Genomic DNA, 230,686 nt, shown 5'->3' with positions numbered 1-230,686 from the left:
CCCCGGGGCGGGCTCGCTGATCGGCGGACGGCTGCACCGCGGCTTCGGCGGGGCGGCCGGTGAGATCGGGGCGCTGCACCTCCTCGGCCGCGACGTCACGCCGGAGCGGCTGCTGTCGACGACGGACACGCCACTGGACCCGTTGGACGAGCATGCGGTCGCCGCCGTGTTCGCGAAGGCGCGGCACGGCGACGAGCAGGCGCAGGCCGCCGTGGAGCGCTTCATCCAGCGGCTGGTCCACGACGTGGCGGCGCTGGTCCTGGCTCTCGATCCGGAGCTGGTGGTGATCGGGGGCTGGGCCGCCGGTCTGGACGGGGTACTGGACCCGCTCCGCGGTGAGCTGGCCCGCTACTGTCTCCGCCCCCCTCGGGTCACCTTGTCGCTGCTCGGTGAGGCGGCCGTGGCCACGGGTGCGCTGCGGCTGGCCCTCGACCACGTGGAGGAGCAGCTCTTCGCCGTGGAGGGAACGGTAACGGCCCGCCGCTGATCGCGACGGGCCGTACGGTGCACGCCCGGACGGGCCGGAATCCGGTCAGGAGGCCTGGCGTGTCTGGTCGTGATCCGGTCAGGATGCCTGGCGTGTCTGGTCGTGATCCGGTCAGGATGCCTGGCGTGTCTGGTCGTGGTGGCTGATCTCCAGGTCGCCCGAGTCACCGAAAGTGAGCCGGCAGGTGTCGGCCCGGTATGTGGCGACGGAGACGGCCGCTGTGCCGCCGGCCGCAAGGTAGCGGGTCGTGACGACGAGGACGGGCGCACCGGGGAGCCGGTCGAGCTCCTTGGCGTCGTCCGCGCGCGCCGATCCGAGCTCGACGGAACGGTCCTGTCCGTCGAGGCCGAGCCGGTGCAGCTCACGTACGACGCTGCGGGCCCTGGCGGGACCGGACGGAGTGTCTATCGCTGAGAGGTCCGGGACGGAGGCCGACGGCACGTACAGCAGCTCCGCCGCGACGGGCTGCCCGTGCGTGACGCGGATCCGCCGCACGATATGGACGGGCTCGTCGCCCGCCACGTCGAGCATGCCGGCCACGGACACCGGAGCGGCAGCCGTATTGCAGTCGACGGCCTGCCAGGCCTCGCCCGCACCGCCGCCGGTCCAGTCGTGCTGCGCGGTCGAGACGGCGACTCCCACGCGCGGCGGGGCGACAGTAGTGCCCACACCGCGGCGGCGCTGAAGCCTGCCTTCGAGTTCGAGCTGCTCCAGGGCCTGCCGGAGCGTAGCCCGGGCGACACCGAACCGGGCGGCGAGCTCGCGCTCGTTGGGAAGGATCTCCCCCACCGCAAAGTCCGAGTCGAGTGCCTCACTGAGCACGGTCTTGAGGTGCCAGTACTTCGGCTCCTGCACCGATTCCAGCTGCGTGGTCCCCACCCTGTCCTCCGCAATCGCCCAGCGGCTTTTCCGCGACGTTATTTATTAAAGGTTCCTGTCTTAACGTTGAGACCATAGGACGGCGCACCCCCTTGGTCAAGACCAATCCTCCGTCCACGGACCTGTGAATCGGGTGTCTGCCGCACAGCGTTCACAGGACGTTCGTGGACCGGCGCTCTGCGTGCAGCACAAAGCCCCACGTCCGGGCGGGTGCGTGGGGCTTCGACGAGCGGCTGCGGCGTGGGCGGGGCCACCATTCGGTTCCAGTGGGCGGACTCCCGGATCGGCACCCGGCCACCGGGGGCGGCTGTCCGCAGGAAGCAGCGGCCTGCCTTGTCCACGCGATCCAGGATCCGTAGCGGCACCTTCGGCTCTCCGCCGCTGGCGCCGACCAAGCGCACATCGGAGCCGGCGGGCACGCCCTGCTCCGCCGTGTCGGGAACGGTGGGGCCGGAGTCCGTGACCACTGGTTCCGACAGCCACGGTCCGGCGTACGCCTCGCGCCGCGTCCCGGGCCGGCGCAGAGCATGTGCCGACGCGGGATGCGGCGCGTACGGGCCGGTGCTCTCGAAGACGTCGGTCACGGTTTCGGCTGTCACCCGCCCGTGCCGGCCGACCGGTCGCACGCCGCCCAGTCCGAATCCCGCTGCCCTCTTCAGCGCCCCTCTTGAGCGTCCCCTCGCCCCCTGGAGCGCCTCCCCGCCCCGCGAGAATGCCTTGCCCCCTTGAACTGGAAGCTACCTGGCGGTAATTGTTGCTGACTAAATGTCTAAGCCGTTTGCCGGCACGGCTTCCTCGTGTCGCATCACCCTGGAGCACCTCCATGACCACCACGGCCTCGTTCACCGTCGAGTCACCCCGAGGACCGCGGACCGTGTCCGTGGCGTACGAGCGGTCGGGGTCGGGAGAGCCGCTGCTGCTGCTCCACGGCATCGGTCACCATCGCCAGGCCTGGGACCCGGTGATCTCGGTGCTGGCCGTGGAGCGGGACGTCATCGCCGTCGACCTGCCCGGTTTCGGAGCCTCCCCCGCGCTGCCCGCCGATGTTCCGTACGACCTGACGACCGTGGCGCCCCTGCTCGGGGCCTTCTGTGAAGCGATCGGGGTGGACCGCCCCCACGTGGCAGGGAACTCGCTCGGCGGGCTGCTCGCGCTGGAGCTGGGACGCGAGAAGCTCGCACGGTCGGTGACGGCACTCTCGCCCGCCGGGTTCTGGACCGACGGCGAGCGCAGGTATGCGTTCGGAACCCTGCGTGCCATGCGGCTGGCGGCCGAGTCGATGCCGCTGCCGCTCATCGAGCGCCTGTCCCGCAGCGCGACCGGTCGCACCGTGCTGACCAGCACCATCTACGCCCGGCCGGGACGCCGTTCGCCGGAGGCCGCCGTGTCGGAGACCCTGGCCCTGCGCCGGGCGACGGGGTTCCACCAGACGCTGGCCCTCGGACGGGACGTCCGGTTCACCGACGACGTCCCGGACCTACCGGTGACCGTCGCCTGGGGCGACCGCGACCGGCTGCTTCTGCGCCGCCAGGGCATCCGGGCCAAGGACACCCTCCCGGGCGCCCGGCTGGTCCGGCTCCCCGGCTGCGGTCACGTCCCGATGAACGACGATCCGGCTCTCGTGGCCCGGGTGATCCTCGACACCAGCCGCTGAGACCACCGCCCGCACCCGTCCCCTCCGGCGCAGGACCCCCGAGCCGACCGCCACACCGAGCCCGACCAGGCAGCTGCCCACCACCTGGGCGGGGCCGTACGCACCGGCACCGACCAGCGGGGCGGTGAGCGCGGCGGACACGGGGATCAGTCCGGAGAAGAGCGTGGCCCGCTCGGCACCGATGCGCTGCATCCCCCGGTACCAGCACACGAACCCGATGACGGTGACCACGGCGGCCTGCCAGAGCAGCGCAACGGCCTCGTCGGGTGTGGGCACGCGGACGAAGCCGCCGCCGTCGAGCAGCAGACCGAGGACGGCCGACTCCACGGCGGCGACCGCGCACACCGTGGCGGACAGCAGCGTGGCTCCCAGCGGACGCAGCACCGGCACGGCGAGCACGGCGAAGCCCACCTCACCGGCCAGGGCGCCGACGGAGAAGAGGATTCCCGCGATGTCGGTGCGCCCCCAGCCCTGGACGGTGAAGGCACCGATGGCCACCAGTACCGCGGCGAAGAGCACGGCGCGTGTCGGCCTGCGTCCCGCCATCAGCGGTACGAGGACGGCCACGAGGATCGGGGCACACCCCACGAACACGCCCGGAACAGCCGGTTCCGCCGACCGTTCGGCCGCCAGGACGGCCAGGTTGAAGCCGACCATTCCGACGGCGGCGAGCAGAGCGAGCCGCCCCCACTGCCGGCGGCTGAGGCCACGGAGCACGGCTGCCGGCCGGAGCCCGCCGGTCCGGGTCACCAGGGGCACGAGCAGCAGGGCGGCAAGGCCGTAGCGCAGCGCCTGGCCTCCCGCGTAGGGGTAGTCGCCGAGGACACTGTTGGCGGTGAAGGAGGCACCCACGAGGATGCAGGCGAAGGCGGCGAGAAACGAGCCGCGCAAGTAGGTCACGTTCATGACACCGACGCTAGGCAGTGCGAAGGCCCGGTTTAAGGTCCACTTCCATGACGTCTTCGGGGACCAGTTCACCACCTGACAGCGGCGGCGGTGCGGCCTTGTCCGTCTCGGCCGCCTGGGAGTTACTGCTCCCGGCCGCGTCCGCTCCTGCCCGTGGGCGGGGGCGCGCGCTGCAGTCCGCCCTGCGCGAGGCGGTCCGCTCCGGCCGCCTGGTTCCGGGGACACGGCTGCCGTCCAGCCGCGCGCTCGCGGCCGATCTGGGGGTCTCCCGCGGCCTGGTCACGGAGGCCTACGAACAGCTGACGGCCGAGAGCTATCTGCGCAGCGGGCACGGGGCGGGTACGTGGGTGAGCGGATCGGTGCGGGCCGCCGAGGGCGGGGCCCGCGATCTCGCTCCCCGCCCAGCCGGTACCCGCGTCGACTTCCGGCCGGGCACACCGGACCTCTCGCTCTTCCCGCGCAGTGCCTGGGCCGCCACCCACCGTTCGGTTCTCGGCAGGCTGCCGCACAGCGCACTGGGCTACCCGGATCCACGCGGCCTGCCCGAGCTGCGCAACGCCCTGGCCGCGCTGCTCACCAGGCGCCGCGGTGTGGTGGCCGACCCGGAGCGGCTGCTGGTCTGTTCGGGCGTCGCCCAGGCGACCACGCTGCTCGGACTCGTCCTGCACGGACGCGGACTGCGCACGGTGGGCGTCGAGGACCCCGGCAGCCCCGAGCACGCCTCGCTCTTCGCGTCGGCGGGGCTCGCGACGGCGCGGCTCCCGCTCGACGGCGAAGGGCTGTCGCCCGACGCCCTCGTGCGCTCCGGCGTGCGCGCCGTAGTGACGACACCGGCCCACCAGTTCCCCACCGGGATCGCGTACTCCGCCGCCCGCCGGAGCGCGCTCCTGGACTGGGCGCGGGAAACGGACGGAGTCGTCATGGAGGACGACTACGACGGCGACTTCCGCTACGACCGCGCACCCGTCGGCGCTCTCCAGGGCCTCGACCCCGAGCACGTCGCCTATACCGGCTCGGTGAGCAAATCCCTGGCCCCAGGCCTGCGGCTGGGCTGGCTGCTGGCGCCGGCGTCGATGACGGACGAGATCGTCGACCGCAAGCGGACCATGGACCTCGGCAACCCCGCACTCGACCAGGCCGTGCTCGCCGACTTCGTCGTCCGGGGAGGCTACGACCGCCAGTTGCGCCGCTGCCAGCGCGCCTACCGGGAGCGCCGCGATGTCCTGACGGCAGCGCTCGCCGAGCACTTCCCGGGCACCGAGGTGAGCGGCATCGCGGCGGGACTCCACGTCATCGCCCGGCTGCCCGAACGGTACGGACCGGAGGAGGAGTTCGTGACCCGTGCGGCCGGGTCGGGAATCGCCCTGCGCCCTCTGAGCGACTGCGGCGGCGTGCGGCCCGCCGACGGATCGGTGAGCCTGGTGATCGGCTACGCGCACCTCGCACCGGCGGACATCAACCTGGGCGTACAGCTGCTGGCCGCCTCCCGGCTCGCACGCGGCTGAGGGGGCACGGCGTCGGCAAGGGCCGGTTGTTCACCTCGCGTTGGTGTTCCCGCCTCCGCCGGGCGCGAGGGTGGGCCGGTCGCTCAGCTGTCCGTTCACCCGATCCGCTGCCCCGGAGGCGCTCCGATGCCGAACCGTCCGCGAATCCCGTCTCCTGACCGCCGTACCGTGCTGCGCGGTTCGCTGGCCGCGTCGGCCGCTCTCACCCTTCCGGTGGTGGGCGCGGCCGCCCCCGCCTTCGCACGGTCCGGCCGCCCGGACGCGGCCTGGGGTGTGCAGGTGGGTGACGTCACGTCGTCGTCCGCGCTGGTGTGGGTGCGCTCCGACCGGCCGGCGCGGATGGTGGTGGAGACGTCGGCGACCCGGTCGTTCCGGCGGGCCCGCACCTGGCACGGTCCGCTGCTGGGCCCCGCCACGGACTGCACCGGGACGACGCCGCTGTACGGGCTGCCGCCGGGCGAGCAGGTGCACTACCGGGTGACGCTCGCCGCGGCGGACGACCCCCGGCGCACGGGCGAGCCGGTGTACGGGACCTTCCGGACGGCGCCCGCGCGGCGGCGGGACGGCGTGCGCTTCCTGTGGTCCGGCGACATCGCCGGTCAGGGCTGGGGCATCAACCCGGACATCGGCGGCTACCGGGTCTACGACGAGATGCGGCGCCTCGACCCGGACTTCTTCCTCTGCAGCGGCGACAACATCTACGCGGACGGCGTCATCGAGCCGAGCGTGACGCTGCCCGACGGCCGCGTCTGGCGCAACGTCACCACCGAGGAGAAGGCTAAGGTCGCCGAGACCCTCGCCGAGTACCGGGGGAACTTCCGCTACAACCTGCTCGACGACAACCTCCGCGCGTTCAACGCCCAGGTTCCCTCGGTGATCCAGTGGGACGACCACGAGGTGCGCAACAACTGGTACCCGGGCCAGATCCTCGACGACGTCCGGTACACCGAGAAGAACGTAAACATACTGGCGGCCCGCTCGTCGCGGGCCTTCAGGGAGTACTTCCCGGTGTCCACGCTGCACGGTTCCCCGGGCGGCGACCGCGTCCACCGGGTGATCCCGCACGGTCCGCTGCTCGACCTGTTCGTCCTGGACATGCGGACCTTCCGCAATGCCAACTCCCCCGGCCGGCAGCCGGACGACGCCACGGGAATCCTTGGATCCGCGCAACTGGAGTGGCTCAAGCGCGAACTGTCGAAGTCCCGCGCGGTGTGGAAGGTGATCGCCGCGGACATGCCGCTCGGTCTGGTGGTCGCCGACGGTGCCACGGACTTCGAGGCGGTCGCGCAGGGCGATCCCGGGGCTCCGCTCGGGCGTGAACTGCAGATCGCCGAGCTGCTGCGGTTCATCAAGCACCGCCGGATCACCGGGACGGTGTGGCTGACGGCGGACGTGCACTACACCTCGGCCCAGCACTACGCCCCCGAGCGGGCGGCGTTCAAGGACTTCGCGCCCTTCTGGGAATTCGTCACCGGACCGCTGGCGGCCGGCCAGTTCCCGTCCAACGCACTCGACGGCACGTTCGGGCCGGATCAGGTGTTCGTCCAGGCGCCCGACCGGGCGAACGTCTCTCCCATGGAGACGCCCGCACTGTTCGGGGAGGTGGACATCGACGGCGACTCCGGCGAGCTGACCGTGCGCCTGCGCGAGCAGGGCGGATCCGTTCTGTTCACGCAGGTGCTCCAGCCCGGGCGCGTAGGACAGTGAGCCGCACTGCTCAAAACAACTTGCCAAACGGCCAAAAACAGACGATAGGCGACTAGATCCACACTTAACCCATCGGTCACAAGGCGTTCGTGATCAGGCAACACCGTTCGGTCACAGTGAGGACATGACTGATGTGACATCCGCGAAGACTGCCCGCCGCCCGCACCACTGGCGGCGGGACCTCATTGAACTTGCCGCCCTGTTCACCGCGGTCGCCGTCGCCGACGCGATCGCCAACCTGATCGGACACCAGCCCGACGGCCCCTACCTGCTCATCGCCTCGGCCGTGGCACTGACCGCGACCGCCGCGTTCCACACCTGGTGGGCTCGGCGCCACAGCCACGCACCACCGCCGGCCGCGGACGACGTCCCGGCCGATGGGTCTCGTGCCGCCACGGTCGACGCCGACGCCCCGGAGACGGATTCGGCGCCCGCCGAGACGGTGCTGTGGCGGATGCGCACCACGGTCCGGGACGCGCCCGGCAGCCTCGCCGCGCTCTGCATCGTGCTGGCCCGCCACCGGATCGACATCCTGACCCTCCAGACACACCCGCTGGCGGAGGGCACGGTCGACGAGTTCCTGCTGCGCGCACCCGCCGCACTGCCGGCTCCGCAGCTGACCCGGGCGATCTCGGAGGCCGGCGGCAGCTCCACCTGGATCGAGCGGGCCGACACCCACGATCTGGTGGACGCCCCGACCCGGGTGCTCGGCCTCGCCACGCGCACCGCCCTGGACGCCGCCGAACTCCCGCTCGCCCTGCGCCAGCTGCTCGGCCGTTGCACCATCCACTCGCTGCCCGCCGTGTCGATCACCGGACGCGCCACCGGTGAGACCGCACCCGTCGAAGGGGTGCTGGAGGAGACCGTGATGCGGCTGCGCGACCCCTCGGGCGGCGTCATCACGGTCGAGCGCCCTTATCTCCCGTTCACGCCCACCGAGTTCGCCAGGGCGCGCGCCCTGGTCGAGCTCGATGCCCGGCTCGGCCCCCGCGTTCCGCGCAGCGAGCACGTGCTGACCCTCCCCGAGGGCAACGCGATCACCGTGCGCCGGGCGGACCGCGGTGACCTCGAAGCGGCCCGCGCCATGCACGACCGGTGCTCGGAACAGACGCTGCGCCTGCGTTACCACGGGCCGGTCCGCGACGCCGACCGCTACCTCGACCACCTGCTGAGCCCGCGCTTCGGCCGCACCCTCGCCGTACAGACGGCGTCCGGCCGGACGGTGGCCCTCGGCCATCTCCTCTGGGACGGCGACGAGACCGAGGTCGCCCTGCTCGTCGAGGACGACTGGCAGCGCCGCGGTATCGGCTCCGAGCTGCTGGCCCGGCTGGTGGCCCTCGCCGTCGAGGCGGGCTGCGAGAGCGTCTACGCCGTCACCCAGGCGTCGAACACCGGCATGGTCGCCGCCATGCGCGCGCTCTCGCTGCCGCTCGACTACCAGATCGAGGAAGGCACGCTCGTCATCACCGCCCGGCTGGGCGGCGCGACTCGGGCGCGGTCCCTGCCCCCGTACGAGCAGGCCGGGCACTGACCACCTGACGTACCGGCTCCTCGCTGCTGAGCGCCTGGCAGAGATCGGCCCAGAGGTCCTCGACGTCCTCGAGACCGACCGACATGCGCAGCAGCCGGTCGCCGACCCCCGAGGCCTGCCGGTCTCCTTCATCCACAATGCGGTGGCTGATGGAGGCCGGGTGCTGGATCAGGCTGTCGACGCTTCCGAGACTGACGGCGGGCGTGATCAGCCGTACCGCGGCGATCACCCGGTGGGGGTCCCCGTACACCTCGAAGGACACCATCGCACCGCCCAGTTCCGGGTAGTGGACGCGGGCGATCCGCGGGTCGGCGGAGAGCCTGCGGGAGAGTTCAGCGGCGCTCGCGGACGCGGCGCGGACACGCACCGGCAGCGTGGCGAGCCCCCGCAGCAGCAGGTATCCGGCCATCGGGTGGAGGACGCCGCCGGTGGCGAAGCGCACCTGGCGCAGCCGGGCCGCGAACTCCTCGTCGCAGGCCACGACTCCGCCCATCACGTCCCCGTGACCGCCCAGGTACTTCGTCGCGCTGTGCAGCACGATCCGCGCCCCGTGCTCGACGGGCCGCTGGAGCACCGGAGTGGCGAAGGTGTTGTCGACCAGGAGCGGCACCGAGCCGCAGGAGTGGGCGACCGCCCTGATGTCCACCTCGGCGAGGGTCGGATTGGCGGGCGTCTCGACGATCACCAGCCCGGTGTCGGGGCGGATCGCGTCGGAGATGCCCGCGGGGTCCGTCCAGGTCACCTCGGTGCCGAGGAGGCCGGCGCCCAGCAGATGGTCGCTGCAGCCGTAGAGCGGGCGGACCGCGACGACGTGACGCAGTCCCATGCTCGCCCGGGCCAGCAGGACGGCGGTCAGCGCGGCCATCCCGCTGGCGAACGCGACGGCGCTCGCGGTCCCTTCGAGGCGGGCCAGTGCCGTTTCGAACCGGGCGGTGGTCGGGTTGTCGAGCCGGGCGTAGACCGGCGGCCCGTCGAGCCGGGCGCCGGTGGTGGCGAAGGCGTCGATCCGCTGCGCCTCGCCCCTGGAGTCGTACGAGGGGTAGGTGGTGGAGAGATCGATCGGCGGGGCGTGCAGGCCGAGAGCAGCGAGGTCGTCGCGGCCGGCGTGCACGGCTTCGGTGGCGAGCGCCCGGGACGGGGGTGTCGTCGAGGGCGTCTTCGAGGATGCGGAGTCCATGCCCCCACTCTGAACAGTGACCGGAACTCCTGCCGAAAAGCCCGTGTTACGTTCGGCGAATGACCGATTCCGTCGCTCTCGACACGGTGGATCTGCACATACTGCGGCTGCTGCAGAACGATGCCCGGACCACGTACCGCGAACTCGCGGCCGAGGTCGGGGTCGCCCCGTCGACGTGTCTTGACCGCGTCACCAGGCTGCGTCGCACCGGCGTCATTCTCGGCCATCAGCTGCGGCTCGACCCGGCCAGGCTGGGGCGCGGTCTGGAGGCGCTCCTGTCCGTGCAGGTCCGGCCGCACCGCCGGGAGCTCATCGGCCCGTTCGTCGAGCGGATCAGGACGCTGCCCGAGTCCCGGGCCCTGTTCCACCTGACCGGTCCCGACGACTACCTGGTCCATGTCGCGGTGACCGACACCGCCGATCTGCAACGCCTGGTACTGGACGAGTTCACCTCGCGGCGCGAAGTGGCCCGTGTGGAGACCCGGCTCATATTCCAGCAGTGGGAGTGCGGTCCGCTGCTGCCGCCCGCGGCCCGGACGGGCGGCCCCGGCCGGGACCAGGAAGCGGGCACGGGTCCGGTTCCGCGTCAGGACCATGGTGCCGGTTCATGGTGACGCGGAGGCCTTCTCCGTACGAGGATGTCCCCATGTCAGATTCTCCGAGCAGCGCGCTGCCCCGCCAGGTCGCCGACACCTACGTCGACGCATTCATCGAACTCGACCCGATCTCGGGCACCTATCTGGGTGTCGCGGAGAGCTCGCGCCGCCTTCCCGACTTCTCCCCCGCGGGCCAGGAGCGGCTGGCCGAGCTCGCCCGCACCACTCTCGCCCAGCTCGACCGTGCCGAGCAGCTGCCGGGTGCGGCCGATGACGCCGAGCGCCGGTGCGGCCGTCTGCTGCGGGAGCGCCTGACGGCCGAACTCGCCGTCCATGAGGCCGACGAGGCGCTCCGCGCCGTGTCCAATCTGCACTCTCCGGCCCACTCGCTCCGTGAGGTGTTCACGGTGACGCCGACCGAGACGGACGAGGACTGGGCGGCCGTCGTCGAGCGGCTCCAGGCCGTCCCGGCGGCACTGTCCGGGTACCGCGAGTCCCTCGCGCTCGGCCTGGAGCGCAAGCTGTACGCCGGTCCGCGTGCCACCACCACGTTCATCGGCCAGCTCGACGAGTGGGCCGGGGACGGCACGACGGGGTTCTTCCAGGACTTCGCCGCCGCCGGCCCGGACGCGCTGCGCACCGGTCTGGACGCCGCCGCGGCGCAGGCCACCCGGTCGCTGGAGGAGCTGCGGGACTGGATGCGGGACGTGTACGCCCCGGCGGTCGAGGGCGAGCCGGACACGGTCGGCCGTGAGCGGTACGCCCGTTGGTCGCGCTACTTCAACGGCACCGACCTGGATCTCGACGAGGCGTACGCGTACGGCTGGTCGGAATACCACCGGCTGCTCGCCGAGATGCGGACCGAGGCCGAGAAGGTGCTGCCGGGTGCCGGCCCCTGGGAGGCGCTGGCCCACCTCGACGTGCACGGCAAGCACATCGAGGGCGTCGACGAGGTCCAGACGTGGCTGCAGGGTCTGATGGACGAGGCCATCGAGGCCCTGGACGGGACGCACTTCGAACTCGCCGAGCGGGTCCGCAAGGTGGAGTCCCGCATCGCCCCGCCCGGCGGCGCCGCGGCGCCCTACTACACGGGCCCCTCCGAGGACTTCTCGCGTCCCGGCCGCACCTGGCTGCCGACGATGGGCGAGACGCGCTTCCCGGTGTACGACCTGGTCTCCACCTGGTACCACGAGGGCGTGCCCGGCCACCACCTCCAGATCGCGCAGTGGGCGCATGTCGCCGAGAGCCTCTCGCGCTACCAGGCGTCCATCGGCATCGTCAGCGCCAACGCCGAGGGCTGGGCGCTGTACGCGGAGCGGCTGATGGACGAGCTGGGCTTCCTGCCCGACGCCGAGCGCCGGCTGGGCTATCTCGACGCCCAGATGATGCGGGCCTGCCGGGTGATCGTGGACATCGGCATGCACGCGGAGCTGGAGATCCCGGCCGACTCCCCGTTCCACCCCGGTGAGCGGTGGACGCCCGAGCTGGCCCAGGAGTTCTTCGGCAACCACAGCGGCCGGCCGGCCGACTTCGTGGAGAGCGAGCTGACCCGCTACCTCTCGATGCCGGGCCAGGCCATCGGCTACAAGCTGGGCGAGCGTGCCTGGCTGCTCGGCCGGGAGAACGCCCGCGCCGCCCACGGGGACGCCTTCGACCTGAAGGCCTGGCACATGGCCGCCCTGTCCCAGGGGCCGCTGGGTCTGGACGACCTGGTCGACGAGCTGTCGAAGCTCTGACCTTCGCGTCGGCCGGTCCCGGGCGTGCTGCCCGGGACCGCCGCGTGCATACTGACGCCCTATCTCGCGATGCGTCCGGGGCGGCGTCCCGGCCTCCGGTTCAGCAACCGCAGTCGTCGGAGCCGGCCGGGGCGGTCAGCGGGTCGGCGGTGCGGCGCTCGCGCCCCTGCCAGGTCTCGAACTCGAAGCCCTCACGCGCCCAGTACTCGAAACCGCCCAGCATCTCCTTGACCCGGTAGCCGAGTTCGGCGAGTGCGAGCGCGGCCCGGGCGGCGCCGTTGCAGCCGGGTCCCCAGCAGTAGGTGACCACGGGCACTGCGGGGTCGAGCAACTCCCCGGCCTGCTCCGCGATGAGCGCCGTCGGCAGGTGTACCGCCCCGGGGACGTGGCCCTGGTCCCAGGACGCGGTCGAGCGGGAGTCGAGGAGTACGAAGCCGGGGTCACCGCCGGCCGCCAGGGCCGCCGCCACGTCCGAGACATCGGCGTGGAACGCGAGCGAGGCTCCGAAGTGGGCGGCGGCCGCGGCCGGGGCCGCCGGCGGGACGCGGAGCACGGGGTTCGTGACGGTTGCGGGAGCGGGGGCCGTGGCGGTGACGGCGGCGGTGTCGATGAGCTGCGGAGTCATGGTCAGAAATCTATGACCGGCACCTCCGCGCCGGAAGGTGAGATCCCCGGCACATCTCTTGATCCGCCGGGGAAACCCCTGTTTCCTCTAAGCATGACCGACTATTCCCCGGACGCCACCGACTGGCTCATTCTCGACGTCCTGCAGCGCGAAGGGCGCGCGTCGTTCGCCGAACTCGCGCGGGCCGTCGCCATGTCGTCGAGCGCCGTGACCGAGCGGGTCCGCAGGCTGGAGGAGGCCGGAATCATCAGCGGGTACGCGGCGGTGGTGGAACCCGAACGCCTCGGTCTGCCGATCCTCGCCTTCGTACGGCTGCGGTATCCGAACGGCAACTACAAGCCGTTCCACGACCTCCTCGACACCACGCCGGAGATCCTGGAGGCCCACCACGTCACCGGCGACGACTGCTTCGTGCTGAAGGTGACCGCCCGCTCCATGAGTCATCTGGAGGCGGTCTCCGGGAAGATCGGCGCCCTGGGCTCCGTCACCACCAGCGTCGTCTACTCCTCGCCACTGCCGAGGCGCGCGGTCAGTCGCTGAGCCCCGTCCCGCCCCCGACCCGGTGCCGTACGGCCGAACCGTTCCGCTCCTTCACCACTTCGAGCTGGGCGGGAATGCGCCGGCGCAGATCGCCCACATGGCTGACGATGCCGACGCTGCGGTCCCGCTCGCGCAGCGAGTCCAGTACGTCGAGCACCTCGTCGAGGGTCTGCTCGTCGAGGCTCCCGAATCCCTCGTCGATGAACAGGGTGTCCAGCCGTACGCCGCCCGCCTCGTCGGTGACCACGTCGGCCAGGCCGAGTGCCAGCGCGAGCGACGCGAAGAACGTCTCGCCGCCGGAGAGGGTGGCCGTGTCGCGCTCGTGCCCGGTCCAGGCGTCGATGACGTGCAGACCGAGACCGGCGCGGCGGCCGCCCGCGCGGGCATCGGAGTGGACCAGCTGGTAGCGGCCGGACGACATGCGGCGGAGCCGGGCGCTGGCAGCCTCCGCCACCTGTTCGAGCCGTGCCGCGAGCACGTACGACTCGAGCCGCATCTTGCGTTCGTTGTCGGCCGAGGTGCCCGCCGCGAGCCCGGCAAGCCGGGCGATGCGTTCGTACTCCGCGCGCACCAGCCCCAGATCGCGCACCTCGTCCGCCGCGCGCCGGGACAGCCGGTCGAGTTCGGCGGAGCGTTCACGGGCCGCGGCGAGAGCGGCCGACGCATCGCGGAGCAGGCGTTCGGCCGCGTCGTGGGCCGTCTGTGCCACGTCCGGCGCGGCCGGCGCGCGTTCCGCGGCGGCACGGGCCCCGGTCTCGGCGAGCCGGTCGGCGACGGCACCCGCCTCGGCCTGCCAGGCGTCTATGCGGTGCTGGAGCGCGCGCTGACCCGAGTCGGGGACCAGGGTGGCCGCCGCGGCCTGCGGCGTGTCGAAGCCGGCCCGGAACGCGGCGTCGGCGAGCCGGTCGTCGGCCTGCTTGAGCCGGGCTGCCGCGCTCTCCTCCTCGCGCACCGTCCCGGCCGCCTCGACGAGCAGCGCGACCCTGTTCTGCAGGAGCGCGGCGTGCTCGGAGACGCTGCCCGACCCGCCACGCGCGTGGACCAGCACCTCTTCCAGGGAGGTCTGTTCACGGTCGAGGCCCTCGCGCCGGGACGTGCGGGCCGCGGCCCGGCGTTCGGCCTGCTGCCGGTCCTCGGCCCGCTGTGCCTGCTCGCGTTCGGCGGCGGCCAGCGCCTCACGCGCGGCGTGCGTGCCCGCGGCGGTCCGGTGCACCTGCGCGTGCTCACGGGTCAGCGTGTCCACGAGCGCTGCCAGCCGGGCGACCGTCGGACCGGGCTCCCCGTCCGTCGCGTCCCCCTGCTGCCCGTCCGCGTCCGCCGGACCTCCGGTGCCGCCGTCGTCGACCGGGCCCACGGCCTCGGCCCGGGCTGCCGCATAGCGTTCCCGTACGGCTCCGAGTGCGTGTTCCGCATCCGTGCGCGCCTGCTCGGCGCGGCGGTGGGCGGCCTCCGCCGCCTCCTCCGTCGCCTGGTCGACATGACCGTCCCCGGGGCGCGCGGGCCTCGGATGGTCGGCGGAGCCGCACACCGTGCAGGCCTCGCCCTCGACGAGTTCCCGCGCGAGTTCCGCCGCGATGTCCCGCAGCCGTCGTTCCCGCAGGTCGAGCCAGTGCTCCCGGGTACCGAGGGCGTGCTCGCGTGCCGTGCCGAGCCGCTCCTGCGCGGACGTCGCCTCGTCCGCCAGCGCGTCCCTGCGGCGGGCCGCTTCGAGACGCCGCCGGGCCGGCTCCAGCCGGCCGGCCAGCAGTTCGGCGCGGGTGACGGCCTCCTGTGCCTGTTCGATGCGGGCGTGCAGACCGCTCCGGGTGTTCTCCCAGCCGGCCAGCCAGCCCTCGGCGTCACGGATCAGCTCGTCGTCCGCCCGGGCCTGCCGCTCCAGTGCGGCACGCTCGTCGTCGATCTCCGCGCTGCGCCGCTCGGCGCGACGTGCGGCGTCCAGCCCGCCGAGCTCCTCGCGGAGTCCTCGTTCCAGTGCCGCCAGTTGTTCGGCACCCGCGTCGGCCAGGGTGGCGGGCATCCGGGACCGGGATCGGTCGCGGGCCGCGCGCGCGTGCTGATGGGCGCGCCCGGCGTCGTCGCGGAGTTCGAGGGCAGGGGCGACGAGGTCCGCCTTGCGGGCGCGCCGCAACTGCTCCCGGTCCTCGTCGTGCGCGGCCCGGCCCGCCTCGGACGCGGCGGCACGGCGCCGGGTCTCCTCGTACCTTTGCTGCAGTCCGGCCAGTTCCCGTTCGGCGTCCAGGGCCTGCCGGGCCGCGGCGTGCCGGCTCTCGGCCGCGGACAGCACCGAACCGGCGATGTCCAGCCGTTCCCGGGCGCCGCTGCGGGCCGTCGCGGCCCAGGCCAGGACGGCGTCGGCGAGTCCGGGTTCGCCCGGCTGGAGCGTGGGCATCGGCCACTCGCGGCCGGCCGGGCCTGCGGCCTGGGCGATCCGCTGGGCGAGGGCGAGGATCTGTTCGTCCCCGGCCCTGACCTGGCTCTCGGCGGCCCGGCGGAGATCGGCGAGGCGCTCCTCGACGGCCGCGAAACGCCGTGTGTCGAAGAGCCGGCCGAGAAGCCTGCCGCGTGCTTCCGCGTCCGCCCGCAGGAAACGGGCGAAGTCGCCCTGCGGCAGGAGCACCACCTGGCAGAACTGGTCCCGGCTCATACCGATGAGCTGCGTGATCTCCTCACCGATCTCCTGGTGCGAACGGCTCAGCGCCTGCCAGCCCTGCTCGGGATCGTGGGCGCGCAGCCAGCTCTGCGCCTTCTCAGTGGTGTGGCCGCCACCCCGCTTCTTCGGGCGGGGCTGGGCGGGGCGCCGGGTGATCTCCAGACGGCGCCCGCCGACGGTGAGTTCGAGCCGGACCTCGGTGGGCAGGTCCACCGGGGCGTGGTCGCTGCGGAGCGAGGTGCCGGGGCTCTGCCGGGCACCGGGCACGGCCCCGTACAGGGCGTAGCAGACGGCGTCGAGGACCGAGGTCTTCCCGGCGCCGGTCGGTCCGTGCAGCAGGAAGAGGCCGGCTGCGGAGAGCGCGTCGAAGTCGATCTCCTGGGTGGTGCCGAACGGCCCGAAGGCGGTGATGGCGAGCGTGTGGAGCCTCATCGGTTCACCTCGCGCACACCGTCGTCGACCCGTACGTGATCGAAGGCGCCGCGCAGCACCGTCCGCTCGTGCTCGTCGGTCCCGCAGCCGCCGCGGACATGGGCCACGAAGTCCTCCGCGATGCTCTGGTCGTCGCGTCCCCGCAGCCGCTGGGCGTACGAGGTGTGCGGGGCGTCGGGTGCCCGGTCCGGTTCGAGGACCAGGCTGAGCGTGTGCGGGAAACGCTTCAGGAGACGGGCCATCGGCTCGGACGGGCGGACCGGATCGGTGAGGGTGGCCTCGACCCAGGAGTGCTCGTGCCGGTCGAGGGCGGGGTCGTCGAGGAGGGCGTCGAGCCGGCCCCTGAGCCGGGCGATGGCACGCGGCACCGGGCAGTCGATCCGCTCCGCGGCGATCGCGCCGGTGGCGTCGAGGTCGATCAGCCACATCGTCTTGCGGTGGGTGGCCTCCGAGAAGGAGTACGCGAGGGGCGAGCCGGAGTAGCGGACGCGCTCGGCGACCGTCTGGCAGCCGTGGAGGTGCCCCAGGGCGACGTAGTCGACGCCGTCGAAGACCCCTGCGGGGACGGCCGCCACCCCGCCCACGGTGATGTCGCGCTCGCTGTCGCTCGGCTCGCCGCCCGCGACGAAGGCGTGGGCGAGGACCACCGACCGGGTCGGGCGGGGCCGCTCCGCGAGATCGGCACGGACCCGTTCCATGGCTGCGGTGAGCACGGCCTCGTGCCCGGCCCGCTCCGCCCGGAACACGTCCTTGACGAGGGCGGGCTCCAGATAGGGGAGTCCGTAGAACGCCACGTCGCCGTGCGCGTCCGGGATGACGACGGGGGTGGCGCACCGCGCGGGGTCGGTGCGCAGGTGGATGCCGGCCCGTCCGATGAGTCCCGCGCCGACGCCGAGCCGGCGGGCCGAGTCATGGTTCCCGGAGATCATCACGGTGGGCACACCGGCGGCCGCGAGACGGTGCAACGCGTCGTCGAAGAGCTGCACGGCGGAGAGCGGCGGCACCGCCCTGTCGTACACATCACCCGCCACGAGCACCACGTCGACCTCGTGCTCGCGCACGGTGTCCACCAGGTGGTCGAGGTAGGCGGCCTGTGCCTCCAGCAGCGAGACCCGGTGGAACGACCGCCCCAGGTGCCAGTCCGATGTGTGCAGAATCCTCAAGAGCCGGCTCCGACCCGCATGCTTCGCTTCCTCGTCATCCGCTGCCGGTCAGCCCGTGCGCCGGCCCGGCCCGGACCCCCGGTGCCGGTCCCCGGCGCGGCTGCGCACTCCTGCCCCTGTTCCCTCACGCATCACAGTCTCCCATCACCGGGGACGCGCCCGGGGCGGCTGCCGCAGGACGGCCCCGGACGGGCTCAGGCGTCACCGTAGGCCTCGTCGCCCAGTTCCAGTTCCGCCTCGCCCGCGGTCGCGTCGGCCAGCCAGCGGCGGAAGTCCTCGACATCGGCGTCCGGCAGCCCGATCTCGATGGTCACCGCCTCCGCGTAACTGACCTCGCGCACGCTGCGTCCGGTGGCCCGCAGTTCGTTCTCCAGCCGTCCGGCGCGCTGATGGCCGACCGTGACCGTCGCGATCCGGAAGCGCTGCCGGGTGAGGGTGCCGATGGCGTCGAGGGCCTCGCCGACCACTCCCCCGTACGCCCGGATCAGCCCGCCGGCGCCGAGCTTCACCCCGCCGTAGTAGCGGGTGACGACCGCGACGACGTAGCGCATCTCGCGGCGCGTCAGCATCTGGAGCATGGGGACGCCCGCGGTGCCTCCCGGCTCGCCGTCGTCACTGGCCTTCTGGACGGAGGCGTCGGCGCCGATCACGTACGCGAAGCAGTTGTGCGAGGCGGTCGGGTGTTCCCTGCGGATGCGTGCGACGAAGTCCTGCGCCTCCTGCTCGGTGGCGGCGGGGGCCAGCGCGCAGATGAAGCGCGAGCGGTTGATCTCGGTCTCGTGCACGCCCGCACGGGCGACTGTCCGGTACTGCTCCTGCATCCGGCCACCTTATGTGCAGCGGCGGAACGTGATCTTCGGGGCCGCTCCGGCCTCGCGAAGAGCATCGTCGTGCTCGCCGTCGGGCGCGGGCGGCCCGCCGCTCCGGTGTGCGAGAACCGGTCGTGCCCGGGATCCACCTCGCACCCCGACCGGACGGTCAAGGCCTCCCCCGCCGGCCGGATCGGGAATCGCACGGCGCTCCGCGTCGTTGACCGGCCAGGAGCATTCCCACCGATCAGGAGTCAGACATGTACGGGTCGCCCGAGACTGTGCGCAAGATCCTCACCGGGCTCGGTGACACCTGGGCGGTCGTCGGCCTGTCGTCCAACCGCGGCCGGGCCGCCTACGGGGTGGCGGAAGTCCTGCAGCGCCACGGGAAGCGGATCGTGCCGGTGCACCCGAAGGCCGAGACCGTCCACGGCGAGCAGGGCTATCCGGACCTCGAATCCATTCCGTTCCCCGTCGACGTCGTCGACGTCTTCGTCAACAGTGAGCTCGCCGGCCCCGTCGCGGACCGGGCCGTCGCGATCGGCGCCTCCGCCGTCTGGTTCCAGCTCGGCGTGATCGACGAGGAGGCGTACGAACGCACCCGGGCGGCCGGGCTGGACATGGTCATGGACCGGTGCCCCGCTATCGAGATCCCCGCACTGAACGGCTGAGAGCGCCGGCCGGTCGTATGTGCGGGGTGTCACGGGGTATCACACTCCGCTCTGGGCTGGGAGGATGGCCCGCTGTGAGTACCGCCCACGCACCGAGCGTGTCCACCGCGCCCCACAGCCGGGCCCTGCTGTCCGGACAGCTCGCCGCGCTCGGCGTCGAGCGCGGCGGGGTGCTGATGGTGCACGCGTCACTGAGCGCGGTGGGGGCGGTGAACGGTGGCGCGGGCACGGTCGCCGCGGCGCTGCGGGAGGCGCTGGGGCCGGAGGGCACACTCGTGGTCCCGTCCTTCACGCCGGAGAACTCCGACACCTCCCCGCAGTTCCGCGCCACCGTCCACGGCCTCGGTGAGCGGGACCGGGAGGCGGTACGGGCGGCGATGCCCGCTTTCGACCCGGCGCTCACACCCGCCCCGTCGATGGGCCGGCTCTCCGAAACGGTGCGCCGCTCCCCCGGCTCCGTGCGCAGCGCGCATCCGCAGACCTCGTTCGCCGCACTGGGCCCGCTGGCCGGACATGTGGTGGCGGACCACCGTCCGGACTGCCATCTGGGCGAGGACTCCCCGCTGGCCCGTCTGCACGAACTGCGGGCGCAGATCCTGCTGCTCGGCACCGGCTTCGGCTCCTGCACCGCGTTCCACCTGGCGGAGTACCGGGTGCCGTCGCCGCCCCGCCGCACATACCGCTGTGTGGTGGGTGGCGGGGGCGGGAGCCGGTGGTGGGAGTACGAGGACGTGGCCCTGGACGACGGCGACTTCGCGGAACTGGGCGCGGACTTCGAACGATCGGAGCCCGGCGCCGTCCGCACCGCCCCGGTCGGCTCCGCCGCGAGCCGGCTGTTCCGCTTCCCGGCCGCGGTGTCCTTCGCCACGGGGTGGCTACCGGCGCACAGAGGCGCGCAAGGGGCGCACATCTGACGGTGCTTCACGCCCGCGCGACAACCTCCTGGCCGGTGCATCTATATCCAACTTCCCTTGTGGCGCTCATACTTACCGCGTATCGGCCCCGAGGGGAAGGCACCGGATGGAGCAGCTGATCCGTACCGAGGACGGCAGGGATCTCGCCGTGGAGCGCTTCGGGAATCCGCGCGGCAGACCGGTGTTCCTGCTCCACGGCACCCCGGGCAGCCGGCTCGGACCGGCCCCGCGGGGGGCGGTGCTCTACCGGCTGGGCATCCACCTCATCGCCTACGACCGTCCCGGCTACGGGGCGTCCGACCGGCTGCCCGGCCGTGCCGTGTCCCATGTGGCCGCCGATGTCGCCGCCATCGCCGACGCCCTGGGCATCGGCGAGTTCGCCGTGGTCGGACGGTCGGGCGGAGCGCCGCACGCCCTCGCCTGCGCCGCCCTGCTGGCGGGGCGGGTCGCCCGTACGGCCGCCCTCGTCGGCCTGGCGCCCCGCGACGCCCCCGGGCTCGACTGGTTCGAGGGCATGACCGAGTCGAACGTCCGTGAGTACATCAACGCAGCGGCCGGACGGGGCCGGCTCACCGCGGCACTGGAACGCCGGTCGGCGTCGATCCGGGCGGATCCGATGGGTTCGGTCGTCGACATGCACCGCGGACTCTCGGCCTCGGACCGCGGGATCGTCTCCGACACGGGCATCCGCGCCATGCTGGTGCGCAACTTCGCCGAGGGGCTGCGCAGTTCGGCCGACGGCTGGGTCGACGACGTCATGTCGTTCAGCAGCGACTGGGGGTTCCGGCCGGAGGACATCGCCTCGCCCGTGCTGCTGTGGCACGGCGAGGACGATGTGTACGCACCGGCGCAGCACACCCGCTGGCTCGGCGAGCGCATCCCCGGCGCGGAGACCGTGGTGGAGCGCGGAGCCGCGCACTTCGGCGCGCTGCGTGTGCTGACCCGGGTGCTGGGCTGGGTCACCCGATGACCGTCCGGTCGCACCCGCCGGCGGCGGCAGGGCGGCCGGATCGCTCCGGATGACCGCCCCGCCGCCCGCGCGGCTCAGACCGGCTGCGGTTCCAGATCGCGGTTGATGCGCCGCCCGGTGCGGGCCGCGACCGCGATGGGGTGGTCCATCCCCAGGTGCTCGACGGCCAGGGGCACGACTTCGGCCCGCAGCCGCTCCGCCTCCCGCTCCCGGTCCATGGAGCGCAGGGTGACGGCCAGGTTGGAGCGGCAGGCGAGCACATCGGGGTGCGCGGGACCGTACCGGTCCAGCAGGCCGTCGAGAGCGGCCCGCTCCCAGCGCTCCGCCGACTGCGGCCGGTTCAGGTCGCCGTAGGCGTTGGCCAGGTTGATCGCGGCGCAGAGGGTGAAGGGATGCTGTGCTCCCAGGCTGTCCTCCAGCGCGGACCTGACCTCCTCGCCGGCCTCCGCCGCCGACTGGGCCGCTCCCATGCCCCGCAGGTAGATGGCGACGTTGTTGCGGCAGGCCAGGGTGAACGGATGGTCCTCGCCCAGAGTGGCCCGGTAGCCGTCCAGGGACTGCTGGGCCAGGTCCAGTGCCGCCTGCTTGTCGCCGACCGCGGAGAAGTCCGCCGCGAGGTTGAGCCCGCAGGCGAGGGCGTCGGGCACCTTGGTGCCGTACCGCTCCCGGTAGCGGTTGTACGTCTCCTCCGTCAGCAGCTTCGCCTCGTGCGGGTGGCCCGCCTTGCGCAGGGACACGGCCAGGCTCTTGGCCGTGCGCAGCGCCTCGGGCACGTCCGCGTTGAGCACCCGTTCGAAGGCGGCCTTGACCTCACGGAGGATCTGCACGGAGGACTCGTACTCCCCGGTCTCGCGCAGATCACGGCCCAGGTGGCCCTTGGTCGTCAGGGTGTACGGGTGGTCCTCGCCGAGCAGCGTGCTGCGGCGCTCCACGGTGAGGTCGTCGAGCCTGCGGGCCGCTTCGCTGTCACCGGTCAGCCGGTAGTCGATGGCGAGGTTGTGGGCGGCGACGAGAGTGCGGGGGTGATTGTCCCCGAACGTCTCGCGCATCACGTGGTGGATCTTCTGGTCCCGGGCCAGCGCCTCGTCGAACCGGCCCAGCGCCCGCAGGTCGGCGGCGAGGCTGCCGGTGGTGATCAGCAGGCTGGGATGGTCCTTGCGCAGCAGGCGGGTCTGCCGGGCGAGGGTGTCCTCGTCCATCCGGCGGGCCTCCGGGTAACGCCCCTGTGCACGCAGGGCGTTGGCCAGTTCGAAGCGCAGGTTGAGGGTCTGCAGGTCGTCCTCGCCGAGCTCCTCGGTCCAGGTCTTGTTGAGCTGGGTCCCCAGCACCCGGGCGCTCTCCAGCTCGCCGCGTTTGAGGAGGTAGCGGATGCGGTCGACCATGAGCTGCCGGGCCTCGGCCTCGTCGCAGTCGGCGACGCCCGAAGGTCCCAGGTGCGGCCAGATCAGCTCGAAGGCCGGCCAGCTCCTCGGGTCGTTCACCGGGTTGTCCTGGTCGGCGCCCTGGGCCGGCCGGGCCTCGGCGAGGATGCGGTGCACCTCGTGGACGGCCGTGTCCCGCTCCTCGGGCGACAGTCCGGCCCGGACGGCGGCCTGGACGAGCCGGTGGACCTGGATACTGCTGTCCGCCGGGTCCACCTTGGCCAGGGCGAACCGGTTGAGCGCCTGGATGACACGGCCCAGCATGTACCGCTCGCGGAGGTCGGGGTCGTACGGCAGCAGGGAGCGGAACATCGAGTCGCTGCCGATGAGGGTCATCGATATCGGCTCGGCGGAGAAGAAGGCGCACAGTTCGAGGAGCCGGACCGCCGCTCTGGACTCGTTGCGCAGCCGGGCGATGGAGATGTTCCAGGTGGCGCCGATCTGCAGGGCGTAGTCCTCGGGCCTGCCCAGGGAGAGCACTTTGGTGCTCTGCTCCCTGAGCTGTTCGACGTAGGCGTCGACGGGGGTGGCGGTCTCGGCCAGCCAGGCCGCGGCCACCTCCACGGCGAGCGGCAGGTCCCCGACGGCCTCCGCCACCCGGTCCGCGTCCCTCGCGGGCAGCTTCCGCACTCTGCGGCAGAGGTGCTCGACACTCTCCGAGCGGGTGAACACCTCGACCTCGACCGGCTCCACCCGGCCGGAGATCGGCTTGTTGCGGCAGGTGGCGAGAATGTGGCCGTAGAGCCCGGAGGTGAGCGGTCCGGTCTCGTCGGGGAAGAGTTCCAGCGCCTTGTCCAGGTCCTCGACGTTGTCGAAGATGAGCAGCCAGCGGGCGTACGGTGCCCCGCTGCGCAGCGCCTGGAGTGCTGCCCTGGCCGCCTCGGCGACCACCTCCCCGGCCCGCAGGTCCATCTGCTCGGCGAGTTCCGCGAGTGACGAGACCACCCGGTCGGGCTGCTCGGCCTCCACCCACCACACCAGGTCGTAGTCGGCCCGGAACCGGTGCGCGTACTCCCGCGCCACCTGGGTCTTGCCGACGCCGCCGAGCCCGTAGAGGACCTGCGGCAGATGCTGTGCGGCGCGGTTGCTGCCGCGTAACTGGTCGCGCAGGCGCACCAGTACGGAGCCGCGGCCGGTGAACTCGGCATGCCGGGGGCGTACGTTCCACACCCGGGGGACCGTGCCCGGGAAGCGCGGGCCGCCGGGTGCGGCCTGCGCCGACTCGATGGCCTCGGGCCGGTCCAGTGCCGTGAGCACGGCGGTGGCCGCCTCGCGTTCGTCCAGCCGGGCGACGTCCACGATGCCCCTGCTGTTGAGCGGCATGGTCAGCCGTACGTCGCTGATCCGCACCGGAACGAGCTGGCGGCGGCTGCCCGAGGGGTCGAGGCCCAGCGCGGACTCCCACAGACTGCGGGCCCTGCTCGAACTCTGGTAGGCCTGCGAGACGACCGGGACGACCCGGAAGGCACCCGCCGTCGCCCATTCCGCGTCGTTCCAGGCGGTGTGGGAGGTGCGCACGTCCACGGGCACGACATGGAATCCGGACCGGGTGAGGACCGACTCCAGCCAGTCCGCCCACATCTGGTCCTCCGCCACATAGGTGAGGACGATGTTGGACGGCGGGACAGGCCTGCGGCGGGTGTAGGCGGCCACGTAGGCCAGCCGCTCCGACTCGTCCATCGCGGGCAGCGCGCTGACCCGGCCCTCGGTGAGCACCGAGGTCAGCCGTTCGCAGGAGGTGAGCATGGAGCTCGATATGTTCGGCGCGTCACCGAAGGTGGCGAGGATCTCCTCGTAGGCGTAGAAGGGCCGGTAGGGAATCTCCACCGTGCCCCAGTAGTTGGCCAGTTCCTCGCTGGACAGGCCGCTGGGGAATCCGGGAAAGCTCTCCCGGGCCAGCGCCCGGCCGGCGTCGGCCTTCTCCTTCTCGCCGTCGTCGATGCGCATCGGCACGGGCAGGATGCGTATGTGCTTGTCGTGGAACCGCTCCTCGATGTCGCGGGCCACGGCGGACGCGCCCTCGATGCTCTGGTCGCTGAGGGTGAAGCAGACGACCAGCACCTGCGGCATCTGGACGGTGCAGATGTCGGCGATGTCGCTCAGTCCGGTGCGGCTGTCGATCAAGGTGAAGTCATAGTGTTTCTGCATGTCGGCCCGCATGGCGTCAAAGAACTGGCCACCGCCGTAGCGCTCGTAGAAGTCGTCCCAGTCCATCCGGCCCACGGTCGAGGAATAGTCCCGGTTGCGGCGTCCCGCGGAAAGGAAATCAAGGCTTCCGCCGTGCTGGAAGGCCCAGTTGAGCGAAGTGGCGTGCGGCCGGACCCGGGCGTATTCACGGTGCCACTCCGGATCGCGCGCCGCCGGCCTGCGCGCCTCCTCCTGGTATTCGGTGATCATATTGATCAGCCCGGGTGTGGCGGCCAGATCGGAGAGATCGAGAAAGGGATGGAAGAACCGGTGCAGTCCGGGGGCTTCGAGATCCCAGTCGACGGCGAGCACCCGGTAGCCGTTGGCGGCGAGAATCCAGGCGGTATTGGCGAGCGCCATGGTGCGCCCCGTGCCGCCTTTGTAGGAGTAGAAGGTGACGACTGTTCCGTCACGGTTCTCGGTCATCTGCTGGGTCCTCCCCCTCGGGGGCGTCACCGTCGCCGGTATCGCCCGTGTCCTGGCCCGTACCGGTAACAGATGGAGCGGAATTACTGCTTCCGTAGCCGACGCCGTCGATCAGCAGTCGTGGCATCGCACCGCCCGCGCCCTCGGGCGGAAATGTCTCGGCATGCGCGGCGTAGTGGCGTTCCGCGGACTTCACGGCTCCCGGGAGTTCCTGGCTGAAGGCCTCCAGGGTGGGGACGCCGCCGCCGTGCGACCGGTGACCGTGCTCGCCCTCGGGCCCGGATTCGAGTACCCCCTCGACCACGGCGCGCAGTTCGGCCTCCCGGCGCCCGGAGTCGGGATCGTCCCTGTTCCACGGGACCATGACGCTGATCCAGGGCCGGCCGTTCTCGCTCAGCCGCCGCAGCAGCTCCTGGCGGCGCGGGGTATCCAGCGCCCACCGGTCCAGCAGGAGCAGCCCCGGGGCCTGCGGCCGCTCGGCACCGAGCATCCGCTCGGCCTCCGCCTCGAACTCGCCCACCCTCACCTGGTAGTCGAGGTTGCGCACGAGGTCGACGGCGTGGTCGGCCAGCGGCCTGGACGATTTGGGGTGGTAGGGATTCCAGTCCCGCTGCGCGGGCCCGTAGCAGTCCGGTGCCCGGTCGGGCGGCAGGTCGGAGCGGGAACAGGCGAGGACGGATATCTCCATCTGCCGGGCCCTGCCGGGCGGTCCGAAGGCACTCGGCACCGCGGCGTAGTCCTGGTGCGGGTCCCCCTCCGGCATCCGGCTCTGCTCCGCCACCTTCACTATCCGCTTGGCCAGCAGATAGACGGCCCTTTCGTACTGGTCCCGCAGATAGCGCAGTTTGATCAGTCCGTAGAACCCCTCGTCGGCGTATTCCTCACCGAAGGCGGCGTGATTGAACTGCAGTCTCTCGGCCGGCTGCGGCAGGTGTCTGGGCGGTACGGGAACCCAGAGCGCCGGCACGATTCCCGACATCTGGCTGCCGTTGCTGCGGGCAGCCTGATAGTGCACCGCACGGCTGGAGAACGCGTACCACTCCCGGCCGCACTGCTCACTCAGGAAATAGCGCGGCGAGTAGAGCGGAACGAACACCTTGCAGTACGCGAGGGATTCGGAGAGGCGCTCCTGCCATCCCTCTCCGGGCTGCATCTGCTGATCCAGAAACCCGGCCGGAACCCCGGCGGGCAAGGACGTCAGCTGCAGAACGTGGGCACACAGGTCCCGGTAGAATCTCTCGACCCAGAGATTCGGATCTTTGTCCTTCGGATCGTTCCTGGGTGTATGCGCATAGCTGAGGAAGAAGTACGGTCTCGGCTCATCTCCCTGTGCTCCGGCACCTTCAAGATCCAACGTCTCCCCCGGTCCACGTGTGGGACCTCAGTCTAGGAAGTATCGAATCTTCGGCGGAACGGCAGGAACGCGCCTATTTGCCAATCCGGCCGCTCCGCTTTCGGTGCCGGTCAATCAATTGCTGCCATATCCGCCAATTTTGAAAGGGATCAAGGACGGAGCTGCGCTCCATGCACCGGATTGCGGGCGATCCAGTCGGCGCGATGACGCCCGGCCGAGTCCCGCGCCCGGGCCAGGGCCGCGGCGGAGACCTCTTCCGTCTCCCAGGTCTCGGCCGTGCCGCGCATTCCGGCCACGAACCGCTCGCCGAGCGGGGTCAGCAGCCCCGATCCGGCCAGCACCTCCACGGCTTGCGTCGTCTGCTCCCGCCACCGGGCGAACCGCGCTTCGGCCGCGCCCGCCAGGATGCCCTGTGCCGTGTGCCTGCGCACGCGCCAGAAGTCCGTGACGGCGATGTGCGCGTACGTGCCCTGGAGCAGACCGTCCAGTGGCCGCGGGTCGGGTCGCCAGGGCGCGTAGAACAGCCGTCCGCCGTCGTCGGGGTGGTGGAGGTCGAGGCTGTCCAGAACGGCGCCCAGCTTCACGTGCTGGAACTCGTGGACGATGAGCAGGGCCAGCAGTTCCGGGGTGTCCGGCCGGGCCGCGCCGATCGCCCCGAAGGCATCCCGCGACGCCGCGCTGACATCGCTGCCCCCGGGTGCGTGCAGCGGAGTGACGACCCGCAGTCCGGTCGCCACCCCCGGTGCGTAGCCCGGGAGTTCGTCCTGGATCAGGGTCCAGGCCTCGGCCAGGTCCTGCGCCCAGAGCTTCGCCTCGCCCGCGGAGAGCCGTGGGGCGACGGGCCACTGGTGGCGGTCGCGCAGCGGGTCGGTGTCCTCCAGCGCCACCGACCAGCCGGGACGTTCGACCACGCGCACCGGCTGCCAGTACGGAGTGAGTCCGTCCACCCCCTCCTCCCAGTCGATCCGCACACGGCGCCCCGCCGCCCGTACCGAGAACCCCTCGGCGTCCGCGCTCACTTCGGCGAGCGCGGCGTCCGGCGGCAGCGCCACCGAGCCGAGCCCGGGCAGGCGCAGCAGTCCTTCCCGCACGGGGACCGCGACCATGTCGCCCCGCCGGGCCCGCAGCACGGCGGCGGCCGCGATCTCCGCCAGGCCGGGAGCCGCGGCGTCCCGTCGCGTCCCGTCCCGGAGCACACCGAGCGCCCATGGCCTGGTGTACGGGTGCGCGAGGACGGCGTCCAGCGCCTCGGGCGCGCACGCGTCGATGTCGACCAGCAGCTCCCAGGCCTGCATCGCCGTGCGGTCGGTGCGCGGGGCGCGTTCGCCGACGGCGGCGAGCAGTTCGTGGTTGATCTCTGCCTGGGCCGCGACGAGCCGGGCCACGGTCCGGTCGCTGCCGAAGCCCGAGGCCAGCTCGTCGAGTCCCGTCGCACCGAGTCCGGCCTCGTCGAGCGGCTCCGGGCCGCTCACCACGGCCGTCGCGGCTTCCCGGTCACGAATGTTCACGATCAGTTCCATCAGGTCGGGGCAGAACACCGAGGGGTTGAGGAAGCCGCTCCCGGTCCGGTAGCGGTGTGCGTAGAGGCCGCCGCCGCAGGAGTCGACCACCGGGCAGGCACGGCACTCGTCGGCGAGCTGCTCCAGACCCTGCTGCCGGGCGAGCATGCCCGGATGGGCGAGCACCTCGTCGAGGGTGTGGTCGACGAGGTTCATGCCGGTGGCGGGTGCCGCGTCGTAGGCCGTCTTGAGGCTGTCGGCCTGTTCGAACGTGCCGTCCGTCTCGATGACCACGAGATCCGCCGGGGCCAGGCCCAGCGACTCGGTGAGACTGCTCTCGCCGCGCAGTGTCCGCAGCACCGAGTCGAAGATCCGCACCGGCACCGGCCGGCCCGCCGCGTCCCAGCGCCGGTAGATCACGTCGAGCCAGTCCGCATAGGGCGTGACCGATCCGTGCGGCCGGGGCGGCGGCACGTCCCAGGTCGCGTGCGGGAGCAGGAAGTCGATGCGCGGCGGGTCCAGGGCCACCAGGGCGTCGTACACGGCGACGGGGTCGTTCTCCACGTCGATCGTGCAGAGCAGCCCGGCGAAGAGCCGCCGGTAGCCCGGGCGGTTGAGCAGTGCGACGGCGCGCAGCACCTGGGGGTGGCTGGTGCGTCCGTCGGCGTAGCGGCGATGGCGGTCGTTGGAGACCCGGTCGCCGTCGAGCGACACCCCTACCTTGATGCCCAGTTCGGCGAAGAGGTCGCAGAAGTCCTCGCTGAGGAGGACGCCGTTGGTGTGGATGCGCAGGTCCAGTGCGCTGATGCCGTCGAGTGCGCGGGTGAGCTCCTCGGCCGCGCACCGGATCAGTTCCGGGCCGGCGAGCAGCGGTTCCCCGCCGTGCAGGACGACGTGAACGACGGGGAGCCCGTGCGCCAGGGCGTGTTCCGCGATGCGGTCGGCCGCCCTGGCCAGGGTCTGTCTCGTCACCGCCCGGGGCCGGCCGCGCCAGCTCGTGTCCGCGTGCTCGTACACGTAGCAGTGATCGCAGGCAAGATCACAACGGCTGTGCATCTTCAGCACGAATTGGCTCAAAGAAGGGGGTGGCCGGTCCATGACGCGTGACGGTTCCGGCTACTCAGACGGACGACTGAAAGGCTGCGATCACCAACGGACTCGCCCCGGTGTCAGTCGGCAGGAGCCGGCTGATCGATGCGGGCAGGGCCCCGCCACCCTGGACAGCGGCTCGCTGCGCGAGCGGCACCCGGGGCACGGCCTGGCTGCGGGGCGCGAACCCCGGCCGGACGGCCGCCGAGACGAGTGTAGTTTTCATTTAAGGCCCTTCATGTTGAGGACGTCCATGATCGCGAACCCCGATATGGACAGGGAAGAATCCCTGGTTTTCCTTATAAATAGGACAAATCTTCAGAGATAGCCACTTGGACACACGTCGGGGCGCTGCGCACCACAACGCGCGCACCCGCCCTGCGGTCACGCGCACCACCCCCGGATGGCCCAATCCGCTCCCCGCCCGGCCCGTTCGCCGGAGCCAGGGCATGCCAGGCCCAGCCTCCCGCAGCGGGGAGGCCCGGACCAGACTGATGCGGAAACAGGACCGGCAACCGAGACACGATTCGGTCAGACTCCCAGGCCCTCGACGACCACGGCCCCCGGCAGCGCCGCCAGCGCCTTGCCCGGCATGATCAGCTTGCCGCGCCGGGTGCCGCTGCCGACGAGGACCCACTCCTCGTCCACGACGGCGGAGTCGATCAACAGCGGCCAGCCGCCCGGGAGTCCGACCGGGGTGATGCCGCCGTACTCCATGCCCGTCTCACCGACCGCCGTGTCCATCGGGGCGAACGACGCCTTGCGGGCGCCGAGGTGCTTGCGGACGGCGCCGTTCACGTCGACGCGGGAGTGGGAGAGGACCAGACAGGCGGCGAGGGTGACCTCGCCGCCGCGCTTGCCGGCCACGACGACACAGTTGGCCGAGCGCTCCAGCAGATCGGCTCCGTGGTGCTCCACGAAGGCCGCCGTGTCGGCGATCTCCGGGTCCGTGTCGACGTGGATGATCTGCTCGGCGGGGATGTCGCCCCAGCCTTCGCGTACCGCCGCGGCCACCGGCGCGGTGAGGAGTGCGAGACGGTCGGCAGCGGGGCAGGCGTCCTCGAAGGAGCCGATGGGGGCGCGCATGCGGGACACGCTAACAGCCCCTCCTTGCCTGCCGGTTGAGCGTCTCATCTGACGGGCGGGATGGAGACCGCCATGGTGACGTCGACGGCTTCGGAACCCTCGTTGCGATAGGCGTGCGGGTGATGGGCCTCGAAGGTGGCGGACGTGCCCGCCGGCACGGTGTACGAGGCGCCGTCCACGTCCAGGGTGAGGGTGCCCGCGGCGACGTGGAGCAGTTCCACGGTGCCCTCGGGATGCGGGTCGGAGGCGCTGCCGTCACCGGGCACCAGATGCCAGGTCCACAGCTCCAGCGGGCCCCGGGCCTCGGTGCCGACCAGCAGGGTGGTGGAACTGCCCGCTTCCGTGGACCACATGCGGACGGCCTGGTCCTCGGGCACCAGGCGGACCGGGGAGCCCTGGTCGTAGTCGAGCAGTGTGGTGATGCTGACCCCGAGCGCGTCGGCGAGCTTGACCGTGGTGCCGACGCTCGGATTGGTGCGGGCCTGTTCGATCTGGATGATCATGCCGCGGCTGACCCCGGCACGCGTGGCGAGTGCGTCCAGAGTGAACCCCCGCTCACCGCGCCAGCGCTTGAGGTTGCGCGCGAGGGACTGGGTCAGCTGGTCGAGGTCAGTCACGTTCCGTCCAATATTTTGGATGACAGAGTCGAAAATACTGCACTACGGTGTGGTGCACCCAACCGTCCACCGCACTGTACTGCGAGGCTCGCCCATGACCGCACTGTTCGCCCTGGCCACCAGCCTGCTGTGGGGTCTGGCCGACTTCGGCGGCGGCCTCCTGACCCGGCGTACGCCCGCGCTGACCGTGGTGGTCGTCTCGCAGGTCGTCGCCGCGGCCGTGCTCGGCGTGATCGTGGTCGCCACCGGCGGCTGGAGCGAGGCCGGCGGGCAGCTCTGGTTCGCCGTCGCGGCGGGCGCGGTGGGGCCGGTCGCGATGCTGAGCTTCTACAAGGCGCTGGCGCTCGGCCCGATGGGGGTGGTGTCGCCGCTCGGTTCGCTGGGGGTGGCCGTGCCGGTGAGCGTCGGACTGATCGTCGGCGAGCGGCCCGGGCTCCTGCAGTTCGCCGGGGTGGCCGTCGCCGTGGCGGGCATCGTGATGGCGGGCGGGCCGCAGCTGCGCGGCGCCCCGGTGCAGCGGCAGGCGGTCCTGCTGACCCTGGTCGCGGCCTTCGGCTTCGGGGCCGTGATGTCCCTCATCGCCGAGGCGTCCACCACCGTGACCGGGCTGTTCCTGGCGCTCTTCGTGCAGCGGATCACCAACGTCGCGGTGGGCGGCACGGCTCTGTACGTCTCCGTGCGGCGCGGAGGCCGGGCGCTGCCCGAGGAGGGCGGTGCCGCCGTGGTGCTCGGCGCGCTGCCGGCGCTGACCTTCGTGGGTCTCGCGGACGTCGCGGCGAACGGCACCTACTCGATCGCCGCACAGCACGGTCCGGTCACCGTCGCCGCCGTGCTGGCCTCGCTCTACCCGGTGGTCACGGCCCTGGCCGCGCGGGGATTCCTCGGCGAGCGGCTGCGCGGTGTGCAGGCGGCGGGAGCCGGGCTCGCGCTTCTCGGCACGGTACTGCTCGCGACCGGGTGACAGCCGGTACGGGCGGGCCGGTCAGCTCTCGTCGAGCTCCGCCACGGCCAGCAGCTGTTCGGGGGTCACGCCCTCGGGGATCGGCACCGGAGCCGGTGTGCGCAGGGGCGGCTGCCAGCCCTTCTCGGCGTCCCAGCTCCGTACGACACGGGCCGGAGCCCCGGCCACGACCGCGTGGTCGGGCACCTCGCCGCGTACCACCGCACCCGCGGCCACCACCACGTTGCGGCCCAGCCGGGCGCCGGGCAGGATCACCGCCCCCGTGCCGATCCAGCAGCCCGGCCCGATGACCACCGGCTCCATCCGCGGCCACTGCTTGCCGACCGGCTGCTGCGGGTCGTCGTAGCTGTGGTTGGTCGAGGTGATGTAGACGTACGGTCCGCAGTACGTGTCCGACCCGATCGTCACCGTCGTGTCGGCGACGACATGGCTGCCGCGGCCGAGCACCACACCGTCGCCGAGGGTCAGGACGGTCTCCGGCCCGAGGTCGAGATCGGGCATCAGCCCCGCCGTGAGGGTGACCTGTTCGCCGATGATGCAGTGCGCGCCCAGCTCGATCCACGGTTCCCCGAACACCGTGCCCTGGGGGAAGGCCAGCCGGCTCCCCTCGCCGATCCGGCGGAACCGCAGCCCGCCGGGGTGTGCCGCGGTGACCGCGCCGGTCTCCTGCACCCAGCACCAGCAGCGATGGACGGCCCCGGACAGGGCGCGCCGCCGCCAGGCGGTCAGGGATGAGAACGTGTTTCTGTTCTTCGGCACGCGCTCACGGTAGTCGTCGGGCCCGCGGCCGCTCACCGCACCCGCCTGTGATCTTCACCCCACCGGCGGTCCGGCCGGTGCACGCGTCGCTTACCGTTTTCCCGGGCGGGACCGTCCGGCCGCGATCGGACCGACCGCGGTCCACAGCACCTGAGCAGGGAGGGACGCGCGATGGCAGAGCAGGCGTTGATCACGGCCATGGGCGGCAAGGAGCCGGCCATCGACGCCGACGTCTTCACCGCACCGACGTCGGTCGCGATCGGTGAGATCACCATGGCCGCGGGCTCCAGCCTCTGGTACCAGGCGGTGCTGCGGGCGGACTGCGGCCCCATCGTCATCGGCGCCGACTCCAACATCCAGGACAACTGCAGCGTGCATGTCGACCCCGGCTTCCCGGTCACCGTCGGCGCGCGCGTCTCGGTCGGGCACAACGCCGTGCTGCACGGCTGCACCATCGAGGACGACGTCCTGGTCGGCATGGGCGCCACGGTCCTCAACGGCGCCCACATCGGCACCGGCTCGCTGATCGCCGCCCAGGCCCTCGTCCCGCAGGGGATGCGGGTGCCACCGGGCTCGCTCGTCGCGGGCGTGCCCGCGAAGGTCAAGCGGCAGCTGACCGAGGAGGAGCTCGAAGGCATCAGGTTCAACGCCGTCGGCTACGTGGAGCTGGCGAAGGCGCACCGGCAGGCGTACGAGGGCTGAGCACGCGGGCCCCGGCCGCACGGCCGGGGCGCCCTGCCGTCAGTCGGCGACGGGTACGGCCGCCGGTTCGGCCTCGGCCCGTGCGGCCGCCTTCTTGGCCCGGTTCTTGAGGATCAGCATCGAGGCGAGCCCGATCAGCACGGCGATCGCGAGTCCCAGGTACGAGAACCGCTTGAGCCAGGCCTCGGCGACGACACCCACCGAGTAGATGACGGCCGTGGTGCCGCCGGCCCAGGCGATCCCGCCGAGCACGTTGGCGGTGAGGAACTTCCAGTAGGGCATGTGCAGCACGCCCGCGAGCGGTCCGGCGAAGATGCGCAGCAGCGCGACGAAGCGGCCGAAGAAGACCGCCCACATGCCCCACTTCTGGAACGAGCGCTCCGCCATGGCGATATGGCCCTCGCCGAAGTGCCGGGGGAACTTCCCGCCGAGCCAGGCGAGCAGCGGCCGTCCACCCTTGCGGCCGATGGCGTAGCCGATCGAGTCGCCGATCACCGCCCCGGCCGTGGCGCAGGCGCCCAGGATCCAGGGGTTGATCCCGTCGTGGCCCGAGGCCAGCAGCGCCGCACTGATCAGTACGATCTCGCCGGGCAGCGGGATGCCCAGGCTCTCCAGCCCGATGACGACGCCCACCAGGGCGTACACGCTGATCGCGGGGACGGTCTCCAGCCACTCCTGGATGTGCAACGCCGGTTCCTCCGTAGTGATGGCCTCATCGCCCGCCGGACAACTCCTCGGCGCACGGCGGGAAGCCTACCGGTCGCCCCGACGGCCGGAACAGCGCGAAGGGCGGTCCCGGCGGATCGGGGCCGGACAGGGCGAAGGGCCGCCCGCTCCCTCTCGGGTGCCTGGCGGCCCCGGCCGGGGACATCCGGTGTCAGGCGTTCGGGCGGAGCGTCCAGACGACGGTCATCTCACCGGTCACGGCGCCGTCCGCGCGCGTGATCTCGATGGTCACCGGGAACTCGGGGCGCTTGCCCGCGTCGAGCTCGGCGACGACGTCGGCCACCGGCCGGCCGAGCGTGGCGGTCGCGGTGACCTCACCCATGGCCAGCTTCCGGTAGCCGATCTCGGCGCTCACCGCCAGCGGCACGGCCCGCGTCAGCTGGTCACCGAAGGCGGCGATGACGATGGCGCCGCTCGCCGACTCCGCCAGGGTGAACATGGCACCGGCGTGCGGTCCGCCGACGTGGTTGTGGAAGTCGGCCTGGTCCGGCATGCGGATCACCGCGCGTTCGGCGGTGGACTCCAGGAATTCGAGGTTGAGGGTCCGGACCATCGGAACCGTCGCGGCGAGCATCTCGCCGGCGGTCATCTTTTCAGCGCTCATGAGCCAGATGTTACTCATGGGTAGCGATGTTTGGCCATGCCTCACCGGTCACCCTCTCCGGCCCCGGCCGCATCCTTCACCGTCCGCTCACGGGGGCGGCCGTAGCCGACCGGACGGCTCCCCTCTATCGTTACTCGCCATGTGGCCAGGACAGCAGCCGCCCGGGGGCGAGCAAAACCCGCAGGACCAGAACCAGAACCCGTACCAGCAGCCGGGGTACCAGCAGCCGAATCCCTATCAGCAGCCGGGGCAGCAGCAGCCCGGCACCGGGCAGCAGCCCGGACAGCAGCCCGGGTACGGCTACCCGCAGCAGGGTCAGCCGGGGCAGCAGCCGGGGTACGGCTATCCGCAGCAGGGCCAGCCGGGATACCAGCAGCCCAACCCGTACCAGCAACCGACCGCCCCGCAGTACGCGGTGCCCGGTCCGCCCGGCGGGCCCCAGCCCGGCAACGACAAGAAGAAGACGACGGTCATCGCCATCGTCGCGGCGACCGCGGTCGTCGTGGCCGCGGCGGTCACGGGCGTCGTCGTGCTGAACAAGGACGACGACAAGGACGGCAAGAACGTCGCCGACGACACGAAGTCGTCCGCGCCCGCCAAGCCCTCCGGCTCCGCGTCCCCGTCCGAGGCGAACCCGCGCGGCAGCGACAGCGACCCCAAGCCGCTCATCGCGGGCTGGAAGGTCGTGACCAACCCCAAGTGGGGCACCCAGTTCGACGTGCCCGGTGACTGGGAGGTCTCGTCCCCCGGCACGTTCTCGTACTTCGAGGACGAGGCGAAGGAGGACAAGCCGCCGCTCATCGGCTTCTCCGCGCCGGCGGACCTGAAGAGCAAGTGGTGCGTCGACGACTTCGACAAGGACGGCACCAAGGAGAACTACAGCCTGGCCGGCACCGGCACCCGCGGCGCGGAAGGCGCCACGGACGCCGCCGTGAACGCCCGGAACGAGGCGGGCACCTGGGCGTGGGGCGCGTACGCGCAGCACATGCCGAAGAAGACCATCAAGATCAGCAAGGCCAAGCAGTACACGACCAAGTCGGGTCTGACGGGCAGCGTGGTCACCGCCACGGCCCCGAACGTCACCAAGAAGAAGAAGTGCGACTCCGACGGCAAGACCATCGCCTTCACCTTCAAGAACAGTGAAGGCGCCTTCTCCTCCTGGGTGCTGTACGCCGCCGACAACGTCCCCGACGAACTGCCGGACGCGACGGTCCAGAAGATCCTGAGCACCGTGCGGCTGGTGAAGATCACCAAGTCCTGACCGGCGGAAACGCATTTGGCACAACGGGGTCATTACCGCAATAGTCCCTGGGTGACCGACGCAGCCGCCCCCGCCCCCCGCAAGGACCGCACCGTACCTGCGGACCGTAACTACCGGCTGCTGACCGCCGCCGCGATCATCACCGCCCTGGGTACCCACGGCGCGCTGATCGCGGCGGCGTTCGCGGTTCTGCAGGCGGGCGGCGACGGGGGCGACGTCGGTCTGGTGGCCGCCGCCAGGACCGCGCCGCTGGTGCTGTTCCTGCTGATCGGCGGGGCGATAGCGGACCGCCTGCCGCGCCATCGTGTGATGGTCGCGGCCAACACCCTCAACTGCGTCTCCCAGGCCGTCTTCGCGTGGCTGGTCCTGGCCGGTGACCCCCAGCTGTGGCAGATGATGCTGCTCACCGCCCTGTGCGGCACCGGTCAGGCCTTCTTCAACCCCGCCGCCGAGGGCATGCTGATGTCCAGTGTCAGCGGCGAACAGGCCGGCCGCGCCTTCGCCCTCTTCCGGATGTCCACCCAGGGCGCGGCCATCGGCGGCGCGGCGCTCGGCGGCGCCATGATCGCCGCGATGGACCCGGGCTGGGTGCTGGCCGTCGATGCCGCCGCCTTCGCCGGGGCCGGTGCGCTGCGCGCCTTCCTCGACGTCAGCCACATCCCGTCGCGGGAGCCCGGCGGCGGTCTGCTCGCCGACATGCGGGACGGCTGGCAGGAGTTCATCGGCCGCCCCTGGCTCTGGGCCATCGTGGCGCAGTTCTCGGTGGTGGTGGCCGCCGTCGGGGCCGCGGAGGCGGTGTACGGGCCGCTGGTGGCCCGGGACGAGCTCGGTGGCGCCCGGCCCTGGGGGTTCGCGCTCGCCGCGTTCGGCGTCGGCACGCTGGGCGGGGCGGTGCTCATGATGCGGTGGAAGCCTCGCCGGCTGCTGCTGGCCGGGACCCTCTGCGTCTTCCCGCTGGCCCTGCCGTCGGCCGGACTCGCCGTACCGCTGCCGGTGGCCGGGCTCTGCGTGGTGATGTTCGTCAGCGGGGCGGCCATCGAGGTCTTCGGCGTCTCCTGGATGACGGCGATGCACCAGGAGATCCCGGAGGAGAAGCTGTCGCGGGTCTCGGCGTACGACTGGTTCGGCTCGGTGGCCATGGTGCCGCTGGCCACCGCGCTCGCCGGTCCGGTCGAGTCGCTGGTCGGACGCAGTCAGGCGCTGTGGGGCTGCGCGGGTCTGGTCGTGCTGGTCACCGGCGCGGTGCTGTTCGTGCCGGACGTACGCAATCTGACCCGCCGGACCTCGTCCACCGAGGTGCTGCTCTCCAGGGCCGTGCCCGTGTCAGCCGATGCTGAAGGCACCGTCGGGCGGCTCGGGTGAGGCGACCGCCTCGTCGTCCCCGACCGGCCGGGCGCCCTTGACGAACGCGGTCACCGCGTCCCCGTGCTCCACCCGGGCCGGGAAAGCGTCGGCCGCGCAGCGGCGGATCAGGGCGGCCGTGTCGAGGGGCGCCCGGGAGGCCACGAGGACCATGTTGCCGAAGCGCCGCCCGCGCAGCACGGCCGGCTCGGCGATCAGGGCCAGTTCGGGGAAGACGGTCGCGAAGGTGGCCAGCTGCGAGCGCAGGAAGCCGAAGGGCGCACCGTCGGCCAGGTTCGCCGCGTAGACGCCGTCCTCGCGCAGCGCCCGTGCCGCGGCCCGTGCGTAGGGGACCGAGGTGAGGTGGGCGGGTACCCGCGAGCCGCCGAAGACATCGGCCACCAGCACATCCACGGAGCCGGGTGCGGTCTCCTCCAGCTGCTTGCGGGCGTCCGCCGCGTGCACGGTGATCCCGCTGCCGGCCGGCAGCGGCAGGTGCTCGGTGACGAGGGCGAGGAGACCGCGGTCCGCCTCGGCGACCTCCTGCCGGGAGCCGGGCCGGGTCGCGGCGACGTAGCGGGGCAGCATGAGGGCGCCGCCGCCGAGGTGCAGGACGTCCAGCGGCACGCCCGGTCCGGCCGCGCAGTCCACGACGTGGGCGAGCCGGCGCGCGTACTCGAACTCGAGGTGCTCCGGTGCGTCGAGGTCGACGTACGACTGGGGGGAGCCGTCGACCGTGAGCAGCCAGGCCCGCTCCCGGTCCACGTCGGGAAGCAGTCTGGCGGTGCCCTGGTCCACGTCGCGGATGACGGGTATCGACTCGTTCACTCCCCCATTGTGGGGTGCGATCCGGCCCCTCCCCCACCGCGACGACGGGCCCGCCTCCCGCGGTGAACGGGAGACGGGCCCGGAACGGCCGGACTCCTCAGAGCAGTCCGGTGACGGTGCCTGCGCCGACGGTGCGGCCGCCCTCACGGATGGCGAAGCCGAGGCCGGACTCCAGCGGCACGTCCCGGCCGAGCTCGACGGTCATGGTGACCGTCTCACCGGGCCGCGCGACCGCCGCGTCCCCGAGGTCCACATCGCCGACGACATCGGCGGTGCGGATGTAGAACTGCGGCCGGTAACCGGTGGCGACCGGCGTGGTGCGGCCGCCCTCGCGCCCCGACAGGACGTACACCTGCGCGGTGAAGCGCCGGCTCGGGGTGACGCTGCCCGGCGCCGCGACGACGTGCCCGCGGCGCACCCGGTCGCGCTCGACCCCGCGCAGGAGCAGCGCGACGTTGTCGCCGGCCTCGGCGGACTCCATCGGCTTGCCGAAGGTCTCCAGACCGGTGACGACCGTCTCGATGTCCGCGCCGAGCACCGACACGCGGTCCCCGACACGCACGGTGCCTCGCTCCACGGCGCCGGTGACGACCGTGCCCCGGCCGGTGATGGTCAGGACGTTCTCCACCGACAGCAGGAACGGCGCGTCGGTGTAGCGCACCGGCATCGGTACGTACGTGTCGACCGCGTCGAGCAACGCCTCGACGGCCGCGGTCCAGCGTGGGTCGCCCTCCAGCGCCCGCAGACCCGACACCCGCACGACGGGCACGGTGTCGCCGCCGTACCCGTGGGAACTCAGCAGCTCACGGACCTCCAGCTCGACCAGGTCGGTCAGCTCGGGGTCCCCCGCGTCCGCCTTGTTGAGGGCGACGACGATGTGGTCGACGCCCACCTGGCGGGCGAGCAGCACGTGCTCCGCGGTCTGCGGCATGATCCCGTCGAGCGCGGAGACGACGAGGATCGCCCCGTCGAGCTGGGCGGCGCCGGTCACCATGTTCTTGATGTAGTCGGCGTGGCCCGGCATGTCCACGTGCGCGTAGTGCCGGGTGCCGGTCTCGTACTCGACGTGCGCGATGTTGATGGTGATGCCGCGCTGCGCCTCCTCGGGGGCCCGGTCGATGCGGTCGAACGGGACGAACGTGCCGGTACCGCGGTCGCTGAGGACCTTGGTGATGGCGGCGGTCAGGGTGGTCTTGCCGTGGTCGACGTGGCCCATGGTGCCGATGTTGAGGTGCGGCTTGGTGCGCACGTATGCCGTCTTGGGCATGGTGAGTTCCTTGGGTGCGAAGCTGAGAAACGAAGACCCCGGGGCCCGGCCGACCCTCCCCTTGCGGGGTCCGCCGGACAGTCGGGGGAGGGTCAGCTTCGGGCGCCGCCGAAGGGCGCTGCGGCAGCGGTGAACGCTGCTGCGACATCTGCTGCGAGGGGGCTCACGGCAGCCTTCGGCGTGTCCGCGACTGCGGACTGCGCTGCGAGGAAGGCGTACCGGAACATGGCTCGATCATCTCCGACGGGCTCACGGTCCGTCGAATGATTATCGGCGGCCGGTAAGGGAGTTGGAGTGCTGCCGTCTCAGAGGTGCTTGGTGGCCTCGCGCACGGAGAGCGGCGACAGCCGGTCACGGGCGCCGTCGACGAAGTCCCGTACGGCCCGCGGGTCCGTCTTGGCGTACTCGCGCAGGGCCCAGCCGATCGCCTTGCGGATGAAGAAGTCGGGGTGGCCGGCCCGGCGCAGGCAGTAGGCGAAGAGCCGCCGGCTGTCGGTGGCCTCCTTGAAGCGCAGCTGGTGCAGCAGCGCGGTGCGGGCGATCCAGAGGTCGTCGTCCTCGATCCACTCGTCCATGGTCCGCCGCAGTTCCGGCCCTGCGGCCACCAGCGGACCCGCGACATGGGCCGCGAGCAGGTCGACGGTGTCCCACCAGGAGACGGTGGAGACCAGATGGCGCAGCACCGGTACGAATCCGGACGAGCACCGTGCGACGTGGCGGCGCAGATAGTCGACGGCGAAGTAGTGGTACTCCCGCTCGGGCAGGGCCCAGCAGCGCAGCGCGATGGCGGTGCAGTCCGCCTCGTCGGGGCGCGGGGTGCCTTCGAGGACGGTGCGGGACAGGGCGCGGCGCCGGGGCGTGGTAATGCCGAGGAACGGCGCCACGTCCTTCATGTACGCGGCGGCCGACCGCGCGCGGACGGCATCGGCGGCCGTGGGATACAGCACGGTCAGGCGCTCCAGCACGGTGTCCGCGAGAACGCTGCGGGGCAGGCCGGGGACCGGTTCGGTACTCCTCCCGGCCGGTTCGGCTCCATGGCTCATAACGGTCACATTACGGCGATCACACACGGGTGTCGGTTACTCTCCCCGAATGCTCGACCCCGTCACCGCCACCCGCCCCGCCGGTGGCCTCGCCGTGCGCTGCACGCGGGTGCTGCTGTCGCCCTGGTCCCGGTTCTCCCTGCTCGTGGCGGTACTGCTGGCCGCCGCGACGACGATGCTGCTCCTGGAGCCACAGCGTCTGCTGTCGTCCGGCTGGCCCACCCAGCTGAGCGGCGGCGCCGCCGCGGTGGTCCTCTTCGGCCTGGCGTACGGCATCTGCACCGTGGCCTTCGTACCGAGACCGCTCCTCAACCTGGCCGCCGGGGCGCTGTTCGGCTCGCAGGCGGGGCTGGCGGCCGCGCTCGCGGGCACGGTGCTGGGCGCGGGCATCTCGTTCATGCTCGGCCGGGTGCTGGGGCAGGACGCGCTCCGCACGCTGCTGCGCGGGCGCTGGATGCGGGCGGCGGACGGGCAGCTGAGCCGGCACGGCTTCCGCTCGATGCTGGCGCTGCGGCTCTTCCCCGGGGTGCCGTTCGCTGCCGCCAACTACTGCGCCGCCGTGTCACGCATGGGGTATCCGCCGTTCCTGGTCGCGACCGGCCTCGGTTCGATCCCGAACACGGCCGCGTACGTCATCGCCGGCAGTGAGGCGTCCTCCCCCACCTCGCCCGCCTTCCTGGCCGCGATGGCCTTCATCGTCCTGACGGGCGCGGGCGGGGCCGTGGTCGCCTGGCGGCGGCGCCACCGGCTGAGCGCGGAGTGATGCGGCGGGCGATGCGACGGGCCGGGCGGGGGTTGTCGTAACCCCGTTCATCCGGGGGCGATACGCTGCCCGCGACCGACAGACGATCTCCGGGCCCGCGCGGCCCTGTCATCGCACGACCGCAATCCGCACGCAGCCGACGGCGCCTCGCCGTCGGCAGTTGCATGATCACTCCGGGATGGCCCAAGCCCCATGAGCTGGTTCGAATCGTTCGTCCTCGGCCTCGTTCAAGGACTGACCGAGTTCCTGCCGATCTCCTCCAGCGCGCATCTGCGGCTCACCGCGGCGTTCGCCGGCTGGCACGATCCTGGCGCGGCGTTCACCGCGATCACCCAGATCGGCACGGAGGCCGCAGTCCTCATCTACTTCCGCAAGGACATCGTCCGGATCGTCTCGGCGTGGTTCAGGTCGCTGACGGACCGTTCGATGCGCGGCGACCACGACGCGCAGATGGGCTGGCTGGTCATCGTCGGCTCGATCCCGATCGGCGTCCTCGGTGTGACGTTCAAGGACCAGATCGAGGGCCCGTTCCGCGATCTGCGCCTGATCGCCACCACGTTGATCGTGATGGGCATCGTCCTCGGCATCGCCGACCGGCTGGCCGCGCGCGACGAGACGGGCGGCAAGCACCGGGCCATCAAGGAGCGCAAGTCGCTCAAGGAGCTCGGCGTCAAGGACGGCCTGATCTTCGGCTTCTGCCAGGCCATGGCGCTGATCCCGGGCGTCTCCCGGTCGGGCGCGACGATCAGCGGTGGTCTGCTGATGGGCTACACCCGTGAGGCGGCGGCACGTTACTCGTTCCTGCTCGCGATCCCTGCGGTACTGGCCTCCGGCGTCTTCGAGCTGAAGGACGCGGGCGAGGGCCATGTGTCGTGGCCGCCGACGATCTTCGCGACCTTCATCGCGTTCGGTGTGGGGTACGCGGTCATCGCCTGGTTCATGAAGTTCATCACGACCAAGAGCTTCATGCCGTTCGTGATCTACCGGATCGTTCTGGGGATTGTGCTGTTTGCCCTGGTGGGGGCGGGTGCGCTGAGCCCGCACGCGGGCGAGTCGGCGGGCTGACAGGCCGGCGAGGCATGCATGCAGCGACCAATTGAGTACTGCGTCGTGCTCGACGGGCGCTGAGCGTCCGTCGAGCGTCACGGCGCGACCCGGATCCGCTGCCGCAGTGGGCTCAAGCCCGCCCAATCGCCCTCGGGCATCGCATCGCCGCTCGTCGGAGTGGTGCTGCGATGTCCCGGGAGCAACTCGCCGATAGCGCCGGGCTCAGTCGCCGCAGCATCCAGCGATACGGAGCGGCCACCAGAGAACCCGCGTACAGCGCCCCTGCTGCTCATTGCCTCGGCCCCAGATGCCTCCCTCGCCCAGATCGACGAAGACGCCTGACGGGCAGGCACGAGTCAGCGCCGCCGCAGTGCCCGGCCCACCGGTGACCCATATCCGTGAGTCAGCGGCTTCTTGCAGTCCGGGTCGCCCACCGGATGCGCCCAGTCATCCGGGCGGGCCCCGCTCATCGACACGGACCGGTCGAGCCTGACGGCGGTGCCGACGATCGGCTGGTCGCAGCGGGCGCAGATCATTGCGGGGCCCGCTTGTCCTCGCGGGTGGCGCAGGCCTCCACGTCCGAGCAACAACGGGGGAACCAGGAATACGCGGCCCCACCGATCGGCCGGGCCCGCTGTTCGCCCAGGTCGACGTCCGCACCGACGGTGAGGGGCTCCCGGCACCAGACGCAGCGCCAGCCGCGCTGCTGCTGCTCGGTCAGCCCGGCCACTGGCGGTAAATCCCTCACGGTCATGGTGATCCCCGCACTGTTGACGATCGGCTATGACTGCACCGTAGGACCGGGTACAACGGTGATGGGCACGCAGTCTGCGTGCCTTGAACGGGGAGTTCTCCATGGAGCCTGGGCGCATCGGCCGGCGCATCGCCTATTGGCGAGACCGCCGCGGTTTCACACAGGCCGACTTCGGCCGGCTGATGGGGCAAACGCGCAGATGGGTGCAGGACCTTGAGGGTGGTCAGCGCCAGCAGGATCCGCGCCTCTCCGTGCTCGTCCGTGCCGCTGAGGTCCTGCGCATCCCTTTGGAGCAACTCCTCGTGGACTCCCCCGGCACGCCTCAGTCGACCACGCTGCCGCCCGCGGAGGCATCCGCAGTCATCGGCGTCCTGTATCAGCCGGTCGGCGCCGACGAGGAGCCCCCGCCGCTCCCTGAGCTCCGGCGCCGACTGACGTACTGCTGCGAGGCATTCCAGGCCTGCCACTACGGTGCGCTGGGCCGGGACCTGCCCGCCCTGATCGTAAAGTCCCAGCAAGCCGCCGGCCGAGCCGGCGCCGACGCCGGCGAGGCCTACATGCTGCTGTCCCGGGTGCTGCAGCTGGCCGCGTCGTTCCTCCACAAGTACGGGCCGGCCACCGCGGTCCAGGCAGCCGTGGTCGCGGACCGCGCCCTCGCCGCAGCCGAGCGATCGGGGGACGCGGTGGCAATCGGAGCGGCATCCCGTCGGGTTGCGAAATCCCTCAGCTACCAGCAGCAGCCACAGGCCGCCGTGGACTTCGCCATAGGGGCCGCACGCCGCCTGTCCGCCGACCTGGAGGCGGCTGGATCGCTCGGGCTGTCGACGCTCGGCATGCTCTACCTGAACGCGGCGATCGCGGCAGCCACGCCGGAGCGGTCGACGGCAGCGGTTCGAGAGGCTGTCGAGCATGTGGATGAGGCCGCCGAGGTGGCCGACCGTCAGGGTGCCGACCTGGACGAGGACTACACCCAGTTCGGCCCCACGAACGTCGTCCTGCACCGGGTGGACGTCCTGACCCGCTTCGAGGACGGCTGGTCCGCGCTGGAAGCGGGCGAGCCCCTGGGCGTCGAGGCGATCGGTGGGCTGTCGAAGGAACGGCAGGCCCAGCACCTCATCACGATGGCACGCAGTCTCCTCTTGACACGTCGCAAGGAGGGAGCCGCCGAATCCCTCCTGGAGGCGGCACGCCTGGCACCTGAGGAGGTCATTGGCCGCCAGTCGACCGTGGACCTGGTGGCAGACGTGGTGGGTGCGACTCCCGTTCCGGGCGGGGAGTTGCGTCGTTTGGCCACGCGTTGTGGACTCCCCGCATGACGAAGCGAGTCCTGTACCTGATTGCCTGCGCGGCCGGCCCTACCCAGTTCGTCGACGAAGGAGTGCGGCAGGTTCTGGCCCGCGGCTGGGAGACCTGCCTGGTCCTGACTCCGTCGGCTGCCCGGTGGTGGGAGTCGCGTACGGGCGAGCTGGAGAAGCTGACCGGGCACCGGGTCCGGTCCCAGTACAAGCTCCCGAGCGAGAGCGATGCACTGCCGAAGGCTGACGCGATGCTGGTCGCGCCGATGACCTGCACGACGCTGAACAAATGGGGTGCGGGGATCGCGGACACGCTGGCGATCGGCCTGCCCTCCGAAGCCGTACACATGGGCGTGCCCGTGGTGGCGATGCCATATTTCAACCGCGCGCAGGGTGCACAGCCCGCCGTGGCCCGGAGCATTGCCGGCCTGCGAGCGCAAGGTGTTGTGTACCTCGACGGGGCACAGGGCTACGAGTCGCATCCCCCGAAGAACGGCGACCCACGCGCATATCCGTGGCATCGGGCCATCGACGCGGTCGGCGCCATCGTCAGCCCCACGCCATAGCCTCTTCGCATGCCATTCCCCCTACGCCCGGCGGTGCCGTGCGTTCGCCGGATGCGGTGAACGCGGACATCCGCGCGCTCGGGCGGCGGTCGTCGGGCCGGCTGTTGCCGGCGGGCGCCGGGAGTACGAGCGGCTCCTCGCCGAGTGTGCGGCCGTGGTGCGGGGCGATGACGGCGAGGCGGCGTGAACGAGGAATCGCCACCCGCTAGGTGAAGACCGCCATCACCTACCTGGCCGGTCTCCGCATCGCAGGGATCTTCCTCTGGTCAGCCAGCTGACCAGAGGAATCAGTCGGCAGCTCTGCTCTTCAGTTCGGGGTTCTCCGTTCCGAGCGAACCGGTGAAATAGCGCATGTGCTCAGGTACGCAGGCGATGCATGCCTCGAAGAGGACCTCACCGCCCTCAGCGAAGGCGCGAGCCTGAGCTCTTGTCCGGCGATTCCCAAAGAAATCGGGGATCAGGAGGCCACCCACCATGTCGAACAGGAACGCGATCACCTGGGCATCCACTCCTGGTTCGCCATGCAAACCCCGCGTGCCGCTTGCCGAAGTCCTCGCGCAGTCGCCACCGCCCACATTTGATCGCAAGGCTCGTGCCTGAGCACGCGTTCAGTCAAGCGCCCAGAAGGCGGCCTCCCTCGGCCCGCCGACGGTGTGCCACTGGCCGCTGCCGGACGGGGCGTGTCCAGTTGGGCGGTGGGCGCCCCACCCTGCCGTACCCGCCAACCACCCTTCCTCCACCGCACAGTCACAACTGCGTCACCACCGGAACATGTGCCTCCCCCATCGGGTTTCACCCGGCTACGGTCATGCCTCCACGAGTCGCACTTGGGGGACCCATGCCGCATCACCAGACGCAGCCCGGTCAGCCGCAGCAGCCGGGCTGGGGTCTGCAGCCGCCCGCGCCGAAGAAGAGCAACGCCGGGAAGATCGTGGGCTTCGGCTGCCTCGGCATCGTCCTGGTTGTCATCCTCTTCGCCATCGGCGGCGCCGTGCTCTTCGCCGGTGACGCGGACGACCCCTCGTCCACCAGGAAGCCTGCCGCCACCGAGCCGGCCCCCAAGCCGACCAAGAGCGCTGACGGCAAGGCAGGCGCACCGAAGGAGGAGAAGTCTGCCGACGCGCCAGTCGTCGTCTCCGCGAAGAAGGCCACGTTCAAGAAGAGCATCATCGCGGACAATGACAACTACACGAGCGTCCAGGTCACCATCGAGAACAACGGGGACAAGGACATCGACGTGAACCCCCTCTACCTCACCATCACCGACGTCGGCGGCGGCAAGCACACTGCCGAGCTGGGCGTCGACGAGGACCAGCTCGGCACGGTGAAGCTCGCTCCCGGCGAGAACGTCACCGGAACAGTCACGGGGAAGGGCACGTTCGTCGCCAAGTACGTCACGTACACGGAGGGTCTGATCGGCGACAGCATCCGCGGCAACGTGTCCTGACGTGCACGTCCCACCCGAGCAGGACGAAAGGCGCGTCTCCTGCGGTCCCCGCCCGTGTCACCCCGACCCGGCATCAGAGCTGAGCGCGGGCACGAACCCCCTTACCGCGCGCGCCAGTTCCTCGGGCCGGTCGAGCGGGATGAGGGTGCGGCTGTCCGGCACCTCTTCCAGTCGGCCCTGTGGGAGCAGCGCCGCGAGGCGGCGGCCGTGTTCGGGTGGCATCACTCGGTCGCCGGCCGCCCAGACGACCAGGGCGGGCCGGTCGAAGTCGCGCAGGCTCTCGGCCGCGGCGGTCAGTCGGCGGGCATCGGACGGGGCCGCTCTCAGGGTCCGGACCGTGTCGCGGCGGATGCCCGGACTGGTCAGGACGGGCCGCATCCAGCGGCGGGTGGCCGCGTCGCCGTGTGCGGTCAGGCGGCCGAACGCGATCGGCAGGCGGCGGACCGGGCGCAGCCGCATCTGCTGCATGAACATCCCGAACAGGCGGGGCGGGAGCCGGCCGGCGAGTGCGAGCGTCGTGCCCGTCAGCCGGGCCGGGTAGTTGTCGAACGCCTCGCACGAGGCGAGCACGATCCGCCCCACGCGGGCGGCGCCGTCCGCGACGGCCAGTTGGACGAGGGCGCCGCCGGTGTCGTTGCCGACGAGGGTGACATCGGTCAGGTCCAGGCGGTCGAGGAGTTCGGCGACCGTGCGGGCCGTACCGCACAGCGACAGGTCGGCGCCCGCGCGCATCGGCGTGCGGTGGGCCCCCATCGGCAGGGTCGGGACCACGCACCGGTGGGTCGCGGAGAGTGCGGCGACCGTCGCGTCCCACAGCGACGCGTCCATCATCAGTCCGTGCAGCAGGACCACCGTGGGGCCGTCGCCGCCGGTGTCCTCGTAAGCGATCGTCCCGGCGGAGAGTTCGGTCTCCTTCATTGCTCTGTCCCCCTCATCGCCCGATCCCGCTCATCCTGTCGGCCTCTTCGCCGCGTCGGCGTCTTCATGGTGCGAGATCCGCCGCGCGCCCCTGGGGCTCCGCGGCGCCCTCGGCCGCCGGGACGAGCAGGTGGCGGCGCAGGAACGACAGCTCGGCGTCCACGGCCTGCTCGTGCTGGTCCGTGAACGGGGCGTAGTGGCCGCCCGGCAGTCGGACCACCTCGGCGCGCGGCGCCCGGCCGGCCGCGCGGACGGCCGGCTCGCTCAGCACCGTACGGTCCTGGTCGCACACGAGCACCAGCAGCGGCGGGCGCACCTGCGGTGTGTCCAGGCCCGGCCGGTAGCGGATGATGCCCGGGATCGAGCGGGCGGCGATCTCCTGCCGCCACTGCGGGTACGTGTTGCCGGGGTTGAGGGCCTTGTCGCCCTCGATGCCGTCCGGCGTGGTGAGCATCGCGACGGTGCCCGGATCGCCCGCCAGCGGCACCAGCAGCGGGCGTCGGCCGAGCAGACCGCCGGCCGTGTCCAGGAGGATCCTGGCAGCGAGCCGGAGCGCCGCGAGCGGTCGCTGGTGGCCGGCGGCGCTGCGGGAGGCGGCGGGCCCGTCGGCGTTGGGCGTCTGCGCGACGGCCGCCGCCAGCCGCGGATTGCGCGCCGCCACCCGCAGGACGTGGCCGCCGGACAGGGAGAAGCCCCAGAGGGCGGTCCGCGCCGGGTCGGCATCCGGCAGGGACGCCGCGAAGGCGATCGCCGCCTGCCAGTCGTCGAGCTGGTCCTTGATGCGTACGGTCTGGCGGGGGCCGCCGCCGCTCTCGCCCAGGCACCGGTAGTCGAAGGCGAGGACCGTGAAGCCGGCGGCGTGGAACCGGGCGGCGAACGGATCGGTGCCCGGTTCCTTGGTCACCCCACCACCGCCGGCCATGATCACGCAGCCGCCGTTCGTCCCCGGGTAGTGCCAGGCGGCGCAGTACGTACCGCCCACGTCGAAGCGGACCTTCTCGCGCATTACGGGCGTGTCCATGCCGACCTCCGGGTGGGCGGATTCATCCCTCGCATCTATCCTGCACAAAAAGTGAACCACGTGGTTCGCATACTGTCCATGCCTCCCCATCGCGCGATAGGCGTACGGGGTCCGAAACGCGGAGGGGTCCCGATACGCGTACGGGGTCCGGGCCGCCGTCACCTGTCGGCCGTCCCGGCCTACGCGTCGGCGGCCTCCTCGCGGTCCAGTGCGCGCACCAGTGCGTCGAAGCCGGCGGCGACCCCCTCGGTGTCGCCGCTGGTCCGGGCGTCGACCAGGAATCCGCGCAGCGTCGCCAGCACCATCTCGGCAACCTCCAGCTTGCGGCGGTCGGACCAGTGGCCGGGGCAGACCGACAGGAGGGTGGGCAGGTACTGCTGCGACGCCTCGCGGCCGAGCGCCGAGTAGCGGTCGGAGTCGTACATCGCGAGGCCGATGGCCTGGTCCAGCACCCGCGCCTCCTCGCCGACCAGGATCGGCCAGACCGCCCGCACCCAGTCCCCGAGCGAGCGGCGGACCCGGCCCTCGGTGGCGGCCGCGAGCGCCTTGCGGATGCGTCGCTCGCGCAGCTGGACCACGGCCTGCACCAGAAGGTCGTCGGCTCCGTCGAAGTGGTAGAGCAGCACCTTGTGCGTGGCGCCCGCGGCGCGTGCGGCGCGGCGCAGTGAGAAGTCCACGAGTCCGTTGGCCGCCAGGTCCTCGGTGACCCGCTCCAGCAGTTCGCGGCGCCGGGCCTCACCGCGCGGCGAACCGGCCGATCGCCGGTAGCCGGCGGGTTCCGGCGCGTTCTCGTCGGCAGAGATGTTCATGCCGACAGCTTCCCCGATGCGCCGCCCGGCCACCGCCGCGGGCCGTGGCGCACACGCTGGATACCCGACTGCCCCCGTCCCGCCGGAGCGGGTACGGGGGCAGCGGGTGCCTCTACGCGTGTGGTGTCACTCGGTCTCGACGAAAGGCGGAAGATCGGGTTCGACGAACAGCCCCTGGTAACGCGGTGTCGGCACGGCCTCCACACGGCCCGGGGCCTCGGACGCCGAGCCCGCCGCGCTCTCGTCCGAGCGCCGCTGAACCTGGCGGGGCGGGGTTTCAGCCATCGGGTCTCCTGTTGCTTCGCAGTTGCTTGTGAAGACCCCTGGGCGCCGTCCGGCCCGCATCGGACCGCGGCTGCTTCGGGGTGTGGCATCGTCCCGGTCCCACACCCACCAGGGCACCGGTATCCGACGAGGCCTGCTGAGAGTATCCGTTGTCCCAGCTCCGGCGGTCGGCACCGTCCCCGGGTCCGCTCGTCATTCGCCTGCACAGCCGCGTCAGCGGCCCTCGCGGTCCTCCTGCCACCGGGCGTACGGGACACGGGAGATCTCCCGTACGCCTCCGAAGGTCCCCCACTCGTCCTTGCCGAGCCGGGTCAGCGGGCGCAGCGCGGTGACCTCCGGATGGCCGTCCGCCATGACGTCCTCGTCGACCGCGGCATGCACCACACGGCCGAACACGACGGTGGAGTCGCCGAGCAGAACCGTGCTGTGCAGCTCGCATTCCAGCGCGACCGGTGAGCCCGCCACGCGCGGCGGCTTCACCCGCAGGCTGGGCTCGCGCGCCACGCCGACGGCCTCGAACTCGCTGATGCCGCGCGGGAAGTCGGTCGCCGTGGCGTTGATCTGCTCGAAGAGGTGCTCCGGGGCGAAGTTCACCACGAAGGAGCCGGTCGCCTCGACGTTGCGCAGCGTGTCCTTGCGCCCGACCGAGGTGAACTGCACGACGGGCGGGCTGACACAGGCGATCGTGAAGAAGGAGTGGGGGGCCAGGTTCGCCGTCTCGCCGTCGGGCGTGACGGTCGAGATCCACGCGATGGGCCGGGGCACGACCACGGCGGTGAGCAGCCGGTAGAACGTGCCGGTGTCCGTGGCCCCGGGGTCGATGTCGATGCGCATGACGCCGAGTATGGCGCCCCGCCGGCCCGGTCCTCCTACGCCTCCGCTTCTCCGGGTCCCCCGGGCCCTTCGGAGCCGAACTGCTCGGCCCGCAGGGCGAGGTCCTGGAGCACGTCCGCGGACGTCACGTCCGTCTGCCCGGAGTCGTGCACCTGCGCCAGCATCGCGAACGCCAGCGTGAACGCGCCGACGAGCTGCTCCACCGCGCCGCCCACCTCCCGGCCGACCAGGGCCACCACGTCCTCGATCGTGGCGTCCTCGGGAATCGCGATCCGTGGCATCGTCTCGTTGAGGAGGGCGGTCACCACGGTCGAATCGGTGCTGGGGTCGTCGCTGTCCGGATTCTCCTCCAAGAGGCGGCGCATTTCGCCCGCTTCCGTGAGGATGCCGATCACACGCTTCACGACTTCGCTCTGCTCCATCCCGCGAGCATAGGTGCAGGCGTACCGGCCGACGAGGACAACGGCCGTGCGTGGCCCGCCGCGCCGGGTTCACGGCGGCGGCGCCCCGGCCCGTCCGCCCCGGCCCGTCTGCCTCTGCGCGGGGCGCCGGGCGGCCGTAGCGTACGGAACGGGGCACGCACCACCGTTCTCAGGAGGCAGCCATGACCAGTGACGGGCTTCCCGTCATCGCCGCCGTCGACGGGTCCACGCACAGCGGCGACGCACTCGACTGGGCGGCCCGTGAGGCGGCCCGGCGGGGGCTGCCCCTGCTGATCGTGCACGTCCGCCTCCTGACCCGGCGTAAGGACCAGGAGGCGCAGGAGCGCGAGGCGGAGGAGCTCCTCGCGCAGTCCGTACGCCGTGTGCACCGGACCGCTCCCGGTCTGCGCCCCACGACGCTCGCGCCGCTCGACTTCCCGTCGGCCGCACTTGTCTCGCTGAGCCGTGACGCCTCGCTGGTGGTCGTCGGCTCGCGCGGGCTCGGCGGGTTCCGCTCCCTGATGCTGGGTTCCAACAGCCTGGCGACCGCCTCGATGGCCGCGTGCCCGGTGGTCGTCGTCCACGGCGGGCGGCGGGACGAGGAGCCGGAGGGGAGCGCCGCGGAGGCCTTCCCGGACGTGGTCGCCGGGGTGGCCGCCGACGAGAGCAGCGAGGGGGTGCTGGAGTTCGCCTTCGAGACGGCGGCGGCCCGGCCCGGTGCGCGGCTGCGGATCGTGCACGGCTGGACCATGTTCTCGTCGATGCTGTCCGGCGGGCCCGTCTTCGACCGGGAGGCGGCCGCCGATGCCGCCGAACGGTCCCTCGCCGAGCTGACCGCCGGCAGGCGCGAGAAGTATCCGCAGGTGGAGGTCGCGATGGAGCCGGTGAACGGCTCCGCCACCCTCACCCTGGTCACGGCGTCGGCGACCGCGGCCCTGACCGTGATCGGGCGGCGCAAGGGCGGCGAGGCGCTCGGGCTCGGCCTCGCGCCGGTGGCGCAGACGACGCTCACCCACGCGCTGGGCCCGGTGGCCGTGGTCCCCTGCTGACACCCCGCTCCGGACGCCCGCCGGGTCGCCCGGCAACGGCCGCACCCGCCTGTTCGCGCCGTTCGGTGCGCGCGGCGGGTGCACGGCACTTGGCCCCTGACCTCCGTGGGCACACACTGACCCGATGACGCAGCGCGTGGATCTCTCGACCGTGATGGACCGGCTCTCCATCGATGCAGTGATCACCGGCTACGCGGTGGCGGTGGACGACGGGGAGTGGAGCGACTACCGGGCCCTGTTCACCGCGGACGGCCGCGCCGACTACCGCACCGCGGGCGGCATCGAGGGCCCCGCCGCCGAGGTGGCGGACTGGCTCTCGCAGACCATGCTGCTCTTCCCCGTACGACAGCACCTGATCGTCAACCGCCGCCTGGACCTCCAGGACCTCGGCGGCTATCCGGGCGATCGCGCCCGGGTGCAGGCCGACTACATGAACCCGATGCGGCTGGAGAGCGGGCAGGCCGCCGACGGGGGCGCGGAAGCCGCCTCCGCGGACCGTCCGACCGCACCGAACTTCGTCTCCGGCGGGCGGTACGCCTTCGAACTGCTGCGAACCGACAGCGGCTGGCGGCTCCAGCGCGTAACGGTCCAGGAGAAGTGGCGGAGCCTGACGGACCCTCTCACCGCCGGTTGATCCGCCCCCGTCCGCTTCCGCTGCCCCACACTGGGGAACAAGCCCGGGAACGGATTCCGGACGGTCCGGTGATCCCTGCCTGACGGTGGTGGAACAAGGACCCGGACGGCGGACGAGGACCGGGCGGCAGGCCGAGGGCCGGACGCAGGTCGTCTGCCGGACGCAGGACGAGGAGGCGCGGGATGCCGAGCGGGGTCTGGCGGCAGGAGCGGGGCGAACGGGTGCTCGGTTCTCCCCTGTGGCGCGCGGTCGCCGCGCTCGTGGCCGGTGCGCTGCCCGCGCTCGCGTTCCCCGCGCCGGGGCTGTGGTGGTTCGCCTATGCCGCCCTGGTCCCGTGGCTGCTCCTGATCCGGTCCGCCGGTGCGCCGCGCAGGGCGGCGCTCGACGGCTGGCTCGGCGGGACCGGCTACATGCTGGCGGTGCACCACTGGCTGATGCCGAGCCTGCATGTGTTCATCGTGGTGCTGGCGGCCCTGCTCGGGCTGCTGTGGGCACCGTGGGGGCTGCTGGTCTCCCGTCTCCTGGGCGGGCCGTCGTCCGGCGCCGGGGTCGCCGCCGCCGTGATCGTGGTCCCCTGCGGCTGGCTGATGATCGAACTGGTCCGCTCCTGGGAAGGTCTCGGCGGCCCCTGGGGGCTCCTCGGCGCCAGTCAGTGGCAGGTGACACCGGCGCTCCGGCTGGCGTCCGTGGGCGGGGTGTGGCTGGTGAGCCTCCTGGTGGTCGCGGTGAACACCGTGCTCGCCCTGCTGCTCACCGCCCCCGCCGTGCGTGCGGTGTCCGTCGTGCCGCTGATGGTGGCCGTCGTGGCCGTGGGCGCGGTATGGGTGTGGGCCCCGCAGCCCGAGCGGACGGGGACGACGCGGATCGCCGTCGTGCAGCCGGGTGTCGTCGAGGGTCCCGGCAGCGTGCAGCGCCGCCTCGCCCGGAGCGAGGAGCTGACCCGCGCGCTGGCGGGCCGTGACGTCGACCTGGTCGTGTGGGGCGAGAGCAGTGTCGGGGTCGACCCGGCACGGCATCCCGAGGTCACCGCCCGGATCGCCGCGCTGTCGCGCCTGGTGGGCGCGGACGTGCTGGTCAACGTGGACGCCCGGCAGACCGACGCGGCGGGGCGGACCGGAATCTTCAAGAGCGCCGTGCTGGTGGGCCCGGAGGGGCTGACCGGGGACCGTTACGACAAGATGCGGCTGGTGCCCTTCGGCGAGTACGTCCCGGCCCGTTCGGCGCTCGGCTGGGCCACCTCGATGGGGAAGGCCGCGGGCGAGGACCGGCTGCGCGGCTCGCGTCCGGTGACGATGACGCTGCCCGGCGCGGACGGCCTGCACATCGGTCCCCTGGTCTGCTTCGAGTCCGCGTTCCCCGACATGAGCCGGCGGCTGACCCGGGACGGCGCCCAGCTCCTGATCGCCCAGTCCTCCACGTCCTCGTTCCAGAACGGCTGGGCGCCCGGCCAGCACGCCTCACTGGGCGCCCTGCGGGCGGCCGAGAACGGCCGCCCGATGGTGCACGCCACGCTCACGGGCGTCAGTGCCGTGTACGGACCGCAGGGGCAGCGCGTCGGCGCTCCCCTCGGTACGGAGACGAGCGGGGCGGCCGTGTACGGCTTGCCGCTGGCCCGTGGCACCACGCTGTATGTGCGGCTGGGCGACTGGCCGCTGTACGGCGCCCTGGGCGTACTGGCGGCCTTCTGTGCCTTCGAGGGCGTGCGGTCACTGCGCAGGCGCGGCCCCGCGGAGCCGGTGGGCGTGGTCGGCGCGGCAGGCCCGGCCGTCGGTCAGGGGGCGGTGCGCCCGGCTCGTACGGCCCCGGAGGCCCCGGCGGAGACGACGCCGTGAGCCTGCTGCTCAGGGGGTGCGGGGCGGCCCGTCGACCGTGACGATGTCGCCCATGGCGTCGACCGTGAGGGCGACGCGTTCGACCTTGTTGGTCACGCCGATGACCAGCCACACCGCGCCCCAGAGGAAGCAGGTGAGGGCGGTCAGGAGGGCGTGCAGCACATGGTTGGGCGGGCGGCCGCGGACCATGACGACCTGGGTCTCGGAGCGGGTCTCCACCCGCCAGCCGCTCGCGATCCGCTGGCTGACGGCCCAGTCGAGGATCAGGGCGCGCCGCAGGGCGTCGGGCGGCCGCCCGTCCGCCGAGTAGTACCCGGGCGGCGGCTGGAGCGCGCCCCAGCCCGATGGCTCGCGGTGGCGCTTCACCAGGTCACCTCCACGGGCCGGCGGTCCATCCACCCAGCCTGCATCGGCCCCCGCCCGCACGCATCCGGAGCCGTGCCGGGCCGTTGGGGCCCCGGCACGGCACGGACGCAGGAGCGCTACGCGCAGTCGAGGTCCCGCAGGACGCGCTCGCACAGCTCGTGCGTCGCCAGGGCGTCCCGGGCACTCAGCAGCTTCCCGGCCCGCACCGCGTCGAGGAACGACAGGACGCTCTGCTCGATGCCTCGCTGCCGGGCCACCGGCACCCAGTCGCCGCGCCGTCGCAGGCTCGGCTGGCCCTTGTGGTCGATGACCTCGGCGAGGTTGACCACCTCGCGCTTGGAGTCCTGGCCCGAGACCTCCAGCCGCTCCTCGGTCGAGCCGCTGAGCCGGTTCATCGCACCGATGGCGGTGAAGCCGTCGCCGGACAGCTGGAGCACCACGTGGTGCATGAGTCCGTCGCGGATCCGGGCCCGGACCACCGTGTGCTCGACGGGTCCGGGGACCAGGAAGCGCAGCGTGTCGACCACGTGGATGAAGTCGTCGAGGACCATGGCCCTCGGCTCCTCGGGCAGGCCGACCCGGTTCTTCTGCATCAGGATCAGCTCGCGCGGGTGCTCCACGCACTGCGCGTAGCCGGGTGCCACCCGGCGGTTGAAGCCGACGGCCAGCGTGACACCGCGTGCCTCGGCGAGCTCCACCAGACGCTCGGAGTCGGCGAGTTCGTAGGCGAGCGGCTTGTCCACGTAGGTGGGGACGCCCGCTTCGAGCAGCCGGCCGGTGATCTCCGGGTGCACGGCGGTGGGTGCGTGCACGAACGCCGCGTCCAGGCCCTGCGCGAGCAGCGAGTCCAGGTCGGTGTGGCACTGCCCGGCCGGGATGCGGTGGGTGGCGACGACCGAGGCCAGGGTGGCGGGGGTGCGGGTCTGCAGATGCAGTTCGATCCCCGGCAGGGTGGTGAGTACCGGCAGATACGCCTTCTGCGCGATGTCGCCGAGCCCGATGCAGCCGACCTTCACAGGGTCTCCCTCTCGCTGTTCAACGCCGGACGTCGCGGTCCTCCGGAGCGGGGGCCCACCGCGGCTCCGCCGGCGTGTCCTTCGTCCCGGCAGCATACGTGGGCTGCGGCGGGCGCCAGTCGGCGATGCCGTCGAACGTGCGCAGGACGAGCCCGGGTCCGAGCCGGGAGACCGTGGTCATCACGAAGTCGCGTACGGCGACGGCGGGGGCGGAGCTCAGCCGCATCAGCCGGGACACCTGGGCGGCCTTGCGGACGACGGCGGCGGTCCGCGGCAGCCGGTCGGCGGTGTACGCGGCAAGACCCGCGCCGAGGTCGCCGCCCGGCGCCACGTAGTGGGCGAGCACGATCCCGTCCTCGATGGCCTGGTTGCCGCCCTGGCCCAGGGTGGGCGCCATGGCGTGGGCGGCGTCGCCGAGGAGGACGGTGCGGCCGCGGTGGAAGGCGGGCAGCGGCCGGGTCATCTGGTGCACGTCGTTGCGCAGGACGTCCTCGGGCCGGGCGGCGGCGATGGTCTGCGGGACCGGGGCGTGCCAGTCGCCGAAGCGTCGCAGCAGTTCCGCCCGTTCGTCCCCGGCCCTCTCGCCGGCCGGGGCGACGGCCGCCGCGTACGCGTAGATCCGGCCGTCCTTGAGCGGCTGGCTGCCCCACAGGGCGCCCCGGCCCCAGGTCTCGTGGGGTGCGAAGGGCTCCGGGGGCGCGGGGACGACGACGCGCCAGGTGGTGAATCCGGCGTAGGACGGGCCGGGATGGTCCGGGAAGAGCGTGGCCCGTGCCGCCGAGTGGATGCCGTCGGCGCCGACGACGAGATCCGCCTCCATCGTCCCGTCCAGGGTCCGGATCATGGCAGGCCGGCCCCCGGCGACGCCCGGGTCGACCAGGTGCGCGGGGCAGTCCGTGCGGAGAGCGGACGCGGGCAGGGCGGCGGCGATGCGGTCGATGAGGGTGGCCCGGTGGAGCAGGACGAGCGGGCCGCCGAACCGCTCGGCCGCCGCCGCGCTGTCCGTACGGGAGAGCCAGCGGCCGTCCGGGCGGCGCATGCCTCCCTCGCCCTGCCAGGCGGCCAGGGACCTGATCTCGTCCCCGAGCCCGATGACGTCGAGCGCGCGCTGCGCGTTGGGGGCGAGGCCGATGCCGGCGCCGACGGGCGCCAGGGAGCCGGCCCGCTCCAGGACCGTGACCTGCCAGCCGGAGCGGTGCAGCGCCACCGCCGCGGTGAGACCACCGATTCCGCTGCCGATGACGACCGCGCGCGGAGCGTCCATGGCTCCTCCTCACACTCGGGAACTACACCTGTAGTGACGCGACCACGTTACTACAGCTGTAGTGAGAGCGATAGGTTGATCCCATGTCCCCACGCGCCGACGGTCCTCCCCGGGCCGAACTGATCACCGATGCCGCCCTCGCGCTCCTCGCCGAGCGCGGCATGCGAGGGCTGACCCACCGCGCGGTGGACGAGCGGGCCGGCCTCCCGCAGGGGTCGACCTCCAACTACGCGCGCACCCGGCAGTCCCTGCTGGAGGCCACGGTGCGCCGGCTCGCGGAGCGCGAGGCGCGGGTGCTCGCACCGGGCGAACTCCCGGCGCCCGGCGGTGCGAGCGGCCCGGGCGGTCCGTCCGCGTCGGCCGCGCCGCCCGGCCCCGACGCGCTGATCGCCGCTCTCGCGTCGGCCCTGCACCGCTATCTGGCCCGCCACCCCGAACTGCTCATCTGCCGGTACGAGCTCGCGCTGGAGGCCACCCGCCGCCCCGAACTGCGCACGTTCTTCGACGCGACGGGCCGGCAGTTCCGCGAGCCGCTCGAGGCGCTGATGGCGATGGCGGGATCGGCGGAGCCGGAACGCCACGCGCTGTCCCTGGTGGCCTGGTGCGAGGGGCTGATGTTCTCGTGCGCAGCCGGCTCCTATCACCGCTCCGTGCCGAGCGAAGCGGAGCTGCGTACCGGCTTCGGCGAACTGCTGCGCGGACTGCTGGGCCCCTGAGGCTCGCGGTCGCGCGGCCGTCGCGGACCTGCGACATGCGGGGCGCCGTGCTGACCGGGTCACTCGTGCGGGCCAATCAGGCCTTTCCCGCTCACCCGATGACCGGCCGGCACCCCAGAGTTGATCAGGTGCAACGAACCAGAACCACCGTGAAGCTCCTGGTCGGCGTGGCTGTCACGGCCCTGTCCGGGTGCGTGTCCGTTCAACCGCAGCCGAGTGCGCCCGCGCCCCCGGAGAGCAGCCGGGCGCCGCAACTGCTGGCCCCGCAGATCATGCGGCCGCCGGTACGCGACACCCTGGAGGCGCTGCCGGACCCGAAGCCGTCACCTTCGGCCTCCCGCAGGGCGGCCGCGCCGCCGCCCGCGGCACGACGCGACATCCCACGCCCCGCGCAGGGGCACGAGCCGGCCCGGGCACCGGCGCGCCCGCAGCCGCGCCGGGCCGCCCCGCCGGTCCCCGTACCGGCCCTGCCGAAGCCCGTCACCGGGGCGGATGTGTGCGCGCTCGGGCGGGGGTACGGGCACTGGCCCGCGGGCAGCCCGCAGTCGCGGATCTGCGACGGCACCTACGGCCACTGACGCGACGGCGGCCCGCCCCGGTGGGGTCGGGCCGCTCCGCGCGCTCCTCGGCGGGTCAGAGCCCCCTCAGCCGCCGCTCCAGCCGCCCGATGGCCGCCCGGACGGCTCCCCCGTACCCGTCGTCCGCCCCGTCGTCCGCGAGGACGCCCGAGGCCTCCCGCGCCCGGTCCAGATGGATCCGGGCGGCCGCAGGACGCCGGAGCTTCACGTAGTCCGCCGCAAGGCTGAGATGCAGCGAGGGATAGAAGGCGCGCACCGCGAGCACGTCCCGGTGCTCCCCGCGCCCCTCCGCCTGCTCGCGGGTGAGCGACTGCGCGGCGGTCAGCGCCCGCAGGTCCCAGGCCAGTTCGTCGCCGGGATCGTCCTGGGTGTCGGCCATGTAGTGCGCGAGGGTGCACCGCTCCAGCCCGTCACCGTCCACGCCGATCTCCGCCCAGATCGCTCCGAAGCGATTGCGGGCCTCCTCGCGGTCACCGCCGTGAAGCAGCATGACCGCCTGGCCGATTCTGGTCATGACGACGTCCGGCGACGTCTCCTGCTGCTCCGTCACTGCGGTCTCCCTCGCACCTGTCCACCCGCGCCCGGCCGCTTTCGGCCCACTCCGGCCGGTCCCGGCCGGACCCCGACAGCTTCTGTCGGGTTCCGCCCGGTTACGACCGGTTCGACGCTAGTCGCCCCGGCGGACAATCGCACTCAGGCTCGGGCGCGCCCTCAGCCCAGGTCGGGGATGCGCCAGTCGATGGGCTGGTGGCCCTGCGCCGCGACCGCCTCGTTGATCTGGCTGAACGGGCGCGAGCCGAAGAACTTCTTCGCCGACAGCGGCGAGGGGTGCGCCCCCTTCACCACCACGTGACGCTCCTCGTCGATCAGGGGGAGCTTCTTCTGCGCGTAGTTGCCCCAGAGCACGAAGACGGCCGGGTCGGGACGCGAGGCGACCGCGCGGATCACGGCGTCCGTGACCTTCTCCCAGCCCTTGCCCTTGTGGGAGTTGGCCTCGCCCGCGCGCACCGTGAGCACCGCGTTGAGGAGGAGGACACCCTGCTCGGCCCACGGCATCAGATACCCGTTGTCCGGGACGGGGAGGCCGAGCTCCTCCTTCATCTCCTTGTAGATGTTCCGCAGGGAGGGCGGCGTCTTCACACCCGGCCGCACGGAGAAGCACAGGCCGTGCCCCTGGCCCTCGCCGTGATAGGGGTCCTGGCCGAGGACCAGGACCTTCACCTTCTCGTACGGCGTCGCCTCCAGCGCCGCGAACACCTGCTCCCGGGGCGGATAGACCGGCCCGTCGGCCCGCTCCTTCTCGACGAATTCGATGAGCTCCCCGAAGTAGGGCTTCTCGAGTTCTTCGCCGAGGACGCCGCGCCAGGACTCGGGCAGCGGATAGGTGTCGGTCACGTCAACAACCTCCGGTAAGCAATCAGGTCTTGACCTCAGAACCTACCGGGGACCACTGACAACGGGCTCCGGGAGCCCGGTGGCCGGGGCCCGGCGGCAGCGCGGCCGCCGGGCCCGGAGCCGCTACCAGCTCGCCTTGCGGTACAGCTCCCACATCTGCATGACGGTCTGCGGGTCCAGGGCGCGCTCGCCGCCGCCGATGTCCTCGCCCGCGGCGACGTAGAGCTTGCCCTGCCACAGCGGCAGCAGCCGGACGTCGTCGACGAGGATCGTCTGGGCCCGTTCGAACTGCTTGCTGACCGCGCCCCGGTCGCTCTCCTTGCGGGACTGCGGCAACAGCTCGTTCGTGATCTCGTCCTTCATGTACGGCCTGCCGGTGACGCTGTCCTTGCCGACGAAGGGGGCGATGAAGTTGTCCGGGTCCGGGAAGTCCGGGAACCAGCCGCGGCCGAAGACGGGGAACTCCCCCTTGGTGAAGCCCTCCTGGAAGGTCTTCCAGGGCTTGCTCTTCAGGGTGATCCGGAACAGTCCGGACGACTCCAGCTGGCGCTTGAGCTCGGCGAACTCGGGCGCGGTCGACGATCCGTAGCGGTCGGTCGTGAACCAGAAGGTCATCGGGACCGGCTTCGTGATGCCGGCGTCGGTGAGGATCTTCTTGGCCTTCTTGCGGTCCGGGTCGCCGAACGTGTCGAAGAAGCTGGTCGTGTGGGCCGCGATGCCCTTGGGGACCATGGAGTAGAGCGGCTCCGCGGTGCCCCGGTAGACCTTGGCCACGAGAGCGTCACGGTCGACGAGCTGGGCTATCGCCCGGCGGACGGCCGGGTTGCCGGCGGACGGGTCCTCCGGGTTGAAGACGAGGAAGCGGATGTCGGCGCCGACCGTCTCGACCAGCTGGAGATCGCTGTTCTTGTCCTTGTTGTCCTCGAGGTTGACGACCTCCTCGGCGGACAGCCCGCGGTAGGTGGCGTCGATCTCGCCGCTCTTGAGGGCCGGGACCAGGGCGGCGGACTCCTTGAAGTACCGGATGGTCACCGCGTCGTTCTTGCGGTCGGCGAAGCCCTTGTAGTCGGGGTTCTTGACCAGCTCGGAGCGGTCCCCCGGCTTGTACGCGTCCAGCAGGTAGGGACCGGACCCCGTCACCTTGCCGTCGTCACGGATCTTGTTCTTCGAGTACGCGCTGGGCGCCACCAGCGACATGGCGGGCGTGGCCAGGATGAACGGGAAGGTGGCGTCGGGCTTCGTCAGGTGGAAGATGACGATGTCGTCGCCCTTGGTCTCCACCCGGTCGAGCGAGCCGAGCATGCCGACGGGGCCGCCCTTGACCCCGATCGTCCTGATCCGGTCGATGGAGTACTTCACGGCCTCCGCGTCGAGCGTGTCCCCGTTGGAGAACTTCAGCCCCTCGCGGAGCTCGCAGCGGTAGGCGGTGCTGGTCGTGTCCGTGAACCTGCAGTTGTCCGCGGCGTCGGGCTCGGGGCTCGTACTGCCGGTGGGAAAACTCACCAGGGTCTGGAACACGTTGCGCATCAGCTCCCAGGAGCCGTCCCAGGCCGCGGCGGGGTCAAGGGTGGACGGCGAACTGGTGGTCCCGACCGCCAGCTTCTGTTCCACGTCCGAACCGCCGCCGGGGAGCAGACCGCAGCCGGCCAGCAACGACAGGGAAGCAAGGGCTGCAGCAGCCTGCAGACTGGCCCGGTAGAACACGTGCACGCTCCTCGATCAGCCATGGGTCGGCAGACCATACCGCAGCGCCCCACCGGGTCAATCCGCAGGCCCGGTGGGGCACTTGAGTCAATCAGGGCGAAACCGGCCCAGGCCGTTCTCAGCCCACGCCGGCATTCAGGAAAATCCCGCCGTCGACCACGAGGGTCTGACCGGTGATCCAGTCGGACTGGCTGGAGGTGAGGAAGGCCGCGGCGCCGCCGATGTCCTCGGGCACACCGAGCCGGCCCAGCGGGTAGGCGGCGGCCGCCTCCGCCTCGCGGCCCTCGTACAGCGCCTGCGCGAACCTGGTCTTCACGACCGCGGGAGCGATCGAGTTGACCCGGACGACCGGCGCGAACTCGTGGGCCAGCTGCAGGGTCAGGTTGACCATGGCCGCCTTGCTCATGCCGTACGCGCCGATGAAGGGCGAGGCGGAGACACCCGCGACGGATGCGATGTTCACGATCGCCCCGCCGTTCTCCTTCTGCCAGGCCTTCCAGGTCTGCTGGGCGAAGCCGAGCGCCGAGATCACGTTCGTCTCGAAGACCTTGCGGGCCACGTTGAGGTCGAGCTCGGCGATCGGCCCGAAGACCGGGTTGGTGCCGGCGTTGTTGACCAGGAAGTCGACCCGGCCGAACGCCTCCATGGTCCGCTCGACGGCCGCCGCCTGGTGCGCCTCGTCGTGCGCCTTGCCCGCGACCGCGATGACCCGGTCGGAACCGAGCGCCTCGACGGCCTCCTTCAGCGCGTCCTCGCCGCGTCCGGTGATGCACACCCGGTCGCCGCGGGCGACGAGCGCCTCCGCGATGCCGTAGCCGATGCCGCGGCTCGCGCCGGTGATGAGCGCGACCTTGCCGCTGTCCTGAACAGTCATGATGTCGGTAGCCCTTCGGGTCAGTTGAGCGGTCCGCCGGCGACGTACATGACCTGGCCGGAGACGAAGCCCGCGTCGTCGCCCGAGAAGAAGGCGATGGCGTTGGCGATGTCCTCGGGGAAGCCGACGCGCTGCACCGGGATCTGGGTGGCGGCGGCGGCCTGGAACTCCTCGAAGCCCATGCCGACGCGCTCCGCGGTCTGCGCGGTCATCTCGGTGACGATGAAGCCGGGCGCCACGGCGTTGGCGGTGATGCCGAACTTGCCGAGCTCCTTGGCCAGGGTCTTGGTGAAGCCCTGCAGACCCGCCTTGACCGCGGCGTAGTTGGCCTGGCCGCGGTTGCCGAGAGCCGAGGAGGAGGACAGCGAGACGATCCGGCCGAACTTGGCGTCGACCATGTGCTTCTGGACGGCCTTGGCCATCAGGAACGCGCCCTTGAGGTGCACGTTCATCACGATGTCCCAGTCGGACTCGCTCATCTTGAAGAGCAGGTTGTCACGGAGCACGCCCGCGTTGTTGACGAGGATCGTCGGGGCGCCGAGCTCCGCGGCGACGCGCGCGACGGCGGCTTCCACCTGAGCGCTGTCCGACACGTCACAGCCGACGGCGAGGGCCTTGCCCCCGGCGGCGGTGATCTTCTCGACGGTGTCCTTGCAGGCCGCCTCGTCCAGGTCGAGTACGGCGACGGCGCGGCCCTCGGCCGCCAGGCGTACCGCGGTGGCGGCACCGATGCCCCGTGCGGCTCCCGTCACGATGGCTACGCGCTGCTCGGTGGTGGACATGCTTGGCTCTCCTCGCCCTTGGATCGCGGCTCAGCGGACGTCGGGCACGCTCCCGCGAGAACGTCCCCGATAACTGAGCAACCGCTTAGTACCTCAGCAGACGAGACGCTAGAAGCCCTGGCACCCGGTGTCAACGGCCCACGGACGCAGCGGCGCATGTCACACCCGACGGCGCCGCCTCCGCGGAGCGCGGGGGGTCGCCGAAGGGGTTCGTTCAGCGCACCAGCAGGTCGAGCAGCCGTTCGACCTCGGCGGCGGGGTCGGTGGTGAGACCGCTGTGCACCGGGCTCGGCTGGATGACGGTGGAGCGGGGAGCGATCAGCCAGCGGAAGCGCCGTCCGGCATCGTCACCGGCGGCCTGGCCCGCGTCGGCGCCGCCGCGGCAGACGCCCTCGACGGCGTGCAGCGCGGCCCGCACCCCGGTCACGTCGGCATCCGGGTCCAGGGCCCTGAGCTTGCCCTCGTCGAGCTCGGTGCGGGCGGCGACGAAGCCCTTGGCGCGGCAGTAGACCACGACTCCGGCATTGAAGAACTCGCCGCGCTGGACCCGTGGCACCACGCGCAGCAGGGCGTACTCGAAGACATCGCGCTTGGTCACGGCCGGCCGCCCTTGTCGCTGTTCTGGTTGTCGTGCCGCGGGGCCAGGCGTTCGCTGAGCCAGCCCGGCGCCTGGGACGGCTTGGCCGCCGTCGGCGCGTCCAGGACGATCCGCTCGTGGATCGTGGCGGCGCGCGGCAGCAGCGCGTCCACGTACGCGCGGCGCAGCTGGTCCGTCGAGTCGAATCCCGGCTCGTCCACCAGCCACTCGTCCGGCACGTCGGCCGCGACCTCGGTCAGCAGTTCCTCGGTGACCAGCGGCGCGAGCTCGGCGGCGGCCGCCGCGACATCGGGCCCGAAGGGTGCCAGCGCGTGATCGGACGCGTTGTACGGCTTGGCGGCGGACGCCTGGGCGCCCGGCCAGTTGTGGTGCCAGATCATGGTGGCACCGTGGTCGATGAGCCACAGGTCGCCGTGCCAGACCAGCATGTTCGGATTGCGCCAGGAGCGGTCGACGTTGTTGATCAGGGCGTCGAACCAGACGACCCGGCCGGCCTCGCGGGGGCCGACCTCGTAGGCGAGCGAGTCGAACCCGAGGGAGCCCGGCAGGAAGTCCATGCCGAGATTGAGCCCGCCGCTGGCCTTGAGGAGCTCCTGCACCTCCTGATCGGGCTCGGCGAGCCCGATCACCGGGTCCAGCTGGATCTGCACGAGTTCGGGCACCCGCAGCCCGAGCCGCCGCCCGAGCTGTCCGCAGATCACCTCGGCGACGAGGGTCTTGCGGCCCTGTCCGGCTCCGGTGAACTTCATGACGTACGTACCCAGGTCGTCGGCCTCGACGATCCCGGGGAGCGAACCACCCTCACGCAAAGGCGTGACATAGCGGGTCGCTACGACTTCTTGCAACACTTTCCCAGGCCACCCATCTCTTCAGCATGACAATCCGTGGACGACCTCTCCGGAGCGCAGAGGCACGAATCACGGGTCAACGGCGCTGGGGAGAATTGGTGCGAAGTGAGCATCGTAACCGAGGGTGATCGCTTCCTCAGCAAGCGGGAGCGGCTCCGTCCCGGCATCGCACACACCGGCAAAACCGTCACCGTGGTCATCGAGAAGACCTGCTTCCGTAAGTCCCGGTCTCCGAGGCGTCCACGATCAAGGAGGAAGCTTCACCTCGGGCGCTCCCCGCGTCGCCGAGCGTGCAGCTTGTGACCACTAGAGGATAAGCAGAGCGTGCGCCACACTCATGAGCGTGCATCGCACGCATGCGCGTTGCGCGTACGCCGCACCAGCAACGACAAGGCATTTTCCCGATGCCGGTTACAGGTCAGCTCATCTCGGGGGACAATATGGATTATATTGAGAGAGATCTTGAAATATGCGCGTTGCGCACTGCACTCGATGAGTGCCGGGGCGGCGCAGCCCGCATAGTCGTCATCGAGGGAGCCGCGGGATGCGGCAAGAGCGAGCTCATCGACTCCCTCACCGAATGGGCCGACGAGGGCGACCTGGTCCTGAGGGCATTCGGTTCGCCGACCGAGCGGGATCTCCCCCTGGGCCTGATGCAACAGCTGACCGGGGACGCACCGGCCGGCGCCGTCCCCGAGGTCTCCGTGGCACCGGACGGCGAGCCACAGGTGAGCGCGATGCGTGAATTCCAGGCGGCGTTGGAGGGACTGAGCGCCACGAGGCCGGTCGTGATCTCCGTAGACGACGTGCACCACGCGGACAGCGCCTCCTTGCGCTATCTCCTGCACATCGTCCGGCACAGCCGCTCCACCCGGATGCTGCTGGTGCTCACGATGCCCCTGCACCAGGACACCCAGGACGCCTCCTTCGGTACGGAGCTGCTGCGCAGCCGCAACGTGCGGCGCATCCGGCTGCGGCGGCTCACCCCTGAGGGCTGCCGACGCATCGCGCACTCCGCCCCCGGCCCCACACCACGCGAGGCGGTTTCGGGCGAGCTGCACGCGATCAGCGGGGGCAACCCCTTGCTGCTGCGTGCCCTCTTAGAGGAACACCGCTCCGCGCCCGCCACCGCCGATGGCTTCCGCCCCGAGCAGGGCGGACTGTTCGGACAGGCGGTGCTGACCTGCCTGCGGCACAGCGGCCCCCGCATGCTGGACGTCGCCGCGGCGCTGGCCGTGCTGGGCGACGCCTACACGCCGGAGCGGGCGGGCGCACTCCTGGGCGTCCCGGCTTTCAACGTGGCACAGTCGGTCGCCTCGCTGTCCGCCTCCGGCATCCTCACAGGACACCGCTTCCCGCACCCGCACACGCAGACGGCCGTCCTGGACCAGGTTCCGGCCAAGGTGCTCGCCGACCTGCATCTGCGTACCGCCGAACTGCTGCACGTGGAGGGCGAATCCGTCATCAGTGTCGCCGGACACCTGCTCGACGCCGCCCGGCTGGGCGGATCGCTCACCGTCTTTCCCGGGACAGTGGACGTACTACGGGAGGCCAGCGAGGATCTGCTCACACAACGCGATCTCGTCCGGGCCACCCAAGCACTCGAACTCGCCCATAAACTCAGCAGTGACGAGCAGCAACGGGTCGACATCAAGACCCGGCTCGCGGCCGTCACCTGGCGGGTCAACCCAGGACAGGCGGAGAAACACCTCTCCGCCCCGCTCGCGGTGCTCCGCGCCGGCCGCCTGGCCGCGGAGCGGCTGGCGCCGCTGGCCGGACTCCTCACCTGCCAGGGCCGGGTCGCCGAGGCGGGCGAGGTGATGTCCAGGATCCTCCGGGAGACCGTGGCAAGCAGCACAGGAGGCCGGGACCGGACCGGATTCGAAACCCGCCCTGACGAGACCACGGACGCGCCCGGAGCCCGGGCGGCCCATTCACGGGGGCCCGGCGGAGGGTCACTCGACCAGGAAGCCGGGAGCAGCACGGAGACGTCGGCCGCCGAACGCTACTTGCGTACGGTCGTCCTCACCGACGACACGCTCGCACCGGTGATGCGCGCCCTGAGGTCTCTCACCTACTTCGGCCATCCCGACCGGGCCGCCGCCTGCTGCCGCGAGCTGATCGCCGAGGCCGAGCGGCAGAAGGCCCCCGCCTGGCAGGCGCTGTTCTCCTCGGCTCTCGCGGCAGTGCTGCTGCGCCTGAGTGACCTGTCGGCCGCCGAGGACTACGCGCGAAGAGCGCTCGGCTGCCTGCCGGAGCAGAGCAGCAGCGCGTTCGTCGGAAGTCCGGCCGCCACCCTGATCCGGGCACTCACCCTCATGGGCGACCATGCGGCGGCCGCCCGCCAGCTTCACCAGCCCGTCGCCGACACGCTGTTCAAGAGCACCCACGGCCTCTCCTACCTGCGCGCACGCGGCCAATACCTGATGGCGACGCATCAACTGCACGCCGCACTGGGCGACTTCCTCGAAGCGGGCCGGCTCGCCGGGAGCTGGGGCCTGGACCGGCCGGCGGTACTTCCCTGGCGGACGGACGCGGCCGACGTACTGTTCCGGCTCGGTGAGACGCAGCGTGCCCGGACTCTCGTGGAGCAGCAGTTCGCCGATCCGGACGCGCGCCGGCCATGGGTGCGCGGAATCAGCTTGCGTCTACGCGCGATGACCTCGGACCCGCGCCAGCGGCTCACCCTGCTCAACCAGTCCGCCGACGAGCTCGGCCGGTCCGGCGACCGGGTGGAGCTGGCGCGTACGCTCGCCGAGCTGAGCCGCGCGCTGCGGGCGGTGTCCGAGCCCGCCCGGGCGGACGCGGTGATCCGCAAGGCGTGGAACCTGGCGCGGGAGTGCGGTGCGGAGGCGCTGTGCGAGGAGTTCAGCCCGGAACTCGGCCCGGAGGACCGGATGCTGCAGCGCGGCGCCCCGGAGGAGTTCTGCTCCGATCTCGACACGAAACTGAGCGACTCCGAGCGCCGGGTGGCCACGCTCGCGGCGAGCGGGTACACGAACCGGGAGATCTCCCTGAAGCTGCACATCACCGTCAGCACCGTCGAACAACACCTGACGCGCGTCTACCGCAAGCTCAACATCACGCGCCGACAGGATCTTCCGGTGGACCTCCACCTCGCGGTCTCCACGGCCGAAGCGGTCTGATGGACCTGTCCGGCCGGCCGGGCCGTCGCGGCCCGACCGGCCGGACAAGTCCGGTCACACACGTTCGCTTCGAGGGAAGGACCGGCCTCCGTGCCGCACGGAAAGCTGTTTGCGCTCAGCGACCAGCACGTCAGCCATTCGGAAAACCGGCGCATCACCGAGTCGGTCAGACCGGAGTCCGACGACGACTGGCTGCTCATCGCCGGGGATGTCGGCGAGAAGTTCGAGGACATCGCCTGGGCGCTGAAACTTCTCTCGGAGCGGTTCCGCCGGGTCGTCTGGACCCCCGGCAACCACGAACTCTGGACCCATCCGGCCGACCCTGTCACTCTGCGCGGCAAGGCCCGCTACGACTCCCTGGTCGCGCTCTGCCGGGAGCTCGACGTGTCGACGCCGGAGGATCCGTACCCGGTCTGGCAGGGCGAGGAGGAACCCGTCACCGTCGCCCCGTTGTTCGTCCTGTACGACTACTCCTTCCGCGCTCCCGGGGCCCGTACGAAGGAGGAGTCTCTGCGGGTGGCCTATGAGTCAGGGGTGGTGTGCACCGACGAGTACCTGCTCCACCCCGACCCGTACCCGTCGCGCGACGCCTGGTGCCGGGCCCGGGTCGCCCTCACCGAGGAGCGGCTCTCGGCCATCGATCCGCAGCACCGCACCGTCCTGGTCAACCACTATCCGCTGGTGCGGGACCCCACGCGGGTCCTGAGGTATCCCGAGTTCGCCCAGTGGTGCGGCACACAGCTGACCGCCGACTGGCACCTCCGGTTCCGGGCGGCCGTCGTCGTCTACGGCCACCTCCACATACCCCGGGTCATCTGGCGCGACGGCGTCCGCTTCGAAGAGGTGTCGATCGGGTACCCGCGGGAGTGGCGCTCCCGGCCGCCCCGCCCGCCGCTGCGTCAGATCCTGCCGAGCCCCGCGTCCGAGCGTCTGGCGTGATCAACTCCGTGCTGCCCCCGGAGGTGGCTGCCGTGAGTGTGTTCGGTGACCTGTCGGCCCTGGACGGCCATGGGCTCTTCCCGGCGGAGGCGGCGACGATCGCAAGGTCGGTGCCGCGCCGCCGCGCCGAGTTCACCACTGTCCGGCTGTGCGCCCGCCGTGCGCTGGACAAGCTGGGCGTACCTCCGGTTCCCCTGGTTCCGGGGAAGCGGGGCGCTGTCGAGTGGCCGGCCGGCGTGACCGGCAGCATGACCCACTGCACCGGCTTCCGCGCGGCGGCGGTCGCCCGCTCCGAGGTCGCCGCGTCGCTGGGCATCGACGCGGAGCGGAACGAGCCCCTGCCCGAAGGCATCCTGGAGGTCATCTCCCTGCCGCGCGAGAGGGCCTCTGTCGCCGCACTCGCACGTCAACGCCCCGACGTGCACTGGGACCGGCTGCTGTTCAGCGCCAAGGAGTCAGTGTTCAAGACCTGGTATCCGCTGACCCGTCGCGAGCTCGACTTCACCGAGGCGGAGCTCCAGTTCGACCTCGGATCAAGCACGTTCTCCGCGCGGCTCCTGACACCCGGCCCCGTGGTCGCCGGACGTCGTCATGGAACGCTCTCCGGGCGCTGGACCGTGGGACGCGGCTTCGTCCTCACCGCGATCGTCCTGCCGGCCTGAAGCGGCCCCCGGCAGCCGTCCGCCCGGAGCAAGCGCCGAGATCCTCCCCTGCCCCTCCCCGGAGGGGCATGCCCGGACGGCGCCACAACGCGAAACCGAGTAAAGGGAAAGTAAATGATATGCATTAATTGCGTAAATGATAATCGGTAACTAATCCCCTCGGCTACGATCCACGAACGAGCAAGCAAAGTCAGATTCGCTGACCACGAATCCCGGCCGAGGCGGCCTTTCCGGGGTGAGAACTCCGGACACCCCCTCGTTGCGCACCCTTGCTCAATTCCACCACCAAGCCGAAGCTTGCCGATTCCATCCCCCGCGCGCCCGTACTCTCAGATCACTCACGAGCGAATTTAAGCTCGATTTTTGGATATCTTAGAGTCGACGCCTGAAACGACCTGCGGCCGCAAGGGGGAGCAGCGAATGCCGGCAGCCAGAGGGTTCCACTCGGTCGAGAAGCGCGCACCAATGGACCACGGCGGCGCACTGGGGACCGGCGGCGACGAGTCGCCACTCGGCCGCGACGCGCGCCCGCCGGGCTCGACGACTCCCACTCCGACGGCAGGCGGCCCGACGGGCGGCACGGCCTTGCACACGCTGGTCGGCGAGATGAGCGCCCGCTGCCAGTACGAGTTCCTCCTGGTCCTGCCCAGCGGCGCCCGCCCTTGCCAGTCATTCCCCGCCGCCCGGACCATCACCCTGGACCTGCTGGCCCGCGGGGTGCGGGCACGACTCATCTACCAGCACGCCATACGGGGCGACCTGGTCACCCGGGCATTGGTGCGGGAGCTGATCCAGCACGGGGCCGAGATCAGGACAAGTGCCGAGCTGATAGATCCGCTCGTCGCCTTCGACCGCAAGACCCTCGTCCTACCCCACTCCCCGGACTTCTCCGGGGACGTCGGCACGACGGGGACAGTCGCGGTGCGGGACCCGGCAATGGTGGCGTTCGCATGTGGTGCTTTCGAAAACCTATGGAACACCGCATGCCCGCTCATTCCAGACACGAAGGACACCACGCACACTATCGATGCGCTCGCGAAATCGATTGTTCACCTTATGGCAATGGGCCATAAGGACGAAATGGTGGCTCGCCGGCTCGGCATATCGGTGCGTACCTGCCGTAGGCATATCGCTAAAATCATGGATGAACAGGGCGCCATCAGCCGTTTCCAGGCCGGCGTTATCCTGACCCGGGCGGGCCTCGTGGCCGAACCTGTTGAGGAGCCCCGGACGGTCATGACGGAGAGCGATTCCGTCTCATCGGAAAACCCTTGAGCCGAGGATGGTCCGATGCCCTCTGCGGAGGCTCCCGGTACCTCACCGGCGTAGTGAACGGGACGACTGCCTACGCGTCGGGGGACCTGGCGGCGCCGTCCGCCAGGGTCGGCTGCCGGCACGGTAGGGCATCGGCTCCCGGCTGCTCGCTACGAGCGGTTCCACTCCGGCTTGTCATCCGGATCCGTCGAGCCCTCCCGGCCCGCGAGAACCGCTTTCAGTCCTTCCGTCAGATCCTGCGCCGACGGCGCCGAGGCACGGTCCATCATCCACTGGACCATGACGCCGGCGAGTAGTGCCTGACAGAACAGCCCGGCCACCCGCGCCCTCTCAGGTTCCTTCTCCGGATCGATCCCCAGCATGTTCTCCGCGAGGCCGTTCCGGCCCTCGCGCTGCGGGCCGACCAGAGCCTTCTGCAGCTCGGGATCGGTGTCGATCCTGGAGATGACCTCCATCTGGAGCTGCCATACCGACCGGGTCCGCTCATAGCTGCCGATCACCCGTTCCCAGGTCTTGAGGAACTGGTCGAGCGGGGCCCGGGAGCCGTCCTCGCCGCCGACGCCACTCTCGGGCTCATTGGTCAGCAAGTCACCCCACTCCTCCGTCACCTTGATGAAGGCGAGGTTGAGCAGGGCCTCCTTGGAGCCGTAGTGATAGCCGATGGAGGCAAGGTTGGTCCCGGAGGCGGCCACAATGTCACGTGCCGTCGTCCGGGCGTACCCCTTCTCCAGCAGGCAGCGCTTGGCACCTTCGAGCAGATCCTCACGATGTCCCATGGCAGCAGCGTACCCGGCATGCAGACGGACGTGTAAGACGGACGTGTAAGGCGCCGGATACGGAGACTGCGGAAGGACTCGGCCAGTCAGACCCACCGAGTGGGCCGACACCGCACCGTCCGGGCGGCGTTGTCGTCAACGAGGACGGCCGGAGCCTCGCCGAGGATCCTACCCCGACCACCCCCGACCACGCCGACGACGCCGGGACATTCCTCCCGGCGCCGCGGCGCGACCGTGTGGTCGGCGGGCGCCAGGCCCGCGTCGCGCCTACCGATGGCTGCGAGCGGTTCGGAGTGCCGGGTCTGTGGCGGGGCCGGCATCCCTCGTACGCCTCAGCCCGCCGTTCTCACAGTGCCCCGATCGGCGGCCCGAGGGCCCGGTACCGAGTTCCGAGCCCCGAGGGCGGGTCGACCAGCCGCTCAGCTCTCGATCCAGCCGTGGTTCTTGGCGAACTGCAGCATCCCCTGGCGTACTTGGAGAATGTGCTCCGCGGTGAGCCCCGGGGCCGATTTCAGCAGGACCTCCGTGACGTCCCGCAGGTACTCCTCCGCGTTGAGCACGTCACACAACACGTCGTCGCCGTCTGCGGCCTGCCTGATCAGCGACTCGGAGCGCTGCGTGAAGGCGGCCTCCGTCACCGGCGCGGCCGCGACGCCACTGCCCGAGGCCAAGCGGACGGAGGACGCCTTCAGACCCCGGTCGCCCTGCTCGATCTCGAACTGGACCATCAGGCCGGGCCGGAGCGTTTCCTCGGCCATGCGAAGGTCGTTCACGTGCAGAAAGACGTCCTCACCCCCATGGTCAGGGGTGATGAACCCGTAACCCTTCGCGCTGTCGAAACGCACCACGCGACCACTGACCATGGATGACACCTCTCAACGAGTCCCGGACCCGTGTCCGGGACAAACCTTGTCGCACCAGGCCGCCCGGACCCCACTCCGGACGCTCCTTACTACTACCTGCAAACCACCCCCGATGTCATTGCTCTCCAGCGGTATCCGGGAGGTGTATGCAAGGCCTACGCCTCGCTGGGGTCAGGCTGTCACACCGGCAGGTCCACCTCGTCGAGGAACGTCCGCATGACCTGACGGAAGTGTTCCGGTTCCTCAAGGTGCGGAAGGTGGCTGGACTCCTCGAACACCTCCCAGCGCGCTCCCGGAATGAGGTCCTGGAACGGCTGGACGGTCGCGGGGGTGGCTTCGTCGTGGCGGCCGGATATCAGGAGCGTGGGCACGGCGACGTCGGGACAGAGGTCGATGACCGACCAGTCGCGCAGCGTGCCGTTCACGTGGAACTCGCTGGGGCCGTTCATCGCGTAGTAGACGGTGGGGTCGTTGTACACCTCGTAGAACGAGGCCAGATAGTCGCGGGGCCAGGGACTGAGACGGCATACGTGTCGCTCGTAGAACGCGCGCATGGCCGTGTGGTAGTCGTCCGTCTCGGTCGTTCCGGCGGCCTCGTGCCGAAGCAGCGTTTCGTTGACACCGGGCGGCAACTGGTCCCGGAGAACCTTGGCCTCCTGAAGCCAGAGCGGATAGGAGGCGGGCGAGTTGGCGATGACCAGCCCGCGCAGACCGGCAGGACGTGCGGCGGCGTGGTGCGTGATGAGCATGCCACCCCAGGACTGCCCGAACAGTACGTAGTTGTCGGCGATCCCGAGACCGGTGAGCAGGTTGTCGAGTTCGGCGGCGAACAGCTCCACCGTCCAGAAGTCCGCTCCCCGATCGGGCAGATGAGTCGACCCGCCGTTCCCGATCTGGTCGTAGTGCACGACTGACCAGCCGTCTTCGGCCAGGTCGGAGAGGTTCTGAAGATAGTCGTGGGTGGATCCCGGTCCTCCGTGCACGACGACGAGCGTGGGCCGGTCGGAGCGGAGGTCGCCCGTCACTCGGTACCAGGTCTCGTGTTCGCCGAACGGCAGGGTTCCCTTGGCGCTGGGTGCCACGGTCACGTCACTTCGCCTCTCTTCGCATCGATCGCTTCGGTTCTGTGCGCATCTGTGCGTACCGTCTTGGATACGGTCGCACTCGGTCACCGGTCGGTCACTCGGTCGGTCATTCGGTGGGTCACTCGGAGGCAGGCGCCGATTCCTGCGAAGCCAGCCATGCGTCGATGACCTGTGCGGTCTGATCGGCGCGGTCCTCGATGAGGGTGAAGTGATTGGCGCGGACGGTCCGCAGGGTGTGGGCCGCCTCCCAGGGCTCGGCCCGGCCGCTGACCAGGTCGGGAGACAAGTCGTCCCCGTCCGGGACGAAGGACTGGGTGCACTGGACGAAGAGCACCGGGGCCTCGACCGGGTTGAGCGGGAGTTGCGGGACCAGTTCCACCCAGCGGCCCATCGCGGAGAGCCTGCTGCTGTCGAACCGGCCGAAGACCGCCTCCTTGTCGAACATGCCGAGCGCAAGGCCGTCGAGGGGCACGCCCTCGCTGCCGCCGTCGTGCACCTTGAACGTGTCCAACAGGATGACGCCCGCCGGGCGCACCCCGCATTCCCGTTCCAGATGGCCGGCGGTGGCGTAGGCGAGGGTGCCTCCGGAGGAGTAGCCGAGCAGCACGAACGGCTTCCCGCCCGCCGTGTCCAGCACGCTCCGCGCGAGCGCCTGGACCGCCGCGTCGGAGGACGTGGGCAGGCTTTCGCCCGCGAGGAACCCGGGGACGGGCAGCGCGGATATCCTGTGCCGGCCTCCGAAGTGGGACACCAGACGCGCGTGCTGGTGGACACCGCCGGTGGCCATGGGGGTACTGAGGCAGATGAGATGCGGTCCCTCAGCGGCGTCCGCGAGACGTACTGCTGCGGGGAGCCGGTCGATCTCGTCCAACGAACCGAAGCCCGGCCGTACGTCGGCGGCCGCCTGGAGGAGCGCGAATCCCTTGTCCGCCCGGCCGGAGACGACGGCGGCGTGGAACATGTCGCGGAGCGTCTCCGGCTGCCCGTCGGCCGAGGCGGCCTCGGCCTCACCGCTTCCGGTCGCGCTCTGCGCCGCGCCAAGTGCTACGGATGATCCCGCTGATGCCCCTTGTCCGGCGCTGTCGCCGGTCGCGAGTGGGCCGGCCGCCAGGAGTTCCGTACGCAGCAGCCGGGCGAGCTCCGCCGGGCTCTTGCTGTCGAAGACCACCATGGGAGGCAGCCTCAGTCCGGTGTCCTTCATCAGAGCGTTACGGAGTTCCATCGCGCTCAGCGAGTCGAACCCGGACTCCAGGAAGTCCCGTTGTGCGTCGAGGGCGTCCGTGCTGCTGTGCCCGAGGAGCGTGGCTGCCCGCCCCAGGACGAGCTCCATGAGGAGCGCTTCCTGCCCGGCCTCGTCGGCCTGCGCGAACCGCCGCCGGAGAGACGTCGCGTCGGCCTTGGAGACGGTGCTGCGCCGCCTGGTGGTGGTGGGTGCGAGGTCGCGGAGGAGTGCGGGGATGGTGTCGGTACGGGTCCGCAGCGCGGTGACGTCGATCGGCAGCGGGACCAGAGCGGCCCGGCCGGACGCCAGACCCGCGTCGAACAACGCCAGACCCTGATCCGGCTGCAACGCCGGAAGACCCTGCCGCCTCATCCGCTCCAGATCCGCCTCACCCAACCACTGCCCCATCCCCGCACCCGCCCACAGCCCATACGCCAGCGAAGTGGCCGGCAACCCCTCCGCACGACGCTGCACCGCCAGCGCATCCAGGAACACATTCGCCGCCGCATAATTCGCCTGCCCCGCCGCCAGCACCGAACCACCCGCCGACGAGAACAACACAAAGAACGCCAAATCCAGCTCACGCGTCAGCTCATGCAGATACCAAGCACCATCCGCCTTCGCACCCAACGCCCGATCCAACCGGGCCCCATCCATCGACCCCACCAAACCGTTGTCACCCGCACCCGCCGCATGCACCACACCCACCAGACCAGCACCCACACCCTCCACCAGACCAGCCACCGCACCCCGATCCGACACATCACACGCCACCACCGACACCTCAGCACCCAACCCACGCAACACCTCACACAACTCCCCCACCCCCGGAGCCTCCGCACCACGCCGCCCCGCCAACACCAAACGCCGCACCCCATACACCTCCACCAAATGCCGCGCCACCAAACCACCCAAACCCCCGGTCCCACCCGTCACCAACACCACCCCACCCGGCACCACCACCGGAAGACCACCACCGACCCCACCCACCTCAACCAACCGCGGAACCAACAACTCACCCCCACGCACAGCCACTTCCGACTCACCCGAACCAACCACCGCATCCGCAACATCAGCGAACGAACCACCCACAGAATCCACATCCACCAACACAAACCGGCCCGGATTCTCCGCCTCCGCCGCCCGCACCAACCCCCACACCGGCGCCCCACACACATCAACACCCACATCCCCAGGCAACGAGACCGCGCCCCGCGTCACCACCACCAACCGACCGGCCTCATCACCCTCCAACCAGCCCTGAACCGCCTCAAGCACCCCACCCAACACCGACCGCACACCCACCACCGGATCCACACCCACCAACACCGGCACCTCAAACACCCCACCCACAACACCCGAAACAGCAGCGCCGGCACCCACCAACGGCCGCCACACCACCTCATGCAACCCACCACCCCCACCCGACCCCACCAACTGCTCCACCGACACCGGACGGAGTGTCAGCCCGTCCACCGAAAGGACCGGTTCTCCGGCTGCGTCGGCCATGGCCAGGGAGACGGTGTCGTCGGACCTCGTGAGGCGTACGCGCAACGCGGTCGGACCGGACGAGAACAGGCGGATGCCCTCCCAGAAGAAGGGAAGTGCGGGACGGCCGTCCTCGGCCGAGCCGGATTCGAAGTCGTCGGCATGCAGACCGAGAGCGTGCATGGTGGAGTCGAGCAGAGCGGGGTGCAACCCGAAACGCCTGGCATCCGCGTGCACGGACTCATCGAGTTCGACCTCGGCGAGGATGTCGTCGCCGACGGTCCATGCCGCCTTGAGCCCTTGGAAGACCGGCCCGTAGCCGTAACCACGCTCGGAAAGGGTGTCGTACAGGTCAGCCACCTCGACCCGGATCGCGCCCGGCGGGGGCCAGTCGGTGAGGTCGAAGGTCGGCGCGGGTTCAGCCACACCCACAACACCCTCCGCATGCAACACCCACTCACCAACCGCACCCGCAGTCTCCCGACGCGAAAACACCCGCACCGAACGAGACCCCACCTCATCCGAACCACCCACCACCACCTGCAACGCCACACCACCACGCTCCGGAACAACCAACGGCGCCCGCAACGTCAACTCCTCCACCACCCCACAACCCACCTCATCCCCAGCCCGCACCACCAACTCCACAAACGCCGCCCCCGGCAACAACACCGACCCCAACACCACGTGATCCCCCAACCACCCCATCCCCTCCACCGACAAACGACCCGTCAACACCACACCACCACAATCCGGCAACGCCACCGCAGCACCCAACACCGGATGATCCACCACCACCTGCCCCAAACCACCCGCATCCCCACCGCCCACACACTCCAACCAAAAACGCTCACGCTGGAAGGCATACGTCGGCAGATCAACACGACGCGCACCCGTCCCCTCGAAGAGCCGGGCCCAGTCCACCGGCACGCCACTCACGTGCAACTGCCCCAGCGCGGTAACCGTCGAGGCCACCTCCGGACGGCCCTTACGCACCAACGGGACGAAGACCGTTGCCGCCAGCTCCGTGTCGACCGACTGCTGCGCCATCCCACACAGCACACCATCCGGACCCACCTCAACAAACGACGTCACACCACGCGACACCACAAACGACACCGCATCCGCGAACCGCACCGCCTCCCGCACATGCCGCACCCAGTACTCCGCCGAACCCCACGACTCAGAAAGATCACCGAACACACCCGACACCACAGGAATCGACGCAGCACCGAACGACAACCCGGACACCACCGCCCCAAACTCCGCCAACATCGGCTCCATCAACGGCGAATGGAACGCATGCGACACCCGCAGAGTGCTCGTCCTGCGGCCCTGACCCTCGAACACCGCCACGAGCTCACGCACCGCAGCATCCGTCCCCGACACCACCACGGAACGCGGCCCGTTCACCGCGGCGATACCGACCTCAGCGTTCAGCAACGGAAGGACCTCCGCCTCCGACGCCTCAACCGCCACCATCGACCCACCAGCCGGCAACCCCTGCATCAACCGACCACGCGCGACGACCAGTTCCGCCGCATCACCCAGGTTCAGAGCACCCGACACATGCGCGGCCGCGATCTCACCCACCGAATGACCCACCAGGAAGTCCGGACGAACCCCCCACGACTCCACCAGCCGGAACAACGCCGTCTCCACCGCGAACAACCCGGCCTGAGCGAACATCGTCCCGTTCAGCAGACCCGCATCCTCACCCCACACCACCTCACGGAGTGAACGCCCCAGCCGGGCGTCCAGTTCGCCCACGACCTCATCGAACGCCGCCGCGAACACCGGATACGCCTCATACAACTCCCGACCCATCCCCAACCGCTGCGCACCCTGACCCGTGAACAGGAAGGCCGTGGCACCGGCCTGCCGGGCCGAGCCCCGCACCACCGAAGACGACAGCCCACCCCCAGCCAGCGCCGTCAGACCCTGGACCAGCTCCGCACGATCCGACGCCGCCACCACCGCACGATGCTCCAACACCCCACGCGACACCACCGACGAAAAACCCACATCCAACAACGAAGCGGAAGAAACACCCAACAGCTTCCCCGCCTGCGCCGACAACCCCGCCTCACTCCGCGCGGACAACACCACCGGAACCACCGGCAGTTCAACAGTCACCGATACATCCGGCTCCTCGACCACCGGGGCCTGCTCCACAATCACATGCGCGTTCGTCCCGCTCAGACCGAACGACGACACACCAGCACGCCTGGGACGATCCCGCACCGGCCACGCCCGCGACTCCGTCAACAACTCCACCGCACCCGCCGACCAATCCACCTGCGGCGTCGGCACATCCACATGCAACGTCCTCGGCAACACACCATGCCGAATCGCCTGCACCGCCTTGATCACACCACCCACACCCGCAGCCGCCTGCGCATGCCCCAAATTCGACTTCAACGAACCCAACCAGAGCGGATCACCCTCCGGACGACCCTGCCCATACGTCGCCAACAACGCCTGCGCCTCGATCGGATCACCCAACCGAGTCCCCGTCCCATGCGCCTCCACCAGATCCACATCGGAGGAGGTCAGCCCCGCACCGTCCAGGGCCGCACGGATCACCCGCTGCTGCGACGGACCATTCGGAGCCGTCATGCCGTTACTCGCACCGTCCTGATTCACCGCACTGCCCCGCACCACGGCCAACACCTCATGCCCCAGCCGACGAGCGTCCGACAGCCGCTCGACCAGCAGCACACCCACACCCTCCGACCACGCGGCACCATCCGCAGCACCCGCGAACGACTTGCACCGCCCGTCCTTCGCCAACCCCCGCTGCCGGCTGAACTCCACGAACATGTCCGGGGTGGACATCACGGCCACACCGCCCGCCAGTGCCATCGAGCACTCGCCCGACCGCAGCGCCTGGACCGCCAGGTGCAGGCTCACGAGCGACGAGGAGCACGCGGTGTCCACCGTCAGGGAAGGCCCTTCGAGGCCCAACGTGTAGGAGATACGGCCTGACACCAGGCTGCCTCCCGTGGTCGCGGCGGCCTCCGTTCCCTGGCCGTAGTCGTGGTACATCAGGCCGGCGAAGACACCCGTCCTGGTCCCCTTCAGGGACCGGGGGTCGATGCCGGCCCGCTCGAACACCTCCCACGACGCCTCCAGCAGGAGGCGCTGCTGCGGGTCCATGATCAGGGCCTCGTTCGGGCTGATGCCGAAGAACGCCGGATCGAAGTCACCGGCGTCGTAGAGGAAGCCGCCCTCGTTCGCGTAGGTCTTGCCGGGCATACCCGGCTGGGGGTCGTACACGCCGTCGATGTCCCAGCCGCGGTCGCGCGGAAAGCCGGAAACCGCGTCACGGCCTTCGGCGACGAGATCCCACAGGTCGTCGGGTGACGTCACTCCGCCCGGGTAGCGGCAGGCCATGCCCACGATGACGATCGGCTCGTCGTCCAGGGCCTGCACAGCGAGGCTGCTGCCAGGCTGTTCCGACTCCCGCGTCCCGCTTCCAACCAGCTCACCGTCGATGTACCCCGCTACGGCCCGCGAGGTGGGGTAGTCGAAAACGAGCGTCGCGGGAAGCCTGAGCCCGGTCGTCAGGTTCAGTTCGTTACGGAGCTCGACTGCGCTGAGCGAATCGAAGCCGAGATCCTGGAAGGGCCGGTCCGCCTCGATCGCCTGGGCCGACGCGTGGCCCAGCACCTTGGCCACTCGGCCGCAGACCATCTCCAGGAGCTTACGGGCACGCTCTTCGTCGTCGAGTCCCGCCAGGACGCGGAGCAGTTCCTGCCCGTCTCCGGCTCCAGCCACCGCGCGGGCGGCGGGTCGCCTGGTGGTGGTGGGTGCGAGGTCGCGGAGGAGTGCGGGGATGGTGTCGGTACGGGTCCGCAGCGCGGTGACGTCGATCGGCAGCGGGACCAGAGCGGCCCGGCCGGACACCAGACCCGCGTCGAACAACGCCAGACCCTGATCCGGCTGCAACGCCGGAAGACCCTGCCGCCTCATCCGCTCCAGATCCGCCTCACCCAACCACTGCCCCATCCCCGCACCCGCCCACAGCCCATACGCCAGCGAAGTGGCCGGCAACCCCTCCGCACGACGCTGCACCGCCAGCGCATCCAGGAACACATTCGCCGCCGCATAATTCGCCTGCCCCGCCGCCAGCACCGAACCACCCACCGACGAGAACAACACAAAGAACGCCAAATCCAGCTCACGCGTCAGCTCATGCAAATACCAGGCACCATCCGCCTTCGCACCCAACGCCCGATCCAACCGGGCCCCATCCATCGACCCCACCAAACCGTTGTCACCCGCACCCGCCGCATGCACCACACCCACCAGACCAGCACCCACACCCTCCACCAGACCAGCCACCGCACCCCGATCCGACACATCACACGCCACCACCGACACCTCAGCACCCAACCCACGCAACACCTCACACAACTCCCCCACCCCCGGAGCCTCCACACCACGCCGCCCCGCCAACACCAAACGCCGCACCCCATACACCTCCACCAAATGCCGCGCCACCAAACCACCCAAACCCCCGGTCCCACCCGTCACCAACACCACCCCACCCGGCACCACCACCGGAAGACCACCACCCCCGACCCCACCCACCTCAACCAACCGCGGAACCAACAACTCACCCCCACGCACAGCCACTTCCGACTCACCCGAACCAACCACCGCATCCGCAACATCAGCGAACGAACCACCCACAGAATCCACATCCACCAACACAAACCGACCCGGATTCTCCGCCTCCGCCGCCCGCACCAACCCCCACACCGGCGCCCCACACACATCAACACCCACATCCCCAGGCAACGAGACCGCACCCCGCGTCACCACCACCAACCGACCGGCCTCATCACCCTCCAACCAGCCCTGAACCGCCTCAAGCACCCCACCCAACACCGACCGCACACCCACCACCGGATCCACACCCACCAACACCGGCACCTCAAACACCCCACCCACAACACCCGAAACAGCAGCGCCGGCACCCACCAACGGCCGCCACACCACCTCATGCAACCCACCACCCCCACCCGACCCCACCAACTGCTCCACCGACACCGGACGAGAGACCAGTGCGCCGACTGTGAGCACGGGCTGACCGGATCCATCGGCCACCAAGACCGAGACGCTGTCCTGTCCCGCCGGTGCAATCCGGACGCGGAGGGCCGATGCCCCTGCCGCATGGAGAGCGACATCGGTCCAGGCGAAGGGCAGCACGGTCGATTCGTCGCTCCGTGAACCGTCATCGATGAGCGCCACGTGCATGGCCGCGTCAAGCAGAGCGGGGTGCAGCCCGAAGCGCCGGGCGTCGTCGTGCTCCGAGTCGGGAAGTGCGATCTCCGCGTACAGCTCCTCCCCCGACGTCCATGCCGCCTTGAGCCCCTGGAACACCGGCCCGTAACCGTATCCACGCTCGGAAAGAAGCTCGTAGGCGCCCTCGACGCCGATCGCCTCCGCGCCCTTCGGCGGCCACGCGGTCAGGTCCGCCGCTGGGACTCTGCCGCCCACGGCAAGGATGCCTTCGGCATGACGTGTCCACGGGGCGTGATCGGCACCGTCGCCCCGTGAATACACGCTGACCGTGCGTCGCCCCGCCGGATCGGCCGCGCCGACCGCTACCTGAATCGCGACTCCGCCCTGTTCGGGGAGCACCAGCGGTTCCTGCAACATCAGTTCTTCCACCAGGTCGCAACCCACCTCGTCGCCTGCCCTGACGGCCAGTTCAACGAAGGCCGTGCCGGGGAGGAGCACGCTGCCCAGCACGGCGTGGTCGGCAATCCATGCCTGATCGCCCAGAGACAGCCTTCCGGTGAGCACCACCTCGTCAGCCTGCGCCAGAGTGACGATCGCCCCGAGCAGCGGATGGCGGGTGGCTCCCAGGCCGAGCGAACCGGGATCGTTGCCACCGCCCTCCGCCTGCATCCAGTACCGCTCGCGCTGGAAGGCGTAGGTGGGCAGATCAACACGACGCGCACCCGTGCCCTCGAAGAAGCGGGCCCAGTCCACCGGCACACCACTCACATGCAACTGCCCCAACGCGGTAACCGCCGAGGCCACCTCCGGACGCCCCTTACGCACCAACGGGACGAAGACCGTTGCCGCCAGCTCCGCGTCCACCGACTGCTGCGCCATCCCACACAGCACACCATCCGGACCCACCTCAACAAACGACGTCACACCACGCGACACCACAAACGACACCGCATCCGCGAACCGCACCGCCTCCCGCACATGCCGCACCCAATACCCCGCCGAACCCCACGACTCAGAAAGATCACCGAACACACCCGACACCACAGGAATCGACGCAGCACCGAACGACAACCCAGCCACCACCGCCCCGAACTCCGCCAACATCGGCTCCATCAACGGCGAATGGAACGCATGCGACACCCGCAACGCACTCGTCCTACGGCCCTGACCCTCGAACACCGCCACGAGCTCACGCACCGCAGCATCCGTCCCCGACACCACAACAGACCGCGGCCCATTCACCGCCGCAATCCCCACCTCAGCGTTCAGCAACGGAAGCACCTCCGCCTCCGACGCCTCCACCGCCACCATCGACCCACCAGCCGGCAACCCCTGCATCAACCGACCACGCGCGACGACCAGTTCCGCCGCATCACCCAGGTTCAGAGCACCCGACACATGCGCGGCCGCGATCTCACCCACCGAATGACCCACCAGGAAGTCCGGACGAACCCCCCACGACTCCACCAACCGGAACAACGCCGTCTCCACCGCGAACAAACCGGCCTGAGCGAACATCGTCCCGTTCAGCAGACCCGCATCCTCACCCCACACCACCTCACGGAGTGAACGCCCCAGCCGGGCATCCAGCTCACCCACGACCGCGTCAAACGCCGCCGCGAACACCGGAAACGCCTCATACAACTCCCGCCCCATCCCCAACCGCTGCGCACCCTGACCCGTGAACAGGAACGCCACCTTGCCCGCCGGCCGCACGGAACCCCGCACCACCGAAGACGACAGCTCGCCCTCCGCCAGCGCCGTCAGACCCCGCACCAGCTCCTCACGATCCGACGCCGCCACCACCGCACGATGCTCCAACACCCCACGCGACACCACCGACGAAAAACCCACATCCAACAACGAAGCGGAAGAAACACCCAACAGCTTCCCCGCCTGCGCCGACAACCCCGCCTCACTCCGCGCGGACAACACCACCGGAACCACCGGCAGTTCAACAGTCACCGATACATCCGGCTCCTCGACCACCGGGGCCTGCTCCACAATCACATGCGCGTTCGTCCCGCTCAGACCGAACGACGACACACCAGCACGCCTGGGACGATCCCGCACCGGCCACGCCCGCGACTCCGTCAACAACTCCACCGCACCCGCCGACCAATCCACCTGCGGCGTCGGCACATCCACATGCAACGTCCTCGGCAACACACCATGCCGAATCGCCTGCACCGCCTTGATCACACCACCCACACCCGCAGCCGCCTGCGCATGCCCCAAATTCGACTTCAACGAACCCAACCAGAGCGGATCACCCTCCGGACGACCCTGCCCATACGTCGCCAACAACGCCTGCGCCTCGATCGGATCACCCAACCGAGTCCCCGTCCCATGCGCCTCCACCAGATCGACCTGATCCGACGAAATCTGCGCATCAGCCAACGCCGCCCGAATCACCCGCTGCTGCGACGGACCATTCGGAGCCGTCAGCCCATTACTCGCACCGTCCTGATTCACCGCACTACCCCGCAACACCGCAAGGACCGGGTGTCCGTTGCTGCGAGCGTCGGAGAGCTTCTCCAGGAGCAGGAGGCCGGCCCCCTCCGACCAGCTGGTGCCATCGGTGGCACCAGCGAACGACTTGCAGCGGCCGTCCTTGGAGAGGCCGCCCTGCCGGCTGAACTCCACGAAGACCTCAGGCGTCGACATGACGGCCACGCCGCCGGCCAGCGCGAGGGAGCACTCGCCCGACCGCAGCGCCTGGGCCGCCAGGTGCAGGCTCACGAGCGACGAGGAGCATGCCGTGTCCACCGTCATCGACGGACCCTCGAAGCCGAAGACGTAGGACACGCGGCCTGACGCGATGGAACCGGTAGCGCTGTTGTGGGGGTAATCGTGGTACATCATCCCGGCGAACACACCGGTCTTGCTGCCCTTCAGTGTGGCGGGGTCGATTCCGGCCCGCTCGAACACCTCCCACGAGCATTCCAGCAGCAGCCGCTGTTGCGGGTCCATGATCAGGGCCTCGTTCGGACTGATACCGAAGGGGACCGGGTCGAAGGTGTCTGCGGAGTGAAGGAATCCACCCTTGTTGACGTACGTGGTGTTCGGTCGCTCACCGGTCGGATCGTAGAGAGATCCGACATTCCAGTCACGATTGTTCGGGAATTCGGATATCGCGTCCACACCGTCGTTCACCAGTTGCCACAGGGCCTCCGGCGATTCGACTCCTCCTGGAAAGCGGCAGCTCATCGCGACGATGGCAATGGGCTCGCGGGCCGCGGACGACAGCTTCCTGTTGTGGGCCCGCAGGCGGTCGTTCTCCTTGAGCGACGCACGCAGCGCGGCGACCAGCTTCTCGTCAGAATTAGTCATCGGGGATCTCACATTCCCTGCGTCGCGTCGTCAAGGCCGGAACCTTCGAGTGCCATGCTGATCAGGCTCTCCGCATCCATCGAGTCGATGGATGCGGTCGAGTTCTCGTCCGTGTCCTCGGCCGGGTTCGCCGGCTCTTCGTGAGCGCCGGCCAGATCGAAGAGAACTTCCATCAGTCCTGCGTCCCTGAGCCGGCTCAGGGGAATTCCCTTGAGAATGCGCCGGACCCGCTCCTCCTCGACGTCCTGGGCGTCCGTCGTCGAGTCGGGACGCAGTTCCTCTGCCAGGTACTTCGCGAGCACGCGGGAGTTCGGGTAGTCGAAGACCAACGTCGCCGGCGGGCGCAGCCCCGTGGTCTGGGACAGGCCGTTACGGAACTCCACCGCGGCCAGTGAGTCGAACCCGAGCTCCTTGAACGCCCGGTCCGGCTCGATGGCCGAGGCGCCGGCGTAGCCGAGGATGGCTGCCGCGTGGGCCCGTACCAGATCGAGCACCTGGTCCGTGCGCTCTTCGTCGGTCAGCGCGTTCATCCGCCGGCGGAACGCCGCCGCGCCGGAGGCCGTCGTGTCGACGGCGCGGTGGACGCCGGGCCGTACGAGCCCTCGGAACAGGTCCGGCAGTTCGTCCGGTCCCGGAGCGTCCGTCCCGGTGAGATCGATCCGCATGGTGACGAGTGCCGCACCACCGGCCGTCTCGGCCGCGTCGAAAAGGGCGGTTCCCTCCTCGGCCGACAGGGTTGCGATGCCGGTCCGGCGCATGCGCTGGGAGTCGGCGCTCTGCAGGCTGTACGCCATACCCCCGTCGCCCCACGGCCCCCAGGCGAGGGACTGCGCGGGGAGACCCTCCGCCCTGCGGTACGTGGCCAGCGCGTCGAGGAACGCGTTGGCCGCGGCGTAGTTGCCCTGGCCCGCGTTGCCGATCACCCCGGCGGCAGAGGAGAAGAGGACGAAGGCGGTGAGGTCCAGGTCACGGGTCAGCTCATGGAGGTTCAGTGCCGCGTCCACCTTCGGCCGCAGAACCGCATCCACCCGCTCCGCCGTCAGCGAACCGATCACCCCGTCATCCAGCACACCCGCCAGATGCACCACCCCCACCAGCGGCCGATCCACCGGAACCGACCCCAACACCCGCTCCACAGAAGCACGATCAGCCACATCACACGCCTCCACCACCACCTCCGCACCCCAACCCGCCAACTCCTCGACCAACTCCCCCACACCCTCAACCCCAGCACCACGACGACTCGTCAACACCAACCGCCGCACCCCACGCTCCACCACCAGATGACGAGCGAACACCCGACCCAACGTCCCCGTACCACCCGTCAACAGCACCGTCCCCGCGGAATCGAACTCCACGACCTGCCGGTCGCCATCGGACGGCACGACGCGTTGGAGGCGGCCCACATGCGCACGTCCTTCACGCACCACCACCTGCGACTCCCCCAGCGCCACCACCCGCGACATCTCGGCAGGTGCGCTCAGCTCACCGTCCAGCAGGACGACACGCCCCGGGTTCTCCGACTGCGCCGATCGCACCAGACCCCACACAGCCCCACCCGCAAGGTCATCCACGCCTTCACCGGGCAACGCGACAGCACCCACCGTCCGCACCACCAAACGCGACCGGCCGAACCGCTCGTCGCCCAGCCATTCCTGCACCACCCCCAACACCTCGGAGACCGCATCCCGCACCACACCGGCAGGAACGGCCTCCGCCTCACCGGCGCGCAGTGAATCGAACAGCACCACGTCCGGTACGACACTCGACGAACCCACCACGTCAGCCCAACGCCCCACCGTCAGCTCAGCCGTCTCGCCGGAACCGGGCAACGCCACCTCCGGCCACTCCACTCCGAACAGCGAACCCCGTGCACCGGATTCGGCCGCTGCGCGCCGTTCCCCTTCCACCGAGCGCAGCACGAGCGAACCGACCGACGCCACCATCGCTCCACCGGCATCGGCGAGTGCCACCGACACCCGGCCCTCGCCTTCCACCGAGACCCGGACCCGCACCGCCGAAGCACCCACCGCACCCAGCGACACTCCCGACCATGCGAACGGCAACGCAGCACCCTCACTCACCGCACCTGACAACGCCACCCCGTGCAACGCCGCATCGAAGAGGGCGGGGTGCAGGGCGTAGGTGCCGGGCTCGATCCCTTCGGGGAGGCCCACCTCGGCGTAGACATGTCCGTCGGACCGCCATGCCTCGCTCAGCCCGCGGAAGGACGGCCCGTAGCTCAGACCCGCCTCCGCCATGTCTTCGTAGAACCCGTCCAGCTCAACCGGCTCAGTACCGGCCGGCGGCCACTGTCCCGCGGCCCACGCCACGTCGGCGGCCCCCGATGTGTCAACGGCGGCGACGAGCGAACCGATGGCATGCCTCACCCACGGCTGATCCGTCGCTTCGCCTCGCGAGTGCACGGCCACCGGTCGTCGGCCGGAGTCGTCGGAGGGACCGACGACGACCTGGAGGGCGACGCCCTCATGCTCCGGCAGCACCAGCGGCGCTTCCAGAGTCAGCTCCTCAAGCCCGGCGTACCCGACCTCGTCCGCTGCCCTGAGTGCCAGTTCCACGAAGCCGGTGCCGGGAAAGAGCGTGACGTCACCGAGTGCATGGTCCGCCAGCCAGCTCTGGGTGCCGGTGGACAGGCGACCGGTCAGGATCACGCTGTCGGCATCCGGCGACGTCACGACCGCACTCAGAAGCGGGTGACCGGCCGCCGCCTGCCCCATGGACTCCGCGTCTGCGCCGTGCTGCTCGCCGACGATCCAGTAATTCTGGTGCTGGAAGGCGTAGGTGGGCAGATCTACACGACGCGCACCCGTCCCCTCGAAGAGCCGGGCCCAGTCCACCGGCACACCACTCACATGCAACTGCCCCAACGCGGTAACCGTCGAGGCCACCTCCGGACGGCCCTTACGCACCAACGGGACGAAGACCGTTGCCGCCAGCTCGGCGTCCACCGACTGCTGCGCCATCCCACACAGCACACCATCCGGACCCACCTCAACAAACGACGTCACACCCCGCGACACCACAAACGACACCGCATCCGCGAACCGCACCGCCTCGCGCACATGCCGCACCCAGTACGACGGCGTCGTCACTTCCTGCGACAACTCCCCCGTCACACCCGACACCACGGGAATCGACGCAGCACCGAACGACAACCCAGCCACCACCGCCCCGAACTCCGCCAACATCGGCTCCATCAACGGCGAATGGAACGCATGCGACACCCGCAGCGTGCTCGTCCTGCGGCCCTGACCCTCGAACACCGCCACGAGCTCACGCACCGCAGCATCCGTCCCCGACACCACCACGGAACGCGGCCCGTTCACCGCCGCAATCCCCACCTCAGCGTTCAGCAACGGAAGCACCTCCGCCTCCGACGCCTCCACCGCTACCATCGACCCACCAGCCGGCAACCCCTGCATCAACCGACCACGCGCCACCACCAACTCCGCCGCATCACCGAGCGACAGGGCGCCGGACACATGCGCGGCCGCGATCTCACCCACCGAATGACCCACCAGGAAGTCCGGACGAACCCCCCACGACTCCACCAACCGGAACAACGCCGTCTCCACCGCGAACAACCCGGCCTGAGCAAACATCGTCCCGTTCAGCAGACCCGCATCCTCACCCCACACCACCTCACGGAGTGAACGCCCCAGCCGTGCATCCAGCTCACCCACGACCGCGTCAAACGCCGCCGCGAACACCGGAAACGCCTCATACAACTCCCGGCCCATCCCCAACCGCTGCGCACCCTGACCCGTGAACAGGAACGCCACCTTGCCCGCCGGCCGCACGGAACCCCGCACCACCGAAGACGACAGCCCACCCCCAGCCAGCGCCGTCAGACCCCGCACCAGCTCCTCACGATCCGACGCCGCCACCACCGCACGATGCTCCAACACCCCACGCGACACCACCGACGAAAAACCCACATCCAACAACGACGCGGAAGAAACACCCAACAGCTTCCCCGCCTGCGCCGACAACCCCGCCTCACTCCGCGCAGACAACACCACCGGAACCACCGGCAACTCAACAGTCACCGATACATCCGGCTCCTCGACCACCGGGGCCTGCTCCACAATCACATGCGCGTTCGTCCCGCTCAGACCGAACGACGACACACCCACACGCCTGGGACGATCCCGCTCCGGCCACGCCCGCGACTCCGTCAGCAACTCCACCGCACCCGCCGACCAATCCACCTGCGGCGTCGGCACGTCCACATGCAACGTCCTCGGCAACACACCATGCCGAATCGCCTGCACCGCCTTGATCACACCACCCACACCCGCAGCGGCCTGGGTGTGGCCCAGGTTCGACTTCAACGAACCCAGCCAGAGCGGATCGCCCTCCGGACGACCCTGCCCATACGTCGCCAACAGCGCCTGCGCCTCGATCGGATCACCCAACCGGGTCCCCGTCCCATGCGCCTCCACCAGATCGACCTGATCCGACGAAATCTGCGCATCAGCCAACGCCGCCCGAATCACCCGCTGCTGCGACGGACCATTCGGAGCCGTCAGCCCATTACTCGCACCGTCCTGATTCACCGCACTGCCCCGCACCACGGCCAACACCTCATGCCGCAGCCGACGAGCGTCCGACAGCCGCTCGACCAGCAGCACACCCACACCCTCCGACCACGCGGCACCATCCGCAGCACCCGCGAACGACTTGCACCGCCCGTCCTTCGCCAACCCCCGCTGCCGGCTGAACTCCACGAAGACCTCGGGTTCCGACATGACGGCCACGCCGCCGGCCAGTGCGAGGGAGCACTCGCCGGAGCGGAGCGCCTGGATCGCGAGGTGCAGGCTCACGAGCGACGAGGAGCACGCGGTGTCCACCGTCATCGACGGACCCTCGAGGCCGAGTACGTAGGAGATCCGGCCGGAGGCGATGCCGCCCGTGCTCGCGTTGTGGGCGTAGTCGTGGTACATCATCCCGGCGAAGACACCGGTGCGGCTCTCCTTGAGGGAGAGCGGGTCGATGCCGGCCCGCTCGAACACCTCCCACGACGCCTCCAGCAGCAGCCGCTGCTGCGGGTCCATGATCAGGGCCTCGTTCGGACTGATACCGAAGAACGCCGGGTCGAATCCAGGGGCGTCGTCGAGAAAACCACCGCGGGCGACGTAACTGGTGTCGGGTCGTACACCTTCCGGGTCGTAGATCTTCCGCAGGTTCCAGCCCCGGTCGGTCGGGAAGTCGGAGATGAGGTCGGCGCCCTCGCTCACGGCCTGCCAGAGGTCCTCGGGCGAGGCGATGTTGCCCGGGTAGCGGCACGCCATGCCCACGATCGCGATCGGGTCGTCGGCGTGGGCGGCGGGGTTCGGGCGCACCGGGGTGAGGGTTGCCGCCTCGGGGGCGTCGGTCCCGGACAGCTCCCCCAGCAGGTGGCGGGCCAGGGCCGCGGGGGTGGGGTAGTCGAAGACGACGGTCGCGGGGAGACGGAGCGTGGTGGCTTCGGACACCGCGTTGCGGAACTCCACCGCACGCAGGGAGTCGAAGCCGAGGTCCTTGAACGCCTTCTCCGGCTCGATGGCCTGGAGCGAGCTGTAGCCGAGGACGGAGGCGACCTGTTCCAGGACGGCCTCCAGGACAACGGCTTCGCGCTCCGCTTCGGGGATGCGGGCGAGCCGCTGCTGAAGGCCGTTCGCCTCGATGTGGCCTGCCGCCCTGCGTCGTGCGACGACGGGGACCAGAGTGCGGAAGAGATCGCGGGCCGCAGAGCCCTGGGCTCTCACGGGGGCGAGGTCGAGCCGCACCGGGGCCACCACCGCCCGGTCCAGCCTCAGAGCGGCGTCGAAGAGGGCCACGCCTCCCTCCGAGGAGATCGGGAAGACTCCGCCGACGGACGAGATGCGGGAGCGTTCGGCTCCGGACAGCTTGCCGGTCATTCCGCTGGCCTCGTCCCAGAAGCCCCAGGCGAGGGAGTGCGCGGGGAGACCTTCCGCCCTGCGGTACGTGGCCAGCGCGTCGAGGAACGCGTTGGCCGCCGCGTAGTTGCCCTGGCCCGCGTTGCCGAAGGTACCGGCCACGGAGGAGAAGAGGACGAAGGCGGTGAGGTCCAGGTCACGGGTCAGCTCATGGAGGTTCAGTGCCGCGTCCACCTTCGGCCGCAGAACCGCATCCACCCGCTCCGCCGTCAGCGAACCGATCACCCCGTCATCCAGCACACCCGCCAGATGCACCACCCCCACCAGCGGCCGATCCACCGGAACCGACCCCAACACCCGCTCCACAGAAGCACGATCAGCCACATCACACGCCTCCACCACCACCTCCGCACCCCAACCCGCCAACTCCTCGACCAACTCCCCCACACCCTCAACCCCAGCACCACGACGACTCGTCAACACCAACCGCCGCACCCCACGCTCCACCACCAGATGACGAGCGAACACCCGACCCAACGTCCCCGTACCACCCGTCAACAGCACCGTCCCCGCGGAATCGAACTCCACGTCGGCGCTCTCGTCGGCCGGCTGTTCCACACGCACCAACCGACCCACGTGGGCCCGGTTCTCGTGCACCACCACCTGCGACTCGCCCATGGCGGTCACCCGCGCGGCCAGGTCCGTCACCTCGTCCGAGTCGCTGTCCAGCAGCACCACACGTCCCGGGCTCTCCGACTGTGCCGAGCGCACCAGACCCCACACAGCCGCGCCCGCCATGTCCGCCGGGCTTGCGCCCGGCAGCGCGACGGCGCCCCTCGTCCGCACGATCAGACGCGACTCACCGAACCGCTCGTCGGCCAACCACGCCTGCACCACTTCCAGCGCTTCGCCCACCGCGGTCCGGACATCGTCCGCAGTGCCGTCCCCTGCCTCGCCGGTGCGCAGTGATTCGTACACCACCACATCCGGTACGGCGTCCGAAGTCCCCTTGACGTCGTTCCAGCGCCCCACCGAGACACCTTCGAAGGCTTCCGCGTCCGGCAGCGCCGTCTCGGGCCAATCCATCCCGAACAGGGACCCCGCCACACCCGACTCCGTCATGGCGCGCCGCTCTCCGCCCACCGAGCGCAGCACCAGCGAGTCCACCGACGCCACCACTCCACCGCCGGTGTCCGCCAGCACCACCGACACACGGTTCTCACCCACCGCCGACACCCGGACCCGCACCGCCGAGGCACCCACCGCACCCAGCGACACGCCCGACCACGCGAACGGCAACGCAGCACCCTCACTCACCGCACCTGACAACGCCACCCCGTGCAACGCCGCGTCGAGGAGGGCCGGGTGGAGCCGGAAATCGGTCGCGGGTGTGCCGGTGGGGAGGGCGACCTCGGCGTAGATGTCGCCGTCGGCGCGCCATGCGGCGGTCAGTCCCTGGAAGACGGGGCCGTAGCGCAGCCCCTCGTCCGCCATGCCTTCGTAGAACCCGTCCAGATCCACCGGCTCGGCGCCGGCCGGCGGCCACTGCGCCGAGGCCCAGCCAGTGCCCGCGGATGATCCGCGCACGCGCAGGGACTCCGGAGCGATGACTCCGGTCGCGTGCCGGGTCCAGGGCTGGTCGCCGTCCTCCGTGCGGGCGTGCACGGTCACCGGGCGCCTGCCGTCCGAGCCGGCCGTGCCGACCGTGACGCGTACCGCGACTCCGCCTCGTTCGGGGACGGTGAGAGGGGTTTCCAGTGTCAGTTCGTCGATGACGGCGCAGCCGGCCATGTCGGCCGCGTAGCCGACGAGCTCCACGTGTCCGGTGCCGGGGAAGAAGACGGAGTCGCCCACGCGGTGGTCGCCGAGCCAGGGATGCGTGCCGAGGGACAGGCGTCCCGTGAGGCTGAGTGCGTCCGTGTCCGGAGCGGACACGCGCGCGCCGAGCAGCGGGTGGTCCGTCGCTTCGAGACCGGCGGTCAGCACATCGCCCGCCCCGGTGGGGGCTGTGACCCAGTAGCGCTCGCGCTGGAAGGCGTACGTCGGCAGCTCCACGCGGGTGGCGGGCTCGGCGTCGTGGAAGAGGCTCCAGTCGACGGGGGCGCCGTGCACGTACGCCTCGGCCAGTGACAGCGCGAACCGGGCGGGGTCTCCGCTGTGACGGCGCAGCGATCCGACGGCGGCGGCGCCGGCCGGGGTCGTGGCGATCGTCTCTCCGAGGGCGATGAAGAGGCCCGGGTGGGGGCTGGCCTCGACGAAGAGGGTGAACCCGTCGTCGAGCATGGCACGGGTGGTGTCCTCGAACCGCACGGTGCGGCGCAGGTTCTCGTACCAGTAGCCGGCGTCGAGCGCTGTCGTGTCGAGCGAGCCGCCGGTCACCGTGGAGTAGAAGGTCGTGGTGGACGGGCGGGGTGTCACGTCGGCTATCTCGGCCAGGAGGCGGTCGCGGATCTCTTCGACGAACACCGAGTGGGAGGCGTAGTCCACCGGTATCCGGCGGGCCTGCACGCCCTGGGCCTCCAGGTGGGTGTAGAGCTCGTCGAGGGCTTCCCTCTCGCCGCAGACGACGGTGGAGGCGGGGCTGTTGACCACGGCGATCTGGAGCCGGTCGCCCCAGCCGCGCATCACCGATTCGGCCTCGGCTGCGGGCAGGGCGACCGACATCATGCCACCGCGTCCGGCGAGGTCCTGGCGGATGATCCTGCTGCGGAGGGCGACGACGCGTGCGCCGTCCTCCAGTGAGAGGGCCCCGGCGACGCAGGCGGCGGCGATCTCTCCCTGGGAGTGGCCGACGACTGCGGCGGGCTCCACGCCGCACGCGCGCCAGAGGGCGGCCAGGGAGACCATGACGGCCCACAGGACCGGCTGGACGACGTCGACCTCCTCGAAGGTGGGTGCGTCCGGGCGCTGGTGGACCACGTCGAGGAGGTCCCAGTCGGTGAAGGGGGCCAGCGCTTCGGCGCACTCACGCATCCGGTCGGCGAACACCGGTGACGTGGCGAGGAGTTCGACAGCCATGCCGGCCCACTGGGAGCCCTGGCCGGGGAAGACGAAGGCGACTTGTGCGGGGCCGGTGGCCGCTCCCCGCACCACGTGGCGTGCCTTGGCGTCGGCCGCGAGCGCGTCCAGGCCGCTGAGCAGGGGGGTGGACTCGCTGCCGTCCGTGAACTCGGGGTCCCCGGTGTCGAGGACGACGGCACGGTGCTCGAAGGCGGTGCGGGTGGCCATCAGGGCGTGGCCGATGTCGCGGTGGCGGGCGGTGGCGCCGGCTCCGTCCCGTACGAAGGAGGCCAGCCGCTCCGCCTGGGCGCGCAGACCCGCGGCGCTGCGTCCGGAGAGGAGGAACGGCGTGACGGGCGCGCCGGGCGTGACGAAGGGGAGCGCCCGGTCGTCCGTGTCCGGCCGGCTCCCGGCCGTCCCCACGCTCGTCCCGTCGGGGTCCTCGGCCGCGTCCGGCTCCGGTGCTTCCTGGAGGATCACGTGGGCGTTGGTGCCGCTGAGCCCGAAGGCCGAGACGCCCGCGGTACGCGGGTGGCCCTGGCGCGTCCAGGGTTCGGCCTCGGTGAGCAGGCTGACGTGGCCGGAGGTCCAGTCGACGTGGGTGGAGGGCTGCTCGACGTGCAGGGTTCTGGGCAGGAGGCCGTTGCGCAGGGCCATGACCATCTTGATGACGCCGCCGACGCCCGCGGCTGCCTGGGCGTGGCCGATGTTGGCCTTGAACGAGCCGAGCCTCAGCGGATGTTCGGCGGTGCGGTCCTGGCCGTACGTGGCGAGCAGGGCCTGCGCCTCGATCGGGTCCCCCAGGGTGGTCCCGGTGCCGTGCGCCTCGACGGCGTCGACGTGGGCGCCGGGTACGCGTGCGTTGGCGAGGGCCTGGCGGATGACGCGCTGCTGGGACGGGCCGCTGGGAGCGGTGAGGCCGTTGGAGGCCCCGTCGGAGTTGATGGCCGAGCCGCGTATGACGGCGAGGACGGGGTGCCCGTTGCGGCGGGCGTCGGAGAGGCGCTCCAGCAGGACGATGCCGGCGCCCTCGGACCAGCCCGTGCCGTCGGCGCTGTCGGAGAACGCCTTGCACCGCCCGTCGGGCGCGAGGCCTCGCTGCTTGCTGAAGGCGACGAAGGGTGCTGCCGTCGACATGACCATGACGCCGCCGGCCAGGGCGAGGCCGCATTCGTCCTGGCGCAGTGCCTGGGCGGCGAGGTGGAGCGCGACGAGTGACGACGAGCAGGCGGTGTCGACGGTGAAGGAGGGTCCTTCGAGGCCGAGGGCGTACGAGATGCGGCCGGAGATGACGGACGCGGCCCGCGCCGTGGCCATGTACGCCTCGACGGCCTCCGGTACGCCTTCGGGGAAGTCGCCGTAGTCCTGGATGCCGGATCCCATGTAGACGCCGACGCGCCCGCCGCGCAGGGTCTCCGGGTCGATTCCGGCCCGTTCGAAGGCTTCCCAGGCGACTTCGAGGCTGAGGCGCTGCTGCGGGTCGGTGGCCTCCGCCTCCATGGGGCTCATTCCGAAGAACCCGGCGTCGAAGTCGCCCGCTCCTTCGAGGAATCCGCCCTGGTGCACATAGCTGGTTCCCGGCTGCGACGTGTCCTCGCCCATGAGCCGGCCGAGGTCCCAGCCCCGGTCGTCCGGCATGCCCGATACGGCGTCGCGGCCCTCTGCCACCAGTTGCCACAGCTCCTCGGGGGTGGTCACCCCGCCGGGGAAGCGGCAGCCCATGGCCACGATCGCGATGGGTTCCTGCGAGGCGGCCTCGGCGTCCTGGAGGCGGCGCCGGGTGCGGTGCAGGTCGGCGGTCACCTTTTTGAGGTAGTCGAGGATCTTCTCGTCGTTGGCCATGTCGGTCTCACGGTCCTTCGGGGTCAGATGACGGCAGGGGTCAGATGACGGCAGCGTGCCCGTGTCAGGCGAGGCCGAGTTCTTGGTCGATGAAGGCGAGGACGTCGTCGGCGGAGGCCTCGTCGAGGGAGTCCCGTACGGCGGCCACCCCCGTTTCGCCGCTCTGGAGGGTGGTCAGTGTGTCGAGGAGGGTCTGCAGCCGTGAGGTGATGCGGCTGCTGCGGATCTCCTCGATGTCCAGCGCCCCGACCAGTGCCTCGAACCGGTCGACCTCCGCGAGGACGGGCGCGGCGGTGTCGTCGCTGTCCGGGAAGAGCCGGGTGTGCAGGTGGTCGGCGAGTGCGGTGGGTGTCGCGTAGTCGAAGATCAGCGTCGCGGGCAGCTTGGCGCCCGTGGCGGCGGTCAGGGCCTGGCGGAGTTCCACGGCGGCGACGGAGTCGAAGCCGAGGTCCTCGAAGGCGCGCTGCGGGTCGAGCTGGGAGGCCGTGTCGTATCCCAGCAGGGCCGCGACACGGGTCCGTACGAGGTCGAGCACCGCGCGGCCGCGCTCGGCCTCGGAGAGGCCGGCGAGCCGGGCCATCAGGCCCTCCGCGTCCGAGCCCGCCGCTGTGGGCTCGGCGGAGAGGATCCGGCGCACGTCGTCGAGTGCGTCGAGCAGGGGCCGGGGGCGGGCGAGCGTGTATGTGGGGACGAAGCGGGACCAGTCGAACTCGGCGACGACGAGGTGACTCTCGTCGTGTTCCAGGGCCTGCTTCAGTGCGCCGATGGCGAGGCGGGGGTCCATGGCGGGGGCGCCGATGCGTTCCATCACCGCGGCGAGTTCGGCGTCGACCATGCCGCCCTGCCAGGAGCTCCAGGCCACGGAGGTGGCGGTGAGCCCGCGGGCGCGGCGGTGGTGGGCGAGGGCGTCGAGGCGGGCGTTGGCCGCGGCGTAGGCGGCCTGTCCGGCGCTGCCCCAGACGGCGGCGCCGGAGGAGAAGAGCACGAAGGCGTCGAGGGGGCGGTCGCCGAGGAGTTCGTCGAGGTGCCGGGCCCCGGTGACCTTCGCGTGGCCCACGGCCGCGAACTCCTCGTCGGTCAGTTCGGTGAGCGGTGCCATGCGCTGCATGGCACCGGCCGCGTGCACGACGGTGGTCAGCGGCAGTTCCCCGGGGACGGTGCCGAGGACCCGGGCCAGCGCTGCGCGGTCGGTGACGTCGCAGGCGGCGAGGGTCACCCGGGTGCCGGACTCCTCCAGTTCGGCCGCCAGTTCGCGGGCGCCGTCGGCCGCGCCGCCCTGGCGGCTGAGGAGCATGAGGTGCGGGACGCCGTCGGCGGCGAGCATACGGGCGACGTGGGCGCCGAGACCGCCGGTGCCGCCGGTGATCAGCGCGGTGCCGTGCGACGGAGGGGTCCGGACCGGGGCGCGGTCGTTCAGAGGGGCGCGGACGAGGCGGCGGGCGAGGATGCCGTCGGCGCGCAGGGCCACCGCGTCCTCTCCGGTCGCGCCCGAGAGCACGTCGCAGAGGCGGTGCAGGTCGGCCGGGCCGGGTTCGGCGGGGAGATCGACGATGCCGCCCCAGGTGCCGGGGTGGTCGAGGGCGAGGCCGCCGCCGAGACCCCAGAACTGGGCCTGTTCCGGGGCGGTCAGCTCCGTGGAGCGGGAGGTGGCGACGGCGGACCGCGTGGCGCACCAGAGCCTGGGGGCGTCGGGGGTGTCCGCGAGGGCCTGCACGAGGGTGACGGTGGCCGTGAGGCCCCGGGTGAGATGGGGGTGTGCGGGTTCGGGGCGGTCGTCGAGGGCGAGCAGCGACAGGATCCCGGCGGCGGGCTGCGCGGCGATGCGGGCGGCCAGGCCTGTCCGGCTCAGGCCGGGGATCGCTTCGATGACGTGCGGGGAGGCGCCGCGTTCGATGAGTGCGGCCAGGATCGCGGTGACCGCGGGCGTGTCGGTCTGTCCGTGGGCGACGGCTACGAGCCAGGGGGCGTCGAGCGCGGTGGCTCCGGCGGGCGGTACGGGCACGGGCTGGAAGACGACGCGGTAGCGGAGGTCGTCGAGTGCGGCCCTCTCCTGGTGGAGGCGGCGCCAGCGTGCCATCGCGGGCAGGACCGCGCCGAGTGCGCTCTCGGTGACCGAGAGCCGGTCGGCGAGGGCCGTGACGTCCTCCCGTTCGACTGCTTCCCAGAAGGCCGCTCCGGCCGGGTCCGCGGCCGCGGTGGAGTCCTGGGCCTCGGGGCGCCCCAGCCAGTGGCTGCGGTGCTGGAAGGGATAGGTGGGCAGGGCGACTCGTCGGGCGCCACGCCCCTCGAAGAAGGCGTTCCAGTCGACCGTGGTGCCGTGCGCGTGGGCGTGGGAGACGGTCGTGATCAGGGTGCGTTCCTCGTCGCGGGCACGGCGCAGGACGGGGACGCACAGGGTGTCGTCGGTGGACGGCAGGCAGTCGACGGCCATGGGGGTGAGGGCGGCGTCCGGGCCGATCTCGATGAACACCCGGACCCCTTCGGCGTGCAGGGTCCCCACCCCGTCATGGAAGCGGACGGGCTCACGGACGTGGCGTACCCAGTAGTCGGCCGAGCTGAGTTCGTCGGGCCCGGCAAGCCGGCCCGTGAGGTGGGAGACGACGGGGAGGCGCGGCGCGTGATACGTCATCCGGGCGGCGACCTCGCGGAAGGCGTCGAGCATGGGCTCCATGAGCGGTGAGTGGAAGGCATGGGACACCGCCAGCCGCTTCGTCCGGCGCCCCAGCCCCGCGAAGTGCTCCGCGACCGCCAGCGTCTCCTGCTCCGCCCCCGACACCACCACCGCAGACGGACCGTTCACCGCCGCCAGCCCCACCCCCTCGCCCAACAACGGAAGCACCTCGTCCTCCGACGCGGCCACCGCCACCATCACCCCACCACCCGGCAACCCCTGCATCAACCGACCACGCGCGACGACCAGTTCAGCGGCATCACCCAGCGACAGCACCCCCGCCACATGCGCGGCGGTGATCTCACCGATCGAATGCCCCGCCACCACATCCGCCCGCACACCCCACGACTCCACGAGACGGAACAGAGCGGTCTCGACCGCGAACAACCCCGCCTGCGCGAACATCGTCCCGTTCAGCAGAGCCGCGTCCTCACCCCACACCACCTCACGCAGGGGACGACCCAACCGGCCGTCCAACTCCCCCACGACCTCATCGAACGCCGCCGCGAACACCGGAAACGCCTCGTACAACTCCCTTCCCATTCCTAGGCGTTGTGCACCCTGCCCGGTGAACAGGAACGCCGTCAGCCCCTCGGCGGAGGAGGAGCCCGCCGACGTCACGACATCCGCGCTCTCCCGGCCCGCCACCAGGTCCGACAGCGCACGCATCGCCGCCCCACGATCCGCCGCCAGCACCACCGCACGGTGATCCAGCACCGCACGCGTCGTCGCCAACGAAAGACCCAGGTCCACCAGTGCCTCGCCCGGACGCGCCTCGGCATGGGCGAGCAGGCGCCGCGCCTGCTCCGTGAGGGCGTCGGGTGTCTTGGCGGAGATCCGCAGCGGGATCAGCGCCGACGCGGACGTCACGGTGGGCGGGGCCGGCGGTTCGGCCTCCACGGCCGCGGGCGCCTCCTCGACGATGACGTGGGCGTTGGTGCCGCTGAGCCCGAAGGCGGAGACCGCGGCCCGGCGCGGGCGCCCGAGGTCGGGCCAGGCGATGGCTTCGGTGAGCAGGGAGATGTCGCCCGTGGACCAGTCGACGTTCGGTGTCGGTCCGTCCACATGGAGGGTGCGGGGCAGGATGCCGTGGCGCATTGCCTGCACCATCTTGATGATTCCGCCGACGCCGGCGGCGGCCTGGGCGTGCCCGATGTTCGACTTGATCGAACCCAGGTACAGCGGCCGGCCGGCGGGGCGGCCCTGGCCGTACGTGGCGAGCAGGGCCTGCGCCTCGATCGGGTCGCCCAGCGTGGTTCCGGTGCCGTGTGCCTCGACCGCGTCGACCTGGTCGGCGGTAAGCTGGGCGGCTGCGAGGGCCTGGTGGATGAGCCGTTGCTGTGCCGGGCCGTTGGGCGCGGTGAGGCCGTTGCTCGCCCCGTCGGAGTTGACGGCGCTGCCGCGGATCAGGGCGAGCACCTGGTGTCCGTTGCGGCGGGCGTCGCTGAGCCGTTCGACAACGAGCATGCCGACGCCCTCGCCCCAGCCCGTGCCGTCGGCGGCTGCCGCGAAGGACTTGCAGCGGCCGTCGGGGGCGAGGCCACGTTCCTGGCTGAAGCCCACGAAGGAGGTGGGTGTGGCCATCACCGTGACGCCGCCGGCCAGGGCCAGGTCGCACTCGCCGGTGCGCAGCGATTTGACCGCCCAGTCGAGCGCGACGAGGGAGGAGGAGCAGGCCGTGTCGACGGTGACGGCAGGGCCCTGGAGCCCGAGAGTGTAGGAGACCCGTCCGGAGGCGACGCTGGCCAGGCCGCCGGTGCCGCCGTCGGTGGCGTAGTCGTGGTAGACGACGCCGGCGAACACGCCGGTGAGGGAGCCCTTGAGGGAGAGCGGGTCCACTCCGGCGTGCTCCAGGGCCTCCCATGACGTCTCCAGCAGCAGACGCTGCTGGGGGTCGGTCTCGCGGGCGTCCTTGGGGCTCATTCTGAAGAAGTCGGCGTCGAACCGGTCGGCTTCGTGGAGGAAGCCGCCCTCGCGGGCGTACGTGTGTCCGGGTGTGGCGGGTTCGGGGTCGTACAGCCCCTCCACGTCCCAGCCGCGGTTGACGGGAAAGGGCGTGATGCCGTCCCGGCCCTCGGCCACCAGGTCCCACAGCTCGTCGGGGGAGGTCACGCCGCCGGGGTAACGGCAGCTCATGCCGACGATCGCCATCGGCTCGTGTTCCCTGGCCTCGGCTTCGCGCAGACGCCGCTTCACCTGCCGCAGGTCGGCCGTGGCCCGCTGGAGGTAGTCGCGAAGCTTGTCCTGGGTTGCCATCTGAACCTCAACCAATCTCGGTGCGGGTGTCGGCCGTGCCGGGCGGGACCGGTGCCGTGACCGGCGGGGTGCGCGAACGGCTGGTGCGTTTCGGTAACGGGGCCGGGGCGGGGCTCCGCCCGGCCCCGGCGGCCTTGTCGGTGGGGCTAGAGGAGTCCGATCTCCTGGTCCAGCACGTCGAAGAGTTCGTCGTCCGTGACCGAGTCGAGTGCGTCGTCCTCGTCTCGGGTACGGCCGTCGGCGTCGCCGTGGGTGTCCTGCCAGCGGCGCAGAAGCGCCTCCAGCCGGGAGGTGATGCGCGGGCGGGCCCCGGCGTCGGGCTGTGCGGCGGTGAGGCTCGCGTCGAGCTGGTCGAGCATGGCCCACAGTGCTTCGGAGGCGTCCTGTTCCCCGGATCCGTCGTCGATCAGTCCGGTGAGGTGCGCCGCGACGGCGCGGGAGTCCGGGTGGTCGAAGACGAGGCTGGCGGGCAGGCTGAGGCCGGTGGCGCCGGCGAGCCGGCGGCGGAGTTCGACGGCGGCCAGTGAGTCGAAGCCGAGGTCCTGGAAGGCCCGGTCGGCGCCGACCGCCTCGGGTGTGGGGTGGCCGAGCAGGGTGGCGACGTGTGAGCGGACGAGTTCCAGCAGCATGCGGCCGCGCTCCTCCTCGCTCCGGCCGGCGAGGCGGCTGCGCAGTTCGGCGGCGGCGGAGAGACCCGTGCCCGGACGGGTCCCGGCGCGGCCGGGCGTGCGGACCAGTGTGCCGAGTACAGGGGGCAGGCTGCCCGCGAGGGTGCGCAGGGCGCCCTGGTCCGGATGGAGGGCGAACAGTGCGGCGGCCCGGGTGCGCAGCGCCTCGTCGAGGAGTGCCGTGGTCCGCTCGGCGGTCAGCGGCAGCAGCCCGGCACCGGCGTTGGTGTCCTCCGGGGTGAGGGCGAGCGCCGTGGCGGGGAGGCCGAGGGCGTGCCGGTGCCGGGCGAGGGCGTCCAGGAAGGTGTGCGCGGCGGCGTGGTGGGCCTGTTCGGCGCCATGGACGAGACCGTGGGCCGAGGTGAGGAGGACGAAGGCCGACAGGCCGAGACCGGTCGTCAGGTCATGCAGGTTCCATGCGGCGTCGGCATGCCGGCGCAGCGCCTCGTCGAGGAGCTGCGGGGTCCGTTCGCCGATCGGCGCGCTTTCCCCGGCGGGAACCGTGTGGACGACGGCGGTGAGCGGGATGTCGCCGGGGAGGCCGGACAGGAGAGCGGCGAGCGCTTCCCGGTCGGCGGGGTCGCAGTCGCTGACGGTCAGTGCGGCATCGGTGCCTGCGGTGAGCGCGTCCGTCTCCCCGGGTGCGGTACCGCCGGCGACGAGGACGTGGCCGGCGCCGAGTTCGGTGACGAGGCGTCGGACCAGTGCGGCGGCCGTCGTGGAGGGTCCGCCGGTGACGAGTACCGTGCCGCCGGACGCGGGGGCGGGCGCGCCGCCGTCCGGTTCCGCGAGGACGAGTTCCGGTACGAGTACGGTGCCGCCTCGGACGGCGAGTTCGTCGGCGCCGGTGGCGAGGGCGTCCGGCAGCGCGGTCGCCGAGGATTCCAGACCGTCCACGTCGGCGAGGACGAACCGTCCGGGGTGTTCGCTCTGCGCGGCCCGGACGAGGCCCCATATGGCCGCGTGCCGGACGTCCGGCGCCTCGTCCCCCGCCGCGACGGCGTGCCGGGTGACGACGGCCAGCCTGGTCGTGCCCCGGTCCGGCGCGTGGCGGAGGAACTCCCTGATGTGTGAGAGGACGTCGGCGGTGTGCGTGCGGACGGCGTCCGGCTCGTCGCCGGCCGGAGCGGCCAGGGGCAGCAGGACGAAGTCGGGGGCGTCCCCGTCGAGCGGGTGGCGCGGGTCGAAGGTCTGGAAGGGCAGGCCGGTGCGCGGGTCGTCGAAGGGGCCGGCGGCGGCGAGGACGGCGGTCCTGGTGCCGAGGTCGGCGATGTCGACGGGAGCGGGCGCCCACTTCAGCCGGTACAGCGCGCCCAGGGGGGAGCCGGTGGTCAGTTCGGCGGCGGTGACGGGCTTCCACGCGATGTCCTCGGCCGTCAGGACGGGCCGTCCCTCGGCGTCCGCGATGTGGAACGACGCGCGGTCCTGGCCGGTCGGGCGGACCCGTATCCGCACTTCGGTGGCGCCGGGACGGTGCACCTGTACGCCCGTCCAGGCCGCGGGGCTCAGCGGCGCGCTGCCACCCGGCTCCTCGCCTGCGGGCAGGGCCCCGAAACGGGCCAGCTGGACGGCGGCATCGAGCAGGGCCGGGTGCAGCGCGCACTGCTCCCGGGCCGTCTCCTCGCCGAGTACGGCGTCGGCGAAGAGCTCGTCCCCGCTGCGCCAGGCGGAGCCGATGGTACGGAAGGCCTGGCCGTGTCCGTGGCCGAGGGAGAACAGCCGGTCGTAGAGGGTGTTTGGGTCCACCGGGGTCGCGCCGGGCGGCGGCCAGGCGGCCGTGTCCGCGGCCGGCTCGGTGGCGGCCGGGGCGAGGACGCCCCGGGCGTGCCGGACCCAGGCCGCGTCGTCGTCCTCCGGCTGCGCGCCTTGTTTCCTGGAGTGGATGTCGACCGTACGGCGGCCGTCGTCCGCGGGCGCACCGACGGAGACGCGGAGTTCGGAGCCGGGGCCGGCCGCCGACGTCAGCTGGGCCGTCACCGTCAGCTCGTCAAGCCGCGGGCAGCCCGTTCCTGTTCCCGCGCTGAGGGCGAGGTCGGCGAAGGCGGCGGCGGGCAGGACGGGGGTCCCGAGCAGATCGTGGTCGTCGAGCCAGGGAAGTTCGACAGGGTTCAGCCGGCCGGTCAGGAGGGCGCCGCCGTCGGGCAGCGCCACGACCGCGCCGAGCAGCGGGTGTTCGGTGGTGCCGAGGCCGGCGGCGGTGAGGTCGGCCCCGGCCCGCTCGGGCAGCGCCCAGAACGGTTCGCGGCGGAACGCGTACGTCGGGAGGTCGACGCGGTCGGCCCCGCTCCCGGCGAAGAACTCCGCCCAGTCGACCGGGATATGGCGTACGTGGGCGAGCGCGAGGGCTCCGACGAGTTCCGCGGCCTCGTCGCGGTCGCGGCGCGACAGCGGCAGGAACGCGGCCGTGCTCGTGTCGGGCAGGCAGGCGGGGCCGAGGGCGGACAGTGCCGCGTCGGGGCCGATCTCCAGGTAGGTGGTGACACCCGCTTCGTCCAGGGTGCGTACGGCGTCGGCGAACCGCACGGTCTCCCGCACGTGCCTGACCCAGTGCCCGGGGTCGGCGAGGTCGGCGGCCGTCACGGCGCGTCCGGTCAGGGTGGACACGAGCGGGATGGACGGCTCGGTGACCGTCATCCCGGCGGCGGCGCGCGCGAAGTCGGCCAGCATGGGTTCCATCAGCGGCGAGTGGAAGGCGTGGGACACCCGCAGCGGCTTGGCCGTGCGGCCCAGCGCCGCGAAGTGGTCCGTCACGGCTCGTACGGCGGTGGCGGTGCCGGAGACGACGACGGATCCGGGGCCGTTGACGGCGGCGACGGCGACGTCGGCGGTGAGGAGCGGTGCCACCTCTTCCTCGCTCGCCCGGAGGGCGGCCATGGCGCCGCCCTCCGGCAGCGCCTGCATCAGCAGGCCGCGGGCGGCGACCAGGCGGGCAGCGTCCGGCAGCGACAGGGCCCCGCTGACGTGTGCGGCGACCAGCTCGCCGATCGAGTGACCGGCGAGGAAGTCGGGGCGGACGCCCCAGGACTCCAGCAGCCTGAACTGGGCTACCTCGAAGGCGAACAGCGCCGCCTGGGTGTACCCGGTGCGGTTCAGGGCGGCCTCGTCCTCGCGCACGACGTCGGCGAGCGGCCGGTCGAGATGGGCGTCGAGCGCGGCGACGGCCTGATCGAAGGCCCGCGCGAAGACGGGATGGGTGCGGTGCAGCCGCCCGCCCATGCCGAGGCGCTGCGAGCCCTGGCCGGAGAAGAGGAACGCGGTCGGTCCGCCGCCGGTGCGTCCGGAGTCGGGGTCCTGCACGGTCACGACCGAGGCGGTGGTACCGCCGTCCGCGAGCACGGCCAGGTCGTGCATGGCCCGGGCCCGGTCGGTGACCAGGAGCGCGGCGCGGTGTTCCAGGGGGGTTCGGGTGGTCGCCAGGGAATGGGCGACGTCGAGTGCGCTCGCGGCGGGCCGGGACTCCAGGTGGGTCAGCAGCCGGGCGGCCTGCCGGGCCGTGCCCTCGGGGTCGCGGGCCGACAGGAGCCACGGCACCGGGACGGGGGTGGGGGTGGGGGTGTTCCGCTCGTTGGCGTCGCCGGTCTGCTCGGTGGTGTCGGGGGTGGCCTGCGGCACCACCGAGTCGGGGACGGCCTGCGCCTCCGCGGCATCGGGCGCCGGCGCCTCGATGATCACGTGGGCGTTGGTGCCGCTGATCCCGAACGACGAGACTCCGGCGCGGCGGGGACGGTCCAGCTCGGGCCACGGGCGCGCCTTGGCCAGCAGGACGACGTCACCCGTCTCCCAGTCGACCTGGGACGAGGGCTCGTCCAGGTGGAGGGAGGCCGGAAGGACGCCGTGCCGCATCGCCTCGACCATCTTGATCACCCCGGCGATGCCGGCGGCGGCCTGGGCATGCCCGATGTTCGACTTGATCGAGCCGAGGTAAAGCGGCTTTCCCTCGACGCGGTCCTGGCCGTAGGTCGCGAGCAGGGCCTGCGCCTCGATGGGGTCGCCCAGGGTGGTCCCGGTGCCATGGGCCTCGACGGTGTCCACGTCGGCGGCGCCGAGTCCCGCGTTCGCCAGCGCCTGGCGGATGACGCGCTGCTGGGACGGTCCGTTGGGAGCCATGAGCCCGTTGCTGGCACCGTCCTGGTTGACGGCGCTGCCGCGCAGCACGGCCAGGACCGGATGTCCGTTCCGACGGGCGTCGGAGAGCCGCTCGATCACGAGCATGCCCGCGCCCTCGGACCAGGCGGCGCCGTCGGCGGCCGAGGAGAACGATCGGCACCGGCCGTCGCGGGACAGCCCGCGCTGCCGGGCGAACTCGATGAACGTCTCGGGGGTCGACATGACGGTCACGCCGCCGACCAGGGCCAGCCCGCATTCGCCCGACCGCACGGCCTGGGCTGCCAGGTGCAGCGCGACCAGGGACGAGGAGCAGGCGGTGTCGACGGCCAGCGAGGGCCCTTCGAGACCGAAGGTGTACGAGACCCGGCCGGGGCCCAGTGATCCGGCGGCGCTGTTGCCCGCGTAGTCGTGGTACATCGCGCCGGTGAAGACACCGGTCGCGGTGCCCTTGAGCGAGAGCGGATCGATCGTCGCCCGCTCCATCGCCTCCCACGCGACCTCCAGCATCAGCCGGTGCTGCGGGTCGGTGGTCAGCGCGTCGTTCGGGCTGATCCCGAAGAAGCCGGGGTCGAAGTCGGCGGCGTCGTGCAGGAATCCGCCGTGGCGTACGTAGCAGGTGCCGGTGCGGGTGGACTCGGGGTCGTAGAGCCGCTCCAGGTCCCAGCCACGGTTGCGGGGGAACTCGGTGATGGCGTCGACCCCGTCGTCGACGAGCTGCCACAGGTCTTCGGGCGAGCGCACCCCGCCCGGGTAGCGGCAGGCCATGGACACGATGACGACGGGGTCGTCGTCGGCGGGCGTCGCGGCCGCGGAGGCGACGGCCGCGGTGCTGCCGCCGGCGAGGAGGGTGTCGAGGTGTCCGGCGACGGCGCGGGCGTTGGGGTGGTCGAAGACCAAGGTGGCGGGCAGCCTGAGTCCGGTCGCGGAGGCGAGCTGGTTGCGCAGCTCCATCGCGGTCAGGGAGTCGAACCCGATCTCTGTGAAGGCCCGGTCGGGCTCCACGTCGGCCGCGGACCCGTGGCCGAGCACGGAGGCCACCTGGGCCCGTACGAGGTCGAGCAGGGCGCGCAGCCGTTCCTTGGGCGCCAGGGCGGCCAGGCCGGAGCGGGACTGCCCGGCCGGAACGGAGGAGGTGGCGCGCGTCTTGCGGTGCACCAGGCCGGACATGATGGCTGACGGCGGCTCCGCCGCGCGCAGGGTCCTGAGGTCGAGGCGGACCGGCAGGAGCAGCGCGTCGTCCGACTGCCCGGCCTCGTCCATCAGCGCCAGTGCGTGGGCGGGCACGAGGGGTTCCACGCCGGAGCGGCTCATACGTCGCAGATCGGTGCCGTCCAGTCCGCTCGCCATGCCGTCGCCGTCGGCCCACAGCCCCCACGCGAGTGACTGCCCGGGCAGGCCCAGTGCCTTCCGTCGGACGGCGAGGGCGTCCAGGAAGGCGTTACCTGCGGCGTAGTTGGCCTGGCCCGGATTGCCGAGGACACCGGCGACGGACGAGAAGAGCACGAACGCGGAGAGGTCGAGGTGTGCGGTCAGTTCGTGCAGGTTCCACGCCGCGTCGATCTTCGGCCGCAGTACGCGGGAGAGTCGGCCGGCGGTGAGCGAGCCGAGGGTGGCGTCCTCCAGCACGCCCGCGCAGTGGACGACCGCTGTCGGCGCGTGCGCGTCCACCAGGGCGCGGGCCGCCTCGCGGTCGGCGAGGTCGCACGCGGCAACGGCTACTTCGGCTCCCAGGCCCGCCAGTTCGGCGCGCAGCTCGGCGGCTCCCGGTGCGTCGGCGCCGCGGCGACCGGTGAGGACCAGGCGCCGGACGCCGTGCACGGTGACGAGGTGACGGGCCACGAGCGCGCCGAGCGTGCCCGTACCGCCGGTGACCAGCACGGTCGCGTCGTCTCCGCCGAACGGTGAGCGGTCCGCCCTGTCCCGCGCCTGCGGGACCCGGGTCAGCCGGGGCGCCCACACCCCGCCTTCCCGGACCGCGGATTCAGGTTCGCCGCAGGCGACCACCGCGGCAACGCCCGCAGAAGACACGCTGTCGGTGCCTCCGTCGGTGTCCGTGAGCAGGATCCGCCCGGGATTCTCACTCTGCGCGGCCCGCACGAGACCGGCGACTGCTGCGGCCGCCGGATGTGTGAGCGTCTCATCCGGCAGAGCGACCGCTCCCCGGGTGACCACGAGCAGCCTGCCGGCCGCGAATCGTTCGTCCGTCAGCCACTCCTGTACGACTCCGAGTGCGCGGGCGGTCAGGTCGTGTGCCCCTGCCACCGGGTCGCCGACGGGCGGCGGGCATTCCCAGACGAGCACGGCATCCTCGGGCACCGGTCCGTCGTTCCGGTGGTCCCAGGGCACGGCGACGACCTCGGGTGCGGCAGCCGGCGTGAACGGCGCCCAGCGCACGGAGTAGAGGGATCCGCGCTGTGCCGTCCCGGCCGCGGCGTCGACGGAGACCGGGCGGGTGACGAGCGCACCCACGGAAAACACGGGACGTCCTTCGGTGTCCGCCCCGTCCACGGTGACGCTGTCGGCACCGGCCGATGCGATCCTCACCCGGAGACGGGCTGCGCCGGTGGCGTGGAGGCGAACGCCCTTCCACGCGAAAGGAAGACGTGCCGTCCCCTCGTCGCCGGGCGCCGCATCGGTCCCGTCGAGGAGTGAGGCGTGCAGCGCGGCGTCGAACAGAGCGGGGTGCAGGCCGTAGTGCCCGGCGTCCGGGGCCGCCGCCTCGGGCAGGGCCACCTCCGCGAAGATCTCGCCGTCGCGCCGCCAGACGGCGTCGAGTCCCTGGAACGCCGGTCCGTACGCGTACCCCTGTGTCGCCAACTTGCCGTACACATCGTCGAGTTCCACCGGTGACGCGCCCTGCGGAGGCCAGATCGCGGCATCGAAGGCAGGCGCCGGTACGTCGGGGACCAGCACACCGTCGGCGTGCAGGGTCCACGGCGCATCGTCCGCTCCGTCGTCCTCGTCCCTCGCGTGCACGGTGACGCTCCTGGCGCCGGTGCCGTCGTCGGCGCCCACCACGACCCGGACCTGGACGCCGCCACGGGGCGGCAGCACCAGGGGCGCCTGGAGGGTCAGCTCGTCGAGCACGTCGCATCCGACCTGCGCGCCGGCGCAGAGCGCCAGCTCCACCAGGCCCGTACCCGGGAACAGAACGGACGCGCCCATTCGGTGATCGGCGAGCCAGGGCTGCCTTTCGAGGGACAACCGCCCCGTGAGCACCGGTCCGTCTGTTCCGGGAAGAGTGACGGTGGCGCCGAGCAGCGGATGATCGGTGGTGCCCAGGCCGAGCGAACCGGGATCGTTGCCGCCGGTCTCCGCCTGCATCCAGTACCGCTCGCGCTGGAAGGCGTAGGTGGGCAGATCAACACGGCGGGCGCCCGTGCCCTCGAAGAGCCGGGCCCAGTCCACCGGCACACCACTCACATGCAACTGCCCCAGCGCGGTGACCGTCGAGGCCACCTCCGGACGGCCCTTACGCACCAACGGGACGAAGACCGTTGCCGCCAGCTCCGTGTCGACCGACTGCTGCGCCATCCCACACAGCACACCATCCGGACCCACCTCAACAAACGACGTCACACCACGCGACACCACAAACGACACCGCATCCGCGAACCGCACCGCCTCCCGCACATGCCGCACCCAGTACTCCGCCGAACCCCACGACTCAGAAAGATCACCGAACACACCCGACACCACAGGAATCGACGCAGCACCGAACGACAACCCGGACACCACCGCCCCAAACTCCGCCAACATCGGCTCCATCAAAGGCGAATGGAACGCATGCGACACCCGCAACGCACTCGTCCTGCGGCCCTCACCGGCGAACACCGCCACGAGCTCACGCACCGCAGCATCCGTCCCCGACACCACAACAGAACGCGGCCCATTCACCGCCGCAATCCCCACCTCAGCGTTCAGCAACGGAAGCACCTCCGCCTCCGACGCCTCCACCGCCACCATCGACCCACCAGCCGGCAACCCCTGCATCAACCGACCACGCGCCACCACCAACTCCGCCGCATCACCGAGCGACAGGGCGCCGGACACATGCGCGGCCGCGATCTCACCCACCGAATGACCCACCAGGAAGTCCGGACGAACCCCCCACGACTCCACCAACCGGAACAACGCCGTCTCCACCGCGAACAACCCGGCCTGAGCGAACATCGTCCCGTTCAGCAGACCCGCATCCTCACCCCACACCACCTCACGGAGTGAACGCCCCAGCCGGGCGTCCAGTTCGCCCACGACCTCATCGAACGCCGCCGCGAACACCGGATACGCCTCATACAACTCCCGCCCCATCCCCAACCGCTGCGCACCCTGACCCGTGAACAGGAACGCCGTGGCACCGGCCTGCCGGGCCGAGCCCCGCACCACCGAAGACGACAACCCACCCCCAGCCAGCGCCGTCAGACCCCGCACCAACTCCTCACGATCCGACGCCGCCACCACCGCACGATGCTCCAACACCCCACGCGACACCACCGACGAAAAACCCACATCCAACAACGAAGCGGAAGAAACACCCAACAGCTTCCCCGCCTGCGCCGACAACCCCGCCTCACTCCGCGCAGACAACACCACCGGAACCACCGGCAACTCAACAGTCACCGATACATCCAGCTCCTCCACCACCGGAGCCTGCTCCACAATCACATGCGCATTCGTCCCACTCAGACCGAACGACGACACCCCCACACGCCTGGGACGATCCCGCACCGGCCACGCCCGCGACTCCGTCAACAACTCCACCGCACCCGCCGACCAATCCACCTGCGGCGTCGGCACATCCACATGCAACGTCCTCGGCAACACACCATGCCGAATCGCCAGCACCGCCTTGATCACACCACCCACACCGGCCGCGGCCTGGGTGTGGCCCAGGTTCGACTTCAACGAACCCAGCCAGATCGGATCGCCCTCCGGACGACCCTGCCCATACGTCGCCAACAGCGCCTGCGCCTCGATCGGATCACCCAACCGGGTCCCCGTCCCATGCGCCTCCACCAGATCCACATCGGAGGAGGTCAGCCCCGCACCGTCCAGGGCCGCACGGATCACCCGCTGCTGCGACGGACCGTTCGGAGCCGTCATGCTGCTCGACGCGCCGTCCTGGTTGATGGCGCTTCCCCGGATCACGGCGACCACCGGATGCCCGTTCCGCTGGGCGTCCGAGAGACGTTCCAGCATGAGGACTCCGACGCCCTCCGAGCAGCCGGTGCCGTCGGCGTCGGCCGCGAAGGACTTGCAGCGGCCGTCCGCCGCCATGCCCCGCTGGTGGCTGAAGTAGAGGAACATGTCCGGCGTCGTCATCACCGTCACGCCGCCCACCAGCGCCATCGAGCACTCGTCGGACCGCAGCGCCTGGGCGCCCAGATGCAGGGCCACCAGTGACGACGAGCACGCGGTGTCCACCGTGACGGACGGCCCTTCGAGGCCGAGGGTGTAGGAGACGCGCCCCGAGACGAGGCTGCCGCCGGTCGTTGCCGAGGCCTCGGTGCCCAGAGCGTAGTCGTGGTACATCAGGCCGGCGAAGACGCCGGTGCGGCTGCCCTTCAGGGAGAGGGGATCGATCCCCGCACTCTCCACCGCCTCCCAGGACGCCTCCAGCAACAACCGCTGCTGCGGATCCATCCCCAACGCCTCACGCGGCGAGATCCCGAACACCCCGGCATCGAAATCAGCCGCGTCGTACAGGAAACCACCCTCACGCGTCACCGTACGATTCGGCTTCCCCGGCTCCGGATCGTAAAGCCCCTCGACATCCCACCCACGGTCCACCGGAAACGCCGACACACCGTCCCGGCCCTCCACCACCAGATCCCACAACTCATCCGGAGAACCCACCCCACCCGGATAACGACACGCCATACCCACGATCGCAATCGGCTCGCCGCTGGACTTGCGCTCCGCGGCGGCGAGTCTTTTGCGCATGTCGCGCAAGTCGGCTGTCGCCCGGCGCAGATACTCGAGAAGTTTTTCCTCGTTACTCACCGAGCATGCCCTCCTGTGTCATGACGTTCAGCGGACCGCGGACCCGAGCCAATGGCGGAATGAGCGGATGAAGAGAATGAAGTGTGGGGCCATTCGGAAAATTACGGTGCCGACGGACCTGTTGCCCACCCCTTAGTCGTGGCCGGGGTCCCCACAATCGGGCCCCTGCCCGGCCTCCGTCACCCCAGAGCCGGGGTGGGGTCGCCGGGCCGTCGGGGCGGGCGACTCGCTGTGGACCGGGGCCGGCAGACCGTCCTCACCTGCGAGAACAGGGGCAGCCACGGAGGATCTGCCCTGCATCCGCTTGTGGAGCGTCCTTCGCGCGACGCCTTCATAGGGGCGGGTAGGGGTACTCGTTCGGGCCCGCCGGGACTAGCGTCGGGGCCCGGTATCCCCTTTCCGACCGCGCTCGTGGGCGGTCGGTCTCCTCACATTTCCGGCCGGGCTCGCGGGCGGCCGGCTGCTTCGCAATTTCCGGCCGGCGTCGTGGCGGCCGACCGCTTCCCGTCTCCGTTCCGGTCCGTCCAGCGGTCCGGCGATCCCGGAGCGACCATTCAACCCCTTCGCGCCTGAAACCGGAGTCCTCATGTGGGATGAACAGTTCGACATTCTCCTTCGGAAGCAGCTTTCCTTCCTTCCTCCGGACGAGCCGATCACGGAGGACATGAGACTGCGCGACTACGGCCTCGATTCGCTGGGCATGATCGAACTTCTCGCGGGCCTCGAAGCCGCTTACGACGTGCGTTTCCGCGACGAGGCGCTCTCGCTGGAGATATTCGAGACCCCGGACGTCCTCTGGGACGCGCTGCAACGTCTGCGCTGAGGACCGCTGTCATGCATAGCGTCCCGGCCTTGCGACTGCACGAGGGCGACCGGGCCCGACTGGAGGCTCTGACCCGCATGTCGACGGCGCCCGCCGGGCTCGTCCGGCGGGCGCGGATCGTGCTGCTCGCCGCAGGAGGCATCTCGAACACGGAGGTCGCCGCCCAGTTGCGGGTCTCCCGGCCGACCGTCATCAAGTGGCGTTCCCGCTATGCGGATTCGGGTATCGCGGCGCTGGGCGATCTGCCCCGGCCGGGGCGTCCCGCGACGGTGGACGAGGTGGCGGTGCTCGTCGCCACGCTTGCCGACGGCGCCAGGCCCCCGGCCCGGCTGCGGGCTCCGTACTGGTCCTCGCGGCTGCTGGCCGACGAGTTGGGGATCGCCCACACCACCGTGTCGCGCGTGTGGCGCAAGTGGGGGGTACGGCCGCATCGCCCCGAGGCCTTCCAGCTGCCCGCCGTGCCACCCCTGCCGCCCGGTGTCCATCGAGGGGTCGTCGGTGTCTTTCGCACAGCGTCGTGGAACGCCGTGGTTCTGCGGGCGGACGAGCGGCCGGGGTGCCGGGCCGAGGAGCGGTTCCGGCCCCTGCTGGTCGACCGGGCCGGGCCCGCGGCCGACAGCGCCGCGGCACCGGCCGCCTTCCTGCACCTCCTGGACTCCGTCGCCCAGGCCCACCCCTACCCGAGGCTGCACGTACTCCTGAACGGGACAGGTGCGGTGCGGTCCAGGGGCGTACGCGAGTGGCTCGTCAGGAATCCCCGGGTCTCCCTGCACCACGCGCCGGCCAACCGCCCCTGGGCCGACCCCACCGAGGTCCTCCTGCGGCTCGCCGGGACCGGGCACCGCCCCACCTCACCCATCCATCGCCATCCGGGGAACACTCATGGACCAGACATCGGCCCACGCTCTCTATGACCGCTTCCTGCGCGGACTGGCACGGTCCCCGGAAGGGGTGGCCGTCCGGGCCGGCGAAGCCTCGTTGACGTACCGGGAGCTGCACGACCGGGCGCTGACCTGGGCGGGCTCGCTCCTGGCCGCGCTCCCGGAGCGCCCGGCCGCGGTGGGCGTGCTCGCGGGCAAGGGTCTCGACGCCTACACGTCCATCCTGGCCTGCCTGTTCACCGGGGTGCCGATGGTGCCGCTACAGCCTTCCTTCCCTGTTCTCCGTACGCTCCAGATGCTGGAGGCTGCGGGGGTGGAGGCGCTGATCGTGGACGCCGAGGCGGTCACGGCGCTGGAGAAGCTGCGCGCGGAAGGCGTCGCGCTTCCCGCCCTGCTGGACGGGGGTGCCGACGGGGCGGCCGGGGTGGTCTCCCCCGACTCGGCGGCACGCCTGGCGTGCCCGCACCCGGTCGCCTCCGACGACGTCGCCTACGTGCTGTTCACCTCCGGCTCCACGGGACGGCCCAAGGGCGTGCCGGTCACGCATGCCAACGGTGCCCATTACTTCGGCCTGCTCGACGCGCGGTACGACTTCGGGCCGCACGACGTGTTCTCCCAGAACTTCGATCTGAACTTCGACTGCGCGATGTTCGACCTGTTCTGCGCATGGGGTGCCGGTGCCACGCTGGTGGCCGTTCCCGCGGGTGCCTACCGGGACCTGCCCGGTTTCGTCGCCGAGCAGGGCATCACCGTCTGGTTCTCCACCCCCAGCGTGATCGGCCTGGTCCGGCGGACCGGCCGGCTGACGGTCGACGCCCTGCCCTCACTGCGCTGGAGCTTCTTCGCGGGCGAGGCGGTGACCTGTCAGGACGTGACGGACTGGCAGCACGCGGCGTCGGGTTCGGCCGTCGAGAACCTCTACGGCCCGACCGAGCTGACGATCACCATCACGCGGCATCGCTGGTCGCCCGGGACGTCGCCCGGTATCTCGGTCGCGGGTGTAGTCCCGATCGGGCCGGTTCACGCGGGCCACGCCTGGATGCTGATCGGCGAGGACGGCGAACGGGACCCGCTGGAAGGCGAGTTGTGCGTCGCGGGCCCGCAGCTGACGGCCGGGTATCTGGACCCGGCCGACGATGCGGGCCGGTTCCTCGACCGGGACGGGGTCCGTTACTACCGGACGGGCGACCGGATCCGTGTGGGTGAGAACGGACAGTTGCTCTACCTCGGCCGGCTGGATCAGCAGGTCCAGGTCCGTGGCGTGCGGATCGAACTGGCGGAGATCGACGAGGCGTTGCGCCGGTGCCCGGGGGTGGAGGATGCCATCGCGGTGCCGGTGCCCTCCGAGCAGGGCATCACGCTGGCCGCTTTCCACACCGGAGCGCGCGTCGCACCCGTCGCCCTGGCCCGCGAGCTGAGCAGCACCCTCCCCCGGGCCGTACTCCCCCAGCACTTCTTCCACCTCACGGAGTTCCCGCTCAACCCCAATCGGAAGATCGACCGACGGGCACTGCTGCACCGGGCGATGGAACTGCTCGGCCGTCCGCACTGAAGTCCCGGCGGCGCAGGGTCTCCGGAACCCGGCCGGCCACGGATGAGCACGCCAATGAGTACGCGACACGCTCACGCGTACCTGATACGCTCAGCGTGTTACGTACTCAGGGTCATGATGCAGGAAGGCATGGACGTTCGCCATGACAGAAATCAAGCCCCGCGCGGGGCTCAAGGAATGGCTCGGCCTCGTGGTGATCGTCCTGGTCACCCTGCTGATCGCCATTGACATCTCCGTACTCGGCTTCGCGATCACACCCATCAGCGAGTCCCTGAAGCCGAGCGCCACCCAGCTGCTGTGGATCATGGACATCTACAGCTTCGTGCTGGCCGGCGCACTGATCACGATGGGGTGGGTCGGCGACCGCTTCGGCCGGCGGAAGCTCCTGATCGTCGGCGCCCTGGTCTTCGGCGTCGCGTCCGCACTCGCCGCCACGGCGGACACCCCCGAGATGCTCATCGGCGCGCGAGCCCTGCTGGGGCTCGGCGCGGCGACCCTGACGCCGACCTCCCTGGCCCTGATCCGCAACATGTTCCACGATTCCAAGCAGCGCAAGTCGGCCATCGCCGCCTGGAGCGGCACCCTCGCCACCGGGGCGGCCCTCGGGCCGGTCGTCGGGGGTCTGCTGCTGAACAACTTCTGGTGGGGTTCGGTCTTCATGATCAACACCCCGGTGATGGTGCTGGTGCTGATCCTGGCCCCGATCCTGCTGCCGGAGCGGCGCGACCCCTCGCGCGGCAAGCTGGACGTGCTCGGCGCGTTCCTTTCGATCGCCGGCATCATGCCGTTCATCTACGGCCTCAAGGAGCTGGCCGTGGACGGCTGGTCGGGCGAGTCCGCGATCTGGGCCGGTGCCGGCGCGGTCCTGCTCGTCGCCTTCGTACAGCGTCAGCGCATGACGTCGCACCCGCTCATCGACATCTCGCTGTTCCGCTACGGCGGCTTCACCGGGGCGATCCTGACCAACCTGATGGTGATGTTCTCGTTCATGGGCATCAGCATTCTCACCAACCAGTTCCTTCAGATGGTGCTGGGCATGACACCCTTCCGGGCGGCGCTGTGGTCCATGGCGGTGATGCCGGCGATCGGGATCGCGGTCGGCCTCGTCTCGGCCCTGTCCCGCAAGGTCAAGCCGGTCTATCTGGTCGCCAGCGGCATGCTCGTGATGGCCCTCGGATTCGGTGTGCTCAGCCGGCTCACGGTGGACTCGAACGTCGCCCTCCTCCTGGTGGGCGTGGGACTGATGGCCGCCGGCATGACGGCCTCGAAGACGCTCACCGCGGAGATCGTCGTCACCTCCGCACCGAAGGAGCACGCCGGATCGTCCACCGCCACCTCGGAGACGTTCACCGAGTTCGGCAGCGCGTTCGGCTTCGCCGTCATCGGCAGCATCGGATCCGCCATCTATCGGCATGACATGGACGCGGCGAACCCGGCCGGTCTCGGCGGAGAGGCACTGGACGCGGTACGCAACACGATCGGCGGTGCCGCCACCGTCGCCGCCCAGCAGCCGGCCGCGGTCGGCGCCGAACTGCTCGCCACCAGCCGCGAGGCCTTCACCCACGGCCTCCAGGTGGCAGCGCTCTCCGGGGCCGCCGCCATGGTCGTGGTGGCCGCGATCGTCGCCGTACTGCTGCGCAAGGTGCCGATCGAGACGGGCGACCCGATCGACCCCTACGACATCGACGCTCCGGCGACCGTGCCCTCCCCCAAGCGCATGCAGCCCACCGCGGGCTGAACCGACGCGGGCTACGTGCGTGGAAAGGGGCTGGTCGCCCACCCGGTCGGGTGGGCGACCAGCCCCTTTCCACGCACGTGGCCGGAAGGCTGTCAGGTGAGCGGCTGCTCGCCGTTACGGATGCGGCCCAGCACCTCGATGCCGTCCAGAACCCGCTGAAGGCCGAAGGTGAAGTCGTCCTCGGGCTCGTCGAACGCCCCGGCCTCCAGCAGCTCCACGAGGGCGGGGAAGGACGCGGAGTCGGCGTACTTGGCCAGCGCACGGCCGTAGTTGGCCATCAGGTCCGTGTCGCTGATGTCCTGGGTGACGACACCGAGCGACATCTGCACGTTGTTGCGCACGTAGCCGATCATCAGCATCATCACGGACAGCTTGTCGTCCGGCCGCAGGGTGGTACCGCCCAGCGTGCGCAGGCCGCACTCCAGCCAGCTGAGCTGCCCCGGCTCCAGAGGCGGTCCGCTGACCGAGATCTGCAGCATCCACGGGTGCCGGCGGAAGACCTCCTGGAACGCGCGGGCCCACTGCTCCAGCCCGCCACGCCAGTCACCGTCTGCCGTGTCGATGCGGGGCGGGGTGCCGTAGGCCATGTCGAGCATCAGCTGCCGCAGCTCGTCCTTGCTCGACACATGGCGGTACAGAGACATGGTGCCGAAGTCGAGGCTCTTGGCCACGCGGGACATGGACAGGCCGGCGAGACCGTCGGCGTCCGCCGACTCGATCGCGGCCGTCACGATGCGCTCGACGCTCAGACTGGTACGCGCGGTGCGCTGTTCCCGGTTCCGCAGTTCCCAGAGCACCTCGATGCTGTTCGGCAGGCCGACGCCTTCCGTGCTCGTTTCTTCGCCAGTCGTCATCTCGTGCCTGCCTTCATCAGAGCCTTTCCATGCGTATCACGCACGCATAGAGCATCGTATACGCCTCGGGTCCGCCGTACGCGGAGCCGGTGTGAGACCGAGGTGGAGAGACGGTACGGCACCGCGCACGGTGCCGTACCGGGCGACCCACGCCCGCCTCCCGGTGCAGCTGGTCAGACGCCTGCCGCCGCGGCGGTCAGCTCCGACGACGGCCGACCGAGCAGCTGCCTGCACTGCCGCAGGCCACGCGCGCTGTTCCAGCCCAGCCCGCCGACGAGGACACCGTCGCGGTGGTACGCGGCGACGAACTCCCGGTCCGCGGTGGAACCGCTGATGATCTCCGTCCTCGCGTCGGGCGGGCACCAGCCGACTGTCTGGATCTTCTCCCCGAACTGATGCGTCCAGCCGAAGGGCACGGGGGTGTACGGCTTCGCTCCCGTTTCACCCGCCAGCAGGTTGGCGGCGACCGCCATGGCCTGCTGGGCGGCGTTGGTCCGCTGTTCGAGCCTGACCCGGGCACCGGCGACCATCGGGTGGGGCCAGTTGGCGACGTCTCCCGCCGCCCACACCCCGGGGGCGGCCCGGCAGTAGGCGTCGCACAGGACCCCGTCACCCAGGGGCAGTCCGGAATCGGCGAGCCAGTCCACGGCGGGCACGGAGCCGATCGCGACGACGACCAGATCCGCGTCGACGACGGCGCCGTCCGACAGCATGACGCCGCGGACACGCGTGCCGTCCCGGGCCATTCCCACGACATCGGCGCCGAGCACGAGCCGTACTCCGTTGTCACGGTGCAGGCCGGCCACGAGCCCGCCGATCTCGGCACCGACCTGGCGAGCGAGCGGCTGGTCGTTCGTGTCGATCAGTGTGACGCCGAGTCCGGCACCGCGCGCCGTGGCGGCGACCTCCGCACCGAGGAAGCCCGCCCCGATCACCGCCACCTCGGGCCGCCCCGCCCCAAGTGCCTCGCGCAGCCGGACCGCGTCGTCCAGCGACCGCAGGACGTGGACGCCTTGCAATCCGTCCCCGCAGGGAAGCCTGCGCGGCCGGAGACCGGTCGCGATGACCGCCGCGTCGTAGGGCAGCCTCTCGCCGGTGGACAGGGCGATGGTGCGGGCGCCCTGGTCGAGGCCGGTGGCCCGGCAGCCGAGACGCAGATCGACATCGAGGGCCGCCAGCACGTCTTCCTTGCGCAACCAGGTGTCCGCGGGCTCCCAGCTCTCGCCCAGCAACTCCTTGGAGAGGGGCGGACGGTCGTACGGCGGATGGCGTTCGTCGCCGACGAGCGTCAGCCTGCCCTCGTACCCCTTGGCCCGCAGCGTCTCCACCGCGGTCAGTCCTGCGGCCGCCGCGCCCACGACGACTATCCGGTTCAGCACACTCGCTCCTCGTCTCCGGTCGGTGCTCACGCGAGCGCCCGGTGCGGCTCCCGGCAGGGCCTGCCGGGAGCGGCCCTACGCCTCGCCGTCGAGAATGTCGAACAGCTCGTCCGCGGTGGCCGCGCTGAGGTCATCCGCGGGAACGTCCTCGCCGAAGAGGGTCCGGCGCAGGTGCGCGGCCAGCTCGGCGGCCGAGGGATAGTCGAAGATCAGCGTCGGCGCCAGCCGGCAACCGGTCACCTCGCTCAGGCGGTTCCTGAGTTCCAGAGCCGTCAGGGAGTCGAATCCGATGTCGAGGAATCCGCGCTCTGCCGGGACGGCCTCGGCGCCCGAGTGCCCCAGAACGGCGGCGGCGTGACCGCGCACCAGGTCCAGCAGGGCCCGTTCACGGTCCTCTGCGCCGAGGTCGGCGAGGCGTGCCACCAATGCGGCGGGATCGGCGCTCTTCGTGCGGCTCCGGACCACGGGACCGGCCTCGGTGAGGACCATGTCCCGCAGAAGGGGGTGCAACGCACCCGGCTTCGCGTTCAGGGTCGGTACGTCGACTGCGAGCGGCACCAGTGCCGGCAGCCCGGAGCGCAGACCGGCGTCGAACAGCCGGAGCGCGTCGGCCGGGGCGAGAGCGGGCAGACCCCGTGCGGCCATGAGACGGGCGTCGTCCTCGATGGCTTCGGTCAGGCCCGTGGCGACGTCCCACAGCCCGTACGCCAGCGAAGTGGCCGGCAACCCCTCCGCCCGACGCTGCACCGCCAGCGCATCCAGGAACACATTCGCCGCCGCATAATTCGCCTGCCCCGCCGCCAGCACCGAACCACCCGCCGACGAGAACAACACAAAGAACGCCAAATCCAGCTCACGCGTCAGCTCATGCAGATACCAGGCACCATCCGCCTTCGCACCCAACGCCCGATCCAGCCGGGCCCCATCCATCGACCCCACCAAACCGTTGTCACCCGCACCCGCCGCATGCACCACACCCACCAGACCAGCACCCACACCCTCCACCAGACCAGCCACCGCACCCCGATCCGACACATCACACGCCACCACCGACACCTCAGCACCCAACCCACGCAACACCTCACACAACTCCCCCACCCCCGGAGCCTCCGCACCACGCCGCCCCGCCAACACCAAACGCCGCACCCCATGCACCTCCACCAAATGCCGCGCCACCAAACCACCCAAACCCCCGGTCCCACCCGTCACCAACACCACCCCACCCGGCACCACCACCGGAAGACCACCACCGACCCCACCCACCTCAACCAACCGCGGAACCAACAACTCACCCCCACGCACAGCCACTTCCGACTCACCCGAACCAACCACCGCATCCGCAACATCAGCGAACGAACCACCCACAGAATCCACATCCACCAACACAAACCGACCCGGATTCTCCGCCTCCGCCGCCCGCACCAACCCCCACACCGGCGCCCCACACACATCAACACCCACATCCCCAGGCAACGAGACCGCACCCCGCGTCACCACCACCAACCGACCGGCCTCATCACCCTCCAACCAGCCCTGAACCGCCTCAAGCACCCCACCCAACACCGACCGCACACCCACCACCGGATCCACACCCACCAACACCGGCACCTCAAACACCCCACCCACAACACCCGAAACAGCAGCGCCGGCACCCACCAACGGCCGCCACACCACCTCATGCAACCCACCACCCCCACCCGACCCCACCAACTGCTCCACCGACACCGGACGGAACATGAGTCCGCCGATCGTGGCCACGGGCGCGCCGTCCTGGTCCGCCAGGCTCATCCTGAGGCTGCTGGCTCCCTGGGGCGACAGTCGCACGCGCAGCGAACGGGCGCCGGCGGCGTGCAGGGACACATTCGTCCAGGTGAAGGGAAGCTCGGTCGGCTCATCACCCGTGACGTCCTCGCCGACTCCCAGGGCATGCATGGTCGCGTCGAGCAGGGCGGGGTGGATACCGAACCGTTCGGCGTCCCCGTGCGCCTGCTCGGGCAGTTCGACCTCGGCGAAGACGTCGTCCCCGCGCCGCCAGACGGCTTTGAGTCCGCGGAATACGGGGCCGTAGACGTAACCCTGCTTGTGGAGCAGCTCGTAGGCATCGCTCGTCCGTACGGCTGTTGAGCCGGTCGGGGGCCAGTCGGTGAGGTCGAAGGACGGCGCGGGTTCAGCCACACCCACAACACCCTCCGCATGCAACACCCACTCACCAACCGCACCCGCACTCTCCCGACGCGAAAACACCCGCACCGAACGAGACCCCACCTCATCCGAACCACCCACCACCACCTGCAACGCCACACCACCACGCTCCGGAACAACCAACGGCGCCCGCAACGTCAACTCCTCCACCACCCCACAACCCACCTCATCCCCAGCCCGCACCACCAACTCCACAAACGCCGCCCCCGGCAACAACACCGACCCCAACACCACGTGATCCCCCAACCACCCCATCCCCTCCACCGACAAACGACCCGTCAACACCACACCACCACAATCCGGCAACGCCACCGCAGCACCCAACACCGGATGATCCACCACCACCTGCCCCAAACCACCCGCATCCCCACCACCCACACACTCCAACCAAAAACGCTCACGCTGGAAGGCATACGTCGGCAGATCAACACGACGCGCACCCGTCCCCTCGAAGAGCCGGGCCCAGTCCACCGGCACACCACTCACATGCAACTGCCCCAGCGCGGTAACCGTCGAGGCCACCTCCGGACGCCCCTTACGCACCAACGGGACGAAGACCGTTGCCGCCAGCTCGGCGTCCACCGACTGCTGCGCCATCCCACACAGCACACCATCCGGACCCACCTCAACAAACGACGTCACACCCCGCGACACCACAAACGACACCGCATCCGCGAACCGCACCGCCTCGCGCACATGCCGCACCCAGTACTCCGCCGAACCCCAGTCCTCCGCCAAATCCCCCGACACACCCGACACCACGGGAATCGACGGTGCACCGAACGACAACCCGGACACCACCGCCCCGAACTCCGCCAACATCGGCTCCATCAACGGCGAATGGAACGCATGCGACACCCGCAACGCACTCGTCCTACGGCCCTCACCGGCGAACTTCCCCACCACATCGGCAACCGCCGACTCCACCCCCGACACCACAACAGACCGAGGCCCGTTCACCGCGGCGATACCGACCTCAGCGTTCAGCAACGGAAGGACCTCCGCCTCCGACGCCTCCACCGCCACCATCGACCCACCAGCCGGCAACCCCTGCATCAGGCGACCACGCGCGACGACGAGTTCCGCGGCATCACCGAGCGACAGGGCGCCGGACACATGCGCGGCCGCGATCTCACCCACCGAATGACCCACCAGGAAGTCCGGACGAACCCCCCACGACTCCACCAACCGGAACAACGCCGTCTCCACCGCGAACAACCCGGCCTGAGCGAACATCGTCCCGTTCAGCAGACCCGCATCCTCACCCCACACCACCTCACGGAGTGAACGCCCCAGCCGGGCGTCCAGTTCGCCCACGACCTCATCGAACGCCGCCGCGAACACCGGAAACGCCTCATACAACTCCCGACCCATCCCCAACCGCTGCGCACCCTGACCCGTGAACAGGAAGGCCGTGGCACCGGCCTGCCGGGCCGAGCCCCGCACCACCGAAGACGACAGCTCGCCCTCCGCCAGCGCCGTCAGACCCCGCACCAGCTCCTCACGATCCGACGCCGCCACCACCGCACGATGCTCCAACACCCCACGCGACACCACCGACGAAAAACCCACATCCAACAACGAAGCAGAGGGCTCTTCCGCCATCCGTGCCAGCAACCGCGTGGCCTGGCCAAAAATGCCGCTCTCGTTCTGCGCCGACAGCACGACGGGGACGACGGGGAGTCCGGTCACCGCTTCGGGCTCCGGCTCGTCCGTCACCGGGGCCTGTTCCACGATCACGTGCGCGTTCGTCCCGCTCAGACCGAACGACGACACACCAGCACGCCGCGGACGATCCCGCTCCGGCCACGCCCGCGACTCCGTCAACAACTCCACCGCACCCGCATCCCAGTCCACGTGCGGCGAACGCGTCTGTGAATGGAGGGACTTCGGCAGTATCCCGTGACGGATGGCCTGCACCGCCTTGATCACGCCACCGACACCGGCCGCGGCCTGGGTGTGGCCCAGGTTCGACTTCAACGAACCCAGCCAGATCGGATCGCCCTCAGGGCGGCCCTTGCCGTACGTCGCCAGCAGCGCCTGCGCCTCGATCGGGTCGCCCAGCCGGGTGCCCGTGCCGTGCGCCTCCACCAGATCCACGTCCGTGGTCGTGATCCCGGCGTTCTCCAGCGCCGCACGGATCACGCGCTGCTGCGACGGACCGTTCGGGGTGGTCATCCCGCTCGACGCGCCGTCCTGGTTGATGGCGCTTCCCCGGATCACCGCGAGCACCGGATGCCCGTTCCGGCGGGCGTCCGAGAGACGTTCGACCATGAGGACTCCGACGCCCTCCGAGCAGCCGGTGCCGTCGGCGTCGGCCGCGAAGGACTTACAGCGGCCGTCCGCCGCCATGCCTCGCTGGTGGCTGAAGTAGAGGAACATGTCCGGCGTCGTCATCACCGTCACGCCACCCACCAGCGCCATCGAGCAGTCGCCCCGCCGCAGCGCCTGGCCGGCCCAGTGGAGGGCGACGAGGGAAGAGGAGCAGGCGGTGTCGACGGTGACCGCGGGGCCTTCGAGACCCAGGGTGAAGGCGACCCGGCCGGTGACCAGGCTGCCGTCGCTCGTGCCCGGCCCGTAGTCGTGGTACATGACGCCGGCGAAGACGCCGGTGCGGCTGCCTTTCAGGGAAAGGGGATCGATCCCCGCACTCTCCACCGCCTCCCAGGACGCCTCCAGCAACAACCGCTGCTGCGGATCCATCCCCAACGCCTCACGCGGCGAGATCCCGAACACCCCGGCATCGAAATCAGCCGCGTCGTACAGGAAACCACCCTCACGCGTCACCGTACGATTCGGCTTCCCCGGCTCCGGATCGTAAAGCCCCTCGACATCCCACCCACGGTCCACCGGAAACGCCGACACACCGTCCCGGCCCTCCACCACCAGATCCCACAACTCATCCGGAGAACCCACCCCACCCGGATAACGACACGCCATACCCACGATCGCAATCGGCTCGGTGGCGTCGCCGGTGAGGCGGTCGTTGGCCGCGCGGAGACGTTCGTTCTCAACCATGGTGGTGCGGAGGGCCGCGACCAGCTGCTCTACAGATGTTTCCATGATGTCCTCAGCCCTCGCTCGGGTTCCGGGTCGGGTCGGCGGACGCGAGCGCGGCGCGCACCAGGTCGTCGACGTCCATGGTCCTGATCGCTTCGCCGGCCTGTGCGGTCTCGCCCTGCGGGGTGCGCGGGCCGGATTCAGTGGTGGGTGCGGGTGCCGCGGGTCGGGCGGCCAGGTTCAGCAGCGCGTCCAGCAGGCCGGACTCCCTCAGTGCGTCGACCGGGATGTCCGCGAGCGTCTGCCGGATGGACGCGTCGGTCTCCGCGGCCCCCGGCCCGCTCTGCGCGGGGGCGGTGTCGGCGGGTTCGTCGGGGGTGTTCTCATCGAGTCCCGGCGGGAGTTCGTCGAGGAGGAAGTCGGCCAGCACCGCGGGGCTGGGGTAGTCGAACATGAGGGTGGCCGGCAGTCGGAGTCCGGTGGCCTTCTGGAGCCGGTTGCGGAGATCGATGGCGGCGAGCGAGTCGAGGCCGAGCTCGGTGAAGCCCTTGGAGACGTCGATGGTGGTGGGGACGCTGTGGCTGACTCCGGCGACCTGCTCGCGTACGACGTCGAGCACCGTGCGGCGGCGTTCGGCCGCCTTCATACCGGACAGCCTCTGCTCCAGGGTGAGTTCGGCAGCGGGCGCGGCCATCGCGGTGACGGCGGGCGCCCGTACCTCCTTGCGGGCGGCGGGCCGTTCCGGTGCGCCGAGCACGTCCTTCAGCAGGTGCGGCGGTTCGGTCGTGGCCTGGCGGTCGCGTTCCACCCGGATCGGCACGAGTACCGGCCGGTCGATCTCCAGGGCCTCGTCGAGGAGGGCGAGGCCCTCGGCCGTCGGCAGCGCCGGCATGCCCATGGTGCGCATGCGCCGCAGGTCGGCGTGGGTGACGCCGCCCCCGAGACCGGTCCTGGTCTCCCAGAGGCCGAACGCCAGGGACGTCGCCGGGAGTCCGGCCGCCCGTCGGTGGGTGGCGAGGGCGTCCAGGAAGCGGTTGGCGGCGGCGTAGTTGCCCTGGCCGATGCCGACGACGAGTCCGGCGCAGGAGGAGAAGAGGACGAACGCCTTCAGGTCCAGACCGCGGGTCGCCTCGTGCAGGTTCCAGGCCGCGTCCACCTTGGGCCGCATCACCGTGTCGACCTGTGCGGGGGTGAGGGCTGCCAGCAGGGCGTTGTCCATGACCGCGGCCGCGTGGACCACCGCCGTCAGCGGATGGGCGGCGGGTATCGCGGTCAGCATGGCGTCGACCGCCGCACGGTCGGACGTGTCGCAGGCCGCGAGGGTGACGCGGGCGCCGAGTCCGTGCAGGGCGTCACGGAGTTCGGTGACGCCGGGTGCGTCATGGCCCCGTCGACCGGCGAGCAGGAGGTGGCGCACGCCGTGCCGTTCGACCAGGTGGCGGGCGACGACGGCACCGAGGCCGCTGGTGCCTCCGGTGATCAGCACGGTTCCCTCGGCGTCCCAGGGCAGGGCCGACGAAGGCGTCTTCGCCGGAACCCTGGCCAGTCGGGGTATCCGCACCTCGGCGCCGCGCAGGATCGCCTCGGGTTCGCCGGACGCGGCCACGGCGGGCAGTGACTCGCGGGCCGTGGGGGTGCCGTCGGTGTCGACGAGGACGAACCGGCCGGGGTACTCCTCCTGGGCTGCCCGTATCAGTCCCCATACCGGTGCCTGGACGAGGTCCACGGCGGTGTCGGCCTCCTCGACGGGAAGGGCGTCACGGGTGACCACCATGAGGCGGGACCGGGCGTACCGCTCGTCCGCCAGCCAGGACTGGAGCGTGTCGAGGACCTGGCCGGTGACGGAGCGGACGGCCGCCGGGATGTCGTCGTGATCCGTGGCCCGGGGTACGGGCAGGAGGACGACGTCGGGGGCCGGGGCGCCGTCCGTCAGCGCGGCGCCGAGTGCGGAGAGGTCGCTGTAGGCAGTGCCGGGGCCGGCGGCGGGAGTGCCGCCGAGCACGGCCCAGCGGTCCGTGGCCGCGGCGACGGCCGCGCCGAGAGGCAGTTGCTGGGTGACCAGCTGGAAGACGGCCTCGTGTTCGCCGCCTCCCGCCGCGGCGGCCGCGTTGACCTTGGCCGCGGTGACGGGGCGGACCACGAGCGAGTCGATCGTGGCGACCGGGGTGCCCGTGGGGTCGGTGAGTTCGAGTCGTACCGCGTCGGACCCCTGTGACCGGTGGGATTCGACGGCGGTGATACGCACCCGCAGCCGCGAGGACCCGGCGGCGTGCAGGGTGACGCCGGACCATGCGAACGGCAGCTGGGTGCCTCCGACGTCCTGGGGGCGGCGGCCGTCCATGAAGTCGGTGGCGCTCAGCGCCGCGTCGAGGATGGAGGGGTGGAGCCGGAATTCCTTGCCGACGTCCAGGGAGTCCTCCGGCAAGGACACCTCCGCGAACGTCTCCTTGCCCCGGGACCAGATGCCGCGCAGGCCCCGGAACATGGGTCCGTAGCCGTAGCCCTGGCCGGTGAGGTAGTCGTACACACCGGAGATGTCGACCTCGGTCGCGCCCGTGGGCGGCCAGTCGGCCGGGGCGGGGGCGAAGGTGCCGGCAGGCGGCGTCTGTCCGGTCCCCGGGGCGAGTACGCCGCTGGCGTGCTTGCTCCAGGGGGTGCCGGCCGGGGCGTCGTCGGCCCGGGAGTAGACGGCGAGTGAGCAGCGTCCGCCCGCGTCCGGGGCGTCGACGACGACCTGGACGGCGAGCCCGCCGTGGGGCGGGAGCGGCATCAGTGCCTCGATGGTGAGTTCCTCCACCACCTCGCAGCCGACCTCCTCACCGGCCCGGATGGCGAGTTCGATGTAGCCGGTGCCGGGCAGCAGCACGGTTCCGAGGACGTCGTGGTCGGCGAGCCAGGGGTGGGTGCGGACGGAGAGGCGCCCGGTGAGCACGACGCCGCCGGCCTCCGGGGAGGCGACCACGGCGCTGAGCAGCGGATGCGCGGCCGCGGTCTGGCCGAGGCCGGTCACATCACCGCCGACCGGATCGGGGGCGTCGAGCCAGTACGTGGTCCGGCCGAAGGCGTACGTGGGCAGTTCGACCCTGCGGGCACCGCGACCGTCGAGGACGTCCGGCCAGCCGACGCGGGGTCCGGCGACGTGCAGCCGGGCGAGGGCGGTGAGCAGGGTGGACACCTCGGGCCGGCCCTTGCGCAGGACGGGCACGGTGAGGGTGTCGGACGTGACCGGTGCGACGGCCTCTGTGAGTGCGGAGAGCACTGCGTCCGGGCCGAGTTCCACAAAGCGGGTGACGCCGTGGTCCGCGAGGTGGGCGATGCCGTCGGCGAACCGGACGGCCTCGCGGACGTGGCGCACCCAGTACTCGGGCGAGGTCAGTTGCTCCGCGGTCGCCTCGGTTCCGGTCACGTGGGACACGACGCGTATCGAGGGTGCGGCGTACGAGAGTGTCTCGGCGACCTTTCGGAAGGCGTCGAGCATGGGCTCCATGAGCGGTGAGTGGAAGGCATGCGACACCGCCAGCCGCTTCGTCCGGCGGCCCAGTGCGGTGAAGTGCTCCGCGACCGCGAGGGTCTCCTTCTCCGCGCCCGACACCACCACGGCCGACGGACCGTTCACCGCCGCCAGCCCCACGTCGCCGCTCAGCAGCGGAAGCACTTCCGCCTCCGACGCGGCCACCGCGACCATCACTCCGCCGGAGGGCAGTGCCTGCATCAACCGACCGCGCGCAACCACGAGTTCGGCTGCGTCCGTCAGCGGCAGCACACCCGCCACATGCGCGGCGGCGATCTCACCGATCGAGTGCCCCGCCACCACATCGGCCCGTATGCCCCACGACTCCACCAGGCGGAACAGCGCCGTCTCGACCGCGAACAGTCCCGCCTGGGCGAACATCGTCCCGTTCAACAGGCCGGCGTCCTCACCCCACACCACCTCACGCAACGAACGGCCCAGCCGGGCATCCAGTTCGGAGACCACCGCGTCGAACGCCTCGGCGAACACCGGGAACGCCTCGTACAGCTCCCGGCCCATGCCGAGCCGCTGCGCGCCCTGACCCGTGAACAGGAACGCCGTCAGACCCTCGGTGGAGGAACCGGCCGAGGTGACGACATCCGCACTCTCGTGACCGGCCACCAGATCGGACAGCGCACGCACCGCCGCCTCGCGATCCGCGGCCAGCACCACCGCACGGTGATCCAGCACCGCGCGCGTCGTCGCCAGCGAGTGCCCCAGGTCCATCAGCGACTCGTCCGGGTGCGCCTCCACATGGGCGAGGAGGCGGCCCGCCTGCTCCGTGAGCGCCGTGGCGCTCCGTGCGGACAGCGGGAGCGGTACGACGGGCAGCGGTCCGGCGGGGACAGTGGTGCCGTCCGGTCCGGCCTCCTCGGCCGCCGGTGCCTCCTCGATGATGACGTGGGCGTTGGTGCCGCTGAGCCCGAAGGAGGAGACTCCTGCGCGTCGGGGCCGGTCCTGCGCCTCCCAGGCGACCGGCTCGGTCAGCAGCCGTACGCCGCCGGCCTCCCAGTCCACCTGCGGGGACGGCTCGTCGACGTGCAGGGTCCGGGGCAGCAGTCCGTTGCGCAGCGCCATCACCATCTTGATGACTCCGCTGACACCGGCGGCGGCCTGGGCGTGCCCGATGTTCGACTTGACGGAGCCGAGCCAGAGCGGGCGGTCCGCGGGACGGTCCTGGCCGTACGTGGCCAGCAGGGCCTGCGCCTCGATCGGGTCGCCCAGCCGGGTGCCCGTGCCGTGTCCCTCCACGGCGTCCACGTCGGAGGGGGCGAGGCCCGCCGCCGACAGGGCCTTGCGGATGACGCGTTGCTGGGAGGGGCCGTTGGGGGCGGTCAGTCCGTTGGAGGCGCCGTCCTGGTTGATGGCGCTTCCCCGGACCACGGCGAGGACGGGGTGCCCGTTGCGGCGGGCGTCGGAGAGGCGCTCCACCAGCAGGAGGCCGACGCCTTCGGCCCAGCTCGTGCCGTCCGCCGCGCCCGCGAACGCCTTGGAGCGCCCGTCGGCCGCGAGGCCGCGCTGCCGGCTGAAGTCGACGAAGATCTCCGGGGTCGGCATGACGGTGACGCCGCCTGCCAGGGCGAGGTCGATCTCGCCGGCGCGCAGTGCCTGGCAGGCCATGTGAAGGCTGACCAGGGAGGAGGAGCATGCGGTGTCGACCGTGACGGCGGGCCCTTCGAGGCCCAGTGCGTAGGCGACACGGCCGGAGGCGATACTGCCCGCGCTGCCGTTGCCGAGGTATCCGGCCAGGTCGTCGGGGACGTCGGTGACCCGGCTGCCGTACTCGTGGTACATCACACCGGCGTACACGCCCGTCTGGCTGCCGCGCAGTGTCTCCGGGTCGATGCCGGCGCGTTCGAAGGTCTCCCAGGCCGACTGGAGCAGCAGCCGCTGCTGCGGGTCCATCGCCAGGGCTTCGCGGGGCATGATGCCGAAGAACTCGGGGTCGAACTCCGCCGCGTCGTAGAGGAATCCGCCTTCGCGCACGTAGGTGCGGCCGGGGAGACCGGGCTCGGGGTCGTAGAGGGCGTCGGCGTCCCAGCCGCGGTCGGCGGGGAAGTCGCCGATGGCGTCGACGCCGTCGGCGACGAGGTCCCACAGGGCCTCCGGGGAGCGCACGCCTCCGGGGAAGCGGCAGCTGATCGCCACCACCGCGATCGGGTCGTCGTCCAGGGCCGCGTGCGGGGCGGCGACGGGGGCCGTCGTGGTGGTCGTGCCAGTGAGCAGGGTGTCGAGGTATCCGGCAACCGCACGGGAGTTCGGATAGTCGAAGACCAGCGTCGCCGGCAGTCGCAGCCCGGTGGAACCGGCCAGCAGGTTGCGCAGCTCCACTGCGGCCAGGGAGTCGAACCCCTGGTCGCGGAAGGCGGTGTCGGGTCCGACCGCCTCGGCGGAGGGCTGGCCGAGGACGGAGGCCACCTGGGTGCGGACCGTGTCGAGCAGGATGCGGGCCCTCTCGTCCGGGGTCGTCGCACCGGCCAGGCGGCGGTCGAGGGAGGAGGCGGCGGTGGCCGCCGCCCGGACGGTCCGGCGGGCGGGAGCGCGGCCGCGGACGCGCAGCAGTGCGGGCACCTCGTCGCTGCGGGCGGCGAGCGCGGCCGCGTCGATGGTGAGGGGGACGACGACGGGGTCCTCGGTGACGAGGGCGGCGTCGAAGAGCTCAAGGCCACGGTCGGCGTCGAGAGCCGGCAGGCCGAGGCGGCGCATCCGGTCCAGATCGGCTTCGGTGAGGTCGCCGCCGAGTCCGGTGCTGACGTCCCACATGCCGAAGGCGATCGATGTCGCGGGGAGGCCGGCCGCCGCGCGGTGGGTGGCAAGCGCGTCGAGGAAGACGTTGGCCGCCGCGTAGTCGGCCTGTCCGGCTGCCAGGACGAGGCCGCCGGCCGAGGAGAACATGACGAAAGCGGTGAGGTCGGTGTCCCTGGTCAGTTCGTGCAGGTGCCAGGCTCCTACCGCCTTGGGGCGGAGAACGGCGTCGAACCGATCGGGGGTGAGGCTGCCGATCAGGCCGCCGTCGGCGACCGCCGCCGCGTGGACGACGCCGCGCAGCGGGTGTGCGGCGTCGATCCCGGCGAGCAGGGCGGCCAGGGCGTCGCGGTCGGCCACATCGCAGGCGGCGATCCGGACCTGGGCGCCGAGGCCTGTCAGCTCGGTGGCCAGTGCCTCGGCACCGGGTGTGTCCGTCCCGCGCCGGCCGGCCAGGAGGAGGTGGCGCACGCCGTGCTCGGTGACGAGGTGGCGTGCGACGAGTGCGCCGAGGCCGCTGGTGCCTCCGGTGATCAGGACCGTGCCGTCGGTGTCCCACGGGGCGGGCCGTGCGGTCTCCGGGGCAGTGGCGCGTCCCAGCCGCGGTATCCACGACTCGCCGCCGCGCAGGGCGGATTCGGGCTCGCCGGACGCGATCACGGCGGTGAGAGCGGCCTGGGTCGCGCCGGACTCGTCCTCGATGTCGAGGAGGTGGAACCGGCCGGGGTTCTCGGCCTGTGCGGCGCGTACCAGTCCCCATACAGGGGCCTGGGCGGGGTCCACGTCCTCGCCGGGGAGCACGGGCACGGCGCGCCGGGTGACGACGACGAGGGGGGCGGTGCCCGCTTCGGGGTCGGCGAGCCGGTCGCGTATCTCACCGAGCACCTGCCGGGTGAGGGTGCGCACGGCGTCCGGGACGCTCTGGCCGTCGGGCGCCGCCGGGCAGTGCAGGACGGTGTGCGCGGGGGTGCGGCCGAGGTCCTCCGCGCCCGGCTCCGCCCGCTGCCAGACGATCCGGTGGAGGGCTGCGGACGGCGCCCCCGAGGCTGCCGCCAGCTGCTCCGGCGCGACGGGGCGGGAGACGAGCGACTCGACCGTGGCCACCGGTGCGCCGCTCTCGTCGGCGACCATGATGGCGGACACCTCGTCGCCGCGTATCCGCTGGATGTGGACGCGTAGCGAGGCGGTCCCGGCGGCGTGCAGGGTGACGCCGTTCCAGGAGAAGGGCAGCAGAGTGGCCGCGTCGTCGGCCGGGTCCGTCAGCAGGTCGGCGTGCATGGCCGCGTCGAGGAGGGCGGGGTGCAGGCCGAAGTCCGCCGCCTCGTCGCGGGCCGGACCGTCGAGTGCGACCTCGGCGAACACGTCGTCGCCGCGCCGCCACGCCGCGCGCAGGCCCTGGAAGGCGGGGCCGTAGGCGTAGCCGCGCTCGCTCAGCCGCCCGTAGGCGGACTCGACGTCGACCGGGGTGGCGCCGGCCGGCGGCCACTGAGTGAGGTCGAAGGCGGCTTCGGGAGCTTCGCGGGTCAGGGTGCCGTGGGCATGCCGGGTCCACGGGGCGGCGGGGTCCGAGGACGCGCGCGAGTGGATGCCGACCGTGCGGGCCCCGGAGGGGTCCGGGGCGCCGACGACGACTCGCAGGGCGACGCCGCCCCGGGGCGGCAGTATCAGCGGGGCTTCGAGGAGCAGTTCCTCGATCCGGCCGCAGCCGACGTGGTCGCCCGCCCGGATCGCCAGCTCCACGAAACCGGTGCCCGGCAGCAGCACACTGCCCAGCACGCCGTGGTCCGCGAGCCACGGCTGGGTGCCGGTGGCGAGCCGCCCGGTGAGGACGACGCCCCCGTCGTCCGGCGTCGCCACGGCGGCGCTCAGCAGGGGGTGGGTGACCGCTTCCAGACCGGCCGCGTCGAGGTCGCCGGGGGCGGCGGCCAGGTCGAGCCAGTAGCGCTGGTGCTGGAAGGCGTAGGTGGGCAGGTCCGGACTCAGGCCGGTGCCGCGGGCGCCGAAGAAGGCGTTCCGGTCGACGGTGACACCGCGCGTATGGGCTCTGCCGGCGGCGGTCAGGAGTTCGCGTGCCTCGGGCCGGTTCCGTCGCAGCGCGGGGATGAACGCCGTCCCGTCCGTGTCCTGGACACAGTCCTGCGCCATGCCGCTGAGCACGGCGTCCGGGCCGATCTCGATGTACGAGGTGACGCCGCGGTCCTCCAGGAACCGGACCGCGTCCGCGAAACGCACCGCTTCACGGACGTGCCGCACCCAGTAGTCCGCGGTGCCCCATCCTTCCGCCAGGTCCCCGGACACACCCGACACCACCGGGATCGACGGTGCGCCGAACGACAGCCCGGCCACCGCGGCGCCGAATTCGGCCAGCATCGGTTCCATCAACGGCGAGTGGAAGGCGTGCGACACCCGCAGCGTGCTCGTCCTGCGGCCCTGGCCCTCGAACGTCGCAACGAGCCCGCGCACCGCCGCCTCCGTGCCGGAGACGACCACGGAACGCGGCCCGTTGACGGCCGCGACGCCCACCTCGGCGTTCAGCAGCGCAAGCACCTCGGCCTCCGTCGCCTCCACGGCCACCATCGACCCGCCGGCGGGCAACGCCTGCATCAGCCGTCCCCGAGCGACGACCAGTTCGGCCGCGTCGCCCAGGGGCAGGGCGCCGGACACGTGGGCGGCCGTGATCTCGCCGACCGAATGGCCCACCAGGAAGTCCGGACGCATGCCCCAGGACTCCAGCAGCCGGAACAGCGCGGTCTCCACCGCGAACAGACCGGCCTGGGCGAACATCGTCCCGTTCAGCAGACCCGCATCCTCACCCCACACCACCTCACGGAGTGAACGCCCCAGCCGGGCGTCCAGTTCGCCCACGACCTCATCGAACGCCGCCGCGAACACCGGATACGCCTCATACAACCCCCGGCCCATCCCCAGCCGCTGCGCACCCTGACCCGTGAACAGGAACGCGGCCCTGCCCTCGCTCACCGCGTCCCGTACCGTCCCGGCGCCGGAGGCCAACGCCTCCAGTGCGGCGACGAGTTCGGTGCGGTCGGCGCCGATCGCCACGGCCCGGTGGTCCAGGGCGGCGCGGGTCGTCGCGAGGGCGTGGCCCGTCGCGGCGAGGGTGTCGTCGGGGACGGACGCGAGGTGGTCGAGCAGCCGCGCCGCCTGGGCGTTCAACGCGTCCGGGGTCCTCGCCGAGAACGGCCAGGTGATCAGGCCGGGGGTGGGCGCGGCCGGCTCGGGCTCGTCCGGCGTGGTGGTGACGGCAGGCGGCTCCTCGATGATCACGTGGGCGTTGGTGCCGCTGATCCCGAACGACGACACCCCGGCGCGACGCGGACGGCCGTGCGCCGGCCAGGCGGTGGGCCCGGTCAGCAGCGCGACGGCGCCGGAGTCCCAGTCCACCTGCGGTGACGGCTCGTCGGCGTGCAGGGTCGCGGGCAGGGTGCCGTGACGCATCGCCTGCACCATCTTGATGATGCCCGCCACACCGGCCGCCGCCTGGGTGTGGCCCATGTTGGACTTGATGGAGCCGAGCAGCAGGGGGCGGCCGTCCGACGGGCGTTCCTGACCGTAGGTCTCCAGCAGCGCCTGGGCCTCGATCGGGTCGCCGAGAACGGTGCCGGTGCCATGGCCCTCGACGGCGTCGACGTCGGCCGGGGTCAGGCCCGCCACGTTCAACGCACGCCGGATGACGCGTTGTTGGGCCGGACCGTTGGGCGCGGTGAGGCCGTTGGAGGCTCCGTCGGAGTTGACGGCAGAGCCGCGGACGATGCCGAGGACCCGGTGGCCGTTGCGCTCGGCGTCCGAGAGCCGCTCCAGCAGGAGCATGCCGACGCCCTCGCCCCAGCCGGTGCCGTCGGCGCCGCTGCCGAACGACTTGCACCGCCCGTCAGCCGCCAGGCCGCGCTGCCGGCTCATGTCGACGAAGGTGTCGGGGGTGGACATGACGGTGACACCGCCCGCGAGGGCGAGGCCGCAGTCGCCGCGGCGCAGGGCCTGGGCGGCCCAGTGCAGGGCGACGAGGGAGGAGGAGCAGGCGGTGTCGACGGTGACCGCGGGGCCTTCGACGCCCAAGGTGTAGGCGACCCGTCCGGACACCACGCTGGCGAGGCTTCCGTTGCCGTGGTAGCCGGCCACGTGCTCGGGCAGCGGGCCGAGCCGCAGTCCCCAGTCGTGGTACATCACGCCGGCGAAGACACCGGTGTCGCTGCCGCGCAGGGTGTGCGGGTCGATGCCCGCGCGTTCGACGGTCTCCCAGGCGATCTCCAGCAGCAGTCGCTGCTGCGGGTCCATGGCCTGGGCCTCACGGGGGCTGATACCGAAGAACTCGGCGTCGAAGTCCGCCGCCCCGTAGAGGAATCCGCCCTGATCGGTGAGGCTCTTGCCCGGCGTGCCGGGCACGGTGTCGTGGATGTCGGTGGCCCAGCCGCGGTCGGCGGGGAACGCCGAGACGACATCGCGCCCCTCCTCGACGAGCTGCCACAGGTCCTCGGGCGAGGTCACTCCGCCGGGGTAGCGGCAGGCCATGGAGACGATGGCGATGGGGTCGTCGTCGGAGACGGTGGTGGCGGCCGGGACGGGCAGGCCGGCCTGCCGTTCCGCGTCGCCGCCGAGCCTGGAGGCCAGGTGGTCGGCGAGGGAACCGGGCGAGGGGTAGTCGAAGACGAGCGTGGCCGTCAGGGGCAGACCCGTGGCGGAGCCGAGGCGGTTGCGGAGTTCGACGGCCGCCAGCGAGTCGAAGCCCATTTCGTTGAAGGCCCGCGTGGTGACGACACGATCGGGTCCGTCGTGCCCGAGGACCGCGGCCACCTGGGTACGGACCAGATCGAGGAGGGCCTCGCCGCGCTGCGCACGGGTCAGGCCGGCCAGGCTGCGCGCGAGGGACTGCTCGACGCTGACCCCGCCCCCTCCCACGGCGCGGCGCGGCGCACGGACCAGGGCGCGGAGCAAGGGCGGGACGTCACCGCCGCGGGCGTTGAGCATGCGCAGGTTCAGCCGTACGGGCAGGACGGCCGGGTGGCCCGCGGTGGCCGCCGCACGGTCGAGCAGAGCGAGGTTCTCCGCGACGGACAGGGGCTGGAGACCGAGGCGTTCGATGCGCCGCAGCGCGGCCTCGTCGAGGCCGCCGCCCATGCCGCCGGTGCCGGTCCACAGCCCCCAGGCGAGCGAGGTCGCGGGGAGTCCGAGGGCGGCGCGGTGGGTGGCGAGGGCGTCGAGGAAGACATTGGCGGCGGCGTAGTTGCCCTGTCCGGCGCCGTCCAGGACGGTGGCGGTGGAGGAGAACAGGACGAAGGCCGACAGGTCGCTGTCGCGGGTGAGTTCGTGCAGATTCCAGGCGCCGTCGGCCTTGGGCCGCAGGACGGTGTCCAGGCGGGCATCGTCAAGGGAGTCGGCCAGGCCGTCGTCCAGCACACCCGCCGCGTGCACCACGGCACTCAGCGGCAGCCCGTCCGGTACGGCGGCCAGGGCACCGGCCATCGCGTCGCGGTCGGCGGCGTCACAGGCGGCGATCACGACCTCGGCGCCCAGCGCGGTCAGCTCGGCCCGGAGCTCCTCGGCACCGGGGGCGTCCGCACCCCGGCGGCCGGTGAGCAGGAGTCCACGTACTCCGTGCGCCGCGACCAGGTGCCGGGCGACCGTGGCACCGACGCCGCCGGTGCCGCCGGTGATCAGGACGGTGCCGTCGGGGCGCCAGGGGGATACGGGGGCCGGTGCCTGTGTGGTGCGGGTCAGCCGCGGGACGTACAACAGGCCTTCGCGCAGCGCGATTTCGGGCTCGTCCGTGCCGGCGGTGAGGCGCAGCAGTTCGTCCGTGCCGAGGGAGCCGTCGGTGTCCAGCAGGAGGAATCGGCCGGGGTGTTCGGCCTGGGCCGAGCGCACCAGGCCCCAGACCGGCGCCTGGGCGAGTGCGGCCGGCTCCCCCGCGGCGGCGGCGACCGCGCCCCGGGTGAGGACGGTGAGCCGGGCGGTGGCGGACCGCTCGTCGGCGATCCAGTCCTGTACGGCCGTCAGCGTGGTTCCGAGGACGGTCCGGACGTCGGCGGCGATGTCGGGCCCTGCGGGTGCGGGGCAGGTGTGGACGGAGGCGTCGGGGTCCGGCCGGGTGGCGGCGGGTGCCGGCAGCGGGGTCCAGCGGACGTGGTGGAGCGCGTCGGGGTGGGCGGTGGCGGCCAGTTGGCCGGTGGCGACGGGCCTTACGAGGAACGAGTCGACGGAGGCCACCGGGGCGCCGGTGGCATCGGCCAGTTCGATGGCGACCTCGTCGGTGCCGGTGGCGGTGATGCGGGCCCGCAGCGTGGTGGCACCGGCCGCGTGCAGGGTGACTCCGGTCCAGGCGAAGGGCAGCAGGACGCGGTCGTCCGGGGTGTCGGTGGGTGCCACCGTGGCGAAGTCGGTGGCGTGCAGGACCGCGTCGAGGAGCGCGGGGTGGAGTCCGTAGGCGGAGACGGCGTCCCCGGCCGTGTCGGGCAGCCGGACCTCCGCGCACACCTCGCCCTGTCCGGTCCTCCAGACGGCTCGCAGCCCATGGAAGGCGGGGCCGTACCCGTAGCCCTGCGCGGCCAGGTCCGCGTAGAGGCCGCTGATGTCGATGGGCTCGGCGCCGGGGGGCGGCCAGGCGCCCGCCGCGAATTCCTCGGCCCGCTGCCCGGAGCGGTCCTGGGGGGCGAGGCGGCCGGTGGCGTGACGGATCCACGGGGCATCGGCGGGGGCGTCCTCGTCGCGGGAGTAGAAGGTGATGGCGCGAGGACCGGCGGGGTCGGGGGCGTCGACCACGATCTGGAGGGCGATGCCGCCCGTGGCGGGCAGGGTCAGCGGGGCCGCCATGACGAGCTCGTCCAGGTGTTCGCAGCCGGTCTGTTCACCGGCCCGGACCGCGAGGTCGACGAACGCGGTGCCGGGCAGCAGGACATGGCCGTCGATCACGTGGTCGGCGAGCCACGGGTGCGAGCGCAGGGAGACCCGTCCGGTGAGGACGGCGCCGCCGGTGTCCGCGAGCCCCACCACCGCGCCCAGCAGGGGGTGGTCGGCGGCCATCTGGCCGAGGTCGGTCGCGTCCTGGGCGGCGTCGGGGGCGCTCAGCCAGTACCGCTCTCGCTGGAAGGCGTACGTGGGCAGGTCGACGCGGCGGGCGCCGGTCCCGGCGAAGAAGGCCTGCCAGTCGACGCGGGCGCCACGTGTGTGGGCGACGGCCAGGGCGCCGAGCACCTGCTGCGGTTCGTCGTGCCCGCGTCGCAGGAGTGGCGCGAAGACGGCGGACGGGTCGGCGGCGGCACGGCCCATGGCGCAGAGCACCGGGTCGGGCCCGAGTTCGAGGAAGGTGGCGACGTCCCGTTCGGTGAGCGAGGCGACGGCGTCGTGGAAGCGTACGGGCGCGCAGATGTGCCGCACCCAGTGCTCGGGGTCGGTGAGTTCACCGGCGGTGGCGAGCCGGCCGGTGAGGGCGGAGACCACGGGCAGCTTGGGCGCGCGATAGGTGAGGATCCGGGCGACCTGCCGGAACTCTTCGAGCATCGGCGCCATGAGCGGGGAGTGGAACGCATGGCTGACCCGGAGCCGCTTGATGCGGTGGCCGTCGGCCTCCAGCCGCCCGGCGAGGGCGATGACGGTGTCCTCGTCGCCGGACAGGACGACCGAACGGGGGCCGTTGACCGCGGCGATGCTCACGGTGTCGCGGCAGTCGGCGAGAAGCGGCTCCACCGTCTCCTCGGCGGCCTCCACGGCGATCATGGCGCCGCCCTCGGGCAGTGCCTGCATCAGCCGGCCGCGTGCGGCGACGAGGGTGGCGGCGTCGTCGAGGGAGAGCACTCCGGCGACATGGGCGGCGGTCAGCTCACCGATGGAGTGCCCGGCCACGTAGTCGGGCTGGACGCCCCATGACTCCAGCAGCCTGAACAGTGCGACCTCGACGGCGAAGAGCGCCGCCTGGGCGTACATGGTGTGGTCCAGCAGGGCCGCCTCGGGGGTGTCCTCGTCGGCGAACAGGACGTCCCAGAGGGAGCGGTCGAGCTGGAGGTCGAGATAGCCGATGGCGTTGTCGAGGGCCTTGGCATAGACGGGGTAGGCCTCGTACAGACGGCGTCCCATGGCCAGGCGCTGGCTGCCCTGGCCGGTGAAGAGGAACGCGGTGGCGCCGCTCGCGGAGACCGAGCTGAACACTTCGGGGGTGTCGCGGCCGTCCGCCAGGGCACGCAGTCCGTCGAGGAGGCCCGCACGGTCCCCGGCGAGCACCACGGCACGGTGGGGCAGCGCGGAGCGGGTGGTCGCAAGGGAGTGGGCGAGGTCGAGCGGCCGGGCGCCCGGGGTGTTCTCGATGTGGGTCAGCAGGCGGCGTGCCTGGTCACGCAGGGCGGCGTCGCTCTTCGCGGAGAGAGCCGCCGGGAGCGGCCTGCCGTCCTCGTCCGGTGCGTCGGAGTCCGCGGCGTCGCCCTGCTCGTCCTGGGCCGGCGGCTCCTCGACGACGATGTGGGCGTTGGTGCCGCTGACGCCGAAGGAGGAGACGGCGGCCCGGCGGGGGCGCTCGCCCGGTTGCCACGGCACGGGTTCGGTCAGCAGCCGTACCTCTCCCGCCGACCAGTCGACGTTGGGCGAGGGCGCGTCCACGTGCAGCGTCGCGGGCAGCAGACCGTGACGCATCGCCATGATCATCTTGATCAGTCCGGCCGAGCCCGCCGCCGCCTGGGTGTGCCCGATGTTGGACTTCACCGAACCGAGCCAGGCCGGCCCCGCGGTGCGTTCCTGCCCATAGGTGGCGAGCAGCGCCTGGGCCTCGATGGGGTCGCCGAGCGTCGTGCCGGTGCCGTGCGCCTCGACGGCGTCGACCTCAGCCGCGGTGAGTCCGGCGTCCGCGAGTGCCTGGCGGATGACCTGGCGCTGGGCCCGGCCGCTCGGTGCGGTCAGGCCGTTGGACGCGCCGTCCTGGTTGATGGCCGTGCCGCGTACGACGGCGAGGACCGGGTGGTTGTTGGCCCGTGCGTCGGAGAGGCGTTCCAGGACGAACACACCGGCGCCTTCGGCGAACGCGGTGCCGTCCGCTGCGGCGGCGAACGCCTTGACCGTGCCGTCGGCCGCGAGACCGCGCTGTCGGCTGAACGCGGTGAACACGCCGGGGCTCCCCATGACGGCGACCCCGCCGGCCAGGGCGAGGGAGCACTCGCCGCGCCGCAGCGACTGGACGGCGAGGTGGATGCCGACCAGCGAGCCGGAGCAGGCGGTGTCGACGGTCAGCGCGGGGCCTTCCAGCCCGAGCGTGTAGGCGACCCGGCCGGACACCACGCTGGGTGCGTTGCCGCTGAGCAGATATCCGTCCAGGCCGTCCGGCGCCTCGTGCAGGCGCATCGCGTACTCCTGAGGCTCCGCGGCGACGAAGACGCCGGTCCGGCTGGAGCGCAGGGTCTGCGCGTCGATCCCGGCCCGTTCCACGGCTTCCCACATGGTCTCCAGCACGAGACGCTGCTGCGGGTCCATGGCCAGGGCTTCGCGGGGGCTGATGGAGAAGAACTCGGCGTCGAACTCGGCGGCGCCGGAGAGGAATCCGCCGTGCCGGGCGTAGGTGGTCCCAGGGGTCGTGGGGTCGTCGTCGAAGAGACGGCCGAGGTCCCAGCCCCGGTCGGCGGGGAAGTCGTCGCGGACGTGGGTGCCTTCGGCGACCAGCCGCCACAGGTCATCGGGCGACCACACGTCACCGGGGTAACGGCAGCCGATGCCGACGACCGCGATCGGATCGTCGGTGGCGTGGCCCGGCGCGACGACCGGGTCGGGCAGGTCGGGCAACCCCAGGGCCTCTGTGCGCAGATGAGCGGCGAGGGCGGCCGGTGAGGGGTGGTCGAAGACAACGGTAGGGGGCAGCGCGAGGCCGGTGGCCGCGATCAGCCGGGCGTGCAGGGCCACCAGTGCCACGGAGTCGAGCCCCAGCTCGCGGAAGGCGCGCGCCTGGTCCACGGTCTGCGGGGTGTCCGGCCGGGTCTGCCGCAGGACGGCCGCGGTGTTCTCGCGCACCAGGTCCAGCAGCACCCGGGTCTGTTCCGAGGTGGGGAGGGATTCCAGCTCACGCACGAGTGCGGCCTGCCGCTCTGTGCCCCCGTCCGGCACACCGTCGGTGCCAGAGACGAAGTTTCCCGACTCAGTCATCTGCACTCCACACAATTGTCGCCCGTCACCGGACGGAATTCACCAAGGAACCGCACCACTGCGGGTCACGCTATGAAGCCGAGGGGCCGCACACAGCCCCTAGAGCCCCCCTAAGAGAAACCGGAATCCGGTGGCGCGATTTCCGCGCGCTCGCGGCCCCGGACGCCTTTGGATTCCACCGCTCTGCTGTCGAACGCCCGTTGGACGTAGGAGAGGTCGGCGATCAGCCCCGACGAGGTCACGTCGCGGGAGCGGGCAGGGCCGACCAGCCCGGCCAGCGGCAGCCTCCCGATGCCCGCCCAGCGCAGCCGGCCGTCGCCGTCGATGTAGCTGCGGGCCCGGCCGTGGTTGTCCGGGTGCAGGCAGTAGGGGATGTCCAGGACCCCCTGTCTGAAGGCGAATTCGAAGGCGTGCCCGATGTCCGGGGACAGTTCGAGTACGCCCTCCACCAGGGCTCTGGCCTCCAGATACGTCTGTGAGTCGGACTCGGTGGAGGGCGGGCCGCCGGGGACCGCCGTCCGCGCGGTCCGGGCCGCCGACTCCAGGGCGGCGATGTTCTCGGCGACGGTGGGGATCCGGCGTGACTCCGCCACCGTCTTCACGATGAGCCGCTCCGATCCGGAGGCGACAGCGAGCCGCGCCGCCTCGTCGAGCAGCAGATAGGCGCCCTCGTCCGTGGTCGGGTACACGCCCATGTAGGCGTAGATCACCACGTGCCAATTGGGTGTCGGAAGGAGTTCGGCGCAGAGCCGCCGCAGAGCCGCGACCGCCTCCCGGTCCTGTCCCGGGTGGGTCTGCTGGGCATAGCTGAGCGACACACTGCGTATACCGTGCTGGCAGAAGAAGAGCGCTTCGAGCACACTCATCGCCACCAGTTGGCTCGGTGGGCACAATTGCCCGAGCATGCAGCCGCCGAACGTCTCCAGATGAGGTTCCACTCCCGATTCCCGCAGCTGTGCGAAATCCTCGGTGCAGCGGACCCAGTTCCGTACCGACTCGTCCAGCGGAGTACGTCCGTAGGGGAGGCAGTAGGAGACGGGGCCTCCCTCGGTGGCATTGATCCAGGTGCTGCGCAGCGCGGCGAAGATGTCCCCGGGAACAGCCGATCCGTGCCGGACCTGGACCGGGAACGTGTCGTCCCTGATGCCCGCGAGGACCTGACCGGTCACGGCCCGGTGGTGGGTGACGATGGGGTAGCCGTTGAGACCGGCGCCGGCCTTCAGCGCGTTCTCCACGGACGCCAGTTCTCCGACCCGCGTGTAGCTGTCGAGGGTGATCGTGCCGACCGTCGTCGCGTCGGCGGCTCTGGTGGCGGCCAGCCCCGCGCGCATGGTGACGGGGTCGCTGAATCCCATGCGGGGCTGCACCACCAGGTCGCCGGTGCGGCTTCTCGCTCGGACGAAGGCTCCGAAGTCCACCGGGCGCGCGCCCTCGGCCGTCCGCCGGAGCGGGTGCGCGCCCGGTCTCACGCCACGACCTCGGTACGCTCCACGGCGCGGGCGGCCGCGGGCAGCGCGCCGACGAAGCGGGTGAACTCCGTCAGCGTGGTGGAGGCATCGTCGAAGACGGCGTCGAACCCGGCGGACAGCAGCGCGCCGATCGCCGCCTCGCTCTGCTGCCCGGCCACGCCGAGCTTGCCGCCGATGATCACCGGCGTCGAGGCCAGCTCACCGCAGGCGCGCAGCGCCTCGATGACGCGCAGACCGTCCTGGTGGCCGTGCCCGTTGACGCTGCTGACCACCACGAGATCGGGGGCCGTCTCCCGGCAGGCGTCCACGAGGACCTTGTCCGGGGTGCACGGGCCCAGATTGATCACCTCGTAGCCCAGCTCCTCGATGAGCAGCTGGAGGAAGACGAGGTTCCAGGTGTGCGAGTCGGAGACCATGGTCGTGACGACCGCGGTGCCGGCCCGGGCGCCTGCGGACGTCACTGTGTCCGTGACGCCGTGCATCAGTCCGGCGCTCACGCGGTCCCTCCCGCAGCGGTGTGCGCGGGCGCTCGGTCCACGGCCGTGTAGGTCCGGCTGTGCTCGATCCGCGAGACGGACAGCACCTCGTCGCCCCGCACCACCACCTCGGTGGGGGCCGGGCGGCCCAGGAACATCAGCAGGCTGGCGGTCGGCCCGTAGGCGCCGGCGTTGGGGATGGTCACCAGGTCGCCCGGGGCCAGTGCCGGGAGGTCGATCTCCCGGCCCAGGATGTCACCGGGGGTGCACAACGGGCCCACCAGGCTGGCGGATTCGACGCACTCCCCCGATTCGGTGCCGACGGCGACGGGCAGCAGCCGGCCGAGGCCCGACATCCCGCCGAAGGTGTTGATGCCCGCGTCGAGGATGACGAACTTGCGGCCCCGGCTGATCTTGACGTTGCTGACGGAGGCGACCAGGGTGCCGCTCGCCCCGACAAGGTAGCGGCCCGATTCGCAGGCGATCTCGGGGCCCTCGGTCCGCCACCGCGGGAAGTGGGTGTCCAGTGCGGCGGCGAGCTCGCCGCGCAGCTTGGGGTACGTGCCCCGGGCTCCGGGGACGGCGTACGGCACGGTGAACCCGCCGCCGATGTCGAGGAAGCGCAGGGGAAGGCCGAGTTCGTCCTGGAGGCGGGCGGCCAGCTCGATGGTGTGCCGGAACTCGCCGACGAGGCTCTCCTCGTCCTTGGCGTTGCTCAGCGGGAAGAAGTGCATCCCGGTGATGCGGACACCCTCGATCGTGCGCAGCTCCGGGAGGACATCGGCCAGTGTCTCGCTGTCGAAGCCGAACTGGGAGGGGGTGCCGGTCATCCGGATGCTGCTGGTGGCGCTGGCGGACGCGCTGTTGACGCGCAGCAGGCAGTCGGCGGTGGTGCCGTGCGCCAGGGCGGCGTCGGCCACGTGGCGGACGTCGGAGACGGAGTCGGTGGAGAAGACGCGGACTCCCAGGCGGATCGCCTCGTGGAGCTCGCCCGGCGTCTTGCCGGGGCCGGTGTAGAGACAGTCCTCGCCGCGGAATCCGGCCGCGAGGGCGGCCTCCAGCTCGCCGGTGGAGCTGATCTCGGGCCGGCAGTGACGGCCTTCGCCCTCCCGCAAAGCCCGGACCAGGCCGGGGTGGGGGTTGGCCTTGAGCGCGTAGAAGAGGGTGAACTCCTCGGGCAGGGCCTCGAACAGCTGCTGCCGTGCCGCGTCGGCCTCGTCGAGGTCGTACACGTACAGAGGTGTGCCGAAACGTTCGGCCAGTGCCTGGTAGCGGCTCATCGCCCTTCCCCGTCGATCATCTCGGTCAGTACCTGCCGGGCGTTCTTCCCGTGCAGGCTCAGCGGCAGTTCGTCCAGGACCCGGCACAGGGCGGGCACCTTGGCCGACTCCAGGCGCTCGGCCAGTTCCTTCAGCACGGTGTGGGGCGGCAGTTCGGTCTCGGCGAAGATGACCAGGTCGCGGGTGTCGGTGGGCGGCAGCGCCGTGGCGGTGCGGACACCGGGGATGTCCATGGCGGCGGCCTCGATCTCGACCGTGCTCATCCGGATGCCCTTGCGCTTGAACATGTCGTCGCGGCGGCCTTCGAAGTAGAGGTAGCCGTCCTCGTCGAGCCGGCCGTAGTCGCCGGTGTGCAGCCGCAGCGCCCCGGTCTCCGGGTCGGTGCGGAAGGTGCGCGCCGAGAGTTCGGGGCGGCGCCAGTAGCCGGGCATGACGTGCGGTCCCACGGCGACGATCTCGCCGGTCTCCCCGGGCGGGAGGGCCCGGCCCTCCGCGTCCAGGATCAGGACGGTGGTGCCGGGCAGCGGCAGGCCCACCGACCGGGGACGCTCGTTCTCCTGGTCCGGCGGCATGATACTGACGCGTTTGCACTCGGTCTGGCCGAACTGGCGGACCACCTGTACGCCGGGGAAGGCCTCGCGCAGCGCGTCGACCGCGTGGTCGGGCAGCGCGGCACCGGTGTTGGTGAACATCCGTACCGGGGGCGGGTCCTGGGAGTCGCGTGCGGCGAGGGTGCCGATCATCGTGGCCAGCGACGGCACGATGGGGACCACGGTGGCGCCGGTCTCGCGCATCCGCCGCAGCAGTACGAGGTCGGACTCGCCGCCGTCCAGGACCAGTTGGGACCGTCCGAGACAGGCGAGCAGCACCTTGTACAGGCCGTAGTCCCAGGAGATCGGGAAGCGGCAGAAGACGACGTCGTCGGGCCGGTACCCGAGCACCTGCTGGATGGCGCGGGAGGCGAAGGTGACCTGCGCGTGCGGACACACCACGGCCTTGGGAGCGGCGGTGCTGCCGGAGGTGTAGACGAGGAACGCGATGTCGTCGGCGCTGATGTCGAGGGGTGCGGGCGCCGGTCGCCCCGCGGCCTCCTCCACGTGCGGCCATATCTCCGCGAGGTCGTGCACGGGGAGGGTGGCGGCCCGGCCGAGCACCTCGGTGGTGGGGCCGTCGCCGATGATCAGCGAGGGTTCGGCGTCCTCGATGACGGACCGGAGGTGGTACTCCTTCATCGCGGGGTTGAGCGGCACCAGGATCACACCGGCGCGCGAGGCCCCGTAGACCATGGCCACCAGCTCGCGGCGGCTGGGGAGCTGGACGACCAGCCGGTCACCGCGTGTCGCGCCCTGTTCGGTGAGCCAGGCGGCGAAGCCGTGGCTGAGTGCGGATATCTGACGGAACGTCATCTGACCGACGGTGTCGTGCAGGCACTGCCCGTCCGGGGTGTCCGCGACCGCTGCGTCGAGCAGGGAATGGACCGTCCCGCCGTTCCCGTGCGCCGTCGGCGCGCAAGTGGTGTTCGGATTCTCCACGGTTCCAACGTCGCTTTCGGGAGTGGGTGGCGAGCTGACCGCGTCGTCGCGCGAGCGGGCCGGCTCTCAGGGGCGTGGGGTGGTCGCGGTGCGGCCGGGGCACGGACCCGGAGGGGGCGGGTCCGTGCCCCGGGGTCCGGGGGGGGGTGGCCAGTACCTAGTCGGCGATGCTCAGTGCCCCGACCGGGCAGACGTTGACGGACTCCGTGACTTCCTCACGCAGCCTGTCGTCCGGCGTTTCGATCAGCAGGACCACCTTGCCGTCCTCGTCGTTCTGATCGAAGACGGCGGGTGACGTGATCACACAGGAACCGGCCGCGACGCAACGCTCTTTGTCAACGATCACACGCATGGAAAACTCCTTTACCAGGTCACCGGAAGCTCGTGCACGCCGTCGATGAGGGCGTTGGCCTTGAAGGGCAGTTCGTTCAGGGCCGCGTCGAGGCGCAGTCCGGGAATGCGACGCAGCAGGGTCGTGAACACGACCTCCAACTGCATGCGGACGAGCATCTGGCCCGCGCACTGGTGACGTCCGAAGCCGAAGGCCACGTTGTGCCGCGCCTCGCGGCGGGTCAGGTCCAGGGTGTTGGGGTCCTTGAAGACCGCCGGGTCGTGGTTGGAGGCGGAGAGCGAGCAGATGACGCCCTCGCCCTTGCGGATCAGCTGGCCGCCGATCTCGGCGTCCTCCAGCGCGACACGGACGGTGCCGTGGTCGGAGATGCTGGAGTAGCGCGACAGCTCGTCAACGGCCTGGCCCGACAGTTCGGGATGCGCGCGCAGCCAGTCGGCCTGCTCGGGGTGCTGGAGGAGGACGAGGGCACCGATGGTGATGCCGTTGACGGTGCTCTCGTGACCGGCGGCGATCATGGCCCGCACCAGGGCGCTGATGTCGGACGGCTCCAGTTCCTTCTTCTGGTCGTTGCGCTGGAGCAGGCTGCTGATCAGGTCATCGCCGGGGTTCTTCTGCCGCTCGGCGATCAGCTCGTAGAGCAGCACCTCGACCTCGGCGTTGGCCGAGGCGTGCTCCTCGGCACTGCCCTGGGTGACGAGGAGGGTGACCCAGCGGTGGAACAGGTCGCGCGACTCGTGCGGTACGCCGGTCAGCTCGCACATGCCGATGGACGGCACGGGCATCGACAGCATGGACACCAGGTCCACCGGTCCGCCCTGATCCAGCATCGCGTCGATGCATTCGTCGACGATCTCCTGGGTACGCGGCCGCATCGCCTCGACGCGCTTCACACTGAGTTCCGGCATGAGCATCATGCGGTGCGCGGTGTGCTCCGGCGGGTCCATGTGGAGCAGGGCCGGCTTGACCTTGCCGAGGAGTTCCATGGGGAAGTGGAATTGGAGCGGGTAGCCGGGGTCGGCCATGTTGGAGCTGAACCGCGGGTCGACCAGCATCTGCCGGACGTCCTCGTACCGGGTGAGGAGCCATGCCTCACGGCCGTTGAACTTGAGCTTGACCCGGGAGACCGGCTCGGTCTCCCGCAGCACCGCGTACTCCGGTGCCGGGTCCAGGGGGCAGCCGGTGCGCTCCAGGGGGAACGGGCGGGGCTGGGCGTGCGGACATGCGTCGACGAGATCGGACATGGTTCCTTCTCCAGAGGTCTCTGCGCTCGGTGGGTAGGGGACGGCGCTCTCAGCCACGGGCCTTCTCGATGGAGGCGCGCACGGCGGCGGCGGTGCGGGCGATGTTCTCGCTGAGCGGCAGCGCCCGCAGGTCGGCGGAGAGGACCTCCACGGACGGGGTGACGTCGACACCCTTGGCGTCCAGCGTGCGCAGCAGCCCGGTGATGTCGCAGTCGCCGTCGCCGGGCAGCAGGCGGCCGCTGAGGACCTCGTTCATGACATCGGGCGACGGGGTGCTCGGGGCGTCCGCGAACTCCACGGCCGCGATCTGCGCACCATTGAGCTGGTCGACCGAGCCGACGCCCGTCGGGTCGCGGAAGAGGTGCCACATGTCAATGAGCAGACCGGCGTTGGGACGGTCGGCGGCGACGATGATGTCGGAGGCGACCTGGTAGGTGAAGCCGGGCATCACGGCCATGGCTTCCAGGGAGATGTTCAGCCCGCGTGCGGCAGCACGGTCACACATCGCGCCGAAGCGCTCGGCGAGGACTTCGGTGGGGGGCATCTCCACGCCCGTCGGGTAGACGGCGCAGGACTTGACCGAGGGGATGCCGGCCAGGACGGCCAGGTCGAACAGGCGACTCTCCGACTCCAGGGCGGGGCCGCTCTCCTCCGGCCCGGCGTTCCAGCCGAACAGGACCTCCAGCTCGTGCAGCCGGACCCCGTACTCGGTGAGCAGGCCGCGCAGCTTGTCCGCCGACTGGTCGGCCAGGAACGCCTCCAGCTCCTCGACACTCATGCCCATCGAGACGCAGTTGTTCTCGGCCAGCGCCGCCAGGCGCTCCTCCAGCGTGTGCCGGACGGGCTCCTGCCAGACCGACCCGGTCAGTTGCAGATAGGCGAAACTCAGGTCGGTCCTGGTCAGAAGGGTCATGGTGTACCTCTCGCTCATGAGTCCGCGGCCGGTCCTGGTGGGGACGGCGGGGGCGCGGCGCCGGCCTGGGCGCGTCCCGCCGGGTGTGTGCGTCGGGGCCGGGTCGACCGGGCCCCCGGTCAGGCGGCTCTACCTTTTTCCGGGTCTACGCCGGCCATTCGCAGGAGGCGGCACTCCTGGCACCCTCCCGACCCCCGACCGGCTCCACGACGGCAAACGTGCCGAGGGGAAGCGGCACGTGCAGGCCGTCCCCGCCCTCGCACGCCGGCGCGTCAACGTCATAGGGGCCCTTGTCCGTGACCGACGGTGCTGCCACGTCACACCTCCCGTCGCTCATGCCGCTTCGCTTCCGGATCGGGAAGCGAGGTTCCGGCGGACGGGCTGAAGGGCTGTCCTCGGGTCCACCGCGACGACATCGAAGTTCCCGGTGGTGACGGGAACCCGGCCGAAGAGGCTGTCCGGCCCGGCGACATAGAGCCTGCGGACTCCGTGTCCGCGCAGGGCGTCGACGACGGCGGGCCAGCGGACCGGACGGACGAAGCCGTCCAGCAGCATGGTGCGGACCTGGTCGCCGGTGGTCAGCAGGGCGCCGTCCTGGTCGGCGACGACGGGTATCCGGGGATCGTGGAAGGTCAGCGGGGCGAAGAGTTCCTCCTCGGCCCGCCGGCGCAGGGGCTCGAAGATGCTCGCGTGCATGGGCGGGCGCATCGTGTACAGCGGCAGGCCACCGACCGAACGCAGCCGCTTGCCGAGCCGCTCCAGCACGGTCTCGCGCAGCGACACCATGTAGAAGTCCTGGTCGACGTGGCAGGCGATCTCGTACCACTCACCGAGCTCGTCGAGTTCGGCGAGCACCCGGTCGAGTTCGGGGCGCGGGACGCGGGTGAAGGAGTGCGTGACCACGTCCTGGTGGTTCTCGGCGAACCAGGAGTCCAGGAGCCTGGCCCAGCCGGCGGTCAGGCGCACCGCGTCGGCGAAGTCCAGGACGCCGGTGTGGGCCGCCGCGGTCTTTCCTCCGAAGCTGGGGCCGACGCAGAGCGCGGGTTCCGGATCGAACCGGTCCTGCGCCCAGGTGGCGAGGGCCAGGCAGTTGACGAGGAAGGCGACCTGCGCGTACTCGCTGTAGTCGCCCTCCGCGTCGCGGTAGCGGTCGACCAGTGAGTAGCCGAGCGCGTCGTCGGCCTCGGCGACGAGCCGCCGGGCCACCGGGTTGATCAGCATGAACTTGGCGGAATCCTGAAAGCGTGTGGGGCTCATGCCGGGGAAGACCAGCGCACCGTCGGTGCGGAAGTCGTGTCTCATGGTGTCCTGCCCTTCAGCACGTCGTTCAGGAGCGATCAGCCCGAGGGGCTTCGTTTCCGAACTGGTCGGGATCCAGGCTGGGGTCTGCCCGCTGCCGCCAAAACCCCTAAGGTTCGCGGGTCCGAATTCCGTTGACATCCGGTCATGTTGGGCCCTCGGCACGTTGCCGTCCGGGCGACGCAAAGGCACTTCGCTTCCATCGTGCGATACCCCGTAGAGCCCCTAAGGGTGCCGGTCCCGGCCGGGGCGGCGAGGTGGTGGCGACTCGCGCGGCGCCGGAGGTTCTCGGACCCGGAAGGGCGAGGTTAGGGGGGCTCCGGACAACTTAGGGGCGGGCGCGGGGATCGCAACGGGCCTTGAATGAGGGACGGTTATCCGAATCCTGCGCCGGTGCGAGCAGCCACCGCGCACCGTCGACATGTGGATGGGTGGGACCATGACAGTCATTCAGGACGCCCCGTCGGACAGCGGTGGTGATACTCCCGCAGAGCACCGGCCGGACCTGCGTTCGCTGGTGGCTCAGGCGGCGGAGCTGAAGAGGGCGGCGCGCGAGGGTATGGGCCCGCGTTCGACGGAACAGCAGCATGCCCGGGGCAAGTTGACCGCGCCCGAGCGTCTGGAGTTGCTCTTCGACCCGGGTACGTTCCAGGAAGTGGAACCCCTGCGACGACACCGGTCCTCAGGGTTCGGCCTGGAGCAGCGGCGGCCGAGCGGGGATGGGGTGATCACCGGATGGGGCCAGGTACACGGCCGTACGGTGTTCGCGTACGCGCATGACTTCAGGGTCTTCGGCGGCTCGCTGGGCGAGGCTCACGCCCAGAAGATTCACAAGGTGATGGACCTGGCGATCTCGGCCGGCGCCCCACTGGTGGGGCTGAGCGACGGCGCCGGTGCCCGTATCCAGGAGGGTGTGATGGCGCTCGCCGGATACGGCGGCATCTTCCGCCGCAATGTCCGGGCGTCCGGGGTGATCCCGCAGATCAGCGTGATCCTCGGGCCCTGCGCGGGTGGTGCCACCTATTCTCCGGCACTCACCGATTTCGTCTTCACGGTGCGGGACATCTCACAGATGTACATCACCGGGCCCGACGTGGTCCAGGCCGTCACCAACGAACGCGTGACGCACGAGGAGCTCGGCGGGGCGCAGGTCCACGCGACGGTCTCCGGCGCGGCCGGTTTCATGTACGACGACGAGGCGGAGTGCCTGGACGAGGTCAGGCACCTGCTCTCGCTGCTGCCCGCGAACAACCGCGAGCTCCCGCCCGAGGCGCCGACCGATGACCCCGCGGACCGGCGGTGCGAGGCACTGCTGAACCTGGTGCCGCAACACGCCAACCAGTCCTACGACATGCGTGCGGTGATCCGGGAGATCGTCGACGACGAGGACTTCTTCGAGGTCCACGCGCAGTGGGCCACCAACATCATCTGCGCGCTGGCCCGGCTGGACGGCCACACGGTCGGCATCGTGGCCAACCAGCCCGCTTCGCAGGCCGGGGTGCTGGACATCCACGCATCGGAGAAGGCGGCACGGTTCGTCCAGACATGCGACGCGTTCAGCATCCCCCTGGTCACGCTGGTCGACGTGCCGGGCTTCCTGCCGGGCACCGACCAGGAACACCAGGGCATCATCCGGCACGGCGCGAAGCTGCTCTACGCCTACTGCGACGCGACCGTCCCCCGTGTCCAGGTCATCCTGCGCAAGGCATACGGCGGGGCGTACATCGTGATGGACTCGCGTTCCATCGGAACCGACCTGTCCTTCGCATGGCCGACCAACGAAATCGCGGTGATGGGCGCGGAGGGCGCCGCGAACATCGTCTTCCGCCGGGAGATCGCCGCCGCACCGGACCCTGCGGCGGCCCGCGAGCTGCGGATCAAGGAATACCAGCAGGAACTGATGCACCCGTACTACGCGGCTGAGCGCGGCCTGGTCGACGACGTGATCGATCCGGCCGAGACCCGCGCGGTACTGGTGCGCTCCCTGGCGATGCTGCGGACCAAGGACGCACACGTACCGGCCCGCAAGCACGGCAATCCCCCGACCTGAGCCTAAGGACCGATGATGACCACTGCCGCCCGCTCCCCCGCACCGGACGCCGCGAACCCGGACCGCACCGGGCCGGCGCTGCGCTTCCTCGGCGGTGCGCCGTCCGCCGAGGAGATCGCCGCGGTGACGGCCGCACTGCTGAGCCTGCGCCGCGTGCGGACGGCCGGCCCTGACACCCGCCGGGGCACGACGCCCCGGTGGAGCACATCTCTTCGCTACCGGCCGCCGGGAAGCTGGGCGGCGCGGTGAGCCAGGGCTCGGTCCCGCCTCACCCCTGCCCCCCTTACCGCTGCGACCACAGCCACAGCCACAGCAGAAGGACGTAAAGCACTGATGACGGATGAATCACGTGAGACCGGCCCCTGGATACGGCGCTTCCATCCGGCTCCCGAGGCCCGCACCCGCCTGGTCTGCTTCCCCCACGCAGGCGGATCGGCCACCTACTACTTCCCGGTGTCGCGTGCGCTGTCCCCGGCGATCGACGTTCTCGCCCTCCAGTACCCGGGCCGACAGGACCGGAGACACGAACCTTGCGTCGAGGACATCGAGGAGCTGGCCGATCTGGTCGTCGGGGAGCTGGACTCCTGGCGGGACCTGCCGCTGACTCTGTTCGGCCACAGCATGGGGGCCACGCTCGCGTTCGAGGTGGCCCGCAGACTGGAGGCCGAGGGGACATCGCCGGTCACCCTTTTCGCCTCCGGCCGCCGGGCACCCTCCCGGGTGCGCGACGAGCGCGTGCACCGGGCGACGGACGACCGCCTCATCGCGGACATCACCCAGCTGAGCGGCACGAATTCCGCAGTGCTCGGCGATCCCGAGATTCTGCGCATGATCCTTCCCGCCATCCGCAGCGACTACAAGGCCGCGGAGACCTATCGCTACCGGCCGGGACCGCCGCTCGGGCTGGACGTCGTGGCACTCGTCGGTGACGCGGACCAGCAGGTGACCGTCGACGAGGCGGAAGCATGGCGCGAGCACACCACGGCCTCGTTCGAGCTGAAGGTGTTCTCCGGCGGCCACTTCTTCCTCGATTCCCACGTGGCCACGGTCCTCGATCTGATCCGCGCCCGCACGAGCACGTCAACGGTCGGATCTTGAGTGACCGGGACGGGCGGGCCATCCGTCCGCCGGTCCCGGTCACCGATGAGTGGGCCCCCCACAGGACGCCGATGACCGGCATCCCCTTCCTGAACCCGCTCCCGCCTGCCCTGGAATCGTTTCCGGGGCAGGCCGACTTCGTATATCGGGCAATGAGCCAATCTGTCGGGGCTCTTGAAGGTCTCGGGACGATCCGGGATTCCACCACAGTGTGCTGACGGATTCTCGTGACCGCTTGTGCGAGGGCAACCGTGCGCACCGGTTGCCCTCCCTGTCGGTGAAGCGGATGCGAGAGGCCGGCATGGTCACCGAACGCGGGAAGCAGCGCACCGGCTCCACTCAAGTCCTGGCCGCCACCACCTGGGCCCGAAGCCTCACGGCTTTCCGGCAGTATCTCGACGCCCGGGACCTGACCTGGGAATGCTGGTGGCGACGTGGCAAATAGGCCGCACACACGATCCCCGACAGAGTCGCTGCATTCCGGACAGAGTTGTGCTTCCCTCACCAGAATCTAGACGACTGTACTAGACTAACGTCTATCGTGGCATCGGGCAGCCGCCCCAAGGGCTGTCCCGCAATTCCTGACGGACCGGCGCTCGGCAACAGATGCGGTGCGTCGCATGCCCGCCAGGAATTGCAGGGCAGCCGTTGTAAGCCGATGCGCGAGGCAGTCCCGGGAAACGCCGGCGAATTACGCCGTGCGGACAGACACCGATCGTCGCCCCGTGTACACGGTCACGCCTCCTCCCCGGTTGGCCGTCACTGACCGGTTATTGACTACGGAGGCCAGAGTGCCGCTACGACCAGAGCACGGCGTCACCTCGCGCGTCACCGAGGACGGGTACCTCGAATTCCTCACCGCGGCGGACGGCGCCATCTACCGGTGCAGCCCCGTCGCCGCGGCCATGTGGATCGCGCTGCGCCAGCACAACGGCGAACTCGGCCCGGCCGCCGAGATGCTGGCCGAGCTGTGGTGCACGGACCCGGAGAACACCCGTACCGACATGGACATCTGGGTCAGCGAGTTGCGGGACGCCGGCCTGGTCCGCGACGAGCCCTGAGCTTCGGGGCTCCGTTCGAACGCGCGCGGTACGGAGAATCGGCGACACGCCCCGGCTGAGCGGTTTCGGTCGGCCGAGAGCTCAACCGCACCTGCCGGTCCGTGTTGTCGGCACAGTGAACTCCGGTGCACCCGCCTGGTCGTGGGCCGCGCGCCGATGGCACCATCTGTGGATGCCCCCTTCCCTCCAGGTCGGCCCGTACACCGTCACCGCGCTCGACGACGGCGCGGGCCCGTTCTTCTCCCCCAGGTCGGAGGCGTTCCCCGACGCCACCACCGAGCAGTGGGCGGCGGCCGACCGACTCGATCCTGGCGCACTCGATGCCGAAGGGCGCTGGCAGCTCCGGTTCCGCGCGTTCGCGATCCGCAGTGACCGGGGCGTGACGCTGGTCGACGCGGGGATCGGCCCGGCCGACAGCCCGGCGGCCTCGTGGGCGCCCGTGCCCGGGGTGCTTCCGGCTTCGCTCGCCGCCGCGGGTATCGAACCGTCCGAAGTGGACACCGTGGTGCTCACGCACCTGCACACCGACCACATCGGCTGGGCCGTCGTCGGCGGCGAGGAGATGCGGCCGTTCTTCCCGAACGCCGCATATCTGTTGCAGCAGGCCGAGGTCGACGCGATCGAGGACATCAACCCGCACCTGCTGTCCGCTGTGATCGAACCGCTCCGGAAGACTGATCAGCTACGGCTCCTCGACGGTGACACGTCGTTGCGTGGCGGCGAGAGCGTGTGCGCCACTCCGGGGCACACGCCCGGACACCAGAGCGTGCTCGTCGCGTCCGGGCGCGAACTGGTCGCTGTCACGGGTGATGTGCTCGTGCACGCCATCCAGCTGCTCCACCCCGAACTCGCCTACGCACATGAAATGGACCCTGCCCGGGCGAGGGCCTCAAGGGCAGAGCTGCTCCGCAACCGGGCCGCCGACACGCTCCACCTCGCGACCCCGCATCTGACCGAGCCGTTCGTCACCCGCTGACCCACCCGGCGGGGCCGGTCAACCTCACTTGTCAGAGGTGTTCCCGCCGCGCGTCCGGCCAGATGCTGGTCCCATCACCTACGAGGGGGACGCCCGGTGATGCCGGAGCCGGAATCGGTTCGGCGGCCAGGGCATTCGAGGGCTGTCAGAGGCACGCCGTCAGGTCCCCTTCGGACAGAAGAGGATGAGGGGATCACCATGAGGAACCTGAAGATCATGCTCGGAGCATCGGTGGCCACGGCCGGCGCCGTCGCCACCCTGATGACGGGAGCCGGCACCGTCAACGCCGCGGCCGCCGCCAGCCTCTACGGCTGCCCGTCCGGCGCCGTCTGCATCTACGCCGAAGGCAAGCCCGCCAGCAGCGCCACCCTGACCCATACGTTCTGGTCGTACGGTGCCCACAACCTGTCCAATCAGAAGAACTACCACTGGGTGATCAACAACCAGACCGGCGGCGCCTCAGCGGACCTCTGCCTCAAGTACGACGGCGGCAGCTGCACCGCCGGCCGGATCCCCGCCGGCGGCTGGGACGACCCGAACCTCACCCCGATCAACTCCGTCCGCCTCAACCGCCCGTAGTACGCGGCCGGGGCAGGGCAGCGGATGCGGGGGGCGTTGCCACACCTGGCCGGTTGATCAGGCTGCGAACAGGTCGGACAGGCGCTCGGCCGGGGTTTCCCGGCCGAGCGCCGCCGGCCGTCGTGCCAGGATGTGCGGCATGTCCGGTCGCGCGCTGAGTTTCGGAGACATCGCGGAAGCGTACGAACGCTTCCGGCCCGGGTATTCCATGGAGCTCTTCGACAGGGTGATGGGGTATGCGGGACAGCCGGTCACCACCGCCCTGGAGATCGGTGCCGGGACGGGCAAGGCGACGCGCCTGTTCGCCCGGCAAGGGGTCGGGGTCACCGCCACGGAGCCGGACGGGGCCATGCTCGCCGAGTTGCGGAAGCACGTGCCGGCCGGTGTCAGGACGGTGCAGGCCGCGTTCGAGGACCTGCGACCCGGTGTGAGGTACGGGCTCGTGTACGCGGCTGCCGCGCTGCATTGGACGAGTCCGGAGGGCAGGTGGTCGCGGATGGCCGCGCTGTTGGAGCCCGGCGGCGTGTTCGCGTCCTTCGGCGGGTCCATCCGACTGGCCGATCCCGGGGTGGCGGCGGCCGTTCAGGCCGCACGGGAGCCGTTCCTGGAGAGCGACGAGATCCCGTCCCCGGACGGGACACCGCCCGAGCACGACATGCAGTGGCCGGGTACGGAACTCCAACGGTCCAAGCGGTTCACCGACGTGCGGCAGTCGGTGATCGAGCGTCGGGTGACGATGAGCGCGCCCGACTACATCGGTCATCTCTCGACCGTCTCGGCCTACCTCATCCTCCCGGCCGCGGAACGGGAGCAGGCGTTCGACCAGATCATGCGGGTCCTGCCCGGAACGGTGGGACTCGTCGCCGACGTCACCCTCCATCTCGCACGTCGGTGCCGGGACGCCTCTCCGTGAGCCGATCCGCCGCCGGCTCCGAAGACCGCAACCCACCATGAGGCAGGGGATGGTGATGCCGCTCCACCATCCCCTGCCGCGATGGTGTCAGGAGGCGCCGTACACCGGCTGCGGTGGCTCGGCCGCGGCCAGCAGACCGGTCACCGCGTCCCCGGCCTCGGCCGGGGTCCAGCGCGCCCCCTTGTCGGCGGTGGGGCCGGGCCGCCAGCCCTCCATGACGGTGATCCGTCCGGCCTCGGTCTCGAAGACGCGGCCGCTCACCCCGGTGGAGGCGGCCGAGCCCAGCCAGACGACGAGCGGTGAGACGTTCTCCGGGGCCATCGCGTCGAAGGCTCCCTCGCCGGGAGCCGCCATCGTCCCGGCGAACGCCGACTCGGTCATCCGGGTCCGGGCGGCCGGGGCGATGGCGTTGACCTGGATCCCGTAGCGGCCCATCTCGGCGGCGGACACCAGTGTCAGAGCGATGATGCCCGCCTTCGCGGCGGCGTAGTTGCCCTGGCCGACGCTGCCCAGCAGCCCGGCGCCCGAACTGGTGTTGACGACCCGGGCCACGGGCGTCCGGCCGGCCTTCGCCTCGCCGCGCCAGTGCGCCGCCGCGTGCCTGAGCGGCAGGAAGTGGCCCTTGAGGTGGACGCGCATCACGGCGTCCCAGTCGTCCTCTTCGAGGTTGACCAGCATCCGGTCCCGGAGGAACCCGGCGTTGTTGACGAGGGTGTCGAGCCGGCCGAAGGTGTCGAGCGCGGCGGCGACGAGGGATGCCGCGCCCTCGGACGTGGCGATGTCCCCGTTGTGGGCGACCGCCTCGCCCCCGGCCGCGCGGATCTCCTCCACCACCTGCTGGGCGGGGCCCGTACCCGATCCGGAGCCGTCGAGTCCCACACCGAGGTCGTTGACGACGACCTTCGCCCCCTCGGCGGCGAAGGCCAGGGCATGGGCGCGGCCGAGGCCGCGGCCCGCACCGGTGACGACGGCGACACGTCCGGCGCACAGAGCGGTCGTTGAGGTCATGACGAGTGTCCTTTCCCATCCATGAGCGAGGAGCGGGGTGCCGCACCACCGAGTGGCACGACGCTCTCCCGCGGCGTCCGCATCGCTGCTACGTTGAACCAAACAAACGTTAGGTGGAAAGGTAGCTGATCTGCTCATGGGTGTCTCCACCTCCGTCCCGGAAGAGGGCATCGCCGTCGTCACCGTGGACTTCCCCCCGGTCAACGCGCTGCCCGTACAGGGCTGGTACGACCTCGCAGCCGCCCTCCGCGCCGCCGGGGCCGATCCGGCCGTCCGCTGCGTGGTCCTCACCGCCGAGGGCCGCGGCTTCAACGCGGGCGTGGACATCAAGGAGATGCAGCGCACGGAAGGGCCCGAGGCGCTGATCGGCGCCAACCGGGGCTGCTACGAGGCGTTCGCCGCGGTCTACGAGTGCGAGGTCCCGGTGGTCGCCGCCGTACAGGGCTTCTGTCTGGGCGGAGGCATCGGCCTGGTGGGCAACGCGGACGCGATCGTGGCCGGCGACGACGCGACGTTCGGGCTGCCGGAGCTGGACCGGGGCGCGCTCGGCGCGGCCACGCATCTGGCGCGGCTGGTTCCGCAGCATCTGATGCGGACCCTGTACTACACCTCGCGCACCGTGACGGCCGCGGAGCTGCACCGGCACGGCTCGGTGTGGAGCGTCGTCCCGCGCGACCGGCTGGCCGGCGCCGCCCTCGGGCTGGCCCGGGAGATCGCCGCCAAGGACGGCTATCTGATCAGGCTGGCCAAGGCGGCCATCAACGGCATCGACCCCGTCGACGTACGCCGCAGCTACCGCTTCGAGCAGGGCTTCACCTTCGAGGCCAACCTCAGTGGCGTCGCCGACCGCGTGCGCGACACCTTCGGCACGGACAAGGAGCAGCAGACGTGACACAGGACAAGACGATGACGGCCGAGGACGTCGTCGGCCGGCTGGAGAGCGGCATGACGGTGGGCATCGGCGGCTGGGGTTCGCGCCGCAAGCCGATGGCCCTGGTCCGGGCGCTGCTGCGCTCGGACGTCACCGATCTGACCGTGGTGTCGTACGGCGGCCCGGACGTCGGCCTGCTCGCGGCCGCGGGGAGGATCCGCAGGCTGGTCGCGGCGTTCGGGACACTCGACTCGATACCGCTGGAGCCGCACTTCACCGCCGCCCGGCAGCGCGGCGCGTTCGAGATGACCGAGCTCGACGAGGCGATGCTGATGTGGGGCCTGACGGCCGGTGCGCAGCGGCTGCCGTTCATGCCGGTGCGGGCCGGTCTCGGCTCGGACCTGATGGAGGTCAACCCGGCGCTGCGCACGGTCACTTCGCCGTACGAGGACGGGGAGAAGCTGGTCGCGGCACCGGCCCTGCGCCTGGACGCGGCGCTGGTCCACCTCAACCGCGCGGACCGTCAGGGCAACGGCCAGTACCTGGGCCCCGATCCGTACTTCGACGACCTGTTCTGCGAGGCCGCCGACCACGCCTACGTCTCCTGCGAGCGGATCGTGGAGACGGCCGATCTGCTCAAGGAGCACGGTCCGCAGACGCTGCTGGTGAAGCGGCTGTTCGTGGACGGGGTCGTCGAGACGCCGAACGGCGCGCACTTCACGTCCTGTGTGCCCGACCACGACCGGGACGAGTCCTTCCAGCGCGCCTACGTACGGGCCGCCCGTGACCCAGAGGCATGGCCCGCCTTCGCCGAACGGTTCCTGTCCGGCGACGAGGCCGCCTACCAGGCCGCCGTCACCGCGTTCCACCAGGAGGAAGCATGAGCGCCACCGAGACCACCGGCCCCGCCACGGCGAGCCGCGCCGAGTACTGCGTGGTGGCCTGCGCCGAGGCCTGGCGGGACGCGGGCGAGATCCTCGCCAGCCCGATGGGCACCGTCCCGGCGATCGGGGCGCGTCTGGCGCGGCTCACCTTCTCCCCCGGTCTGCTGCTCACCGACGGGGAGGCGCTGCTGATGGGTGACACGCCCGCCCTGGGGACGGAGCCGGGGAGCGTCGAGGGCTGGCTGCCGTTCCGCCAGCACCTGACCCTGACCGCGACGGGCCGGCGGCACGTGATGATGGGCGCCAGCCAGATCGACCGGCACGGCAACCAGAACATCTCCTGCATCGGCCCCTGGGCCAAGCCCGTGCGGCAGCTGCTCGGGGTTCGGGGCGCTCCGGTCAACACCCTCAACAACCCGACGAGTTACTGGGTTCCCAAACACTCGTCCCGGGTGTTCGTGGAGCACGTCGACATGGTGAGCGGGGTCGGGTACGCCCGGGCGGCGGCGGCCGGGCCGTCCGCGACCCGCTACCACCGCATCCCCGAAGTCGTCAGCAATCTGGGCGTCTTCGACTTCGAGACCCCGGACCGCACGATGCGGCTGCGCTCGCTGCACCCCGGGGTGAGTGTCGAACAGGCCGCCGGGGCAACCGGGTTCGCGCTCACGATCCCCGACGAGGTGCCGTTCACCCGGGACCCCACGGCGGCGGAGCTACGGCTGATCCGCGAGGTCATCGATCCGAAGGGGCTGCGCGAGCGCGAGGTCCCGGCATGACCGGCGCGGCCGGGTCCGTGCCGGTACCGACCGCGCTCACCGAACTGACCGGGGTGCGGTATCCGATCGTGCAGACCGGGATGGGGTGGGTGGCCGGGCCCCGGCTGGTGTCGGCCTCCGCGCGGGCGGGGGCGCTCGGCATCCTGGCCTCCGCGACGATGACCGTAGAGCAGCTGCGTGCGGCGGTCCGTGAGGTCAAGTCACGTACGGACGCGCCGTTCGGGGTCAATCTGCGGGCGGACGCGGGAGACGCGGGCGAGCGGGTGCGGATCATCATCGACGAGGGGGTGCGGGTGGCGTCGTTCGCGCTGGCCCCCTCCAAGGACCTGATCGCCCGGCTCAAGGACGCCGGCGTCGTCGTCATCCCCTCCATCGGCGCCCGCCGTCATGCGGAGAAGGTGGCCGCGTGGGGCGCGGACGCGGTGATGGTGCAGGGCGGTGAGGGGGGCGGCCACACCGGGGACGTGGCCACCACGGTGCTGCTCCCCCAGGTCGTGGACGCCGTGGACATCCCGGTGATCGCGGCGGGCGGCTTCCACGACGGCCGGGGCCTGGTCGCCGCGCTGGCCTTCGGAGCGGCCGGCATCGGCATGGGCACGCGCTTCCTGCTCACCTCCGACAGCACCGTCCCCGACGCGGTGAAGGCGAAGTACCTGGCGGCCGGCGTCAAGGACGTCATCGTGACCACGCAGGTGGACGGTCTCCCGCACCGGATGCTGCGGACCGCGATGGTCGACTCGCTGGAGCGCTCCGGCCGGGCGGCATCCCTGCTGCGGGCGGTGCGGCACGCCTCCGCGTTCCGGAAGGAGTCCGGCGCGAGCTGGCCCCGGCTGGTCCGTGACGGGCTGGCGATGAAACACGGCAGGGAACTGACCTGGAGCCAGGTGCTGCTGGCCGCCAACACCCCGATGCTGCTGAAGGCCTCCATGGTCGAGGGCAGACCCGACATCGGGGTGATGGCCTCGGGTCAGGTGGCCGGGCTGATCGACGATCTCCCGTCCTGCGCGGAGCTGGTCGAGCGGATCATGGACGAGGCCCGGACGGCCCTGAAGGCGCTGCCGGGGGCGGACTGACGCAAGAGGCTCAGGTCCAGGGGGCGAACGGCGGACGGGCGGGGGCGGGTCCGAGCGTGGTGGTGCCCGGTTCGGCACGGTGACCGAGGCCGGTCCGGTACGCGTTCAGTGCCGCTTCCGTCCGGCCCTCGCCGCGCAGCAGGTCCCCGAGCAGCCGGCAGATGTCGGCGAGGTCCCCGGCGGCTCCCGTCTGTTCGAGCAGGGAGAGCGCGGTGGCGTAGTGCGCCTCGGCCGCGCCGGCGTCTCCGGCCTCCTCGGCGATCAGCCCGAGGAGCCGGTGGGCGCCGCCGGCGTGCACCGCGCCACGGCCGGGCTGGAGTCCGGCCAGCAGGTTGCCGAGCAGTTCCGCCGCCTCCGCCGACTTCCCCCTCCTGCGCAGGACGTCGGCGAGTTCGACCTCCACCTGCGAGACGTACAGGGCGGCCCGTCTGGACACCAGCATCGAGTGCGCGGTGCGCAGCGCCTCCTCCGCCTGTACGAGGTCGTCGTGCTGGGCGCAGACGTAGCCCCGCATCCAGTGGCAGTGGGCGAGTTCGGTACGGATCTGGAGCTGCTCGTAGAGCTCGGTGGCCCGCGCCAGCGAGGCCTGGGCGGCGTCGACCCGGCCTTCGGCGAGGAGCGTGCGGGCCACGGTCCGGTGCATGGCGGCGACCAGGGCGGGGTCGGCGACCTGCGGGACCAGGGCGAGCGCCAGTTCGGCGGCCTGCGCGGCCCTGGCGTGAGCGCCCATGTCCATGTAGGGGGCGATCGAGGCGGTGTAGAGCTGGAGCAACGCGCCCGGGTCGTGCAGCCCGGAGGTGTTCAGCTCGTCGATCGCGCTCTCCAGGAGGTAGCAGGCGTAGCGCAGTTCACCGGCCAGGAAGTGGGCGACCGACCTGCCCCGGACCGCCCGGGCCCGGGCCGGGAGCGGCTCGTCGGCCAGGGCCCGCTCGGCCGCCGCGAACCGGGAGAGAGCATCGGCCAGTTCGCCCGTCTCCAGCGCACATTCCCCGAGGCCCACGAGCGCCGCCGCCCGTTCCTGTGCGAGCCCGTACTCCTGCGCCCTGCCGAGAACCCGCTCGTAGGCGGCCCGCGCGTCGGCGGCGTCCTCGACGGCGAGTATCCGCTGGGCGTCGGCCAGCTCCATCCGCAGGGAGGTGGCGATGTGGGTGGGCCGGCCCGTGGACAGCTCCTCGTGGGCGACTCCGAGGCGTTCGGCGAAATGCCGGAGGGCGGCTTCGGATGGCCGCGCCTTGCCGGCCTCCAGGGTGGAGACGTAGGCGGCGGTGTACGCGGGCTCGGCGAGCTGTCGCTGCGTCAGTTCGCGTTCCTTGCGCAGCCGTTTCACCCGGAGGCCGATCGCCGCCGGGGCGTCCTGCCCCCCGGCCGGCTCCTTACCGGCCCGGCCCGGAGCCGTGCCGCCGGCCGTCTTCGCTCTGCCCGAACCCGCCATGGCGGCCCCCTCGTCCTGCGCCTGTCGCCCCGATGTCGGCATTCGTCCGGTTACGAGTATCCCGGTCACCCGAGAACAACAACGCGCCCTCATCAGAACCGTTGTGCGGCCCCCTGACGAAGCCTAGGTTAAACGGCAATTCAAGCGTAGTGAACAGGAGAGTTACATGGGGCAGCTGCTGAGGACCGGCATGCGCACGCGGAGAACCGCCGCGATATCCGTGGGCGTCGCGCTCGCGGCCGTCATGGGTGCGGCTCTCGCCGCGCCGGCGGCGGCCGTGGACCCGGAGCCCGTCCAGGAACAGCGCCTCGGCGTCGAGTACTTCCCCGAACCCGGCGGCGAGGGCCGGCGGACCGAGGTCCCGGTCAACACGGATCACGCGACCGGCCGTTCGGCCGCCCGCAGCGCCGCACCCACCGCGGGGACGACGGACGGGGAGGTCGGGGAGCTGTCCGTGACCGGCCCCTCGGCCGACCGGCTCGACGTGGTGATCGTCGGCGACGGCTACACCGCCGGCGAGCAGGACGCCTTCCACACCGCGGCGGCCGCGAAGTGGGCCGACATCACCGGCATTGAGCCCTACGCGAGCTATCAGGGCCTGATGAACGTGTGGACCGTCGACGCGGTGTCCGCCGAATCCGGCATCACCGGTGACCCGACCGCCGACGTCACCAGGAACACCGCGCTCGGCAGCTACTTCTGGTGCTCCGAAACCGAGCGGCTGATCTGCGCGGACATCGACAAGGTCGCCTCCTACGCCGCGAAGGCCCCCGAGGCCGACCTGGTCATCGTCATCTCCCACTCCACCAAGTACGGCGGCGCCGGCTACTCCGGCCTGGAGGCGGAGGGTTACCCGTTCGACGGCGTCTCCACCCTCTCCTCGGACAACGCGCAGTCGAGCATGATCGCCGCCCACGAGATCGCCCACTCGGTGGGCCTCCTCGCGGACGAGTACACGTACGACAGCTACGGCACCTGGTCGGGCGGCGAGGTGCCCGACATCAACTCCAGTGTCTTCACGGCGGAGCAGATGGCCGCCAACCGGAGCAAGTGGTACCGCTGGCTCGGCGAGACCGACCCCACGGGCGGCACCGTGGGCACGTACGAGGGCAGCAGCTACTACCCCTTCGGGATCTACCGCCCGACCGCCAACTCCCTCATGCGGGCCCTGGACGTCAGGGACTTCAACCTCCCCGGGCGCGAGGCCATGATCGCCGGCTTCTACCGCGAGGCCAACGCGCTGAGCAGCGGGACCGCCACGGGCAGCGCCATCCTCAGGACCACGCGCCTCAAGGTCTCCCGGGCCGCGCTCACCGGCCTCGCCGCGCCGGAGCTGCGCTGGTACGTCGACGGTGCACGGGTGAAGCGGGCGCAGGGTCTCACCGCCGCCGTCCCCGCCGCACTGGGCGTTCCCGCGGACGGCAGGACGCACACCGTCACGGTCGAGTCCGCGGACAGGTCCGCGTCGATCCGCGATCCCCAGGTGCGCGCCGAGGCCACCGAGCGCCTGACCTGGACCGTGAAGGCGTCCGGGCACAAGGGCCACCCGCACCGCTGACGGACGCGCGGCGGGCGGAGCCGCCGGCGGACTCCCGGTGCGGTGCGCCCGGAGTCCGTCAGCGGCGCGCGTCGACGCCGGACCCGGTCACGAGCCGCATGACGCGGCCCACCATCGCGAGCCGCTCGTCGACGCCGGCATCACCGGGGACCTGGATCTTCGCCCCCGCGTAGGACAACGCGCCCCCGGCCGCGCGGAGGCAACGGCGCACCTCGTCGGCGTCCATGAGGGAGGCGGGCTCGTCCTCGGTGAGGGGCAGGTGCGCGTCCGCCCACGGCCCCCCGTACCGGTTGGCGGTGGGACCGGCGCCGGAGAACATGACGCCCTCCAGCAGGCCGTCGGAGGCGAGCCGGCCGATCTGGGCGAGCGGCCGGGCCGGGTCCTGCGCCTCGATCGCCGACCGGCCCCAGTTGACGGCGATACCGATGCCGCTTTCGCGGGCGAGGACGATCTCGTCCTCCAGCGGCAGGAAGCGCTTCTCCCCGGGGACGTTCGGCGCGTACGCGTCGCAGTGCTCCAGGACGAGCCGGGTGGACCAGCCGCCGGTGGCGGACGCGCTCGCCGCGATCTCGTCGAGGGACCGGGCGAACATCTCGGCCACGGCGGTCGTCGAGGGCGCGGTGTGGATGTGCAGGGCGGAGACCGACTGCTCGCCGGTGAGCTGGTTGACCTGTTCGGCGGCGACGCGGGCCTCGCGGAGGAAGGCGAGCGCAGCCTGCCGGCCGTCATGGTCCGCGGAGGCCAGACCGAACCCGGCAGTGGCTCCCACGCGCATCATCGTGCCGGGAATCAGCGTGATCACCGAACGGGTGAAACGGCCGCGCAGCTGTGCGGCCAGCCACCGGACGTCCGCACCGAGGCCGTCCCGGAAGGGGATCTCCAGGCCGTCGGCGATCCGCCGGACCGCGAGCCCCTCGTAGAAGCGTTCCTGATCGGCGCGCAGGGCGGGCAGTGCCGCATACGCGCCCACCAGAGCGGCGGGCCGTGCTGTGTTCATGGTGTCGGGTCTCCCCTGCCGGTGACGGGTCCCGGGCGGTGGTGCGGAGCTGCCCGGCAAGAGGGACTCTATCGAACATCGGACGTCAGATGTCTGGAATAGGGCTCCTGTCGCCGGCCCGCGCTGCCCGCCGGGCCACCGGGAGTCGGGAGTCGGGTCTGCGAACCCGTCCCTCAGAGGCGCTCGATGATGGTCACATTGGCCTGGCCGCCGCCCTCGCACATGGTCTGCAGTCCGTAGCGGCCGCCGGTGCGCTCCAGTTCGTGCAGCAGGGTCGTCATCAGCTTGGCACCGGTGGCGCCGAGCGGGTGGCCCAGCGCGATGGCGCCGCCGTTGACGTTCACCTTGTCCGGGTCGGCGCCGGTCTCCTTCAGCCAGGCCAGGACGACCGGGGCGAAGGCCTCGTTGATCTCGACCAGATCGATGTCGTCGAGGGACATCCCGGACTTCTTCAGCGCGTACGCCGTCGCCGGAATGGGCGCGGACAGCATCCGGATCGGGTCCTCGCCGCGCACCGAGAGGTGGTGGATGCGGGCCCGCGGGGTCAGACCGTGCTCGGCGACGGCCCGCTCGGAGGCGATGAGCAGCGCGGAGGCGCCGTCGGAGACCTGCGAGGAGACCCCGGCGGTCAGCCGGCCGCCCTCGACCACCGGCTTGAGGCCGGCCATCTTCTCCAGCGAGGTGTCCCGGCGCGGCCCCTCGTCCACCGTCACCTCGCCGTACGCGACGGTCTCCCGGGCGAAGCGGCCCTCGTCGATGGCGTGCAGGGCCCGGCGGTGGGAGCGGAGCGCGAAGTGCTCCATGTCCTCACGGGAGATGCCCCACTTCTCCGCGATGAGTTCGGCGCCGTGGAACTGGTTGACGGGTGCGTCGCCGTAGCGGGCGCGCCAGCCCGCGGAGCCCGCGTAGGGGCCTTCGGTCAGCCCGAGGGGTTCGGCCGCCTGGCGGCTGGCGAAGGCGATCGGGATCATCGACATGTTCTGGGTGCCGCCCGCGACGACCAGGTCCTGGGTGCCGGACAGCACGCCCTGGGCGGCGAAGTGGACGGCCTGCTGGGAGGAGCCGCACTGCCGGTCGACGGTGGTGCCGGGCACCTCCTCGGGAAGGCCGGCGGCGAGCCAGGCGGTGCGGGCGATGTCGCCGGCCTGCGGGCCGACGGTGTCGAGGCAGCCGAAGACGACGTCCTCCACGGCGGCCGGGTCGACCCCGGTGCGCTCGACGAGCGCCTTGATGACATGGGCCCCGAGGTCGGCGGGATGGACGGCGGACAGCCCGCCCTTGCGCCGGCCGACCGGAGTGCGGACCGCTTCGACGATGTAGGCCTCGGCCATGACTTCTCCTTGGTAAGGGGCTGGTGATCGGGTGTCAGGTGCGGATGGTGATGCCGGCCAGGACCATGGACAGGTACTGGCGGGCAATCTCCTCGGCGTCGTGGGTGCCGCCGGGCCGGTACCAGGAGGCGGCCACCCAGACCGTGTCGCGGACGAACCGGTAGACGAGCCGGACGTCCAGGTCGGCGCGGAAGTCCCGTTCGGCGACGCCGCGTTCCAGCGTGCGCAGCCAGGCGTTCTCGAACTTCGGCTGCGATGCGGCGAGATAGGCGAAGCGCGGCTGGGCGGAGAGGTGCCGGGACTCCTTCTGGTAGATGGCGACCGCGGGACCGTGCCGGTCGATCTGCCGGAAGGACTGGGTGACGAGTTCCCCGAGGGTCTCCCGGGGTCCGAGGCCGGCGGCGAGCACCGTGTCGTAGCAGGCCCACAGCTCGTCGAGGAAGGCCGAGAGGATCTCGTCCAGCATCGACTCCTTGGAGTCGAAGTGGTAGTAGAGACTGCCCGCGAGCATCCCGGCGGCGTCCGCGATGCGGCGGACGGTGGTGGCGTTGTAGCCCTGGGCGGCGAACACCCCGGCGGCGGTCGCGAGGAGTTCGGCCCGTCGCTCGGCGTTGGGGTGCGGAGTGATCGACCTCACGCCCTCTGGCTGCTGACGGAGACGGTCTCCCCCGTCATGTACGAGGAGTAGGAGCTGGCCAGGAAGACGATGACGTTGGCGATCTCCCAGGGTTCGGCGTACCGGCCGAAGGCCTCTCGTGCGGTGAGTTCGGCCAGCAGTTCGGGGGTGGTGACCTTCACCAGGTGCGGGTGCATGGCCAGGCTCGGGGCGACGGCGTTGACGCGTACGCCGAAGTCGGCGGCCTCCAGGGCGGCACACCGGGTCAGGGCCATGACGCCGGCCTTCGCCGCGGCGTAGTGGGCCTGGCCGCGCTGGGCGCGCCAGCCCACGACGGAGGCGTTGTTGACGACGACGCCGCCGGAGGGGTCGTCGGGGTGACGCTCCTTGAAGTGGCGCAGAGCGGCGCGGGTGCAGCGGAAGGTGCCGTTCAGGGTGACGTCGAGGACCTTCGACCACTGCTCGTCGGTCATGTCGACGAGGTCGGCGGTGCCGCCGAGTCCGGCGTTGTTGACGACGATGTCCAGCCCGCCGTGGCGTTCGGCGGCGAGCGCGAACAATGCGTCCACCTGGTCCTGGTTGGTGACGTCGCAGGGCAGCGCGCCGACGTTGTCCGCGCCGAACTCCTCGGCGAGCGCGGCCGCGCTCTCTCCCAGGCGGCGTGCGTGGGCGTCGCCGATGACGATCCGGGCGCCCTCCTCCAGGAACGTGCGGGCCGTCGCCCCGCCGATCCCGGCGCCCGCGGCGGCGGTGATCACCGCGGTGCGTCCGGCCAGGAGGGAGTGGCCCGGAACATGGGGCGGCTGGGTCGTCACGGGCGGATCTCCTTGGGCAGGCCGAGAACGCGCTCGGCGATGATGTTGCGCTGGATCTCGTTGGACCCGGCGTAGATGGTGTCGGCGCGGGAGAAGAGGAACAGCCGCTGCCAGTCGTCGAGTCCGTACGGTTCACCGGGTGCCGTCATGCCTCCGGCGCCGAGGACGCTCATGGCCAGTTCGCCCAGTTCGCGGTGCCAGGTGGCCCAGAAGATCTTCCCGATGGAGGCCTCCGGGCCGGGTGCGCCGGCCGCCACGCCGTCGAGCATGCGCAGGGCGTTGCAGCGGATGGTCTCCAGACCCGTCCAGGCCCGGGCGAGCCGGTCGCGGATCAGCGGGTCGTCCGCGGCGCCGTTGCGCCGGGCCAGATCGATGAGGGTCTCCAGTTCGCGCCGGAAGCCGACCTGCTGGCCGAGCGTGGAGACGCCGCGTTCGAAGCCGAGCGTCGCCATGGCCACCCGCCAGCCGTCGCCCGGGGCGCCGACGACGTGCCCGGCAGCGGTACGGGCGCCGTCGAGGAAGACCTCGTTGAACTCGGAGGTGCCGGTCAGCTGGGTGATCGGCCGGATCTCCACGCCGGGCTGGTCCAGCGGGACCAGGAGGTAGGAGAGCCCGTGGTGCCGGGCGGAGCCCGGTTCGGTGCGGGCGACCACGAAGCACCACTGCGCCTCGTGGGCGAGTGACGTCCAGGTCTTCTGCCCGGTGACGACCCAGTCCGCGCCGTCCCGCTCGGCCCTGGTCCGGACGTTCGCCAGGTCGGAGCCGGCGTCGGGTTCGCTGTAGCCCTGGCACCACAGCTCCTCGACGGCGACGATCGGCGGCAGGAACCTGGCCCGTTGCTCGGGCGTGCCGAAGGCCACCAGGGTCGGCCCGAGCAGCTGCTCGCCGATGTGGTTGACCCGCGCGGGAGCGTCGGCCAGGGCGTACTCCTCGTGGAAGGCGACCTGTTGCTCGATGGTCGCGCCCCGGCCCCCGTGTTCCTCCGGCCAGCCCACGCACGTCCAGCCCGCGGCGGCCATGTGCCGTTCCCAGGCGAGCCGTTCGGCGAACGCCTCGTGCTCCCGTCCGGGTCCGCCGCGGCCGCGCAGGCCCGCGAAGACGCCGGTGAGGTTGGCGGCCAGCCAGCCGCGGATCTCGGCGCGGAACTCCTCGACGCTGCTCATGGGGGTACGTTAATCTACCAAACACTTGTTAGGGAAGGAGCGGCCGATGTCCGCTGCCCACGACGAACCGGTGCGTTACGAGAAGCGGGGTCCGATCGCGACGGTGACCATGAACCGGCCCGGCTGCCGCAACGCGCAGAACTCCGCGATGACCTACGCCCTGGACCGGGCGTTCTACCGCGCCGCCGACGACGGCGAGGTGAAGACCGTCGTCCTGGCCGGCGCCGGTGAGCACTTCTCGGCCGGCCATGACATCGGCACCCCGGGGCGCGACGCCCATCTGCCGTTCGAGCGCCGGGCGGGACTGTGGTGGGACCACTCGGACAAGGAGGGCGCCGAGAGCCGCTTCGCCCGTGAGTCCGAGGTGTATCTGGGGATGTGCCGCAGGTGGCGGGAGCTGCCGAAACCGGTCATCGCCTCGGTGCAGGGCGCGTGCGTGGCGGGCGGTCTGATGCTGGCCTGGGTGTGCGATCTGATCGTGGCGTCGGACGACGCGTTCTTCGCCGATCCGGTGGTCCGGATGGGCATCCCCGGTGTCGAGTACTTCGCCCACCCGTGGGTGATGCCGCCGCGGATCGCCAAGGAGTTCCTCTACACCGGGGACCGGATGAGCGCGCAGCGCGCGTACGAGGTGGGCATGGTCAACCGGGTCGTACCCCGGGCGGAACTCACCGACCGCACTGCTGAGTTGGCGCTGCGCATCGCGCAGATGCCGCGGATGGGGCTGGCGCTGACCAAGCGTGCGGTCAACCAGGCCGAGGACCTCCAGGGCCTGCACACCGGCATGGACTCGGTGTTCGGCCTGCACCACCTGGCGCACGCGCACAACGCCGAGACCGCACCGGACGCGCTCGGCGGCATGGACATCCGGGCGATGAAGGAGGCGAGCGGCTGATGGACCTCGAATTCGACGCGGCCGACGAGACGTTCCGTACCGAGGTACGCGACTGGCTGGCCGCTCATGTCCCGGCCGCTCCCCTGCCGTCCCTGGAGACCCGCGAGGGGTTCGCCGCGCACCGGGAGTGGGAGGGCGTCCTGTCCGCCGACCGCTGGTCGGCGGTCTCCTGGCCCGAGGAGTTCGGCGGGCGCGGGAGTTCCCTGCTGCGCTGGATGGTCTTCGAGGAGGAGTACTACGCCGCCGGGGCGCCCGGCCGGGTCAGCCAGAACGGCATCAGCCTGCTGGCCCCCACCCTCTTCGAGCACGGCACCGCCGAGCAGCGGACCCGGATCCTGCCCGCGATGGCGCGCGGCGAGGTCATCTGGGCGCAGGCCTGGTCGGAGCCGGAGTCCGGTTCCGACCTGGCCTCGCTGAGGTCGAGGGCGGTACGGACCGGGGGCGGCTGGCTGCTCAGCGGGCAGAAGACCTGGTCGTCGCGGGCCGCCTTCGCCGACCGGGCCTTCGGCCTGTTCCGCAGCGACCCGGACGCGGACCGGCCGCACCGGGGGCTGACGTATCTGATGTTCCCGCTGGACGCCGAGGGCGTCACCGTCCGGCCCATCGGGCGGCTGGACGGGAAGCCCGCCTTCGCCGAACTCTTCCTGGACGAGGTGTTCGTGCCCGACGAGGACGTCATCGGCGAGCCCGGGCAGGGCTGGCGGGTCGCGATGAGCACCACAGGCAACGAACGCGGACTCACCCTGCGCAGCCCGGGCCGCTTCACGGCCGCCGCGGACCGGCTGACCGCGCTGTGGCACGAGCACGGCGACCCGGCGGACACGGCGCTGCGCGACCGGGTCGCCGACGCGGTGATCGGGGCCCGCGCCTACCGGCTCTTCTCCTACGCGGGCGCCTCCCAGGTGCTGTACGGCGACGGCGGTCCGGCCGGACCGACCTCCAGCCTCAACAAGATCTACTGGTCCGAGCTGGACATCGCACTCCACGAGACGGCGCTCGACCTGCTCGGCCCGTACGGCGAACTCGCCGACCACGCGGCCGAATCCCCTTCGGGCGGCTGGGCGGAGGGCTACACCTTCTCGCTGGCCGGTCCCGTCTACGCGGGCACCAACGAGATCCAGCGCGACATCATCGCCGAGCGGCTGCTCGGCCTGCCGAAGGGGCGCCGCTGATGCGTTTCCTCCTGGACGCCGAGCAGCGGGACTTCGCCCGCTCCCTCGACGGTCTGCTCACCTCCTGCGACACCCCGGCCGCGATACGGGCCTGGGCGGCCGGCGACCACGGGCCCGGGCAGGCCGTGCGGTCCCGGCTGGCCGAGGCGGGGGTCTTCGCCCTCGCGGTACCGGAGAAGCACGAGGGCCTGGGCCCGCTGCCCCTCGAACTCGCCCTCGCCTTCGAGGTGCTGGGGCGGCACGCCGTCCCCGGACCACTGGTCGAGACGGTTGCCGCGGCGGCCCTGCTCGACCGGCTCGGCGACGACCGCGTCGCCGGCGACCGGCTGCCCGGCATCGCCTCGGGGAAGTCCGCCGTCTCGCTCTGCCTGACCTCGCTCGGCCCGTTCGCCCTGGACGCGGACGCGGCCGACGCGGTGTTCGTGGTGGACGGCGACACGCTGCGCCTCGCCGCCGGGGCGGGGCCCGTGCAGCCCTCGGCCGATCCCGGCCGGCGGCTGTCGCGGCCGTCGGGCGGGACCGTCCTCGCCCGGGGCGCCGCGGTGACGGCCGCCGCCGGGTACGCGGCCGACGTCGCCGCACTCGTCACGGCGGCGCAGTCGCTCGGTGTCGGCCGGACCCTGCTGGCCCGTACCGTCGCCTACGTCACCCGGCGCACCCAGTTCGGCGTGGCCATCGGGTCCTTCCAGGCGGTCAAGCACCGGCTGGCCGACACCCTGCTGGCCCTGGAGTTCGCCGAACCACTGGTGCACGGCGCGGCTCTCGCGCTGGCCGCCGGGGACGACGACGCGGGGCGGGCGGTCGCCGCGGCCAAGGTCACGGCGGGTGAGGCGGCGTACGGGGCGGCCCGCACCGCCCTCCAACTGCACGGCGCCGTGGGCTACACCGATGAGCTCGACCTGTCCCTGTGGATCCGCAAGGCGCGGCCGCTGCGCGACGCGTGGGGCACCCCGGCCGCGTGCCGGGCCCGCGTCATGGGAGCGGCGCGATGAGACTGACGCAGGAGCAGGAAGAGCTGCGATCGGCCGTACGTTCCCTGCTGACACAACATCAAGACGCGGCTGCCTGGGAGCCGTTGGCCACCCAGATCGGTGCGGCCGGGCTCGCCGTCCCGGAGGGGTACGGCGGGGCGGGCGGCGGCGCCCGGGATGTCCATGTGCTGATGGAGGAGCTGGGCAGGAGCCTGAGCCCGCTGCCGTGTCTGGGTTCTGCGGTGCTCACCGTGGGCGCGCTGCTCGCCTCCGGGGACCGGGAGGCGTGCGGGCGGCTGCTGCCCGGGCTCGCCGCGGGCAGCTCGGTGGGCACGCTGGCCTGGGCGGAGCACGGCTCCTGGGACCTCGGTGCGGTACGTGCCGAGGCGGCCCCGTGCCCCGGCGGCGGCTGGCTGGTCACCGGGGCCAAGGAGCACGTCCTGGACTGGCCGGCGCTCGACGTCGTGCTGGTCGCGGCCCGGACGGCGGCCGGGGTTTCGCTCTTCGAGGTGGTGCCCGGTGCCGCCGGTGTGCGCCGGGAGCCCGTGGTGACCCTGGACGGCACCCGGGCACAGGCCCGTTGGGTGCTCGACGGCGCCGAGGGGCGGCTGCTGGGCGCGGACGGTGACGGCGCCCGGGTTCTGGAGCATGTCCGGGACCTGGCGTGCGCGGCACTCGCCGCGGAGCAGGTGGGTGCCGCCGGGCGCTGCCTCGAACTCACCGTCGAGTACACCCGCGACCGGGTGCAGTTCGGCCGGGCGATCGGTTCGTTCCAGGCGGTCAAGCACCGGCTGGCGGATGCCTATGTCCTGGTGGAGTCCGCGCGTTCGGCGGCGCTCGGTGCGGCGTTCGCCGCCGACGAGGACCCGGGCGCGCTGCCGAGGGCCGCCGCCGTCGCGAAGTCGGTCTGCTCCGAGGCGTTCTCGGCGGTGGCCGGCGAGATGATCCAGCTGCACGGCGGGATCGGGATCACCTGGGAGCACGACGCGCACCGCTTCTTCAAGCGGGCGCACGGGGCGGGCGAGCTGTTCGGACCGCCCGCGCAGCACCGGGCACGGCTCGCCGCCGGGCTCGGCCTGGCCGCCCGATGAGCGGGCACCGGCAGACGGAGAAGGGCGTGCGGCACATGGACATCGGCGATCCGCTGGACTTCGCGGGGCGCGTGGTGCTGGTCACCGGCGGCACCAAGGGAATCGGAGCCGCCATCGCCGGGGCATTCCTCGGTGCCGGGGCCGACGTGGTGGTCTGCGGCCGCGGCACCCCGCGGACCCTGCCGTCGGCCGGGGGCCGGGAGGCGGTCTTCGTCCCCGCCGACGTGCGCGATCCGGCGGCGGCGTCCTCGCTGGTGGACGCGGCGGTGGAACGCTTCGGCCGGCTCGATGTGCTCGTCAACAACGCGGGCGGCTCCCCGGACGCCGACGCGGCGACCGTCTCGCCGCGTTTCGTCGAGAAGATCGTGGCGCTCAACCTGCTCGCGCCGTTCTACGTGGCGCAGGCCGCTCACCGCGTGATGGCGGTCCAGGACGGCGGGGGCTCGGTCATCAACATCGGCAGTGTCTCCGCCCACGATCCGCAGCCGGGCACCGCCGCCTACTCGGCCGCCAAGGCGGGGCTGCTGGCCCTCACCCGGGCGCTGGCCCTGGAGTGGGCGCCGGCGGTCCGGGTCAACCACATCACCACGGGGCTGATCCGCACCGAGAGCGCGGCGTCGGTCTACGGCACGGACGGCGGGGCGGCGGTGGCGGGCGTCATCCCGATGGGACGGATGGCGGTGCCCGGCGACGTGGCTCGCGCCTGTCTGTTCCTGGCGGGCGGCCTGTCCGGGTACGTCAACGGGGCGGACCTCGCGGTGCACGGCGGCGGGGAGTTCCCCGCCCGCTACCTCGCCGCACGGTCGGCCGGCGGACCTGGCTGAGGGCGTACGGAGAAGGTCCCGGCAGCCCGCACCCTCACGCGGGCGCCGGGCCGCAGCCCCGGGCCCGATGCCGGCTCACCTGGCCACCGCGGTCTCCCGGTCGACGCGGGACAGCTTCTCCGGGTTGCGGACGGCATAGAGGCCGCTGATGAGACCGCCCTCCAGACGCACCGCGAGCACCGTGTCGATCTCGCCGCCCGTCCGCACGATCAGTGCCGGGTGCCCGTTGACCTGGGCCGGCTCCAGGGTCGCCGCGGCGATCCTCAGGAGCACATCGGCGACGGTCCGTGCACCGGTGACGGGCTCCAGTGCGGCCCGTACGACTCCGCCGCCGTCGGTCAGCAGCACGACGTCCGGGGCGATCATGTCGAGCAGGCGCCGCAGATCACCCGTTTCGACCGCCTCCTGGAAGGCCGCGAGCGCGCCGCGCGTCTGGGTCCGGGAGACGGCCTCGCGCGGGCGGCGCGCCGCGACATGGGCCCGTGCGCGGTGGGCGATCTGGCGGACGGCGGCAGGGGTCTTGCCGACGGCCTGCGCGATCTCGTCGTACTCGACGGCGAAGACGTCACGCAGCACGAACACGGCCCGTTCGGTCGGGCCGAGGGTCTCCAGGACCAGCAGCATCGCCATGGACACGCTGTCGGCCAGCTCCACGTCATCGGCGACGTCGGGCGCGGTGAGGAGGGGTTCGGGCAGCCAGGGGCCGACGTAGGACTCCTTGCGGCGGCTCAGCGTGCGCAGCCGGGTCAGGGCCTGGCGCGTGGTGACGCGGACGAGGAAGGCGCGGGGTTCGCGGACCGTGTCCTGGTCGATGCCCGCCCAGCGCAGCCAGGTCTCCTGAAGGACGTCCTCGGCGTCGGCGGCGGAGCCGAGCATCTCGTAGGCGACGGTGAACAGCAGATTGCGGTGGGCGACGAACGCCTCCGTGGCCGCGTCCGTGCCCGCCGCGCGCGGGCCTTCCCCGCCCGCGCCGGCCGCTCGTCCAGCCTGCTCCTCCATCGTCGGCTCCCGTCTTCGCTGTCTCGTCCGCGTCACTCACAAGTCGCCGCTCCCCGCCTTCCTGTGACACGTCAGCGCAATGACCTACGTCACACCGCCGTGCTGTCACGGGGCCGGGGCGGCCGGCGACTCATGGGCATCGGAACGCCGCACGGACGATCCGCGCGGCACACGGAGCCACGAGCGAGGACGTTGAGATGGAACCCCGTATGAACCTGTTCGAGAACGAGACCGGCGCCCGGATCGGCAAGCGTATCTACGCCGTCAGTCAGGTGATCCAGGCGTCGGCCCTGCCGGAACCCACCCAGCAGCTGGTGCAGTTGCGCGCCAGCCAGATCAACGGCTGCGGCTTCTGCCTGGACATCCACGCCAAGGACGCCGCGGCGGCCGGCGAGAGCGCGACCCGGCTGAACCTGGTCGCCGCCTGGCGCCACTCCACGGTGTTCAGCGAGGCCGAGCGCGCCGCCCTGGCACTCACCGAGGAGGGCACCCGCATCATCGACGGCCACGGAGGTGTCTCGGACGAGACCTGGGCGCAGGTCCGCAAGCACTACGACGACGACCAGACCGTCGCGCTGGTCTCCCTGATCGCGATGATCAACGCGACCAACCGGCTCGGCGTGATCCTCGACAACCAGGGCGGCGCCTACACACCCGGCGCCCTCGCCGCCCTGGCTGACTGATCACGGCCGATGCCGCGCGGGCCCGGGTCGCACGACCCGGACCCGCGCGGGTCGATGAGGAAGCGACCGGGCCCCCTCTTGACCTCAAGCGCGGTTGACGCAGCAAGGTCTCTGCCCATGACACGTTTCCTCGATCTCGTTCATCCCGCCGCCGGTACCGCCCTGATGAGTGAGTGGCTCACGGGTTCCGCCGGGCGTTCGCGCGCCGCCGCCGATGCCATCGCCGCGGAATGGGCGGCGGCCGGGACGCCGTCCGGGCGCCTGGCCCAGCACATCTTCCTCGACACCGATGGCACCGGCCTGCTCTTCTACGCCCAGTGGACCGGCGACGAGGAGCATCTGGCGTGGGCCCGCGCCCATCGCGCCGGCACCGTCAGCCGCGTCGACACGCTCGTCCCGGGGATCGAGCGCCCCGGACTCCGCCGCACCCGGCTGGAACGCAGCGTCGTCCACGACGCCGAGCGGCCGGCCGGTGTCTTCGTGGTCACCACCCTGGCGGCCGCCGAAGCGGAGAGCGCCGTGGCACCGGCGCCGGGTCTGCTGGCAGCGCACGTCCACCTGACGTCCGGTGGCGACCGGGCGATCGTGATCGGCGAGTGGACCGACGCCGCCGCCCGCACCGAGGCGGCCACGGGCACCGACCCCTTCAAGCGCTACACCCTCCACCACGCGTCCTGACCGGCCTGACGGAACTCGCCCCGCCGCGCCGGACGGGGTGAAGGCGTCCGGCGGATCCTCCACACCGCACACCCCTCCCGCCCCTCCCGGGAAAGAATTTTGCCCAGGGCGCAAACTTGCATAGCATGCACCTTCATGAGTGCCGACGACACATCTCTCGGGCTGCGCGAACGCAAGAAGCGCGCCACGCGCGACGCCCTTGCCGACATGACCCTGCGCATGGCCGCGGACCGAGGGATCGAGAACGTGACCGTGGAGGCGGTCACCGACGCCGTCGGCGTCTCCGTGCGCACCTTCTTCAACTACTTCCCCTGCCTGGAGGACGCCCTCACCCGTCCCGTCCAGGAGAACGCCGAGCGCACCCGCCGTGCCGTGCTCAACGCGCCGGAGCACCTCACGGCGCTCGAAGCCCTCAGTGAGGCACTCGCCCAGGAGCTCGCCCAGATCGAGGAGGACCACGAACGCTGGGAACTCCAGATGGCGGTGCTGAAGAGGAGCCCTGCCCTGCTCCCCGGCTTCCTGGCCGCGCAGGGTGCCGACGAACGCGCCCTGGTCGCCGTCGTGGCCGAGCGACTGGGCCAGGACCCCGAGAACGATCTCTATCCCCGGCTCCTGGCACACGTGGCGATCGCCGCCGTGCGCGCCGCGGTCGAGGTCTGGGCGGCCTCCGGCCGTACCCGTACGTTCCAGAGCCTCTGCCGCGAGGCCTTCGCCGCACTGTCCGCCGGACTGAAGACCTGAAGACCTCAAGGCTCGAAGGCCTGAACGCCCCACGGCTTCACGGCCCGACGGCCCGAGACACCCACCACCGCACCAGTCACCAGAGAATGAGGAACGACAGCCGATGACCGCTGCCGTCACACCCGAAACCGGCACCGCCGGTGCACCACAGGAAGCCGCGTCCGGCATGACGCGCCGCCAGATACTCCAGGCCATGTCGGGCCTGATGGCCGGCATGTTCGTGGCCATCCTGGCCTCCACCGTGGTCTCCAACGCCCTGCCGAGGATCATCGCCGATCTGAACGGCAGCCAGTCCTCGTACACCTGGGTCGTCACGGCCGAACTCCTCGCCATGACGGCGACCGTCCCGATCTGGGGCAAACTCTCCGACCTGTACGACAAGAAGCTGCTCATCCAGCTCTCGCTGTCGATGTTCGTCGTCGGCTCGCTCGTCGCGGGCTTCTCGCACAGCGTCGGACTGCTCATCGTGAGCCGTGTCGTGCAGGGCATCGGCGCGGGCGGTCTCACGGCCCTCGCCCAGGTCGTGATGGCGGCGATCATCCCGCCGCGTGAACTCGGCCGCTACTCCGGCATCTTCGGTGCCGTCTTCGCCGTCGGCACCGTCGCGGGCCCGCTCATCGGCGGCGTGCTCGTCGACACGTCCTGGCTCGGCTGGCGCTGGTGCTTCTTCATCGGCGTACCGTTCGCGCTGCTCGCCATCGTGCTGCTCCAGCTGACGCTGAAACTTCCCACGGTCCGCCGGGAAGTGAGGATCGACTATCTCGGCGCCGTCCTCATCATGAGCGGCGTCAGCGCCCTGCTGCTCTGGGTGACCCTGGCGGGCAACCGGTTCGACTGGGCGTCGTGGCAGACCGCCGCGCTGGTCACCGCAGGTGTGGTCCTGCTGGGCACCGCGGTCCTGGTCGAGTCCAGGGTCAAGGAACCGATCATCCCGCTGGACATCTTCCGCAACCGCACCGTGGCACTCACGACCGTCGCGAGCCTGCTGGTCGGCGTGGCCATGTTCGGCGGCACGGTGTTCCTGTCGCAGTACTTCCAGATCTCGCTCGGCAAGACCCCGACCGTCGCGGGCCTGATGAGCCTTCCGATGATCCTCGGTCTGATGGTCTCCACGACCGTGGCCGGGCAGATCATCTCCGCCCGGGGCAAGTGGAAGGGCTTCCTGATCGCGGGCGGCGTCATCATGACCGCGGGCATGGGTCTGCTGTCGACGATCGGCGCCGACTCCTCCTTCGTCGTGCTCAGCCTCTACATGGTCGTGCTCGGCGTCGGCGTCGGCATGCTGATGCAGAACCTGGTGCTGGCCGCCCAGAACGACGTGCCCGCGTCGGAACTCGGCGCGGCCACCTCGGTGCTTTCGTTCTTCCGGAGCCTCGGCGGGGCCATCGGTACGAGCGCCCTGGGCGCCGTCCTCGGCCACCGGGTGGCCTCCGAGATGGAGAAGGGCTTCGGCGGGGCGGCGGACAACGGGGGCGCCGGACACGGTGTTCCCAACCTCAGCACCCTTCCCGAACCGGCCCGTCAGGTGGTCGAGCACGCGTACGGCGTCGCGACCGCGGACGTCTTCCTGATCGGTGCCCCCTTCGCGTTCCTCGCCCTGATCGCGGTCCTGTTCATCAAGGAGAAGCCGCTCAGGACGCAGAGCGGCATGGAGCGGCTCGCCGAGGAGACCGCCGCTGCGGAGACCGCGGCCGCACCGGCCCACTGACCACTCCACCCGGTCACCCGAGCCCCGTACCGGCACGCACCCGCGTGCTGGTACGGGGCTTTCCACCTGTCATGGTGTCGCCATGACTCCCCCCTCCCCCGCCGACTCCCTCGCGGCCGACGCGGAACGCTTCCCCGCCCAGTTCGCCCGCACCCGGCGCTTCTCCCTCGGGGTGCCCCGGCAGTTCACCGTCTCCCCCGACGGCGAACGGGTGCTGTTCGTCCGCGGCACCTCGGGCACCGACCCGGTGAGCAGGCTCTGGCTGCACGAGAACGGCACGGAGCGGCTGCTCGCCGATCCCCTCGCCCCCGGCTTCGCGGACGAGGCGGCGGGCGGGGTGCCGCCGGAGGAACTGGCCCGCAGGGTACGGGCCCACGTCACCTCGTCGGGCGTGGTCTCGTACGCCACCGACACGTCCGGGCGGCTGGTGGCCTTCGCGCTCACGGGCACCCTGTGGGTGGTCCGCACCGAAGGGGGCGCCCCGCGCCGCATCACCACGGCGGGACCGGTCGTCGACCCGCGCCCCTCGCCCGACGGCTCCCTGATCGCGTACGTGTCGGCGGGCGCGCTGCGGACCGTACGCGCGGACGGGACGGACGACCGGCCGCTCGCGGAACCGGACGGGGAGCACATCACGTACGGCCTGTCCGACTACGTGTCACAGGAGTCGATCGGGCGCTCCCGCGGCTACTGGTGGTCGCCGCGGAGCGACGCGCTCCTGGTCGCCCGGGTGGACACGGCCGGGGTGCGCCGCCGCTACATCACCGACCCGGCGGACCCGGAGCGGCCGCCCCACGTGGTCGCCTATCCGGCCGCAGGCACACCGAACGCGAAGGTGTCGTTGCAAGTGGTTCGGGTGACGGGGGAACGGACCGGTGTCCGGCTGCCCGCGGAGGCCGGCACCGGGCACCCGGAGGCCGGGTGGACGGACCGGGCGTTCGAGTACGTCGTGGCAGCCGGGTGGGACGACCGGGGCCCGCTGGTCTCCGTACAGACACGGGACCAGCGGACGGTCCAGGTCCTGGCGGTGGACGAGGAGTCGGGCACGACCCGCACGGCGCACCGGGAGCACGACGCCGCCTGGGTCGCGCTGCGTCCGGGCACCCCCCTGCGCCTGGCCTCCGGAGCGCTCGTCGTCCCCGCACGGCCGGGCGGCGACACCCAGGGGCTGGACATCGGCGGCGCCACGACACCGCCGGGTCTCGAGGTCCGCGAGGTGCTCGGCGCGGCGGACGGCCGGGTGTTCTTCACCGCGGGCGAGGAGCCGACCGAGGTCCACGTCTGGTCGTACGCCGCCGACGGCTCCGATGAGGAGCCCGTACGGGTCAGCGCGACACCCGGCGTGCACACGGCGGCGGTCGGCGGTCCGACGGTGGTCCTGGACAGCAGGACACCGCAGGGTCATACGGTGACGGTGCTGCGGGCCGGCTCCCCGGCGGGCAGCATCGCGGTCCTGGCCGAGGAACCGCTCGTCACCCCGCGCCCGCTGGCCCTGAGCCTGGGCAGGCGGGAACTGCGCAGCAGGCTCTACCTGCCCTCCTGGCACCGGCCGGGCGACGCCCCGCTGCCGGTGCTGCTCAGCCCCTACGCCGGACACGGCATGCAGCTCGTCCTGGAGGTGCGGACCTGGTGGGTGGCGGTGGCCCAGTGGTTCGCCGAGCAGGGGTTCGCGGTGCTGGTCACCGACGGCAGGGGCACCCCGGGCCGGGGCGAGGCGTGGGAGAAGTCGGTGCACGGCGACCGCCTCACGGCCGTCCTGGAGGACCAGATCGACGCGCTGCACGCGGCGGCGGACCACCATCCCGGGCTCGACACGGCCAGGGTGGCGATGCGCGGCTGGTCGTTCAGCGGGTATCTCGCGGCGGCGGCGGTGCTGCGGCACCCGGAGGTCTTCCACGCGGCGGTGGCGGGCGCCGCACCGGCCGACCGGCGGCTCTACGACACCCATTGGGAGGAACGTTTCCTGGGACACCCGGACGTGCTGCCCGAGAACTACACCCGCAACTCGCTCCTGGACGAGGCGGGGGCCCTGACCCGGCCGCTCATGCTCGTGCACGGACTTGCCGATGACAATGTGGCCGTGGCGCACACGCTGCGGTTCTCCGCAGCACTGCTCGCCGCGGGCAGGCCGCACACGGTGCTGCCGCTGTCGGGCGCCGGCCACCTGGTCAGCCAGGAGCGGACCGCGAGCAACCTGTTGCTGCTGGAGCGGGATTTCCTGAGGAAGTCCCTGGGGCTTTGAACACGGGGTACCGGCCGCGCGTACCCCTGGACGAAGCGTCGGAGCCATGAACACCGCGGAAGGGATTGCCAGCATGAGCGCATCGCAGGACCACGAGGCCCGTATCGGACGCCGGACCGTCGTCACGGCGGCCGGGGCCGTCTCCGTGGCCGCCCTGCTGACCGCGTGCGGCGGCTCGGACGAGCCGGCCGGGTCGGGCACCGTCAAGGAGGCCGATGACAGCACGGACGGCAGCGGGGGCCCCGTCCTCGCGAAGACCGCCGACATCCCGGAGGGCGGCGGCAAGATCTTCACGGATCAGGGCGTCGTGGTCACTCAGCCCACCGCCGGTGAGTTCAAGGCGTTCTCCTCCAAGTGCACCCACATGGGGTGCGCCGTGTCGAGCGTCTCGGACGGCACCATCAACTGTCCCTGCCACGGGAGCAAGTTCGACGTGGCGACGGGCGACGTCAAGACGGGACCGGCCACCAAGCCGCTGCCCGCCACCCCGATCACGGTCCAGGGCGACTCGATCAGCCTCGCGTCGTAGCGTCCCCGCCGCCCGGCCGCCTCACGGCCCGTCCGCCGCGCCAGCAGCCGAGCAGGTCGTCGGTCGTGGCCACGGTGGCCACGAGGGCCAGGGTGTTGCGGATCATCGCGGGGGTGTAGTCGGCGGGCACCCCCGCGATGGCATCGGACGGCACCACCGCCGCGTAGCCGAGGTTCACCGCGTCGAAGACCGCGTTGGGTATCGCCACGTTCGCGGACACACCGGTGACGACCAGGGTGCGGCAGCCCAGGTTGCGGAGCAGCGCGTCCACGTCCGTGCCCGCTATCGGCGAGAGGCCGTGCAGCCTGCGGACGACGAGGTCCTCGTCCGCCACCTCGATGGGCTCCGCGATCCGTACCGCCGTGGTGCCGGAGTGCTGCTGTACGGGAAGCCGCCCGGCGGCACGGAAGAGGCGGGCGTTGGTGTTCGCGCCACGGCCGTCCGGGCGGCGTTCGGCCACCGCGTGCAGCACCTGGACTCCCGCTTCGTGGGCGGCGGAGACCAGCCGGGCGACGTTGTGCAGGGCCCCGGAGGACCGGGCCTCCTTGGCGAGTTCGGGCAGCGCGCTGCCGGGTCCCACGACACCCTGCTGGCACTCGACCGTCAGCAGGACGGTGGTGGCCGGTTCGACCTGCTCGGCTAGCTGTTCCCTGGACGGCACGGCTGCCCCTCTCGGTGACGGATCGGCGCGCGAGGTTAACCTCCATTGCGCGATGAAGGAAGAGGCCTCATGATTCCTGACACCTAGTCAGCTATCGGGAGGGGGCCACCCATGGCCGTCAGTCAGCGGCGGGGCCGCCGGATCATGATGACGGACGAGGAGCGCGACGCCTACCTCGCCGATCAGCGCACCTGCCGGGTCGCCACGGTGGGTGCGGACGGCCGCCCGCACGTCGGCGCGCTCTGGTTCTGCTGGGACGGCACCTCGCTGTGGCTCTACTCCATCACCCGGAGCCTGCGCTGGTCCCAGCTGAGCCGCGATCCGAAGATCGCCGTGGTGGTCGACGACGGGGTGGAGTACGGGGAACTGCGCGGCATCGAGCTCTCGGGCGACGTCGTCTTCGTCGGCGAGGCGCCGCGCACCGGCGAACCCTGCCCGGAACTCACCGTTCCGGAGAGGCTGTTCGCGGCGAAGTACTTCGGCATGGAGACGATGCCGCACGACGGCCGGCACGCCTGGGCACGGCTGACCCCGGACGCCCTCACCTCCTGGGACTTCGGCAAACTCGGCGGCCCGGCCGGGAGCTGAACCGGGCGGCCCGCCGGTCTGCCGGCCGGAGGAGTCCGGGCCCGGCCCGGGCAGCAGGGCGGCCGGCCGGACGTCAGGAGCCCGCCGGCGGATCGTTCAGCGCCCGCCCCGCCTCACGGAGCGCCGCGACCGCCGCCCTGATCGAGGGGCGCCGGTCGGCGTCCGTCCGCCACACCGCATGCACATGCCGTCTCATCTGCTGCCGCACCGGCACCAGCCGCACCCCGTCGGGCACCGGGCCGCGGCCCAGCCGGGGCGCCACACAGACCCCCATTCCCGCGTCGATCAGCGCGAGTTGGGTGTGGTGCTCGCCCGCGAGGTGGGCGATGCGCGGCTCGATGCCCTTGGAGCGGAGCGTGAACATCAGCCAGTCGTAACAGAATTCGCCCTCGGGCCAGGACACCCAGTCGTCGTCGGCGAACTCCTCCAGGCCGACCTCGTCCCGCCCCGCGAGCGGGTGACCGGCGGGCATCGCGATGTCGGGGGCGTCGTCGAGCAGCTCCGCCCGGGTGAGACCGCCCGGGACCGGCAGCCGCTTGTTGCTCCAGTCCAGCACCACCGCGAGGTCCAGGTCCCCCCTGAGCACCGCCCGGATCCCGTTCTCGGGCTCCAGCTCCTGCGTACGCACCCGCAGTTCGGGGTGGTCCGAGCGCAGGGCGCGCAGCGTCGACGGGAACAGTCCGCGCGCGGCGGTGGGGAAGGCACCCAGCCGGATCTCGCCCACCACCTCGCCCCGCTGGGCCTCGATGTCGGACTGGGCGAGCTCGACCTGCGAGAGGATCCGGGCCGCGTGGTCGGCGAGCAGCTGTCCCGCGTCGGTGAGCCGGACCCCGCGGCCGTTCCTGGCCAGCAGCTGCTGGCCCACCTCCCGCTCCAGCTTGGCCATCTGCTGCGAGACGGCCGAGGTGGTGACGTGCAGCCCCTCGGCGGCGCCGCTGACCGAACCGAGCCGGGCGAGGGCATCCAGGGTGCGCAGCCGCTCCAGGTTCAACATGTAAGCAATGCTACGGGAGTGAGCGCACAAAGTCTCACTTGTGCTACGAGATCGAAGTCGTCATCGTTGACCTCATGAGCGCACCGCCCGCGCCGGGAACTCCGGCCGCCGAGACCACCCCCGCATCACGGACCCTCGCCGGCACCGCCCCGGCCCGTCGCCCGGCCCTGGACTGGCGGCTGCGCTTCGCGGCCCTCTCGCTCATCTGGGGCTTCAGCTTCCTCCTGATCAAGGTCGGGACCGACGGCTACGCCCCGTTCCAGGTCACGCTCGGCCGGCTCCTGTCGGGGACGGCGGTCCTGGCCGTGGCCATGGCGGTGAAGCGGGAGCGGCTGCCGCGCACCGCGCGCACCTGGGGACATCTGGCCGTCGCCGCCTTCCTCCTCAACGCCCTCCCGTTCTCACTGTTCGCCTATGCCGAGCTGACCATCCCGTCGACGCTCGCCGGTATCTGCAACGCGACGTCACCGCTCTGGGGCATGGCGCTGTCGCTCGTCGCCCTCTCCGAGGACCGCCCCACCCGTCGCCGTGTCGCCGGCCTCGGGCTCGGCTTCCTCGGCGTGCTGACCGTGCTGGGCGCCTGGCAGGGCTTCTCCGGCCTGGCCTTCAGCGGTACGGCCATGGCGCTGCTGGCCTCCCTCAGCTATCCGATCGGCTGGATCTACGTCCGCCGCACGCTCGCCGGGAGCGGCTCGTCGGCCCTCGCCCTCACCGGCAGCCAGCTCTTCCTCGGCACGGTGCAGCTCGCCCTGGTGACCCCGCTGTTCACCTCGGCGCCCGACGCCTTCCCGCTGTGGCCCACTCTGGCCGTCGTCGCCCTGGGGGCGCTCGGCACCGGTCTCGCGGTCCTCCTCCAGTACGGACTCGTCACCGAGGTCGGCCCGACGACCGCACAGATGGTCACCTACTTCATCCCCGTCATCGCCACCGCCGCCGGCGTCGCCGTGCTCGGTGAGCAGCTGAGCTGGAACACCCCGGTCGGCGCCCTCGTGGTCCTGGCCGGTGCCGCCCTCACCCAGAGCAGGGCCCGTACCGGCGGGCCGGCCGGCCCGCCGAACGCCGTCGCCGGAACGCGGCGCCGGGAACGGCGGCCGTCCCTCATCCGTAGCTGAGCGGATTCGCGGGCTCCGCGGCCGCCGCCACCGCGTCCGCCAGCGGAGCGATGTCGGCGTCGGTGAGCGACGAGACGGTGAGCCGTATCCCCGGGGGCGCGGCCATCCGGAACCGGGCCCCGGGTGCCGCCGCCCAGCCCGCGTGCAACAACCGCGCCACGGCACCCGTCTCGTCGCCGACCGGGACCCACACGTTCATCCCGCTGCGCCCGTGCGCCTCGACGCCCCGCTCCTCCAGCGCCGCCACCAGCGCGTCGCGACGGCGGGCGTACGCCCGGGCGACGTCGCGCGGGTCGACCGCGCCCGACGTCCACAGGTGCACCATCGCCCGCTGCAGCAGCCGGCTCACCCAGCCGGGCCCCAGCCGCTGCCGGCCCGAGACGCGGTCGGCCGTGACGGCGTCCCCGGTCAGCACGGCGACCCGGAGGTCCGGCCCGTACGCCTTGGAGACGGACCGCACGAACGCCCAACGGTCGGTCGCGCCGGCCAAGGGGTGCAGCGGCAGGTCGACGATGGCGTGTCCGTGGTCGTCCTCGATCAGCAGCACCCCGCGGTACCCGGCGAGGACCGCCCGCAGTTCGGCCGCGCGGGCTGCGCCGATCGCCGCCCCGGTCGGGTTCTGCGCGCGGTCGGTGACGACGGCCGCGCGCGCACCCGCCCTGAGCGCCGCGTCCAGCGCGTCCGGCAGCGGTCCCTCGTCGTCGACCGCCACCGGGACCGGGCGCATGCCCAGCGCCGGGACGAGGTCCAGCAGGCTGCCCCAGCCCGGGTCCTCGACCGCGACGGCGTCACCGGGCCGGAGATGGGCGGCCAGCACCCGCTCGATCGCGTCCAGCGAACCCGAGGTGGCGATCACCGGCCCGGCCGGAACACCGTCCGCGTCGAACCCGGCCCTGGCCAGCGCGGCGAACTCGGCGTCCACCGGCTCCTGTGCGTACATCCCCGGCCCCCGCGCATACTCCTCGGCGACCGCGGCCAGCGCCTCCCCCAGCGACGGCAGCAACGCCGGGTCGGGATTGCCGTCCCCCAGGTCCCGCACACCCGGCGGCGCCTCGACCCGCACCGAACCGCGCACCGTGCTCGCCGGGCGCGGCCGGACACGGCTCCCCCTGCGCCCCGCCGTCTCGATCACCCCGCGCTCGCGCAGGGTGCGATAGGCGGCCGCCACCGTATTCGGGTTCACCTCCAGCCGACTCGCCAACTCCCGCATGGGAGGCAGCATCTGACCGGGCGCCAGCTCACCCGAGCCGACCGCCCGCTCCACACTGGCGGCGATTTCCGATGCACGCCGCCCACTGATCCGATACTCTCCTAGCACAAAGATCAGTATGCACTAGTGCAATGGAGTACGCAATGCCGGACACCCACCAGCCGCAGACCACGGGCCCGGACGCCGCAGCCGCCTACGAGCCGACCGGGCGCACGGTTCCGACCCGCTCCCGCGAGCGGGCGGCGTACGACCGGGACGTGATCCACTCGATACTCGACGAGGCCTACCTCTGCCACCTCGGTTTCGTCCGGGACGGGGCGCCCGTCGTGCTCCCGACGCTCTTCGGCCGGGTCGGCGAGCGGCTGTACGTGCACGGCTCGACCGGCTCCCGCCCGCTGCGGACGGCGGGCGGGAGCGACGAGGGGCTGGCCGTCTGCCTGACCGTGACGCATGTCGACGGACTGGTGCTGGCCCGGTCCGCCTTCCACCACTCGCTCAACTACCGTTCGGTGGTCGTCCACGGCGTGGCGCACACGGTGACCGACCCCGAGGAGCGGCGCATCGCGCTCGACGCGATCGTGGAACAGGTCGTGCCCGGGCGTTCCACGGACTCGCGCCCCGCGGACGAGAAGGAACTGGCGGCCACCGCCGTGATCCGGCTGGACCTGCGGGAGGTCTCGGCCAAGATCCGTACCGGGGGCCCGAACGACGACGAACGGGATCTCGCGCTGCCCTACTGGTCCGGCGTCGTCCCCCTCGCCCCCGGCTATGCCGCGCCGGTCCCCGCGGACGACCTCGATCCCTCGATCGCCGTCCCGGAGTACCTGAACGCGCTCTGATCACCGACGGGGGGCGGGGCGGTGCGCCGGCGCACCGCCCCGCCGCCCGTGCGGGTCACGCGGGGGCGGCCGCCTCCCGGCGGGCGTGCGCCGCGCCGCGCGTCTCGGCGACCGCCAGTCCGACCACCGCCGTGAGCAGCAGCAGCGTCCCGGCGACCGTGGCCGTGGTGAGCTGCTCGTGCAGCACGACGACGGCGATGACCGCCGCGCTGACCGGTTCGAGCAGCATGATCACCGACACCGTGGCCGCCCGCACCACCGCGGTGCCGGCGAAGTAGAGCGCGTAGGCGAGAGCGGTCGGGATCGCCGCGACGTACACGAGCAGCGTCACCACCCGTACCGCGTGCTCCGTCTGCGGGACGAGTCCCTCACCGGCGGCCATCGGGAGCAGCAGGACCGCGGCGATGCCGAACGCCCAGGCGCTGGTGGCGAGCGGGTCCGCGCCGCCGCCGTCGCGGCCGAGCCGGCGGGTCAGCAGCGTGATCGCGGCGTAGCCGGCGGCGGAGAGCAGGGCCCAGACGATCCCGGCGGGCCGGACCGTGCCCGGGTCGCCGCCGAGCACCAGTACGGCGAGACCGGTCAGCGCCCCGGTGACCGCGGCGAGTCCGCCGCCGCCGAGCCGCTCCCCCATCGTCAGCCGGGCGCCGACGGCGATGAGGACGGGGCCCGCCCCGAGGGTGACCACGGTGGCGACCGCGAGGCCGGTGGCCTGGACGGCGGCGAAGTACGCGGTCTGGAAGACGGCGAGTCCGGTGCCGGTGCCGAGGATGCGCAGCAGCCGCCTGCGCCGGGACTCGGCGGCGGGCCTCCGGGCGGGCCGCAGCACGAGGGCGGCGAGCAGCAGGACGAGGCCGCCGGCGCAGCGCCAGAACGACAGTGCGAGGGGCCCGAGATCGCTGGCCCCGAAGAGCAGCGAGGCGGCGGCGCCGGCCGTGCCCCAGGCCACACCGGCAATGATCAGATAGGACAGGCTCCGCCCGACGGACAGGCCGGAAGCAGGATTCGACACGTGACTTCTCCAAGGAAGACGGGAGGTGGTCGCTCGGCTCCGCATGCGGGCAGCGACGAACCGCTCGGGGACTGCCCGAGCCCGGTCTTCGTCAGATGAGGCCGCCCGCGCGCTAGGCGGCGGGAGGCGGAAGCACAGTCAAATGCATGATCGTCACCCTACGTGGCGGCACGCTCGGCGGACAACTCCCCCGGGGTCCGCTCCGAGTCGTCCCCCGGTCCCGAGGCGACGGGCCCGGAGGGCGCCTTCGGTGTCGAGGACTGCGCGATGAGGGCGCCGGCCAGCACCAGCGAACCGCCGAAGAGCTGGGCGGCCGCCAGATGCTCCCCGAGCAGCACCCAGGCGAGTACGGTCGCGATGACCGCTTCGAGGCAGGCGACGACGCCGGCGACGGCCGGGGACAGCATCCGCACGGAGATCACCCCGGTCACGTACGCGATGACGGTGGCGAGCAGCACGATCCAGACGAGCAGCAGCCAGGCGGGCACATCCGTGCCGTTCATGACCGTGTCTCCGCCCAGGAGGGACCAGTCCATGCCCCACGGCCGGGCCACCACCGTGAGGACCACGGCCCCGATCAGCAGCCCGTAGGCGATGACCCCGACCGGATGCGGAGGCTCGGCATCCCCCGCCGTCGTGCCGCTTCCCTGATCGGAGAGGACGAAGTAGCCGACCTGGCAGCAGGCGGCACCGAGGGCGAGCAGCAGTCCGACGGCGTCGAAGGTCAGCCCGGACCACACCTCGACCACACAGGCGAGGCCGCCCACCGCAAGCACCACACCGACGGCGGCCGCCCGGGTCACCGGGCGGCGCTGGACGAAACGCACCCAGCCGAGGACGAGCGCGGGCGCCAGGTATTCGACGAGCAGCGCGACACCGACCGGGATACGGGAGATCGCGGCGAAGTAGCAGGCCTGCACCCCCGCGACGGCGAGGAGCCCGAACCCCAGCAGCAGTACGGGGCGGCTGCGGACCAGGCCCCGGTGGCGCCAGGCCACGGGGAGCATGACGAGCGCGGCCCCCACCACCCGCAGCCACACCACGTGGAGCGGGTCGAGCCCCGCTTCGATGAGCGGCTTGGCAGCCACTCCGGAACCACCGAACGCAAAGGCCGAGGCGAGGGCGAGTCCCAGGCCGGCGCTTCTTCCCTGAGACGCGTGCATCGGCACATCATGACAGCTGGCGTCAGGAGCGTCACCCCTGTGACGCCTGACCGGGGTAACACTCCGATGTCATCGGCGCCCCTGACGCACAGTCCGGCGCCCCGGCCCTCGCGATCCACCGCGGAACCCGCTTTCGCTACGCCCCGGACCCCGCGGCCACCGACGCGCCCGCGCGGGCGACGGCAAGGGCGTCCATATAGTCGCGCACCCGCGTGATCAGCCCGTCCCTGACCTCGATGATCAGCAGTCCGGGCACGGCGAAGCCGTCGCCCTCCGCCGACCGCACCACGACCACGTGCTCGGCGACGACCGTGCCGGGGTCGGCGGCCGGGCGGACGGCCACGTCCGCGATCTCCACCACCTGGAGCGGGCTGGCGCCCCAGGCCGCCCGGTAGCCGGCCCGCACCTCCTCACGGCCCGTGAAGCGGGCGGGGAAGCCGGGGGCAGAGAAGGGGAATTCGTGCAGCGCGTCCACGGCGTACAGATCGGCGAGGTCGTCGGCCGACTTGTCCAGCATGGCCCGGTGGTAGCAGCCCAGCACCGTGCGCGGCGTACGAGACGTGAGCCCCCGGGAATCCGTCATGGAATCCGCTCCATTCACTCAACGACTGTTGAGTGAATGACGGTACGAGCCGGTCCGCCATCGGTCAACAGCTGTAGAGTGAATCCGTGACCAGCCACCCCCTCTCCCGCGCGGACCGCCGCCGGGCCACCGAGGCGCGCATCCTCGACAGCGCCCGGGAACTGTTCGCGGCGAAGGGGTTCGACCGCACCACCATCCGCGCCGTGGCGTCCTCGGCGGGCGTCGACCCGGCCCTGGTGATGCAGTACTTCGATTCAAAGCGCGGGCTGTTCACCCGGGCCGTGCAGGCACCGCCCGCAGCTCAGGCGTCGGTGGACGGCGACGCACTGCTCGGCCATCTGATGGCCACCCTGGGCGTCAAGCTCGGCGGAATGCCCGACGGCACACTGGCGATGCTCCGCTCCATGCTCACCGACCCAGCCTCCGCCGAACACGCCCGCGAGACGCTCGACCGCCAGATCACCGCCATCGGTGACGCCCTGTCGGCCGACGACGGGGGTGGTGAGTACGGGGACGGCAGCGACGGCAGCGACGGCAGCGACGCGGAACTGCGCGCCGCGCTGATCGTCACCACGATGGTGGGCGTCACCATCGGCCATCAGCTCCTGGGCCTCGCCGCACTCCGGGACGTCCCCGCCGACCGTGTCACCGCCCTGCTGCGCCCGGCGCTCGACGCCCTCACCCGGCCGGCCGGCTGAGTCCGGCGGTCAGCCCCGGCCGGTGCCTTCCACGATCCGGTCCGCGAGCAGCGCCGCGTCGACCCCCGCCCGCTCCAGCACCTCGACCGCCCGGCTCTCCCGGTCCGCGGCAAGCGCCGCGAGCAGGTCGACGCCGCCCGCCCGTTCACGGCCGAGCGAGCGCGCCCGGCCGTAGGCACCCGCCATCGCGGACGCCGCGGCGGGCGACCACCCCTCGGCATCCGCCTCCGGCACCACCGGGACCGCGCCCGAGTCCTCGACCGCCCCCTGCCAGCGGAGCCCGTATCCGATGCTGCGCTGGACGAGGTAGCCGAGCACCCTGGCCAGCTGCGGTCCGCCGTCGAAGGCCTCGCGGACCCCGGGGTCGGACTCGATGAGGGAGTGCAGCAGATGAGCGGTGTCGATCTGCCGGTCACCGTCCCGCAGGGCACGCCTGCGGGCACCGCTCACCACGGCGGCAAGCTCCGCGGTGAGTCCGGCGTCGAACTCAGCACGGTGATTCGGTGCGGGCTGCTGAGGGATCCGCGGGGTCCGGTTCTGCACCCTTCCACCCCATCAGCCCCGAAGAGCCGGAGCGTCCCCGGAGAGTCCCATTGCCGCATCCCACCCGAGTTGGGCACAGAGGAACGATCCCTCCTCCTTACGGATGAGATCGCGCCGTTCCGGAACCTGATTCCGGCAAACGGCGCGCGCCGCCTTGCCATGCGCTCCCGCGGCAACCGGAAGCCTCCTCCGGGGCGTCCCACAGCCCGGAACACTGTTGCGGCGGCAGGAGGGGGTGCCGGAAGTGAGCTGGCTTGTCTCGCTGCCGGCGCTCGACGGGCGCGACTACGTCTACCGGGTCCACGCGCCGCCCGACGCCCTGCCCGCCGACCTCTTCTGGGCGGCGTTCCACTGCCACGACGACGGACCGCACCCCCGCGCGTCCGACCGGTTCGACGCGGCCCTGATCTGGCGGACCTGACCGGATCCGGCAGATCTGACGATTCATCAGTATTGAATGTTCCGGCCGCTGCGGCTACGTTCCGCGACACCGTAACCCGTCGAGAAGGGGTGGTCGCATGGCCGAAGTCAGTGCAGAGGCGCGTATAGAGGCACCGGCCGAGAAGGTCTGGGCGCAGCTGACCGACTTCAGCGCGTACGCGGAGTGGAACGCCACCCACACCAGTTTCCCCAAGGGTGGTCCGGCCACGCTCGAACTCTCGGCGACCTACGAGGAGAACCTGAAGCTGATGGGCTTCCCGGCCGAGGTGACCTGGACGGTCTCGGAGCTGGAGGCCGGCCGGCTGCTGACGACCACGGGCAAGGGCCCGATGGGGGTCAACCTGAAGATGCGCTACGCACTGACCCCCGACGGGGAGGCCACCGCGGTCCGCATCGACGGCGAGTTCACCGGCGCCGCGGTCTCGCTGATGGCGGGCAAGCTCAAGGACTCGGCCACCGCGGCGCTCGTCGAGTCGCTGCGCAAGCTGGACGGTCTGATCGTCGCCTGACCGGGGCCACAGCGGCCCCCGGCAGCACGAAGGGCCCCGCGGCACTGCCGCGGGGCCCTTCGGTACACCTCTGCGCCGGGCTCTCCCACCGCGGGGCTCAGCCCTCGTCGGCGAGGATGAGGTAGAGCTTCTTGCGCGCCTCGTTGATGACGGTCAGCGCCTTCTCGCGCTGGTCGGGCGAGCCGGTCTTCCAGACCTGGCCGAACGCCTCCATCAGACCGAACCCGGCCTGCCGGATCTCGTTCATGCCCTCCCAGTCGACGCCGCGGCCGGCATCCTCCCAGGGCGCGTCAGGGCCCGACTCGGCCTCGGTGCGGCCGGCCTCGGTCAGCGTGAACAGCTTCTTGCCGCCCTCGCTCTCGCTGACGATCAGACCCTCGTCCTCCAGGAGCTGGAGGGTCGGATACACCGAGCCGGGGCTGGGCCGCCAGGCCCCACCGCTGCGCTCGCCGATCTCCTGGATCATCTCGTAACCGTGCATCGGCCGGTCCGTCAGCAGCGCCAGGATCGACGCGCGTACGTCACCGCGGCGCGCCCTTCCCCGTCCGCCGCCCCGGCCGCGTCCGCCCCCGAAGGGACCGCCGCCACCGAAGGGACCGCCGCCGAAAGGCGGTCCGAACTGCCCGAAGGCCGCCCGGCGGCCCTCGAAGTCGCCCCGCTCGCCCCGACCGGGACCGAAGGGGCCACGACCGTGTCCGTGCCCGTGCTCATGTCCGTGCTCATGTCCATGTGAACGCATGACTGCACTCCTTCTCATCTTGATCACTTGTCTGTCGCAGCACGGCTGATGGCCGTACCGCCTATCGCTGTACTGTCGCGATGCGTCAACGATATATCGGAACCGGTCGCCTGGCAAACACCTTCGCCGGGATTTCCGAGCCGCCGACCCGGAATTGGCCTTGGCCTGCGGCTTCGCCCCGCCCCTACGGTCGGCTCATGAGGATTCGTATCGTCGACGCGTTCACCGACCGCCCCTTCGCCGGCAACCCGGCGGGAGTCCTGCTGCTGGGCCCGGAGGGCTTCCCCGAGGACAGCCGGCTCCAGCAGATCGCCACGGAGCTGAACCTCTCCGAGACCGCGTTCGCCCACCCGCTGCCGCCCGGCGGTACCGCGGACTGGGCGCTGCGCTGGTTCACCCCGTCCACCGAGGTCGACATGTGCGGCCACGCCACCCTGGCCACCGCCCACGTCCTGCACACCACGGCGACCGCGACCGGCACAGTGCGCTTCGCCGCCCGGTGCGGGGTGCTCACCTCGACGACGGCTCCGGACGGCTCGATCTCCCTGGACTTCCCCACCGCCCCGCTGACCCCCGACACCCCGCCGCAGGGCCTGGCCGCCGCGCTGGGCGCCGAACCGCTCTCCGTGCACGACACCGGTCCCCATGTGGGCGACCTGCTCGTGGAACTGGCCGACGAGGCCGCCGTACGGGCGCTCGCCCCGGACTTCGCGGCCCTGGCCGCACTCTCCCGGCGAGGGGTCATCGCGACGGCCGCCGCCGCCCCGGACCGCGGCTACGACTTCGTCTCCCGCGGCTTCTTCCCCGCCGTGGGCATCGACGAGGACCCGGTGACGGGCAGCGCCCATACCGCCCTCGCTCCGTTCTGGTCGGCCCGGCTCGGCCGCGACGAGCTGACCGGCCTGCAGGCGTCCGCCCGGTCCGGACTGGTCCGCACCTCGCTGCGCGGCGACCGCACCCTGCTGACGGGCCGCGCCGTGACGGTCGTGGACGGCGAACTGCTGGTCACCCTGTGACGGCAGAAGTGGGCGCACGGCTCGTCCCGTGACGACCGGAGGGGGTGTGCGGTACGAGCCGCACACCCCCTCCCGTCACTCACCCCGCACCGGGCTCACGGCGTGGGCAGCCAGCCCACCTTCCCGGCGAGCAGCGCGTAACCGACGAACGCGCCGATGTCGAGCAGGGCGTGCGCGGCGACCAGCGGCCCCACCCGCTGCCAGCGGCGGTACAGGAGCACGAAGACGACGCCCATCACCATGTTCCCGATGAAGCCGCCGATGCCCTGGTAGAGGTGGTAGGAGCCGCGGAGCACCGAACTGGCCACCAGGGCGGCCATCGGGGTCCACCCCAACTGCCCCAGCCGGCGCAGCAGATACCCGACGACGATCACTTCCTCCAGCACGGAGTTCTGGATCGCCGACAGGATGAGGACCGGGTACTTCCACCACACCTCGGGCAGCGACTCGGGCACGACCGTGAGGTTGAAGCCGGCCGCCCGGGCCACCAGGTAGAAGGCCAGACCGGCGCTCCCGATCCCCGCCGCCACCAGCGCGCCGCGCCCCAGGTCCGACATCGGCCGGGACCGGTCGAAACCGATGACCCGCAGCCCCGCGCCCTCCCTGATCAACAGATGCGCCACCAGCGCGACGGGCACCAGCGCCGTGGTGATTCCGAAGAGCTGCCAGGCGAGATCAAGCCAGGGGCGTCCCGGCGCGTAGGAACTGTTGAGGGTGGCCGCCTGATCCTTCAAACCCCCTGGTTTCGTCAGGGATCCGACAAAACTGATCAGGGCAGACACCCCGCTGGCCCCCAGCGAGAGAGCCAGAACCAACACCGTCTCGGACCGCAAGATCCGTCGTGACACGGCCTCCTGAGGAAAAGAATCAGCCACGCGCCCCGCCTCCACCTGTACACCTGCCCTCAGTTATGCATTCACGTCCCAAGCCGCCCCGCACCCCGCTAGGGTCTCGAATGCAGGTACGAAGATCATGCGCGACAGGCCGGGGGACGAGCACCATCGCCGATGGTGTGGTCCCCCTTTTCCTTGTTCATCCTCAAGGAGGGGCACCACCGACATGGGACGTCACAGCTTGCCGGACGACTACGCCGCGGACGGAAGCGGGGACCGCCCGCCGCGCCGCCGTCGTACCGTAGCCATCGCCACCATGCTCGTTCTCGCGGTGGCCGCGGGAACGGCGGTCGCGGCACAGGGCGGCCTGCTGTCGTTCTCGAAGTCCTGCGAGGACACCGCCGTACATCTGACCATGATGACCTCCCCGGACATCGCGCCCGCCGTGCGTGCCGTCGCCGACAAGGCACGCAAGGACGACCTGAGATCCGACGGCCACTGTGTGGACGTGGACGTGGTGGCGCGTGACTCGTACAAGGTCGCGGACGCCCTCGCCCGCGGCACCCGCCCGCCGGACTACCAGATGTGGCTGCCCGACTCCGACCTCTGGCTGAACAGGGCGAAGGGCAACGGGGACGCCGTTCCGATCACCCCGGGCGACTCCGTCGCCACCTCACCCGTCACCCTCGCCATGGTGCCGTCGGCGGCCAAGACCCTCGGCTGGCCGGAGAAGCAGTACTCCTGGGCTGAGCTGACGGCCGCGGCGATGGAGTCCGACAAGGTCCGTCTCGGCTCGGCCGACCCGGCGCGCAGCGCCACCGGTCTGCTGGCGCTCACGAGCATCGGCATCTCCTCCGACAAACTGGGCGGGGACAGCGACACCAGGGCCGCGGCGACCGCGAAGCTGCTCGCCCAGCGCATGTCGGACGGCGACACCCAGGTCGTCGAGACGCTGCCGCAGGACAGCTCCGGCGCCGAGCAGGGCAACCCGTCACGCAACCAGGCGGTGCTGCTCTCCGAGCAGGCCGCGTTCGCCCACAACGCCGAGTCGACGGACGGCGGCAAGCTCGACCTCTTCTACCCCAAGGACGGCACCCCGCTCCTCAACTACCCGTTCACCCTGGTCAACGAGGAGGAGCAGACCACCGACGAGAGCCGGGCGGCGCTTCGGTTCATGACGCTGCTGTCCGAGGACGCCTCGCAGCGCACCCTGCAGGAGCACGGCTTCCGGACCGTCGAGGGCACGGCGGACGAGACCCTGACCGCATCGGCCGGCGCCAAGTCCCCACAGCCGTACGAGACTTCTCCCGGCACCCCGCCCTCGGACGAGGTGCTGCAGGAGACGCTCGGCATGTGGACGATCACCGTGCAGAGCGCGCGGCTCACCACCGTCGTCGACGCCTCGGGGTCGATGGCCACGATCGTGCCGGGCCGCAACCAGTCCCGGATGGACGTCACCAAGGCGTCCCTGATCCAGGCGCTCAACCAGTTCACCCCGAACGACGAGATCGGACTCTGGGAGTTCGCCACCACCCTCGACGGCGAGAAGGACTACCGCAGCCTGGTGGCGACCGCCCGGCTCGGCGACGCGGCCAAGGGCGGCGGCACGCACCGCGAGAAGCTCGCCGCGGCGTTCGCGGCGCTGAAGCCCGTGCCGGACGGCGCGACGGGTCTGTACGACACCGCGCTGGCCGCCTACAAGGAGGCGCAGCGCACCTATGTGAAGGGCAAGTTCAACGCCGTCGTGATCCTCACCGACGGCTCGAACCAGGACGAGCGCTCCATCTCGCGCTCCGCCCTGATCGCCGAGCTCAAGAAGATCGCCGATCCGGAGCGCCCGGTGCCGTTGCTCGCCATCGCGGTGGGTCCCGACGCCGACCGCGACGAGGTGAACGAGATAGCGAAGGTGACCGGCGGCGGCGGGTACCAGGTCAACGACCCGGCGGAGATCCAGGCCGTGATCCTGCAGGCCGTCATGACGGCCGGGCAGAGCGGCCGCGCCGGGGAGGAGTAGGACCGGTGCCGCCGGAGCCATGCGGGCGCGGCCGGCCCCGCCCGCATGGCTCCGCTCAGTGACCCGGGATCCCAGGCGGCCCCATCGTGCGGGAACGCCCGCCGGCCTCACTCGCCGGGAACGCCCGCCGGCCAGCTGTGCACGGGCTCACCGGCCTGCATCAGCTCGGTGTACCGCCGGGTCATGGCGGCGAGCGCCTCACCGCGTCCCAGCCCGGACTCCCGGGCCCGGTGGTAGGCGTCCGCCTGCCAGGACGCCCCGTTGGTCCGCCGCCGGCAGCGCTCCTCGATGATCCCGAGGTAATGGTCGCGGTCCGCGGGCTCGATGTTCCAGGCGTCGAGCCCCGCGGCGGCGAGCGGCAGCAGTTCGTCCCGGACGAGCTTGACGGCCGGTACGCGGGTCAGTCCGCCCGAGCGGCCCGGCCTCGGCCAGAGCAGTTCGGCGTCGATGCCGTGGCGGCAGGCGGTCTCGAAGTTCTCCGCGGCGGCGGTGAACGGCATCCTGGTCCACACCGGACGGGACTCCTCGGCGAGCGCCCGGACGAGTCCGTAGTAGAGCGCCGTGTTGGCGATCACGTCGGCGACGGTCGGGCCCGCGGGGAGCACCCGGTTCTCCACCCGCAGGTGCGGTACGCCGTCCGCGAGCCCGTAGACCGGGCGGTTCCACCGGTAGACCGTGCCGTTGTGCAGGACCAGCTCCTGGAGCCCCGGCACCCCTCCCTCGTCGAGCACCCGCAGGGGGTCCTCGTCGTCGCAGATGGGCAGCAGCGGGGGGAAGTAGCGGAGGTTCTCCTCGAAGAGCTCGTACGCCGAACCCGCCCACTTCTCGCCGAACCAGGTCCGCGGCCGCACCCCCTGGTTCTGCAGTTCGGGCGGCCTGGTGTCCGTGGCCTGCTGGAAGAGCGGCGGCCGCGACTCCCGCCACAGCTCGCGGCCGAACAGGAAGGGGGAGTTGGCGCCCAGCGCCACCTGCACCGCGGCCACGGCCTGGGCGGCGTTCCACACGTCCGCGAAGCGTTCCGGCGTCACCTGGAGGTGCAGTTGCACGGAGGTGCAGGCCGCCTCCGGTGCGATCGAACCGGAGGTGCAGACCAGTCTCTCGACGCCTTCGATATCCAGGGAGAAATCCTCGCCGCGCGCTGCCACCATTTGATCGTTGAGCAGCGCGTAGCGGTCCACGTCGGAGAGATTGGACCGGACCATGTCCTCACGTCCGAGCGTGGGAAGTATTCCGATCATCAGGATCCCGGCATCGACCTCGGCGGCCTTCCGGTCGGCATATCCGAGGCCGGTCCGCAACTCCTCGGCCAGCTGATCGAGAACACGCCCTGACAGATTGTGGGGAACTATGTTCACTTCGAGATTGAACATCCCCAGTTCCGTCTGGAAATCCCGGCTCGCGATGCGGTCGAGTACCTGCCCATTCAACATCTTCGGCATACCGTCGGCCCCGGCCAGATTCAGCTCGATCTCCATGCCCATGAGATTGCGCGGCCGGTCGAACCTCCGCTCCGCCAGGAGCCTCTCCAGTCCCTCCAGGCACTGATGGAGCTTCCGCCGGTACTTCAGCCGATCGGACAGGTCAAAAGCGCCCGCCACGACCTTCTCCCCCATCGGGGTGTCCCTCCTCGAGTGGGCGGCCCGCGGCCCAGGCCGCTCGCGTCACGGTCGATAATGCCCAGGCAGAGTGATCCATAACGCCCCACGGCCGCCGCGTAGCCGCTAATCTGATGACTGTGGCCCGCGGCACATTCACGCGGCATGGTTGGGTGCGCAGTTTCCCCGCACGTGCTCCGGGAAAGCACCGGTACGTTTCAGCCTACCGCTGTACGGGAAAAACCCGAGGCGGTGGCTGCGCCGCTCGCACCGAATCAGCATAATCTCCGCATAATTAAGTCCGGATACCGCCTTGCCGGCAATAGCCGTGGCGGCTAGTGGAAACACCGCGTGAACACGTGTCGTATAAACTCCGCGGACGAGGCAGAGAGTTGACGCACCGGCCCAGTCACCGGCCTCCTCTGGCCCCGCACGCCGACAGCGCCGTCTGCACCCGCCCACGCTCCACCGTGTCTCCGAAGTGAGAGGCGACCCACTATGCCGCTGCACGTTCCCCCTGCTCCCGCGCCCGCGCTGAGAAGCGTTCTCGCGGCGCTCGGTTCACCGACCGCGGTCCGCGAGGCCCGTACCCCCGGCCTGCGGTCCGTCCAGGGACCTCTGAGCCCCGAACATCCGCTCCCCGTCCATGTACTGGACCGCATCGGACCGGACGGGCTCGCGCCCACCACCCGGCTCGCCGCATGGCGCTTCCTGATCAGCAGCACGGAGCGGCCGGTCGCCGCGGCCGACACGATGCTCACCCCCGACGGCTGGACCTTCTCGCACTTCTTCGAGGGCCCGTACATCGCCTCGACCGAACTCGCCCTGCGCCAGGCGGACGCGTCGGTCACCCCGTACCAGCCGAGGCTGCTGTCCATCCCCGAGCTCTACATGCTGGCCCTGTGGCTGCACGGGGACACCGAGGCCGACGCAGCCGGCGGGTCCCCCGCGCCGGCCGATCTGCTGGTCCCCCTGGCTCCCGCCCCACCGGGAATCGCGGCACACCGTCCGCACCGGGTCGCTGATCTCCTTCCCGTGATCACCACCCGCATCGCACCCGGTCCCGGCCCCCTGCTCGGTTCACCCGCCTGATTCGGCTCCACCACGTGCGCTGTGCCCCGCCACCGGCTCCGGTGGCGGGGCACAGCGCCTCGGGGGCGGCGGGTGCCCATCCGGACTAGCCCTATCCGGCCACCCCGAACCACCCGAAGTGACAGTGCAGTTGCGTTGAACCGTCCGGGCGGGTGATGCGTCATGAGAGGAGAGGAAGCGCTGCGGCGAAATCCCTGCGGATTGACGCCCGTGGGGCAACACTGGGACCGGACCGATCGATACGGGGGGCGGCCGTGAACACCTCTTCAAGCCGCAGGACACTCGACTCTACGCAGCGAAAGAACCCATCCATGTGCCAGCACCAGCCACCCTGTCCGACAGCCGACTCAGCCGACCGGGAAGCCGCCCGTCTGGTGGCGCACCATCCGGAACAGGGCTGGAGCCTGCTGTGCAACGGCGTCCTGCTCTTCGAGGACACCGGTGAGCTGCTCCCGGACGGGCAGATCATCGCCCCGCACCGGCCGCTGGGAACGGGCCGGGTGGTGAAGGCGGCCTGAGCCGCCGGTACGGAAAGGGGCCGGCCCGGAGAAGTCTCCGCACCGGCCCCCACGCATGTCCGCGTCACGCCGCCGTGTTCCGGCGTCCCACGGTCAGTTGTCGTACTCCTCCAGCGGCGGGCAGGAGCAGACGAGGTTGCGGTCACCGAACGCACCGTCGATCCGGCGCACCGGCGGCCAGTACTTGTCGGCGACCGGGACACCGGCCGGGAAGACGGCCACCTCGCGGCTGTAGCCGTGGTCCCAGTCCCCACCCAGCGCGGCCGCGGTGTGCGGGGCGTTGACCAGCGGGTTGTCGTCCGCGGTCCACTCGCCCGAGGCCACCTTCTCGATCTCGCTCCGAATGGCGATCATCGTGTCGCAGAACCGGTCGAGCTCCGCGAGATCCTCGCTCTCGGTCGGCTCGATCATGAGCGTCCCCGCGACCGGGAACGACATGGTCGGCGAGTGGAAGCCGTAGTCGATGAGGCGCTTGGCGACGTCGTCGATGCTGACGCCGGTCGCCTTGGAGATGGGCCGCAGGTCCACGATGCACTCGTGCGCGACCAGGCCGGCCGGGCCATTGTACAGGATCGGGTAGTGCGGCTCCAGGCGCTTGGCGACGTAGTTGGCCGCGAGCACGGCGACCTGGGTCGCACGCTTCAGGCCCTCGCCGCCCATCAGACGTACGTACGCCCACGAGATCGGCAGGATGCCGGCCGAGCCCCACGGGGCGGCCGAGATCGGCCCGACACCGGTCTCCGGACCCGCGGCGGGCTGCAGCGGGTGGTTCGGGAGGTACGGCGCCAGGTGCGCGCGCACCCCCACGGGGCCGACACCGGGGCCGCCGCCGCCGTGCGGGATGCAGAAGGTCTTGTGCAGGTTCAGGTGCGAGACGTCGCCGCCGAAGTGCCCCGGCTTGGCGAGGCCGACCAGCGCGTTGAGGTTGGCGCCGTCGACGTACACCTGGCCGCCGGCGTCGTGCACCTCGGCGCAGATGTCGGCGACGTGCTCCTCGAAGACACCGTGGGTGGACGGGTAGGTGATCATGAGCACGGCGAGCTCGTCGCGGTGCTGCGCGATCTTGGCGCGGAGGTCCTCGATGTCGACCTCGCCGTCGTCGGCGGTCTTCACGACGACGACCTTCATACCGGCCATCACGGCGCTCGCGGCGTTGGTGCCGTGGGCGGAGGACGGGATCAGGCAGACGGTACGGCCCTCGTCACCGTTGGCGCGGTGGTACGCGCGGACGGCCAGCAGCCCCGCGAACTCGCCCTGCGAGCCGGCGTTCGGCTGGAGGGACACCGCGTCGTAACCGGTGACCTCGGCCAGCCGCTCCTCCAGCTCATGGATGAGCGTCAGGAAGCCCTCGGCCTGCTCGGCCGGCGCGAACGGGTGCAGCGCACCGAACTCGGGCCAGGTGATCGACTCCATCTCGGCGGTCGCGTTCAGCTTCATCGTGCAGGAGCCGAGCGGGATCATGCCGCGGTCCAGCGCGTAGTCACGGTCGGCGAGCTTGCGCAGGTAGCGCAGCATCGCGGTCTCGGAACGGTGCTGGTGGAAGACCGGGTGCGTCAGGATCGTGTCGGTGCGCAGCAGCCCCTCGGGCAGCGCGTCGGCGGTCGTGTCGTCCAGCGCCTCGATGTCGCCGTCGGCGCCGAAGGCCGCCCAGACGGCCGCGACCTGCGCGCGGGTGGTGGTCTCGTCGCAGGCGAGCGAGACGAGGTCGGCGTCGACGAGCCGCAGGTTGACCCCGCGGCCACGGGCGTCATCGACGACCTCCGCGGCCCGGCCCGGAACCCGGACGGTGAGCGTGTCGAAGTGGGCGCCGGTGACCACGTCGACACCGGCGGCACGCAGGCCCTCGGCGAGGATCGCGGCGTAGCGGTGCGTGCGCCGGGCGATCGTCCGCAGCCCCTCGGGGCCGTGGTAGACGGCGTACATGCCGGCCATCACGGCGAGCAGCACCTGCGCGGTGCAGATGTTGCTGGTGGCCTTCTCGCGGCGGATGTGCTGCTCGCGGGTCTGCAGGGCCAGCCGGTAGGCCTTGTTGCCGTCCGCGTCGACGGAGACGCCGACCAGGCGGCCCGGGAGGCTGCGGGCGAACTTCTCGCGGACGGCCATGAAGCCGGCGTGCGGTCCGCCGAAGCCCATCGGGACACCGAAGCGCTGGGTGGTGCCGACGGCGATGTCCGCGCCCAGGTCGCCGGGCGAGGTGAGCAGCGTGAGCGCCAGCAGGTCGGCGGCCACGGTGACGATCGCGCCGAGTCCGTGGGCCTGCTCGATGACGGGCTTGATGTCGCGTACGGCACCGGAGGCGCCCGGGTACTGCAGCAGCACGCCGAAGACGCCGCGCTCGGCGATCTCGGCCGGGATGCCGTCGCTGAGGTCGGCGACGACGACCTCGACGCCGGTCGGCTCGGCGCGCGTCTCGATGACGGCGACGGTCTGCGGCAGGGAGTCCGCGTCGACCAGGAAGACGCCGTTCTTCACCTTGCCGACGCGCCGCGCCAGCGCCATGGCCTCGGCGGCGGCGGTGCCCTCGTCGAGCAGCGAGGCGCCGGAGGTGGGCAGCCCGGTGAGCTCGGCGACCATCGTCTGGAAGTTCAGGAGGGCTTCGAGGCGGCCCTGGGAGATCTCCGGCTGGTAGGGCGTGTACGCCGTGTACCAGGCGGGGTTCTCCATCACGTTGCGCAGGATCACCGGCGGGGTGAACGTGCCGTAGTAGCCGAGCCCGATCATCGGGGCCAGGACCTGGTTGCGGTCGGCGAGGAGGCGCAGCTCGGCGAGGACCTCGGCCTCGGTCCGGGCGTCCGGCAGCCGCAGGGCCTCGGCGCTCTTGATCACATCGGGCACCGCGGCGGCGGTCAGCTCGTCGAGCGAGCCGTAGCCGACCTGGGCGAGCATCTTCGCCTGTGCCTCGGCATCAGGACCGATATGACGCTGCTCGAACGGGATGCCCTGTTCCAGCTGGGAGAGCGAAGTGCGGGGGGTCATGATGGAGGCCTCCTGGTCTGTCACGACCTGCGAGGGGCACCACGGCGCGGGGTGCCCGAACGGCCTCCCCCTCTGTCATCTCAACCTGAGAGCTTCACCGGTGCCCGCGGGGCGCACCGGCTTTCACCGTCGGTGAGGACGGGGTCCGGCCCGGCCGTGGCCGCGCGAAACCCGCCCTGCTTTCCAGAGTGACCTCGTCCGTGCGGTACGGGGGCCTGAGAGATTCCGGGGAGGATTTGCTCCTTCGGCGCCTGCCGGAATTTCTCCGGAGGACTCTCCCGCACGGGGTCAGCAGCCGACACCAGCGTACCAGCGGGGTTCCCGGCGCATTTCTCGAGTGGCCGACGCCACGGATCTGCACTTCTGTAGTGCCTGTGGAGTAGTCGCGACCAGTGGGAGGGACCGTGCAGACCGACATCGATCCGCGCAGCCTGATCGGCCGCAAGGCGTTCGACCGCAAGGGCACCAAGATCGGAACCGTGGACGAGGTGTACCTCGACGACGCGACCGGTGTGCCGGAGTGGGCGGCCGTACGCACCGGACTGTTCAGCCGGGACGCGTTCGTCCCGCTGGAACCGAGCGAGTTCGTCGAGGACGCCCTGCGCATCCCCTTCGACCGCGCCCTGATCAAGGACGCACCCGACTTCGGGGTCGGCCGCCATCTCTCGCCGGAACAGGAGCTCCAGCTCTACCGTCACTACGGTCTGGACTCGGCGCCCGCCGAGAGCGCCCCGGACCGCGACTTCGGCAAGCTGGCCGGCCAGGACGAGTAGTCCACCGGGTTCCGTACGAGCGGCAGCGGGTCGGCCGGCTGCAGCTCCGGATCATCGATGCGGAACGTGCGGACCCGGCCGGGCGCCGATTCCGGCTCCTCGAACCGCACGGTCACCCGGCCGACCCCGCTCCCCTGCACCCAGCCGTGCCCGTGGGTGTCGTGCCGTACGTCGTGTCCGGCCGGCCAGCGCCGTGCGGCGAGCTGTTCGGCGCTCTCCTGCGCGGTCTCCTCGTGCGCGGCCCCGGCCGCTTCCTCGGCGGTGCCCGTCCCCGCGTCGGCCGGCTCCTCGGGGGCCACGGCGGCGGCCGCCCGCTCGTCGGCCGCCTGCGCGAACAGATCCTCCTGCGTGAAGTCGGCGAGCCCGGTGACACCGACGCCCAGCAGCCGTACGCCCCCGGTGGTGTCCACGGACTCCAGGAGCCGCGCCGCGGCCTCCCGGACCACCGTGGGGTCGTCTGTGGGCCCGCGGAGGGTCTCGGAGCGGGTGAGGGTGGAGAAGTCGTACCGCCGCACCTTCAGCACCACCGTGCGCCCCGATCGACCCGCGGCCCGCAGCCGCTGGACACAGCGGTCGGCCAGCCGCTCCACCTCGGTCCTGACCCGGACCCGGTCGTGCAGATCGGTGTCGAAGGTGTCCTCGACCGAGACCGACTTCGCGTCGCGCTCGGCGACGACGGGCCGGTCGTCGTGACCGGACGCCATGCGGTGCAGGGAGCTGCCGTGCGCCTTCCCCAGCAGGCGGACGAGCTCCGCCTCCCCCGCTTCGGCCAGGTCGTCGACCGTCGTCATGCCGGCACGGCGCAGATGGTCGGCGGTGGCGGGCCCGACACCGGGCAGGGTGCGCACCGGCATGGGAGCGAGCAGCTCCCGCTCCGTGCCCGGTTCTATCAGCAGGATCCCGTTGGGCTTCGCCTCCTCGGAGGCGATCTTCGCCAGCATCTTGGAGCCCGCGAGACCGACGGAGCCGCTGAGCCCCGTGACCGCCTCGATCGCCTCGCGCAGCTGCTCGCCGATCGCCAGGGCCGAGGCCGTGTCGTCGGCCGTGCCGCCCGCCTCCAGGTCCACGAAGGCCTCGTCCAGGCTGAGCGGCTCCACCAGCGGGGACAGCCGGCCGAGCAGCTCCATCACCTGTTCGCTCACCGTGCGGTAGAGCGTGAAGCGCGGCACCAGGTAGGCCGCGTTCGGCGCCAGCCTTCTGGCCTGTGCCATCGGCATCGCCGAGTGCACCCCGAATCGCCGCGCCTCGTAGGAGGCGGTGGCGACGACCCCGCGCGGCCCGAGCCCGCCCACCACGACAGGCTTGCCGCGCAGACTCGGCTTCGCCGCCTGCTCCGCAGAGGCGTAGAAGGCGTCCATGTCGAGATGCAGGATGGTGGGCGCGGCTCTCACATCAATCGATGTTGCCCTACAGCACTGACAGTCGCCGCGTAGCAACGGCGGCCACGCCCCGGATTCCGGGGCTGGCCGCCGTTGTCACCCGGTTCAGCCCGCCCGATTGCGCCGGCGGGCGAGCTCGTCGGTGGGGTTGTTGCCGACGAGGGTCTCGCCGGTGTCCACGCGCTCCCCGTGCAGCTGCGACAGCGCGGCGTCCACATCACGCCACACCACCCCTACGGCGATGCCGAAGACGCCCTGTCCCCCTTGGAGCAGGTCGACCACCTCGGCGGGCGAGGAGCACTCGTAGACCGTCGCTCCGTCGCTCATCAGCGTCATGCGCTCGAGATCCTGGAATCCGCGGGCCCTCAGGTGCTGGACCGTCGTGCGGATGTTCTGAAGCGCCACCCCGGTGTCGAGGAAGCGCTTCACGATCTTCAACAGGACGACGTCCCGGAAGCTGTAGAGACGCTGTGTGCCCGACCCGTAGGCCGGACGGACGCTCGGTTCGACCAGCCCCGTGCGCGCCCAGTAGTCGAGCTGCCGGTAGGTGATCCCCGCCGCCGCGCACGCCGTCGGCCCGCGATAGCCGATGTCGTTGGCCGATGTCATGCCGCCCCCCGCCACCGCATCCGGCGCAGCCGGCTGCCTGATGGTGTGGCCGGCTGTACTCCCCTGCTGCGGATACGGCCCGCCCGCTGCCGTACCGTCGCCGCTGCTGCTCACGCCGACCTCCGTCCTTGACCTGCCCACTCGAAGGTAGGCAGTCACCCGGGGTGCGTCAACGATCGCCACACTCGGCACGCCGAGTGATAATCACCCTGAGGGTGGTTTCCCGTGACCCGCGACCGGGAAAGGCTTGTCGGATGCGCCGGTGGCTCCCCTCAGGACGTCACTGACTGTTCGTACCGAAGTCCTCCGGCGAGATCTGGTCGAGGAACTCACGGAACTTCTCCACCTCGTCCTCCTGCTCGTCGGGGATGGCGATCCCCGCATCGTCGAGGACCCCGTCACTGCCGTAGATCGGCGTACCGGTGCGCAGGGCGAGGGCTATGGCGTCGGAAGGCCTCGCGCTCACCTCGACCCCGCTGGCGAAGACCAGCTCCGCGTAGAAAACCCCTTCGCGGAGGTCCGTGATCCGGACCTCGGTGAGCTCCTGGCCGACGGCCTCGAGCACATCCTTGAAGAGATCATGGGTCAGCGGCCTGGCCGGAGCCATGCCCTGCTGAGCGAAGGCGATCGCGGTCGCCTCACCAGGACCGATCCAAATGGGGAGGTACCGGTCGCCTCCCACTTCACGCAGGAGCACGATCGGTTGGTTGGAGGGCATTTCCACCCGGACACCCACAACGTCGAGCTCGTTCACACAGCAACCCTAGGACGTGCTCGGCAGGTTTGGGTAGTCGGGCTCCACCCGGATCAGTGGAGACGGATCCGGAGAGCGGTCTGCACGAGGGCCGAATGCAGCCGGACGGAGAGCTCCGCCAGCTCCTTCGCGGTGGCCTCGGCATGCGCTCTGGTCTGCGGATTCCGGTGCCGGCGCAGGGGCGCGACGACCTGTTCGATCAGCCCCGCCTCGCGGTCCGCGGCCGCGCGCATCGCCCGCAGATGCCGCGGTTCCAGACCGAATCGCCCCAGATCCGCCACAAGCCTGGCGACGGTGACCGTCTCGGCGTCGTAGCCGCCCTCGGCCGCCGGTGCGACCAGGCCGTACGACTCCCACGCGTCGAGGTCACTCTCGGTCACCTCGGCGGCGGCGAGGAGCTCCGCACGGCCGATACGGGCCGCGGTGACCCGGTTGGGCCCACCCGTCCAGCTGCCGTCGGCCAGGTCCCGCTCGCCGCCCGGGGACGGCAGGGTCACCTGTTCGCCCCGCGCGAGGGCGTCCAGGTGCTCCCGGATGACCCTCAGCGGCAGATAGTGGTCCCGCTGCATGCGCAGCACCTGAGCGAGCCGCTCGACGTCGTCACGGCGGAACTTCCGGTAACCGGAAGGCGTCCGCTGCGGCTCGACGAGCCCCTCGGCCTCCAGGAAGCGGATCTTGGAGATGGTGACTTCGGGGAACTCGTCGCGCAGCTGGAGGAGCACCGTACCGATGCTCATCGGGCGGTCGTCCGCGGTGGCGGTGCCGTGTCCGGCACCGCCCGTCGGTGTTCTCAGCATGGCCCTTCCTGGGGGTCCTCCCCCGACGGAGTCAGGAGGGGGCGGGTCAGATGCCGCGCTGGCTCGCGTAGAAGACCAGCCGGTACTTGCCGATCTGCACCTCGTCGCCGTTGGACAGCGCGACGGAGTCGATGCGCTCACGATTGACGTAGGTGCCGTTGAGGCTGCCGACATCCCCCACCGTGAAGCTGCCGTCGGGACTCCGGCGGAACTCCACGTGCCGACGCGACACCGTCACGTCGTCGAGGAAGATGTCGCTCTGCGGGTGGCGGCCGGCCGTGGTCAGCTCGCTGTCCAGAAGGAAGCGGCTGCCCGAGTTCGGCCCCCGTCGCACGACCAGCAGCGCCGAGCCGAGCGGCAGGGCGTCCACCGCCGCCTGGGCCTCGGGCGAGAGGGACGGCACGGACGTCTGTCCGGTCGCCTCCGCCTCGTAGGCCTCCAGGCCCGAGATGGAGATGGTCGACGTCGTCTCCGAAGCACGCTCGGGCACTCCGCCCCGCAGCGGCGCACCGCAGTTGGAACAGAAACGGCTCGCCTCGGCGTTGCGGTGCCCGCACCTCGTACAGACCGGCATGGACGAAGCCTCCTGCCTCGGGGCGAACCCTCCACCCGTACTTGAGGTTGACGGTTCTCCGAAACCTATGCGGCCGGGACCGGCAGGGTCAACAGACGACGCGCCGGAACCACCCGAATTGTCACCCCCCGGACCTGCCACCTGGTCCCGGAAGAGGGGGCGCTCGCCGCCCGTCTCCTCGGTCTGGCCATGGCGCGGTGCGCGATGGCGTGCGGCCTCATCGCGAGCGCTCTTGCCGAACAACTTCCCAAACAACTTCACGGGCGATTCCCCTTGACCGAAACAGACCCGCCCGTGGGGCAGGACGAACCCTGAATGAACACACCTGCCGACCCGGACATCTTCACAACGTCCGTATCCACTCGACAGTTTCCACCACGCACCACCATTACGATGCGGCGACCCCCCGCAACCTCCTGCCCGTGTCCCCCGACGTCCACGCGTCCCCGGTTCACTGCGCCGACGACCGAGCGTAGTCAGGCCGCTCCGCCGGTCGCAAGGCGTCCACGACAATGTCGTCGGACTGCGTCACGTGCACGGTGGCCTGCTCCTTCTCCAGCGTCTGCACCACACCGCCGGGGATGTTCAGCGCCGGTTCGAGATCCTGCGGCTTGCCGATGACCTTGAAGACGTACGGGGCGGAGATCTTGCGGTCGTCGACCTTGACGGCACCTCCGTCGCCGGAGAAGTACGTGTTGGCCACCACGCGCACACCGTTGACCTCGATCGCCTCGGCACCCGCCGCCCGCAGCTCCTGGAGCGCGTCGAGCAGCATGTCCGCCTGCACCGCGTCTCCGGGATCGTTGATCGTGAGCGTGATGCCGGGGCCGTGGACCGCTACGGTACCCGCGAGGATGCCGAGTTGGCGCTCCTTCTCCACCGTCTGCTTGCGCGCCTCCTCCGCCTGGTCGGAGCTGTTCTCCAGCTCCGTGCGCTGGTCGTCGAGGCGCTGCTTCTCGTCCTCCAGCCGCTGCGTGCGGTCGTCCACCTCGTCGAGGATGCGGACCAGGTCCTCCTGCCGGGCGCCCCGCAGCGCACTGTTGTCGCTGTTGGACCGCACCTGGATGGCCAGTCCGAGGCCGAGGACGAACAGCAGGACCGCGACGATGAGTTGGGCACGGGTGACCCGGGGCGGCCAGATCCCCGCCATCAGCCGCTGGCGCCCGGTGAGCTCCTGGGGAGCGTCCGCGGGCTTCTCGCCGGTCTCGTCCCGGCCGCCGTCGTATGCGTCGTTGCTCATCGGCGTCAGGCCCGGAAGACGTGCCGGCGGATCGCGGCGGCGTTGGAGAAGATGCGGATACCGAGGACGACGACCACACCGGTGGAGAGCTGCGCTCCGACTCCCAGCTTGTCGCCCAGGAAGACGATCAGTGCGGCAACGACGACGTTCGAGAGGAACGAGACCACGAAGACCTTGTCGACGAAGATCCCGTCGAGCATGGCCCGCAGGCCACCGAAGACAGCGTCGAGTGCGGCCACGACGGCGATCGGGAGGTAGGGCTCGACCACCGCCGGCACTTCGGGCCGGACCAACAGTCCGACCACGACTCCCACGACGAGGCCCAGTACGGCGATCACGATGTGCCCTTCCCTGTCTGTGCCGCACCACTGCCGGTGTCTGCGGCCTTGTAAGGCTCTGCTGTCCGTACGATCAGGCTCGGGGCCGCCGGGAGGCTGACCTTCTCCTGGACGGAGATGCTGGTCCTGATGTCGAAGGTGTCCTTCAGCGACTGCAGGTACTGGCCGTCGGCGCTGTCCTGGAAGGCGGCGCTGAGCTTCTTCCCGTCCCCCACCGCGAGCACCGTGTACGGCGGCACGAGCGGTTTGTTGTCGACCAGTATGGCGTCGCCCGCCGCGCGGATCGCCGACAGGGCGGTCAGCCGCTGCCCGTTGATGGCGATGGCTTCGGCGCCGGACTGCCACAGGCCGTTGACGACCCGCTGCATGTCCCGGTCCCTGACCCGTCCCGTGTCGGAGAACCCGGTGGTCTCGCGCGGCCCGCCACCGCCCTGGTCGGTGTCCTTCGCGTCGTCGACGACGAGCTTCACGCCGGGGCCGTGCACCGGCGTCGCCCCGGAGAGCAGAGCCACCAGTTCGGCCTGGTCACCGCCGTGCTGCTCCAGCGCCTTGCGCTGACGCCTCCCCACGTCGTCGCGGACCTCCTCGACCTGCTTCTCGAGGGTGTCGGCCGCGGCCGTCTCCGCATCGATCCGGTCGATGAGCTCCTCGCGCTCCTTGGCCAGGACCGGCGCCGCGACCCGCGCCTGCGCAGCACCCAGGGTCACGACCAGTGCGGCGAGCACCAGGCAGGCCGCGAAACCGAGTTTCGCCTTGATCGTGCGGGGCATGCCCGTGCGTCCGTCGGCCTTGCGACGCGCCGCCGCCTCGGCGTATCCGTCGTCCAGGCTGTGGTCCATCACATTGGTCAGCAGCGACATGGACGCGTCCGGGCGCGCGGGCGGCGGGGAGGTACTCCGATCGGGGGGCTGCTGCGACATGCCGCACATCGTCGCATGTCGCGGCGGCTACCACCGAATGGCCCCACCGATGTGCGAGGGCAGGCCGAACGGTTCCGGCGGCAGCGCCGCGGGAACCGGAAAGCGTGCGGGTGCCGGGGCGGGGTCTCTCACCCGCCCCGGCACCCGGTCACGTCATTCGCCTGCGCTGTCGACGATCGCGGACCATTCGTCCAGGAGCGCCTGAGCGGAGGCGTCGTCGGGTCCTTCCGCCCACAGATGGGTGACCGCCTCGGCCCGGTCGGGCAGCACCATCACCCAGCGCCCGTCCGCCTCGACGACCCGTACACCGTCCGTCGTGTCGACGTTGCGGTCCCCCGCGGCCTCGACCACCCGGCGCATGACCAGTCCCTTGACGGCCCAGGGGGTCGCCACGTCGCGTCGCAGCACATGGGCGCGCGGGATCCGCGCGTCGATCTGGCTGAGCGTCAGCTGCGTCCTCGCCACCAGCCCGATGAGCCGTACGAACGCGGCGGAGCCGTCGAACACGCTGCTGAACTCGGGAACGATGAACCCGCCGCGCCCGTCACCGCCGAAGATGGTGCCTTCCTCACGCCCCACCCGGGTCAGGTCGTCGGGCGACGTCGTCGTCCACTCGACCTGGGTGCCGTGGTAAGCGGCCACCTGCTCGGCGACACGCGTGGTCGTCACGGGCAGCGCCACCCGGCCGCTGCGACGCTCGGCGGCGACGAGGTCGAGCATGACCAGCAGAGCCCGGTCGTCCTCCACGATCCGTCCCCGCTCGTCGACGAGCGAGAGCCGCTCGCCGACCGGGTCGAACCGCACCCCGAACGCGGCCCTGGCCGAGGAGACGATCTCCCCGAGCCGCACCAGTCCGGACCGCCTGGTCTCGGCCGACTCGGTGGGCCGGGACTCGTCGAGGCCCGGGTTGATGGTCAGCGCATCGACGCCGAGCCGCCCCAGCAGGCTGGGCAGCACAAGCCCGGCGCTGCCGTTGGACGCGTCGACGACGACCTTCAGCCCGGCGTCCGAGATCCCCGCGGTGTCCACGTTCCGCAGCAGGGATCCCGTGTACGAGTCGAAGACGCTGGACGGGAAGTGGAGGTCGCCGATCTCGCCGGGGAAGGCGCGGCGGTACTCCTGTCGTGCGTACACCCGGTCCAGCTTTCGCTGGCGGGCCTGTGAGAGATCCGCTCCCCGTTCGTCGAAGAACATGATGTCGACGGAGTCGGGAACGCCCGGCGAGGTGCGGATCATGATGCCGCCCGCGCTGCCGCGTGCGGTCTGCTGACGTGCCACCGGCAGGGGGACGTTCTCCAGGTCGCGCACGTCGATGGCGCTGGCCTGCAGGGCGGAGATCACCGCGCGCTTCAGCGCACGGGCGCCACGGGAGTGGTCACGTGCGGTGGTGACCGTCGAACCCTTCTTGAGCGTCGTCGCGTACGCGCCGGCCAGCCTGACGGCCAGCTCCGGCGTGATCTCGACGTTCAGGATCCCGGAGACGCCCCGCGCACCGAAGAGGTGAGCCTGCCCGCGCGACTCCCAGATCACCGAGGTGTTGACGAACGCGCCCGCCTCGATGGTCTTGAAGGGGTAGACGCGGACATTGCCCTGGATGATCGATTCCTCGCCGACGAGGCATTCGTCGCCGATGACGGCGCCGTCCTCGATCCGGGCCGCGCGCATGATGTCGGTGTTCTTGCCGATCACGCAGCCGCGCAGATTGCTGTGATCGCCGATGTACACGTTGTCGTGGACCACGGCCTTGTGGAGGAAGGCGCCGCTCTTCACGACGACGTTCGACCCGATGACCGTGTGTTCCCGGATCTCGACGCCGGCCTCGACCTTGGCGTAGTCGCCGATGTACAGGGGCCCGCGCAGGACAGCGTCGGGATGCACTTCGGCGCCTTCGGCCACCCATACGCCGGGGGAGATCTCGAAGCCGTCGAGCTCGACATCGACCTTGCGCTCGAGCACGTCCGCCTGGGCCTTCACATAGCTCTCGTGCGTGCCCACGTCCTCCCAGTAGCCCTCGGCGACATAGCCGTAGATCGGCTTGCCCTCCTTCATGAGCTGCGGGAAGACATCGCCGGACCAGTCGACCGATACATCGGCCTCGACGTAGTTGAAGACCTCGGGCTCCATCACGTAGATGCCCGTGTTCACGGTGTCCGAGAAGACCTGTCCCCAGGTGGGCTTCTCCAGGAAGCGTTCGACCTGACCCGCTTCGTCCACGATCGTGATTCCGAATTCCAGAGGATTGGGAACACGGGTGAGACAGACCGTGACGAGGCCGCCCTTTTCCTTGTGGAAGGCGATCAGGTCGGTGAGGTCGAAGTCGGTGAGCGCGTCACCGGAAATGACGAGGAAGGTGTCGTCCTTCAATGCCTCTTCGGCATTCTTGACACTCCCCGCGGTACCGAGCGGCTTCTCCTCGTTGGCGTAGGTGAGCTCCATTCCGAGCTCTTCGCCGTCGCCGAAGTAGTTCTTCACCAGGGAGGCCAGGAACTGGACGGTCACGACCGTCTCATTGAGCCCGTGCCGCTTGAGCAGCCGAAGCACATGCTCCATGATCGGCCGATTGGCTACGGGCAGGAGCGGCTTGGGCATGCTTGAGGTCATGGGGCGAAGGCGTGTGCCTTCACCACCTGCCATCACAACGGCCTTCATGTCGGAAACGTCCTCCTTGAAGAGACGACGGTCTAGCCGACTTCGCCCGTCGGGGCAGCATGTGTGTCATCAGCCGCGGGCCGGCCACGTTGCACGGCACCGCATCAACGAGCTCAATCGGCTACTGCATCCGCCTTGACCAGCCGGCGGACCTGAACCACGTAGAGGATCCCTGCCCACCAGTAGAGCGTTGTACCCCATCCTGCGAACGCCCATCCGAAAACAGTGGCCAGCGATGCCAGCCAACCACTTCCGTCACTGAGCAGCAACAAGGGGAATGCGTACATCAGGTTGAACGTGGCCGCCTTGCCCAGGAAGTTCACCTGGGGCGGCGGATAGCCGTGACGGCGGAGGATTCCCACCATCACGAGAAGCATCAGTTCACGGGCCAGGAGCGCGGCGGTGAGCCACAGCGGCAGGATCTCCCGCCAGGTCAGGCCGACCAGGGTGGAAAGAATGTAGAGACGGTCGGCAGCCGGGTCAAGGAGCCGGCCGAGGCTGCTGATCTGATTCCATCGGCGGGCGAGCTTACCGTCGAGGTAGTCGCTGACCCCGCTGAACATCAGCACCAGCAGCGCCCAGCCATCGCTCTGGGGCCCGCCGAACTCGGGGCGGAGAATCAGCCACAGGAAGACAGGCACGCCGACGAGGCGAGCCATGCTCAGGATGTTGGGGATGGTGAGGACCCGGTCCGTCTGAACGCGGGTCTCCTGGACCTCCACCCGGGGGCCTCCTGTGAAGAACGTGCCAATGATGCCCCCTGACCCTACCCTCAGCCCTGGCCAGGGGATGCACAGGGGTACCGGGAACATGGGCCCGTAAACGCGGAAAAGCCCCGTGCCACAAGGGCACGGGGCTCAACCATTCTAAAAGGAGTTCGGCGGCGTCCTACTCTCCCACAGGGTCCCCCCTGCAGTACCATCGGCGCTGAAAGGCTTAGCTTCCGGGTTCGGAATGTAACCGGGCGTTTCCCTAACGCAATGACCACCGAAACACTATGAAATTAACCAACACCGGAACAAAACACGGCCGTTCGTTATTTCAGAACTAACACAGTGGACGCGAGCAACTGAGGACAAGCCCTCGGCCTATTAGTACCAGTCAGCTCCACCCGTTACCGGGCTTCCACATCTGGCCTATCAACCCAGTCGTCTACTGGGAGCCTTAACCAATCAAGTTGGTGGGAATACTCATCTCGAAGCAGGCTTCCCGCTTAGATGCTTTCAGCGGTTATCCTTTCCGAACGTAGCCAACCAGCCATGCCCTTGGCAGGACAACTGGCACACCAGAGGTTCGTCCGTCCCGGTCCTCTCGTACTAGGGACAGCCCTTCTCAATATTCCTACGCGCACAGCGGATAGGGACCGAACTGTCTCACGACGTTCTAAACCCAGCTCGCGTACCGCTTTAATGGGCGAACAGCCCAACCCTTGGGACCGACTCCAGCCCCAGGATGCGACGAGCCGACATCGAGGTGCCAAACCATCCCGTCGATATGGACTCTTGGGGAAGATCAGCCTGTTATCCCCGGGGTACCTTTTATCCGTTGAGCGACAGCGCTTCCACAAGCCACTGCCGGATCACTAGTCCCGACTTTCGTCCCTGCTCGACCCGTCGGTCTCACAGTCAAGCTCCCTTGTGCACTTACACTCAACACCTGATTGCCAACCAGGCTGAGGGAACCTTTGGGCGCCTCCGTTACTCTTTAGGAGGCAACCGCCCCAGTTAAACTACCCATCAGACACTGTCCCTGATCCGGATCACGGACCCAGGTTAGACATCCAGCACGACCAGAGTGGTATTTCAACGACGACTCCACAACCACTGGCGTGGCCGCTTCAAAGTCTCCCACCTATCCTACACAAGCCGAACCGAACACCAATATCAAACTATAGTAAAGGTCCCGGGGTCTTTCCGTCCTGCTGCGCGAAACGAGCATCTTTACTCGTAGTGCAATTTCACCGGGCCTATGGTTGAGACAGTCGAGAAGTCGTTACGCCATTCGTGCAGGTCGGAACTTACCCGACAAGGAATTTCGCTACCTTAGGATGGTTATAGTTACCACCGCCGTTTACTGGCGCTTAAGTTCTCAGCTTCGCCGACCCGAAAGTCAGCTAACCGGTCCCCTTAACGTTCCAGCACCGGGCAGGCGTCAGTCCGTATACATCGCCTTACGGCTTCGCACGGACCTGTGTTTTTAGTAAACAGTCGCTTCTCGCTGGTCTCTGCGGCCACCCCCAGCTCAGGAAGCAAGTTCCCTCACCAGTGATGGCCCCCCTTCTCCCGAAGTTACGGGGGCATTTTGCCGAGTTCCTTAACCATAGTTCACCCGAACGCCTCGGTATTCTCTACCTGACTACCTGAGTCGGTTTAGGGTACGGGCCGCCATGAAACTCGCTAGAGGCTTTTCTCGACAGCATAGGATCATCCACTTCACCACAATCGGCTCGGCATCAGGTCTCAGCCTTAATGTGTGACGGATTTACCTACCACACGGCCTACACCCTTACCCCGGGACTACCACCGCCCGGGCTGGACTACCTTCCTGCGTCACCCCATCGCTTACCTAGTACAAGTCTGGTTCGTCGGCTCCACCACTACCCTCAACTCCGAAGAGATCGGGCCGGCTTCACGGACTTAGCATCGCCTGATTCAGTATTGGGCGTTTCAAAGCGGGTACCGGAATATCAACCGGTTGTCCATCGACTACGCCTGTCGGCCTCGCCTTAGGTCCCGACTTACCCTGGGCAGATCAGCTTGACCCAGGAACCCTTAGTCAATCGGCGCACACGTTTCTCACGTGTGTATCGCTACTCATGCCTGCATTCTCACTCGTGAACCGTCCACAACTCGCTTCCGCGGCTGCTTCACCCGGCACACGACGCTCCCCTACCCATCCACACAGGCGTTGGCCCTATATATGTGAATGACACGACTTCGGCGGTACGCTTGAGCCCCGCTACATTGTCGGCGCGGAATCACTTGACCAGTGAGCTATTACGCACTCTTTCAAGGGTGGCTGCTTCTAAGCCAACCTCCTGGTTGTCTCTGCGACTCCACATCCTTTCCCACTTAGCGTACGCTTAGGGGCCTTAGTCGATGCTCTGGGCTGTTTCCCTCTCGACTATGGAGCTTATCCCCCACAGTCTCACTGCCGTGCTCTCACTTACCGGCATTCGGAGTTTGGCTAAGGTCAGTAACCCGGTAGGGCCCATCGCCTATCCAGTGCTCTACCTCCGGCAAGAAACACACGACGCTGCACCTAAATGCATTTCGGGGAGAACCAGCTATCACGGAGTTTGATTGGCCTTTCACCCCTAACCACAGGTCATCCCCCAGGTTTTCAACCCTGGTGGGTTCGGTCCTCCACGAAGTCTTACCTCCGCTTCAACCTGCCCATGGCTAGATCACTCCGCTTCGGGTCTTGAGCGCGCTACTAAATCGCCCTATTCGGACTCGCTTTCGCTACGGCTTCCCCACACGGGTTAACCTCGCAACACACCGCAAACTCGCAGGCTCATTCTTCAAAAGGCACGCAGTCACGACGCACCGAGTAAACTCGATGCGCGACGCTCCCACGGCTTGTAGGCACACGGTTTCAGGTACTATTTCACTCCGCTCCCGCGGTACTTTTCACCATTCCCTCACGGTACTATCCGCTATCGGTCACCAGGGAATATTTAGGCTTAACGGGTGGTCCCGCCAGATTCACACGGGATTTCTCGGGCCCCGTGCTACTTGGGTGTCTCTTAAACGAGCCGTTAATGTTTCAGCTACGGGGGTCTTACCCTCTACGCCGGACCTTTCGCATGTCCTTCGCCTACATCAACGGTTTCTGACTCGTCTCACAGCCGGCAGACTATGAAAAAGAGATCCCACAACCCCGCATGCGCAACCCCTGCCGGGTATCACACGCATACGGTTTGGCCTGATCCAGTTTCGCTCGCCACTACTCCCGGAATCACGGTTGTTTTCTCTTCCTGAGGGTACTGAGATGTTTCACTTCCCCTCGTTCCCTCCACACTGCCTATGTGTTCAGCAGCGGGTGACAGCCCATGACGACTGCCGGGTTTCCCCATTCGGACACCCCCGGATCAAAGCTTGGTTGACAGCTCCCCGGGGCCTATCGTGGCCTCCCACGTCCTTCATCGGTTCCTGGTGCCAAGGCATCCACCGTGCGCCCTTAAAAACTTGGCCACAGATGCTCGCGTCCACTGTGCAGTTCTCAAGCAACGACCAGCCACCCATCACCCCGCCCTTACAGGCGAGTTCACTGGGGCCGGCGTTTGAAGGCAGCCTTACGGCCATACCTTCAGACACCCAACAGCGCGCCCAGTACCCGGAATTCAATCGGTTCGTTTTCCACGCTCCGAGGAGCAGTACTTACGACCCGGTTGAACCACCAGGTACTGAATAGTCAACGTTCCACCCATGAGCAACCAGCACCGAACATTCGCCGGTGTACTGGCCTCTGACCGAACCGAGGTCCGGTAAGAAGTGCTCCTTAGAAAGGAGGTGATCCAGCCGCACCTTCCGGTACGGCTACCTTGTTACGACTTCGTCCCAATCGCCAGTCCCACCTTCGACAGCTCCCTCCCACAAGGGGTTGGGCCACCGGCTTCGGGTGTTACCGACTTTCGTGACGTGACGGGCGGTGTGTACAAGGCCCGGGAACGTATTCACCGCAGCAATGCTGATCTGCGATTACTAGCAACTCCGACTTCATGGGGTCGAGTTGCAGACCCCAATCCGAACTGAGACCGGCTTTTTGAGATTCGCTCCGCCTCGCGGCATCGCAGCTCATTGTACCGGCCATTGTAGCACGTGTGCAGCCCAAGACATAAGGGGCATGATGACTTGACGTCGTCCCCACCTTCCTCCGAGTTGACCCCGGCAGTCTCCTGTGAGTCCCCATCACCCCGAAGGGCATGCTGGCAACACAGAACAAGGGTTGCGCTCGTTGCGGGACTTAACCCAACATCTCACGACACGAGCTGACGACAGCCATGCACCACCTGTCACCCGACCACAAGGGGGGCCGTATCTCTACGGCTTTCCGGGCGATGTCAAGCCTTGGTAAGGTTCTTCGCGTTGCGTCGAATTAAGCCACATGCTCCGCTGCTTGTGCGGGCCCCCGTCAATTCCTTTGAGTTTTAGCCTTGCGGCCGTACTCCCCAGGCGGGGAACTTAATGCGTTAGCTGCGGCACCGACGACGTGGAATGTCGCCAACACCTAGTTCCCAACGTTTACGGCGTGGACTACCAGGGTATCTAATCCTGTTCGCTCCCCACGCTTTCGCTCCTCAGCGTCAGTAATGGCCCAGAGATCCGCCTTCGCCACCGGTGTTCCTCCTGATATCTGCGCATTTCACCGCTACACCAGGAATTCCGATCTCCCCTACCACACTCTAGCCTGCCCGTATCGACTGCAGACCCGGGGTTAAGCCCCGGGCTTTCACAACCGACGCAACAAGCCGCCTACGAGCTCTTTACGCCCAATAATTCCGGACAACGCTTGCGCCCTACGTATTACCGCGGCTGCTGGCACGTAGTTAGCCGGCGCTTCTTCTGCAGGTACCGTCACTTTCGCTTCTTCCCTGCTGAAAGAGGTTTACAACCCGAAGGCCGTCATCCCTCACGCGGCGTCGCTGCATCAGGCTTTCGCCCATTGTGCAATATTCCCCACTGCTGCCTCCCGTAGGAGTCTGGGCCGTGTCTCAGTCCCAGTGTGGCCGGTCGCCCTCTCAGGCCGGCTACCCGTCGTCGCCTTGGTAGGCCATTACCCCACCAACTAGCTGATAGGCCGCGGGCTCATCCTTCACCGCCGGAGCTTTTAACCTTCCCCCATGAGAGAGAAAGTATTATCCGGTATTAGACCCCGTTTCCAGGGCTTGTCCCAGAGTGAAGGGCAGATTGCCCACGTGTTACTCACCCGTTCGCCACTAATCCACCCCGAAAGGCTTCATCGTTCGACTTGCATGTGTTAAGCACGCCGCCAGCGTTCGTCCTGAGCCAGGATCAAACTCTCCGTGAATGTTTTCCCGTAATCGGGTAGACACACACGAGAGCGGAACGGTCAGGTCGGAATAAGACCGACCGTTCGCTGTGTCCTCGCTGTGTTCATTGCCTACCAGGCCGGTAAAGGCCTGTTAGGACTTTCAAAGGAACCTCGAACCTGCCGAAGCAGGTCGGGGTATCAACATATCTGGCGTTGACTTTTGGCACGCTGTTGAGTTCTCAAGGAACGGACGCTTCCTTTGTACTCACCCGCAGAACATTTTCTGGGGCTTTCCTCCGGGCGCTTCCCTTCGGTCTTGCGTTTCCGACTCTATCAGACTCTTTCGTGTCCGATTCCCGGTCGAAGCGGGCCTCGCATGTCTTGCAATTTTCGCCCTGAGGAATTCGCTTTCGCGTTTCCCTTTCCGGCGAGTCCGACTCTATCAGCCGTTTCCGCTCCCCTTTACCGGCCCCCCGCAGACATGCGGGTGCCCGATTTCGGGTTAGGGTCTGGGCTTAATAGTCGCCGCCGACCCCCGACTCAAAGTCGCGTTGGGGCCAGGCAGGAGTACGACAGTACAGGCTGCCGGTAGTCGAGGCAAATCGTTTCCGGTACACCCCTAGGTCCTCGAACCACCAGGACTCGGGCGGAACCGGGACTTCTTATGACTTACTCTGCTGAGCAGTACGCCGTGCTCCTACCAGCCGCGGCGGCGCCATTGAAGCTCCACTCTGGGAGGCCCCCATGACCACTGTGACGTCCCCTCTTGCCGGACGCGCCATCGGGCTCGCTGCGGTACCCGACCCGGTCTTCTCCGGTGCGATGGTGGGTCCCGGTACCGCCATCGACCCCGTTCGCGAGCCGTCCGAGGCCGTCTCGCCCGTCGACGGCATCGTCGTCTCCCTTCACCCGCACGCCTTCGTGGTCGTGGACGGCGAGGGGCACGGAGTGCTGACCCACCTCGGTATCGACACGGTCCAGCTCAACGGCGAGGGCTTCGAGCTGCTCGTGAACAAGGGCGACACCGTCACGCGCGGCCAGGGCATCGTCCGCTGGGACCCGGTCGCGGTCGAGGCGGCCGGCAAGTCGCCGGTGTGCCCCATCGTGGCACTGGAGGCGACGGCCGATTCGCTGTCCGACGTCATCGAGGACGGCGACGTGAAGGTCGGCGACACACTGTTCGGCTGGCAGTAACGCGTTCGGCGCAGTGACAGCCGACGGGATATCCACCGCGGGGGCATCTGCCGCCGCACAACCGGAGACGGGTGAAATGCAGACAACGCTGCGAGGCGTAGGCGTCAGCCACGGTGTGGCGATCGGCGAGGTACGGCACATGGGCACGGCAGTGCTCGAACCGCCGGCCAAGCAGATCCCGGCCGAGGAGGCCGAGCGCGAGCAGGGCCGGGCCCGGCAGGCCGTGGAGGCTGTGGCGGCCGACCTCATCGCGCGCGGCAACCTGGCCGGTGGCGAGGCCCAGCACGTGCTGGAGGCCCAGGCCATGATGGCGCAGGACCCCGAGCTCATGGCAGATGTGGACCGCCGTATCGCGGTCGGCAGCACCGCCGAGCGCGGTGTGTACGACGCGTTCGCGTCCTACCGTGCGCTGCTGGCGGGCGCCGGCGAGTACCTGGCTGGCCGCGTCGCCGACCTCGACGACGTGCGCAACCGGATCGTGGCGCGCCTGCTCGGTGTGCCGATGCCGGGTGTCCCGGACAGTGACGAGCCCTATGTGCTGATCGCGCGCGACCTGGCCCCGGCCGACACGGCGCTGCTTGACCCCACGCTGGTGCTCGGCTTCGTCACCGAGGAGGGCGGGCCGACGAGCCACAGCGCGATCCTGGCGCGGGCGCTCGGTGTGCCCGCCGTGGTGGCGCTCCCCGGCGCCGGTGAGCTGGCCGAGGGAACCGTGATCGCCGTGGACGGCAGCACCGGCGAGATCTTCGTCGAGCCGAGCGCCGAGAAGCGCGCGGAGATGGAGAGCGCCGCCGCCGCGCGCAAGGCCGCGCTGTCCGCGTCGACCGGTCCCGGCGCGACGTCCGACGGCCACAAGGTGCCGCTGCTCGCCAACATCGGCGGGCCCGGCGACGTGCCGGCGGCCGTCGAGGCGGGTGCCGAGGGTGTCGGTCTCTTCCGTACCGAGTTCCTCTTCCTGGACGACAGCAAGCAGGCGCCGACCGAGGAGAAGCAGATCGCGGCGTACCGCGCCGTGCTTGAGGCGTTCCCCGAAGGCCGTGTCGTGGTCCGGGTGCTGGACGCGGGTGCGGACAAGCCGCTGGACTTCCTGACGCCGGCGGACGAGCCGAACCCGGCGCTGGGTGTGCGCGGGCTGCGCAGCCTGCTGGATCACCCCGACGTGCTGCAGACCCAGCTGACCGCACTGGCGAAGGCGTCCGAGGGGCTGCCGGTCTACCTCGAGGTCATGGCACCCATGGTGGCGGACCGGGCGGATGCCAAGGCCTTCGCCGACGCGTGCCGTACGGCCGGGCTGCAGGCCAAGTTCGGTGCCATGGTCGAGATTCCGTCGGCCGCGCTGCGGGCGCGCTCGGTGCTGCAGGAGGTGGAGTTCCTCTCGCTGGGCACCAACGACCTGGCGCAGTACACCTTTGCCGCGGACCGTCAGGTGGGTGCGGTGTCCCGGCTTCAGGACCCGTGGCAGCCCGCGTTGCTGGATCTGGTCGCGATGTCGGCCGACGCCGCCAAGGCCGAGGGCAAGAGCTGTGGTGTCTGTGGTGAGGCTGCCTCCGATCCGCTGCTCGCCTGTGTCCTGACGGGTCTGGGCGTGACGTCGTTGTCGATGGGTGCCGCGTCCATTCCTTATGTACGCGCCACGCTGGCGAAGTACACGCTCGCCCAGTGCGAGCGGGCCGCGTCGGCCGCGCGTGCGGCGGACTCCGCCGAAGAGGCGCGGGTCGCCGCGCAGGCGGTGCTGTCGGGCGAGTAGGGCATGCGCGCAGGGCCTGCACGGTCCGGGCGTTGCGTGAGAAGGGGCTTCCCGCCGATCGTGGCGGGGAGCCCCTTCCGGCTGTCAGTGGTGCGTCTCCGGTTCGTCCGCGCCGATATCGAAGCCCGCGCAGTATTCGACGCCTGACTCCGGGGAGACGGGCTCGCCGGTGTCGGCGTCGGTGCAGTAGGCGCTGAAGACCTCGCCCGCGGTGAGCGGGGCGAGAACGCCGGCCGTCAGGCGCCAGCCGTGGACGCGGTCCGGCGTTCCCGGGGCGCTTGTCCGCAGCACGACTCCCCCATGGCTTTCCAGCGCGATGCCGACGGCCAGCACGGTCACGAACTCGGCGCCTTCCGCCGAGTCGAGCTGCGCCGGTCCGCCGGCGCCGCGCTCGGTGTGCAGGGCGGCGAGCAGCTGCTCGTTCTCCGTGGGGGTGCTGCAGACCAGGTGGTGCGTGCCGGGGCCTGCTGCCTCCAGGGTGCGCAGCAGGAGGTGTGAGGCCCGGTCGAAGGCCGCGCGCCCGATGTCCTGTCCGCAGTCGGCGCACTCCCCGAGCCCGGCCAGGAGCATCGTGGCGTACTCCCAAGTGGCCCGCCGTACCGACCGGGCGACCAGGAGCGGGATCAGGGTGTCGATGGGTTGTCCGGTGTAGGCGACGGTGGCGCCGCAGGACGCGATCTCCGCGGTGAACCGGCTGCGGCCGGCGGGGCTGTCGGGGGCGATGCCCGACTCCGCGCAGTACTCCGCGTACTCCTCCGGGTCGAAGAGGGCGACCGTCGTGTGCATGCCCTGTGCGGCGAATGCCTTGAGCAGGCCTTCCACCTGCTGCAGGTAGACGGAGTGGTCGTCGAAGGTGAAGGTGCGGTAGCGCCGCATCGCCGCGAAGTCCTGTTCATCGGTCAGGAGGCCGATGGTGCTCGGTGCTTCGCGGCGCAGCGTGCGTCGCATCGTGGTGCCGGTCCGGCCGCGGACGGTGGTCCGCCTGTTCCTGGTCTGCGCCATGACTCCCCCAGTGCGCTGTCGATCATTGCTCACTCAGAGTAATCACCGGCACTGACAACGCGTCGGTCAGCGGCGCTTGCGGGCCAGTTCCTCGTAGAAGTGGAGGAGTTCCAGGTTGTCGATCGAGCCGGGGTTGACGGCCTTGGCCAGGGCCGTTCCCTGGAGGAGGCGTTTGACCGGAACCTCGATGCGTTTGCCGGTGAGGGTGTGCGGGATGCCGGGGACCTCGATGACCTCGTCCGGCACGTGGCGGGGCGAGAGGTTCTCGCGGATGGTCCGCTTGATGCTGTCGCGCAGGGCGTCGTCGAGGACGGCGCCGTCGGCGAGGTGGACGAACAGCGGCATCCAGTAGCCGCCTTCGGGTTCCTCCAGGCCGATGACGAGGGACTCGCGGATCTCGGGGAGGCGCTCCACGGCTTCGTAGATGTCGGCGGAGCCCATGCGGACGCCCTGCCGGTTGAGGGTGGAGTCGGAGCGGCCGTGGATGACGACGGATCCGCGGTCGGTGATCGTGATCCAGTCCCCGTGCCGCCAGGTGCCCGGGTACATCTCGAAGTAGCTGTCGCGGTAGCGGCTGCCGTCGGGGTCGTTCCAGAAGCGGATCGGCATGGACGGCATGGGCTGGGTGACGACGAGTTCGCCGACCTCGCCGGTCAGCGGCCGGCCCGCGGGGTCCCAGGACTGGAGATCCGTACCGAGGCACGCGGCCTGCAGCTCGCCGATGTGGACGGGGAGGGTGGGGACTGCGCCGGCGAAGCAGCTGCAGACGTCGGTGCCGCCGCTGACGGAGGCGATCCACAGGTCGTCGGCCACCTCGTCGTGCAGCCAGCGGAAGCCGTCGGGCGGGAGCGGGGAGCCGGTGGTGGCGACGCACTGGATGCGGGAGAGGTCGAAGTCGCGGCCCGGGTGGATGCCGGCCTTGCGGCAGGCCATGACGTAGGCGGCGGAGGTGCCGAAGAGGGTGGCGCCGGTCTGTTCGGCGACGCGCCACTGGGCGCTGACGTCCGGGTGGCCGGGGCTTCCGTCGTACAGCACGAGGGTGGTGCCGGTGAGGAGGCCGGAGACGAGGAAGTTCCACATCATCCAGCCGGTGGAGGTGTACCAGAAGAAGCGGTCCTCCGGTCCGAGGTCGCAGTGAAGGCCGATCTGCTTGAAGTGTTCGAGCAGGATGCCGCCCTGGGACTGGACGATGGCCTTGGGGAGGCCGGTCGTGCCCGAGGAGTAGAGGACCCACAGCGGGTGGTCGAAGGGGACCTGCTCGAAGACCGGCTCGGTGTCGGCGGCGGTGAGGGCCGACCAGTCGAGGGCGCCTTCGGGGGCGTCGGTGCCGAGCAGCGGGATGTGGACGACGGCGCGCAGCGTGGGCAGTTCGCGGCGCAGCTCGGCGACGGTGTCCGCGCGGTGGTGTTCCTTGCCGCCGTAGCGGTATCCGTCGACGGTGAACAGGACGACGGGTTCGACCTGCTGGAAGCGGTCGAGGACGCTGCGGGCGCCGAAGTCGGGGGCGCAGGAGGTCCAGACGCCTCCGACGGCGGCGGTGGCGAGGAAGGCGACGACCGCCTGCGGGATGTTGGGGAGGTAGCCGCTGACGCGGTCGCCGGGGGTGACGCCCAGGGCGCGGAGTTCGGCGGCGAGGGAGCCGACCTGGCGGCGCAGCGCGGACCAGGAGAGGGGGACCTGGGTGTGGGTCTCGTCGACGTGGAGCAGCGCGGGGGCGTCGGCGCGCAGCGGGTCCTCGGCGGTGCGCAGCGCGTGTTCGGCGTAGTTGAGGGTGGCACCGGGGAACCACTGGGCGCCGGGCATCGTGCGGTCGCCGATGACGGTTTCGTACGGGGTGGAGAACCGTACGTCGAACCATTCGGCGACGGCCTGCCAGAAGGTGTCGAGGTGGCCGACGGACCACCGGTGCAGGCTCGCGTAGCCGCCCTCGGCCGGTGCTCCGTGGCGTTCGGCCGCCCAGCTCTGGAAGCGGGTGACGGCGGCGGCCGCGATGCGGTCGGGGCCGGGCTGCCACAGGGGGGCTTCGTCGGCTGCTGAGGTCATGGGGCGGCTCCCTGGCTGTACGGGTACGCGGTGTGTGCGTGAGTCGCGCGCACGGGCTGGGGTGTGCGCGTGAGGCGGCTTTCACGGACGATGCCATGTGATCGTCTTTCGCACCAGGGTTGCCCGCCCATGGGCGCGTGTCCCTCTGTGTGGTCCGGCCACACCTCCGCCGGGTGCGTTCCCCGCCGGGCCATGGGTGAACGGAAGTTGAACAGAACCCGTTCGCGGATCGCCGGGTGGCAGGGTGAGCCGCATGGACGGTCGTGACCTGGTGCGCTCGGTGAGATTGGTCGGTTCGAAGCAGGGGCTGCGTACGGTGCGCTCGGCGTGGCGGCGGGTGCGGGCGGATGCGCGGGCGCTGCCCGTGCGCGGTCCGGAACGGGCCCGGGTCCCGGGGGCCGTGGTGGCGGCGGAGCCGGGGCCGGGGGGCGGGGTGGTGAGGTTCGCCCGTTCGGAGCTGCGCATCCGTGTGGCGGTGGGCGGTGCGGTCTTCTGGGGGTGGGACGGTGCTGAGCCGCTGCCTTCGTACGCGCTGCCGGGGGCTGCTCCCGACGCGGATCCGCGGGCCGTGCTGGAGCCGGACAAGGACGGCGGCTGGCAGGTGGTGTCGGAGCGGCTGACGGTGGTGGTGTCGCGGCACGGGGCGGTGGAGCTGCGGACGCCGGGCGGGGTGCTGCTCCGGCGGGAGCTTCCGCCCCGGTGGTGGGAGCCGGTGGCCGGCGGGCCGGCGCGGTGGGTCCAGCGGTCCGAGGTTCCCGCGGACGCGCGCTTCTTCGGGCTGGGCGGGCGGGCCGCGGGTCCCCGGCTCAGGGACGGGGTGTACCGGCTGTGGAACACGGATCCGGGCGGGCGGTTCGGGCCGGAGGACGATCCGCTGTATCTGACGATGCCGGTGCAGATGGTGGTCTCCGACGCGGGAACGCATCTGGCGTTCCACGACAACCCGTGGGCGGGCCGGGTGACGTTGTGCGAGGGCGAGGAGGGGGCGGGCTCCGGGCATGACCGGCCGGGGACGTCCGAGGTGCGGATGGACGGGGGGCCGCTGCGCTGCTGGGTGGTGGCGGGTACGCCGGCCCGGGTGCTGCAGGGGTGGTCGGCGCTGACGGGCGCCCCGGCGCTGCCGCCGTCGTGGGCGCTGGGTCCGCAGCATGCCAGGTGGGGCTTCGGGAGCGAGCAGGAGGTGCGGCGGATCGTGGCGGGGTACCGGGAGCGGGGGCTGCCGCTCTCGGTCCTCCATCTGGACATCGACCACTACGACGCGCACCGGGTGTTCACCGTGGACCGTGAGCGCTTCCCCGATCTGCCGGGGCTGGCCAAGGAGTTGCGCGAGGACGGGGTGCGGCTGGTGTCGATCGTGGACCCGGCGGTGGCGGCGGTGCCGGGCGACGCGGTGTTCGACACGGGTGCGGCGGCGGGGGCTTCGGGGGCGTTCGTCCGGGACGCCCGGGGGCGGACCGTGCGCGGGGAGGTGTGGCCGGGTGAGTGCGTGTATCCGGACTTCACCGATCCGCGGGTGCGTACGTGGTGGGGCGGGCTGTACGAGGAGCGGCTGGCGCAGGGCTTCTCCGGTGTCTGGCACGACATGAACGAGCCGGTGTCGTTCGCGGCGTTCGGTGACCCGACGCTGCCCCTCTCCGCGCGGCACTGCCTCGAGGGGCGCGGTGGTGATCACCGCGAGGCCCACAACGTGTACGGGCTCGCGATGGCGCGCGCGGGTTATGAGGGGCTGCGCCGGCTGCGGCCTGACGAGCGGCCGTTCCTGTTCTCGCGCTCGGGCTGGGCCGGGATGCAGCGGTACGGCGGCACCTGGTCCGGCGATGTGGCGACCGGCTGGCCGGGGCTGCGGGCCTCGCTGGCGCTGGTGCTGGGTCTCGGGCTGTGCGGGGTGCCGTACTCGGGGCCGGATGTGGGCGGGTTCGACGGGTCGCCGTCGCCCGAGCTGTATCTGCGGTGGTTCCAGCTGGGGGCGTATCTTCCGCTGTTCCGCACGCATGCGGCGATCGACGCGGGGCGCCGGGAGCCGTGGGAGTTCGGTCCGGCGGTGCTCGACGCGGCGCGGGAGGTCCTGGTGGAGCGGGAGCGGCTGCGTCCGTACTGGGTGACGCTGGCGCAGCTGGCCCGGCTGACCGGTTCCCCCTATGTGCGCCCGCTGTGGTGGGCGGCTCCTGGTGACCGGGCGCTCCGGGAGTGCGAGGACGCGTTCCTGCTGGGGGACGCGCTGCTGGTGGCGCCGGTGCTGACGCCGGGGGCCGGGCAGCGGGCGGTGCGGCTGCCGCCGGGGCGCTGGTACGACACGGTGAGCGGTGCGGTGTACGAGGGTCCGGGTCAGGTGATGGTCGACGCGCCGCTGTCGCGGGTGCCGGTGCTGGCGCGGGCCGGTGCCGTGATTCCGGTGCGGGGCGCGGACGGCGGGCTGGAGCTGGAGGTGTGGGCTCCGGCTGCGGGGCGCGGCGGGGGCGGCTCGGTGGTCCGTGACGCGGGTGACGGCTGGGAGCCGTCGGTGGTCGAGCGGTACACGAGCCGGTTCGCGGACGGGCGGGTCGTGGTGGAACGGGACGGTGAGGAGGGGCTGGTGGACTGTCCGGTCCGGGTGCGCGGGGTCTGAGCGGGGCCGCGGTCAGCGGTAGCGGCCCGCGAACCAGGAGCGGACCGCCTCGGTGTGGAGGGGGAAGGCGAGGGGGGCGGGGGCGTGGAGGACCGCGTACCCGGAGGTCTCGTCGGTGGGTGCGGACGGCGGGAGGGCGGCGGCCGGGCGTTCGGGGAGCAGCCCGAACAGGAGCAGGTGTCCGTCCGGGTCGCTGAGGGCGTCGGCGAGGCGGACGTCGTCCCGTTGGGCCTCGATCCCGGTCTCCTCGCGGAGCTCGCGGACGACCGCGTGCCTCCAGTCCTCGGCGTGGTCGATGAATCCGCCGGGGAGGGCGGTGCCGCCGAGGCTCGGTTCGATGGTGCGGGTGATGACGACGAGTCCGGTGCCGTCGGGACCGGTGACGGGGAGCAGGGCGACGGCGACCGGGAGGGGGTTGCGGTAGGCGGTGTCGCCGCAGGCGGTGCAGGTGCGGGGCCAGGCGTCCGGGGACGCGAGTGAGGCGTACGGGGTTCCGCAGCTGCCGCAGTGGGAGTGCTTCACGGGCTCCTCCGGTTTCGGGGTTCCGCGTTGCCGCGGACACGCGCGGACTGTATCCGATCGGCCACCCGGGACGGCCCGCCTGATGGACGATGTGCTCATGACAGGTATTGCTTCCGCTTTCCGTGTCCTGGCCGCCACCGCCGCCACGCTGCTCGCCGTCACCGCCGCCGCCCCGGTGGCGCAGGCGAAGCCCGAGCCGAAAGCTCCCCGGGAGTTCGTCGCGTTGCGCTCGGTGGATCCCACGATCATCCAGGAGATGCGCTACCCCACCGGGCACGACTTCATGGGCACACCGGTGGACGGGTACCGCCAGTCCCTCTGCATCCTGACCCGGCCGGCCGCCGAGGCCCTGCACCGCGCCCAGCTCCGGCTGCTGCGCCAGGGCTATTCGCTCAAGGTGTACGACTGTTACCGGCCGCAGCGGGCCGTCGACCACTTCGTGCGGTGGGCGAAGGATCTCGACGACGAGACCATGAAGGGCGAGTTCTATCCGCAGGTCGACAAGACCCGGCTGTTCGCGGACGGTTACATCGCGGAGAAGTCCGGCCACAGCCGGGGCAGCACCGTCGACCTGACGCTGGTGCGGCTGCCGGCCCTGCCGACCAGGCCGTACCGGCCGGGCGAGGAACTGGTGCCGTGCTACGCGCCGCAGGCCGATCGCTTCCCTGACAACTCGGTGGACATGGGCACCGGCTTCGACTGCTTCGACACGCTCTCGCACACGGACGACCCGCGGGTCCAGGGCGTCCAGCGCGCCAACCGCCAGTTCCTCAAGAAGACCCTGACCGACGCCGGATTCGTGAACCTGGCCGAGGAGTGGTGGCACTACACCTTCAAGCCGGAGCTGTTCCCGGACACCTACTTCGACTTCCCGGTGGCCAGCAGGTCCGTCGCCGGTCACCGATAGGGCCCGCCTCCGACAAGGAAGAGCGGGCGGCTGGGACCACCCCCGTGGATTCCAGCCGCCCGTTCTTCTTCTCGGACGCGGATCGGCCGTATCCGGTTGCCGCCCCAGCCATTACGGTGCCGGTATGTCACAGCAGACGTTCGATTCGTACGAAGAGTTCTGGCCCTACTACGTCGCGATGCACTCCCGGGCCGCGACCCGCTGGGTCCATCTGACCGGCACCCTGACCGGTCTCACGATCGCCGCCTACGGCCTGGCGCGCGGCCGCGGGCGGTACCTGGCGGCGCTGCCGCTGATCGGATACGGGACCGCCTGGCCCGCCCACTTCCTGATCGAGAAGAACAACCCCGCCACGTTCGGTCATCCCGCCTGGTCACTGCGCGGGGACGCGCAGATGATCGGGATGATGCTGGCCGGCCGCGACCACGAGCTCGCGGAGACCGCTGCCAAGTGGCTCGCCGACAACAGCTGACCGTGGCACACTTCTGACGTTCCGTCAGATCCAGTGCCGGGAGGGGCTTTGCCGCGCAAGCGCATACCAGTGGTGGCCGGGTGGTTCACCGAGGACGGTCCGGAGGAGGAGTTCCGGCTGCTGGGCACCCGCTGCCCGCTCTGCTCATCGGTCTTCTTCCCGCCCCACAAGGGTTTCTGCCGCAATCCGGCCTGTGCCGGCGAAGAGCTGGCCGAGGTGCCGCTGTCCCGGCGCGGCACGGTGTGGTCGTACACCGACGGGCGTTACCGGCCACCCGCCCCCTACCTCTCGGATCCCGGGGTGCCCTGGCAGCCGTACACGCTGGTGGCCGTGGAGCTGGCGGCCGAGCGGATGGTCGTGCTCGGCCAGGCGGCACCCGGCGTCGGCGTCGGAGATCTCGCGGTCGGGATGACGGTCGAGGCCGTGCCGGGTGTCCTGGACACGGGCCCCGGTGACGACGACGGCACGGTCCGGACCACCTGGCACTGGCGGCCGGTGCCCGACGGTTCCGGGGAGGGTGCGGCATGAGCGGGGACGTGGCCGTCCTCGGGGCCGGAATGCACCCCTGGGGCAAGTGGGGCCGCAGTTTCGTCGACTACGGCACCGTGGCGGCCCGTAACGCGCTCGCGGACGCGGGCGTCGAGTGGCAGCACGTGCAGTCCGTCGTCGGGGCGGACACCGTGCGCGGCGGCTATCCGGGCTATGTGGCCGGGGCGACATTCGCGCAGGCGCTGGGCTGGCAGGGCGCCCGCGTGACGAGTGTGTACGCGGCCTGCGCGTCGGGGGCCCAGGCCGTCAACACCGCCAGGGCGCAGATCCTGGCCGGCATGGCGGACGTGGTGCTCGTGGTGGGTGCGGACGCGGCGCCCAAGGGGTTCTTCGCCCCGGCGGGCGGCGACCGGCCCGACGATCCGGACTGGCTGCGGTTCCGCGTGCTCGGTGCGACGAACCCCGCGTACTTCGGGCTGTACGCCCGCCGCCGGATGGCCCTGCACGGGGACACTCCTGAGGACTTCGCGCTGGTCAAGGTGAAGAACGCGGCGGCCGGCGCGCTGAATCCCAACGCCCGCTACCGGGCCCCGGTGACCGCCGAGCAGGTCGCCGCCTCCGCGGTGGTGGCCGATCCGCTGCGTCTGCTGGACATCTGCGCCACCTCCGACGGCGCGGCGGCCCTCGTCCTGTCCAGCATGGATTTCGCCCGGCGGCACGGGACCGCGGACCCGGTCCGTATCCGCGCCGTTTCTACCGTGACGCCCACCTACCCCAAGGCCGTGCTGGACCTGCCGGACATCGCGACCGACTCGGCCGTCGCCGCACAGTCCTCGCCCCTGAGCTTCCGCGCCTCGATCGCGCAGGCGGCGTACGAGGAGGCGGGCATCGGTCCCGGGGACCTGTCGCTCGCGGAGGTGTACGACCTGTCCACCGCACTGGAGCTGGAGTGGTATGAGGACATCGGGCTGTGCCCGCCCGGCGAGGGAGCGGGTCTCGTCCGCTCCGGGGCCACGGCGCTCGGCGGACGTATTCCGGTGAACCCGAGCGGCGGTCTCGCCTCCTTCGGCGAGGCGGTGCCGGCCCAGGCCATCGCCCAGGTCTGCGAGCTGACCTGGCAGTTGCGGGGCGCGGCGGGGGAACGGCAGGTTCCGGGAGCGCGGGCCGGGATCACGGCGAACCAGGGGCTGTTCGGTCACGGTTCCGCCGTCGTGGCGGTGCGCTGAAGCGGCATCCGTCACCGGCACGTGCCGTCAACAGCGTTTGTTGTCCGCGTCCTTGACGACCCATCAAGCGCGGTGAACACTCCATTCCCAGCCGATGCCGTCCTCCCACACACGGCGGCCGGCTGGTCCCACGCTCGTCACGGTCGCCGGGCGGGGCACGGCTCCTGCCTGCTCCCGGCCTCCGTAGCCATGGAAGCGCCCGGCGAAACCCGCCGGACAACCACTGGGAGCGCCATGAGCAATGGAGACATCTTCACCGGGGAAGTCCTCGGAACGGCCATCCTCATCCTCTTCGGCGCCGGCGTCTGTGCCGCCGTCACGCTCCACCACTCGAAGGCCAGGGCCGCCGGCTGGGTCGTCATCGCCTTCGGATGGGGCTTCGGCGTACTGGCCGGCGCCTACACCGCCGCCCCGCTGTCGGGCGGCCACCTCAATCCGGCGGTGACCGTCGGCATCGCCGTCGACACCGGCGAGTGGGACAAGGTCCCCGTCTACATCCTGGGTCAGCTGACCGGCGCGGTCATCGGCGCGGTGCTGGCCTGGCTGACGTACTACGCGCAGTTCCGCGCCAACGCCGACCAGGAGACGTCCGGGCCCACGCTCGGCATCTTCGCGACCGCGCCGGAGATCCGGAACCCGGTGGCCAACCTCGCCACCGAGATCATCGCGACGGCCGCTCTGGTGCTGCCGATCCTGGCCTTCGGGAAGAACGCGGGAATCGGGATCGGACCGGTCGCGGGGGCCGGCGCCGGTATCTACGGCTCCGGGATCTCCGTACTCCTGGTGTCCCTCCTCGTGGTGGGGATCGGCCTCTCGCTGGGCGGGCCCACCGGCTATGCCATCAATCCGGCCCGTGACCTCGGTCCCCGGCTGGTGCATTCGCTGCTTCCGATACCCAACAAGGGCACGTCCGACTGGGGTTACGCCTGGATACCCGTCGTGGGGCCGATCGTGGGCGGGCTGCTGGGCGGGCTCGTGTTCAACGCCGCGTTCTGAGGCCTGGGCCGGAAGGATCCGACGGACAAGGGGACATCATGACGAACAGGTTTGTCGCCGCCATCGACCAGGGCACCACCTCCAGCCGCTGCATCATCTTCGACCAGGACGGTGCCGCCGTCGCCGTCGACCAGCGCGAGCACCGGCAGATCTTCCCCCGGCCCGGCTGGGTGGAGCACGACGCCTCCGAGATCTGGACCACCGTGCAGGCCGTCGTGGCCGGCGCCCTGGACCGGGCCGGACTGCGGGCGGACCAGCTCACCGCCCTCGGCATCACCAACCAGCGCGAGACGACCGTCCTCTGGGACCGGGCCACCGGGCTCCCCGTCCACAACGCCATCGTGTGGCAGGACACCCGTACCGCCGCCCTCTGTCACGAGCTGGGCGGCGCCGACGGGCAGGACCGGTTCCGCGCCACCACCGGCCTCCCGCTGGCCAGCTACTTCTCCGGGCCCAAGGCGGCCTGGCTGCTGGACCACGTGCCCGGCCTGCGTGAACGGGCCGAGCGGGGCGAGATCGCGTTCGGCACCATGGACTCCTGGCTGATCTGGAACCTCACGGGCGGCACCGACGGCGGCGTCCACGTCACGGACGTGACCAACGCGTCGCGCACGATGCTGATGGACCTGGAGACGCTCCGGTGGGACCCGTCCGTCCTGGCGGCCATGAACATCCCGGAGGCGGTACTGCCGGAGATCAGGTCCTCGTCCGAGGTGTACGGAACGGCCGTGGGCGCGCTGGCCGGGGTGCCGGTGGCCTCCGCCCTGGGCGACCAGCAG

Annotated in this window: 162 protein-coding genes, 3 rRNA genes, 2 pseudogenes and 1 riboswitch (2 of these 168 only partly in view); of the genes and pseudogenes, 76 read left to right on the top strand and 91 right to left on the bottom strand. The window is 71.0% G+C overall.

Annotation, left to right across the window (positions count from 1 at the left end; translation table 11 throughout):
- Positions 1-487, top strand: partial view of an ROK family protein gene (locus OG521_34150; protein ID WUW25533.1) — the 3' end only. 671 nt of this gene lie to the left of the window's left edge; the window shows 487 of its 1,158 coding nt (coding positions 672-1,158); its start codon lies beyond the left edge, outside the window; the stop codon is at positions 485-487.
- A gap of 111 nt (positions 488-598) precedes the next feature.
- Here the strand turns inward: OG521_34150 and OG521_34145 are convergent, their stop codons facing one another.
- Positions 599-1,366 carry a GntR family transcriptional regulator gene (locus tag OG521_34145; GenBank protein WUW25532.1) on the bottom strand — a complete coding sequence of 256 codons (768 nt, stop codon included), beginning with the start codon at positions 1,364-1,366 and terminating at the stop codon, positions 599-601.
- 404 nt (positions 1,367-1,770) lie between these two features.
- Positions 1,771-1,875: pseudogene (locus OG521_34140) on the bottom strand (RNA polymerase subunit sigma-24).
- 314 nt (positions 1,876-2,189) lie between these two features.
- Here OG521_34140 and OG521_34135 point away from each other — a divergent pair.
- Complete coding sequence (locus OG521_34135) at positions 2,190-3,020, top strand: alpha/beta fold hydrolase (protein WUW25531.1); 831 nt, start codon at positions 2,190-2,192, stop codon at positions 3,018-3,020.
- A 105-nt stretch (positions 3,021-3,125) separates the two neighbouring features.
- On the opposite strand, the pseudogene OG521_34130 reads toward OG521_34135, so the two are convergent.
- A pseudogene (locus tag OG521_34130) lies at positions 3,126-3,926 on the bottom strand (DMT family transporter).
- A 47-nt stretch (positions 3,927-3,973) separates the two neighbouring features.
- Between OG521_34130 and OG521_34125 the strand changes: the two are divergent.
- The 3 genes from OG521_34125 (at position 3,974) to OG521_34115 (ending at position 8,669) form a co-directional block, all read left to right on the top strand.
- Entirely contained in the window at positions 3,974-5,431 is a 1,458-nt protein-coding gene (locus tag OG521_34125; protein ID WUW25530.1) for a PLP-dependent aminotransferase family protein, read from the top strand.
- Between the two features lie 126 nt (positions 5,432-5,557).
- Positions 5,558-7,138 (top strand): alkaline phosphatase D family protein, encoded by a 1,581-nt coding sequence (locus OG521_34120; GenBank protein ID WUW25529.1) that lies wholly within the window; start codon positions 5,558-5,560, stop codon positions 7,136-7,138.
- 124 nt (positions 7,139-7,262) lie between these two features.
- Positions 7,263-8,669 (top strand): GNAT family N-acetyltransferase, encoded by a 1,407-nt coding sequence (locus OG521_34115; GenBank protein WUW25528.1) that lies wholly within the window; start codon positions 7,263-7,265, stop codon positions 8,667-8,669.
- Here OG521_34115 and OG521_34110 read toward each other — a convergent pair.
- Positions 8,602-9,846: a PLP-dependent transferase gene (locus tag OG521_34110; GenBank protein WUW25527.1), complete on the bottom strand. Its 1,245-nt coding sequence runs from the start codon at positions 9,844-9,846 to the stop codon at positions 8,602-8,604. The two genes, OG521_34115 and OG521_34110, sit on opposite strands and share 68 nt — an antisense overlap.
- Before the next feature lie 59 nt (positions 9,847-9,905).
- Here OG521_34110 and OG521_34105 point away from each other — a divergent pair, with 59 nt between their 5' ends.
- Positions 9,906-10,460 carry an Lrp/AsnC family transcriptional regulator gene (locus OG521_34105; GenBank protein ID WUW25526.1) on the top strand — a complete coding sequence of 185 codons (555 nt, stop codon included), beginning with the start codon at positions 9,906-9,908 and terminating at the stop codon, positions 10,458-10,460.
- Positions 10,461-10,492: 32 nt separating this feature from the next.
- Positions 10,493-12,178, top strand: coding sequence for a DUF885 domain-containing protein (locus OG521_34100; GenBank protein WUW25525.1), 1,686 nt, complete (start codon positions 10,493-10,495; stop codon positions 12,176-12,178).
- A gap of 100 nt (positions 12,179-12,278) precedes the next feature.
- Here the strand turns inward: OG521_34100 and OG521_34095 are convergent, their stop codons facing one another.
- A complete protein-coding gene (locus tag OG521_34095) occupies positions 12,279-12,803 on the bottom strand; it encodes a rhodanese-like domain-containing protein (protein WUW25524.1) in 525 nt (174 codons plus the stop codon).
- Positions 12,804-12,896: 93 nt separating this feature from the next.
- On the opposite strand from OG521_34095, the gene OG521_34090 reads away from it, so the two are divergent.
- Complete coding sequence (locus OG521_34090; protein ID WUW25523.1) at positions 12,897-13,343, top strand: Lrp/AsnC family transcriptional regulator; 447 nt, start codon at positions 12,897-12,899, stop codon at positions 13,341-13,343.
- Here OG521_34090 and OG521_34085 read toward each other — a convergent pair.
- From OG521_34085 to OG521_34075, 3 genes are all read right to left on the bottom strand, one after another.
- Complete coding sequence (locus tag OG521_34085; protein WUW25522.1) at positions 13,333-16,425, bottom strand: SMC family ATPase; 3,093 nt, start codon at positions 16,423-16,425, stop codon at positions 13,333-13,335. The two genes, OG521_34090 and OG521_34085, sit on opposite strands and share 11 nt — an antisense overlap.
- Positions 16,422-17,588: an exonuclease SbcCD subunit D gene (locus tag OG521_34080; protein ID WUW25521.1), complete on the bottom strand. Its 1,167-nt coding sequence runs from the start codon at positions 17,586-17,588 to the stop codon at positions 16,422-16,424. The genes OG521_34085 and OG521_34080 overlap by 4 nt, the downstream gene beginning before the upstream one ends.
- 194 nt (positions 17,589-17,782) lie before the next feature.
- Positions 17,783-18,409, bottom strand: a complete 627-nt coding sequence (locus OG521_34075) for a YigZ family protein (protein WUW25520.1) — start codon at positions 18,407-18,409, stop codon at positions 17,783-17,785.
- Between the two features lie 248 nt (positions 18,410-18,657).
- Between OG521_34075 and OG521_34070 the strand changes: the two genes are divergently transcribed.
- The 3 genes from OG521_34070 to OG521_34060 all read left to right on the top strand — a co-directional run bounded on the left by OG521_34070 (position 18,658) and on the right by OG521_34060 (position 20,952).
- Positions 18,658-19,068, top strand: a complete 411-nt coding sequence (locus OG521_34070; GenBank protein ID WUW25519.1) for a CoA-binding protein — start codon at positions 18,658-18,660, stop codon at positions 19,066-19,068.
- Between the two features lie 98 nt (positions 19,069-19,166).
- On the top strand, positions 19,167-19,982 hold the full coding sequence (locus tag OG521_34065; protein ID WUW26894.1) for an AAC(3) family N-acetyltransferase: 816 nt from the start codon (positions 19,167-19,169) through the stop codon (positions 19,980-19,982).
- 106 nt (positions 19,983-20,088) lie between these two features.
- Complete coding sequence (locus tag OG521_34060) at positions 20,089-20,952, top strand: alpha/beta hydrolase (protein ID WUW25518.1); 864 nt, start codon at positions 20,089-20,091, stop codon at positions 20,950-20,952.
- Positions 20,953-21,026: 74 nt separating this feature from the next.
- On the opposite strand, the gene fxsT is transcribed toward OG521_34060, so the two are convergent.
- The 5 genes from fxsT to OG521_34035 all read right to left on the bottom strand — a co-directional run bounded on the left by fxsT (position 21,027) and on the right by OG521_34035 (position 30,631).
- Positions 21,027-24,986 carry an FxSxx-COOH system tetratricopeptide repeat protein gene (fxsT, locus tag OG521_34055; GenBank protein WUW25517.1) on the bottom strand — a complete coding sequence of 1,320 codons (3,960 nt, stop codon included), beginning with the start codon at positions 24,984-24,986 and terminating at the stop codon, positions 21,027-21,029.
- Positions 24,970-26,340: a TIR-like protein FxsC gene (locus OG521_34050; GenBank protein ID WUW25516.1), complete on the bottom strand. Its 1,371-nt coding sequence runs from the start codon at positions 26,338-26,340 to the stop codon at positions 24,970-24,972. Before OG521_34050 ends, fxsT begins: the two co-directional genes overlap by 17 nt.
- Positions 26,341-26,489: 149 nt before the next feature.
- Complete coding sequence (locus tag OG521_34045; protein WUW25515.1) at positions 26,490-28,937, bottom strand: FxsB family radical SAM/SPASM domain protein; 2,448 nt, start codon at positions 28,935-28,937, stop codon at positions 26,490-26,492.
- 522 nt (positions 28,938-29,459) lie between these two features.
- Positions 29,460-30,014: a YbaK/EbsC family protein gene (locus OG521_34040; protein ID WUW25514.1), complete on the bottom strand. Its 555-nt coding sequence runs from the start codon at positions 30,012-30,014 to the stop codon at positions 29,460-29,462.
- 44 nt (positions 30,015-30,058) lie between these two features.
- Positions 30,059-30,631 carry an XRE family transcriptional regulator gene (locus OG521_34035; GenBank protein ID WUW25513.1) on the bottom strand — a complete coding sequence of 191 codons (573 nt, stop codon included), beginning with the start codon at positions 30,629-30,631 and terminating at the stop codon, positions 30,059-30,061.
- 94 nt (positions 30,632-30,725) lie between these two features.
- Here OG521_34035 and OG521_34030 point away from each other — a divergent pair, with 94 nt between their 5' ends.
- Positions 30,726-31,592, top strand: a complete 867-nt coding sequence (locus OG521_34030; protein WUW25512.1) for a DMT family transporter — start codon at positions 30,726-30,728, stop codon at positions 31,590-31,592.
- 21 nt (positions 31,593-31,613) lie between these two features.
- Here OG521_34030 and OG521_34025 read toward each other — a convergent pair whose 3' ends face one another.
- Positions 31,614-32,351, bottom strand: coding sequence for an acyltransferase (locus OG521_34025; protein WUW25511.1), 738 nt, complete (start codon positions 32,349-32,351; stop codon positions 31,614-31,616).
- 171 nt (positions 32,352-32,522) lie between these two features.
- On the opposite strand from OG521_34025, the gene OG521_34020 reads away from it, so the two are divergent.
- The gene (locus tag OG521_34020) at positions 32,523-33,053 is read left to right on the top strand and encodes a gamma carbonic anhydrase family protein (GenBank protein WUW25510.1); all 531 of its coding nucleotides are present in this window, start codon (positions 32,523-32,525) and stop codon (positions 33,051-33,053) included.
- 39 nt (positions 33,054-33,092) lie between these two features.
- Here the strand turns inward: OG521_34020 and OG521_34015 are convergent, their stop codons facing one another.
- Together OG521_34015 and OG521_34010 are read right to left on the bottom strand one after the other, a co-directional pair.
- Positions 33,093-33,740 (bottom strand): DedA family protein, encoded by a 648-nt coding sequence (locus OG521_34015; protein WUW25509.1) that lies wholly within the window; start codon positions 33,738-33,740, stop codon positions 33,093-33,095.
- Between the two features lie 190 nt (positions 33,741-33,930).
- Positions 33,931-34,368, bottom strand: a complete 438-nt coding sequence (locus OG521_34010; protein ID WUW26893.1) for a DUF4442 domain-containing protein — start codon at positions 34,366-34,368, stop codon at positions 33,931-33,933.
- Between the two features lie 154 nt (positions 34,369-34,522).
- Here OG521_34010 and OG521_34005 point away from each other — a divergent pair, with 154 nt between their 5' ends.
- Complete coding sequence (locus OG521_34005; GenBank protein WUW25508.1) at positions 34,523-35,644, top strand: hypothetical protein; 1,122 nt, start codon at positions 34,523-34,525, stop codon at positions 35,642-35,644.
- Positions 35,645-35,695: 51 nt separating this feature from the next.
- Positions 35,696-37,006 (top strand): MFS transporter, encoded by a 1,311-nt coding sequence (locus tag OG521_34000; GenBank protein ID WUW25507.1) that lies wholly within the window; start codon positions 35,696-35,698, stop codon positions 37,004-37,006.
- Here the strand turns inward: OG521_34000 and OG521_33995 are convergent.
- From OG521_33995 to OG521_33985, 3 genes are all read right to left on the bottom strand, one after another.
- Positions 36,968-37,813 (bottom strand): fused MFS/spermidine synthase, encoded by an 846-nt coding sequence (locus tag OG521_33995; protein WUW25506.1) that lies wholly within the window; start codon positions 37,811-37,813, stop codon positions 36,968-36,970. The two genes, OG521_34000 and OG521_33995, sit on opposite strands and share 39 nt — an antisense overlap.
- Positions 37,814-37,910: 97 nt before the next feature.
- A complete protein-coding gene (gene tuf / locus OG521_33990) occupies positions 37,911-39,080 on the bottom strand; it encodes an elongation factor Tu (protein ID WUW25505.1) in 1,170 nt (389 codons plus the stop codon).
- 305 nt (positions 39,081-39,385) lie between these two features.
- Positions 39,386-40,123: a DNA alkylation repair protein gene (locus OG521_33985; GenBank protein ID WUW25504.1), complete on the bottom strand. Its 738-nt coding sequence runs from the start codon at positions 40,121-40,123 to the stop codon at positions 39,386-39,388.
- Positions 40,124-40,172: 49 nt separating this feature from the next.
- On the opposite strand from OG521_33985, the gene OG521_33980 reads away from it, so the two are divergent.
- Both OG521_33980 and OG521_33975 read left to right on the top strand, forming a co-directional pair.
- Positions 40,173-40,886 (top strand): TVP38/TMEM64 family protein, encoded by a 714-nt coding sequence (locus tag OG521_33980; protein ID WUW25503.1) that lies wholly within the window; start codon positions 40,173-40,175, stop codon positions 40,884-40,886.
- Positions 40,887-41,078: 192 nt separating this feature from the next.
- A complete protein-coding gene (locus OG521_33975; GenBank protein ID WUW25502.1) occupies positions 41,079-41,951 on the top strand; it encodes an undecaprenyl-diphosphate phosphatase in 873 nt (290 codons plus the stop codon).
- 514 nt (positions 41,952-42,465) lie between these two features.
- Here OG521_33975 and OG521_33970 read toward each other — a convergent pair.
- On the bottom strand, positions 42,466-42,663 hold the full coding sequence (locus tag OG521_33970) for a hypothetical protein (protein WUW25501.1): 198 nt from the start codon (positions 42,661-42,663) through the stop codon (positions 42,466-42,468).
- A 125-nt stretch (positions 42,664-42,788) separates the two neighbouring features.
- On the opposite strand from OG521_33970, the gene OG521_33965 reads away from it, so the two are divergent.
- Complete coding sequence (locus tag OG521_33965; GenBank protein ID WUW25500.1) at positions 42,789-44,003, top strand: helix-turn-helix transcriptional regulator; 1,215 nt, start codon at positions 42,789-42,791, stop codon at positions 44,001-44,003.
- Entirely contained in the window at positions 44,000-44,548 is a 549-nt protein-coding gene (locus tag OG521_33960; GenBank protein ID WUW25499.1) for a flavoprotein, read from the top strand. Before OG521_33965 ends, OG521_33960 begins: the two co-directional genes overlap by 4 nt.
- Before the next feature lie 287 nt (positions 44,549-44,835).
- On the opposite strand, the gene OG521_33955 is transcribed toward OG521_33960, so the two are convergent.
- The gene (locus OG521_33955) at positions 44,836-45,045 is read right to left on the bottom strand and encodes a hypothetical protein (protein WUW25498.1); all 210 of its coding nucleotides are present in this window, start codon (positions 45,043-45,045) and stop codon (positions 44,836-44,838) included.
- Positions 45,046-45,386: 341 nt separating this feature from the next.
- Here OG521_33955 and OG521_33950 point away from each other — a divergent pair, with 341 nt between their 5' ends.
- The gene (locus tag OG521_33950) at positions 45,387-45,995 is read left to right on the top strand and encodes a DUF4352 domain-containing protein (protein WUW25497.1); all 609 of its coding nucleotides are present in this window, start codon (positions 45,387-45,389) and stop codon (positions 45,993-45,995) included.
- A gap of 57 nt (positions 45,996-46,052) precedes the next feature.
- Here the strand turns inward: OG521_33950 and OG521_33945 are convergent, their stop codons facing one another.
- The 6 genes from OG521_33945 to OG521_33920 form a co-directional block, all read right to left on the bottom strand.
- On the bottom strand, positions 46,053-46,913 hold the full coding sequence (locus tag OG521_33945; GenBank protein ID WUW25496.1) for an alpha/beta hydrolase: 861 nt from the start codon (positions 46,911-46,913) through the stop codon (positions 46,053-46,055).
- A 64-nt stretch (positions 46,914-46,977) separates the two neighbouring features.
- Entirely contained in the window at positions 46,978-47,934 is a 957-nt protein-coding gene (locus tag OG521_33940) for an alpha/beta hydrolase (GenBank protein WUW25495.1), read from the bottom strand.
- Between the two features lie 179 nt (positions 47,935-48,113).
- Entirely contained in the window at positions 48,114-48,743 is a 630-nt protein-coding gene (locus OG521_33935; GenBank protein WUW25494.1) for a TetR/AcrR family transcriptional regulator, read from the bottom strand.
- Between the two features lie 126 nt (positions 48,744-48,869).
- Positions 48,870-49,028: a hypothetical protein gene (locus OG521_33930; protein ID WUW25493.1), complete on the bottom strand. Its 159-nt coding sequence runs from the start codon at positions 49,026-49,028 to the stop codon at positions 48,870-48,872.
- Between the two features lie 213 nt (positions 49,029-49,241).
- Positions 49,242-49,862 (bottom strand): flavin reductase family protein, encoded by a 621-nt coding sequence (locus tag OG521_33925; GenBank protein WUW25492.1) that lies wholly within the window; start codon positions 49,860-49,862, stop codon positions 49,242-49,244.
- Positions 49,863-49,897: 35 nt separating this feature from the next.
- Entirely contained in the window at positions 49,898-50,284 is a 387-nt protein-coding gene (locus tag OG521_33920) for a hypothetical protein (GenBank protein ID WUW25491.1), read from the bottom strand.
- A 182-nt stretch (positions 50,285-50,466) separates the two neighbouring features.
- Between OG521_33920 and OG521_33915 the strand changes: the two genes are divergently transcribed.
- From OG521_33915 to lnt, 3 genes are all read left to right on the top strand, one after another.
- Positions 50,467-51,333 carry a universal stress protein gene (locus tag OG521_33915; GenBank protein ID WUW25490.1) on the top strand — a complete coding sequence of 289 codons (867 nt, stop codon included), beginning with the start codon at positions 50,467-50,469 and terminating at the stop codon, positions 51,331-51,333.
- A 124-nt stretch (positions 51,334-51,457) separates the two neighbouring features.
- The gene (locus OG521_33910; protein ID WUW25489.1) at positions 51,458-51,967 is read left to right on the top strand and encodes a nuclear transport factor 2 family protein; all 510 of its coding nucleotides are present in this window, start codon (positions 51,458-51,460) and stop codon (positions 51,965-51,967) included.
- 182 nt (positions 51,968-52,149) lie between these two features.
- Positions 52,150-53,799, top strand: a complete 1,650-nt coding sequence (gene lnt / locus OG521_33905) for an apolipoprotein N-acyltransferase (protein WUW25488.1) — start codon at positions 52,150-52,152, stop codon at positions 53,797-53,799.
- A 9-nt stretch (positions 53,800-53,808) separates the two neighbouring features.
- On the opposite strand, the gene OG521_33900 is transcribed toward lnt, so the two are convergent.
- The 3 genes from OG521_33900 to OG521_33890 form a co-directional block, all read right to left on the bottom strand.
- On the bottom strand, positions 53,809-54,165 hold the full coding sequence (locus OG521_33900) for a hypothetical protein (GenBank protein WUW25487.1): 357 nt from the start codon (positions 54,163-54,165) through the stop codon (positions 53,809-53,811).
- A gap of 116 nt (positions 54,166-54,281) precedes the next feature.
- Positions 54,282-55,181 (bottom strand): Gfo/Idh/MocA family oxidoreductase, encoded by a 900-nt coding sequence (locus OG521_33895; protein ID WUW25486.1) that lies wholly within the window; start codon positions 55,179-55,181, stop codon positions 54,282-54,284.
- A gap of 19 nt (positions 55,182-55,200) precedes the next feature.
- A complete protein-coding gene (locus tag OG521_33890) occupies positions 55,201-56,445 on the bottom strand; it encodes an FAD-dependent monooxygenase (protein WUW25485.1) in 1,245 nt (414 codons plus the stop codon).
- Between the two features lie 83 nt (positions 56,446-56,528).
- Between OG521_33890 and OG521_33885 the strand changes: the two genes are divergently transcribed.
- The gene (locus OG521_33885; protein ID WUW25484.1) at positions 56,529-57,161 is read left to right on the top strand and encodes a TetR family transcriptional regulator; all 633 of its coding nucleotides are present in this window, start codon (positions 56,529-56,531) and stop codon (positions 57,159-57,161) included.
- A 128-nt stretch (positions 57,162-57,289) separates the two neighbouring features.
- A complete protein-coding gene (locus tag OG521_33880) occupies positions 57,290-57,739 on the top strand; it encodes a hypothetical protein (GenBank protein ID WUW25483.1) in 450 nt (149 codons plus the stop codon).
- A gap of 55 nt (positions 57,740-57,794) precedes the next feature.
- Here OG521_33880 and OG521_33875 read toward each other — a convergent pair whose 3' ends face one another.
- The 7 genes from OG521_33875 to OG521_33845 form a co-directional block, all read right to left on the bottom strand.
- Positions 57,795-58,289 (bottom strand): hypothetical protein, encoded by a 495-nt coding sequence (locus OG521_33875; GenBank protein ID WUW25482.1) that lies wholly within the window; start codon positions 58,287-58,289, stop codon positions 57,795-57,797.
- 161 nt (positions 58,290-58,450) lie between these two features.
- The gene (locus OG521_33870) at positions 58,451-59,134 is read right to left on the bottom strand and encodes a uracil-DNA glycosylase (GenBank protein WUW25481.1); all 684 of its coding nucleotides are present in this window, start codon (positions 59,132-59,134) and stop codon (positions 58,451-58,453) included.
- A gap of 123 nt (positions 59,135-59,257) precedes the next feature.
- On the bottom strand, positions 59,258-60,838 hold the full coding sequence (locus tag OG521_33865; GenBank protein WUW25480.1) for an ABC transporter substrate-binding protein: 1,581 nt from the start codon (positions 60,836-60,838) through the stop codon (positions 59,258-59,260).
- A 118-nt stretch (positions 60,839-60,956) separates the two neighbouring features.
- Complete coding sequence (locus OG521_33860) at positions 60,957-61,712, bottom strand: SDR family oxidoreductase (GenBank protein ID WUW25479.1); 756 nt, start codon at positions 61,710-61,712, stop codon at positions 60,957-60,959.
- 20 nt (positions 61,713-61,732) lie between these two features.
- On the bottom strand, positions 61,733-62,494 hold the full coding sequence (gene fabG, locus OG521_33855) for a 3-oxoacyl-ACP reductase FabG (protein WUW25478.1): 762 nt from the start codon (positions 62,492-62,494) through the stop codon (positions 61,733-61,735).
- A 214-nt stretch (positions 62,495-62,708) separates the two neighbouring features.
- The gene (locus OG521_33850) at positions 62,709-63,092 is read right to left on the bottom strand and encodes a DUF3037 domain-containing protein (GenBank protein ID WUW25477.1); all 384 of its coding nucleotides are present in this window, start codon (positions 63,090-63,092) and stop codon (positions 62,709-62,711) included.
- A complete protein-coding gene (locus OG521_33845; GenBank protein WUW25476.1) occupies positions 63,089-63,940 on the bottom strand; it encodes a hypothetical protein in 852 nt (283 codons plus the stop codon). Before OG521_33845 ends, OG521_33850 begins: the two co-directional genes overlap by 4 nt.
- A 440-nt stretch (positions 63,941-64,380) precedes the next feature.
- Here OG521_33845 and OG521_33840 point away from each other — a divergent pair, with 440 nt between their 5' ends.
- The 4 genes from OG521_33840 to OG521_33825 all read left to right on the top strand — a co-directional run bounded on the left by OG521_33840 (position 64,381) and on the right by OG521_33825 (position 69,962).
- Positions 64,381-67,086 carry an AAA family ATPase gene (locus OG521_33840; GenBank protein WUW25475.1) on the top strand — a complete coding sequence of 902 codons (2,706 nt, stop codon included), beginning with the start codon at positions 64,381-64,383 and terminating at the stop codon, positions 67,084-67,086.
- A 90-nt stretch (positions 67,087-67,176) separates the two neighbouring features.
- Positions 67,177-68,025, top strand: coding sequence for a metallophosphoesterase (locus OG521_33835; GenBank protein WUW25474.1), 849 nt, complete (start codon positions 67,177-67,179; stop codon positions 68,023-68,025).
- Positions 68,022-68,687 carry a 4'-phosphopantetheinyl transferase superfamily protein gene (locus tag OG521_33830; GenBank protein ID WUW25473.1) on the top strand — a complete coding sequence of 222 codons (666 nt, stop codon included), beginning with the start codon at positions 68,022-68,024 and terminating at the stop codon, positions 68,685-68,687. Before OG521_33835 ends, OG521_33830 begins: the two co-directional genes overlap by 4 nt.
- Positions 68,688-69,107: 420 nt before the next feature.
- Positions 69,108-69,962: a hypothetical protein gene (locus tag OG521_33825; protein ID WUW25472.1), complete on the top strand. Its 855-nt coding sequence runs from the start codon at positions 69,108-69,110 to the stop codon at positions 69,960-69,962.
- Between the two features lie 149 nt (positions 69,963-70,111).
- Here the strand turns inward: OG521_33825 and OG521_33820 are convergent, their stop codons facing one another.
- From OG521_33820 to OG521_33790, 7 genes are all read right to left on the bottom strand, one after another.
- Positions 70,112-70,738, bottom strand: coding sequence for a TetR/AcrR family transcriptional regulator (locus OG521_33820; GenBank protein WUW25471.1), 627 nt, complete (start codon positions 70,736-70,738; stop codon positions 70,112-70,114).
- A gap of 419 nt (positions 70,739-71,157) precedes the next feature.
- The gene (locus OG521_33815) at positions 71,158-71,601 is read right to left on the bottom strand and encodes a cold shock domain-containing protein (GenBank protein WUW25470.1); all 444 of its coding nucleotides are present in this window, start codon (positions 71,599-71,601) and stop codon (positions 71,158-71,160) included.
- Between the two features lie 179 nt (positions 71,602-71,780).
- A complete protein-coding gene (locus tag OG521_33810) occupies positions 71,781-72,689 on the bottom strand; it encodes a proline iminopeptidase-family hydrolase (GenBank protein ID WUW25469.1) in 909 nt (302 codons plus the stop codon).
- A 115-nt stretch (positions 72,690-72,804) separates the two neighbouring features.
- Positions 72,805-83,982 (bottom strand): acyltransferase domain-containing protein, encoded by an 11,178-nt coding sequence (locus tag OG521_33805; protein ID WUW25468.1) that lies wholly within the window; start codon positions 83,980-83,982, stop codon positions 72,805-72,807.
- Between the two features lie 8 nt (positions 83,983-83,990).
- The gene (locus OG521_33800) at positions 83,991-94,727 is read right to left on the bottom strand and encodes a type I polyketide synthase (GenBank protein WUW25467.1); all 10,737 of its coding nucleotides are present in this window, start codon (positions 94,725-94,727) and stop codon (positions 83,991-83,993) included.
- 64 nt (positions 94,728-94,791) lie between these two features.
- On the bottom strand, positions 94,792-99,654 hold the full coding sequence (locus OG521_33795) for an SDR family NAD(P)-dependent oxidoreductase (protein ID WUW25466.1): 4,863 nt from the start codon (positions 99,652-99,654) through the stop codon (positions 94,792-94,794).
- A 146-nt stretch (positions 99,655-99,800) separates the two neighbouring features.
- The gene (locus tag OG521_33790; protein WUW25465.1) at positions 99,801-110,432 is read right to left on the bottom strand and encodes an SDR family NAD(P)-dependent oxidoreductase; all 10,632 of its coding nucleotides are present in this window, start codon (positions 110,430-110,432) and stop codon (positions 99,801-99,803) included.
- Between the two features lie 586 nt (positions 110,433-111,018).
- Between OG521_33790 and OG521_33785 the strand changes: the two genes are divergently transcribed.
- From OG521_33785 to OG521_33770, 4 genes are all read left to right on the top strand, one after another.
- On the top strand, positions 111,019-111,255 hold the full coding sequence (locus OG521_33785) for an acyl carrier protein (protein ID WUW25464.1): 237 nt from the start codon (positions 111,019-111,021) through the stop codon (positions 111,253-111,255).
- 29 nt (positions 111,256-111,284) lie between these two features.
- On the top strand, positions 111,285-112,169 hold the full coding sequence (locus OG521_33780) for a helix-turn-helix domain-containing protein (GenBank protein ID WUW25463.1): 885 nt from the start codon (positions 111,285-111,287) through the stop codon (positions 112,167-112,169).
- Positions 112,138-113,688: an AMP-binding protein gene (locus OG521_33775; GenBank protein WUW25462.1), complete on the top strand. Its 1,551-nt coding sequence runs from the start codon at positions 112,138-112,140 to the stop codon at positions 113,686-113,688. Before OG521_33780 ends, OG521_33775 begins: the two co-directional genes overlap by 32 nt.
- Before the next feature lie 142 nt (positions 113,689-113,830).
- Positions 113,831-115,426 carry an MFS transporter gene (locus OG521_33770; GenBank protein WUW25461.1) on the top strand — a complete coding sequence of 532 codons (1,596 nt, stop codon included), beginning with the start codon at positions 113,831-113,833 and terminating at the stop codon, positions 115,424-115,426.
- Between the two features lie 92 nt (positions 115,427-115,518).
- On the opposite strand, the gene OG521_33765 is transcribed toward OG521_33770, so the two are convergent.
- The 12 genes from OG521_33765 to OG521_33710 all read right to left on the bottom strand — a co-directional run bounded on the left by OG521_33765 (position 115,519) and on the right by OG521_33710 (position 147,729).
- Entirely contained in the window at positions 115,519-116,280 is a 762-nt protein-coding gene (locus tag OG521_33765; GenBank protein ID WUW25460.1) for a TetR/AcrR family transcriptional regulator, read from the bottom strand.
- Positions 116,281-116,453: 173 nt separating this feature from the next.
- Complete coding sequence (locus OG521_33760; GenBank protein ID WUW25459.1) at positions 116,454-117,659, bottom strand: FAD-dependent oxidoreductase; 1,206 nt, start codon at positions 117,657-117,659, stop codon at positions 116,454-116,456.
- Between the two features lie 75 nt (positions 117,660-117,734).
- Positions 117,735-122,924 (bottom strand): acyltransferase domain-containing protein, encoded by a 5,190-nt coding sequence (locus OG521_33755; protein WUW25458.1) that lies wholly within the window; start codon positions 122,922-122,924, stop codon positions 117,735-117,737.
- Positions 122,925-122,931: 7 nt separating this feature from the next.
- Positions 122,932-139,245 carry a type I polyketide synthase gene (locus OG521_33750; protein ID WUW25457.1) on the bottom strand — a complete coding sequence of 5,438 codons (16,314 nt, stop codon included), beginning with the start codon at positions 139,243-139,245 and terminating at the stop codon, positions 122,932-122,934.
- A gap of 110 nt (positions 139,246-139,355) precedes the next feature.
- Entirely contained in the window at positions 139,356-140,714 is a 1,359-nt protein-coding gene (locus OG521_33745; GenBank protein ID WUW25456.1) for a methylaspartate mutase, read from the bottom strand.
- Positions 140,711-141,211 (bottom strand): cobalamin-dependent protein, encoded by a 501-nt coding sequence (locus OG521_33740; protein ID WUW25455.1) that lies wholly within the window; start codon positions 141,209-141,211, stop codon positions 140,711-140,713. The genes OG521_33745 and OG521_33740 overlap by 4 nt, the downstream gene beginning before the upstream one ends.
- Positions 141,208-142,470 (bottom strand): type III PLP-dependent enzyme, encoded by a 1,263-nt coding sequence (locus OG521_33735; protein WUW25454.1) that lies wholly within the window; start codon positions 142,468-142,470, stop codon positions 141,208-141,210. Before OG521_33735 ends, OG521_33740 begins: the two co-directional genes overlap by 4 nt.
- The gene (locus OG521_33730) at positions 142,467-144,002 is read right to left on the bottom strand and encodes an AMP-binding protein (GenBank protein WUW25453.1); all 1,536 of its coding nucleotides are present in this window, start codon (positions 144,000-144,002) and stop codon (positions 142,467-142,469) included. The genes OG521_33735 and OG521_33730 overlap by 4 nt, the downstream gene beginning before the upstream one ends.
- A 157-nt stretch (positions 144,003-144,159) precedes the next feature.
- Positions 144,160-144,354 (bottom strand): ferredoxin, encoded by a 195-nt coding sequence (locus OG521_33725; GenBank protein ID WUW25452.1) that lies wholly within the window; start codon positions 144,352-144,354, stop codon positions 144,160-144,162.
- Positions 144,355-144,365: 11 nt separating this feature from the next.
- Complete coding sequence (locus OG521_33720) at positions 144,366-145,595, bottom strand: cytochrome P450 (protein WUW25451.1); 1,230 nt, start codon at positions 145,593-145,595, stop codon at positions 144,366-144,368.
- A gap of 49 nt (positions 145,596-145,644) precedes the next feature.
- Positions 145,645-146,526: a sugar phosphate isomerase/epimerase gene (locus OG521_33715; protein ID WUW25450.1), complete on the bottom strand. Its 882-nt coding sequence runs from the start codon at positions 146,524-146,526 to the stop codon at positions 145,645-145,647.
- A gap of 315 nt (positions 146,527-146,841) precedes the next feature.
- The gene (locus tag OG521_33710; GenBank protein ID WUW26892.1) at positions 146,842-147,729 is read right to left on the bottom strand and encodes an ACP S-malonyltransferase; all 888 of its coding nucleotides are present in this window, start codon (positions 147,727-147,729) and stop codon (positions 146,842-146,844) included.
- A gap of 517 nt (positions 147,730-148,246) precedes the next feature.
- On the opposite strand from OG521_33710, the gene OG521_33705 reads away from it, so the two are divergent.
- The 7 genes from OG521_33705 to OG521_33675 all read left to right on the top strand — a co-directional run bounded on the left by OG521_33705 (position 148,247) and on the right by OG521_33675 (position 154,484).
- On the top strand, positions 148,247-149,857 hold the full coding sequence (locus OG521_33705; protein WUW25449.1) for an acyl-CoA carboxylase subunit beta: 1,611 nt from the start codon (positions 148,247-148,249) through the stop codon (positions 149,855-149,857).
- 12 nt (positions 149,858-149,869) lie between these two features.
- Positions 149,870-150,106 (top strand): acyl-CoA carboxylase subunit epsilon, encoded by a 237-nt coding sequence (locus OG521_33700; protein WUW25448.1) that lies wholly within the window; start codon positions 149,870-149,872, stop codon positions 150,104-150,106.
- An 84-nt stretch (positions 150,107-150,190) separates the two neighbouring features.
- Positions 150,191-150,955, top strand: coding sequence for an alpha/beta fold hydrolase (locus OG521_33695; GenBank protein ID WUW25447.1), 765 nt, complete (start codon positions 150,191-150,193; stop codon positions 150,953-150,955).
- Positions 150,956-151,746: 791 nt separating this feature from the next.
- The gene (locus OG521_33690; GenBank protein WUW25446.1) at positions 151,747-152,016 is read left to right on the top strand and encodes a PqqD family peptide modification chaperone; all 270 of its coding nucleotides are present in this window, start codon (positions 151,747-151,749) and stop codon (positions 152,014-152,016) included.
- Positions 152,017-152,188: 172 nt separating this feature from the next.
- Positions 152,189-152,992 (top strand): MBL fold metallo-hydrolase, encoded by an 804-nt coding sequence (locus OG521_33685; protein ID WUW25445.1) that lies wholly within the window; start codon positions 152,189-152,191, stop codon positions 152,990-152,992.
- A 198-nt stretch (positions 152,993-153,190) separates the two neighbouring features.
- A complete protein-coding gene (locus tag OG521_33680; protein ID WUW25444.1) occupies positions 153,191-153,571 on the top strand; it encodes a hypothetical protein in 381 nt (126 codons plus the stop codon).
- Between the two features lie 208 nt (positions 153,572-153,779).
- Positions 153,780-154,484, top strand: a complete 705-nt coding sequence (locus OG521_33675; GenBank protein WUW25443.1) for a class I SAM-dependent methyltransferase — start codon at positions 153,780-153,782, stop codon at positions 154,482-154,484.
- Between the two features lie 87 nt (positions 154,485-154,571).
- Here OG521_33675 and OG521_33670 read toward each other — a convergent pair whose 3' ends face one another.
- Positions 154,572-155,492: an SDR family oxidoreductase gene (locus OG521_33670; protein ID WUW25442.1), complete on the bottom strand. Its 921-nt coding sequence runs from the start codon at positions 155,490-155,492 to the stop codon at positions 154,572-154,574.
- Positions 155,493-155,628: 136 nt separating this feature from the next.
- On the opposite strand from OG521_33670, the gene OG521_33665 reads away from it, so the two are divergent.
- From OG521_33665 to OG521_33650, 4 genes are read left to right on the top strand one after another with little or no spacing between them, the layout of a single operon-like run.
- A complete protein-coding gene (locus OG521_33665; protein WUW25441.1) occupies positions 155,629-156,384 on the top strand; it encodes an enoyl-CoA hydratase family protein in 756 nt (251 codons plus the stop codon).
- A gap of 14 nt (positions 156,385-156,398) precedes the next feature.
- Complete coding sequence (locus tag OG521_33660; GenBank protein ID WUW26891.1) at positions 156,399-157,247, top strand: acyl CoA--acetate/3-ketoacid CoA transferase subunit alpha; 849 nt, start codon at positions 156,399-156,401, stop codon at positions 157,245-157,247.
- A complete protein-coding gene (locus OG521_33655) occupies positions 157,244-158,023 on the top strand; it encodes a CoA-transferase (GenBank protein WUW25440.1) in 780 nt (259 codons plus the stop codon). Before OG521_33660 ends, OG521_33655 begins: the two co-directional genes overlap by 4 nt.
- Complete coding sequence (locus OG521_33650) at positions 158,020-159,096, top strand: nitronate monooxygenase (GenBank protein WUW25439.1); 1,077 nt, start codon at positions 158,020-158,022, stop codon at positions 159,094-159,096. Before OG521_33655 ends, OG521_33650 begins: the two co-directional genes overlap by 4 nt.
- A gap of 10 nt (positions 159,097-159,106) precedes the next feature.
- On the opposite strand, the gene OG521_33645 is transcribed toward OG521_33650, so the two are convergent.
- Positions 159,107-160,570: a helix-turn-helix domain-containing protein gene (locus tag OG521_33645; GenBank protein WUW25438.1), complete on the bottom strand. Its 1,464-nt coding sequence runs from the start codon at positions 160,568-160,570 to the stop codon at positions 159,107-159,109.
- A gap of 148 nt (positions 160,571-160,718) precedes the next feature.
- On the opposite strand from OG521_33645, the gene OG521_33640 reads away from it, so the two are divergent.
- Complete coding sequence (locus OG521_33640; GenBank protein WUW25437.1) at positions 160,719-162,086, top strand: M64 family metallopeptidase; 1,368 nt, start codon at positions 160,719-160,721, stop codon at positions 162,084-162,086.
- Between the two features lie 58 nt (positions 162,087-162,144).
- Here the strand turns inward: OG521_33640 and OG521_33635 are convergent, their stop codons facing one another.
- The 5 genes from OG521_33635 to OG521_33615 form a co-directional block, all read right to left on the bottom strand.
- The gene (locus OG521_33635) at positions 162,145-163,083 is read right to left on the bottom strand and encodes a DUF4862 family protein (protein ID WUW25436.1); all 939 of its coding nucleotides are present in this window, start codon (positions 163,081-163,083) and stop codon (positions 162,145-162,147) included.
- 173 nt (positions 163,084-163,256) lie between these two features.
- Positions 163,257-164,414: an acetyl-CoA C-acetyltransferase gene (locus OG521_33630; GenBank protein ID WUW25435.1), complete on the bottom strand. Its 1,158-nt coding sequence runs from the start codon at positions 164,412-164,414 to the stop codon at positions 163,257-163,259.
- Between the two features lie 34 nt (positions 164,415-164,448).
- A complete protein-coding gene (locus tag OG521_33625; protein ID WUW26890.1) occupies positions 164,449-165,042 on the bottom strand; it encodes a TetR/AcrR family transcriptional regulator in 594 nt (197 codons plus the stop codon).
- Positions 165,043-165,047: 5 nt separating this feature from the next.
- Entirely contained in the window at positions 165,048-165,845 is a 798-nt protein-coding gene (locus tag OG521_33620; protein ID WUW25434.1) for an SDR family oxidoreductase, read from the bottom strand.
- Positions 165,842-167,008 (bottom strand): acyl-CoA dehydrogenase family protein, encoded by a 1,167-nt coding sequence (locus tag OG521_33615; GenBank protein WUW25433.1) that lies wholly within the window; start codon positions 167,006-167,008, stop codon positions 165,842-165,844. The genes OG521_33620 and OG521_33615 overlap by 4 nt, the downstream gene beginning before the upstream one ends.
- Positions 167,009-167,054: 46 nt before the next feature.
- Here OG521_33615 and OG521_33610 point away from each other — a divergent pair, with 46 nt between their 5' ends.
- From OG521_33610 to OG521_33590, 5 genes are read left to right on the top strand one after another with little or no spacing between them, the layout of a single operon-like run.
- Entirely contained in the window at positions 167,055-167,903 is an 849-nt protein-coding gene (locus tag OG521_33610; GenBank protein WUW25432.1) for an enoyl-CoA hydratase, read from the top strand.
- Positions 167,903-169,075, top strand: a complete 1,173-nt coding sequence (locus tag OG521_33605) for an acyl-CoA dehydrogenase family protein (GenBank protein WUW25431.1) — start codon at positions 167,903-167,905, stop codon at positions 169,073-169,075. The genes OG521_33610 and OG521_33605 overlap by 1 nt, the downstream gene beginning before the upstream one ends.
- The gene (locus OG521_33600; GenBank protein WUW25430.1) at positions 169,075-170,067 is read left to right on the top strand and encodes an acyl-CoA/acyl-ACP dehydrogenase; all 993 of its coding nucleotides are present in this window, start codon (positions 169,075-169,077) and stop codon (positions 170,065-170,067) included. The genes OG521_33605 and OG521_33600 overlap by 1 nt, the downstream gene beginning before the upstream one ends.
- Positions 170,064-171,137: an acyl-CoA/acyl-ACP dehydrogenase gene (locus tag OG521_33595; protein ID WUW25429.1), complete on the top strand. Its 1,074-nt coding sequence runs from the start codon at positions 170,064-170,066 to the stop codon at positions 171,135-171,137. Before OG521_33600 ends, OG521_33595 begins: the two co-directional genes overlap by 4 nt.
- Before the next feature lie 35 nt (positions 171,138-171,172).
- Entirely contained in the window at positions 171,173-171,961 is a 789-nt protein-coding gene (locus OG521_33590; protein ID WUW26889.1) for an SDR family oxidoreductase, read from the top strand.
- A gap of 75 nt (positions 171,962-172,036) precedes the next feature.
- On the opposite strand, the gene OG521_33585 is transcribed toward OG521_33590, so the two are convergent.
- Positions 172,037-172,960, bottom strand: coding sequence for an RNA polymerase sigma-70 factor (locus OG521_33585; protein WUW25428.1), 924 nt, complete (start codon positions 172,958-172,960; stop codon positions 172,037-172,039).
- Between the two features lie 197 nt (positions 172,961-173,157).
- Here OG521_33585 and OG521_33580 point away from each other — a divergent pair, with 197 nt between their 5' ends.
- The 6 genes from OG521_33580 to OG521_33555 all read left to right on the top strand — a co-directional run bounded on the left by OG521_33580 (position 173,158) and on the right by OG521_33555 (position 179,541).
- On the top strand, positions 173,158-173,643 hold the full coding sequence (locus OG521_33580) for a carboxymuconolactone decarboxylase family protein (GenBank protein ID WUW25427.1): 486 nt from the start codon (positions 173,158-173,160) through the stop codon (positions 173,641-173,643).
- A gap of 117 nt (positions 173,644-173,760) precedes the next feature.
- Positions 173,761-174,321: an antibiotic biosynthesis monooxygenase gene (locus OG521_33575; GenBank protein ID WUW25426.1), complete on the top strand. Its 561-nt coding sequence runs from the start codon at positions 173,761-173,763 to the stop codon at positions 174,319-174,321.
- 135 nt (positions 174,322-174,456) lie between these two features.
- Complete coding sequence (locus OG521_33570) at positions 174,457-175,062, top strand: TetR/AcrR family transcriptional regulator (protein WUW25425.1); 606 nt, start codon at positions 174,457-174,459, stop codon at positions 175,060-175,062.
- A 103-nt stretch (positions 175,063-175,165) separates the two neighbouring features.
- Entirely contained in the window at positions 175,166-176,770 is a 1,605-nt protein-coding gene (locus OG521_33565) for an MFS transporter (GenBank protein ID WUW25424.1), read from the top strand.
- Positions 176,771-176,852: 82 nt separating this feature from the next.
- A complete protein-coding gene (locus tag OG521_33560) occupies positions 176,853-179,012 on the top strand; it encodes a prolyl oligopeptidase family serine peptidase (GenBank protein ID WUW25423.1) in 2,160 nt (719 codons plus the stop codon).
- Positions 179,013-179,085: 73 nt separating this feature from the next.
- Positions 179,086-179,541, top strand: coding sequence for a Rieske (2Fe-2S) protein (locus OG521_33555; protein ID WUW25422.1), 456 nt, complete (start codon positions 179,086-179,088; stop codon positions 179,539-179,541).
- On the opposite strand, the gene OG521_33550 is transcribed toward OG521_33555, so the two are convergent.
- Positions 179,525-180,202 (bottom strand): cysteine hydrolase, encoded by a 678-nt coding sequence (locus OG521_33550; GenBank protein WUW25421.1) that lies wholly within the window; start codon positions 180,200-180,202, stop codon positions 179,525-179,527. The genes OG521_33555 and OG521_33550 overlap by 17 nt on opposite strands.
- 111 nt (positions 180,203-180,313) lie before the next feature.
- Here OG521_33550 and OG521_33545 point away from each other — a divergent pair, with 111 nt between their 5' ends.
- Entirely contained in the window at positions 180,314-180,790 is a 477-nt protein-coding gene (locus OG521_33545; protein WUW25420.1) for a pyridoxamine 5'-phosphate oxidase family protein, read from the top strand.
- Between the two features lie 73 nt (positions 180,791-180,863).
- Here the strand turns inward: OG521_33545 and OG521_33540 are convergent, their stop codons facing one another.
- The gene (locus OG521_33540) at positions 180,864-181,784 is read right to left on the bottom strand and encodes a LysR substrate-binding domain-containing protein (protein WUW25419.1); all 921 of its coding nucleotides are present in this window, start codon (positions 181,782-181,784) and stop codon (positions 180,864-180,866) included.
- A gap of 38 nt (positions 181,785-181,822) precedes the next feature.
- Between OG521_33540 and OG521_33535 the strand changes: the two genes are divergently transcribed.
- Entirely contained in the window at positions 181,823-182,896 is a 1,074-nt protein-coding gene (locus tag OG521_33535) for a DMT family transporter (protein WUW25418.1), read from the top strand.
- Here OG521_33535 and OG521_33530 read toward each other — a convergent pair.
- The gene (locus OG521_33530) at positions 182,883-184,214 is read right to left on the bottom strand and encodes an aminotransferase class I/II-fold pyridoxal phosphate-dependent enzyme (GenBank protein WUW25417.1); all 1,332 of its coding nucleotides are present in this window, start codon (positions 184,212-184,214) and stop codon (positions 182,883-182,885) included. The genes OG521_33535 and OG521_33530 overlap by 14 nt on opposite strands.
- A gap of 35 nt (positions 184,215-184,249) precedes the next feature.
- Here OG521_33530 and OG521_33525 point away from each other — a divergent pair, with 35 nt between their 5' ends.
- Complete coding sequence (locus OG521_33525) at positions 184,250-184,945, top strand: pyridoxamine 5'-phosphate oxidase family protein (GenBank protein WUW25416.1); 696 nt, start codon at positions 184,250-184,252, stop codon at positions 184,943-184,945.
- A 55-nt stretch (positions 184,946-185,000) separates the two neighbouring features.
- Here OG521_33525 and OG521_33520 read toward each other — a convergent pair whose 3' ends face one another.
- The 3 genes from OG521_33520 to OG521_33510 form a co-directional block, all read right to left on the bottom strand.
- The gene (locus OG521_33520) at positions 185,001-185,954 is read right to left on the bottom strand and encodes a DMT family transporter (GenBank protein WUW25415.1); all 954 of its coding nucleotides are present in this window, start codon (positions 185,952-185,954) and stop codon (positions 185,001-185,003) included.
- A gap of 158 nt (positions 185,955-186,112) precedes the next feature.
- Positions 186,113-187,117 (bottom strand): EamA family transporter, encoded by a 1,005-nt coding sequence (locus OG521_33515; protein WUW25414.1) that lies wholly within the window; start codon positions 187,115-187,117, stop codon positions 186,113-186,115.
- 136 nt (positions 187,118-187,253) lie between these two features.
- On the bottom strand, positions 187,254-187,700 hold the full coding sequence (locus tag OG521_33510; GenBank protein ID WUW25413.1) for a nuclear transport factor 2 family protein: 447 nt from the start codon (positions 187,698-187,700) through the stop codon (positions 187,254-187,256).
- Between the two features lie 86 nt (positions 187,701-187,786).
- Between OG521_33510 and OG521_33505 the strand changes: the two genes are divergently transcribed.
- A complete protein-coding gene (locus OG521_33505; protein ID WUW25412.1) occupies positions 187,787-188,398 on the top strand; it encodes a TetR family transcriptional regulator in 612 nt (203 codons plus the stop codon).
- 9 nt (positions 188,399-188,407) lie between these two features.
- On the opposite strand, the gene OG521_33500 is transcribed toward OG521_33505, so the two are convergent.
- A complete protein-coding gene (locus OG521_33500) occupies positions 188,408-188,941 on the bottom strand; it encodes a peptidase (GenBank protein ID WUW25411.1) in 534 nt (177 codons plus the stop codon).
- Positions 188,942-189,185: 244 nt separating this feature from the next.
- Between OG521_33500 and OG521_33495 the strand changes: the two genes are divergently transcribed.
- Together OG521_33495 and OG521_33490 are read left to right on the top strand one after the other, a co-directional pair.
- Positions 189,186-189,362 carry a hypothetical protein gene (locus OG521_33495; protein ID WUW25410.1) on the top strand — a complete coding sequence of 59 codons (177 nt, stop codon included), beginning with the start codon at positions 189,186-189,188 and terminating at the stop codon, positions 189,360-189,362.
- 97 nt (positions 189,363-189,459) lie between these two features.
- Positions 189,460-189,891, top strand: coding sequence for an SRPBCC family protein (locus tag OG521_33490; protein ID WUW25409.1), 432 nt, complete (start codon positions 189,460-189,462; stop codon positions 189,889-189,891).
- Between the two features lie 97 nt (positions 189,892-189,988).
- On the opposite strand, the gene OG521_33485 is transcribed toward OG521_33490, so the two are convergent.
- Complete coding sequence (locus tag OG521_33485; GenBank protein ID WUW25408.1) at positions 189,989-190,630, bottom strand: PadR family transcriptional regulator; 642 nt, start codon at positions 190,628-190,630, stop codon at positions 189,989-189,991.
- A gap of 197 nt (positions 190,631-190,827) precedes the next feature.
- On the opposite strand from OG521_33485, the gene OG521_33480 reads away from it, so the two are divergent.
- Positions 190,828-191,646 carry a PhzF family phenazine biosynthesis protein gene (locus OG521_33480; protein WUW25407.1) on the top strand — a complete coding sequence of 273 codons (819 nt, stop codon included), beginning with the start codon at positions 190,828-190,830 and terminating at the stop codon, positions 191,644-191,646.
- A 95-nt stretch (positions 191,647-191,741) separates the two neighbouring features.
- On the opposite strand, the gene OG521_33475 is transcribed toward OG521_33480, so the two are convergent.
- Positions 191,742-192,521, bottom strand: coding sequence for a CPBP family intramembrane metalloprotease (locus tag OG521_33475; GenBank protein ID WUW25406.1), 780 nt, complete (start codon positions 192,519-192,521; stop codon positions 191,742-191,744).
- A 184-nt stretch (positions 192,522-192,705) separates the two neighbouring features.
- Between OG521_33475 and OG521_33470 the strand changes: the two genes are divergently transcribed.
- A complete protein-coding gene (locus OG521_33470) occupies positions 192,706-194,493 on the top strand; it encodes a substrate-binding and VWA domain-containing protein (protein WUW25405.1) in 1,788 nt (595 codons plus the stop codon).
- Positions 194,494-194,600: 107 nt separating this feature from the next.
- On the opposite strand, the gene OG521_33465 is transcribed toward OG521_33470, so the two are convergent.
- Positions 194,601-196,106, bottom strand: coding sequence for a glutamate-cysteine ligase family protein (locus OG521_33465; GenBank protein ID WUW25404.1), 1,506 nt, complete (start codon positions 196,104-196,106; stop codon positions 194,601-194,603).
- Positions 196,107-196,586: 480 nt separating this feature from the next.
- Between OG521_33465 and OG521_33460 the strand changes: the two genes are divergently transcribed.
- Both OG521_33460 and OG521_33455 read left to right on the top strand, forming a co-directional pair.
- Positions 196,587-197,180: a hypothetical protein gene (locus OG521_33460; protein WUW25403.1), complete on the top strand. Its 594-nt coding sequence runs from the start codon at positions 196,587-196,589 to the stop codon at positions 197,178-197,180.
- Positions 197,181-197,434: 254 nt separating this feature from the next.
- Positions 197,435-197,698: a DUF5999 family protein gene (locus OG521_33455; GenBank protein ID WUW25402.1), complete on the top strand. Its 264-nt coding sequence runs from the start codon at positions 197,435-197,437 to the stop codon at positions 197,696-197,698.
- Between the two features lie 93 nt (positions 197,699-197,791).
- Here the strand turns inward: OG521_33455 and gcvP are convergent, their stop codons facing one another.
- Positions 197,792-200,674, bottom strand: a complete 2,883-nt coding sequence (gene gcvP, locus OG521_33450; protein ID WUW25401.1) for an aminomethyl-transferring glycine dehydrogenase — start codon at positions 200,672-200,674, stop codon at positions 197,792-197,794.
- A 193-nt stretch (positions 200,675-200,867) separates the two neighbouring features.
- A riboswitch (glycine riboswitch) is annotated at positions 200,868-200,965 on the bottom strand.
- Between the two features lie 113 nt (positions 200,966-201,078).
- On the opposite strand from gcvP, the gene OG521_33445 reads away from it, so the two are divergent.
- Positions 201,079-201,447 carry a PRC-barrel domain-containing protein gene (locus OG521_33445; GenBank protein WUW25400.1) on the top strand — a complete coding sequence of 123 codons (369 nt, stop codon included), beginning with the start codon at positions 201,079-201,081 and terminating at the stop codon, positions 201,445-201,447.
- Here OG521_33445 and OG521_33440 read toward each other — a convergent pair.
- The 13 genes from OG521_33440 to OG521_33380 all read right to left on the bottom strand — a co-directional run bounded on the left by OG521_33440 (position 201,372) and on the right by OG521_33380 (position 216,740).
- Positions 201,372-202,838 (bottom strand): DNA polymerase IV, encoded by a 1,467-nt coding sequence (locus OG521_33440; GenBank protein ID WUW25399.1) that lies wholly within the window; start codon positions 202,836-202,838, stop codon positions 201,372-201,374. The genes OG521_33445 and OG521_33440 overlap by 76 nt on opposite strands.
- Before the next feature lie 93 nt (positions 202,839-202,931).
- Positions 202,932-203,549 carry a MerR family transcriptional regulator gene (locus OG521_33435; protein WUW25398.1) on the bottom strand — a complete coding sequence of 206 codons (618 nt, stop codon included), beginning with the start codon at positions 203,547-203,549 and terminating at the stop codon, positions 202,932-202,934.
- A 166-nt stretch (positions 203,550-203,715) separates the two neighbouring features.
- Entirely contained in the window at positions 203,716-204,189 is a 474-nt protein-coding gene (locus OG521_33430; protein ID WUW25397.1) for a bifunctional nuclease family protein, read from the bottom strand.
- 53 nt (positions 204,190-204,242) lie between these two features.
- Positions 204,243-204,986, bottom strand: coding sequence for a MerR family transcriptional regulator (locus OG521_33425; protein WUW25396.1), 744 nt, complete (start codon positions 204,984-204,986; stop codon positions 204,243-204,245).
- Positions 204,987-205,032: 46 nt separating this feature from the next.
- Positions 205,033-205,821 carry an FHA domain-containing protein gene (locus OG521_33420; protein ID WUW25395.1) on the bottom strand — a complete coding sequence of 263 codons (789 nt, stop codon included), beginning with the start codon at positions 205,819-205,821 and terminating at the stop codon, positions 205,033-205,035.
- 190 nt (positions 205,822-206,011) lie between these two features.
- On the bottom strand, positions 206,012-206,710 hold the full coding sequence (locus OG521_33415) for a DUF881 domain-containing protein (GenBank protein WUW26888.1): 699 nt from the start codon (positions 206,708-206,710) through the stop codon (positions 206,012-206,014).
- Positions 206,711-206,805: 95 nt separating this feature from the next.
- Entirely contained in the window at positions 206,806-207,138 is a 333-nt protein-coding gene (locus tag OG521_33410) for a small basic family protein (protein WUW25394.1), read from the bottom strand.
- A complete protein-coding gene (locus OG521_33405; protein WUW25393.1) occupies positions 207,135-208,058 on the bottom strand; it encodes a DUF881 domain-containing protein in 924 nt (307 codons plus the stop codon). The genes OG521_33410 and OG521_33405 overlap by 4 nt, the downstream gene beginning before the upstream one ends.
- Positions 208,059-208,211: 153 nt before the next feature.
- On the bottom strand, positions 208,212-210,707 hold the full coding sequence (locus OG521_33400; GenBank protein WUW25392.1) for a mannose-1-phosphate guanyltransferase: 2,496 nt from the start codon (positions 210,705-210,707) through the stop codon (positions 208,212-208,214).
- A gap of 113 nt (positions 210,708-210,820) precedes the next feature.
- Positions 210,821-211,429 carry a CDP-alcohol phosphatidyltransferase family protein gene (locus OG521_33395; GenBank protein WUW25391.1) on the bottom strand — a complete coding sequence of 203 codons (609 nt, stop codon included), beginning with the start codon at positions 211,427-211,429 and terminating at the stop codon, positions 210,821-210,823.
- A gap of 153 nt (positions 211,430-211,582) precedes the next feature.
- A 5S ribosomal RNA gene (gene rrf, locus OG521_33390) occupies positions 211,583-211,699 on the bottom strand.
- Between the two features lie 79 nt (positions 211,700-211,778).
- Positions 211,779-214,903, bottom strand: a 23S ribosomal RNA gene (locus OG521_33385).
- Positions 214,904-215,214: 311 nt separating this feature from the next.
- A 16S ribosomal RNA gene (locus OG521_33380) occupies positions 215,215-216,740 on the bottom strand.
- The 16S, 23S and 5S rRNA genes sit together here, the layout of an rRNA operon.
- A 708-nt stretch (positions 216,741-217,448) precedes the next feature.
- Between OG521_33380 and OG521_33375 the strand changes: the two genes are divergently transcribed.
- On the top strand, positions 217,449-217,898 hold the full coding sequence (locus OG521_33375; protein ID WUW25390.1) for a PTS glucose transporter subunit IIA: 450 nt from the start codon (positions 217,449-217,451) through the stop codon (positions 217,896-217,898).
- A gap of 76 nt (positions 217,899-217,974) precedes the next feature.
- Positions 217,975-219,645, top strand: a complete 1,671-nt coding sequence (ptsP, locus tag OG521_33370) for a phosphoenolpyruvate--protein phosphotransferase (protein WUW25389.1) — start codon at positions 217,975-217,977, stop codon at positions 219,643-219,645.
- Positions 219,646-219,729: 84 nt separating this feature from the next.
- Here the strand turns inward: ptsP and OG521_33365 are convergent, their stop codons facing one another.
- Entirely contained in the window at positions 219,730-220,647 is a 918-nt protein-coding gene (locus tag OG521_33365) for a hypothetical protein (protein WUW25388.1), read from the bottom strand.
- A gap of 66 nt (positions 220,648-220,713) precedes the next feature.
- Positions 220,714-222,690, bottom strand: coding sequence for an acetoacetate--CoA ligase (locus OG521_33360; GenBank protein ID WUW25387.1), 1,977 nt, complete (start codon positions 222,688-222,690; stop codon positions 220,714-220,716).
- A gap of 253 nt (positions 222,691-222,943) precedes the next feature.
- On the opposite strand from OG521_33360, the gene OG521_33355 reads away from it, so the two are divergent.
- Entirely contained in the window at positions 222,944-225,295 is a 2,352-nt protein-coding gene (locus OG521_33355; GenBank protein ID WUW25386.1) for a glycoside hydrolase family 31 protein, read from the top strand.
- Positions 225,296-225,307: 12 nt separating this feature from the next.
- Here the strand turns inward: OG521_33355 and OG521_33350 are convergent, their stop codons facing one another.
- Positions 225,308-225,817 carry an NUDIX domain-containing protein gene (locus OG521_33350; protein ID WUW25385.1) on the bottom strand — a complete coding sequence of 170 codons (510 nt, stop codon included), beginning with the start codon at positions 225,815-225,817 and terminating at the stop codon, positions 225,308-225,310.
- Between the two features lie 97 nt (positions 225,818-225,914).
- Here OG521_33350 and OG521_33345 point away from each other — a divergent pair, with 97 nt between their 5' ends.
- The 6 genes from OG521_33345 to glpK all read left to right on the top strand — a co-directional run.
- Positions 225,915-226,724 carry a M15 family metallopeptidase gene (locus OG521_33345; protein ID WUW25384.1) on the top strand — a complete coding sequence of 270 codons (810 nt, stop codon included), beginning with the start codon at positions 225,915-225,917 and terminating at the stop codon, positions 226,722-226,724.
- A gap of 124 nt (positions 226,725-226,848) precedes the next feature.
- On the top strand, positions 226,849-227,196 hold the full coding sequence (locus tag OG521_33340) for a DUF962 domain-containing protein (protein ID WUW25383.1): 348 nt from the start codon (positions 226,849-226,851) through the stop codon (positions 227,194-227,196).
- 48 nt (positions 227,197-227,244) lie between these two features.
- Complete coding sequence (locus OG521_33335) at positions 227,245-227,724, top strand: zinc ribbon domain-containing protein (protein ID WUW25382.1); 480 nt, start codon at positions 227,245-227,247, stop codon at positions 227,722-227,724.
- Complete coding sequence (locus tag OG521_33330) at positions 227,721-228,911, top strand: lipid-transfer protein (GenBank protein WUW25381.1); 1,191 nt, start codon at positions 227,721-227,723, stop codon at positions 228,909-228,911. Before OG521_33335 ends, OG521_33330 begins: the two co-directional genes overlap by 4 nt.
- Before the next feature lie 234 nt (positions 228,912-229,145).
- On the top strand, positions 229,146-229,907 hold the full coding sequence (locus OG521_33325; protein WUW25380.1) for an aquaporin family protein: 762 nt from the start codon (positions 229,146-229,148) through the stop codon (positions 229,905-229,907).
- A gap of 38 nt (positions 229,908-229,945) precedes the next feature.
- Positions 229,946-230,686, top strand: the start of a protein-coding gene (gene glpK, locus OG521_33320; GenBank protein WUW25379.1) for a glycerol kinase GlpK. The gene runs 774 nt beyond the window's last position; the window shows 741 of its 1,515 coding nt (coding positions 1-741); its start codon is at positions 229,946-229,948; its stop codon lies beyond the right edge, outside the window.

Origin of the sequence: Streptomyces sp. NBC_01463, from assembly GCA_036227345.1 — a bacterium.
GTDB lineage: Bacteria > Actinomycetota > Actinomycetes > Streptomycetales > Streptomycetaceae > Streptomyces.
Note: the sequence above shows the minus strand (reverse complement) of the source record. Positions and strands in the feature narration are given on the sequence as shown.

Bases quoted from the DNA above. Each gene is read 5' to 3' on its own strand.
- OG521_33345 (WUW25384.1), top strand. From the start codon at position 225,915: ATGACAGGTATTGCTTCCGCTTTCCGTGTCCTGGCCGCCACCGCCGCC.
- OG521_33715 (WUW25450.1), bottom strand. From the start codon at position 146,526: ATGAGCGAGAGGTACACCATGACCCTTCTGACCAGGACCGACCTGAGT.
- OG521_33825 (WUW25472.1), top strand. From the start codon at position 69,108: ATGCCGGCAGCCAGAGGGTTCCACTCGGTCGAGAAGCGCGCACCAATG.
- OG521_33675 (WUW25443.1), top strand. From the start codon at position 153,780: ATGGAGCTCTTCGACAGGGTGATGGGGTATGCGGGACAGCCGGTCACC.
- OG521_33325 (WUW25380.1), top strand. From the start codon at position 229,146: ATGAGCAATGGAGACATCTTCACCGGGGAAGTCCTCGGAACGGCCATC.
- OG521_33555 (WUW25422.1), top strand. From the start codon at position 179,086: ATGAGCGCATCGCAGGACCACGAGGCCCGTATCGGACGCCGGACCGTC.
- OG521_33910 (WUW25489.1), top strand. From the start codon at position 51,458: ATGACGCAGCGCGTGGATCTCTCGACCGTGATGGACCGGCTCTCCATC.
- OG521_33700 (WUW25448.1), top strand. From the start codon at position 149,870: ATGATGACCACTGCCGCCCGCTCCCCCGCACCGGACGCCGCGAACCCG.
- OG521_33805 (WUW25468.1), bottom strand. From the start codon at position 83,982: ATGACTAATTCTGACGAGAAGCTGGTCGCCGCGCTGCGTGCGTCGCTC.
- OG521_34100 (WUW25525.1), top strand. From the start codon at position 10,493: ATGTCAGATTCTCCGAGCAGCGCGCTGCCCCGCCAGGTCGCCGACACC.
- OG521_33575 (WUW25426.1), top strand. From the start codon at position 173,761: ATGACACGTTTCCTCGATCTCGTTCATCCCGCCGCCGGTACCGCCCTG.
- OG521_33565 (WUW25424.1), top strand. From the start codon at position 175,166: ATGACCGCTGCCGTCACACCCGAAACCGGCACCGCCGGTGCACCACAG.
- OG521_33560 (WUW25423.1), top strand. From the start codon at position 176,853: ATGACTCCCCCCTCCCCCGCCGACTCCCTCGCGGCCGACGCGGAACGC.
- OG521_34060 (WUW25518.1), top strand. From the start codon at position 20,089: ATGGAGCAGCTGATCCGTACCGAGGACGGCAGGGATCTCGCCGTGGAG.
- OG521_33330 (WUW25381.1), top strand. From the start codon at position 227,721: ATGAGCGGGGACGTGGCCGTCCTCGGGGCCGGAATGCACCCCTGGGGC.
- OG521_33965 (WUW25500.1), top strand. From the start codon at position 42,789: ATGGAGCCTGGGCGCATCGGCCGGCGCATCGCCTATTGGCGAGACCGC.
- OG521_34135 (WUW25531.1), top strand. From the start codon at position 2,190: ATGACCACCACGGCCTCGTTCACCGTCGAGTCACCCCGAGGACCGCGG.
- OG521_33590 (WUW26889.1), top strand. From the start codon at position 171,173: ATGGACATCGGCGATCCGCTGGACTTCGCGGGGCGCGTGGTGCTGGTC.
- OG521_34075 (WUW25520.1), bottom strand. From the start codon at position 18,409: ATGCAGGAGCAGTACCGGACAGTCGCCCGTGCGGGCGTGCACGAGACC.
- OG521_33925 (WUW25492.1), bottom strand. From the start codon at position 49,862: ATGCGCATCGACATCGACCCCGGGGCCACGGACACCGGCACGTTCTAC.
- OG521_33640 (WUW25437.1), top strand. From the start codon at position 160,719: ATGCGCACGCGGAGAACCGCCGCGATATCCGTGGGCGTCGCGCTCGCG.
- fabG (WUW25478.1), bottom strand. From the start codon at position 62,494: ATGTCCACCACCGAGCAGCGCGTAGCCATCGTGACGGGAGCCGCACGG.
- OG521_33935 (WUW25494.1), bottom strand. From the start codon at position 48,743: ATGAACATCTCTGCCGACGAGAACGCGCCGGAACCCGCCGGCTACCGG.
- OG521_33580 (WUW25427.1), top strand. From the start codon at position 173,158: ATGGAACCCCGTATGAACCTGTTCGAGAACGAGACCGGCGCCCGGATC.
- OG521_33785 (WUW25464.1), top strand. From the start codon at position 111,019: ATGTGGGATGAACAGTTCGACATTCTCCTTCGGAAGCAGCTTTCCTTC.
- OG521_34045 (WUW25515.1), bottom strand. From the start codon at position 28,937: ATGGACCGGCCACCCCCTTCTTTGAGCCAATTCGTGCTGAAGATGCAC.
- OG521_33355 (WUW25386.1), top strand. From the start codon at position 222,944: ATGGACGGTCGTGACCTGGTGCGCTCGGTGAGATTGGTCGGTTCGAAG.
- OG521_33470 (WUW25405.1), top strand. From the start codon at position 192,706: ATGGGACGTCACAGCTTGCCGGACGACTACGCCGCGGACGGAAGCGGG.
- OG521_33685 (WUW25445.1), top strand. From the start codon at position 152,189: ATGCCCCCTTCCCTCCAGGTCGGCCCGTACACCGTCACCGCGCTCGAC.
- OG521_34010 (WUW26893.1), bottom strand. From the start codon at position 34,368: ATGACCGCCGGCGAGATGCTCGCCGCGACGGTTCCGATGGTCCGGACC.
- OG521_34105 (WUW25526.1), top strand. From the start codon at position 9,906: ATGACCGATTCCGTCGCTCTCGACACGGTGGATCTGCACATACTGCGG.
- OG521_33635 (WUW25436.1), bottom strand. From the start codon at position 163,083: ATGAACACAGCACGGCCCGCCGCTCTGGTGGGCGCGTATGCGGCACTG.
- fxsT (WUW25517.1), bottom strand. From the start codon at position 24,986: ATGACCGAGAACCGTGACGGAACAGTCGTCACCTTCTACTCCTACAAA.
- OG521_33695 (WUW25447.1), top strand. From the start codon at position 150,191: ATGACGGATGAATCACGTGAGACCGGCCCCTGGATACGGCGCTTCCAT.
- OG521_33515 (WUW25414.1), bottom strand. From the start codon at position 187,117: ATGCACGCGTCTCAGGGAAGAAGCGCCGGCCTGGGACTCGCCCTCGCC.
- OG521_33570 (WUW25425.1), top strand. From the start codon at position 174,457: ATGAGTGCCGACGACACATCTCTCGGGCTGCGCGAACGCAAGAAGCGC.
- OG521_33490 (WUW25409.1), top strand. From the start codon at position 189,460: ATGGCCGAAGTCAGTGCAGAGGCGCGTATAGAGGCACCGGCCGAGAAG.
- OG521_34020 (WUW25510.1), top strand. From the start codon at position 32,523: ATGGCAGAGCAGGCGTTGATCACGGCCATGGGCGGCAAGGAGCCGGCC.
- OG521_34115 (WUW25528.1), top strand. From the start codon at position 7,263: ATGACTGATGTGACATCCGCGAAGACTGCCCGCCGCCCGCACCACTGG.
- lnt (WUW25488.1), top strand. From the start codon at position 52,150: ATGCCGAGCGGGGTCTGGCGGCAGGAGCGGGGCGAACGGGTGCTCGGT.
- OG521_33980 (WUW25503.1), top strand. From the start codon at position 40,173: ATGCTCGACCCCGTCACCGCCACCCGCCCCGCCGGTGGCCTCGCCGTG.
- OG521_33340 (WUW25383.1), top strand. From the start codon at position 226,849: ATGTCACAGCAGACGTTCGATTCGTACGAAGAGTTCTGGCCCTACTAC.
- OG521_33415 (WUW26888.1), bottom strand. From the start codon at position 206,710: ATGGCGGGGATCTGGCCGCCCCGGGTCACCCGTGCCCAACTCATCGTC.
- OG521_33375 (WUW25390.1), top strand. From the start codon at position 217,449: ATGACCACTGTGACGTCCCCTCTTGCCGGACGCGCCATCGGGCTCGCT.
- OG521_33755 (WUW25458.1), bottom strand. From the start codon at position 122,924: ATGGAAACATCTGTAGAGCAGCTGGTCGCGGCCCTCCGCACCACCATG.
- OG521_34095 (WUW25524.1), bottom strand. From the start codon at position 12,803: ATGACTCCGCAGCTCATCGACACCGCCGCCGTCACCGCCACGGCCCCC.
- OG521_33545 (WUW25420.1), top strand. From the start codon at position 180,314: ATGGCCGTCAGTCAGCGGCGGGGCCGCCGGATCATGATGACGGACGAG.
- OG521_33655 (WUW25440.1), top strand. From the start codon at position 157,244: ATGAGCGCCACCGAGACCACCGGCCCCGCCACGGCGAGCCGCGCCGAG.
- OG521_33710 (WUW26892.1), bottom strand. From the start codon at position 147,729: ATGCTGATCAACCCGGTGGCCCGGCGGCTCGTCGCCGAGGCCGACGAC.
- OG521_33985 (WUW25504.1), bottom strand. From the start codon at position 40,123: ATGAGCCATGGAGCCGAACCGGCCGGGAGGAGTACCGAACCGGTCCCC.
- OG521_33405 (WUW25393.1), bottom strand. From the start codon at position 208,058: ATGTCGCAGCAGCCCCCCGATCGGAGTACCTCCCCGCCGCCCGCGCGC.
- OG521_33615 (WUW25433.1), bottom strand. From the start codon at position 167,008: ATGAGCAGCGTCGAGGAGTTCCGCGCCGAGATCCGCGGCTGGCTGGCC.
- OG521_33960 (WUW25499.1), top strand. From the start codon at position 44,000: ATGACGAAGCGAGTCCTGTACCTGATTGCCTGCGCGGCCGGCCCTACC.
- OG521_33930 (WUW25493.1), bottom strand. From the start codon at position 49,028: ATGGCTGAAACCCCGCCCCGCCAGGTTCAGCGGCGCTCGGACGAGAGC.
- gcvP (WUW25401.1), bottom strand. From the start codon at position 200,674: ATGACCCCCCGCACTTCGCTCTCCCAGCTGGAACAGGGCATCCCGTTC.
- OG521_33770 (WUW25461.1), top strand. From the start codon at position 113,831: ATGACAGAAATCAAGCCCCGCGCGGGGCTCAAGGAATGGCTCGGCCTC.
- OG521_33750 (WUW25457.1), bottom strand. From the start codon at position 139,245: ATGACTGAGTCGGGAAACTTCGTCTCTGGCACCGACGGTGTGCCGGAC.
- OG521_33800 (WUW25467.1), bottom strand. From the start codon at position 94,727: ATGGCCAACGACGAGAAGATCCTCGACTACCTCAAAAAGGTGACCGCC.
- ptsP (WUW25389.1), top strand. From the start codon at position 217,975: ATGCAGACAACGCTGCGAGGCGTAGGCGTCAGCCACGGTGTGGCGATC.
- OG521_33540 (WUW25419.1), bottom strand. From the start codon at position 181,784: ATGTTGAACCTGGAGCGGCTGCGCACCCTGGATGCCCTCGCCCGGCTC.
- OG521_33585 (WUW25428.1), bottom strand. From the start codon at position 172,960: ATGGAGGAGCAGGCTGGACGAGCGGCCGGCGCGGGCGGGGAAGGCCCG.
- OG521_33705 (WUW25449.1), top strand. From the start codon at position 148,247: ATGACAGTCATTCAGGACGCCCCGTCGGACAGCGGTGGTGATACTCCC.
- OG521_34070 (WUW25519.1), top strand. From the start codon at position 18,658: ATGTACGGGTCGCCCGAGACTGTGCGCAAGATCCTCACCGGGCTCGGT.
- OG521_33940 (WUW25495.1), bottom strand. From the start codon at position 47,934: ATGGACACGCCCGTAATGCGCGAGAAGGTCCGCTTCGACGTGGGCGGT.
- OG521_33510 (WUW25413.1), bottom strand. From the start codon at position 187,700: ATGACGGATTCCCGGGGGCTCACGTCTCGTACGCCGCGCACGGTGCTG.
- OG521_33945 (WUW25496.1), bottom strand. From the start codon at position 46,913: ATGAAGGAGACCGAACTCTCCGCCGGGACGATCGCTTACGAGGACACC.
- OG521_33630 (WUW25435.1), bottom strand. From the start codon at position 164,414: ATGGCCGAGGCCTACATCGTCGAAGCGGTCCGCACTCCGGTCGGCCGG.
- OG521_33365 (WUW25388.1), bottom strand. From the start codon at position 220,647: ATGGCGCAGACCAGGAACAGGCGGACCACCGTCCGCGGCCGGACCGGC.
- OG521_33605 (WUW25431.1), top strand. From the start codon at position 167,903: ATGGACCTCGAATTCGACGCGGCCGACGAGACGTTCCGTACCGAGGTA.
- OG521_34125 (WUW25530.1), top strand. From the start codon at position 3,974: ATGACGTCTTCGGGGACCAGTTCACCACCTGACAGCGGCGGCGGTGCG.
- OG521_33720 (WUW25451.1), bottom strand. From the start codon at position 145,595: ATGTCCGATCTCGTCGACGCATGTCCGCACGCCCAGCCCCGCCCGTTC.
- OG521_33660 (WUW26891.1), top strand. From the start codon at position 156,399: ATGACGGCCGAGGACGTCGTCGGCCGGCTGGAGAGCGGCATGACGGTG.
- OG521_33915 (WUW25490.1), top strand. From the start codon at position 50,467: ATGACCAGTGACGGGCTTCCCGTCATCGCCGCCGTCGACGGGTCCACG.
- OG521_33795 (WUW25466.1), bottom strand. From the start codon at position 99,654: ATGGCAACCCAGGACAAGCTTCGCGACTACCTCCAGCGGGCCACGGCC.
- OG521_33425 (WUW25396.1), bottom strand. From the start codon at position 204,986: ATGCTGAGAACACCGACGGGCGGTGCCGGACACGGCACCGCCACCGCG.
- OG521_33950 (WUW25497.1), top strand. From the start codon at position 45,387: ATGCCGCATCACCAGACGCAGCCCGGTCAGCCGCAGCAGCCGGGCTGG.
- OG521_33840 (WUW25475.1), top strand. From the start codon at position 64,381: ATGGATTATATTGAGAGAGATCTTGAAATATGCGCGTTGCGCACTGCA.
- OG521_33400 (WUW25392.1), bottom strand. From the start codon at position 210,707: ATGAAGGCCGTTGTGATGGCAGGTGGTGAAGGCACACGCCTTCGCCCC.
- OG521_34085 (WUW25522.1), bottom strand. From the start codon at position 16,425: ATGAGGCTCCACACGCTCGCCATCACCGCCTTCGGGCCGTTCGGCACC.
- OG521_33735 (WUW25454.1), bottom strand. From the start codon at position 142,470: ATGAGCCGCTACCAGGCACTGGCCGAACGTTTCGGCACACCTCTGTAC.
- OG521_34030 (WUW25512.1), top strand. From the start codon at position 30,726: ATGACCGCACTGTTCGCCCTGGCCACCAGCCTGCTGTGGGGTCTGGCC.
- OG521_33360 (WUW25387.1), bottom strand. From the start codon at position 222,690: ATGACCTCAGCAGCCGACGAAGCCCCCCTGTGGCAGCCCGGCCCCGAC.
- OG521_33860 (WUW25479.1), bottom strand. From the start codon at position 61,712: ATGACTGTTCAGGACAGCGGCAAGGTCGCGCTCATCACCGGCGCGAGC.
- OG521_33610 (WUW25432.1), top strand. From the start codon at position 167,055: ATGTCCGCTGCCCACGACGAACCGGTGCGTTACGAGAAGCGGGGTCCG.
- OG521_33920 (WUW25491.1), bottom strand. From the start codon at position 50,284: ATGGAGCAGAGCGAAGTCGTGAAGCGTGTGATCGGCATCCTCACGGAA.
- OG521_33885 (WUW25484.1), top strand. From the start codon at position 56,529: ATGTCCCCACGCGCCGACGGTCCTCCCCGGGCCGAACTGATCACCGAT.
- OG521_33815 (WUW25470.1), bottom strand. From the start codon at position 71,601: ATGGTCAGTGGTCGCGTGGTGCGTTTCGACAGCGCGAAGGGTTACGGG.
- OG521_33890 (WUW25485.1), bottom strand. From the start codon at position 56,445: ATGGACGCTCCGCGCGCGGTCGTCATCGGCAGCGGAATCGGTGGTCTC.
- OG521_34120 (WUW25529.1), top strand. From the start codon at position 5,558: ATGCCGAACCGTCCGCGAATCCCGTCTCCTGACCGCCGTACCGTGCTG.
- OG521_33775 (WUW25462.1), top strand. From the start codon at position 112,138: ATGGACCAGACATCGGCCCACGCTCTCTATGACCGCTTCCTGCGCGGA.
- OG521_33600 (WUW25430.1), top strand. From the start codon at position 169,075: ATGCGTTTCCTCCTGGACGCCGAGCAGCGGGACTTCGCCCGCTCCCTC.
- tuf (WUW25505.1), bottom strand. From the start codon at position 39,080: ATGCCCAAGACGGCATACGTGCGCACCAAGCCGCACCTCAACATCGGC.
- OG521_33485 (WUW25408.1), bottom strand. From the start codon at position 190,630: ATGCGTTCACATGGACATGAGCACGGACATGAGCACGGGCACGGACAC.
- OG521_33480 (WUW25407.1), top strand. From the start codon at position 190,828: ATGAGGATTCGTATCGTCGACGCGTTCACCGACCGCCCCTTCGCCGGC.
- OG521_33465 (WUW25404.1), bottom strand. From the start codon at position 196,106: ATGGGGGAGAAGGTCGTGGCGGGCGCTTTTGACCTGTCCGATCGGCTG.
- OG521_33670 (WUW25442.1), bottom strand. From the start codon at position 155,492: ATGACCTCAACGACCGCTCTGTGCGCCGGACGTGTCGCCGTCGTCACC.
- OG521_33975 (WUW25502.1), top strand. From the start codon at position 41,079: ATGAGCTGGTTCGAATCGTTCGTCCTCGGCCTCGTTCAAGGACTGACC.
- OG521_33665 (WUW25441.1), top strand. From the start codon at position 155,629: ATGGGTGTCTCCACCTCCGTCCCGGAAGAGGGCATCGCCGTCGTCACC.
- OG521_33525 (WUW25416.1), top strand. From the start codon at position 184,250: ATGCCGGACACCCACCAGCCGCAGACCACGGGCCCGGACGCCGCAGCC.
- OG521_34110 (WUW25527.1), bottom strand. From the start codon at position 9,846: ATGGACTCCGCATCCTCGAAGACGCCCTCGACGACACCCCCGTCCCGG.
- OG521_34040 (WUW25514.1), bottom strand. From the start codon at position 30,014: ATGCGCGCCCCCATCGGCTCCTTCGAGGACGCCTGCCCCGCTGCCGAC.
- OG521_33820 (WUW25471.1), bottom strand. From the start codon at position 70,738: ATGGGACATCGTGAGGATCTGCTCGAAGGTGCCAAGCGCTGCCTGCTG.
- OG521_33595 (WUW25429.1), top strand. From the start codon at position 170,064: ATGAGACTGACGCAGGAGCAGGAAGAGCTGCGATCGGCCGTACGTTCC.
- OG521_34090 (WUW25523.1), top strand. From the start codon at position 12,897: ATGACCGACTATTCCCCGGACGCCACCGACTGGCTCATTCTCGACGTC.
- OG521_33680 (WUW25444.1), top strand. From the start codon at position 153,191: ATGAGGAACCTGAAGATCATGCTCGGAGCATCGGTGGCCACGGCCGGC.
- OG521_33765 (WUW25460.1), bottom strand. From the start codon at position 116,280: ATGACGACTGGCGAAGAAACGAGCACGGAAGGCGTCGGCCTGCCGAAC.
- OG521_33650 (WUW25439.1), top strand. From the start codon at position 158,020: ATGACCGGCGCGGCCGGGTCCGTGCCGGTACCGACCGCGCTCACCGAA.
- OG521_33725 (WUW25452.1), bottom strand. From the start codon at position 144,354: ATGCGTGTGATCGTTGACAAAGAGCGTTGCGTCGCGGCCGGTTCCTGT.
- OG521_34005 (WUW25508.1), top strand. From the start codon at position 34,523: ATGTGGCCAGGACAGCAGCCGCCCGGGGGCGAGCAAAACCCGCAGGAC.
- OG521_33645 (WUW25438.1), bottom strand. From the start codon at position 160,570: ATGCCGACATCGGGGCGACAGGCGCAGGACGAGGGGGCCGCCATGGCG.
- OG521_33460 (WUW25403.1), top strand. From the start codon at position 196,587: ATGCCGCTGCACGTTCCCCCTGCTCCCGCGCCCGCGCTGAGAAGCGTT.